Origin of the sequence: Paenibacillus sp. FSL H8-0261 (assembly GCF_045040645.1) — a bacterium.
In the GTDB taxonomy this organism is placed as follows: Bacteria; Bacillota; Bacilli; order Paenibacillales; family Paenibacillaceae; genus Paenibacillus_AQ.
The window spans coordinates 3,287,269-3,517,954 of record NZ_CP150297.1 but is presented as its reverse complement, the minus strand read 5'-3'; the positions used below and the strand labels follow the sequence as shown (position 1 = coordinate 3,517,954).

The following is a 230,686-nucleotide window of genomic DNA, read 5'->3' as shown; positions in this document are numbered from 1 at the left end:
CTGTTGCACCAGTAGCTCCTGTAGCACCCGTTGCTCCTGTTGCCCCTATGGCTCCCGCTGCTCCCGTAGCTCCGACAGCTCCTGCAGTTCCAGTAGCTCCCGCCGCTCCAGCGGTTCCCGTTGCTCCTGTTACCCCAGCAGCCCCGGCAGCTCCAGTAGCTCCAGTTGGACCGACAGGTCCACCAGCTGGACCCGTAGGCCCGGTTGCTCCAGTAGGTCCAAGTAATGTTGGAGCACTCAGTACGCTCTCAAGTTTAGCTTGAAGCAGAAGCTCTTTTCTTATCGTCGTGTCGAGTGTACTTTTTACACTTTGGTCTATTGCCAGTACATCGGCAATAGTTGCAGGCAAGCCGCTCAGACCAGGGATCGTACCTAAAACATATTGAATCTTTTCACCTTCAGCATTAATAATATGGCTGAGTCCAAGCTCTTCAAAGGCAATGGATGATAGCAACAGGTTAAGGGCATCATCTCTGGTTATTGTAATGGTCGGAGTGACACTGGGTATATTCGGAAATGACAAATTTAATACCTCCTTAGTAACGCTTATGAAGTATGTATACGAGGTAAGAAGGCCGTTTAGAATTCTGTCAGAGATTTTAACCCCTTATGTAGCCACAACTTCCCAGGGGGTTGTACTATGCTTAATGTGTTGTATTCCATTTGAGTCCATTTAGATTGTTGTTTAATGCTGGTGGAAGACATAGCTGCGAAAAAAACCGGATTGCGGGGAGCTACAGCATTAGGAGCGTACGTCATGCTAGAGGTCTGTATATAATTCGATTTAATAAATTGAATAAGTCTAGAAATATGAATTTGCAGCTTTCTATCGATGAGGGGCTTGTGCTCCATATCCTCGAGTATTACTTTGAGGTACTCTTGGATGCAAACCTCAGAGATTTGCTTCTTTCTGGATGTAGTACCAGGCATCGACCCGTTATGAATTAGAAGCAGGACGTCTTTGGATGGTTCATTCAGGATTCGCAACTGTCTGATGATATCAAGACAGAAGCAGATTTGCCGATACACTTTTGTTCTCTCCTCCTGCTCTTTGCAGAAGTCACAACTATCCATCAGTTTTACGTGTAGTTCCAAAATAGATGCGGTCAGTTCACTATAAGCTTCTTCGAGCTGGCAGACCGTTTCTGTGAGTTTAGATTTTAAAGTGTTATTTTGCGTCAATAAAAGCTCTGTTTCTTGATCAATACGACTCATTACCATATTCCAATTAGCCAGCAGAGTCAACCTAAAGAGATGTAAATTCTTCATGACTTGGATTACGGATTGGCTGGCCTGCAGCATATGGGTTGTACATCCTGTAATGGAAACCTCTTCTGAAAGTTTGTCGTTGATTAGGGTCCAACTCTCAACCCATCTTGTGTGACCTTCACTTATTGATAATGTAGATTGCAGCAGTTGAATGTTCTGAGCAGCCCAACTTTGCTTATTCTTCATACTCTTCCTCTTCAGTACAAATTTCTTCCTCCTCTACTATTCGCTCCTCTAACTGCAGGATATCCCCTAGTCTGAGCTGAATCAGAAACTGGCTACTGATTACTGAACGTAGTACCTTATCCAGGCTGTGGTTCAGTTGGAGTATATCTTTTACACCTGTATGCTCGTCATTAACAAAACGCAGTATTTTCTCGCTCTGGGCATTTAGGATATGAGATAATCCCAGTCCTTCCGTAGCGACTGAGGCCAGCATCATATCAATGACCTGGGTTCTTGTCAGAGTAATATTTGGTTCGATGTCGGGGATTTTTGGCATTGACATGAGTGGCTCTCCTCTCGGTCAGAGATATGTGAAAATAAGCGGATGCGGACCACATTATCCCGGGTTGTCAACTAATTCAGCAAAATAAGCTTCGTTGTAAATAATGCTCGGATGATTTGGATAATGGACTTTACACCATTCATGATGGTATTTGGCCTTTGCATGTTCGCCGAGTCTGTCATAACTTACACAGAGTTGAAGATGAGGAAGCCATGTCCAATAAGATAGATCCACCAAATTCATTGCATCGCTTGGCGGTTCCATCAAGGTTGCCTGCCTGAACCAGTAGATGGCAGTTCCGTACATCATCTGTTCTAAAAAAATATTTCCGAGCTTACAGCAAAAATCAGCACGTGGTGCGTCATAGTTCAAGCTGCGCAGCAGTGAAAACTTTTGTTGTTCTGGTTGCTCCAGTTGACCGTAGCAATCGGCCAGTTTGTGACAGGCCGCGATCTTGTCCTCAATCCAGCCCTGCTCCAGCGCTAGAAATAACTCATATTGTTCTGCAGCCTCACTAACTCTACCATTATCCAATAGTTCGTTTCCGAAATAGTATTGGTCACGTTCAGAAAAAGGAAATCCTCTCTCTCGTTTTCGTAAGTATAATTGAAGGTTGCGATCGGAGTAGGCTCGGACTTTTTTGTGGGTTACTGCAATATCACTATGAAAAATCCGGCCACTCACCGCAAGATACTCATGCACATAACCGATCCACTGAAACATTCTGTCCCTTCGCACCAATCGATTTCTCTTCAATCTGTTTAAAGGCTGTCCATTTTCAGATATAGAGAGAATATAGTCCATAGTGATGCTGTCATAATCCGGAGTAATACTATTCTTCAAGCTCATCAGCTTGCTTGCATCGTCTTCCTCTAACACATCATCGGCATCCAGCCAGAACAAATAATCACTGGTGCCTTGGGCAAAAGCATAATTCCTTGCTGCCGAGAAATCATCTTGCCATTTATATTCGTATACAACAGCCCCGAGCGAGCGGGCGATATCGATAGTCCGATCTGAGGAGCCGGTGTCCACCACCACGATTTCATCGACCAAACCTTTAACGGATGCTAGACATCGTGGGAGTATTTCTTCTTCATTTTTTACAATCATGCACAGGCTTATTGTAATCATCGGGAGTTGCCTCCGATCAGGAGTGGGTTTCATTTCTTTCATTCTATTATCAATCTCGATAGAATATGCTCGTCTCACTGATCATAAACAAGGGCAAACTTCAATAGATTTATAGTATAGCTTTCTAGGACTTTATATTAGGAGGAGCGGAAAGTGGGAATCCCTCTGTTGTCGTTGTGCATGATTGTAAAGGATGAAGAAGCAAGTATCGGCAAGTGTCTACAGAGTGTTCAAGATATTGTAGATGAAATAATTATCATTGATACAGGCTCATCCGACAGGACGGCTGCGATTTGCCGCTCATTTGGAGCTACCGTGTGGTATAAAAGCTGGAATGGCAGTTTCGCGGACGCCAGAAATGAAGGAATCTCTAAGGCAAAGGGGAACTGGATCCTTTGGTTGGATGCAGATGAAGTACTGGAACAGTCTGATCCCGGTTCATTGCGTGATAACCTACTGGAGACAGATGCTGTACTGGCTGCACTTCAGGTCGTTAACTATACCGGCGTTAGCCAAGAGCATCCTGAACCGATATATTTATGTCCGCAGGTACGGTTGTTTCGAAATGGAGAGGGTCTGTTCTTCAAAGGGAATATTCACGAAACGCTTGTACATAGTGACGGCTCACGGTTGAACGAGACACCTGTCCTGCTTCCCCTACGAATTCATCACTATGGTTATCTTGAAGACACGGTGAGAATTAAGGGGAAAGCGGTGCGTAATCTGATGCTGCTTGAGCAGGAACTTGCTTCTGGGAAGTCGGATCCATGGCTTTATTATCATCTTGCCAGTGAGTACACTCGATTAAATCGATATGAGGAAGCTTTTGAACAAGTGAATAAATCCATTGTCGAGTTTCTTGGTCAAAGTCAGCTTCCGCCTGCCATATTGTATAAACAGAAATATGACATCTTAATTGCATATGGAGGTATAGACGGGATCTGGCCGGGTATCGAGCACGCGTTAAGATTATACCCCGATTATGTGGATCTGTTATTTTACAAGGCGATGTATTTATTGCAAAAAGATCTAGTACTTGAAGCTTATCATCTGCTGGAGAAATGTCTGGAACTTGGGGATGAATCAAAGAAATATCTAACTCTGAAAGGTCTTGGAGACACTCACGCCCGCTATTATATGGCTATCTGCTTAGTGAAGCTTGGAAGGTATAAGGAAGGTAGCGAACTGATGAAACGGGCAGGTAATTCAGAAGATGCTTCAGCGAGATTAACTGGCCTGTTCCCTTTATCGTCTTAAGCGGAAATATATTCAATAACGACCATGGCGCTTGTTCCGCCGGATAAAGACAACGTGACTCCGCTAACTAGAAATTGTAGATTTCCTGCGACAGTCACCCTGAACATGAATGCTGCAACAATACTGCTCCCTGCCGCAATTAACGGAAAAGAATAGCTTCCCGGTGCAGGTGCCGCGGTACCTGTAAACGATGGAGTAATGGTTGCCAGCAGAGTAGTCAGGGCAGTGTTTAGTACTAGAGTAACTTTATATAATCCCGGTTGTGTCAAACCGAATGTGGTATTACTCACGACCGTTATAAAAGTCCCTGTCGACGCACCTGCTGTAGCAAAAGTTATGGCTCCTCCGAGCAATATCGTCGTTGCCCCTGAGTTCGTCCGGCTAAGCGCACTAGCCAGACCACCCGCTGCACCTGTCGTGCCCGTAGCACCTGTGTTACCTGTTGCGCCAGTAGCTCCGGTTACACCCGTGTTACCAGTTGTACCCGTGGCTCCAGTAGCGCCTGTGTTACCCGTCGCACCTGTGTTACCCGTAGCTCCTGTAGTGCCCGTCGCTCCTGTAGTGCCCGTCGCTCCTGTAGTGCCCGTCGCTCCTGTAGTGCCCGTAGCTCCTGTAGTACCCGTTGCTCCGGTAGCGCCTGTACTACCAGTTGCGCCCGTAGCTCCTGTAACTCCAGTTGCTCCAGTAGTACCTGTAGCTCCAGTCACACCTGCTGCTCCCGTCGCTCCAGTTTCTCCTGTAGCCCCCGTCGCACCTGTGTTACCCGTAGCTCCTGTAGTGCCCGTAGCTCCTGTAACTCCAGTTGCTCCAGTAGTTCCCGTCGTACCAGTAGTTCCCGTCGCTCCGGTTGCACCTGTGTTACCAATTGTGCCAGTTGCACCCGTTGCTCCCGTAGTACCGAAAGGAAAACAACCAGTTGCCCCGGTACAACCGGAAGGATTCAGAAGGCATTGCAATTGAGCTAGCAAGATCAGCTCTTGGATAAAAACACAGTCAAGTACATTATTTACGCTGCTGTTCACTGCAAGTAGATCGCTTATCGAGATAGAGGTTGGGCTAATACCGGGAAGTGTTCCGATGGCGGCTTGGATTTTTTCACCTTCGGCATTGATTACATGACTTAGCGACAGCTCCTGAAAGGCTATACCCGCCATCAAAAGATTAATCGTATTTTCATCTATGATACCAGGCGTCCATCCAAACATCGGTTGTTCTCTTCCTTTCATTCTAAGCTGTTCTGTAATCAATGTTATTCAAATAGAAATAAGCTGGTGTCTAGTTCATAGCAAAAGTTAGATTGGAGGGATTGAAGCTTGTACGAATATTAGCTGCCAACCCGGTATATCAGCGACCGGAGGCCTTGAATTTATACTTGAATTTCTTGTAACGACTACGTCTTAGATTACCTGTTTGTTGATGATAATGATCAGGCAGCATCCAGCGTGCTGGTGGATCTTTTTGCAGATAAACATCAGGAAAGAGTTCTCCCCTTCAGCAAAGGCTCCAAAAAGACATTCATCAGACAGGATGAGTATACGCATTATTGACCCTCTGAGCTGATATGGAAGGTCGCGGGATATAAAAATGCACTGTTTAGCACAGCGCTATAGTTGAACTATGATGCTCTAACTCCAGCTAGTGACCTGGGAGGAATAAGTGAAACGAATAACGGAGGTGTATTTTATATGCAATGTATTTTGTGTGGCCCTGCCCCAGCTATCACCGTATTCCATGAGTATCATTCGTTTACGTTAATGCGGTGTAGCAACTGTGGTCTTATCTTTAGAGCGAATATTGCGGAGGTTGATACAACCGGCTTAATCGCAGATATTTATAATACAGAATGGATTGCAATGCGTGAAAAATATGCTCAGGCTACCTATTCCGACCATGCTCTGTTTAATTTAATGCTGCTGGAAATGTTCAGTCCAGAAAAAGGAGCATTGCTAGAGATTGGCTCTGGAACAGGTGAATTTTTACATGCTGCTGGAAATGGCGGCTGGAGAGCGGTTGGCATTGAACCCTCACAAATGTCACGAGCCTATGCCAAATATAAATACGGTGTGGATCTGGTTAAAGATGAATGGAAAAGCACCCAAGACGATGACTCGGCTGAAAATCCTGATCTTCCTCGTTATGATGCGATAGTGTTCTGGCATGTGCTTGAGCATATTTCCGATCCATTTGCATTTTTGAAGGATATTCGTAATCTTTTGACAACGCAAGGGAAAATATATTTCAGTATTCCTAACAGCCATTCATTAACCAACGAAGTCTACGGACCTGAATCACCGTTATTTATTGAACCCGATCACCTGTATCATTACATGGACACTAATGTGCGTGAATTACTCAATCAGGCTGGATTTGAGATCATTTCGATATTCACGCGGCAGTTGGTCTCTGTTTCGGATGTATTAATCGATGCACATCCTCACTATGGGCCGAATACTCCATTTGTAGAGCGAATGGCATTATTGGCCAAATGGCAAGGCGAGCGTCGCGGACATGAGATATGTTGTGTGGCCAGCCTGAAGGAATAATTTCTTATACATGCAAGAAAAAGAGCTGGAGCCAAATACAGTAGGCTCCAGCTCTTTTGTGATGATTACAATCCCATAATTCTATAAATCAAAGCAGCAGCCTCCGCACGGGTGGTCAGATTCAGTGGTCTGAAGGTTCCGTCGGAATAACCATTGATTATCCCTGACTGCTGCAGGTACTCAACTGCTTCCCTGGCATAAGCTCCGATTTGCTTCTGATCAGCAAATACTACGGTTTTGCTGGAGTAATCCGGCTGAAGAGCAGCTAAACTCCGAGCGCGAAACAAAATAACAGCCATTTCTTGGCGAGTAATCGGTTCTTTTGCGCCAAATAAGCCTTCGCTGCGTCCGTTAACAATCTTAAGCGCCTGAGCTGTTGAGACAGCTTGGTAATACCAAGCGTCTGGACTCACATCTTCGAAAGTATTGCTGTTCTCAGCCTGAAGGTCCAGTGCCGATACCAGCAGTTGAACAAACTCTGCTCTGGTGATTTGGCGGGCAGGCTCATATTTGCCATCGCCTGTGCCGTGAACCAAATCACGAGATGCCAACGCTTCTAGGATAGCAGCGAAGTCCGAATTGACATCAGAGAAGTGTATATCTCCATTCGCTGTAGCGTATAATCCGAAGTTCCGTGTTGTGAAAGTGATGCTCTCTGTACCTGAAACGTATTTGGAGTTCTTGACCACTTCCGCCAGCCCCTCGCGGGTAATAGAATAGACGATGGCTTGATTCGGCGCTTCACTAGGATTCAATTTATATCCAAACGATACCTTCATTGCCGCGGATTGACTTAATGTTTCTATTTGCTTTCCATCAACCATCAAGGAGATCCGGTACACAGCATGCGTTTTCCATTTCTCTTTTAATGCAACAGAAAGGGTTGAAGGATCAACAAAATGAATGGACAGCTCCAACTGCTTGGAACCCTCCGGAATATTGCTACCCCTCTTGTCAATTGGGAACGTTACGGTGGTTGCACCTGCTTTTATTGTAAGAGAGGTAACATTCTCTTTCAGTTCGGTAACGGGCAATTGAAAGGTTACACCCTTAGCTGTGGCATCTAATTTAGTAAGCTCAAGTACCAATGCACCATCTTGCACACCCTTCATCGCTTTTTGAATTTCTCCAGTAGGAAGCTGTGCAAGGCGTATTCCTTCAGCATCAGGTGAAGCCTGAATCTGAATACGGCCGGCTGAGATTATATTCACTGGATTAACTATTTTCCCTCCACTGTTACTATTGATCCCGCCATTATTGTTGCCGGACGAACTGCCGGGGGTATCCGTTCCCCCGCGGTCTTCACTCCGTACCACTTTCAAAGTGTAGGTCTTTGTTGTTGTTCCATTTGCGGCGGTAACTTTGATGCTGACGCTATTTTCTCCTACTTTTAGTTCACTTCCGCCAGTTACTGTTAATTTGGCTTTCGGATCTAAAGGTATCCCTGTAACAGTCACGGCTGTTTTAGAAAAGGGTACATTTATTGTATAGGTCAATGTATTACGGTCAAACCCGGAAATATCTGTACCGTCCATACTCAAAAAGCTCAAATCAGCATTATCACTCGGTTGTGTCTCCTCCTCATCTTCGACATTCATAAACTGGAAGGTGCGGAAAAGTGCCGGATCCTTCGCAGCGCCAATGCCTGATCCCCACTCAATATACCCTTTTCGGCCCGTTCCATCATTATCGTTAACCAACATCGAGAAGCTCAAGACATTGCCTCCCTTTCCTCGAATTGGACTTACTTCGCTCCACGGCAGTGCCAGTGCATATGAGGTAATCTTAGTCGCTTCATTTCGGTCTACACTTAGTGTTCCCTTGGTTAACACTCCGGTAGCGGCTCCCTTCATAGAGAGCCAACGGTAAATTTGTGGCCCCTCTGGTGTCTGCGATATTCCGTATTCATACCAGGATTGGCTATCGCCCGGTATACCGGGAGCAAAGCTGAATTGAATACTGTCATTTTGCCAAATATTAATCCCGGAAGCGTTATGGCTGAATACATCATCACGGATATCGGCGGTCAAATAAATGTTATCCGCGTCCCAGCGTAATTGCGCTGTTCCGCTAAGATCATCTGCACCGTTATACCCGCTCAACAAAGGGGTTCCGTCTGCAAGATCAATCAGCGAGGGAGTTCCTGTGTCTGACTGATGCTTCATCCGGTTAATATCTATGTTTTGCTTGAGGTGAACTGTCTCATAGCCTTCAAGGTCAACGGTCAACTCTAGTGGATATTTAACGCTTTCAGAGAATCCCGGCAAAGGAATTGGATAAGTAAATTTGTTATTCGGAGCGATTTCAGCTAGTTGCGACTGGCTACCACTGAGCTGATCACTTCCTTCTCCTATTTTCCAGGAAATTTTGTTAATTCTCAGAGGGTCTACTCCAGAACTGTTTGTAAACTGAAGTTGAAGGGATATGCCTCCGTTTCTACCATCTGTAATATGAGGAGCAATTTTTAAGCCTTGAAAATATAATCGCAGATCATCCACAGGTGCTTCAGGCAGTGTGGCAGGATCAAGTCCGGGTCCATTATAGGCTCCGATATTCGGTGGATTTTCTGCTGAGATAGAGTTGCCCCAATAGTCACGGCCTCCGTTGTCTGCAATGATTGCACCAGCCCCAAGCGCAGGGGAGCCTTCTCTTAACTTGTAACCGTCCACTGTATTCCAGCCAATTCCACCGCTGCCCTGAGCAACCAAGAGCGGATTCGCTGTGACGGGATTCGTATTTTCCGGCTCGCTTACTGGATGATTTCCATACATCAGGTTGTGGTCGAAGCTGCCATTTACCCCGGGCAGATTATAACCTCCCTGTCCAAGGTTGTAGACCAGATTGTTCCTGAACGTATAGGGAGCGTTGATATTTCCTGCGTCGTCCCATTCATGGTCGATTATTTTGGTGTTTTGCCCAGTGCCGATAAAGATCGTATTGTTATAGATTTGCGTATCCGGCGTAACCCCACCTGCAAAATTAAACGTATGCGTCAGATCATTCTGGCTGATGTTGTATCTGACTACATTGTTAGAGGAGCCAGTCAGCACTCCTGGAGTTAAACGGGCATCGACAAAAAGCATGAATCCGCCCTTATTGCCATGGCTGTAATTATATTGAACTACACTGTCCATAGTATCAATATCCAGATTGAAGCCCTGACCATCTCCCTCTGGTTTATTTGTGTTAAAGGACTCATTAAACTGCACGATATTATTCTTGCCCCGAGTTGGCCAGATTGCGGCTGAGCCGTTAAACTCGCCTTCTTCGGAGTAGTTCCCACCTTCTTCTGCTATGTTATGCTCAATTAACGCTCCGTCCGCACCGAAGGTGAGGATGCCGTCGCTGTCTGCTTGTTTGACATAATTTCCGCGGATCGTAACATTGACCGTAGCATAGTCGGCTCCGTTGAAACGCTGATCCCATACCACAATTCCTGTCCGTCCAATTCGTTCGACCGTGTTGCCTTCGATCCATACCCCATCAAATTTGTCCGTGCCCGTCGTTCCGCCCACATATACGGAGATTCCACCGAACGCATGTGGACCACCTTCTGCACCGGAAACTGTCGGATAACGGAAGCTGCTTGATACATCATGTATATAGTTATCCTGGATGTGGATATTTCTTAAAGTTCCTCCGTTTGCGTTCTCCACCATTATGCCTTCCCGGTAAATGGTTCCTCTCTCGGAAGCATAATTAGTAACCTCAAGATCCCGAATTACCCAGTTTGAGGCGTTGCGCAGGTATACAGCTGCTCCGGCCATGCCTCCACCATTGATAGTCGGTTTACTTCCGCTGCCATAGGCAGTGATTGTTATCGGTTTATCGTCTGTTCCACTACCCTTAGGATATAATTGTTCATTCCAGATTCCGCCCTTCTTTAACAAAATTCGGTCTCCAGCCTCAAAGGTGGTCTCGTTCACTACAGAGAAGGTCTTCCAGGCTGTCTCAGGTGTTTTTCCATCATTGCTGTCGCTGCCTGCAAATGAATCGACGTAATAATCTCCGTCTCCACCGCTGTTCCCTCCATCTCCACGCAAGCGGTTGGACAAGGAGACCGATCCTAGCTGCATCAGCCAAGGGGCGGAATCGCCGCTGAGCTCTATTTTTAAATAATGAATGCCTGAAGGAATCCCTTGTGCTGGGGTATAATTCGTCCCGGTCCAAGCTGCATCTCCTGTAGATTGTGGAGCTTCATGTATTGCTGAAATCTCTGTCCAGGTGGATGCATCCGCCGATCCATAGAACTTTATGCTTCCGCTAGACCCGGCAAAGGAATGCAGACGGACGATGAAATGCTGCAAATTATGCAAATGGTACACAAGTGATTCTGCCGAATCTGCTGTTCTCACTGCACGAGAATGATCTCCACCAAAAAAAGTGGGATTGCTTGTATCTAAAGACCAATTTGTACTAAATGCATAGAGCTGTGAAACGTCATCAAGCTCATCGTTAATCGTTTGAGGTGCAAGTGATACATTGGAGAGCGTAAGGTGTCCGAGCTGCATCAGCCAGCTGTCGAGGTCGCCGCTGATCTCGATTTTGAGATAATTGATATCATTCGGAAGTGTACCTGCGGGCGTGTATATTGTTCCATACCAACCAGAACCGGTTGCTGTAGGACTGTCATTAATGGACGGAAGCTCCGTCCACGCTGTCGCATCGCCCGATCCGTAGAACTTGATTACGGCTGTTGAGCCAGAGAAATAATAGGCCTGAAGCGTAAACGACTGAATTCCTGTTAATGAATAAACGGCATAACCGGTATCCGTGGATGTCCTGACCAACCGCGTAGCATCTCCGCCGAAGAATTGAGGATTGCTGCTGTCAATCAACCAATTCTCCGAACGCAGCTCCGCTGCTGGCAGAGCAGAGAAATCATCGGCATACGTCTCTTCAGCATGGGCAGAAGCACCCATTACTGGGAACACTGTCGTAAAGATCAGAACCATCATTAGCAGTGATTTTGCGAGTTTTTTTAACATTGTTGTGTTATTCCCCCTTGAACATTTATTGAATGGCTTGGTTTGCGAGTCTTTCAGCCATTGGGTAATTCCATTCTGGGACAGCTTTGGATAGCTTATCGTCCACCATGGATCTAAACTTCTGTTGCGCCAAATGAAGTGTGATAGCATCCTTCACTTGATCGAAAGGTATAACTCCTGCATCCTCTACCGATAGACAGTAAAGTAGATGGATGGCCCCATTTTCAGCAAACAAGCCACTAATCTGTCCAGGTGCAAGCTGATCTGCAGCAAGCAATACCTTAGGATTTTCCAGCGCTGCAGTTCGCCGGGAAGCACTTGTTATTTTGACTTCGCCCACGTTTATACCCAGCTCTTTTGCCTGCTGATGGATGCCTGCGTCTGATCTTATTTCTGCTGTTGCTGCTGCCCGGAGCAATTCCATTTTCTCCATGGCCTCCTGCTGATCCTTGTATTCTGTTTCCGGACCAAAGCGCAGTGATGCCCATTCAAGATGTATAGCTCCCGGCCGAGAATATTTAGCAGCTTGCTTTGCTTCATATTCCAGCCTTACCTGTTCATCTGAAATCACGATACCTCCGTTGCTGCGCATTGCCTCAATCGTGGCATCCTCAAGGTTGCTCATGTAATAACTGTAATAGGCCTGCGCTTCCAGATGAAGAGGACCATACACCACTTCCTTATTCGCTGCCGCCTGACTCCTCCGTTGATTCTCGTGCTCCATTCCTTTTAGAAAACCTTCAAAGCTGATATCCGATACCACCCCTGCTTCTTGAGCAAGCTGCAACTCTATCCGCTTCGTCAGTAGCTGTGTCTGGGATTCTTTTATCCACCTGTGGATTGGTTTTTCGCCGGAATAGTCGGTAGACCAGAATTTCTCTGAGTAGTTGGCATCGTAGGTCTGTTTGAAGTAATCAGCAGTCAGTGCCCGATTCATTTGAAGATGCCAGTTGAACTCCGCTGCAGTGACCTCCTGTCCGTTAAGGGTCAGAAGTGGTGCTTCTGCTTGTGGAGCCTGCACATTCATCGCGCCAATCAGCAGCAGGCTTCCCGCAATCAGAGCGAACAAAATAGTGATAAGTCGATTTCTTTTGGAATGAAGTCTTAAAGTCATAAGTTGATTCCTCCTCTCTGCACTCATATTAAGCGCTTTCATTCTCTTCGATATTAGACATGTTACCTTTGAAAAAACAGGCGGGAATGCTGCGAAATGGTTTGCCATTTCACCATTTGCCTAAAAAGAGCAAGATGCTCCATCTATAAATACAAAAACAGCCCAGAATGTTCCGGACTGCTTAGCATTGCTCTTATGTTGGGGCTAACCCGAAAACATACTGAAGCTCAGGACGCCGCCTTTGATAATCTCTTCATGAGGCAAAGAATGGTGCTCCCAAAGCGTATGGTTCCAGTGGACCGATTTACTGTACACATTGGCAGGGCTGTTGTTTTGCGCTTCAATGACCCATTGCCGCCCATTTTCAAGCCGAAACGTTACTTTATCAAATAGAGGGCTGCCTAGCACATATTCGGGAATCCCGGGACTTAACGGATACAGTCCGATGGCGCTCCAAATATACCAGGCACCCATGCTGCCATTATCCTCGTCGCCGGGCAACCCATCCATTCCACTGTTGAATAGTTTAGCTATGGTTTTGCGAACCCAGTACTGTGTTTTGGACAACGCCCCGAGTCTGGCGAAAATATAAGGAATATGGAAGCTGGGCTGATTGCTGATGGCAAACTGCCCTAAATCGGCCGCAGCCATTTCCGACATTTCATGAATTTCCAAGCCATAAGATCCCACTTTGAATATCGGTTCCTCGGCCATTAACTGGTCCATTCGCCGAACAAAAGCTTCCTCGCCACCCATCAGACTGGCTAATCCCGGGAAGTCATGGGGAACTGCCCAGCTACCTTGCCAAGCCCCACCTTCACAGAACGGATCACCCCACGCTAAAGGATCAAATCCTTCCTGCCAAGTACCGTCCTCGTTACGGCCTCTCATAAAACCAACCTCGGCATCAAACAGCAGCTTGTAATTCTGCGCCCGGTCCATAAAACGCTCATAATCATCCATTTTGCCGAGTGCTTTGGCTATCTGGGCTATACAGAAGTCCCCGTATATATAATCCAGCGTGTTGCTTACACTTTCATGAAAACGATCATGCGGCAGATAGCCGTGCTGCAAATACAATTCTAGCCCCCGTCTACCTAGCTTCTCGTCTGTAGCCGGACGATCTGCATGCTTCAGCAAACCTTCATATAGTACCTCTGCGTCGAAGCCGCCGATGCCCTTAACCACGGCATCCGCAGCTGCCGCATCGATCAGTGTGCCGGGCATGGCACTGCGTTCGCCTGGCGACAGCCACTTCGGCAGCCAGCCGCTTTCACCGTAAGCTAATGTCCAAGCCTGCATGATTTCGCCTAGCAAGGATGGAAACAGAATACTGTATAACGGGAAGCTAGTCCGGTATACATCCCACAATCCGATATCTGAATACATTGGACCCCGGCAAATGCTGCCGTTAAAAGGACTGTAATGAATTTGCTCGTCCTGCTCGTTATATTCATGCCATGTTCTAGGAAACAGGCAGATCCGGTACATACAGCTGTAAAAGGTACGGAGGTTCTCTTCATCCGGGCTTTCGACAACGATGCGGCTCAGCCGTTCTTCCCAGCCTGCCTCTGCTTCGCTCAAGATCTCTCCGAAGCTGTGCCCACCAACCTCCCGATCGAGATTCAATTGCGCTTGCTCCCCACTAATAAAAGAAGTGCCGCATTTCACTTCTACTACACCGGATTCCGGTATGTTTAATTCTACGTATGCGCCCAGCTTATCGCCGGTTCCTTCATACGTCCCTAGAGGTTGGTACTCCCCGTCAAAGATTCCCGAATCCTCCATGAGAATGTCTGTGTCGAATTGGAAGACGAAATACATCGCGAAATTATCGGGTACCCCGGCGGTATGGCCTCTTGTAAAGCCGATGATCCTGCGTTTCTCCGGTTGAAAGGTGAGTTGAGATTCGCCTTTTAGCGGTGCTATTATGAGCCTGTTCTGCTGTCCCTTAACGTATGTTATTCTAATCACTGCACAGCGCTCTGTAGGGGTCAGCTCCAGTCGGGTACGATATCGCTGAAGAGACACACCGAAGTAGTGTGGGGACACTTGCATCTCTTCCGGTTTAAAGGAAGATGAGCGCGAATCAGGACTGAGCAATAACGGTCCAGTCTGCGGCAACAGTGTTAGATGTCCATAATCTCCGATCCAAGGACTGGGCTGGTGAGTTAGTCGTATGCCCTCCAGGTGGCGATGGTGCGGATGGAAGAACCAGGTCCCCCCTGCTTCGTGGGTTTGTGGGCTCCAAGCCGCCATGCCAAATGGCATCGCTGTAAGCGGCAGCGTATTGCCGTGTGAGTAGCGGAAATCCGACTTAGTCCCCTGTAATGGATTAACATAATCTAACAAACCCAAATGGATACACTCCTTTGGCTGGCTTACACCAGCTCTATAATCTCCGACCTTAACTGCTGCCGGCTAAGATAATCGAAATACTTGAACATCTCCAGCTTCTACCCGTATAGACAGGTGAGTTGTTGAAGGTTCAAACGGATTTATTGGCTGAAATTTGGCATTCCCATCGTCAAACCATGGCTCTGCTGAAGTATAATTGGCAGGCAGCGTAACTTTGGCTTCTGCCAACGTGTTCCCTTCATTATGCACATAGAGGAACGCACCTCTGTCTTCTTCAACTTCCCACTCGGAAAGATCAGCGCGGACACCTCCGCTTACTTGCACATTTGGCTGTAGCTTCAATTCCTGCTGTAAAAGATCGCGCACCAACTGGAGCGTTCCGGTATGTCCATCCTGCCAGTAGGCAGCCGCAAGTAAGGTACCGAACCACACAGCACGCCCATTTCCATAAGCGGCGGCCGTCAACACAGGCATGTTGTCCTCGGCAAATTCGGCTAGGACCTTCACATGACTTTGCAGCGAAATATCTGATTTGTAATAGGAGCCGTGTGCCTTATCATCTGCAGCTGCGTCCCCTTCCTTGCTGTGCTTCATTACATTAAGGAGTGGGATCGCCGTCCGTGATTCGAATGCTACCTGATGATAGCTATGATCCAGGTTCTCGGCAGAATGAATCCAAGTCTCCCGAACCCCAAAGACTTCATCAAATCCATAACCGGGAACTGTATAGCTGTGACAGCCATTCTCTGCCTGAAGCGCTCCGAAGGAGCATTCCGAAATCAATATGCCTCCCTTTTCAACCCACTCACGCAGGAGGTTACACAGTTTACGGTTCAGATACAGTGGATAAGGCATCCACAAGCAGCGGTATTGGTCCAATGTCTTTTCCGTAACATCCGACTCATGCAGAAATTCCACTTTATAATTAAGATCATGTAGCAGTTTATGGACGCCTTGCAGGGAATCGTTATAGGTGTCCAAATGATCATGGGCAGCAAAGTTTGCGATTTGGTTCTGTGGGCTGAATAGAATAGCAATCCCGTCCCCACGCCGTTTTGCCTGTAAAAGCTCTTGCTTATTGTCTTGCACAAGCTTATTTAGTTGGGCCATATCCTTGTACCATGGGGTTGGACTTCCGTCCAAATACACACTACCCCAAGCCGGAGCCTCCTGTCCTAATACCTCCGGTCTATACTGCCAGAACAGATATCCCGTGATGCCACGGGCGAGCGGGGTCAGAATATGCCGCTTCATTTCTCGCAGCTCCGGCTGGCGCGGTTTCATCGCCGTATTGCCAGGCAGCGCATGAATCTCTGAGTTGATGATCGGTTTGCCTTTGGCGGCAGAGATCAGTAGATCAGCCGACCAAGCTGAGGACCCTAGGCTATTGCCTGTCAGGTCACAGGGCTCAGACAGCTTAAAGTCATCTGATCCTGCTGTAATCATATTAAAAATAGGAGCTGGCACAGTATGTGCCATAACAGGATGCAGCAGATCCAGTGACTTCACAGTATCTACCCGGCTCCGCAGCTCAACTGTCAAAGTACCAGACATGAACAGCCGCCAGTCCACCAAATCATTGAATACGCCTTGCCCACGCGGTGCCTCTACTTCTTCCCAGCTTCCGTAAGTCCGCTGCCATGACTCGTTCAGAGCTACCAGAGTAATATATTTATTTTTCAGCCATTCTTGGAATGCCAGCACTGAGTGCTCGCAATAACATACCTGGTTGTCAAATGACAGCTTGCGCTTAATCCCTGTCGTCAGCTCAGGCTCATTCCATAAATCCCACACCCAGAGTGCAGGATGATCTTTGAAAATCTTCACTGTTTCCGCCAGAAATTTCGCCTTCTCCGTGGCTGCAGCTGCATGGTGATAACAAGGTCCAGGAGCTCCGCCAATCTGGCGGCAGTTAATTGCCCTTGGTTCCAGAACGGAACCGTCTGCTGTGATCATTTTGGAATCAGGATGTTTTTTATAAAACCAGGCTGGCGCCACATCGAAAATCACGTTCAAAATGACCTTTAAGCCATTCTGTTGAGCAATATCCATCAGCTCCTGAATATCATCGAACTGGTAGATCCCTTCTTTGGACACGCTGGCGCGCCACTGCACCCAATACTTCACACAATTGAAGCCCTGCCCGGCAATATTGCTTAGGTCTTTCTCCCATTGATCCCGGAATGGGGTTGGGGAACGGTAATATTGAAACCCGAATGGAATAAATGAATTTTGTATCAAGGGTACTCCTCCTACAGCGTTCAATTTCGATGTCATGTATTTATAAAAGCGCTTACCGCTCTTTTACGGTTAAAGTCTATCACAGTACATTTTGCAAAAGTTAGGATGGAATCCTATGAAACGGTTTGTTAAGCTGTTGAAATGTTTAGAACTTCGGCTATGCGGACATTTTTGTACTTAGCCACCGGTGAACATACTGCGAAATCGTTTGTGATCCTGACAACTGAGAAATTACCGCTCCTCTAAAAGAGGTTTCATGTTTATAATGACTGTAAGACATATTAGAAACTACTTCGAGGTGAGGCCAATGTTGAAAGCGCTTATAGTAGATGATGAATATCTCGTCCGTATGGGCATCACCCAAACCATAGACTGGGCAGAATACAACGTCGAGATCATAGGAGAAGCCAGCAATGGCGAGGAGGGTTTGGAGCTTGCACTACAGCACCGCCCGGATGTGATTATTACCGATATCCGTATGCCGTATATGAACGGTCTTGAACTTATCGAGAAAATACGGGAGCAGGACATGCTCGTAGGCATTGTCGTACTTAGCGGTTATGACGAATTTCAATATGCGCAGGCTGCATTACGTTATGGTGCCTCCACCTATTTGCTGAAGCCCATTAATATAGAAGAACTCGCAGATACAGTACGAAGCGTTGGCGATGAAATCCTGGAGAAAAAGCAACTCTCCAAGCGATATTCACAGCTTAATGAGGAAATTGCCGCGATATCCAAACAATTCTGGCAGGATTTACTGCATGGCCAGCTGCATAGTGAGGAATTCATTACCAGCAAAATAAAGCTGCTGGAGCTGCAATTGGAATCAGGAAAAGCTATGCTGCCGCTGTCCATAGCCTTCCCTGCTGATAATGGTCTTCAAGGAACTGATGTAGGCAAAGCGTTGGAGGATGAAGCAGCGGTTATTCTGGAAGCGTATTCTTTTGAACAGCTCTGTCTATTCCGCGATAGTCATCTGGAGTGGGTTATGATTCTCCGAACCGATGAACCTGAGCTTGCCGGTGATTCTGCCCGCAGATTAGGTAAGCAGCTATCGGAATGGAGCCAGCAGCACTTCGGCCAGGCTCTTAGCGTTGGCATCGGCAAACCAACTGAAAAATGGAACGGAATCGTAGATTCATACAAACAGGCTGTGCTTGCTGCGCAGCGTGCATTGTCTGGTATTGAACGCGTGTTGTACGCTGAGGAAGAGGCCGGAGCTCGATGCCGGCGTGAAATCAGAGACGCCCTCGCTTTTATCCGGGAGCATTATGCTGGGAACATTACCGTGGAGATGGTTGCTGCTGCTGTGTTCGTCAGTCCAACCCATTTAATGCATCTATTCCGCAAAGATTTGAACAAGACTTTCTATGAATGTCTGACGGAATATCGGATTGAAGAAGCCAAACGTATGCTACGCAATCCGATGTACCGGGTCTATGAGGTGGGCAATCAGGTTGGTTTCACCGACTCCAAATACTTTAGCCAGATTTTCAAAAAGATGACGGGCATCCCGCCGAGCGAATATGCAAAAACCTATGGTTAAGCTAACGATGGCCAACCGGATGGATTCTTGGATGCGGAGGTTCAAGATCAAAAGTCGGATTGTTGTTGTCCTGTTAGTGGGATTGTCTCTGCATCTGGTGCTGATGCTTGTTATTTTCAACTTCTATTCCTATACCTATCTGCAAAAGGATCTGTATCGCCATGTGGTCCAGACTCAGCGCCAAATTGGGCTCAGTGTGGAGTTGATGGTCGATGACATTCAGATGTTGTTCCTGCGATTTCTGGTGAACAGCGACATTTACCAGATCATTAATAACGATTCCCTGCCGGCAGCAGACAAGGAATTACGGATCGGGGCTATCATCGACGGTATGCTGGCACAGAATGATCTGGTGGGCAATGTAATCATCAACACCAATGATAATATGCTTTACTCTTATCAGTCCAAGGAGCAGATGCTCGAGGTTCCCGAAGCCTTGTTCATTAAACGTATACAGGAGAGCAGCATGCCTGTTGTCGGTGAAATCAAACGGGATGGGGACGGCAATGCCTATATCCCCTTCGGACAGCAATTCCGGAACTTCAATACGGGGCAAAATATCGGGGTCGTCATCATCTATGTCAGAGAAGCCGCCTTGGCAGATCTTTATTCCTCCAGTTTCACTGGCATTGGCTACTCCTTCCTGACTTCCAGCGAGCGGATTATATCTCACCCCGACAAGCGGCTCTTGGGCAATTTTTTGGAGGAGAACGCCCCTCTTCGTCCGGGTCAGAAAGAAGGCTACCGCACCTGGTCAGATAACGGGAATTCCTATATCATTGCTACTTATCCTTTGAATCCTAGGTTGGAGACGCTTGGCGTTAGCTGGGAGTTCACCAGTGTGATTTCTAGCCACAAGTTGCTGGAGGGAATTGCCAAGGGTAACCGAAATGCCCTTCTTTTCGCCAGTGTTACCTTCATTGTCCTACTGATTCTTTCCTTTTATCTGGCGGCCAAAATCACCCGACCACTATTAAACTTGAAGAAGAAGCTGAGTCTGTTTGGCAAAAAAGACTTAGCAGCTGTCTATGAGCAGCGGGCACAGGTCGATGAGATTTTCCAGCTAGAGAACAGCTACTATCAGATGGTAGAACGGATCAGCCAATTAATGCTTGAAAAAGATGAGGAAAAAGAGAAGCAGCGCAAGGCGGAGCTGACTGCGCTGCAGTCGCAGATCAATCCCCATTTTCTCTATAATACGTTGGATGCGATTGCCTGGATTGCCCGGCTGAAGAAGCAGCCCGACATTGAGCGGCTGATTTCTTCTCTGGCGACCTTTTTTCGGATTAGCCTGCATAAAGGCGATAAATTCGTTACTGTCGACGAAGAAATCCGTTTGGTAGAGAGTTTTGTGACGGTCGAGCAAATGCGTTTCCCGAATAAATTCGAGATTGAATACGATATTGAGGAATCGCTGCGCAAAGTCCGCATTCTAAAGCTGATTCTTCAGCCTATCGCAGAGAATGCGATCAAACACGGCATCAGCGAGAAACGTGGCATGGGCCGGATCTGGATTAAAGGCGAGCTGCTGGAGGATGAGATTCGCTTTACAGTGACGGATGATGGAGTCGGCTTTGCCAACGGCGCGACACTTAGCCAAGCTAAGGAAGATGTGCTGTTCCAGAGCGGATATGGGTTGCGAAATGTGGACGAACGGATCAAGCTGGAATACGGTCCTCAATATGGGCTAAGCATCTCCAGCACTCCGGGGCAAGGCACCACGGTTACGATTAGCTTGAAGAAGGAGCTGCCCAATTAACTAAGATTGTTAATGAATGCGGACATTACAAAGAAATCGTTCCTTTTTTGAGAGGTAGGTGGTACTTCCACTTTTCTCACAAAGAACGATTTCTTTTTTTGACGTGTGAGCAGTGTGGGTAGATATTCTGCTCAATATCGCGGGGAAAATGAAGCCCTGGACTGTCGCTATTACGTTTCAGTAACGTTTCCTGTTTGCTCAATGCTGTCAATACTGGTTTAATAAATAATATCGTGTTGTTCCCCGTCTTTGGGATCGTTAATAACAACCCACTGTTCCTCAACTATGTTTAGTTCCTCATTGCAGAATTCCATTGCTTCTTCTAATGTTTCATAACAATAGTCAGCATTTGCACCCTTATTTTCATGAGTTTCAAATAGAAATAAATAAACACGATACTTTGATTCATAAATCATTACCTTACTGATGTCCCCTATTGGTTCTGTAAGAAGAGCATACATTCTCATTTTTTCACCCCATATGTTCTATTGCATTATCTTACCATAACGTTATCCAGCCCAATAGTTGAACAAAACCCTACGAAGTAGATTCGCTGTGATCGGTTCCCGCCCAAGTAGATATAAGCACTGCTAGCCAGTGACCTTTTGCAGATTTTAGCGGGTAACCTGAAATTCCAATGCTTCATAGATTCTGTCTGCCATTCTGCTGCCATTCCGACTGCCAATCTTAGTCTTTCATCGTGGAGTTAATTTTCAAATACAACTGTTTCAGCGGATTAACAATACTGCCACTAAGCATTGAAATCAGCAACCAGAACACTATGAACACGACGATGTTTAAACCGATCATTAAATACTTAAACGTCCGCAGCTCTGCATTCATGCCGTCTGCAGAGATATAGGTGACAATCCGCTCGTCCGATTCGGGCAGCGGATAGAGCAAAATCAAGCCGTCGGCCGTTTCACGCTCCAACAAATCCATAGCACCGCTACTTGAACTATCTTGTTCTTCCGGCATAGCTGGATTATCCTTCTCCGGTGTGGCCAGCGCAGCTCTAATTTTTTGCAATCGCTTCATAGGAACATCCGCCGCACTCAGTAGCTTTCCGTTACTTGTCAGCAGATAAACTTCATTCTCTCCGTAGATCGTATTTTTGCCTGACAGGTAGAAGCTGTACAGCTTGTCAATCTCAACTTCGAGTGAGAGCAGACCTAAAATTTGCCCCTCCCCATTCTGAATTTTCACCTCAAGCAGCAGACGGTCGCGCAGATCAGAAGGTGCGTTCATTAGATGTTCCCGGTTCAGCACCGTCCAGCGCAAAGTCTGTTCCCGGTTATCCAGAAATTGTTCCATCCCCGGAACCTTCTTGATCTCTGCAAAGGGGAGAAGCCCCGACACATTGCTCGAGGAGTAAGTCCCTCCTGCTTCACCCCAAATATAAATGCCGAGAATGTCACTGCTAGAGGAGCGAATGCCCTCAAGTATCGGAGAAATTGCTCCGTCGTACGCTGGTTTTTTCAGAGCGTTTTGTACCACCTGATTGTTGGAGATAAGCTTGGAGGTCTCCTCCAGCCAGTTCATGAACAAAAGAGTATTCTTATGCTGCTGGCCAGTGTATTGAACAGATAACTGCCGCAACATATCCAAGCTTCTATGCTCCATAGTACGGTACAAAATGAAACTCGAAGCGACAATGTAAACGGTAATAAACAGCACCAGGACAAGGCGGATGTTGCGGCCGAATGATCTGAACATATAACTCCCCATCCCCCTCTGGTGTATGAATCAACGAAACGAAGATCAATTGAAATCAGACTATCAGCTAAAGTGACTAATGTCGATCTCCTTATAAAAAGAACCTGCATCTGTCAGCAGCACTTCATGATTAGGCAAGATAATTGTAATTGACGAACCGGCTGGCCAGTTAGCTTCAAAATGGAAGTTTTTATGTCCCGCTTCTGAATGGATTTCCCATTTTACATGTATTGGACCCAGACTTGTGCTTACGATTCCACTGGCCTGTTGCAGTTCGCCGCAATGTGGCTTTATGGTTATTCCCTCTATCCCTTGCCGGACACCCAATATCCCTCTTGTGAACTCAGTGATCGGCAGCGCGCTCCAGGCGTGACAGTCACTTCTGGTTCCAACAGAGTCCATTTCTGGGAGTGTAGTGAGGTTCAAATCCAGCTGTTTCATCCAACGAGCCCATAGTCTGAAGGAGCGGTCATACAATCCGCAATGTTCCAACGCGCGAAAAAGATAATAGCTCATCGGCAGCGAAAGTTTAGCCAGTGATGTGTCAGCCATTGTAGTCACTAGTAGTGCTGCCCCCTCTACAGCGTCCACCGTGCCAGCTAAAATCGCCCAGACCTGCGTATGCTGGCTAAGCTGTGTTTCTGTAGTCGCCTCCGGGCTGTCGCGGAACATCATACTGTTCGTTTGGCGGCAGCAATCCAGTACCGCAGCATTGACCACGGCTTTGCGCTGACGTAATTCTATTGCAATCTGCGTCCACCCGCTGGCGGCAAGCAATTCAGCCGCTTGCTCCAACGCGGCCGCATACATCAAGCTAAGCACGGTTGCAGGTGCACCTTCCGTACAGTCTGGTGCACCGAGTGGCCATTCTTCTACCCAGTCGAAATAATTCCAATATTGGCGAGGCGTTCTGTCCACCAGACCCTGTGGTGTCAGTCGCTGATCGAACCAGTCCAATACGGATAACAGTGGCAGTCGATACCGTTTTACGATATCCAAATCCCCAAAGGATCTGTAGTGGTCATAAATCATCCCGATCCAATACAAGGAGAAGGAGGGGATGACCTGTGGCAGTACGGAGGGGAAGCGGCTTTGCAGCATGCCGTTTGGCAGCTGCGAAGCCCTATAATCTTCCATTGCCCTCTGTGCCAATCGGTCGTCTCCTGACAACAGGTACGTAAACTCCATCATCAGTTTGGTATCCATGGTATATTGCAGCTGTTCATAATACGGCGTATCCTCGTAGGTCTCATGCATGCAGCGTTGTAGGGTTCGGACACTCAGCTCCCAGAGCTGGTTATATCGTTCATCGTTGCAATGAAAGCTTCCTTCCGCCAGTAACGGATACCCAGTCTCTCGATAACTGAAGCCGGATATCGTCAAAGGTTCAGCTCCAGTATGCACCTCCAGTCGGACATACCGGAAGGTACGAAACCAGAACGGTTCATAGGTTTCCACCTGCATCGAGGTGCCATAACCGGCTGGGTGGTAGCTGTCATATCCGCCTCTTAGTACATGCTCCCGCATATCATCGCGGACAGCTTTGCGGCGGATCTCGTCATCCCCAGTCTCTTCTTCGTAGCACTCGGCGTAAAGCAGGGTGATCCGGCTACCTTTACCCCCAAGGAGCTTAAGCTGCGGATAAGCTGTGATTAGCTCACCTGCATCCAGCTCCAGCCAAAGCTGCTGCTTCGCTTCCACATGTATTCCTGCTAATGGCAGGGCAACCTCACTAGCTTCATTCCGCAGCTCCAGACAATGCCCTTTTTCAAATAGGGCATCTCCTTCACCACTGCTGCTCCGCATCAGCTTTAGGAAGAGCTGCTCCCGCTCATACAGCAGCGGAATCGGACGTTTGTCCAGTTGCCATGGGGTCAATTGGCCATAATCATCCCGCACCGGCTGTACAATCCTTGCGGCTAACCAGGCGCTGTCGTCATATTCCGGCAGTGTCCAATCCAGCAGCGCAACGTCCCCCTCCACCTCTTCCAATCCGCCCATCCAGCGCATAATCGGAAACGGCTGAAGCCGGTAACTGTGGTCCCTAATGCTTTTCCATGAGGTATCCGTATTGAGTTCCTGCACAAGCTGCCCATTGTTCATAACATCCGCTTCTACAAGCAAGCCGCCTTTTTGCGAGCGCCAAATCGATAGAGGACCGTCTTCACCCAGTTCAAATGGCGAAGTCCCAGCATAATGAACTACCATAACAGCAATCACATTTATACCTGGTTCCAAAACGTCGTCCAAATTGAACTCCTCATAATAGTGTACATGACCATGACCCTTGCAAGGACCGGCCCATAAACGCTGCCCGTTAACAAAGAGTCTGTAGCGACTGTCAGCAGTAATGGCCAAATTCAGACTGTAGGCCCTCCCGGCTCCAGCTGGCAGCTCAAACATTTTGCGAAAATACACTCGCTCGTGTTGCTGCTCCCAACTTTCTGTCCCTTCCTCATCCAAAGGCCAGATCCATTGCGCGCTCCAGTCTCCCCATTCTTTTGCTGCCATATAATGCACCTCTCCTTTATCCCTTAGAGTAGATTTTGGCAATGCACGCAGAAACGGCATCGCCGCCCTTAAGAAGGACGACGCCGCCGTTTGACTGTGCTTATTTCACCTTGTCGAGATAATCACGTTGGAATTCTTCAGCAGCCTTAGTCAAAATCTCCAGTGGATCTGCGTTTTTGTCCGTTAGGACGGTTTGCAGTACAATATCCAGCTTCTGGTACAATTCCTGAGCGTTGACCGGCTCTTCTGCCCGCATGCCTTTGCTGCCGTTGTCCATATAATCACGGAACAAATCCAGGTTCACATTGTTGTATTTGTCGAGAATCTTCTGTTCTTCACCAATCCGTTTCTCATCTGTCCAAATCCGCAGGCCGTAAGGGCCTACGATCAGCCCCTGATCACTCAGTGTCTTTTTCTCAATATCCCAACCAGTTAATGCCTCTTCTGAGGACTCCGGTGTGAAGCCGTAGGTTTTTAGCCATTTGAATCCAGCATCAATCTGCTCAGGGGTTACATTAGGCGAGAACATATATAGACCACCGCCGAGCAGAGTTACAGGTTTCCCGATCGGTCCAACTGGAAGGGCGGACATTGCTACATTATCTTTAGACATTTTGGTCTGCTGCTGGATGACTGGAGGCCAGTCATTCATGCCGAAGCTCATAGCGACTTGATCGGTTCCGAACATGCGGAACATGTCATTCGTAACATCCACCAGATTATTGTCCGGCAGGACATCATATTTCCATTTCAAGTCCTTCACATATTGCAGAGCCGCCGCTGCCTCTGGAGAATTGAACACCGCTTGCCATTTTCCATCCACCTGTTTCTCGAATTCCGCGCCGTAAGCCCAAGCAATGTTCATGAACATCCAGCCGCCCTGGCCGCTTTTGGTTGGCAGGAATATTCCCGCCTTACCGGTCTTTTGCTTGATGATCTGCGCAGTTTGTGCCAGCTCTTCATATGTTTTAGGGAACTTTGGTATGCCCTTATCGTCCAGCAGTCCAGCTTCCTTGAAGAGATTCATATTGTACAGCATCCCCATCACGTAGCCGTCCTTCGGAATCCCGTAATATTTTCCGTCTTTAGTAACCATCTTCAGCAGATCTGGATTGATCGCCTGATCATAGCCATATTTTTTCATAGTATCCGTTATATCAGCTGCGTAATTTGCCTTGATAATTTTGCTTGTTTCTGTAAAAAAGGTCTCGTAAACCGTTGGAAGCTGACCGCTAGCCGCTTTAGGCAAGAAAGAGCTGACATCATAACCCCATTCATCCTTGTCCACAGTGATATCTGGATAATTAGCTTTCATCTTCGCCATGAGCTGCTCATACTGGGCAATTTTGGCTTCCTCATTCGGCTTCGGCCAGTTGCTAACCTTGATCGTCACCTGTTTGTTGCTCGCTTCCTCCGTATTCCCTCCGGCGTTCTCTTCTTTGGAGCCTCCGCAGCCAGCCAGACCGACCGTAAGAAGCAGCGTTAGCGCCAGTGTAGCTGTAATTTTTTTGGTGTGTTCGATTCTCAATGTAATTCCCCCTAGTCTTATTGTTAAAGCATTCTTCACAACATGTAAAGCGCTTTCTTTTAAATCTGAAATCATCTTACCACGCACCTTCTGCAGCACCCTACGGGGCAAAACTGTGAAATGGTTTGTGATCGGGTGATGTTACCCTTTAATGCTGCCGCCCATGGATTGTCCGTTCATAATGTACTTTTGGAAAAAAACAAACAGAATAATCGGCGGCAGAATCGCAAACGTCAGCGCAATAAACTGAATGTCCTGCGGCAAAGTCGCTTTCAGATTATAGATGGCCACAATGACCGACCAGGTCGATTTATCCTTCAGCACCATAAAAGGCCAGAAGAAGTCCTGCCAGACACTGTTCATCGTTAGTATCGTAATTGTGGCCATAACTGGTCCGCTAAGCGGGAGGATTATCCTGATAAAAATGCCGATGGTGCTCGCTCCGTCAATTTTGGCCGCTTCCAGCAGCGCCAGTGGGATGGTATCAAAAAAGTTCTTGAAGATCAGAATTACCACTGGATTCACGGCAGCCATAAACCACATCGGCCAGTAGGTATTGGTCAGATTCAAGTGCAGCAGTGGAAAATCAATCAGGTTTTTGAACAGCGGTACCATACCGACTGTATTCGGAACCATCATAGTCCACACGATCAGGGCAAACAGCAGTGCACTCCCTCGAGGCTTCAGCTTAGAAAAAAAATATCCTGCCAGCCCGTTAAACGTAAGACAGAACAGTACAGAACCGACAGCTAAGTAAGCCGTATTCAGATAGTAACTGAGAAAGTTAAATTCCTGCCAGGTCTCCCATAGCTTGCTTACATTGAATGAGCGAGGAATCAGGGTAGGCGGGATCGCATAAAACTCTTTGATGTCTTTAAGACTCGAAACCATAATCCAGACCGGAGGCAGAATACAGACGGCGGCAAGCACAATCATCAGAATGAACATGCACCAATACAGCACGCGTACCCAAGGTGACCTGTATTCTATATTGCCGATAATGCCAAATGCTTCTTTTGTTTTCATAGCTTCTACTCCCTGTTCAATTTCTTATCCAGCCGGAAATATATAATAGTTAGCACCATCAGGACAAGGAAAGTAATAACCCCCAGCGCCATGGAATGGCCTGCTTCAAAACTCCGGAACGCATAGTAATAGCTTTGGAGCATTAACGTCATAGAGGCGTTGTTCGGCCCACCTTCGGTCATAACCAGAGGCTCGTTGAAAATCTGGAATACACCGCTGATCTGCAAAATCATCATTAATCCGATCATGCTGGAAATTTGCGGAATGGTGATGCTTTTAAATCTCCGCCATACATTCGCACCGTCGATGGAAGCCGCTTCGTACAGATCATGATTAATGCTTTGCAGACTGGCTAGATAGAGCAGCACCGTTCCCCCGAAATTCCGCCAGGTAATCGTGAAAATAATCAGCATAATCGTCATGTCCGGGTCCTGAAGCCACTGCTGCACCGGGAATCCCAGAGCGCTCAGCATAATATTCAGCACGCCGCCCTTCCCAGGCTCAAACAGAAACATCCATAACATCGAGGCAGCAATGCCGGGAACCATGCTCGGAAAAAAGACCGAAAAGCGGAAAAACGATTTCCCATGCCTGAGCTCATTGATCACAACTGCGACTATAATGGGTACAGCAAAACCGATCAGCAGCGACCAGAACACATACACGAAAGAGTTGGTCAGTGTCTGCTGAAATGCTGAGTTCTGTATCACATCCTTGTAATTCTGCAGTCCGGCAAAGCTTACGGCATTATAACCCTCTGTATTGAAAAAAGAGAGCACAATGCCCTTGACCAGCGGCTGCCAGGAAAAAAAGAAAAAGGCAAACAGCGTAGGGACAATTAATATCCAAGATGACCAATCTCTAAATAGACGCCGCACAGGATAACCTTTCTTTTTCTTAGTCATTAAAGGATTTAGTTCAGTGGTTTTTCCAATCATGCTCCTGTCCTTCCTTCCTCCCGAAGCCAAGAATTCACTCCGGTCAGGCGTTGTATAGTTGTTATATTTAAATGATAGCGCTTCCTACAAAACCTCGAAATCCGGTAACCCTGCGAAAGCGTTTGTAAAGCTACTTATTTTGCTGGCAAGCAATCATGCGAGAAATATAAAAGATTGTGTATGGTATGAACCTTATACTTTCTTATATTTCAAAAAAAAGCGATGTACGCACCGGAATGGTCGTACACCGCTTATGTTCATGGTATGACGTTTTGTTTAGGCCTCACTTAGCCCTGAGCTAATGCATAGGACGGCTGCTTCCGCTCGAAATGCTTCGCTCGCCGGATTGGGCTGCTCCTCCAAAATGCGGAGTACCGCCTGCGGCTCCACGCCGGGCTGCGGCACACGGGATGGAGATACTACGTTCCAGTCCTGTTCACCCTTGAGCCTGTAAGATAACTCATAGAGATAATAACCCGCATGCTGCCCGTCAGCGAGTTGACTTACCCCATCCTGCCACGAGCAGAGTTCAAGAGGATGCTGTTTGTCAGGTAAAACACCGGAAGCGAGGGTAATGCACTCATTACGGACTACCTGCTGCTTCTGTTCCCAAGCCTGCTGATCTAGGATTCCCAGCTCTAGGCGGTATTCCATTCCCGGCTCTCCATAAAGAGTCCAAGCCACTGGACTACCCACCGCAACGAACTTCGGTGCCTCCAGTAAAACTGGCTGATGAACCGGAACAAAACGTTCCGTCTGCTCCCACTCGCCCGCAGCTGGACTGCGTCTGCGATAATGCACCGTCCCCGTGAATTCAAGCTCCTGTTCCTGTAGTATAGCTTTTAGACACAGAGCAGCCTGCTCGTAAAGGTCCGTGCAGTTGTTATGCCCGAAGCGGTAGCCGATCTCATGGCGAAGTGGAATGCCGCGACTCCGGACCAAGGCCGCGAAGGTAAAGCTGAATCGGCTGAGGGTAAAGGCATCATGCGTGCCGTGGTTTATCAGTAGCTTAGTGCCGCTCGCTTTAAGGCCGTCTAGGAAGAAATCGGATTCCAGTCCGGTCGTTTCCCGCAGACTTGCAGAGTCACCGGCTCCCGTAAGTGTCTGTAGCAGAGTCTCGATACCTGATCTTCTGGTCTGAGGATGCCGCCAGTCCTTCTTCCAGATATCCCGGTACCCGGTGTCCACCTCTGCCACGTGCCAGATCAACGGGCATGCCCCTTCCGCAAACTCACGGGTAAGCCCATTCAGAATTAGCGGAGGTGCATAACACAATGTGTACCGCACCCGGTACGGCAGCCTTAGAGGATTACCTCCCGCCAGCAACGCGGTCAGCCCACCGCGTGAGCCACCCACGGCCACAACCTGCTCCGCATCACCACCATAGCTATCTTGGCCTCTGGCAATTGCCGCCCCAATGCCGGCGTAAATGGAGCCTTGCAGGGAGCGGCTGCCGATGTAACCTCCACCGTTCCAGAGAACACCAACAACACCTTTGCCTGTGCTGGCCAGAGTCTTTCCGATGATTTCCAGAAATGAGGGACCTACAGTGCTGAAGGTATTTTCATTGGCATCATAATAACCGTTGAATAACAGCGGATAGCCCTTAACACTTTTCGCACTCCAATTGGGCGGCAAAATATAGGACGCAAGGCTATGCTGACCGTTCTTCGTAACTAACAGACTGCCGCTGATGAGCTGAAACACAGGCGCATTGCTTAAAAGAGCCCCATCGTCAGCGGATTCATTACGGTAGACCACCGGATACCCGAAGGTCTCAAGGATACGGTCGCTCAAGGAGATGGCAACTAAATCATCTACTGCATAGAGACTGTAGCGGTCACCAATATAGCGTTCAAATTGCGGGGTTTTAAGTTCTTTATCCCCTTCGTTACTGCCGAACAACTGATAATCTTCGGTATTGTATACATAAGGGCTATCTGGATCGTTATTATAGAGCCGTACATGCTCAGCTACAACCTTCTCTCCAGCTTCGTCCATCCGCAGGGTCCCGATGCCGTCGGTCCCACCATAACGGAAGCCGCCTTTCCCCTCAGCAGCACTGTTATCCCAGTGTGACACTACTGGAAGCGTATTGATCAGTAACGGACTGACCAATACGAACACTCCTTCCTCTGAATTCTGGGTTCCTTCAGCGTTCTCAGCCTCGACTGTATCCTCTCGCAGGGTTGACCAAGCGGCTCTGTGGAAAGTCACTTCACCGCTCCGCAAGCAGGCTAGCAGTAGTTCTGCGTTGTGCAATTTTAAGTAATCGGCCACAGCCCTAGTAACGGGTAGAGCAATGGGTTCAGATCCACCACTCAGAATAAAGCGACTTAGCGGAACGTATTTCCCCGGTACAAAACACAATGATTTACTCATAAATTCCTTCTCCTTCATCTGGTATCGTATCGCCATGTGCTGTCAGAAACGAGCAAAATTTAATTTCTGGCAGACCGTCGGTACTACAGTAATTCTCCCCAGCCAGAAATCCTCCCGACAGTTTTGGTGTGCAAGTAACCGTCACCGTCCTTTTTTCTCCTGGAAAAAGGGTGAGGAACTGTTCTTCTGCTTCCATCCAGTAGCGGTCCCCCTTCTCCTCTGCATGTACATGTAACAGTACTTCACTACCAGTATTATGGAGAGTGAAGTGAGCTTGGTGACTTATCTTTCCTACACCAGTAGGTTGCCATAAGCTTTCCTGCCACACCTGAAGGTTGCCACCTGTAAGATCAAGTGCTGGGGCATAAAGATGTTGGTTAGCGGTAGAGAACACATATAAATTTTGCTGCGATTCTTCTTCAATGTTCTGGAATGACAATCTGACAAAATATAATAGATCCTCAGGCTCAGGCACGCTGAAATTCAACTCCCCAACACAGACAGCACGATCTTTGTCTCCTTCTGCCTCGAAGGTTTGCCGATATAGGCTTCTGCCCGTTGCATCTAGCACTTCTGCATCAACCTTTACCTTGCCTCCATCCACACCATGCACGAATACATTTTCATGAAATCTAGTACCAGGCGTTAAAAGTAGGCTGCGATAATCTAACGAAGCATGCTGCGGACGGAAGGCTTGTTTCACCCAGTGGTAGGCCATTTTAGTTTCACCATAATAATCTACAAGATTGGTGCAAGACACATTCGGCCATGGCTCGTTGAACTGCCAGACAATGCTGCCGCTGTTCCGGAATTTGCGGCGACGGTTAGCCTCCAGCACGAAGCGGATTCCTTCTGCCTGCATCCATTGGCTGCAAGCAGAGAACTGCTTCAAATCATTCATGCTACCGAACATTTCTTCTTCACGGCTTAGCGTATCCCACCACTCCCCGTGATGTCTCCATACGGCGCTGTTCTCCATCGAGACAGGCTGCTGGTTGGCTTCATTCAGAAATTTCTCTAGGCTTTTGAGAGAACTCAGACCGTCCACTCCAAATTCGCTATGCAGTAGATTATCGTTACTGCCATATAATTCGTAGTGATAGGGGTTGCCCATATACTTCCAGTAGCCATGAACATCATGCCCCTGGCCGTTGGCTTCCGTAATATACTCCACCGGACCAGATGCCGAGGTCGGCAGAAAGAGCCGCTGCGGATCATACTGCTCTACCAGCCCCTTTAGCATCGCCAGATTGGAATCACTGAGGTCTGAAGGCTTGTTTGGTTCACTCATTAATTCATTTCCACCGCTCCATACCGTTAGTGATACATGATTGCGTTTGTCGCAGAGTGCGGTGCAAGCCGTCTTACGCAGCAGTTCCAGGAACTCTGGCTGCTTGGATGGAATATTATCAATGCCAGAACTCGATTGGATGAACTCCTGCCAGACCATAATGCCGTTTACATCACATAAGTCGTAAAACGCTTTCTTCTCAATGATTCCACCGCCCCATACCCGAACGAGGTTGATATGTGCCGCTTTCATAAGATGGATCATCTGCTGATACTGTTCGACCGTCACATTTCCGTAGAGATGATCCAAGGGTGTCATATTTACCCCTTTTATATAAATCTTGCACCCGTTGATCACAACCGTATAAGGTAGCGCGTTGTCGGGGCTTCCTTCATTAAGGATATAATTAAGTTTGCGGATGCCTGTCTGTAAGCTTCGTGTATCGAGCTCCATATCGTCTTCGTCCATTAGCTTCAACTCAAGGCTGTAGAGTGGTTGTTCTCCGTAACCGTTTGGATACCATAGCTGAGGTTCAGGTATTTCGAGCTCCGCGTTCACAACTTCTCCCGCAAGAACAGAGTACGACTGAACCAGCAGCGGATTCCCCTTCGGATCAGAACAAGTGATGCTCGCTGTCAGCCTCCCTGTACGTTCAGGACCAGCCATCTGTTTGATGCTTGCCTGAATAGAAATTCGACCAGACACCTGCCCGTCATTCTCACCAAGCTCTGCATCTGTAGTGATCGACACGTCTTGCCAAGAACAATCCCGGTGAACTCTCAGTACCACATCATCCCAGATTCCGACGTTAACTAACCTGGTGGAGAAATCCCATTTATAATTAAAACGGCTCTTCTGCGTAAAGGTGGCCGATGTTTTGCCGATTTGCCCCATTTCATCCGGTGCTTGCTTCAGTAGCACTGAGATTTCCAGACTCTCCCGCTCCGAGAGGAGATCTGTAACATCAAATACAGCAGGCTCGAACATTCCCTTATGTTCACCCAACAGGATATTGTCGGCGTAAACAGCTGCTTCATAGTCTAGCCCCTGAAAGACCAGTTCAACTCGGGATGCCTTCAGCTCAGGATGTTTCAAAGTCGTGCGGTAAACCCACCAACGGTTCTCTACCCATTCACAGCTTAAGCTGTTCAACTCTTCATAAGGATTGCTAATCCAGCCCTGTCTGTAGAGATCATAATGAACTCCACCCGGCACAGTAGCTGGCATCCAGTCTGTAACTCCCATCAATTCCTGCCCTAGCTCCATGCTGGTGCCCTTTAACGGAACCCAAGGCCAGTACCCTTTGACTTCCCACTTTAGATCGTTCAATAAAATTTGTTTCATGTCTTCTCCCGTTCCCCCAAATCCTGCTTAATTTGGCGCTGTTCATGACTAAGAACGGCTCTGGCGCCATCGGTTAATGCGCTTACAATTCTATTCATCCAGCTTCATTACCAATGATAGCATCGGGTTATCATTTTCGAAGGCCCCTAACCCTGTGAAATCGTTTGTTAATCTGCGCAGTTGCAGATAAATACAAACAACCATTCTAGAAACAAGCCGTTTGTAGAACGCGAAAAAGGAGTTCCCTCTAGCCGTGAAGGGCCACTGGGGATCTCCTTTGCTTTTTGTTTGGTTTGAGATTCAAGAACTCCTGCAACGATGTAGCACCTATCGGACTGAGATGACCCTAAGCGCAGTATTATTACACTTTTGGAATGCTAACGGACCCTATAGTCGCTATTCGCATAAAAACTCTGTAATTGAGCCTCTTTCTGAGTAATAGGTTCACTGGAGTCCGAAACTCTCACAAGCTAGAGGATGATTACACTGTTGAAGTTGAAGTCTGCGTCCTAACTAGCACAAAAAGAGCAGCGGTTCTCTCGTGACTTAGAGAATCGCTGCTCTGCTGTTAAACGGTCCATCGTATATAAAGAATCACTGTCCCTGTGTTCTGTTCATCCATATGAAATACAATGAAGAGCCTTAGCAAACCCCTACTTGATTAACTCAAGAAGCTCGTTAACAGTTGCTTTGTATTGTGGTTTGAACGCTGCGGATTTCATGTAACCCGCAAGGCTTGATAAGAACTGTCTTCCTTCAGGCGTATCGCTTACCTTGTCTGCATCTAAAGCGCACACTAGTAAGTTGCCTGCTCCTACGCTGCATTCCACGAGGAAACTAAGCTTATGATTTCTTTCAAAATTGTCGATGGTCTGCACCACGGGATTCCAACTGCGATCAGCTTCATCCATGATAATGGATTTTGAGTGCTGAACGATATTCCACCATGGATAGGTTGAATACTTCTCGGTAGGGAACTCGTGGAATACAGGATGGCTGTTATCAATTAACAGCCCCATGGTACCCACAGGAACTGGCCGGTTCATGCTCTCTGAAATTGAGCGGAACATTGGGTAACACCAGAAATCTGTGCAGTAATAACCTTCGACAGCATTTTGGAGAGTTTCCGGTTTCGGCATCAGCAGCACGCTCTCACCTTGCTCCAGCAGTGCAAGCGCATCACTAGACAGCTTGTCGAATACATGGATGCCTTCCAGCATATTGCCGCTCTTTTCTGGGTAAATCCATAGATCGTAGCTCTTACGAATATCTGTCCCCTGTATCGAGAGAGACAATACGATAGTACTCATCCGGTTAACTACAGGCAGCGTTATTTCCAAATCGCAGATATTGATGTAATTCGTTCCTGCAGGAACGTTCACCTCGGTTGTCCCTTCTGTCAAAATGCCGTTATCCACAGTTAGTTCCCAACGTAATTCAAGTGTATCTGGCAAACCGCTGCGGAAGCAGCTTAGCTCTACATGGGCATCGAACGGTTCACCGGAGACATAGTTATACTTAGGAAATCTCGCCAGCAGAACGGCATCATTGCAAAAGGTTCGCCATTCCTCAGGGCTAATCATTCCTTTGGAATCCATAAAGGCGTCGAGGACACCTACTAATGCTGTTCCCTGACCGCTGAAATCCTGGAGATCCAGGAGCTGGAAGCCGGCAAGCCGCCGGGAGCGGAATGCCGCCTCGAGTTCCTCTTTGTAACAGGATACGGCCAGCTGCCCTGAACATTCGAAGTATTTAGCGGCTAAATGCCCCAGTCCCTTACTTTCCAAGCGTTCACGGAAAATTTTGAAATTCTCGGCCTTGAGTGGTCCGTTATATTTTTCGATCTCTTCAAAATTTGGATAGGTTGCGTATTGTCCAATCTCATGCGAAACAACAGGAATGTGCGGTATCCATTCGCCGGAAGCCTCATCTGCCTTCACGGTCTTTGCTTCGGTACCATACTGAATCTGGATCTCACCGCCAGCTGTATCTTCCATCTTCTCTCCATTCAAGAGATCCAAAGGTACGATTTGATCATCATAATCCTTCATTGTACTCGGCAAGGCAGTCTGTACATGTCCTAGTGGTGCATCACACATGGCATAAGAGCCTCTAAATAGTCGTTCTCTGGAAAAGCGTACCCCACTGAAGAAATCGTCATGTTCCAGAATTTCCGGTACCCATTGGTGGTTATTGGAGCCCTGTGTATAGAGAATCCGTTTATCGAACGCTTTATAGTCCTTCAGGAAAGAATCAATTTTAGCTTTACTGCCCCATAACTCATTACCAAGGGACATCATCACGAAGGAGGGATGATTGCCGAAGGCCTGGAGAATGGCATAACCCTCACTGATCAGATAATCCTGCTCTGCTTGATTATGGCCATCATCGGTTTCTTCCGTGATTGTACCCCAGAATGGAAGTTCTGGTTGCATATAGATCCCAAGCATATCCGCAGCGGTAAATGCCGCCTCCGGTGGACAACAGGTATAGAAGCGATAATGATTGATACCGTAGGACTTGGAAATGCCAAGGATTCTTACCCATTCCTCGACATCAGTTGGGGCATAGCCGGTGAGCGGGAAGATCAGGCCGTCATGTTTGCCGCGGAGAAAGGTTTTCTCTCCGTTGATTGTAAACTTGTCGCCCTCCGCTCGGAATTCCTTCAAACCAAAGATAAGCTCCTGTTGGTCAGTAATATGTCCATCCCTGTCTTTCAAAACAAGGGTTATATTATAAAGATTGGGAGCGCCTTCACTCCAGAGCAACGCGTTTTGGCCTAGCACATAATCGACGGAAAAAAGCCCCGGTGAAACAGGAAACTCACGCTCGTCCACCGTGTGTGTCTCTTCACTATTGAAGCTTTGAGCAGACACCGCAAGCGTAGTTTCACAGTTGCTGTCCAAAGTTGCTGTAATACGAACCGTACGTGCAGCCAGATTCGACTCCAGTCGGATATTAGTAAGCTGCGATTCCCCATAGAACTGAAGCTCCATACGACCGGTAATTCCATTCCAGTTGGTCTGGGTATCCTGTGAAGTCAAATGTCCGCCTTTGGTTGGGTAATCGGTATTGTCCACACGGACGGTGATTGTATGAATTCCAGCTTGTAGCTTCGGCAATTCATATATATGCGGGGTGTTCAGACTGTTACGGCTACCGATCTCCGTATTGTCCAGCCAAAGCGTCGTTAGTCTCGTCCGTTCCAAAAATAGATAGCAGGCCTTACCGGCCAGCTCATCCGGAATGAATACCTCTCTTGCAAACCAGACTTGCCCTTCAAACAAATATTCATCGGTTAGAGCGCTTACTAAAACTTCCTCGTTCTTTGGTCCATTACGTGCGTATGACGTTGTTCCCGGCAGTGTGATAACATCTGTAAAAGGCAAGGTTAGTCCCTGTTTTGTCTCATCCAATTGCAACTTCCATTCGCCTTCTAGGTTGATCTTTGTCTGCAAAATATCACTCCTATTATGGTAATCACTGAACTCAAGCAGTATAATGCTCTACTATATAAAGCTTAGCATATTAGGCCAGATAATTCAGTAGAGTGGTTAACACTCATTTGAATGACGACAGGTCTAAACTTACAATATAGCCGGAGCATGAATGTGCCTGATGACAAGATTTAATAGTAATTTCAGAACAATAAAAAAAGCCGCAATGAGCGGCTTTTGAATATAATTTATTACACATTCTCCAGCATGAAATTCCCAATTTCAATCAAACTATCTTCCGCTTGCGGTGTGACCCCCACCTGATCGGCAAAGCCGTGAGAAAGTCCTTTGTACCGTACCGTTTTCACTTTGACGCCCGACTCCTTCAGCTTTAAGGCATATGCATCATCCTCAATCCGCAGAAAGTCATATTCGCCAAACAAAATAATGACAGGCGGCATCCCTTTCAGATCTCCTCGCAGCGGGCTCACATGAGGGATTGTATCATCGGGCACGCCCAGATATTCACCTAAGCCGACAGTTCCTAAACCACCGCTCAACAGATCCAATATAGATCTAATTTCTTTTTCCTGAGAAGGGGATATTTCATAAACATCTCTGCGCTGCATATGTTCCTGCATACCTGCTGCGTCCACGCTTGGATATAGTAGTGCCTGTGCCTTTACCATCTGCGTTCCTTCATCCCGATCTTTCATTGCGCATACCGTGGCTAAATTCCCACCTGCGGAATCACCGGAAATACAGATGCGATTCGGATCACCATTAAATTCTTCGGCGTGAGCATATATCCATTTCAACACGGTATAACAGTCGTCGAGTCCAGCGGGGTATGGGTTCTCCGGAGCTAAGCGGTAATCAACCTGAATCGATACACAGCCCGTATTTGCAACCACAAGCTTGCACATCTCCTCTACTACTTCGGGTCCTCCTGCTACGAAACCGCCTCCGTGGATGTAATAGAACACTGGCTGCAACTCTCCACTCTTCTTCTGCGAAGTGTAAATTCGCACTGGGACAGCAACATCACCGTTTTGAACGGTAGCATGCCTCACATCAACACCTTCAGTAATCGGAATGCTGTTCACGCCATTCATCATCTTGCGCATTTGAGCTGCACTTTTTTGGATATTTTTCTTTCGGCTGCCTTTCAACATCATCTTAACCAGCATTCCCTTGAAGCCTTTTAGGATTGACTCCATACTTTGATAAAAGCGTGGATCCAGCACGCCAGGCTCATCGGTTTCAGGAATAGGCTTAATCAGGATATCCAGTCCATTTTCATTAATTACATGTTGCCTTTCTAGCATCGATGTAAGAAGCTGTTGCGAATATTTACGTTCCATGATGATTACTCCTTTTCAAATGTTGTATGGTAAAATGATTTGCGGCGATTTGTATTGGTTGCCATAACTCAATTATAGGTTTGGGTTTGCAGAAAAAATATCGCATTATTTCTTTTGTTATATCCTTCTTTTATCATTATTATTGAAAGCGATTTCAAAAATGATGTCGAGAGCAAAAATACAATATAAAAAACAAAAAAGGACAACACTAAAGTCATCCTTGTTATACTATTCTCTATTTAACGTGTTAATCTAATCACTTGTACCTCATGAGGTTGTACAACAGCATTTACCACAAAATTTGCTGTCACTTGCAGCGAACGCATTTGAAATAACGGCAGGGACCGACCTTCAAGATAAGACCATTCTTCTGGACGCATGTCCTTAGGTGCCCCCATATTCAACCATTCATCAAAGGCGCTTCCCCCAGCCGGACCTACTGAATACCTTCGCTCTGTATAAACACCCGGCGTTAAGCCGTCTAGACGAATGTGATACTGACGGGTATTGCGTATATTGAACACGTTGTAACGTTCGGTTTGAGTCAAGTGAGTGGTATGACGGTAGCGATATAGAGTATCATAATGACAATAATTATATAGGAATATCTGTATTTCACCTTTCGAGGAAGTTATAAAATACCCATCACCTTCAGCTATTAGACCGCTTCCTGCATAACGCAACAATTGCAGCGCCCGATAACAGCTTTTGGGCAAACCTCCGCGAGTGAATAAACCAAACCCGCCATGAAAAAGATCCGACGAAGGAACAATTTCCTCCATATGGTCACTGAGAGACCAGTATCCCATAGCCTCAAAGTGGTCGTAATTCTCCAGAATATTTTTGAAAAGAAAAGCAGATTTGTAGGAGGTATCATTACACAAATCACGCTGCCATATGTTATTACTCCACTCTTCAAGAATCACAGGCAGACTAGCGAAACCACGTTGACGCAACAGCTTTTTGACCTTATGTAACGCGTGTTTCATAAACTGTTCATCGCCGCTTACCGCAAGTGGAAAAGCTTCATCCTCTGCCATGAGCTGAAGACCATTGTCTTCCTGACCCGGTAAGATGCTGTGATAAGCACGTAGAGCCAGAGAGTCGGGCAAACAATTCCCCTTACTGCAAGACACTAGGAATTCGCTGATAAAATTACTAGAATCAATGTTGCTTCCTGGACCAACAATATGTAGCTGCGGATCGATAGCACGGATGGCGTGGCTGGTTTCACGGTAAAGCACCCAGTATTCTTCCATGGTAAACACACCATATCCTGAGAACTCTGGACTCACAAAAGGAGCAAATCTCCATTCCCGCACGGACTCAATCCCATACCGATCAATGAAATGCCTAATAAGGGAAGTCACAAGGTCGAGCCATTTGTCTAGATGCTCAGGCATAGAAAGGATACTTGGCCTCTTAAATGGAAACACGGCTTCCCTCGCTAATGCAGAAGGCATATAACTAAATTCAACATAAGGCTTTAACTCCACTGAAAGCATGAAGTCCAGTACCTCATCTACATAAACAAAGTTATAATCTGCGCTACCAGACATTTTCCTGACATACAGCATCATGTCATCGTCTAACAGACCTTTGCAGCGCATATAGCGAAAGCCAATCTCCTTTTGCAGCTTTCGTATTTGCGCCTGTATCGCGCCATTCAACAGATCCTTGGCGTAACCTGCATTAATCAACGTCCGCCAGTTATGACTCAGCGTCCGAATCTTACGGCCAGTGTCCACATGAAGATCATATCCCTCATTGACCTGAGGTTGGACAATGGAGTGCTCGTTGTGATGCAAATGCCGCATTAGTGAAGTGAAATCGGTCGAAAATCCCGCTGTGACCATTCTGTTCTCCTGTGGATCTGTCGCATCATGCTCATTTACTTGACGGTATTGCCCTGGTGTAACACCAAAGCGCCGTTTGAAGGCGTCGATCAAAGCGTTGGTACTTGGAAATCCAACTTCTGAGGCGATGTCCGTGATCGTTCTTTCACTACGAAGAAGTGCCACTGCCTGACTCAGTCTGACATTTGTAAGGTAGGCAGTAAAAGTAAGGCCAAGCTGTTTCTGAAATAAATGGGACAGGTAGGAGCTACTTAAATAGATAGTAGAGGCTAGTCCACTCAGAGTAATATTTTCCCGATAATGTCGGTGGAGATAGTCGGTTGCTTTGCGCAATCTTTCCTTACTTGAGGATTTGGAGGGATCCTTCTGCTTGTTCTGCTCAAGAAAAGTATGCACTAGACTGTTCAGCAGTACACCTACACGACTACGCATTAGTATAGGTAAACGAGATTCGTTTTTGTAATAGGCCTGGAATACACTGGCGAACTCACTTCGGATTACATTAAAGCGAGCTTGTTCGTCCTTAGGGTATAGAAAAGACTTACACTCTATAATTATACTTTCAATCTCAGGACAAAAAGCTGCCAAAAATGCCGGCGAGATAAACAGCGATAGCGCCTTGCCCGAACCTTTCATATTTAAAGCGTGCAGTTGGTAGCTATTCAATACAATAATGTCATCCTGCTGAACTTCATAGGTAAACTGATTGTCATCCAACTGTAGTACCCCAGTTCCCTGCAAGATGTACATTACCTCAAGTTCTTGATGCCAGGAAGCGATAGCGTCTTCAGGGAGATTAATTGAAAACCTGAAATCCGAGGCTATCAATGTATTTTCTTGCATACCCAACCTCCTATTCTTAATCTTAATAGAGCCTTGCCTCATCCAAAATCCTATCATATAAACCCATGAAATCAAGTTTACTGTCTTATTGATAACGAAGGTTCAGGTTGTTTTTAGTGTCTTTTTTACAATCAATATAAAAAGCACCAGACTAATAAACCCAGATATAGCACAAGTAATAAATACCATCTGATATCCCATAAGCTGTGAAACAAATCCAAGTAGTATAGCTCCTAAACCAATTCCTAAATCAAAAGCAGTAAAGAATGTAGCGTTCGCTACACCTCTTTTCGCTGGTGGGGCTAATCGAATCATCGCTACTTGAAGCGCTGGTTGAGCTGATCCGAATCCAATTCCGTACAAAATAGCTGTAATAACCACTCCAGCAATTCCTTTAGTCATTGTTAGGACGAATAGTGCGACTATCAATATGAAAAGAGCAGGTACAATAATGACCCCTTCCCCATACTTATCGGATATCTTCCCTGTAAGTGGTCTAATTACTGTAAGTGTGACTGCATACACTAAGAAAAAAGAACCCGTGTTAACTTCAATATTTGCCGCAAACAGTGGTAAAAAAGTTGTAATACCACCAAAAGTAAATGATAAGAAAAATGTAACGATAGCGATAGGTAAAACTGTTTTTTCATAAAATGATATTGTTTTTTTTGATGTGTTTTGTACTGTTGGAATTTTTGCACCAAATCCAAGTATGTATGCAATCAAAGCTAATGCTGTACATAGAAGAAATAGGTAATGAAATGAATAAGATTTTGTTACCCAAAGACCAATGATTGGTCCTAACGCCATACCTAATGTCATTGCTAGTCCATACCATCCCATTCCTTCTCCACGACGAGATTGTGGAATAACATCAGTCACAGCCGTTCCTATCGAAGTTGTAGCAACTGCCCAGCTGACTCCATGAAGGATACGTAATATTACTAAAAATATAATGCCTGTTACCCAATCATAAAAATACATGGTTATAGCAAAAAATAGTAATCCGCTTATTATAAATGCACGTCGACCAAACCGATCCATTAATCCTCCAATAATAGGACGAAAAATTACTGCCGATATTGTAAACACTCCAATTATTAATCCAACTTGAGATTCACTTCCACCTAGTTGTTTGATAAACATAGGCAAAGTTGGCATTAGTAAATAAAATCCACTAAATAGTAAAAAAGCTGTAAGGGTCAGCATGATATAGTTTTTTGTCCATAAACTTTCCATTGTAATGTAATCCTTCTTTCTATCGACTTTACCTACTCCCAAAAAATAGTGAAATAGGCGAATAAAAAAGCAGCACCACCGCTATAAAAGTGTTGGTACTGCCCTATATAGACTGATACACGCTTGGTTAATTAGAACGTCCTTGATACTTTAACAGCTTTTTCAAGCCCTGCGACAATAATCTCTTCTGCCTTGTCAGGGAATTGGCTGTGCCCTTCAATGATAATAGTCTCTATATTTTTCACACCAAAGAAGTTCATCATACTTGTTACATATTTAACAGCCATCTCTAAATCAACTTTTGGTCCCTCAGAATACACACCACCACTTGCGTTTAATAACACTATTTTTTTATTTCCAATAAGCCCTACTGGACCTTCTGGCGTATATTTAAATGTTTTGCCTGCGCGGTTTAAGTAATCAATATATGTGTGTAGTACAGCTGGGATGGTTAAATTCCATAAAGGGAACCCAAATACGACTTTATCCGCTGCAAGGAATGGATCTAAATACTTATCAGCAACAGCTACTGCTTTTGCTTCTTCTACTGTTAAATCTAATCCTCTACTAGACTTAAATGTTCCGTTAATCATATCTGCACCTACGTAAGGCAACTCCTCATTGTATAAATCCAGCTCTACTACAGTGTCATTTGGATGTGATTCTTTATAGCTCGCTAAAAAAGCCTCAAATAATCTAACACTTACCGACTGATCTGCTGGTCGATTGTTTGCTTTTACAAATAAAACGGTTGTCATTCCTTGTTCCTCCTGATGTGCACTCTTATGTTGTTTATAATATTTTTTTGAAACCATACTCCATTTCTCCAGCCATAGCTTCAGGAGTATCACCAGTTACTCTGTAATCATGTGTATAAATTTGTTCGAACGTTCCAAAGTTCACTTGTTTATAAAATTCAAAACAAGGAAATCCATCATGTGCTCCTTGCATATTGACAGTACCATCCTTTTGAATATGAACTATTAAAAGATAGTCAACTGGAGGTGCAAATGCATTTAATGGATTGCTAGCACTTGCACTCATTTGAAACCTAACGTCTTCAGAGCCCCACACAATATCAGTGCACAAAATACCTTCTGTAGTAGCTTTTCCTGTTTTTTTATTAACAGAACCATCTGGAGTAGTGACTCTTTCTGTTGTAATACCAGTATTTGCATATGTGAAAATATCTTTTTTGTAAAAATCTACAACTACTTCTTGTTCCACTCTGGAGCGCATAGCGTTGACAGCATAGGGTGTGAATTCACGTGAGTCACCTTCAAAATGGATTACGTTTCCTGTTTCTTCATCCTTCCTAGGATCAGTCCACGGTGTTGGAATAAATACACTTGCTCTAACTTTAACAATATTAGTCATGAGAACCCTCCATAATTTATTAATTCTGTTTCAGTGATTCCTTTTTCTTTCACAACACAAAATATAGTCAACTTGATTGACTACTTTTCGCATAGTACAATGTATTTCGTACAAAGTCAACTAAGTTGACTTTATTTAAGGAGGTTTTATGTATGACTCAGGAAATCTTTAGTGAATTGGATCTGACAACACTTTTATCATTATCCTTTAGTACATCAATTAATGAACTACATGATAGATTGCGTGAATTAGGATTTGCAGATATTAGACCTGTACATGGTTTTATGTTTAAGTGTATTGCTCCAAACGGAGCAACAGGTATAGAATTAGCCGAATATTTAGGAATTACGAAGCAAGCTGTAAGTAAAATGGTAGATTATCTTGAGAAAAGTGGTTATGTAATTCGCGAAAATCATCCCACTGACAAGAGAGGAAAAATCATTGTTTTGACTGAGCGAGGTTGGTTAGCAGTGAAAGCAAAAGAGGAAATACTAACTGAGATTGAGCAACGTTGGATTGAAATCATAGGTACTGAACGACTGCAAATGCTCAAAGATGATTTAACAACACTTGTATATAAAGCAAATGAAGATAAATCTACTATGAGATCAAGACCTGTCTGGTAAGTGTATGGTGAAAATTTGGTGTATGCTGTGATTCATCAAACCAAAAAGGGTAGAAGACTTAAAGATCTGTCTTCTACCCTTTTTGAAAGCTGATTATCTGCAGCGTACATTTAGTATTTGCTCTGGGAAATTACTACTCTAAATACCCTTTGACTAAGCCCAGCGGCAATGGCTTGGGCTGCTCGCAGCTGGTTACCAGTTGAGCATATTGCTTAGAGTCGGAACTTGTATGGAATGCATGCATGATCTCAAGTACGTGATTGGCGAGTTCTCCGTTTGCACGAGGAGTCTCCCCCGTGTCGATGCAGTGTGCCATATCTGCTACTCCTATGCCTCTATTATTATCTGCATAATTGTAGATTAGTGGGATCTCTTGGAATTCCGAGCTGTGTGCCGGGCGTAAAAGGATCGGCCCTCCAAAGTTGTTAGGGTCCGGTACGATCAAGGTTCCTTGCGATCCGTAGATTTCGATCCTCGGTAAAGTACTGTGCCAAACATCAAAGCTGGTAATCATGGTTGCTACAGCACCACTGTCAAACTCAATCGTTCCGGCAACATGTGTAGGCACCTCTACATCAATGACTTTACCAAACTTTTTGTCGCTCGTGATCGTTCTATGAGCAAAGGAGGTTTTAGTGATGCCGCATACTGTTTTAGCTGGGCCTAGCAAAGATACTAACGCAGTTAGATAGTAGGGTCCCATGTCAAACATGGGTCCTCCACCGGCTTTATAATAAAATTCTGGATCAGGATGCCAGCTTTCATGTCCATGGCAAAGCATAAAGGCAGTTGCTGCCACCGGCTCCCCGATATAACCATCCGCAATCAGCTTACTGCAGGTTTGTAGACCGCCTCCAAGGAAAGTATCTGGTGCGCAGCCAAGGAACAGGTTCTTTTCCTTCGCCAGACGAACTAGCTCAGTGCCATTTTCAAGGGAAAGGGATAAGGGCTTCTCCACATACACATGCTTGCCAGCTAGCAAGGCTTGCTTGCACACGTCAAAATGAAAATTAGGCGTTGTTAGATTAACGACTATTTCAATCTCTTCCGAAGCAAGTAATTGTTCTGTCGTCCATACATGAGGAACGACATATTTCTCCGCCGCTTGCTCTGCACGACCTTTATCCAGGTCGGAACAAGCATAAACCTCAGTATTAACGAAAGTCCCGTTCAAATTTTCAAAATAAATGCTGCTGATGTTACCGCAGCCGACTATACCTACCTTCACTTTGCGCAAGATCATTCCCACCTTATCTCAGTTTTAGTTAGCCGCCCACAAAAAGCCTTTTCGCATCAGTTCCTTGGCTTCCGGTATATCGAAAACGTCTGCATGATGGCCAAGTGAATTATAGAAAACCTTCCCTTTTCCCCATTTCTTCGTATATACAACGGGCATCGTGATGACACCATTTGCTGAATGCTCACCCTCACTCATTACAAACGTAGTTGTTGCCAAGACATCCACTGCAGGATCTACATGTAAATAATATTGTTCCGATTTCACCTTGAAGTCTTGGATGCCCTCCACAATGGGACTGGAGCCAGAATGCATGATATTAACTTCGTACTCTACCCCATCGTTAAATGGATGTGCTACCCATTGTGACCCGGTCAAAAATTGCCACTCTGTATTGTTACGGAAAGAGTCGCACATCCCTCCATGACAACCGGCAATTCCTACTCCAGAAGCTACTGCCTTCAGAACTGAGGATACCTGATCATTACTGATTTCTCCCATGGTCCATACTGGTACAATAAGGCTTAAATCTGTAAGTTTCTCTGCACTGTTGAAGCTCTCCAACGTATCAGACACTTCAACTTCAAAGCCTTCAGCCTCTAGAATGCCAGCAAAAATTGCGGCTACTTCATTTGGTTCATGCCCATCCCATCCACCTTTTACAATCAATGCTTTCTTCGTCATCCTGCAATCTCCTATTCCTTTATATATGTAATCAACCTTTCGTCCATCTGATGAAATTGTAATCCAGATCAGAGAGGTGTGCTCGCCATTTCACTTGTAGGAATGGTCATTTTTTGCTAAGTTTTAGAGGTGAACCTAAAATTCAAACCACATGAACAGGAGATCTCATGAAAGCCTTTCACGAAAATAGAACTTACCATTCGACTTTCCCCTTCACTGTAATAATGTCTAATGATATTGATTTTCTAGCCCACTGGCATAACGATCTTGAGATAGTCTATGTATTTGAAGGTTCAATTCGGATGGGAATTAACTCCGAAACGAGGATCTTGAAAGCGGGAGATATGGCTATATGCAGCAGCGGAGACATCCACTACTATGACAGTAAAGACAGCAGCTCCAAGATAATGATGGTGATATTCAATCCTTCATTAATCGGTTTTCCTGGTGGATGGCCTTTGAATGTGAGGCTGACTTCCCCATTTATGGAGAAACGAGCTATACGAGAAGAAGAAGTGCGTATCAACAACCGTCTTTCTCAGATCCTGCAGGAACTTATGGACGAATATAATCAGAAGCTGGAATATCATGAACAGGTAATCATTGGCCTTTTGCACGAGTGGAGCGGACTCATTTTACGGCATGTTCCCTTGGATAAGATTAATCCACAGAAAGATAAAAGGCGCATCACTAACATGAAGATTATGCAAGGGGTTCTTGAATACCTCGACGTCAACTACATGCATCCCATCACACTTGCTGACGCCGCAAGGCAAGCCAATATGAGCCTCTTTTATTTCTCCCGCTTCTTCAAGAGTCTTTCGGGTATGAGCTATATTGCATACCTTAGCAACATCCGAGTCAACCAAGCAGAACAGCTGCTGCTGACCACAGACAAATCCATTTTAGATATCGCACTGGAATGCGGTTTCACTAATATCCGTACCTTTAACAGAGTATTTAAACAGATTAAACAACGGACTCCAAGTGAATTACGTTAAGAGATACATGGTCCGTTATCTTATTAAGCAAACAAAAAACCGATGATCTTTTGGTTTAGATCATCGGCTTTATTTTAATATTCGAATGCACAAAGACGGCGAAAAGGTCTACGTTTAAGTGACAAGCTTAACCAGTCTTCATTACTGAGCTCCAACTATTGGATGTGGAACATACAACTCTTCAAGGAATGAAATTTCTTCAGGTGATAATTTCACCGCTAGAGCATCTACTGAATCTTCGAGCTGAGCAATTTTCGTCGCGCCCACAATTGGAGCAGCTACAGAAGCTTTTTGCAACAGCCATGCAAGTGCGATATGAGTACGTGGTACGCCTCGTTTCTCTGCTAACGACGCTACTCGCTCAACAATTAATCGATCTACATCAGCGGTTGAATCATACTTTGATTTTTGAATGAGATCGGTTTCGGATCTGCGTGTTGTTTCCGACCAATCGCGAATCAATCTTCCTGATGCCAGAGGACTATAAGGAGTTACTGCAATTTTTTGATCCTGACAAAGCGGCATCATTTCCCTTTCCTCTTCTCGGTAGATGAGATTAAGGTGATTTTGCATGGATACAAAGCGAGTCCAGCTATTTGTCTCGGCCACATGTAATGCTTTTTGGAATTGCCAAGCATACATAGCAGACGCACCGATATATCTAGCCTTTCCAGACTTCACCACATCATGCAAGGCCTCCATGGTTTCTTCAATGGGTGTGTTATAATCCCAGCGGTGAATGATATAGAGATCCACATAATCGGTCCCAAGTCTCTTCAAACTGTTATCTATTTCGCTCATAATAGCTTTTCGAGAAAGCCCACCACCATTAGGACCTGGACGCATCTGGCCCCAGACCTTCGTGGCAAGTACAATTTCATCCCGATTCGCATAGTCCTTAAGCGCACGTCCGATAATCTCTTCACTGGAACCACTTGCGTAAATATTAGCTGTATCAAAAAAATTGATGCCGAGCTCAAGCGCTCTTTTAATGATAGGACGACTGTTCTCCTCATCGAGCACCCATTGGTGCCCTCCAGGCAGCACTTTTCCAAAGCTCATACAACCAAGGCAAATCCGAGAGACGTCCATTCCCGTATTTCCAAATTTGATATATTCCATAAAGCAAGCCTCCATTTCTATGTTTAAATGAGTTTTAGTTCTTACAGTGCTTCAAACCATTCATCCTCGACAGCTTCAAACCATTCTGTTTCGCCTGGAGTCATAGCCAAGTGAACAAACCAACTATCCTTTGTCGCGCCATGCCAATGTCTCACATTAGCTGGAATGTTGACCACGTCACCTATTTCGAGCAATTGAGCAGGTTTTCCTTCTTCCTGATACCAGCCATTTCCACCAGTGACTAACAGAACTTGTCCAACCTTATGAGCATGCCAGTTATTGCGTGCGCCTGGAGCAAAGGTTACATTACCAATTGCGGTATTAAGCGGCTTCGGATCTGTAAACACCATTTGCAAATAAGCGTCACCCGTAAAGTTTGCTTTAACCTTTTCCCCTAAAGGAAAAATAGTGCTGCTACTAAGTTGTTCATTTTTCATCGTTGATTCCTACTTTCTGCCTATAGTTAATGATTATTAGTGCACTGCGATCCTCTTACTCTCCCGCTGGAAAATCAGTAGAAGCTGCCAGTTCAGTCTGCTTCTCATAGTCGACAACACGAGCTTTGAGGGTCGAAATCGTGCTAGCCAGTGCATGAGATCCAAGTATCATTCGTATCGGTGCCGGTTCTAATTCAACACTTTCTATGATTCGGGCAGCCATCCGCACTGGATCTCCAGGAGCTAAACTCTTAGAAGCGTTCAGCATGTTCAAAAAGTTATGTGCTGGGTTGCCTTCGTATTCTGTCATGAGTTTCGTTACCTGTGCGCTCCCATAACGGAACTCGGTACGGGCTCCTCCCGGCTCCACCAATGTAATACCGATGTTAAAAGCTTCAACCTCCTGAGCAACGGACTCACAAAAGCCCTCTATCCCAAACTTGGTCGCATGGTACATCGAATTTCCTGGGAAGGCGATCTGCCCGCCATAGGAGGAGATCTGAATAATGCGTCCACCACCCTGAGTGCGCAAATGCGGGATAGCTGAACGAATAAGCTGGATGGACCCCGTTAGATTCGTGGCAATGATATGATTAACCTCGTCGTCAGAGAGTTCTTCTGCAGCCCCGAAAAGTCCATAACCAGCATTGCTTATGATAATGTCGATTCGTCCAAACTTTTCAAAAGATCTATCGACAAGATTTCGAATGGCAGGAAAATCGGTCACATCTAGAATCTCGCAACTGAAGGTTTCGGGATAGTTCTCAATGAGGTCAGCGACCTTGCTTTTTTTACGAACAGTACCGATAACCTTATTGCCCTTTTCAAGAAGCTGTCTCGTCATCTCATAACCAAAACCACTGCTCACACCGGTGATAAGCCATGTGCGATTGTTCATAATCATTTCCTCCTAAACTTCATATTCCGATTTTGCTGCTGGAATACTTAGCACATGAGTAGTTGTGACGAATATTTAATACGCATAATTACAATAATGATCACATGTCTATTATTATAATCAGATTAAATTTGGTGCCAATTGTTAATTTGATGCGATTTGTACATTAATAAACAAAACCATCGAAATTGTTTATTTCCTACTGCGTATTCGCGATTCTTTTATATAAATTTATAAACAGATGTCCCATTGATGAGCTCGTTATAGTATGTTATATAATGAATTCTTACTCTTTTGTTGATGAATAAAGAAAGTTCGGTGAGCAAATTGTCTAAAGTCGATCGAAGAATCTTAAAAACACAAGAAGCCTTGAAGACAGCAGTCATTGAACTAATGACTGTGAAAAATTTTGATGATATAACCCTCCAGGAACTCTCTGATAAAGCAAACGTGAGCCGTGGTACTATTTACCTTCACTATATGGATAAATATGATCTTCTTGATAAGCTTATCGAGAAGCATATCAATGAACTTCGTGAAAGATGTGAAGCAGCCTCTGATTTGGATTTTGTAACGGGGTCTGTGATTTGGACGGAATACTTTGAGAGTAACTATGCCTTTTTCTCCATGATGTTAGCTAGTAAAGGAGCCCCTTTCTTCCGGAGTCGTTTTCTGGAATTTCTTATAGAAGAGTTCAAAGACGAAGTGGATATCACAAAGGGTAAAAACGAAGGTTTAAATAAGGATCTAGTCGTACAATTTGTAGCTTCTTCGTATGTAGGTGTAGTTGAATGGTGGTTCACGAACGAAAGACCAGTAACCTATCAAGTATTAGCAGAACAGCTTGGAGCCTTATTGGAACGAAATTGTACAAATAACCCCTCATCTTAAAGGATGAAGGGTGACTTGGAATATAGTAACTAGTTTGCGAAATGTTAGCCTATTTCGATCTTTCTTAGAAACCATATTTAGCTTCTTCAGCCTCTCGAATTTTGGCATAGGTCTCAGAGAGTACATAGGTATCTTCCACTAAGCGGTCTATACGGAATAGCACATCATCATTTACTATTTCTTTTCGATAAAAATCCTTCTCTTCTATAAATACATACGTTTGAACAATTTGGGCTTTCATATAGGCCAATATCGGTTTCAATTGCTGCTCAGCTACCAGATAGTGACGTGCAGAACCTGCCGTGACGAGCATACTTACAACCTTGTGTTGAAATGCTTTTTCGGGTGCTAAATCGAATATATTCTTTAGTGTTGCTGGGATGGAAGCTTGAAATATAGGCGTTCCGATTACGATAACATCTGCTTCCATGATCGTTTGAATTACGTACTTGGTGTCCCCTTCGTATTCCAGATAATTGCGACCATCGCTGAATTGAACATCATACTCCGCCAGATCTAGAAGCGTAACTTCTTCATCTTTGTATTTTTCATGAAACGAATTTATTGTGTAATTCATAGCGATTCTGGTTTTCGATCCTATCTTTGACCCTGATAATGCTACGATTTTCATAATTCTGACCTCCTGGAGTTTATTTTTTTGCCGTATATTTTTTAATAGCTGGTAGAATTTCAGAACCGATTAAATCTATGTTTTTCATTAAATTTTCAAAAGGTACGCCACCAAAATCCATTTGTGCGATATATCGCTGATGGCCGAAGAGTTCATGTTGATATAGAATTTTTTCAATGATTTCCTGTGGACTGCCAATATTCATAACATCGCGCGGATCGGCTCCTTGAGCAAACGCCTGTTTAGGAAAACCACGTCCATTGGTTAATTTCATTCCTTCGTTTATATATGGATAATAGGCTCTTTTTGCCTTCTGTGTTGTTTCATCCGCGTAAAAGAATCCAGCAGTCGCTACAGGCAGCTTCGACGGATCGAATCCGTTCTGGCTTGCAGCTTCACGATAAGCATCAATGGATCTTTTAAACAAGACTGCGGGACCCCCTAAATGGGCCAAAAACATAGGAACACCTGCAATGCCTGCTTTGATCGCACTGGCAGAAGTCCCACCTACAGCTCTCCATATCGGTAAGTTTCCCTCAGGACGGGGGAGGATTCTTGCATTTTTGAGAGGGTTACGAAATTCTCCCTTCCAATTCATAACTTCGTTTTCATTTATCTTTAATAACAAGTCGAATTTTTCTTCAAATAATTCCTCATAATCATTAAGATCATAGCCCAATAGTTCATATAACCCCACTCTAGAGGCACGGCCAGCTATTATTTCAGCTCGACCATTTGAGATCAAATCAATTGTAGCGAAATCTTCGTACACCCTAACCGGATCAGAGGTGCTTATAATCGTAGATGAGCTACCTATTTTCATTTTCTTAGTAGCCTGTGCAATAGCTGACAGCACAACGGTATGCGCCTGAGTAGCAAAATATTCTTGATGACTCTCTCCTACACTAAAAAAATCAATTCCTGCTTGCTCCGCTAATTGAGCCAAGTCAATAATTTCACGTATGCGTTGTTTGGCAGATATTCGGCTCCCAGTTTCAGGGTTCGCTAGATGATCACCTAATGTATAAAGTCCAAACTCTAAGCCGTTGTCTGCATTGATCCGATATTGTTCCATGATTATCCTCTTTTCTTTAAGAAGTAAGAATTCATTTATGATTTGTCGATTAAATATAATTAAGTAAGTCACTATAATAAGTATAGTGAAGTGCTTGCATAATGTCAAACTAATGATCCTGTTAAGAAAAAACTACTCGATTTAAGCCTTGTGCTAAGAATCCCCTATAATAATCTCCACATGGTATATTTAGGATATTGATTTGATTATTAAAGTGATAAACAAAAAAAGGAGACTTGTATTCATGCACAACCGCCGCTTCATGAACGTATTACTTATTCTTTTCTTATCGGCTTCCAATTCGACTCCGATCTTTGCATCGGCTTCGGTTGTACCGAAGTTATCCGATTCTATCAAACGTTCTGCAATCCAACCCTCCGTCACAATTAATGGCATAAACTTTTCCTTTCAAGATGAGTTGCCTACGTTAATAGAGGGAAAAACGTTCGTACCAACCCAACTTTTTGAGCATCCCGACATACAAGCCGATATTTCGAAGTTTATAGATAACCCTTATCCGCATGTTTTTATATCACATTTTAACGGAGCACTTTCTATTTATCCGGATAAAAATGATTATATGTTTAGCGATTACAACGAAGATATAGAGGATTCTGATGTTTGGATCAATTGGAAGAGTCCTACACCTTATCTCTCCGGCAGTGATATTATGGTTCCATTGCGCGCTATTGCCGAACGAATCGGGATCTCCGTTGATTGGGATGTAACAACTAGAACAGCGATCATTACCACGGATGATGACTTTCGTGCTGAACTCGAATCTCCTGAGGAGTGGGAAGATTGGCTAGGAATGAAACCTATCGAGATGGATGATCCCTCAGGAGAGGCAATAACAGAGCAGGAGTTAACTGAATTTGCTATTTTGAGCGGACTCCCAGTTCTGGATTCTCGGATTATTGATAAATATACAGCTGTACTCTTACATATCGAAGAGGAAGATGGCGTAGAATCGCTTACGTTGAAATACGTCGATCGTTTAAAAAACGGGAGTTTGGACTGGAGTATGGATTTAGGCATGGGGGATGATGGAGACGACGTCCAAGTGAAGAGGAGCGGACAACTCGTTAGTGTCGGTATGTTCGATCAAGGTCTTAAGAAGCAATTCAGTCATTTCGAGGTAAGTTACAAAGTTCATGATAAGAAAGTAACTCACACCTTTGATATCGCGGGTAAACAAGGCATGTTTTTTGACATTCCTGAGGAAGTGACAAGCGGTGAGATAACTTTCTTTGGGAAAAACGGTTATACATTCGAAACGTATTTCTGGTGAGTTGACAAGCCTAAACAAAAGTAAAAGGTATCCCATTGGGGTACCTTTTACTTTTGTTTGCCGCTGGCCGATCCATTATGCTGTATTGCGAGTCTAACCAGTATCCTCGCACCATGAACTAGCATCGCTTCATCGATATTAAACTGTGGCTGATGGATAGCATGGACAATTCCCTTCTCCTTATTACCGCAACCAATAAAGGCGAAGGCACCGGGAACCTTTTCAAGATACCAACCAAAATCCTCACCAGCCAGACTTGGCTGCTCCAGAAGTATTACCTGATCCTCACCTAGAACTGCACGGGCTGCATGAAGCACCTGCTGCACCGCTTCCGCATTGTTCACTACTGCAATTCCTTCACGCAGCTCCAGCTTGTATTTCCCTCCATAAGACTCAGCTATAGCTGAAGCATGGCGCTGTAAACCATTTGTAATTGCAGCTACCGTCGTCTTGGTAAACGTTCTGAACGTTCCTGTTAGTTCACTGTGTTCAGCGATCACATTAACAGCAGTACCAGCCTGCAACGTTCCGAAGGCCAACACCGCCGCCTCCTGCGGATCGATTCGATTAGCCATCATTCCGTTAATCTCTCCTATATATCGTGCCGCCATCTGGATCGCATCTACAGCTCTGTGCGGAGCACTATGATGACCGGATATCCCCTGAAATTCCACCTTAAAATGGCTGGACGCTGCCATGGCATCATGAGGGTGAATACCAAGCGTTCCGACCGGAAGCTCTGGCATGACATGTAGCGCGTAGGCATGGTCGACACCTTCCAGCACGTTATCCTCAATGAGATCGCGGCCGCCTGAGAGTAATCTTCCATCAAGCGGACTCTTGACCGCGCCTTCCTCAGCTGGTTGAAAGACGAAAATGATCGTGCCCATCAATCGTTCCCGGAAGGCTGCCAAGGTTCGGGCAGCGCCCAACAGCATAGCGGTATGGGCATCATGGCCACAGGCGTGCATGATGCCGTCATTGACTGACTTGTAAGGCAACTCATTGCACTCTTGTATCGGCAGGGCATCCATATCTGCCCTAAGAAGAAGAGTGGGCCCACTATTGCCATTGTCTGCTAAGCCTTGCAGGTGGCCGACCACCCCCATTCCGAAATGTTTACCGACATTTCTACGTACTGTGATCCCCCACTCCTCTAACAAATCTGCTACTTTATTAGAAGTGCGAACGACATCATACAGTAGCTCCGGATGGGCATGCAAATCACGACGGTATTCAATCATTTCATCCTGCAGCTGGCCGGCGTAATGCATCATCTCCGCAATATTCGAGTTTTGGTGGATTGCGAATACTGGATCAACCGTCAAATTTGCCCTGCTGGCTGAGAAGCTTTGGAATAGCGGTTCTCCGGCAACGGAATGCCGAGGTTTCCACGCAGCGTGTCACTTTCGTATTCAGTGCGGAACAAACCCCGCTCCTGCAGAATCGGCACCACCCGATCGATGAATTCCTCCAGTCCGTTAGGGACGGCAGCCGCGATCATAAATCCATCTGCCCCACCCCTCTCAAACCAAGTTTGAATCTGATCAGCTACTTGCTCCGGTGTGCCAATGAAGCTGCTGCGTGGGGTAGCCGACTGCAAGGCCACCTGTCGAAGCGTCAAGCCTTTCTCCTTCGCATCCTTTTTGATTTTATCCGTGCCGCTCTGAAAGCTATTGCGCCCCAACTCGCCAAGCTCAGGGAACGGCTCATCCAGTGGATATTGCGAGAAATCATGATGCTCGAAGAATCTGCCTAAGTAGTTCAGTGCATTCTCAATCGTTACAAGGCCAGCAACCTCCTGGTACTTGCGCTCTGCCTCCTCCGGCGTGTCACCGATGATTGGAGCAATTCCAGGGAAGATCAGCACTTCATCCGGATTCCGGTCAAACGAAGCTACCCGTGTCTTAACATCGTTATAGAATGCTTGGGCATCTTCTAGTGTTTCGTGTCCAGTGAAGATAGCATCTGCTTCCTTGGAGGCATAATTCTTACCGACTTCCGAGGAGCCTGCCTGAAATACGACTGGCTGCCCCTGTTTCGAACGAGCAATATTCAGCGGCCCCTTCACAGAGAAGAACTCTCCTTGATGGTCCAGGGTATGCATTTTTTGCGGATCAAAGAATACACCTGATTCCTTGTCTCGTACAAACGCATCATCCTCCCAAGAATCCCATAGTCCGCGTGTCACCTGCAAATATTCGGTGGCAATACGGTAGCGCTTGCCATGGTCAGGATGCTCTTTTTTGCTGTAATTTGACGCAGAACCTTCCAGAGGTGAAGTCACCACATTCCAGCCGGCCCGGCCGCCGCTGATTACATCCAGTGAGCCGAATTGACGCGCTACGGTAAATGGTTCACTGTACGAGGTAGACAGGGTACCAACTAAACCGATGTTAGTGCTGACGGCTGCGAGTGCGCTAAGTATGGTCAGCGGCTCAAACCGGTTAAGGAAATGAGGAATGGACTTTTCATTAATGTACAGACCGTCTGCGATGAAGATCAGATCCAACTTGCCTTCTTCCGCCTTCTGTACCCACTCTTTGTATAATTCAAAGTTTACACTGGCATCTGGTTTGGCATCTGGATGGCGCCACATCGACGTGCTGCCTCCTACCCCATGCAGCAGTGCACCCAGCTTCAGTTGTCTTGGTTTGGTCATGTTCATTCCTCCTAAAAGTTTTGTGAGCATACGCTTCCTTGATTTCACTTCATGCAAAACTGACTTCGGAAGCAATCATTGCACAAACGATGCATTAGCTGCGCCCTGTTTGATTCGCTCGATCTGACCAAGATGTCTCTCCACATGTCCAGTGAAGCCGTGCACGATATCGGAAATTTTCACGGTCTCCCCCTTGAAATTAATTCCGCTTTTCTCCCAATCTTCTTCGCTAAGCCGTTCAAACAAAAGGCTGTTATAGTAAAGCAGGCTGCGGAACAGCTCCAGATTGTCGGAAGCATTGCCGCTGTTGGCGTACTGACCGCTGACCCAAGCATCCTGATTGAAGACTGGAAGCTGTGTAGTCGTAGCAGCGAGAATATCACGAATGCGGAACGAAACTACGATGCTGTGATCAGCCAGATGAGTCAGTACCTCAGTCACACTCCAACTGGCGGGTTCTGCCTTCCATTTCAGTTGTTCCTCCGTTAACCCGGCGGTCGACTTTACTAATTGATGATACGTCCTTAGATAATCACTGATTTGAAATCTGCTCATTAAATCCCCTCCAATATAAGACTTGTTCGCGAATGATCCGGTGGTGCGAAACGAGATAACGAAAAAGGCTGGATGTTATGAGTTGTAACTCCGCCGATCGCTAAGTCAGCCAGTATTTCACCCACAACACTAGAAAATTTAAAACCATGCCCCGAAAATCCTCCAGCTATCAGCACGTTGGAATGGAGCGGATGGCAGTCTATAATGAAATCTTCATCAGGCGTATGCTCATATTTACATGCAGAACCTTTTAGCAATCGACCAGCCGCACCGGGCATGTAAGACTCCAGTATCTTGCGGAGGTCACCCTCATCGCAGGCTTCACTGCCGAACGGGGCAAGCTGTGTACCCGGCTTCCATTCCAGCCCTGTATCATGCCGGCCGATCTTCAGGCCAGCTCCATCAATGCTGGGAAATCCGTAATAGCCACCTTCCTCTGCTCCTAACGTAAAGCCAGGGAAATTACCAGCAGCAAAAGCAGGGGAGCTCTCAAACCAGCCCACAACTTTGCGGATTGCTTTAATCGGCAAATGTACAAAAGGTGCCAATTTGCCAAACCAAGCTCCGGCACTAAGAATAACTGCCGCTCCGTGATAATCGCCATTTGTCGTATGAACCGTAACGCTGCCTTCGCGAGCGGTGACATTCACTACTGGAGTGTTCGTCAACAGTTCCGCACCATGTCCAAGGGCAAGCTGACGGTAGGCGGAAATACAGCGTTCGCTGTACAAATATCCGGCATCTGGTTCATACATTGCCGCGAATGATTCCGGTATGTTCAATGCCGGCCAGCGCCGCCGGATCTCTTCGGCATCCATATGATGGACCAGCACCTTCCGTTTCTTCGCTTCTTCGAGTCGACCGTTGAAGGAATACACTGTGCTATCCGCGAGATTCAACACGCCTGAGCGGACAAGGAGTTCTGTTTCGCTCAACTGTTCCGCTTCTTTCCATAGTGTATCTGCCCGCAAAGCTAAATCAATGTAGGCGGGATCACCGCTGTAAGCATGCCGGATCAGCCGGGATTCCCCGTGATGGCTGCCCTGTGTATGTGGAGGATCGAAGGCATCCACTAGTAGCGTCTTCACTCCGCGCCTCGCAAGATTGTAACCAGCGCTCATGCCCATCGAGCCTGCGCCTACGATAATTACATCGTAACTCTTATGTTCAGCTATAATTCTGCACCTCCACCGGAATTGTAGTACTCAAGGGAACGTACAGCCGCATCCGCAAGGAAACGTGCTGCCGCAGGCAGTGCCTGTTCATCCAGATTGAAGGCTGGATGATGCCATTCTTGGCTTCCTTCAGTACCTATAAAGACGAATAATCCCGGTACCACGCGCTGATAGAAGGCAAAATCCTCTCCGGCCAGTGAAAGCTCTGGTTTGACCGCTCGGTAGCCAAGAGCTTCAGCCGACTCTACCCCTAACGCCGCTAAGGCGGCGTCGTTGATGACCGGAGGCGGCCCTTCGATCCAGCGGACAGTGGCTTTAGCTCCAAGAGCAGCTGCCACACCAGTCGCCACTTCCCGAAAGCGGTCAAGTACTTTGCTGCGCACCGTTTCATCAAAGGTACGGATTGTACCCTCAAGCACGGCTTTTTTGGGGATGATATTCCATGAATTTCCGCTGTGAATCTGCGTCACACTGACCACCGCACTTTGTAGGGGACTGACATTGCGACTTACAATGGATTGAAATGCAGTCACGATATGCGAAGCAGCTACAATCGGGTCTATCCCAGCTTCTGGAACGGCAGCGTGAGAACTGCCACCCTGCACTTCAATGACAAATCCGTCAGCCGCTGCCATTAAAGGGCCCGCCGTAATACCGATCGTTCCGACTGGCAGTTCCGGCTTGTTATGCAGCCCGATTACTGCCCGGACTTCTTCTAGCGCCCCGCTAGCAATGATCCGCTGTGCCCCTTGCGCCTTCTCTTCAGCCGGTTGAAACAACAGGCGTACCGTTCCTAGTAACTGACCCTCTCGCTGCTTCAACTGATAGGCGGCACCGATCAAGGCAGCCGTATGGAAATCATGTCCGCAGGCATGCATTTTGCCGGGATACAACGACGCATAAGCTGCTCCAGTTTCCTCCTGGATTGGCAAGGCATCGATATCTGCGCGCAGCGCGATGACCGGACCGGGCTGCTTGCCCCCAATTTCTGCGATCACTCCGGTAGACAGACCGTAATCTACGACCCTGACTCCTGCCCGCTCCAGCAGGGAAATAATATATTTTGTTGTCTCATATTCTTCGTTCGACAGTTCCGGGTGCCGATGCAGATGACGGCGTATCCCGATTAATTCTTCTCCAAGCGCTTCCGCACTCAGCTCTTTAGCTTTACTAGTCATATACAGTCACCCTCCTTTAAACGATTTCCCGTGTGATCCTGATCCGCCCGCTTATGCCTCTGCCGGCACTTCAGCGATTGCTTCGCTCAGTAGCTCAAAGGAGCGGAACCGTTTGTCAAAAGGCTGCACATTCGTAGTTATGATGAACTCCTCAACACCGGATGCCTCTGAAAGTGCCAACAGCTGTTCACGTACAGAGTTCTTTGTTCCTTTGGTAATCTCTGGTTCCAACTCTTCAATCGTGTATGCTTCATTGCTCTGGCGGGCAAACTCCTCCGCCTGTTCCCGGGTTCCAACGGTTAGCTTCTTCCCGCTTGCCAGCTGAATCCGAATCAACTTATGTGCGCCCGCCAGTTCTTTCGCTTCCTCTTCGGTATCAGCCACCACTAGTGCTAAAGCGATAATTGCTTGCGGTTGTCTGCCCTGTGAAGAAACAAAACCGCTTCGGTAAGCACGAATAGCATCTAGCGCTACTGTCTTATCGCTATTAATAAATAGGGAGAACACATAAGGTAATCCAAGTTCAGCAGCAATCTCTGCACTGCCTACACTCGCGCCAAGCACATACAGCTCAGGCGGAATACCAGGAAGGGGACCTGCCTTCAACCCAGCCAGCGGGTGGTTTTCTTCGAGCCGGTTATGCACATATTTCTCCAACTCGATGATTTTGTCCGTTAAGCTAGGGGATTCGGTTCTTTCCTGCTGAAGCGCTTGTGTGCTGCGCGGGAGTCCACCGGGAGCGCGTCCCACTCCGAGATCCACTCGTCCAGGAGCGAGCGAAGACAGCACATTGAAGTTCTCCGCTACCTTATACGGGCTGTAATGCTGGAGCATGATGCCACCGGAGCCAATACGGATGCGCTCTGTTTTGGCCAGCAGATGTGAGATGAGTACTTCTGGAGAAGAACCGGCTACCTGCTCAGAGTCATGATGCTCGGAAACCCAGAATCGATGAAATCCAAGCTCCTCAGACAGTTGTGCCAGCTTAATGGTATGCTGGAATGCTTCCTCTGGCGTTTCTCCCGGATAGATCGGACTTTGATCGAGTACGCTGATAGTAATAGCCATTGTTTTTCCTCCTATATGGAATAGTTAAATTCAGGTGTGATTCGCTTCAGGAACTGCTTCGTTCTTTCTTCGCGCGGATGATTAAACAGCTCTGTCGGCGTTCCTTCTTCAACAATGACGCCTCCGTCCATAAAAACCACATGATTCGCCACATCACGAGCAAACCCCATTTCATGGGTGACTACAATCATTGTGATGCCTTCCTTGGCAATTTTTCGGATAACAGCCAGCACCTCACCCACTAGCTCAGGGTCCAGCGCCGATGTTGGTTCGTCGAACAATATAACCTCTGGTTCAAGCGCCAAGGCGCGGGCAATCCCTACACGCTGCTGCTGACCCCCGGACAGCTGACTCGGGTAGGCGTCCAGCTTGCTGGCAAGACCAACCTTTTCAAGCAGTGCAATACTCCGCTTTCTCGCTTCGTCCTTCGGAAGCTTTTTGACAATTAACAGCCCTTCCATCACGTTCTCCAGCGCGGTTTTATGACGGAACAAATTGTACTGCTGAAATACCATTGCCGTTTTTTGCCTTAGCTGATGTATCTCCTTTTTGCGGGCATGTTTGCAGTTCACTTTAAAATCGCCAATGGCGATCTCTCCGCTGCTTGGCCTCTCCAGATAATTCACGCAGCGTAAGAGAGTCGTTTTGCCGGAGCCACTGGGGCCGAGAATGACGACAACCTCTCCCTTCGTCACCGTTAAATCTATATTATTTAATACCTGATTCCGACCGAATGACTTCGAAATTTGCGCAAGTTTGATCATGCTACTCCACCTCGATTGTACAGATTAATCCTTTTCTCAATGACCGACGTCACGCGTTCGATCAGAAATGTTAGTGCCCAGAAGATCAGTGCTGCCGCCAGATATGCCTCGAAAAACTTCCAGTTCGTTGAAGCCACTATCTGTGCCTTAGCATTGATATCCACCACCGAAACCGTAAAAGCAAGGGTAGATCCGTGCAGCATACCGATTACTGAATTCGAAAGATTAGGCAGACTTGCCGCCAGCGCTTGAGGAAAAACAATCCGCTTTAGTGCTTGGGGCGTAGTCATACCGATAGAGTGGGCCGCTTCTAGCTGACCACGATCCACAGCGAGCAGACCGGAACGGACGACCTCGGACATATAAGCTCCAGCAGTAATCGAGAATGAAATATAAGCAAAACCGATCATCGGAATCGAAACCGACCTAAAGCTCCAGCCGAAATGCGCCGCCAGACCATCAATCAGCACAGGAAGCCCAAAATATATAAGCAGCAGATGCGTCAGCATCGGTGTCCCGCGGATGAACGTAACATAACCGACGGCCAGCGGATGCAGCAGTGGAACTTTGTATAGCCGGATCAAGGCTACAGCCACTCCAATCACAAAACCAATCAATACAGAGACAACGGTAATATATAAGGTCGTAGGAATTGCACTCAGAATTTGTACCAGAGCAGTCCATATAAACGATGGGTCCAGTTTCATAATCCGGTGCCTCCTTTGCCAGGTCCCAGTTCTGCAATGATGCGTCGGTAGGACCAGCTTTTGTTGATTTTAAACAATTTTTTCTCAGGCGTATTTCGTCTTTCATGCCGTAGCAGATGGTGTTCTGCTACAAGCAGCAGCTTCTCAATCGTAAAGCTGATGACCAGATAGATAAGCGCAAGCGCGATATAGGTTTCAATAAAATGCTGTGTTAAGCTGCCAAGCGTCTGAGCCTTACCTGACATTTCCATCACCCCGAGGGTAAAAGCTAATGACGTATCTTTCAGTAGTGCAATTACTAGATTGGAGAATACCGGAACAGCTATACCTAGCGCTTGGGGCAGCACGATTCGTGTAAAAGCTTGAAACCCCGTCATCCCCGCAGCATATGCAGCCTCCACCTGCCCCTTATCCACCGCCATCACAGAAGCCCTAATCATTTCAGACATGTATGCTCCCGTATGCAGACCGTAGGTTAGAATAACAAAGACAAGTACTGGAGTTCGGGTCATATCCACATGGACCAGCTTCATAATTTCAGGCAGACCATAATAAAACAAGAAGAGCTGGATAAGAATCGGAGTTCCCCGAAAAAAAGAAATATAGATTTCGGAGAGGGTCTTTAACACAGGCACTTTATAAAGTCTTGGCAGAGCTACGAGAAAGCCGACAATAATTCCTGTCAGTAGAGAACAGGCGACAATCAGAAGCGTGGTGCTTAAAGTCCCTAGTAACTTAGGCAAAAACGAAAATACAAAACTGATATCAAACTGTGCGCCCATATATTCCCTCCCTTCCCGTGCTCACCGGCTCAATCATTTAACCGAATCCGCTGTAACATCCGCACCCAGCCATTCCGTGCTCAGCTTACCCAGTGTTCCGTCCGTCTTCAGCTCTTTAATCGCACTGTCAATCGCATCTGACAGCTTTTGTGAATCGGCATCATCCTTACGGAAAACATAGAGAATGTCCGCGGAGGACAGCTCGTCGCCCGTAGCTTTTAGCTGACTCTGCGGATCAATGATCGGCAGGACAAAATCTGCAGCCAGCGTAGCATCCACACGCCCAGTACTAATCTGTGCGACGGTATCATTCGCTGCACCGTTCTGATACACGATATTAATCGCATTGTCATGCTCTTTATTGTAGTTTTCCAGAATTTGCGCTTGTGCGCTTGTCGCACCGACTAATACCTTTTTTCCTTTAAGATCATCCAGTGATTGGATCGAATCATTATCCTTCGCCACTACGATGCGGTTTCTCCAGTGGGCATAGGCTTCTTTGTTAAAAGAATATTTCAACTCCCGCTCCGGATTTTTCTCCATGACATGGGCAACCAGGTCGATTTTTTTAGTTTCCAGACTCAGCAGTAAATTGCTGAAATCCATGGTTTGAAACTCGAATTCATATTCAGGCAGCTGCTTATCGATTTCTTTGAGCAGTTCCACATCGAAGCCTGTAAGCTTGCCGTTCTCATCTATGAAGCAGACCTTCGGAAAAGCAGTACCTGTGCCTACGATGATCTTAGTTACCTTTGTCGAACCATTTGCCGTTCCCGAAGCTTCGGCTGCATTTCCATTCTGACTACTGTTCGTGCTGTTATTTCCGCAACCTGCTATCGCCAGTGTCAATAACGATGCAATTACTAATGAAATGGACTTTTTCATTGTTCTATCCCCTTTGAATGATTTGTGGTTTATCTATGAGTGTTTTTTTCATCAGATACATAATGCCGTCACCATTCTGCTGATCCAGTTCTAGAAACCGTTCATACCCCCGGCGTTCATACATTTGAACTAACCATGGGTGCTTCTTCGCCGTTGCCAGCGTGACCGCAGCCGAACTCAATTGTCCAGCAATAATGTGCTCTTCCACCCAATCCAGAAGCTTTCCACCATAACCTCTGTTACTGTAATCCGGATGAGCAGCAAACCATTTAATAAAAGGCAGTGGGCTAATCTTCTTAATCTCTTCTTCTTTTGAAAGTGTTATCGTCGCAACTATCGTTCCATCAACTTCAAGCACATAACACTCATTCGTAGCAATATTGTCTTCAATAAGTGCCAAGTCAGCTGTAGCCGCCGGCCAATGCAGCCCGAGCTCACGAATCAGCTCATACGCTCGATATGTAACCTCAAGCAAAATCTCCGCATCTTGCAGTTCTGCCAGTCTGTATGTCTCACTCATCGCAAGCCCTCCATCCTTCCGAAATTAAATTTATAATTCCTATCGAAATAGTCGTCATTATATGCAATTAACTTTATCACTGCATGTGTCCATGCGCTAATAGAGTTTTTTAATACATCTATACAATTAGTCGATCTCCCGTTTTACCAATACCGAGTTCAAGCAGGGTTTCTATGAATTCAGCGTTCTCCCCATTTAGTGAAATCAGGCTGGTTCGTAAGGAGATGCCTTCCGTCTCCGCAATATCCACCCGTACTAACGTCCCAGCCGCTACTTCCTCTTGCACACTAAGTGCCGGAAGGAAACAGATACCTGCTTTTTTCAACACCAGCTTCTTGGCTGTCTCCAGGTTATCCACCTGATATTCAATTTTCGGCGGCTGTTCCATGCTCTCAAATACACGATGCAGTCGCATCCAATCCAAAGACCCGCATTCAAAAAAGACTAACGTCTCCTGGCGAATATCCTCCAGCGATGTACGTTGTGCTTTAGCTAAGCGATGCCCCTTCTCTACATACAGCGAAATGGGGTCTTCGCAGAAAGGAAAGGCTTGAATGGCTGGATTTACGACCTTACGGATAAAAGCCAGATCTAGCTCTTTCGATTTCAGCTTATCAATCAATACTTCCGTAGAAGCTGTCGTCAGCTTGATAGTGATATGCGGATACCTGCGCTTCAAATGAAGCATCAGATGCGGCATTAAATAATTAGATACCGAGACAGTACTGCCGATCCTCAGTTCATTTGGAATATGCCCCTTGGCCTGAACCTGATATTTACCGTTCTGATAGATCTGGAGAATCTGCTGGGCATAGGGAAGAAATTGCTTACCTTTATCCGTTAGGCTAATCTGCTTACCTAACCGATCAAACACTCTGCAATCCAATTCCCTTTCGAGCGATTGAATCCGTGCCGTAACTGTCGGCTGAGAGATATATAGGACTTCGGCCGCTTTATTGAAGCTTCCATAATGGTTAATGTAGACAAAAGCCTCAATATTTTCAATGTTCATCCCTAATCCCCCTAAACTAATATTAATTTTACTATTCCGATTAAAAAACAATGAAATAGAACGATGCTTTCCTATAGATTTTGTTTATATCTTATGCACCCCCCTATTTTTTGTCAACTTAAATTCCGTGTAAAATAATCGGATTTCCACAAAATTTCATTCATAAATGATTAATAATTTAAAATTTGAAACTGCAGACGCTATAGTGAATCCCTTTGTAATCGACTGTTATGTTTATTTCATATAGAGCTTTTCTATTCATTTATCAAAATAATAAAATACCCCTTATATAACTCGGAATTATCGTTTATAATGACTTCATTCGTATGAACTATACATTAACTGAAAGGGGATCGCGAGATTATGTCACAAAAGATTATTATCCGTGAAGCTGAGAATAATGACCGTGATGCCATCGCTGAAGTGATACTGGACGCTTACCACCAATATTCGGAAATCATGCCCGAGCCGTTGTGGCTAGCGTACCGGAAATCACTTCTTGAATCTGTCCATGGCGATGCCCCGATCGTGCGGATCATCGCTGAAATCGACAAGAAAATCATTGGTAGCGCACTCTTGTTTAGCTCCTCGGAAACGGCTTACGGTAAACCAGAGTTAGGCATTCACTCCCCTATCCTACGCCTGCTTGCCGTATCCCCATCCGCTCGCGGCCTCGGTGTTGCAACCCATCTAATTCACGAAGCTGCTAGGAGATCTCGTGAGTTAGGAGCCACCACTTTAAATCTGCATACTTCAGAAATGATGGCTTCAGCAATCAAGCTCTACTATCGCTTAGGCTTCAAACGGGCGTATGAGACTGATCTTATGAACGGGGAAACCCTGGTACAGGGTTTCCAACTAGACCTACTAACCTCAGTCCGTACTACAGCAGGATAATTATAAAATTTGAGACAGACTAACTCGATGAATATAACGTCTTCTTAACCATTGTCTTGAAATTATAAAAAAGAAGCCTCGGGAAGCTTCCCAATGATCTTATGTGATCATTGCGGCGAACTTCCGAGGCTCATTTAATTTCCTTTTTTATAGGTAATTTCTTTAAAACTCACAGTGATATTGCCTTCATTATCAGCATCATCCAGGCGATGATCAAAAATTACAGTTGCGCTGGAGGGGATGGACGAAAAGCTAGCCCCCTTCTGCTTCTTCTTTACATCATAGAGATAATAAGAAACATTCTTAACCTTCAGCCCTATAGTATCCTTGTACAAAAGTTCTACGGAATAGGATTTTATCACAGCTACATTAGCGTCCATCCATCCTACAACTTCAACCGCTGCATCTTCTTGGTCGCTTTCAGTCTTAATGGAGCCGATGGGAAGCCCATCCTGATTATAAAAATCAATTTTTTGGGGAGCGATTTTCAAATAATCGATATCGATGTCATGGATTCGGTTTTGGTTGATCTCTGCTGTATCCATCCAGGCAATCGTGCCCGCCGGGTTCCACTTTATTTTCTCAGAAGGTACATATTGCTCTTGTGGTAACGGCACAGTACGTAGCGAAGCTCCTTTATTATCATAAAAGGTTAATTGGCCGCTCTCATCATCATGTACAAATCTCTTAAAGGTTGGTGAAAGAAACAGAGATGGTGCACCGGTCGTCGAGTGAGGGATTACCGGATATTTTAGAAGATACACATCGTCCTTTCCTTTCCTCAGATCAAACAACCATACATTGCCGAGGTAACTTTGCATAAATAATATTTGTTCATCCGCATTCCACTGGAATTTATAGATGTAGTCAGAATCATCAGAAAGCGGCCAAAAGTCTTCCCGAAGTCGTTCAATATCTCCTGTAACAACATTATAAGAGGACAAATGATATTTCCCAGCTTCTTTCGTCAGATCCGATTCCAGAAATAATAGATGATCCTCATCCAACTTGATTAGCATATTATAGTTGTTCATAAATGCATTGTTCCAACGGTTATCGGTATCGATCAGCTCATCGCTCCATTTCACCATCACCTCATCCGTAGCAGGATCATGGGCTAGTAAAGCGTTAACTGCATTATGGTCGCCATAGAAAAAATGAATGGTATGATATAAGATTCCTTGTAATTCAACCACTGCCCCACCGTTTAATAGATAGTTATTTTCGGTTATGCCAATTGGTTTAGCCACCAGTTCTCCATTTGAGCTCCGTACTGCATTAAACTCCAGCCCCTTAAAGTTTGCTTCCAAGAATATAAGCTTTTTTAACTCGATAGTTGATTCCTTAGTAAGTGTGTAGCCTGTGCTTGTTTCGTTCACATTCATTAACATGCCTTGCTCGCTTGTTTCGTTAATCCATAGATGAAAGGCATATTTATTATTATTTGAAATTAGAACAATATCATAGTTAGGCGTTGCGGTATTTAAATTTCCTGGTATTTGTACAGCGGTACGGATGGCTCGGACGAAAGTTTCTATGCTTTCATGATCTATGTATTCAGCCTTTATGTTAGCATTCACTGAACCATGTGCTAGAGATTTCGCTACTGTGATTCGCTTGATTTCCTCGTCAATTTTTAGATTATCGGCTTCTACTTGTTGCTCATTGGGTTGAAATAAATCAAGTAAAACTACTTTTTTTGTTTCCGGCAGCTTGTAATGTCCATTTTGTCCTGATTTGGTGAAAAGACCATTATTCTCGCCATTAATCCAGAATGAGAACTTTTCGTTTTCTTTATTCTTCAATTCAACAGTAGCTTCATAATCAGGTGCTGCAATATCAAGCTTGGCGCTGTCATACTCAGCAGTATGTATGGCTTCATTGAATTGTTCTATTAAATTATTGTCCGTTATGGTCATGGATTCACCGCTATCGTTCTGGATTGTTATGGAATTAACAGAGCTCAGATCGATCAGGGTTTGATTCACTTTATCCTTATTCCCTGTATTGATACATCCAACAATGATTACTGAAATGACTGCTAAAAGGGCTAGTAGATTTATCTTTTTCATATAGGCTCCCCCTTCATGTTCTCTCTTCTTTAACGCCAAATAGAGGATAAAGTTGCAATAAATGAGATTAGCAATTGGATCAGATTCTTATCCTGAATTAAGTAACATTGTTTGTAGCAATAAAAAAAGCCACCGTACAGGCCTGTTCTCCTGTAAGGCAGCTTCTCTTTTATCCCAAAGGTTGGATGAACTATTTAATCATTATCACTACCATGTTCAGACCCGAAAAGCCTTTAAAAAATTCACAGCCTGGCGGATATCTTCCTCTGGATTAGTGCCAACTTCCCGTTCTATGGTCAGGAAACCTGTATAACCGATGTCGTTCAGCGCTTGCAGATAATTGTTCCAGTCGACAGAACCTGCTCCAAGTGGAACTTCACGGAACGCCGAGCCGGTCTCGGCCATTTCAGCCATCTTCTCATGGTCTAATGCGGGTGCTTCATAACCATATTGACCGTAAACATCGCGCGGATCGATATCGGCAAGTTTGAGACCATCTTTAGCATGGGTGTGTACAATGTAGTCTTTTAGTGTATGAACACCTTGCACGGGATCATCACCAGTCACCATCACCATGTTGGCCGGATCAAAATTAACAGAAACCCCTTTGGAACCCAAACCGTCGAGGAACGTCTTTAGACGCGCAGCGGGTTCTGGCCCAGTCTCAATCGCAAAGTAAGAATTCATCTCATGTGCGTATCTGCTTAGTTCCTCACAGGCGATATGCATGGTTTCATAAATTTTACTGGTGTGGTCAGAGGGAACAATTCCGATATGTGTAGTTACGATATCTGTACCTAGCTCCTTGGCCAGCTCCATAATGCGTTTGGACTTTTCGATTTTGGCACGGTTCTGTGCAGGGTCCTGAAATCCATGTCCGCCTAAATCTCCAACGAGGGCAGAGATTTCGAGACCCAGTGAAGCGATGTATTCCTTCCATTCACGGCGGGCTGAAGGAGAAAGGTTAGCGGGATCAAATTCACCTTGCACCGCATAAATCTGAACTCCATCAGCCCCTGCTTCTTTTGCCTTGCGCAACCCCTCTTTTACTCCGACCTGAAAACTGTCTACGATAACGCCGATTTTGTTAGTGATAATTGGTTTAACCATGGCAATAATCCTCCTTTAAAATGAATTAGTTTTGGTTCCAAACCCGCTTGATGTATTGGAGCCCAAGTCTTGTCCCCTTACGGCACTCTTCCATTCCCTCAAATTCTACAGAGATATATCCGTCGTAGCCACTTTCCTTAACGGTTCGAATGACACTCGGCATATCGATGTCTCCTTGACCAACGATGGCACCCCTCAACCAGTTCCCACCAGTAGACTGGAACCAGCCTTCGCCAGGCTGGCGATCCTGCGGACGAATATAAAAATCTTTGAAATGTACCATCGAAGCAAGCTTAATATTGTTAGTCACAGCAATAAGCGGATTCTCATCTGCGCACAGGAAGTTACCAATGTCGAGTGTTGTACGGAAGTTATCTCTTCCTACTGCGTGAACCAACGCCTGTACACGATCGCTGTGCTGAATAAAGTATCCATGATTCTCCACACTGGTTGTGATGCCCAAACCTGCGGCATAATCGGCAATTTCCCGACAGGCTTCAGCTAAATGTGGAAGCTCTTCCAAAAAGTGCGTAATTGATAGATCATTTGACGAGGCTACATCATGCCGCATCCGCTGAATGCCTAATGCCGCACAGACGTCTACTTCCCGCTTTACCCGTTCGACTTCACGCTGTCTTTCCGCTGTCTCCAGACCGGCAAAATTCGCCCCGATAGCATAATTAGACAACTCTAGTCCACGACCTGCTGCCGTTCGTACAATCTGATCAATTAGCTCAGGATTCTCAACTAAATTGATGCCCAAGGGTACAATCTCCGCATGCTCCGCGCCCAGATCGGCGATCGTCTCAATGACTCCTTCAAGCGTAAGCTCACCCGTTGAAAAAGCTGAATGCAAACTGTAGGTACTGATTCCTAGCTTCATAGTTTCACCTCTTCGCCTTTGGCAGCGGATTCATAGATCGCGCCGAGAATCTTCATGATTGTAACGCCGTCCTGCACAGGACTAATCGGTGTAGAGCCGTTGCTGATGTTGTTCGCAAAGTGATTAATCTCATTTTGAAATGCACTGTTGAACTCAAACCCCTTATGATCGGTCTGCGGATAGATATTGACGATCGTATCCGACTGTTCTTTGACGAGGACTATCTCAGGATCAATTTCAAACCCACCCTTGTCACCGTACAGGCGGACTGAGCGCTCGTCTTCTTTGGCATGCAGTGTAAAGCTAACATCAACCATCAGCGAAGCTCCATTCTCAAAACGAATTAGTGCATTTGCTAAATCTTCCACCGTGTTGTTCGCTGCGTCGTAATCAGCGGCTTTATAGAAAGAAAGGTTCTTGATATTGGAACGATTGCCGAGCTTCCGGTAGGTATTGGCACTTACTGATACTGGATTCGGACGGCCCATCAAATACCAGCATAGATCGATCACATGGACGCCGATATCAATCAATGGTCCGCCGCCGGAGCGTTTAATATCACTGAACCAGCCGCCGGGATTACCAAGTCTCCGGAACGTCGTTGCCTTCGCATAGTAGATTTCACCGAATTCTCCTTGTTCCACCAATGTCTGAAGTAGCTGGGCATTAGAGTCATAACGTCGTACAAAGCCTACTTGCAAAATTTTACCGCTCTTTTCCACTGCCTGCTGAACCTGAAGCGCTTCTTCAACCGTGCGGCAAAGGGGCTTTTCCACAAGTACATGTTTGCCTGCCTCAAGTGCCGCGATGCTAATCTCAGCATGAGAGTTGTTCCATGTGCAGATGCTGACTGCATCTATTTCGGAATTAGCCAGCAATTCACGATAATCCGTGTATACGTTCTCCACGTTATACTCAGCAGCAACAGCTCGTGCACGCTCTTCATTCAGGTCACAAACCGCATATATGATTGTCTGCGGATTATTCCGATAAGCACTTAAGTGCATGCTGGAGATAGAGCCGGTTCCTATTACGCCAATTTTGATCATATCCATAAATACTCTCTCCTTTATTTTGCATAGGTTATGATTCGTATTATAATGATTTCAACCCTAAACACCATGCAGAACCTTGCGGTTTCATTTGTACAATTGTGCTATAGGAGGTGCAGTCAATAAATGTTGGACTATGATAAACATCTACAGGAACCCATGGACATGCCGGATCCCGAGTTTCCGATTAAAGTACATACCCAGCGCTTCAACCAAGAGGGAGTTTTGTTGTTCCCACATCATTGGCATGAGCATCTTGAGTTTCTGTTTATCGAAAGCGGTGAGGCTGTTTTTGAATGCGGACGAACACCAATCAACGTACGGGCTGGTGATTTAGTTGCTGTGAACAGCAACGAGCTGCATTATGGGGTGAGCGCTTCTTCTGATTTATTGTATTATGCGATTATTGCAGATACTTCTTTGCTGCATAGTGCGGTAAGCGACGCTGCCGAGACCAAGTTCATCGCCCCGATTCAGCAGAACCAGCTGCTGTTACGTAATCATATCCGGGGAGATCAGCACATTACAGACTGTGCGCTGGCGATTATTCGGGAACTGGAACTTCGCGAATTTGGATATGAGCTGGCCGTGAAGTCCGAGCTATACCGCCTGCTAACGCTGCTACTACGCAGACATATTGTCACCTTTCTCTCACAGGCTGAGCAAGAAAGACGTATTCAGACCGTTGAACGCTTCGCACCTGTTTTGCGTTATATCGATACACATTACCAGGAGCCCATTCAAGTTGACGAACTTGCGGCACTAACAGGGCTAAGCCGCTTCCATTTCAGTCGTCTCTTCAAGGAATTAACTGGTCATACGATTTCGGAATATATAAATGCTGTCCGTTTAGACCGTGCAGATTATTTGCTAAGGCATACCCAGTTAACGATTTCTGAAATCGCTACCACAACTGGCTTCAGTGATATCTACTATTTCAGCCGGACTTTCAAAAAACATAGAAAAGTACCCCCAAGCAGTGTGAGAGGGTTCTAGTTAGGGTGAACAAAGGAAGCAGTCTTGTACTTGCTATCGCTCCTTAATTTTAACATCAAAAAGGTCAGGAAAGGGTAATCCCCTCTACTGACCTTTTTTTATTTTATTAATTGCATAAAAGAAACTATCTTCCATCTTATGGGTATAATTAACATAACAAAAATATAGGAGGAGATTTCATTGAGAAAAATAATTAAACTGACTATATTAGCACTTTGCATAATGATTCTACCGGGAACAATGATTTATGCCGCATCGAACCAATCAGAAGTTTCATTATATTTCAATAATGTGGTACAAAAACAGGCAGCAGTAATATCCGAGGGGGAAATTCTCTTACCTGTTGAACAGCTCTCTAAAAATTTGTTTGCTTTAATCGCTTTAGATGAAACAAGTAAAACGGTTCGAATCTACAAGCCAAATGTGAACATGGTATTGCTTGATAACAATGGAGAGATTTTCGGTAAGGTAAAAAGCCCTGCGCGGTTTGCCTTTTCAACCTTATTACAAGTAGATCATTTAAAAACAGAAATTTCAGATATAAAACTTACGATCACTGATCCCGCAGATAAAACAGAAACTATCGACAATCAACAAATTAAGAAAAGTGAAGAAAACTTTTGGTTCAAAACTAACGAATTTACTTATTCGTTTAATACAAAAGGCACCTATACTATTCAAGTGTTTTTTAAAGACGTAAATTCAAAAACATGGTATCCTGTCTCTGAAATCGATGTATTCGGCATATGAATTTCCGATAGTTCAATTCCCGTTTCCGTACTTCCTCACTTCTTATTATTCTTAATCACTTCATTAAAACGGTCAGGAAAGTTGGTATGTACCCCGTCTACACCCCAAACCACGGCTTTGTCCATATTCACTTGATAATTCACTGTGTACGGAAATACCTTTAGACCCGAATTTTTCACCTGTGCGACATAGGAGGAATTTATTCTTTGAAAGTTAGGGCTAATACCAACTGCATAAGTTTTCACCCGATTGATAAAAGATTCTGGTACTTTGTAAACCGGAATATTATACCAAACAATTTGATAAAGCGGGATCTCTGGGTTAATCGAATGAAGCTTACGTAAACTCGCCTCACTAAATGAATGTATGGAAACATGATCAGACAGATTATATTTTTCAATTTGTTCGTTTAATATGGTTTCGATATTCGGATTCAAAGCGGGATCTTTAATCTCAATCATATAGTCCACTTCTTTTCCAAACCTTTCAAATACCTCTTCTAAAGTCGGAATACGTAATCCAGCATATTGATCCCTAGCAAACATGGGATATTGATCGTTAAACCAAGAGCCAGCGTCTAATTTCGAAAGCTGCTCTAAAGTATAATTCTTAACATACCCCGTTCCATTTGTCGTACGATTAATAGTTTCATCGTGAATAACAACAGGAATACGATCCTTAGTTAACTGAATGTCTAACTCGATATAATCGGTATCCATATCAATGGCTAGTTCGAATGCAGGTATAGTATTCTCAGGAGCATATCCCGAAGCGCCACGGTGAGCAATGGTATAGACTTTGTCCGCAGGCTCGAGAATTTCCTTCACTTTAGTACGAATCCATGGAGAATAGGCATACATTGAGGTACACAATAAGATCAATAAAAATATGTGAATAAATATAAAGTACATTTTAGAATTTTGAATCCTTTGCATAAAGCTTCCCTCTTCTTTTCAATAATTTATTGTTGTTTACTTGGTGCTGTTTTCTACATCATATCCAGTTAATTACCATTCATAATCCTATCAAATCTCCTCTTGATTTATAATTATGTAAAACCTGCGGATTATTCTAAGCTATATCGCAATGATGGCTGCAATAACCGCTTTAATGATATCACCTGGAAGAAAGATCGCCACACTTGTTAATCTAACCCAAATGGAAGTATTCGTAATCAATGCCATGATAGGCGCACCTATCAGATTAATCAACATTACACCAAAAATCAAATTTACGACAATCAGCTTCCAAGTTCTGACTTCCAGCGAATCATGCAGCATATACAAATTCTTTGATTTTCATGAAGAAACCCTTCATAGGAAAATTGAATGTATTGATTAGATTCATAAAGTTGGAAGAATCTCGAACTTAAAAAACACTGATCCAGATTAGGATCAGTGTTTTTTAGCTACACAATTTTAAACAGAATAGCTTTACTTGTTGATATGTTCATTGATTTGTTCAGCGATTTGTTCCAGCAATGCCTCTTTCCCCAATGCAAAGAATGCTTCATTGTAATTTTGTCTGCTTGTCATGCGATATATATTTTTCGATTTTACAGCTTTTAGGCTGCTCCAGACCTTACTTTGGTCTAGAACATTCCGGTCATTATCAGATAATAAAATGATGTGGTCTGGATTAAAGGTAGACAGTGCTTCTAGACTTGTTACTTTTCCTCCCCATGGGTCTGGTTCCGGTGTACCTGGCGCGATGAGTAATCCAAGATCATTAAAAATCATATCTGCAATACCTGTGCGGGAATAGATCCGGATTTCTTTCTCTGTAGCTTCGATTACCGCAAACGTTTCTTCATTAGTTATCTTTGTGATTTGATCATGCAGTTGTTGAGCACGTTGATCATAGGCCTTCAGCCACTCATCCATTTCTGTTTTCTTATCAAGTACCTCTGCAACAAAGGCAAACCGCTCTCTAAAAGCATTAAAGCCATAAGGAACCCTTACAGTTGGAGCAATCATATTTAGTTGATCATAGATTTTCTCTTGCGTAGGCCCTGCCAGTATCAAGTCAGGACTTGCTGCACTAATCGCTTCCAAGTTAACTTCCGTTTGAAACCATCCAACGGGCGTTACATTAGGCAGTTCTTTTTTTAGAATAGGTGTGATTTCCAGTGAATTAGCCATGTCTGTATTCCCGGTAATCACAGGTTTATATCCAAGCACTAAAAGTTCTTCAGTTGAGCCAGATACATCGGCAATTCTAACCGGGTTTACCGGTATTTCAACATCTCCCTTGGCGTCCTTAATGGTACGTGTTTCGGAGGAATTCGTAGCGACGGGTTCAGATTTTACCGCAGGTGGGGTGTTATCCCCTTGAGCCTCCTGCCCTGAATTCCCACATCCGTACAACATCACCATCATGAATAAGGCGATTCCGACAAAAGAGATACGTTTTAAACTGAACATTTTTTCCAACCCTCTCCAATCTATTGATAATCATTCTCACTACTAGCAAGTCCGATCATACACTCTGCTGATAGGGCTAAACTACCGATAGAGGGATTGAATAACGGTTTGGCGGATATTTATTTGTTGTCTAACGTTTTTTTATTATTTCAGAAGGATTTATTCCATACTGCTTCCGAAACGCCTCCGCAAAATGACTAAAGTTGTTGTAACCTACCATCGTCGCTGTTTGACTAACACTACTCTCCCCGGAACGCATGATTTCCCATGCTTTTTCTAAACGTTTGTTCCGTAAATAGGCAAATACAGTCGTACCATACTCTTCCTTAAAACCAACTTTTAATTTGTATTCGTTAATACCCGCCAGCTTGGAAAGCTCTATGAGTGATGGAGGGTTTGCCATTTGCTCGAGTATGATTTCTCTGGCTCTCCGAATACTTTCCCGGTCAGTGCGAGATAAATGCAAGCTACGTTTAGTATGACTCTGCTCAAAAAGAAAAGCGCCCAAATATGCGGAAAGGAGTTCTAATGCCTTACCCTCTGCGTATAACCTGCGCATTGAGGTATGATATGGGCAATCTCTCAATTGAACCAATATTCGGGAGGTTTCTGGAAGAATAGGCATACGGAACATACGAAATGATTGTGTATCTAACAGCCCGGATAAACTGCAGGTAAGTGGAGATCCTTGATCTACCATCCACGAATCGAACAGTGTTACCGGTACACCAATGGACAGTAAACGGATGGGTTCAGCACTGCGATAGTGAAATTCGGCTTGGAAATCTCGCATGAGCTGCAATGAACAACTGTCGGGCACCAACTCGTGACTATTGCCTGTTACATGAACTTCTCCGCTGCCCTGCAGGCAAAAGCTTAGCTCAATCATAGCTGCTTCGGATTGAACTCGGATTAAACGATCCTCAGTGAAACGGTAATTACTATCTACAATTTCGATCCCGGAAGATGTGATAACCCTATCGACGTATCCATGGTCATTAGGTTGTGAGAAATGCATTCGCTCTGTGGTGTCCCTTATAGCCGGAGTCTCAAACAATGCATTGAAATACCCGTTATAGATGTTATGAATTGATTTTCTTGTCATTAATTCATACTCTCAGCAGATCTGTAGTATGCTGTAACCCCAATGTAGTGTTTTATCATGAGGAGATCACCTTTATTCATGTATTAAATGATAACGATTATCATTTAGATCATTATATCCGAGACATTAGCTAAACTGCAACGAACAGTTTATGAGGATTGTTAGCGTATGATTCCAAATACAAACACCCCCTCATCCTAATGGATAAGGGGGTGTCGATTTCTGTTAATCAGCTTTTAACTTTCGTAGCATTATTCAGATCCGGATTCAGTTTATATTATCTCTTATCTCATCGATTTAGCTAGCTCTGTGAAAATAACTCCAAGCGCGTAAGCTCCTGCATCCGGATAACCAATGCTGCGTTCACCTACTGTGCCTGCTCTTCCCATACGGGCGACGATATCGGAAGTCTTCCGGGCACCGAGAACTGCCGCCTCAGCAGCTTTGATAGCTGCCAGCTTTATATCTTCGCCTTGTTCTGCGCTTTGTGTCCAGGCATCCGCAAAAGGTACAAGCGCATCAATTAAAGTCTTGTCTCCAACGACAGCACCTCTCCCGAAAGACCTTTCGCCCGTATCTTGAATTCCTTTGACGACCGCTTGCATCATATTGGCAAATTCCTGAATGGATAACTCCTGCTTCTGCTGCGCAGTCTTGCTCGCAGCGCGGAAGCCCGATCCCCAGATTGGCCCGGAAGCTCCTCCACAATGCTCCATAATGATCAATGAACAAGCATCAAGGAAGTCACCGATATCACTCTGATGATTAGCTAGAATATCTTCCCATTCTACTTTCAACTGCTTAAAGCCCTTGGCTACGCTCATCCCAAAATCACCATCTCCAGCGTGGGCGTCTAGCTCGCAGAACGGTACCTCATTCTCGATAATGACCTCACTCATTTGATCGATCAAAAATACGATATTTTGTAAGGAAAACTGGTTGTTCTTAATTATCGCTGCTTCAGCATCCGTATTATTCTTGAAGGATACTGTGCTGTCTGCTTTCTCTTCCTTGATGACTTCCGTATATTTTACAGGCTCAAATGAACCTTTAACCGACAATGCCGGTGTATCACACGGAGCAGACAACCATTTCTTCAGCGTCTCATCCAGCTTCATAATCGACACTGATGCGCCAGCCATATCGATGCTGGTCATATAGTTGCCGACAAATACTTTAAATACTTGCTTATTCTTCGCCGTCAATTCACGGATCACAGAATTATTTAACAAATAAAGCTCTTGCAATGGTGTTCCACCAAATCCATTGATCAAAACAGCAACTTCTTGCTGCGACTCATCGTTCATTTGCAAGTTGCTCAGTAAAGACGTAACCATTCGCTGCGCCAGTTCATCCGCTGACACGGCTTTTTCTCTGCGAATTCCAGGTTCACCGTGAATTCCAACACCGTATTCCATCTCATCCTCTTCGATATGAAACGTCGGGGTTCCTTTGGCAGGAACGGTGCAAGATGTAAAGGCGAAGCCGATGGTGCGAACATGGTCAATCGCATGTTGCGCCGCTTCTTTTACTTCCGACAGGGACAGTCCTGCTTCTGCCGCAGCCCCGGCTACTTTATGAACGAGAACAGTTCCGGCCACCCCTCGTTTCCCTACGGTATAGAGACTGTCTTCAACGGCAATGTCATCGTCTACTTTGACATATTCCACTTGTATGCCATCTTCACTTGCGAGATGAGCCGCATTTTTAAAGTTCATGATGTCACCGCTGTAGTTCTTAATAATAAGCAGCGTTCCCTTTTTACTAGCAGAGCTACGGATCGCTTGGTAGACCTGAATCTGGGATGGAGAAGCAAACACATCGCCACACACGGCTGCATCCAGCATACCGCTGCCTACGAACCCGGCATGGGCCGGTTCATGCCCACTTCCTCCACCGCTTATAAGTGTAACTTTATCGGTGTTGATCTCTTTTTTAGAAATCACTTTGAATTTATCGTTGAAATCCAGCTCAGGATGCGCTAAGACAAGTCCATTACACATTTCCCGGACTAGCGTTTCCGGCTTATTCATAATTTTCTTCATCTTAAAGCTCCTTACTTAATTTGTATTGACGGCCTAATTGGTCAGCAGCCATAATCGCCGATGCTACGGCTTCTTCTGTAATTGGGAACGGCATCGAATGAATCGATTCCTCAGCAATACAAGCTTTTTTAGCAACCTCAAGAAGTTCTTCGTAAGTTACTTGCTCCACTCCGATATCTGCTAAGCACACCGGAAGCCCAATAGACAGGCAGAAATCCAATACTTCTCTTAATTCGGTACGGTCTGCATTTTCAAGCACCAATTGAGCAATTGTACTGAAGGCTACCTTCTCACCATGATAATAATGATGTGTTCCTTCTAAAGCTGTTAAACCATTATGGATCGCATGAATCGCAGACAAACCTCCACTTTCAAAGCCTAGTCCCGATAACAAAATATTCGTTTCGATGATATTCTCCAAGGCTGGAGTTACGATATTCAAATCACAAGCCTGCTTCGCCTTGAACCCATTTTCAAGCAAAGTGTCATAACACAGTTTGGCAAGACCTAGTGCGGTTATTGTTCCTTTAGCTTCCCCACAAACACCTTCACGAACCCCGCAAGGCAATCCCGCATTCACATTGGAATAAGAATTTGCTGTAGCTCTTGCTTCGAAATAAGTGGAGAGTGCATCTCCCATCCCTGCAACAAGAAATCTTGTTGGTGCTTTGGCAATGACTGTTGTGTCGATCATGACTACACTTGGGCTTTGCTTGAAATAAGCATAATCATCAAACTCACCTTCTGGGGTATAGAGTACCGCGGAGTGGCTTGTTGGTGCATCAGTTGCTGCTATCGTTGGAACGATAATCAATGCTTCACCTTCTGCTACGCATTTTGCCGTATCAATCGCCTTACCTCCACCCAAACCAATCGTACATGCACATTGATGTTCCTTAGCCAGAGCCTGTAATCTTGCGACTTCTTGTCTTGAGCATTCCCCATGGAAGCCACTTTCAACAAGCGTTATATTAAATTTCTGTTTAGTTGACTCCAATTTATCTTTCACACGTGTAACATCATCTGGATGTGCAATGAGCAGTGCAGAATCACCGAATGTTTTTACAAAATAGCCTAAATTCAAAAGTTCATTCTCACCTTGCACATATTTCGTCGGACTGATAAACGCTCTTCTCATTTTCATTCCTCCTAGGTTGTATATAGTTATTATTATAGATTGCTCTATTTCGGTATGCATGAAACAATAAGATCAGAATAAAGCGTTTTCTTATCGAGTTTTTTTGTCTTCTTATTAAGGAATAGTATTATCTTGTCCTTTTGAGCAAAAATTCGCTATAATATTCAATATGTTTCTATAACTTACCTAGGAGAATATCGTGATGTCCAAATCTCGATTTAATTTAGAAGAAATAATTGATTTGAAGAAATGGGAGAAACTGCAGGATTCTTTATCACTCGTGACTAAAATGGCGATTCTTACCGTAGATTATAAAGGCATTCCCGTGACTAAGCACAGCTTCTGTCAGCCTTTCTGCCAAGGCGTTCGCCAAGATTCTAATCTCTCTCCTTATTGTCAAAAATGTGATGCTCGTGCCGGCATTGAAGCTGTACGCCAGAACAAGCCTTATATTTATTTATGCCATTTCAACATTATCGATATCGCGATTCCAATTATTATTGACGATCAATATTTGGGTGCAATTATGGCCGGACAGCTTAAGCTTCGTGAACCTGATGTGTCACAACTGGAGCAGATAGTATCTAGGCCGCCTAATGTTGAGTCGAACATGAAGTTTCAAGCGCTCAAAGAGGATTACGAAGCACTTCCTGTCCTATCCTACGATGAAGTAACCAAGTGCGTGGACCTACTTCTACAGTTAAGTACTTACATCGTGGAAGAAGCCATTCAAAAGCGTACCACCGTTGATTTGTACAAAAGAGTACTGACCACAGATATCGATATATCTGCTTCAGCAGAATCTTTCGAGGAGACAGACCTTGCTTATCGCAAAATTCAGTCTCTGCAGCAAGAGTTGTCAGGAGCGCTTATTGAGACCAAATTGAAAAATGGAGCACAAAAGTTCGTCTCTTCAAATATAGTGCTTCAGCCTGCGTTCGATTACATCTATGCGCACAAAAATGAAAATTTCAGCCTAAAAGAAATGGCCAAGCTTTGTCATATCAGCCCTAGTTATTTCAGTCGCATATTTACAAAAGAAACAGGCGAGAACTTCTCCCTCTTCGTTGCCAGGCTCAAAATTGAATGGGCCAAGCAGTTGCTGGAAACCACAGACGCACCTATTAATCAAGTGAGCGATGATTTAGGATTTTGTGATACTGGTTATTTTATTAAAACCTTCAAACGGTTCGAGAATCTCACCCCGGCTGTATACCGGAATATGTATATGAATTGATTAGTTGCATTAAGGGGAAATCTGTGATTTCGCCTAATATAGCCTCTTTGATCTTTCCCTCTCCGTTTATAATAAACGTGGCAGGAAGCGCACTAACTCCGAACGAAGTAGATATTTTTCCGGTAACATCGATGACAACTGGAAAAGAAAAACTGTGATCCTTAAGATATTCTGATACTGTCCCTTTAGACTCACCAACATTAATAAACAAGGTTTCAATTTGAGAACTAGTGGATTTGTGAATGTCATTCAGAAGGGGCATTTCACGCACACATGACGTGCACCAGGAAGCCCAAAAGTTAAGCACCACAATCTGTCCCTGAAAATCGCTTAGTCGAACCTTTTTACCTTCTATAGTAGTAGCTTCAAATTCGGGAGCGATAGAGTCCACTGCAATCCTCTCAGATGAATCTCTTGTTTCATTATGGCTAAATACCCATACAACAGTCGTGACAGCTGCGATGATCACCAGCAAAGCAATGATTCGACGCATGCTCATTTCAGACCCAGACTATGATTAAAGGCTGTATACAGAGAACCAAATTTCGCATGAAATTCTTTGGTCGGACCTGAACCAACATTTCTTCCATGACTTAAAAAGACAATCTGATCTGCGATCTTATCAGCGATTTCTAACTGGTGTGTGGAGAAAATAACAGTATGCCCTTCTTCCTTGATTCTTTGGAGTAGGTCTACGAATTCATTCATCCAGAAAGGGTCAAGACCGTTTGTGGGTTCGTCCATAATTAGCAACGAAGGTTTGGCCAGCAATGCCTGAGCAAATAAGATACGCTGACGCATTCCCTTTGAAAAGGTGTTGACCAGACGATTTCGTTTATCCTGTAGACCTACTAAGCCAAGGACTTCGTTTACTCTCGCTTTGCGATTGGGTACCCTACGGAGAGCGGCCCAAAAAGTCAGAGCTTCCTCTGCCGACAGCCCCTGATTGAATTGATAATCATCCGGCATATAACCGATTTGTTTCGAGAATTGTTTGCGTGATTTGTGCCAGTATAAACCACCCACTGAGATTTCGCCCACCGAAGGCTGAAGAATACCGGCAACCATTCGCAAAACGGTACTTTTGCCAGCCCCGTTACCGCCACATAGTGCAAGTATGCTCCCAGTGGGGATTTGAAAGCTAATCTCTTCAACTATTGTTTGCTTTTTAATAACCTTAGAGATTCCTCTTACATTCACTAAGGGGTTATCCACGAGAGCGCCCCCTTTCCCATATCCAATATACAAACAGGATCGAGCTCAACATCCAGACTAGACAGACTCCCATAAACAACAAACTACCCTTCGAACCATTTATCCATTCTACCCATTGGTAATATTCAGGTCCCAGTACTGAACCTCCGCCCAGCTTAATTACAACGAATAACCGAACAAGCTCTGCAGGGTTGAGTATTGTGAATACGACCAGCAAGGGCTTAATCCAGAGATACGGCATTAAACCTAAAAAGGCGATCAAAAAGGTCGGCCACCCTATTACTGTGAAAAACCACACAGCAACAGAAACAGTCAGCGCCTGCCAGCGGTTTCTTGATAATGAACCGATAAACAAGGCGATGGTCAAGAATAGTAAAACAAGTCCTGCGGAAAAAAACAAAAATAGAAAGTAAGTAGTAGAATCATAGGCCATGCCCAAGAATCCACTAATCATTCCCATTAAACCATAGCCGAAAGCCACAACCGTAAGTAATACGACAGCCAGCCCCACATACTTGCCAAGAATAAATGACAACGTTCCTATTGGATAAGTAGATAAAAGCTGCCAACTACCTTCTTCCTTTTCTGAAGTCAGTGAAAAAGAGCCTAGAAATAAGGTCATAAGCGGCAGCAGATACAAAATCAGACTTAGCATGGAACCTGTAACTGCGGTGTATCCTTGAATCTCATTTTGTGCATTAATCAGCAGTAAGCCAAGACTAAACGCACAGAATAATGCCAAAAAAGAATAAGCCCATGGATTTCGAAACCCCATTTTAATCTCTCTGCGTGCGACTTGCAGGATATCAACCATTACATATCCATCTCTTTATCCGATGTCATACCTTCCATTTCCTCAGACTTATGCTCGTCCATATGACCTTCTCCGCCATTCATATCCATTTGCATCATATCCGTATTTTGTTTCCATTCATGCTTGGACAGATCACTTGCTGACAGAACGCTGCCAACACCTTGTTCCTTCACAAAAGCTTCGGCTGAAGCAGTGTCCTTGAAGCTGATAACTCCATAAGCCATAGGTGTGCGTAGTGTCTCATCATAGACAAAGCTTGCCTTACTGAATTCCACCCATTCTTTGTCGTTATAGTCACGGACATAATCCTTTCCAATGTTTTTGGTTCCATTCTTGTTCTTCCATTCATTCATACAACCAATATCATCAAACTTATAATTCTTCCCGTCTTTCGTTGTTAGCTGAGTAGCAAAGGCATCGTCCTTAACCTGCATATTGCAAATCGCGCAAATATCAACTTCTTCATTAATCGCCAAAGGTTCAAACTTTTTGGAACCACAAGCCGCTAGAATTAACAAACCCACCATCAACATCAGCATTAAACTCCATTTTTTCATAACCGTAATACCCCCATATATAGTATTGTGATCACAGAGAAAAACAAAAGCAGCCAACCGGCTACCATCACCGACCCTTGCCCCTCACTAACTTGTCCAACATCTGCATGAACTGAATCCAATTGCATAAGCGGCTCTGGATCGGTGGACCATTGTTCTTTATCATTTGTATACAGATCGCTTAAAAATGTCATGCCCGGTGATTGAAAAAAGAGCTGATAAGCAGCATTTTCTGTAACTAATTGCTGATAAAATGGATTAATAGCATATGGCAGATCACTTATGCCATCACCCGATACATCCAGCCCTGCGAATGAATCCCAAAAATTTCTCGTCATCTTATTATTCTTAGAATCCGTTGCCTGTGCTTCAATCACATTGGCAATAAAAGCATTCTTCTGAAAGCGGTTGCCTTCAGAACCCTCAAATTGAATCCCAATATAATTTCGGAGCACCATATTATTCTGGAGAGTGTTGTCGGATGATTGTTGCATATAGATTCCTACCCGATTTCCTTCCACGAGGTTATTTACAATCTGAGAGGTACGAACGTCAAAGAGCAGGATTCCTTGAGAATGAACATTCTGATTTTGTTTACGGAAAGAGTTTCCTGATACCATAACGTCGCTCACTCCCATCACCATCGCGCCAGTAATGTTGTATTCTCCAATATTGTTCGTAACAGATGATCCATTGATATACATACAGTGAACACCGTATCGTAAATGATAGAGCCGATTGTGATCAACCTTTGTATTGCGACTCTTCTCTAAATAAATGCCATCTCGGAGATAAGAGATTTCATTCTCTCTGATATCTGAACCATGAGAGTTATAGAGATCGATGCCATTACCTCTTTTTCCCGAAGCAGCACCTTTAGGTATAAACCAACGGATTTTATTGTTTACTATAACTCCACTATCAGACTCACGTAGCATAATGCCAAAGCCAAATGTATGTATGACTAAATCTTTCAAAGTTACCTGATCGGCTTCCACCCGAATCGCTGCTGCTTCTCCCCCGTTATGCTGCTGTATATTAAGTCCTTGAAGCTTTACCCCATCAGCCTGAATCATAACTGCAACCTCAGCATCGGGAGATGAATTTAATAGTGTTGCCCTTCCTTCCCCGCTAATCGTCAGCCTTTTATCAATTTGAACCGGACCCAGGTAAGTACCTGGAGCTAAAGTAATCGAATCTCCGATTTGGGCCGCATTAATAATCGGCTGGAGTGGAATCGCTTTCGAAGTAGTATTTGCACTGGCACTCCCACTGTAGGTCGTGATTATTAAGAAAAGGCTGAATAACATCATTAGCATTACTCTGTGGTGACAGAAACTTTTGCGTATAACCATTGTTCACCCCCTATCAGTAATTCATTCTCTAATCTATCATTTGCCTAATTGTAAAGAAAAGGAAGTTGTATGCCTATAGCTCAATGTAGCTATCCCTATTAAAAAGATGTGTCTGAATTGTGAGTTATGTCACATCGTTTGCTATCCCAAATGTGTCCAAATAATAAAAAACCGCGCATAGCGCGGTTTCATTAGGTTAACTAATTATTTTCAAGGTAATGATAAACGGCCATCATTTCTTGTTTATTTAACTCCCGAATACGATTGAAAATTGGAATATCTGCTACAGCATCAATATTTGAGCTTTCAGACATAACATCACTTACATTGCCAGTTAGCCAAGTTTGTACGTCAATGCCTTCGACAATTTCTTTACGCCCTTCATCATTAATGCCACTTGCGTAACAACTAACACATGGAATCGTTAACTTATAAACGCCATCGTGAAGTCCATCTTCGGATATGACTTTCTTTCCTTTACAGAATGGACATGGCTGACTAGCTTTTATCTTATTAATTAGAGTGACCAGTTTTTTGTAACCAAACGCTTCATAAACATAGGTCAGCTTTTTGTATTTTCCATTCGTGAAAAACTTATCAATGATGTATTCTCTGGTTTCGGTGATATTCTCAAAATCACAAATCGTAATCTGATTATTCAAGCTAATAGATTCAATACTGCCGCTAATTTCGCCCCAGAATGGCAGTGCATTTTGTAATACCATTTCATAGTGCGCAAAGCTCGCTACTTCAAGTTCAAGCATTTTTAGAGCAACTTGTATTTTCCTAGGCAATAGAGAGACATCCTCTGCTAGAACCATATCACCGCCGACAATAGCTTTCATTTTTTCAAGCACCGGTAATTTGCCAACGGTACTGATCACTTGATCAAGAGGTAGTCCAATGATCTCACGAATATCTGTGTCGCCAAACTTTAGCTTCTTATGATGATTTAGTACGGTTCCTTCACAGATTGGACAGGTAATCAGTATTTTGGATTGTTTAATATGCTCTTTAATAATCGCTTTCGATATCACCATGTAGTTCCCAATGATGTAATTAAAGCCTTCCCAAGTCCTCGTTGCCTTGCTTGCTTTATCATAAAATGACTTTTCCCAATATCCGTACCAAAAAGTATGCTTTTCTGCATCCGTCATCTCATTATAACTCTTACTGATATCTTGTCCGAGTTCATTCTTAATCTCATCAAAGATGAATTTGATTTTGGGGAATTGATAGAATTTCAGAATATCCATTGCATCTGGATGCAATAAGCCATCCCAAAATGGCACATTTTTATCCTGAAGAACAACTTCAAAATCAAATTTTTCAATGACTCGACGTCCCTTGCAGCATGGACAATGATTGTCTTGATTATAGAAATCGAAGCTATTTGTATCTTTATTGGTCGGATGTACCGTTACAATTTGGTTGATCAAGCCACCAATTTCATATAGAAAAGTATATTGACTATATAGGTGTCTTTCCAGATCAATGGCGATGACAGGTGCAATGGTATCTGATTCATATTCACCATATATCAAACGCGCCATAGAAGATAAGCTTTTTAAGATGCCACCTTTATAAACGTTTTCCGCATTTTTAAAGTAGGCAATTTGATTTTCTTTTAAATAGTTAATGCCATTTTGTTGGCGCAGTGTTGAAGAAATCTGCAATGGAGCGATATGATCTTCACTGATTTGCTGGAGATAATAATCTTCATGACTTACAACTTCTAGATGCTCAACAGGTTCAAGCTGTCTTTTACCAAAATCAACGATAAAATCAGAATTTTCCAGCATATACGAGTTATGTTCAATCATCATTATGGAGACGGATTCGTCCTGAAGAATGTCTCTAATGCTATCAATGAATTGATTTAGAATATTTTGTGATAACCCTTTGGAAGGCTCGTCAAAAATGAAAAGTGTATTGGGGTTTCTTGAACCTGCAAATAGCTCGGAGACTAAATGAACACATTGAAATTCACCTGTGGATAAAGACTGTGTTTTTCTTTCCAACGTTAAATAACCCAGCCCAAGCTTGATCAATAAACTTAAACGTTTATGAGCGATGTCTTCATTTGGCAGTTCATCAATAATATCTTCAATTGAGCGCTGAAAAATATCATCAATCTCTTCGCTATATTTTGTGAGCTTTCTCTTAATATCAAGAAAAGTCGCAACCGTAGACCGGCTGGTAATCGATTGATTTCGATCCTGCCCCACAATCACCAGCTTATCCTTGGGATATCGCTTCACAAAATCCTTGGACATACACTCATTGACCAATGTAGATTTGCCGCAGCCAGATTCCCCAGTGAACGTTACAAGTCTATTACGAGGAATCTGAATTTCGGCGATTTGAATATTACGACAGTAAAGATCATGAAAATGATAATATTCAGTTGGAGCTGCCTGATTTATTTCTCCATTGATGGGCGCCGGACGTGGCGATTCTTCAACGATTTTTCCGCCGTATTTACCACTTCCTGGTCCAAAGAATAATTGCTCGTCCGTTATGTCTAATACGGTATCCGAATGATCAATAAGCCAAATTTGATTCTTAAATCCTAGTTGTTTTATCTGCTCTAATATTTTCAAAAGGGTTTGGTGATCCAGACCCACAGAGATTTCGTCAATGATAATTACTGTATTTTCACTGGTTGCCATGAATTCTGCCAAGTAAAGTCGTGTTAACTCTCCACCTGACAAGGTACCCATTATACGATTTAAGGTTAGATAACCAATATTCATATGGATTATGTTCTTTAGAATGTTTTGTTTACCTTCACTAATGTTTAGAACTTCTGCTAGAGAAAAAATGGTTTCAATGCTTAAGTTATTAATATCGGAGATACTCTTGCCTTGACCTAATAACTCCATTTTGTATTGTTCAGCTTCGTGATTATATCGCTTACCCTTACACTTTTTACATTCGACATTTTTAGTAGTGCCGCGACCTTTACAATCTGGGCACCAGCCTAATTCATTATTAAATGAAAAAACCTCTGGCGATAGGTTATATTGTTCAGCAATCGCAACTCGAATCTCTGTGAACACACCCGTATGTGTGCCAATGGTTGAACGAGGATTGGAAGAAATCGATGATCTCCCTAGAAAAAGTACAAGTGGCATTTCTTCCATCTGAATCGCACTGAAATTAGTCTCCATAATGTTAGGGAATAAATACTGATATTCTGCCTTTGGTAATAAAGAAACGAGACGTTTCTTGGATTCTTCGCCGATGGTTTGACAAAAGGTGGTTTTACCAGATCCGGATAAACCAGCAATCCCTAGGGATTGGTCAACTGGAAGTACTGCATCTAACTTATTAATATTGTTCGCAATCAATCGGTTGATTTTCATAGTGAAATCATCTCATCTCCATTCTCTTCATTTAGTATTGCCATCATTTATTCCATTAAAAAGGGCACTTTCCATTTTCAGAAAAGCGCCCTATTCTTGAAATTACAGTTCTGCTAATACTTTTTCAAGCTGACTGCCCATATTCGTCCAAGCATATTTAGCGCCCTCGATAGCACCTTGGCGAGCTTTGGTCTCTTCACTAAATCCAGATTGAGCAAGATGCAGATGAACCTTACCATCTTCCTCTTTGCTCAAAGTCCAAGTAACTGTTGTACCTTCTCCGGCACTATGCCAAGTATAGGATAATGTATGTGGCTCATCTACTATGAGAACCTCGCAATCTACAATACCATCCCACCATTCATTTGGCTCTGCACGAAATTGAAATTTATGCCCTACGACTGGTTTAAAGTCATTGCTCCAAATCCATTTCGCAAGTGTATCTGAATCCGTCAAAGCGTTCCATACCTTCTCGATGGAGCTTGTAAATTGATAATCTAAGGATACATCTGGTTTCATTATTCTTCCTCCAATAAAAGTTTTAGTTTATCGATTCTTTCTTTCCAGAAGCCTTCGTAAAAAGATACCCAATCCCGAATTTCTTTCAATGGATTGGCATTCAAACGATACCTCGTTTCTCTACCAACCTTTCGAGCAACTACAAGATCAGCCTCTTTAAGAATAGACAAGTGCTTAGATACTGCAGTACGGCCCATTTCGAAATGAATCGTGATTTCATGTAGGGGTAATTCATCAACATCAGCCAGGATTTGAAGTAATTTTCGCCTTGTTGGATCTGCAACAGCGTCATATACATCCCTCACTTGACTATTATCGTTCAAAACCACCCCCACCTTTTCCGTAATATTACCTGTAGTGTAACCGATTATACTTCATCAGCACCAAATTGGACACCATTTAGTGTCATATTGATTATAGGACACCAAAAGGTGTCGTGTCAAGGTCCTTAAAATTTTAATATTTGATCTTTCAATGGAATAAGGCGTAAATATCGGTGCCTTGTTATTTTATTGCTCCCGTTCCCTGTATAGAAACTTTAACATTTACATCAAAAACAGCTTCGGGATAAATAGACTGCCATTGCTCCCATTCCTTATCCCCTTCATGCCGGGTAGCTCTATAGAGTAATCCAAAACCGAACGGATCTATCCCGTTTTTTTGCATCTTTTTCAGCAAGCTTGATATCTTCGTCTTTTCTTCCTGTTCAACATGCTTTTCAAATTTAGTCCAATTTTCTTCATACACCTGATTTACGAATTCTTCTACAACTCCACGCATTTGAATAGATACACGAATAACTGGTTTATTCTTATTGTTTGTATCAATCGTATAACGTCTCTTCAACTGTTCAATAGCCAAGACAAAAGGTTGACTTACCATTTTTGTGGTGATTTCGAAATGAGGATAGCTATGAAGAAGTTCTTTAAAGACGCGCGTTTCATCTGTTGTCAAACTCGTTTTTATTTTATGTTTGTCTAAAAGAGCAACCATATCAATTTTGTATACCTCTTTTTCGGTCTCGATAATAGGCAAGTAGGGGTCCATGCCCTTTTCCGTCGTTCGACGATAGAAATCATAAAGGTGTTCGGGAACCGTGAACGATGAGATTGATCCCGATTCGGACAGACTTAATAACAATGCATTACCTGAAAAATTTTCTGATTTTGGTTTCATTTTAAGAACAGTCTCCGCATTGGGCTTCCCTAATGCCACCATCCCCTCCATCGGAATATCGAATCTTCTTGACAGCCAATTAAGTGGCTCGTTGATACTCTCATGGGCTAATGATTCACCCAAAATACATATTTCTAAAAGACCAAAATTAAGATCTTTCGATGATTTTGACCTTATTCGTCCGATCGCGCCTGATATCGTTTCGGAATTTTCGCTTATAATTTGAATATTATTCACAGAAGGATCAAATTTTTGAGCAGGTAAAGCTAATTTCAATGTCACGCGATATGGATTTTTTACATCATCTGATTGATCTACTCCGATGGCGATTACGAATATTCGTTTGTCGATATCCTTGAATGCACAACCCGATTGTATAACCACTGTAAAGCAGAGAACCAATAGGATAATGTTTCTCATACTTTTCGCTTCCATTTCATTACAGCAAACAACGCAACAAGCGCGACCATCAGAAATTCGGTATAAAATCGCAACTCTAGCCAATTGACTGTATGGTTTATGATTTGTTTTAAAGTGAATGTACTGAAGTAGATTACTGTAACAATGGTAAATAGGCAACAAATTGCCCAAGATAATAGTTGTTCCTTTCGAAGATTATTTTGAAATTTCATAGAGAAGCATCCTTTCAACAGCTCAAGTCCAACATGAATGGTTACAGACGCATACACTAAGAGCAAAAAAAGGACGATGAGAAAATAAGGCATAATCGTACGTGAGAATAACCCTGACATCATACCAATTGAATCTAATGCAGAATACGTGGGGGCTATATAATTCCCCACCCCGTAAGTGCCATGAATTCCAATGGAAATAATCAAACCAGTGACTAATATATGCAAATTAACAATAAGGACAATGGGAGTGTATTTCCATTTGATTTTGCTGGGAACAACTCGATTAAATACGATTAAGCCAACAAATCCGGAGAAAACACTATTTGCAGCCGTAATCGTTCCCCATTTCGGCCAAATGAATGCATAATCTGCCATTGCTTTAATGGAATTCCACTCTATTCCTTGACTAAAGATGGCTTTTGTAAATGCATAGTACATTAAAGGAATGCAAATAAAAAGAACGATCTCAAGCGTACTTAAAATTGTTTTGCTTGACCTTGTAGCTCCCCAAGATACTGCAAGAAAAATAAATACCATAATAGTAATTGTGTTTACATCTGTTAGATATAAATTAAAAAAGGTTGATGCGTACCCTATCATGATGCATCCTTTTGTTATAGTCATAATTGAAAAGAATATTAATAATGATATTCTTGCTCCTGCCGGCAAAAACATCCGAAAGATTTCAGGCAAACCCTTCCTTGGAAAATAACCAAGTGACTTGGTCATTGTTACAAGAAATATCATGCCGCTAACCGCACTTATCACAATAGCCAGCATGCTTCCATTAAACCGTTCATTCAATAAAAGGGTATATAATAAAAGACCTGTGATGGTGATCCCATCACACCATAAAACATAAAAAACATATCGATTCAAGGAAAAATATCCTCCTTTCCTTTATAATTTCCCGAATTTTTCTTGTTCACCGATAAACACTTTTAAATAAGGTTTCCCAAAGCTTTTTAAATCGTTCAAGTAAAGGATCAAACAAAATAGTCCTGCGATTAGACCTACATATCCAAATAAACTAGCTAACAAGATGAAAGGATATTTGACAATCCGTAATGCGAAACTCATAGCATTGATCGGCACGACAAAATTGGCAATGCCAATGGCGGAAGTTACGATAATCATGATATTGCTAACCAGATTTGCCTGCTGCGCAGCTTGTCCTAGAATTAGTCCACCAACTGTCGTTGCCGCTGCGCTGATCGACTTGGGAAGCCGTATACTAGCTTCGATTAAGGTATCGATTAAGAACATCATAATGAGCACTTCAATGTACGACGGATAAGGGATACCCGCACGACTACCGGCAATAGAGAAAGCGAGCTGGGCTTGAAACAACTCAGGGTTGAAAGAGACCAGAGAAATATAAATGCCAGGAAGTAACACAGTAATGAAAATGCCGATATAACGAAGTACCACAAGACTAAAACCGACCCATAACTGCTCAAAAGTATCATCCATTGAGGAAATGAAATCATAAAAAGTAGCCGGAGCGATTAGAACGAATGGGCTACCTTCCACAAGTATAACGATTTTGCCTTGTTTCAGATTTAACGCGACGCGATCTGGTCTTTCCGTAATCATCAATATAGGAAAAAGCGAGTATTTTCGACTAGTAAGTAATCTTTGAAGGTGTGCCGCCGAAAGAATGACATCCGGTTTGACCGAAGCTAGCTGCGTTTGAAGTTCGCTCAATACTCCCTTATCAACTAGTAGACTGTCATAAATTAAACCGACTTCTGTCTGTAGTAATCCACTAACCTCTCTTTTCTCATAAACAAGATTTGGGGAGGGATAACGATTCCGAATCAAATTGAGATTTGTATCAATCACATCGCTGAATGAACGTTGCGAGCCATATATCGCTGTTTCCGAGCTTGCATCCCCAAGTTGATTATTGATCACTTTTTTCGCACTGAACAAGAAAAGCTCATTTTCCATTTGAATACAGGCATGACCAATCATCAACTTCTGTAAAATGTCTTCGTCCTTCTCCGGTTTGCTGATGTCAAGAAGAGAAGTAAGATAATCGTTGAATTCCTCTTTTCCTGGGCATTTTAGTATGGAGATGATCAGATCATCCTTAATTTTCTTTTCATCGCAAACGCTGTCCAAGTAGAGGATCTCCAACTCGATATCCTGAATTCGGACGATTTCCTCCTTCATATCACTTGAGGAAGAAAGCTGCTTCTTAATTAGTTGAAAAGCTTCGATCATGATGTAGCAATCCTCCAGTTCGTTTTTGATATCATTTCCTTTTATTCTCAGTTTTATCCTATGTAAATATACTAGTAATTGAAGGAACCATGTTCATACTCCTAGTTCTAAAACAAAAAGGCAGGAACAAGGTTTATCACCTTAGTCCTTGCCTTTCAATTACCACGTCAATTCAACTCATTACATTTTTACTCAATAAAGCGGCAACACTTCTTGTTTAAGCCCTGAAAAAAGTTCGCCGGATTGCTCAAAGAAGGTGTCAGGCAAATGATAGTAAGCATCTCCCATAGATACGACTTTTAATTCAGGAATGATATACATGCCCATATAGGTTCCATCCTTGAGGTTAAACTTTAACTGATACGATTTCCCTTGGGATTGCGCCTCTGCAATAGCCTCGTATTCTTTATTACTTAAATCAGCTGTTTTTGCGCTGTACAATCCATCAATGATAGACTCCACAGAAGCATGATCTGTCATTTTCTTTAACACGTCATTTCCCACATGATTAAGAACATGGATATCTTTTGCATGCTCTTTTAGATTAGACATATCCAGATATTCCTTAGCGGTCATCGTAGAATCGTTAGTCTTCGCCACGATTTCTGCCAAATAATAATGCTCCTCAACTTTAACAGCGATGCGGAATTGGGATGGGTACGTCGGAATTTCATATAACTTACCTCCAACAGCGAACGTAGACGAAAAATCCTTTTCTACAACTTCTCCTCCATTGTTCTTCCCGATCTCTTGGTTAATATCAAAATCTATGGTTCCAAGTGATTTTTCAGGCTTCATTCCTGTGAACTTAAACTGAGCACCATCACTTACGAATGCATAACGAAATCCGTTGTAATTTAAAATTTTCCGAACTCCGGTAGGAGCTGAAACTGGCGTTTGCTGCGAGATTTGTGGTGAATTCGTTAATGATGACTTTAGAGGAGATGTATAAATGGCCACTCCTAACACAAGTGCAGCACAAGCAGCCATGGTTCCCCACTTCGCATATGTTCTCTTATTAGTACGCCTCGCAGTGTTGGCCTTTTCCACCAGATTGCCGTCTACATAACCAATAGTCTTAAATAGATCTTTATTATTCATAGGATATAGCCCTCTTCCATAAGGTATAATTGGAGTTTTTTTCGTGTTCTAAAAAGAACCGATTTCGTTTTACTTTCACTTATTGAGAATCGAGTTGCGATATCAGCCAAAGAATCGGAATACCAGTAACGTCTAAGAAAAATATTCCGATGATCTTCATTAATCTTCAGCAGAAAATTGCTTATAGATTCAGCGATTTGTTCTTCCTCATATTGACTTTCGACATTGTCTGGAGAGGATAAACAATCATTTAATTCATCAAGAATCGTATCGAATGTTTTATTCCGCTTTTTGGCCATGTAATAATCGTGTTTATTTAACGCGATATTTCGTGTGATCCTCCCCAAAAAAGATGAGAGCTTAGCAGGCGTCTTCGGCGGTATCGTTTCCCACGCTCCTAGAAAGGTATCGTTCACGCATTCTTCCGAATCTTCAAAATTAGACAGAATGTTATGAGCAATCTTGGTACAATAATTTCTATATTTTTTGGATGTTTCTTCTATTGCTGTTTCCTTGCGGGCAAAGTACAGCTGTATGATTTCACTATCGTCCACTCCATCACTTCCGTTCAGTTTGATTAAGGCCTCACTTATAAAGTAAGAAAAGAAGGGTTTTGGTTGCAAAAAAGTTTTTTTCTTATGTACTAGTGCGGGAAATCATTTTATGTCTTCATAAGCTTCGACATTCAATGTCAATAATATGACGTGTGATCTTATCCTTTTGATTCCTATGAAAAAAGCCGGTGTACCCTTTAACGGGTAACACCGGCCAATATATTAAAAGTAGAAACTATAGAGAAATTGCTGTAGCTTCAAGATAGAAGCATAGACGCTCCGCGATTTCGTGAACTGACCTTCTTTTTGTTCAAATCATGCTATTCAGCCACTAACCGTTTATTGTTTAAATCCAATTTGTAAAAGATATCTTTTGCCTCTGCTTCTTGTGTACCTGCTCCAACTGGTGGATGGACTACTAAGATATTATTTTCTACACTTGGTAAAGGCTCAGCTTCTGAATAAAGAAGTGTTTTCGAGACTTGATCCTTCTTTACGATTTCTAATGGGAATACATCTTCATTCTGCTTATCAATCGCGAAAATATATCCTTCCACGCCATGACCTGTTTGATATTGAGGAGTAAGGATGTAAACCTCAGCTTCTTTAAAAATCAGCTTCTCAAAGGTTAATTTTTTGCTGGATGGTCGGAAAAATAAGTAATTGGGTAGTTCCATTAAGACTTTGTCCTGATCTCCCTGTCTGTAGATAATAGAGTAATTACTCTGAAAGGTCTGATCACCCTCTTGTCCCATCGTGCTCGAAACGACCAAATGCCCAAGTTCTTCTCTACCTTTGGCTATCATCAATAATGTTCCCTTTTCCGTTTGCTGTTCCGCCCGAATTGATTTTTCCTCATTTACAGCGTCAATTACAATGGAATCCATGAGTTCGTTTTTTGGAAATAAGCTAACCTCTGATGGTTTTTGTTCCTGAGTAGATGAGTTGACTTGTTGATGGTTACAGGCAACGAGTAAACTAAATACTAAAACCGATGATGCTACTTGCAAAATAAGCTTCTTAATTGTAACCCTCTCACTTTCATTTACAGCTGGGGTACAACTGCTCCCGAATTACAGTCCAGTCTGTATTCATAATTGTTTTATAAACCAGGGCTTAATTAATGGTATTACCACGGCTGGTTGCATAGCTTTTGTATGATCCATTTGGGTTCCCGTTAGGATTTCAACATCCCAACCTAAATCACACAGCTTCGTCGTATTCTTCTTTAATATCCCAGCAATATCAACGGTAACATTCCCAAAATTCTCACCATATACGATAGTATCATTTTCTCCTGCAAAAGCTAATTTTGGAAGACTAAGCAAATGGTGAATACTACGATCATCAAAAACAGTGAGGCTCTCGTATAAGGCAACAAATTGAGCTGTTACACGGGTATCCATTGATACTTTGATGTTATCCCAGTCTATCTCATCAGGATTCTCTGTTTCCATAGAGCTTTTTTCAGCTGCCTCATTTTGATTATTCAAAGCTTGGGTATGTGTTTTGTGAGTTACAATCAGCATCTCTTGATAGGGACCATTATAAGGCGGAAAACCTCCCATGACCAAGCTTTCCAGACGATTTGTTCTGATAGCCAATTGTAGTCCAATTAAAGCTAGCCAAGAATAACCGTAGTAGCTAAAGCTCTTAACGTTCATTTCATCAGCAATGAGGAGCAGATCCTTCACAATATGGTCTACGGTTAAGTTGTCCACTGGATGTTGAAAGAGATGACCTTCATAATCAAAATAAAGCACTTGAAACGTATCCGCGAGACCTTCAACAAAATGTTTACCTAATTCAGGATCTACGCCCCATAGCTTTAGATTTTCTGCCTCCTGATTATACACGGATTTTTTAGCGATAGGTAACATAATGGTTGGACGATTTGATCCTCCTGTCAATCCTACTTCTATTGCTGAATGGTTGGTTAATCGTATGATTTTTTTCAAACAATCCTCTCCTTACTGTTTTATAAAAATATCATATAACATTCATGCAATCTTTCGGTTTATCCCATACTAATCCTTGATATATCTAATTAAATTAGATTTAATGTTGTTGTAGCACTTGAAGGTTTAACTTTAATGTTCTGGGGCGATGACGATTATGGGAGATAATTATACACCAACAATAATAGCTAAGAAATTAAATGTAAGTACCACTACATTAAGAAGATATGAAGATCAAGGCTTAGTTCCAGAAGTCCCGAGGACTCCTAGCAATCGCCGGTGTTATACAGACATTCATGTCCAAGCTTTTATTACGATTCGGGAACTTTTACAAGGATATGAGATTCCAGTTGTGTACGATGTGATGAGAAAGATTAAAGCTCGGCAAATTGAGGATGCACTTTGGTCAATCAATCAGGAACAGCATAATACACAAACGGAAAAGCATAGGTTAGAGGATGTGTTACGCATGTTCCGAAATGCAGATTTATCAAAATACAACGATTTAGAGGTCACAAATGCAATGACTATTGGTGAAGTTGCACAAATGGCAGGCGTTAAGCCTTCAGCCATTCGACATTGGGAACAAGAAGGCCTTATTACTTCTAACAGAAACAAAGACAACGGCTATAGGGTCTATACTATAACGGAATTAAGAAAGATTATACTGATCAGCAGTTTAAGGAAAACCGTGTATTATATCGAGAACATGAAACAACTCCTGAATGAAATAGAGACACAAAACTATAAAAAAGTAGAATTGTCATTCGAGCTTGCGTTACAAAAATTAAACAGTCAATTAATGAAGCAGTTTTTAGGGATCGCTGAGCTTATGAAATATGTGAAATACTATTAAACTTGATAACTTGATAACTTGATATCAACAAGCAATCTTCCCAAAAAGAAGAAAACTTAACTCAAATACCAGTGCACCTGCATACCCCTTCTTTCGGCAAGAAGTCCTTACAGCAATAAACATATTCTGGCTCAGAATTCGATCGAATGCATAGATTTTTTGGAACATAATTAATCCTTCTTAAAATCATTTATAAGAACACAAAAAACTCCTCCCTTAAGGGACGGAGTTGATTTCGCGTTACCACCCTGATGGGTGTATTCATGAATACACCCTCTCTTTTATCGTCTAATAACGATGCTCCCTTGTAACGGCAGAATCCCGGAACTATTTAGACAGCCGCTAGTTTATTGAACTAACGTTCCCCGTTAGCTTAACGACATGACAAGCGGATCCGACGGACTTCGCCATGCAGAATTGTCTACCTGTTTGCTCTTCCTAGAAATGCTTCGGACAGCATCAAGGAGTGAATGCGACTCAGCAGGAAAACGATGTTACAGAATGTCAACGCCTTCTTAGGGTTACTACTATATAAATCACAATAATAAAGTATCGATGATTTGATGAAATTTCATTCTATTCTCGTCTAATTCAGATATTCCATATCCTTTCATAAACTCATCTATTTCTTCTTTCCTATCTGTATAATAAGTAAGACTTTTTACAAGATAATAAATATCATAGTATGGATCTGATATCCCTGATCCTCCTAAATCAATAAATGCTTCAATATGTCCATTATTTATCATAACGTTTCCAGATCCATAGTCACCATGGGTAAAAACTAGTTCCTCTGTCGACGCTTTATTCATCTCCAAAAAATCAATCAGTTGCTCAATAGTATGATTGGGAAATGAGTTATTAATAGCCTCTATGACTTCATGTTTTCTCTCATTAATATTGTTTTTGACCATATCAATCAGTTTTTCTGGCAAAAAATCATTGAAAAAGCAATTATCAATGGGAACATTGTGTATTGTTCTTAAACCTTTTCCTAAAATATAGCCTAGACTTTTATCTCCCTCTTCCTGCTGGTATTCTTCCGCAGTACAACCTTCTATATAGGTCATAACTAAATATTCCTTTCCATTCTCCACCTGATAACTTATTACTTTAGGAGAAGGAATCACATCATTTACCCATTTCAGCCTTTCTGCTTCGTCCATTAAACTTCCAGAATCTTTAACGTTTTTTTCTTTCAGTACATATTTTACAGAATTATCAAACTCTAAAATGTACAAAGATTGATAATGTCTTCCTTTTTCAATGATTGTAGTTTTAAGTAATTCTGACTGATTTACTAATTTACTTGGCATTGAGAATTGGTTATTCATCATTTTGTACTCCTCATTTGTGTATCTTGGCGTTATTTCCAATAACGTATTATTCACGGACTCTATGAATAATTTCATATGTAGGGTATTCGCGAAACTTTTAAACTAACCTGCCCGTTTGATTAACAAAAACAGCCGGTCACGTTGAGATCTGCTGTCTTCTTGTTTTTATTGAGCTAACGATTCCCCGTTAGTCGCAGACTACTTAATTCCGATCCAAAATCTCTGGATTTCTGTTCCAGTATCAACATTCTTGGGTGATTCATTTCCCTCGATTTAATGAGTGATTGTCTTAATAACTCAGTTGCATATCCTTTCAACCGCATGCTTGCTCTAACACCAAAACCAATATGCCCACCCATTTGCAATAAACGATCATTTAGTGAATGTCGCATATTAACTGTCCGTTAGTTTAATAAAAAAGAGCAGGATACGAAGCACCTACTAATCATTGTGTGTTATTGAACTAACGTTTCCCGTTAGTTGAGAAAATAATCATCCTTCAATTTCAGTTACATTAACCCCGTCTAATTTTACATCAAGAGTTATAACAACTGGACCTTCTGGTGGGTTATGAGGACCTACTTATGAAAAGACCTTAACTGTTTTTGTGAAAATTTGTAAATGGAGTTTTTGTTTTTCATCCATGTATTTCCTTTCACTATTAAAATATAAACAGCTATGGCAAAATAAATCGCGCTCCAAATCCAGTCTGATAGGGTTATTAAATGATGCTCATATACGTAGTTAATGTACCAGATCCCTATCGGCAAATGTATAATAATTGCGGAGACTAATCCTGGATTATACATGCTTTTTGCTCTTTTATTAGCGACGACTCCATGAAAAATGATTTGGAAAAAGCCCATTAAAACAGGTGCCATCCCCAGCCATACTACTGACGGGAAGAATACAGGGAGCAAGTAGAACACATAGGCGATGACCACATTAATAATCATTGCCGACTGTTTATTTAACGGATAGTTGTCAGGGGATTCACTTTTAAACAGTGCTATATTGAATATGCCTGGAAAGTACCCTGGCCAGCGGTATTCCTCAAACTGATGAAGAAGGATCGCCACAAAGCTTAACCATAATATGCTGTTTATCCGCGGTATTGTTTCCCAGTTCATTAGAAGATAAATACATATAACAATGCCAATGAATAGTCCTATATCCTGCCAATATTTTCTCGAAAAATTCATTTAATCACCTCAATCTGAGTTTATTAATGAAAGTATCTTGCAAAGAGCAAGTCAATCTGTTCTTCTATAGGTGCAATCTTCACGGAAGCTCCTGTTTCTAGAATAGCACTCATAAGTGCCGGTAGAAAAAGCGCTCCAAAAATCTGCATCGTCATGGTCATCAGGTGCTCTGGCTGCTGTTCATCGGTTAACTCTCTTAAAGTATTTTGTATCTTAGGAAACCCCAATAGATTCAAAAATGATCCATATTCATGCTGGGAGGAGAAAACGGTATTGCCCATCAGGATGATTCTGGAGAGCAATTCGGGATATTGACGGATCACTTGCAAATAATCTAGTAAAAATTGCCTCAATCTATCCCGTGAGGATATAGAGAAATCGTCAAGTATGGCAAAGGTATGCTGAAAGCTGTTCAATATCAATTTGATGGACTCGCTAAACAAGTTTTCTTTGGACCCAAAGTAATAGTTAACTAGAGCGACATTCGTGCTTGAGGCTTCTGCAATTTTTTTTATAGTGATCCTTTCAAAGCCTTCTTGTTTGGTCAACTCCAGTGTGGCACGCATAATCTTCTCTTTTGTTTCCAACTTTTTGTCTGTCTCCATACGCAACCTCCAAGTATATTTCCTCTGATTTAAACAATATTTTAAATAACGTTTAAAATAACGTTTAAACTTAGTATAGCAATATTTTTCCTTTTTTCAACTTTTATTTATCCGAAATCAAACCAAGTCTCAAAGTCTCATTGTGACTATCCTGCCCGTTCGTATTATGAGATCAACCAGTTCTTTCTGGTTGATCCTTTTTTCATTTGCATAGAGGATTAAAGTAGCCTGGTCGAACGTACCTGCCCGTGGGACTTGATCCCGAGAGCTATAATGTTCACCCCTACTTGTCATGACCATGATTGAGGCTGGTTGGGACGTAAGATCCCGTATAACAAGCGATGCTATGGAGCGACAAGAAGAACCTTAGGGGATGCCGGTGAATCTAAACTTATAGGGAGAGATAAAATGAATCCAGTTATCGGTCTAGATATTTCTAAAGAAGAAAGCCATGGACAAGCCCTTTGCTTATTCTAGAAGCAACCGGTCATTATCAAAGTCCCATTGTTCAGTTCCTAGAGGAACATCAATATATTTATATTGTTATTAATCCGCTCATCTCAAATCGGCTTAGGAAGTCACAACTTCGTAAAGTAAAGACGGATGCTGCTGACGCTTACCTATTGGGAGAGCTGTACTACAAAGAAGAGTTTGAACCTTATAAAAAAAGAGGTGTGCAACTTCTCAATCTGCGCTATCTTACAAGACAATATGAATCTCTTTCAAAGATGTGTGTACAGACTAAACTACAATTCCAAGCTGTTTTAGATCAGGTTTTCCCTGCATACAAAGGTGTCTTTGGAGCTATGTATTCCGGTATTTCATTACGGTTTTTAAGTGAATTTCCAACCTCCTATTCAGTATTGCAGACGGATGAAAACACACTCAAATCTAAGATGAAAGAACTGCTTTCTTCAAAACGGGGGCGTTCAGAGGACTGGATTAACCAACGGGTGCAACGGCCGCTAGATGCGGCAAAACAAAACCTATTTCAACAAACCATGTATGCAAGCCACTTAATCAATTTGAAAGTCCTTATTACCCTCATTCTTCAGTACCAAGAGCATCTTACTGGATTGGAACAGAACATAGAGCGATGCTTTTCTCTCCGCCTGTTCAATTATTGCAGTATTTCTGCTTTGTTAGTTATACGCCTTTTCCTTGCGTGAAGTAAAAAACAAACGGCACGGGGCTTTCCCATGCCGTTTTGAATTCCATTTTTATTCCCGTTCTTACCTTTGAGCTTAACTTAATGACATTGCCTGTTTGGGTGTCCTTATTGTTTTTCTAAGTTTTGCTTGCTAAGCGAATCTATTCAGCATCATTCTGCTCTTCCAGCCATCTCAAAATCGCTTGGTTTGTTTCTTCCGGCTTTTCTTGCTGGATCCAATGACCGCAATCCAGATTGACCACTTCCGCATTAGGCACGAACATTGTCAGGTTTTCAGACCTCTGGACCGTATCCCGGTCACCATAGATCATGAGGGTCGGCTGTACCATAAAAATGAAGGGGGTTGCGATTTTGGATGAGCTGTTTCATCCCTTCTTCATTTAGCGATTTGATTTATGCCTCGCATTTAAAACGTTCTGACTTTTGATGAGAATTAAACCCTAAATGATTGAGAAATACAGTAGCTCCCCTCTCCTAAAGATCAGGGAAACAATAGACCCAGATTTATGCAGTACCAAAAATCCTTTTAACGATTCTTTTGTTATTTGTATTTCCTTATTCTGTAATATTATTTTTGCAATGTTGAAATTTTAGCCCTTCTTCAGATGAAGCGATCAATATTCCAAGCCTTCTTAATCGTGTTTCTTCTTTCTTGGCGCTCATTACCCACCAGATAGAATCTCTTTTATAGGATGGTGATAAATTAGTGAAGAATAGCCAGGCTGTTTGATTGGCCTTGATTTGTTCTTCATATTCTTTGGCAAGTTCCACGTTTCTTTGTTCAGAGGAATAGCCTTGTGCATCGGTTCTGTTGTTAAAGACGTGCATTCCTTCTGGTCTCATCTTTCCAAGCTGTATTAGTGCTTTTACCTTCTTTACGTTCACAGCACTCCATACACTATTTACTTTGCGCGGAGTAAAGCGAATCTTATAGCTTTGTTTATCAATGGTTTTTCGTATACCGTCAATCCACCCAAAACAAAGAGCGGCATCTACTGATGCAGACCAAGTAAGGCTTGCACGCCCTGTACTTATCCCAAAATAGCCCACCCAAATTTCACTAGCTTCAGCATGATGTTCTTCTAACCAATCGTTAAACTCTTCTTGGTTGTTGAAAAAAACTACATCTCCCATTGTTCCAGCCATTTTAAAATCGCTTGGTTTGTTTCTTCCGGCTTTTCTTCCTGGATCCAATGACCGCAATCCAGATTGACCACTTCCACATTGGGCACGAACTTTGTCAGGTTTTCAGACTTCGCAACCACATCCCGGTCGCCGTAGATCATGAGGGTCGGCTGCTGGATGATTGGGTTCACTTTCGCCAATAAGCGCCAGTTGCGGTCAAGGTTCCTGTACCAATTTATGCTGCCCGTGAACCCTGATGTTTCAAAAGCGGAGACGTAAACGGCCAGCTCGCTTTCGCTCAATACGGGCTCACCGAGCGGTGTTTCTGCTCTGGCGAGATTGATCAACGCCATACCTGGCTCAGGTGCTCTGAGAGGCTCGTTCTTCCGGTACAGGTTGCGAAGGAACCTGTATGTATTGTCTTCGAATACGGCGTCCGCGACGCCTGGCTGTCGATTGAAGTGGACGAAATAGAAATCGCCGCCAAGTATTTCTTCCATGAACTCGATCCAGGGTTTTTCTCCGCGCTCTTGGTAAGGCAAGCTCAGATTTATCACTTTATTGACTCGGTTTGGATGCAACAAGGTCAGTCCCCAAACGACGAATGCACCCCAGTCATGACCGACAAAGGTAGCGTCCTCGTATCCATAGTGATCGAGAAGCGCGATGAGATCACCCGACAAGTGTTCAATGTCATAGTCTGTTACTTCGGTCGGACGGGATGAGTTGCCGTAACCCCGCTGGTTGGGGACGATGACATGGTAGCCCGCTGCGGCAAGTGCGTCCATCTGATGGCGCCAAGAAAAGGCATGCTCTGGCCAGCCGTGGCAGAGTACAATAGGTTTTCCTGCGTTTTCTCGGCCTGCTTCAAACACTTCGAGTTCCACACCGTTGGCTGAAATAAGGGTGGGCTTGGGAAAATCGGTTGGATTAAACATTGAATTAAAACCTCCTTCTTGTGATACTTGTAGTATAATGGATAAAAGGTGACATTAAGGTGTCACCGTTCTGAAATCATGTAAAAAAAGAGGGCAATTATGGACAAAGTGGAGAGACTCATTTCGATTATCATGATATTGCTGAAAAAAGAGGTTGTTTCTACAACGGAATTCTCACAACTATTCAATGTCTCCAAAAGAACGATCCTTCGCGATATGGAAACATTGAGCTTATCGAATATCCCGATCTACTCTGTCAATGGGGTCAAAGGGGGCTACGGCATAATGGATGAATACAAGGTGGATAAACGCCTTTTAAGCAGCTCCGATTTACAGAATATATTAACTGCGCTCGGCGGATTGGAACAAATCCTCCGTACTGAAGAAGTTGAAAGAACGATAAAAAAAATAGAGGCAATGGTTAGTCCATTGTCTCTAAATCGTTCCATTCAACTGTCGTTTTATGATTGGGAAGGTCGGTCCGAGATTCTTGAAACCTTAAAGACATGTCAAGAATCCATTTCAAAAAAGAGGCTGGCTTCGTTTGATTATACAGATAAGGACGGGGCTGTAACGAATAGAATGGTCGAGCCCTATGAGCTGCATTTTAGCGAATCGAGTTGGTACTTGAAAGGATTCTGTTTACATCGACAGGGATATCGAACTTTCAAGTTATCTCGGATCGATCATATTACTATGGATGAACGCGCGTTTCATCCTAGAGACGATTGGTCAGAGCAAGTACACGAAGCAAATTATCTACCTGAATTCGTCACGATTAAGGCATGGATATCGCCTAGCATAAAAGATCAAATCATCGAAAGGTATGGTCGAAGAAGTATTGAAGACCATAGTTCTGGATTTTTATTAGCAACCATTTATGTCCCACAAAATCGTATGGGATTTCAACTTTTAGCAAGCTTCGGCACTCATCTAAAAGTTGTAGAGCCCAAAACCTATGTTGAAGACTTTCGAAATTATTTATATCAAATGATGGAGAACTATTCCTGATATATTTAGCATTAAAGCTTCAACCTTCAACTCAACTTTTCGCCGTCACTTATGGTAAGGTTCCCCGCGCTATCTGTAACGGCAAGTTTTTAGGCCATCCTTTACAGGATGGCCCATTAACCAACTCATACTTTATCGACATATATAAATTTGTTTCCGTAGTATTTCATGAACCTTTTATACTCGGCATTTCCTTTCAAAACGATGGCGGTGGGATAAGCGTTTATTTTGCGTCGTTTTAAGGAAGCTAACAACTCCTGTTGCGCTGTGCAATAAAACTTTCCTTCCCCATATTCAATAAGAAGCGGTGGCAACGCGAATACATCATCTTCACTCTCGTCTGCAATGTTCTCCCTGATATCGTATTCTTCGAGTTGGATGAGACGCAATGGAAACTTAACGATTCCCAAATAGAGAAAGTCTTCATTCATGAGATCCTGTACAGTGAGAGCAGCTTTTCGGGTAAACAGCAAATAGCATTGGATCCACTCTTCGATCATCCCGGCATTCGCATAGTGTACAGCAGATTCTAATATCGGAGAATAAATTAAATACTCACCATCACTTTTTGAATATATAATTTTCTTAATAGAATCCAAAGATAAGAAGTATTCGTCTGCAAGTTCCGAAACCGTGAGTCCATGTGCATACTTATTGCGAATCATTCGATTGCGCTTCTGTAGATGTTCTCGGTAGCCGGACGTTTCGCCCCAGGCCCTTTTCTCCACCCCGGCAGGAATATAAAGAAGTTTCCCTCCTGCGTATTTCTGGATTTCTTTCAGTAGTTCCTCAGGTAATATATCGTTCGCATTTTCGTATTTCATAGCTTCACCATCTATAAGGCGTATATTCGATTTTTCAGTTCACTAATAGATTTCATGATGGACGTGCAGGACTCCGTGTCATCAATTGACGCATGCCAACGCAAGGTATCAATCCCTTTATAATAAGCCATACATAAGAATCTTTCTTTAAAATGCGGTATGACGATGCCCCTTTTTTTGCAATACTCAAACAACAATTCCGGGATGTGCAAATACGGTTTATTCAAGTCCATAATGGCAAAATCAAGAAGGAAATCGCAGATGCCGGATCTGCTCCAGTCAGGGAACCCGACTGTTGTTTTACCGTCTGTGATCATATTGATGAAGAACGTATTGTTATACACCAAATAACGTTTTCCTTCACAATACGGAATTCTGTCCTTCATTTCCTGTAAGTATTTTTCGAAGAATTCACGTTCAAGAACCGTTGTCTCGAACATCTCCTCCCAATTATACCAATAGCCCTCTTTATTTTCTGCGAATGTATCGATCAGAAATTCCCTACAGGTCCCATATTCCGTTTTACATTCCTCGTTAAACTCGCCATAGCCCTCTACTCCCGTTATATCGGAGGAATGAATATCAAAGATCTTGTCAAAAAACAATTCATGGCGATCTACGAACTGTTCTGGGTTTAATTGATCTGCGACGAATCCACTCGGGGTCATACTAACCTTTTCAGAAAGCATCGATCTTATGATAATGTCCTTACCCATCCTTTTATCTCCCTTTCCATTTTAATCTAGAATACATCAGGTGCGCATCTGATATAGGATAAGGATATCATTGGAATTACGCGGCATATAGGCAATGAATATCTTAAATAAACTTTACACAGTCAAAAAAACTTGCCGTTACTTGTGATAAGATTCCCCGCACTATCTGTAATAGTAGTTTTAGGGCCATCCTTTGCAGGATGGCCCTTTCATTGATTTGACCTTGTTCAACTATCATCTTCGTTAATACATATCTGCATTTCACTTGAGTAAAAAAGTTATTTTTTCTTTACAGGTATCCAGATTTCCCCTGTAACATTGACTGCCATGCCATAATACATTTCGAAACTAGGACCATCAACCTGTTCGTAATCAGATGTCGGAAACCACTCGGAGTATATACGTTCCCACAGTTTTTGTAAATCACATTGCGGCTCCGGGATAATAGCCCATGTTAATGCTGGGACAGAAAGCTTTGTAAATCTCTCTGGAATTTCAAGGCCCTTAGGTAAATTGTAACAAATCATATACTTGAAAGATTCTCCTGTATGATCATATAAGGCAGCATGCAATACGGTGTCACCAAAACGTCCTAATATTTCGTTCATAAGATCAACACTGCCATCATCATCACATTCTCCACGAAATTGAGGAACTTCTGAGAACGCTGTTTTCATGTCTAAATTAATTAGACCATACACTCCGAACATCTCAAAAGGCCCTCTTTGTTCAATTCGGTAATTCATCTCGACATCTCCTTTTATAGAAATATGAAAGGACATCCGAGGATAGGCTACGAGCAATCTTTTTTACCATAGTCCTCCCTCCATCAGCGAACGCTATTACTCATATTTCGCAAGGCTTCTAAAAATTTTGCCCTACTTGTGATACGGGCTCTCGTCCTCATGAACCGATATGCCCAATCGCCGTCACAAAAAGGAAGAGGAAGACAGCCATTGATCCATTAATGATTTCAAAAAGCATAAGTGGCTTAGACATTTTAGTCGGTGATTTTGGAAAAATACCAGCTAAATCGATAATGTATACGATAAAGTATAAAACAGCGATAATTTTCGTGATGAAAATCGCATTAGGATGTGCAATCAACAAGAGATAACACGTGATAAACGACATAACACCAAGTAAGATAAGAAACAGATTAAATCCCCAAAATACAATCCCTTTTAATTTTGAAAAATCTCTATTCTCAATCGGCCCTCCTGGAACCAATATCGCCAACAACATTACATTAAAAAACACTAGTAAACTTGCTATGATCATAATATTCTGCATCGTTATTCCTTCCTCTCATCTGTTAGTGTCTCAAGATTAGCAGGAAGAAATAACAGTGTATTGTAAAAAATCAGCATCAATATGATCTGGCGTTCATCACTTCTGACCATGCCAGACATATCGAAGGGTTAATTCATGTGGAAGTTTCTCTAACTCTTTGACGGTTTTGCCTGCAAACTTTTTGAATGTTTTGATGAGGTGAGACTGATCATAGTAACGATACTGCATCTCCTCCCTCAATCTTTCATCCTCAACATGTTTTCTAAACTTCACAATATCCCCATAGGTCTTTGGGGTAAGCCCGACATGCCTTTTGAAGAAACGCTCTAACGTACTTACTGAAATGCAAAAAAATTTTGCCATACGCACAATGTTCAAGTTTTCATACTCTCGTTCTACATAAGTAAGCATTTCCTCTATGCGGCCAGTATCCTTCTTATTCAACACCATCTTATCGAGTAAATAATGATTGATTGCTGTGATATTCTGTTCCACATCTTTAAATCTCATCATCCGGTACAGTTCATCTAGATCAGGGTCCACATCGGTGGCTTGTAGGATTCGCTCTTCCAATTCGAGGCCGGGCACTTGAAACAAGTGTATAAATCCTAACGGAGTTAATGAAATCCCGATTTGATACAACTGTTGTCCATATCGAACATATTTCGCGCTTTTCATTTGACCAATCACAACCGTATTGGGGATCACCACTTCCTGATCTTCTCTTACCAGACTGTAAGCAGACCCGTAATTGAAAATGATATTGATATACCCCAGCGGCATAATAATATCTTCTCTATTGTCATCAGCGAGAAAGTCGAAGTCTACGACCCAAATATAGTCCACTATCTTATGTAAGGCATTTATAGGTTCAAAGATTCGAATCATCGTATGCATCTCCTTCTAAAAAACTGGTGAATTCTCTTTTGTCCACGTTTTATTCACCTTGTGGGTCGGCAAGGTCCACGCCTTTATTCCCAATAGGTACGCGAAGTACAGATAAGTCATGCTAGGTTCCCCTATTATTAAAGAGGAGTAGTTTGCTGCGGCAACTGCTCCTCTTTAATAATAGTATCTTTGAAAAATTCGACCAAGCGCGCCATCAAGGTTGACCTGTCGATCGTTACTTCGATTCTCCCCTTTACCATTATTTATGATAAGGTTCCCCGCGTTTGATCTTCAACTCTCCTGCCCGTTCGTATTATGAGATCAACCAGTTCTTTCTGGTTGATCCTTTTTTCATTTGCATAGAGGATTAAAGTAGCCTGGTCGAACGTACCTGCCCGTGGGACTTGATCCCGAGAGCTATAATGTTCACCCCTACTTGTCATGACCATGATTGAGGCTGGTTGGGACGTAAGATCCCGTATAACAAGCGATGCTATGGAGCGACAAGAAGATCAACCTTAGGGGATGCCGGTGAATCTACACTTACAAGGGGAGATGAAATGAATCCAGTTATCGGTCTAGATATTTCTAAAGAAGAAAGCCATGGACAAGCCTTTCTAGAGCGCGGAAAGCCATTCCAAGGGATATTCCACTTCGAGCACACTCGAGATGGTTTAGCAAATTCCCTTCAAGTTTTAACAGAAGTTGAATTTGCATCTCAACAACGTCCTTTGCTTATTCTAGAAGCAACCGGTCATTATCAGAGTCCCGTTGTTCAGTTCCTAGAGGAACATCATTATATTTATATTGTTATTAATCCGCTCATCTCAAATCGGCTTAGGAAGTCTCAACTTCGTAAAGTAAAGACGGATGCTGCTGACGCTTACCTATTGGGAGAGCTGTACTACAAAGAAGAATTTGAACCGTTTAAGAAAAGAGGTGTGCAACTTCTCAATCTGCGCTATCTTACAAGACAATATGAGTCTCTTTCAAAGATGTGTGTACAGACTAAACTACAATTCCAAGCTGTTTTAGATCAGGTTTTCCCTGCTTACAAAGGTGTCTTTGGAGCTATGTATTCCGGTATTTCATTACAGTTTTTAAGTGAATTCCCAACCTCATATTCAGTATTACAGACGGATGATAACACACTCAAATCTAAGATGAAAGAACTGCTTTCTATAAAACGCGGGCGTTCAGAGGACTGGATTAACCAACGGGTGCAACGGCTGCTAGATGCGGCAAAACAAAGCCTATTTCAGCAAACCATGTATGCAGCCACTTAATCAATTTGAAAGTCCTTATTACCCTCATTCTTCAGTACCAAGAGCATCTTACTGGATTGGAACAGAACATAGATGCTCTGGCTGAAGACATTGAAGAATATGAATTAATTCAGTCGATTTCTGGTATTGGGCATAAAATTGCGGCAACAATTTTATCTGAAATTGGAGAAGTCGACCGATTTGATCATCCTAAAAAGCTAGTCGCCTTTGCAGGCATTGATCCAAGTGTCTTTGCTTCAGGTAGGTTTACAGCAACTCGAAATTGAATCACGAAACGTGGTTCCAGGCAGTTGCGTTACGCGCTGGTTTTGGCTGTCCAATGCGGATTAATTCGCGCTCGTAATATACGAATCAAAGAATTCTACAATCGTAAGAGAGCCAAAGGAAAACCACATAAAGTGGCTCTAGTCGCATGTGCCAATAAATTGGTGCATTGGCTATATGCCATCATGAAAAACAAAAAAACATTCCGGATTGCTTAATACGAAACCAATGGTATAATATTCCAAATACAATACAATTGGGGGGTTATTTGGCTTACCTACTTTTAAATATAACATATGATTGGGCTTTACTTTACTGGTAATCTTGACAAGCTATTAGCTGGTATAGTTTAAAATTAAAAGGAGCTACCCTATAGGAAGCTCCTTCACAATCGTTTCATGATTGTTTAACAATCTAGATTTCTGCACGCCGTGATCGTTTATCTAATGTCCATGAGCAAGGATGTTGATAAGTTTGCCAAATGGGTCGCGGACATAGAATCGCCGAACACCCCAAGGCTCATCAACAGGTCCATATTCTATCGTATATCCAGCACTCTTCATACGTTCAAACACAGCATCGACATCATCAACTTCAATCGATAGATCAGGAGTAGGCGTATTGGAGCCGCCCTGTGATGCGAAGCTTATTTGAATGTTCTCATTCCCGAGTAAGCCGTATGTTTCAATCCAACCATGATCCATCAATAAATCAAGCTCGAGTACGTCCTGGTAAAAGCTTTTTGCTGCCGAAACATTCTGCGTTTTAATATTTGTGACAATTCGTTTCACACTCATTCTCAGACCTCAATTCTAATGGTATACTTTTTTAATTTTATTCAATGATCCTGTCCGTGAGCGGAATATCCGATTTTTATATCCAATCCTCGAAATGATCTGTTACAAACCTAATCTCACTCTCATAGTGGGCCAAGTGACCCTCATCAACCATTTTCTGAAAGGCAGGATTCCCATCAGCAGCACCATTTCTCAACGTATCACACAGTACTATCAAACGTTGTATAATCCACTGTCGCAGATTATTTGGAACGGGAATTCCATAAGCTTCAAAAAACAAATGAATTCGCCTACGTCGCTCTACGACATGTATTTCACATTGGTATGCTACTATGGTTCCAGAAGTATGGTCAGGTGCAAAACTCGCAAGTGGAACAGATGTGTAAAGGGTGTACGCAATGTCCCACATACGCGGACCTGGACCTGCCATGTCAAAATCAATGAGCGCCACAGGAGCCTCCTTTTGAAAGACAACATTATACAACGCTGCGTCATTATGACAGATCACTTCATATTCGGCATCATCGGCATAGCTAAGCTGCCATCTGTCCTCCATATTGGACCTGAACACTGTAGTCACATCATGGAAACGACGTATAAGGTGTGCCAGACCCACAAGCGTTTCGTCCGTCCACATATATGGTTCAAGGTTTGGATAATTATTCCCTGGAACTTCTCCAGAAATAAATGTCAATATTTCACGACCTGAATCATCGATTCCGAGGAATTTTGGTGCTCCCTCATAGCCCTGTTGTTCCAAATGTTTCAGTAGTTCATGAACATTCGGACTCCAATAACCTATAGGGCGGCGAACAGTGTTCGCCATACGGACTATATGATTTACATTACCGCCTTTTAACACTTCTTCCTTAGGCATTAGGTTCATTCCTTTTCTATTCAGTGCATTACCTGTTGCAGATTTTGACCTGTTAGCGATGAAAACTCCCTCTCTAATAATAACAATATTTACAAGTTATTGTTTATAAAGAACAATTATAACTATACTGTCCTTTAAGATCATTGCTGGCATTTTCTCATCTTATATAAATAAATCCATTTTAGAATCTAGATTAGAATTATTTGCTATAATGTTCTCATGAAAAATAATACGATCCTAAACAAATTAGCAATCATTCTACTTTTTATCAGCATTCTCTTTGGCCTACGCTGCATTTGGTTCAGCATATTTAAGGTTTCCAACAATGTACCTATGATTAGCAACGGTGTACTGGATTTACGTGGCCAGGATCTGGAGAAAGCTAACTTATTCAGGCTAGATGGTGAATGGAGTTTTTATCCTTCGCAATTTGTTTCATCCAAGACTTCTACTATCCCAAAGCAATCCCAAGCACTTCAAGTTCCTGGGAAATGGAGCCACGCTAACGGAACTGATCAGACAACTTCATATGGATACGGGACTTACCGTCTGCGTATTTTGGTAGAACCGCTTCAGGAGCCTATCTCGTTCTGGATCAAACAAATTTATTCCGCGTCCAGTGTGGAAATTAACGGTACCCCTATTCTCAATAATGGGACAGTTTCTCTCGATGCCAATACATATGCACCAAAAACCACCTCATTTACAGCATCATATTTTTCGGAAAATATGACAGAAATAGATGTACTTATTCAGGTAGCAAATTTTGATCACCCCTATAAAGGCGGTATTAGTGGGCCTATTTTCTTTGGCTCTCAGGAAGTGGTTAACCGGACAAATTTTTATACCGTTGGATTTCAAATGCTTACTGCAATCATCCTGCTACTACATGGGCTGTATGCTTGTATTCTGTATTTATTTAATCCTAAAGAACGTGCCCTGTTTCTTGTAGGGCTAATGACATTATCTGTAGCCGTAATCCTTTTAGCCCGAAATGACAATTTAGTTTTAGCATTACTGCCGATTAATTACACTTGGTCATTAAAAATCCGTTTAATCGCCTTCTTATGGCAGAACCTTTTTATTCTGCTTGTTTTCAGGAAATTCACCTCAGGTGCCGAAGTCAACAAGTGGTTACGCGCTTACACGTGGTGTCTATTCCTTTATACCTTATTTATATTTATCGTTCCTGCTTATTTGGTCAGTACATCGATTCACTGGGGAATCATTCAAGTGTTTCAGTATATTCCCTTCATCTGGTTAATTTATAGCTTGGGGCGCTTATTGTTCAAAAGGCAAGATGAAAAAGATGTTGTTTTTCTACTGATATCAGGTGCGGCTATCATCTCTAATTTGTTATGGAATTTGTGGGATAATAACGGCCATTATTCAATTGTCTACTATCCTGTGGATATTATTGCCGCCATCGTTGGCTTCTCAGCTTATTGGTTTAAAAAGTATTTTCAGAATGCCAAAGAGAACATGGAGCTAAATGAGCAGCTGAAAAAAGCGGACAAACTCAAGGATCAGTTTCTCGCCAATACTTCTCACGAGCTGCGAACACCAGTTCATGGAATTATGAATATCGCGCAAAATATAATAACGAAGGAAAAGGATAGACTCTGCGAGAGTAGCCGGCAAGATATGGAGTTACTGATTACTATCAGCCGCCGCATGTCCCATATGCTTGGTGATCTACTGGATGTAGTACGTCTTCAAGAGCATCGCGTTATTTTGCATCAGGAGCCTATTTTGGTTCAATCAGTGGTTCCCGGAGTCATCAATATGCTTCAATATTTGATTGAAGGCAAACCGGTACGGCTATCCATGAACATACCAGAATCTATGCCTCCTATTCTTGCGGATGAGAAACGACTAGTACAAGTATTATTAAATCTAGTGCACAACGCGCTCAAATACACCGAGCAAGGACTTGTTTCTGTTTCAGCTGAGGAAAAAGACGCTCATGTCTTTATATATGTAACAGATACCGGAGTAGGCATGACCGAAGAGACCATGGCGCGGGTATTCCTCCCCTATGAGCAAGGCCCTCACGGAATAAATGACGGGCGTGGAATTGGACTGGGACTAAGCATTAGTAGGCAGTTGGTAGAACTACATGGTGGCAGCTTGAGCATACATTCTGAACTCGGCAAAGGTTCAACTTTCAGTTTTGCACTACCCCTTGCTGATTCCTATAGCGAACAGATAGTAAGAGAGGTTTCACCTATAACAACGTATACACCAGATGAGATTTATAAGCAGATGGCTGAATGGGGGATTTCCGAACAAACTAATCAACACACTGACAAAATCCCGCCACTCTTTACAGATGCGAAGGTGAATCTCTTGGTGGCAGATGATGACCCTGTTAATCTGAATGTGCTAAAGGGCATTCTCGAAAGCGAACCTTATCTCATTACGACAGTGAACTCAGCACAAGAGGCACTGGATTGGCTAGATAAAAAGAGTTGGGATTTACTGATTAGTGATGTAATGATGCCGCATATGTCAGGATATGAATTAACGCAAAAGGTTCGCGCTCGTTATTCCCTATATGAGCTCCCAGTGCTATTGCTGACTGCCCGCAGTCAGCCTGAGGATATTTACACTGGATTCTACTCCGGCGCAAATGATTATGTTACCAAACCGGTGGATGCAGTTGAACTCAAATATCGCATTCGAGCATTAACAGCGATGAAAATTTCTTTTAATGAACGGGTGCGTATTGAAGCGGCTTATCTACAGGCACAGATACAACCCCATTTCTTGTTCAATACATTGAACTCTATTGCGGCACTCAGTGATATGGATACTAAAAAGATGCAAGAGCTCATCACTGCATTTACTTCCTTTTTGCGAATCAGCTTTGACTTTTTAAATATCGGAGAACTCGTGAACCTTTCTCATGAACTAGAGCTGGTAGAATCTTATTTGTATATTGAACAAACACGATTTGCAGAACGAATTTCCGTTGTTTGGGAGGTAGATCCAGATATTAATATCCTGTTACCCCCTCTATCCATCCAACCCTTGGTAGAAAATGCTATCAAGCATGGTCTGCTCAAGCGTCAACAGGGGGGTACCGTTTATATTCGGATTTCACGTCTGAACAATGCTGTAAAGATCGAAGTGGAGGATAATGGGCAAGGTATGGATCATAGAACGCTCGCGTTGTTGCTGGAACCGACCATGAAAGCTAAAAGTGGCATCGGACTGGCTAACACCCATCGAAGACTAATGCAATTGTATGGTCAGGGTCTTTTTATTCAAAGTAAACAAGGTGAAGGTACTTTGGTATCCTTTGTTATAACGGAGGACAGTGAATAATATATCAAATAAAAAAGCCATTCCATAAGGAGTGGCTTTTTGTGTATCGATACTACATTTAGAAAATAGTAGGTACCATGCCCCCATCCATACGGATCGGAGAACCTTTAAATGCAGAGGCATAGGGACTGCTCATAAATGCTGCTAGTCTACCTATTTCATTAGGTTTAATAAATCGCTGTATTTCAGATTGCGGTAAGTTTTTAGCCATGAATTTTTTCTCTTTTTCTGAAAAGGTCAACGCTTCATCTGGGTACATTCCATCAATGATTTGGTGCACGTTTTCAGAGAGTGTTGGTCCTGGCATGATAGTATTGACGGTAACTTCTGTTCCGATTGTTAATTTAGATAAGCTTTTTGCTAATGATAATAGCATTGATTTGGTCATTGCATACTGTGGCATTTGAGCTGACGGCATTATTGCTTCTTCACTAGCAATGAAGATCACGCGACCAAAATTGTTTTCTAACATTTTTGGTAAATAAAATTTTGTTAATCCATTTGCAGCAAGAACATTCGTACGGATGTATTTTTCAAATATTTCATCGTCAACGTCGTCATAGCTCATCAGTTCATAAATCCCCATATTATTAACTAAAATATCGATATGGGGGTGTTTTTCAAATAAAGCTTCTCTTTGCTCCATATCTACAATATCGGCTGTAGCATTCTGTGGAGAAGTTTCCGGGAATTTTGCTTTAATTTCATTTACTGTTTGTTCTACCTTTTCATAATTACGTCCATTTATTAGTACATTAACGCCTTCGTTGGCAAGTTCAAAGGCGATAGCTTTACCAATACCTTTTGTAGATCCTGTAATTAAAGCTGTCTTATTGTTTAATCCCATATCCATATTTCTTTTCTCCTTTTATCATGGCAAGTTAATTAGCAGTTTCTCAAGAACTGTACTGAGCATCGTCTAGTATTTATACTATCTTACCGGGATTATTCAGTAACTAGTGTCTTGCGCCAAACTTCTTGTTTAACACGCCAATTTGAAGGAGTATCTCCTTCCCAAAGTCGGAAGGCACGATAGAACGAGTTCTGATCTTCATATCCGATCAAGAAAGCCACCTCTTTAACATCGAGGGAAGGATCTGCTAAATACGCTCGCGCCTGCTCATGTCTGGCTTGTGTCAGCAAATGCTTGAAGCTCGTATTTTCTTCAGTAAGCCTCCGCTGTAAGGTACGAGCACTCATCCTTAGCTCTTTAGCAACGGTTTGAATCTCGGGTTGACCTCCGCTAAGGCTGCGTTTCATAATCCATTTGACCCTTTCAGTAATTGAGCTACTGCCGTGCTGTTCAGCAAGTGTCCGATCCAAAACAGGAGTCAGAATCTCTAGCAACTCTTCGTTATACGAGATAAAGGGAAGATCCAAGTCACTACGTCGTAGTGTTAAGCGGTTAGTCTCAGCACCGATCTGAATTCGACAGCCGAAATAAGCTTCAAGAACCTGTAAATTCCCTATGGGTTGTGAAAATTCTACAAACTGTGCTGTCAGAGGTATACCTGTTCCCCGCCGCCCAAGCTCCAGTAAAAACGCCAGTGTAAGGCCAAGCAGCAGACGTGGACCGGAATACTCGGGAGGCTGCCAATTCAATTCGATTGTACACAACTCTCCCTCTTCGATGATATGCAAGCTTTCTGGAGGGCACATCCGTTTATAGCGCACCATTCGGTTTAGAGCGTCGCGATAATCTTTAGCATGATAAGTGGCTAAGACGGTCGGCGGATATTGTGTGGTTTCAAAAACGGTTGCTAGCTTGATGATTCCCTCAGCAGTGTCTCCAACGAGATCCGAATATGCCTGCCAGATAGCGAAATATTGGGTTGTGGTGACTGCTGACTCCGTGATAAGGCTCAGGGGAAGACTTGCTTTACTGGCTATATCTTGAGCGGTTATCCCTAATTGAATTAATCCAGCCCAAAATCCGGGAGGGATTTTAATGGAGTCAGAGGTATGAGTCTGCATCTATGTGGACCTCCTTTAGCATCATTGCATGAAGAAAGGGCTAGTTAGAATTCAAGCAAGCGCGGGCAAGCAACTCAAACGAATGCAACCGTTTCTCATAGTCTGGAATCATAGTAACGATAATGAATTCATCAACTCCATACAAGTGAGATAACTGTTCCAGCTTTTCTTTGATATTTTTGGGTGTGCCTATCAGCAGTTTACGTTCCAAATGCTTGGATTTCTCTTCGGCTGAGCCTTCTTGTTGAAATAATGTCATACCGGAAGAGGCTAGCCGCTCTGCTTCTTCCTCAGTCTCGGCGCAAATAACGCCAACAGCTACGATGGCCCGAGGACTAGCATTAACTGAAGAAGGGATAAAAGCTTCACGGTAAGCTTGCAAAATCTCTTCCCCAGCTACATCGCTCATGAATTGACCAAACACATAGCCTGCTCCAAACTCGGCAGCATATGCCGCACTTTTCTTGTTTGTACCCAGCATCCACAGCTCTGGCGATTCGGGTGGAGTCGGACGGGCGGTTATCTTACGTCCTTCATATGAATAGTTCCCCTGCAACAATTCGGTGACTCCCTTAAGCAGTTCCGGCATTTTCCAAACATTTTCGAGAAAATTTCCGCTCAGCGCTAAGCTTACTTCAGCAGCACCGCCAGGAGCCCTGCCTAACCCAAGGTCGATGCGTCCCGGATATAAACTTGCCAGCAAATGAAAAGATTCCACTACTTTTAACGGCTTATAGTGCGGCAGCAATAAAGCTCCCGATCCGATGCGGATATGCTGTGTTCTCGCTCCGATATGCGATAAAAACACCTCTGTGGAGGTACACGCTAAACCCGGCATATCATGATGTTCGGCAACCCAATAACGAGTATATCCCAGTCTTTCAGCTGTTCGAGCCAGTTCCACCGCTTGTCCTAATGCAAAGCTTGCATCCACATTATCAAATACAGGTACAAGGTCCAAAACGCTAAGCTTAATGGATGTCGTTGTCATGGCTACGTCCTATTCGAGGGTTTCGGTAAAATTCAATCATATCAATAAAAGCAACCTTGTAATCGCCGGCAATCGCTGCCAGATTATACATTCGTCCATGGCCGTCTTCTTTGGACGCGAACACAACATCATGCCGCAGCTTATCCATAATCACTTTGCCGATGAACTGGTGCTCGTATTCCGCATATTTCTTTTTAAACTCTTCATTAAATTCCAGCAGGTCCTGATAAGAACGCTCAAGCATTGCATTTACCAAGGTCAGTTCATTGCCCTCTTTTTGTACCGCTACGTAATAATTCCCACGCTCATCCTTGATCAAATCCTTATACAACTCAACGTTCAAAGTTAATTTCTCCTCTCTGATTCCTAAGGGATAACTCCTTTAGAACTTAACCTTACATACTTGATGTTAGCACTGTTGGCTCTGTGGTAATTTGTACGTTTCCTGCTACAGCTCTGGAAATCATACAAGAGCCTTCTGCTTTATGGGCAATACGAATTGCTTTATCAATATCGTCCTGTGACGCATCTTCGGTAAGTGTGATGATGGGTGAATGTTTGATCGCTTCATATGTGAAAATGTTATTTGTTACATCCACTGTCGCCTCTGATGTTAACGTCAGGCTGGAAGTCGTAAGCCCTGATCGCTCCAGCATAGCTGCTAGTGTAATGAGATAGCAGGTTGCCGCCGCACCCAGTAGCATCTCATCCGGATTCGTTCCAACTCCTGGCCCGCCCATTTCTTTCGGAATGGAGATTTGAGTCTTGAGTTGTCCAGCTTCAATCGTTCCATCACTATTACGACCGCCGTTCCATACGGCATTTAATATAAATGGGTGTTTCATTTCTAGATGTCCTCCCTATCTTGAAATTGCATGACATATTTTTAATCGAATACTTTACATGCTAACATAGAAGAATGCGGTGAACAAACAGGCTCAGGCCTACTGTTCGTGAGATTTATCTATAAATTATATTTCGGGAGGCTCTATCATCATGTTAAACGATACCGATATCAAACATCTTCAGCGTTGTATTGAACTTGCCCGAATTGCACTCGAGGTTGGGGACGAACCTTTCGGCTCCATCCTGGTCTCCAGCAAATGGAGAGGTCTTGGCCGAAGACAGTAACCATGTAGGCGGTGGTGACCATACTCAGCACCCCGAATTCGCTTTAGCTCGCTGGGCAGCTCAGAATATGTCACTGGAAGAACGTAAGCAGGCAACTGTGTATACTTCCGGGGAACATTGCCCTATGTGTGCGGCGGCTCACGGTTGGGTTCAATTAGGAAGGATTGTATATGCCAGTTCTTCGCAGCAATTATCACAGTGGTTAAGCGAAATAGGCATTGCAGCATCACCTGTCCGTAATTTGACCATTCAGGAAGTTATCCATAATGCAGTCGTAGATGGCCCTGTAACGGAGCTTGCAGAACAAGTGCGGGAACTTCATCGACAATTCCACGGACAAAGACAGTAGTAAAAAAAGAACCTTTGAATAAAGGTTCTTTTTTATGTTCTAAACTTTGTGGGGTATAAACTATAGTTGCTATATATACAGCGTCCTAAAGTTCTTATACCATTAACTTTGTAAGCGATTAACTTTATAGGAGGAAATGACTTGACAAAGCCTGTGCAACCCAATGAACCTCTCGTAACTCATATTTATACTGCGGATCCTTCTGCTCATGTATTTGAAGGCAAAATTTATATTTATCCCTCACATGACCTGGATCACGAAATGATCTCTAATGACAATGGTGACCAATATAATATGGAGGATTACCATGTTCTTTCTATTGATGGAGATGGCTCCCCTTGTGTTGACCACGGTGAAGTGCTTCATGTGAAGGATGTTCCATGGGCTAAGCAGCAAATGTGGGCTCCGGATGCAGCATACAAAAACAATACCTACTATTTGTTTTTCCCAGCCAGAGACTATGACGATATTTTCCGTATCGGGGTCGCCACCTCAGCTTCACCTTCCGGACCCTTTACACCTGAACCGAACTACATTCCTGGCAGTTATAGCATTGATCCCGCTGTTTTCGTTGATGATGGCAAATCATATATATACTTTGGTGGTCTTTGGGGAGGTCAACTTGAAAAATGGCAAACCGGCTCATTTGTTCCGGATGCTGAGGGGCCGTCTGAAACGGCACCAGCTCTTGGACCTATCGTAGCGGAGTTGAGCGAGGATATGCTGAGCTTTGAAGGTGAACCTAGAGAAATATCCATCATCGATACAAACGGAAATCCGATTCTTGCTGGAGATGAGGAGAGAAGATATTTTGAAGGTCCATGGGTTCATAAATACAACGGGTGTTATTATCTTTCTTATTCCACTGGTACTACCCACAATATTGTATACGCTATCAGTAAAGATCCGCTTGGACCTTATGAATATCAAGGAAAAATCCTTTCTCCAGTGATAGGCTGGACAACGCACCATTCTATTGTTCAGTTTAAAGAGAAATGGTATTTATTTTATCATGACAGTTCTTTGTCTGGTGGAGCTGACAACAAGCGTTCTGTAAAATATACAGAGCTGAGATACAACGATGATGGCACCATTCAAACTATCCATCCTTAGTTTTTATTAAAATGGACTGCATGCTGTAGTTCACAGGAGGGCGTTTTTGATGACACTGACACAACAAGGTGCTTTTTATACAGGGGAATATCGCAATATATTTAAGGAGCTCGGTTTTTCTGAAGATGATATCAACGCTAAACTCAATGAAACTTGGAATGATTTGTTTTACGGAGATCCGAACGTACGAATATACTATCCGCAGGACGAGGATAAAAGCTATATCCTGGATACAGGTAATCTAGACGTTCGGTCGGAAGGAATGTCCTACGGGATGATGATGGCCGTTCAAATGAATAAAAAAGAAGAGTTTGATCGTCTATGGAACTTCTCAAAGACGTTTATGCAGCACAAAGAAGGTCGCTATGCCAATTACTTTGCTTGGCACTGCAAGCCTGACGGTACAAGGATTTCTCAGGGACCTGCACCTGACGGCGAAGAGTTTTTCGCCATGGCTCTGTTTTTTGCCTCAAAACGTTGGGGGAACGGTCCGGAACCTTATAATTATTCTGAGCAGGCCCAAACGATATTGCATGCTTGTGTACATAAAACTGAAACAGGAGATGGCGACTCAATGTGGGACGCGGAAACGAAATTGATCAAATTCGTACCGGAATCCACCTTCAGTGATCCGTCTTACCATCTCCCCCATTTCTATGATTTGTTCGCCTTGTGGGCTGACGAACGTGACCACATGTTTTGGCGAGAAGCCGCGGAAGCCAGCCGCACATATCTGTTTACTGCATGCCATCCGATAACCGGCCTTGCTCCCGAATATGCTAATTTTAACGGGTCCCCGGCAGAACCCCAGCCTCATGGTGATTTCAGCCATTTTTTCAGTGATGCTTACCGGGTAGCGGCTAATATCGGTCTGGACTGGGCTTGGTTCCAAAAGGACATCTGGCAGGTCGATCAATGTAACCGGATTCAGGCTTTTTTTAGGAATATCGAAGTTTCCGATTACCGGCGGTATACCATTGAGGGACAGCCCTTCGACGAACCGGCACTGCACCCGACAGGTCTGTTGGCGACCAATGCCATGGCTTCCCTTGCTTCTAATGGCCCGGAGGCAGAGCATTTTGTCCGTTTGTTTTGGGATACACCATTGCGCACTGGACTCCGTCGTTACTATGACAACTGTCTGTACTTTTTTAGTTTACTGGCTTTGAGTGGAAATTATCGCATCTATTGAAGGAAATCGAACAAAAAAATAGGACTCCATTCCTCGAGCCTTTTGAAGAATGGAGTCCTATTAATCGTAATAAAGCTTTGCTATTATTTAATAACTACATATTCCAAGTTTACAAGTTTTGCATAAGCAATAATTTGGTCTGTTGTAAGCGTTAATGAAACTACGGTGTGGTGACCGCCACCATTTTCGATCCAAGCTTTAACCCCATCTTGGAAGTTAGGTTTAACATTCCAAAGTACACGAGCTACTGGAAGGTTGGGAGCTGGAACCGTTGGTTCGAAAGCAGTAACTTCATTGATCAACAGTTTGTAATGAGTCCCAAAGTCAGCCATGGAAACAACCACACCGTCTCCTGCTTTACCGTCAAATACTAAACGTGCTGGATCGTCTTTACCACCAATACCCAGTGGAGATACGATAATTTTTGGTTTGTTGCTTGCCAAAGTAGGATCTACTTCAAGCATATGGGATTGAAGAATGGATTCTTGACCAACCGTCAATTCATAAGTGTAATCTTCCATAAAGCCAGTGGATTGGTTATGGCTCATCACTTTAAGCAAGCGATCGAGAGCTGCAGTCTTCCAATCTCCTTCTCCAGCAAAACCATAGCCTTGTGCCATCAGTCGTTGAACAGCAAGTCCTGGAAGTTGTTTCATTCCGTGTAAATCTTCGAAGTTCGATGTGAAGGCGTTGTAGCCACCTTGATCAAGGAATCGTTTAATAGCAATTTCATAGCTTGCTTGAACTCTCACGCTAGCTTCCCAAGCTTCTTTGCTGTTAGTCCCATAATCAAATTCATACAGCTCTGAATACTCAGCGAATAAGGCGTCGATCTCTTCTTCTTTAACTTCATTAATGATTTGTACTAGATCGCCAATACCAAAGTAGTCAACAGTCCATCCAAATTGAATTTGGGCTTCAACCTTATCTCCTTCGGTTACGCCAACGTTACGCATGTTGTCACCAAAGCGAGCGACCTTGATATTGAAACTTTCGTTATAAGCAACGGCTACGTCCATCCATTCTGCAATTTGCTTTTGGACTTCAGGACGTTCCCAGTAGCCTACTACCACTTTGTTTTGTTTGTTCAACCGGGCGTTAATAAAACCATATTCACGGTCACCATGAGCGGCTTGATTTAGATTCATGAAATCCATATCGATCGTTGCCCATGGGATACTTTCATTATATTGCGTAGCTAGATGTAGCAAAGGCTTTTGCAGCATTTTAGTTCCGCGGATCCACATTTTTGCAGGTGAGAAGGTATGCATCCAAGTGATAACACCGGCAACTTCATCGCGGTAATTGACTTCTTTCATGATGTTTGTGATTTTATCTGCGCTGACAGCCAAATCCTGTAACACTAGTGGGTAAGGTAAAACTCCGCTTTTATTCAAAGCATCTGTCATCGTTTGGGCATGCGCCTTAACTTCAGCCAATGCTTCTTCCCCATAAAGATGTTGTGAACCTACGACAAACCAAAATTCTTTTGCTACTGCTGTTGACATATTCATCCTCTTTTCGTAATTTTGTGGTTTAATTATTTTTGTCCGTAATAAGCGTCTTTTCCATGTTTTCGCAAGTAATGTTTATCTAAAATACGTTGTGGCAACTCCTCAGCAAAATGGTTCAGCTCTCTTGCAAACAAATTCATTTTGGATACTTCATCCAAAACTACGCTGTTTATTACCGCCGATTTCGCATTTTTCCCCCAAGTAAAGGGTCCGTGTCCTTTAAGTAAAATACCAGGAACCGCCATAATATCGATCCCACGTTGTTCAAAGGTCTCGATGATTACATTACCCGTTTCCGCTTCGTAACCACGATCGACTTCTTCTTGCGTCAAGAAACGCGCACAAGGAATGGAACCATAGAAGGTATCAGCATGGGTCGTTCCCATGACAGGAACATCTAGTCCTGCTTGAGCCCAAATGGTTGCCCAAGTGGAATGCGTGTGAACGATTCCCCCGATCTCGGAGTAATGCTTATAAAGCACGGCGTGAGTAGGTGTATCGGAGGAAGGTCTCATATCTCCTTCAACCACATTGCCATCCAGATCAACAACTACCATATCGCTGGCTTTCATTGTTTCATAATCTACACCACTAGGTTTGATTACGAATAATCCACTTTCACGATCAATTGCACTCACATTTCCCCATGTATATTTAATAAGTCCTTGTTTCGGCAATTCCAGATTGGCTTGAAAAACCTCTTCTTTAAGTTGTTCTAACATCTTGCCACCTCCATTTTCACACTAAATTGTCAACAGCGGACTGCTCAATCGCCAGACCCTTTTTATAACGTTCGATAAAGGTTTCAAATCCTTTAATGTCGGTTGCCTCTGGATGAATTTCTTCACCCTTAACATCTTTGAACACTTTTTGATCGAGGAAGTCTTCTAAACTTTCTTCCTGATTTTTATTCATCATGTAAGCGGCAAGAATAGCCATTCCCCATGCACCGCCTTCACCGGCAGTCGACATTACGGAAACAGGAACATTCATTGAAGCTGCCATCATTTTTTGACCCACTACAGGAGTCTTAAATAAGCCGCCGTGGCCTAAAATACTATCAATGGCTACATTCTCTTCCTTCGTCAAAATGTCCATTCCAATTTTCAAAGCACCAAAGGCGCTGAATAGATGTGTACGCATAAAGTTGGACAGATTGAATTTGCTCTCCGGCGAGCGGACAAATAGCGGACGACCTTGTTCTAACCCAGTAATATTCTCTCCTGAGAGATAACCATAGCTTAGTAATCCACCGGCATCAGGATCTGCTTCCAAAGCTTTATTTAATAGCACGCTGTACAATTTATTGGCATCCACTTTGTGTCCCATGGCTTCATAGAATTCACGGAATAACCCGAGCCAGGCGTTGAGGTCACTTGAACAGTTATTCGCATGAACCATGCCCACTGGACTTCCGTTCGGAGTAGTAACCATATCAATTTCCGGATAAACCTTGGAAAGTTCTTTTTCTAATACAATCATGGCAAAAACAGAGGTTCCTACAGATACATTCCCGGTGCGTTTTCTTACGCTATTCGTTGCAACCATCCCGGTTCCAGCATCCCCCTCTGGAGGACTAAGCGGAATACCTGATTGTAAATGCAGCGATGGATCCAGAATTTTAGCTCCCGCTTCGCTTAAAACGCCTGCTTGCTCTCCTGCAACATACACCTTAGGAAGTAAATCACTGGTCTTCCACGGATAAGCTTTGCTTGCAACCAGTTCATCAAACTGCTGTATCATGGAAGCGTTAAAATTTCCTGTAGTTTCATCAATTGGGAACATACCGGATGCATCACCAACACCAAGTGCTTTATTTCCAGTCAATAGCCAATGAATGTATCCTGCTAGTGTCGTAACAAAACGTATCTGTGGCACATGTTCTTCTTCATTCAAAATCGCCTGATAAAGATGAGCTATGCTCCAGCGTTCTGGGATATTAAACCCAAACAGCTCGGTCAATGCTTTGGCAGCCGCACCCGTAGTTGCATTACGCCAAGTCCGGAATGGAACAAGTAGTTCATTGTGCTCGTCGAAAGCCATGTATCCATGCATCATTGCAGAAAAACCGATTGAACCAACCGTTTGAAGGGTGATTCCGTATTTTTGTGCAACTTCTTCCTTCATCTCGCGATAGGCGTCTTGCAGACCTTTGATAATATCTTCCAAGTTGTACGTCCAAAAACCGTCCTTCAACTGATTTTCCCATTCGTAACTTCCAGAAGCGATCGTTTGAAAGCTATGATCGATAAGTACAACTTTAATGCGCGTGGACCCAAATTCAATACCAAGCGAAGTTTCTCCCTTATTAATCGCTTGTTCGATGCTTAATCGATTCGATATCACGTTTGTCACCTCTCTGAGAGCGCTTTTTTAAAAGGTCATGATAAGAATTTGCTTTCTTAATTGACAGCTATAGTATAATTTTTTGTACGTACATTTGTCAATTGAATAGTTATATATACATACAAATATGGAGATAATAATGATTTAACTGTATAAAAAAAGAGCCCCTTTCTATTTTTTTCGTTGTCATGCTATAATTTGTACATACAAATTTACCGAATATACGAATAACTTAGCGAACAAGAATGGAAAGAGGAATTACATGAAACCAAAGTATCAAGTGATATTAGATGACATAAAAAGCAAAATCCTTTCGGGAGATTACAATGTTGGTGAACAAATCCCTACTGAATCTGCCTTGCAGTCCATGTACGAAGTTAGCCGGCAGACTGTTCGAAAAGCTATTTTAGAACTTTCCAACGAAGGCTTCCTCCGAAGCGAAAAAGGGTCTGGTACTTATGTCAGCAACCAATATCGTTCGAAGACCGGCGGGAGTTCCCATAAGAAGACGATCGGCGTAATCACGACCTATATTTCCGACTATATCTTTCCTTCCATTATCCGTGGGATCGAGAGCCGGCTAAATGAGGATAATTATTCTCTACTATTAGCTAGTACAAATAACGATGTTGCTCAAGAAAAAAAGGCCCTTGAAATGATGCTGTCCTACGGTGTAGATGGTTTAATTATTGAACCTACGAAAAGCAATCTATATAACCCCAATATTGCTTACTACCTTTCTTTTAAGGAACAGGATATTCCGATTATAATGATTAATGCCTTTTATGAAGAAATAGAACTGCCGTACCTTTGTCTTGATGACGTGCAGTCCAGCTATTTGGCAACAAAAGAGTTGATAACTAAAGGGCACACCCAAATAGGGCTCATTGCAAAAATGGATGATTTACAAGGAAAGTATCGGATGAAAGGGTATATTAAAGCACTCGGAGAATCCAAATTACGATTTTATCCTGAGCAGATTTTTTCATTTAACACGGAGACAAAACAGACGTTATCTACAGACTTGAAGGATTTTCTGAATAAAAATAGAGATACGCTCACTGCTATTGTTTGTTATAACGACGAGGTTGGGTTGGAAGTGGTTCATGCCTGCAGACAGCTGGAGATCACTATTCCGGAGGAATTATCGATTATCGGACAAGACAATTCCTATATCGCCAAAAACGCGAACATCAAACTAACCACCTTGACACACCCACAAGAAGCCATGGGACGCGATGCAGCGGATTGGGTCATTAAGAAACTACAAGGAAAAAAAGACCTTCCAAACAACACTTATTATCAGCCTGTGTTAATTGAAGGTGAGACTGTTGTTAAGAGATAGGTTGTAACAAGGCAAGCAACCCACCAGTCATGGCTGGTGGGTTGCTTTTTTTCATTTTGTCTCTACATTAAGCAGTCCGTCTCCAATTTCCGTGTTTGGAATATTTACTGGATTTCCAGATAATCAAGATAAGCATCCCATGTCCCGTTATCAGCTGTCACGACGAGCTGGATCTCTTGATTTCCGGTTCCATGACTGACATTGTTTAGAGTATAAACGGCGGGACTGCTTCCCCCGAAGTAAAAGGTGCCCTTGGTCACTCCTCCGATTTTCAAATCGACTCTCGCCATATTAGAGTTATTCGAAGCCCCGCGGAGTGAAAAATTATGGGTAACAGTCGTAAAATTCTGTGTGTATTTCACTAAATCATTGTTGGCGTATAAAGCCACTCCAGAGAATGGTGAGCTTATATTGGAGGTATACTGACCACTTTTGGTCATATTTTCAGCTTCTATTTTTGTACTTGTGCCCGGATTTGGTGTGGAGGTTGGGTTTGGCGTTGAAGTCGGATTAGGCGTTGGCGTCGGATTCGTACCTCCGCTACCTCCGATCGTAATTGTATTGCTAGTCACGGTAGCTGTTCCACTACTTTGATAACCCTCTACCGTAAGCGAAGTTTCATACATCTTCCCCATTGACATTCCTCTGCTCTCCCACGCTTTAAAGTGTTCACTAACAGATATGGTTCCGCTTGTACGTTTGGTCGTCCGGACACTCCAATATTGTTTAAAGGTTGCTGTGCCTTTAATTGAAGGTTGGTTGACTCTGGTAGTCTCATATATGTCATATGTTCCCCCATCAACGGTAATGGTACCTTTAGACGTTCCACCAGGCGGGCGCCAGCTCCCCCAGCTATCAACGATGTAATATTCGATTAGTGGATCAACGGTCCATCCGTAGACACATAAATACGAATTTCCGTTTGGTTGGTAGTTGGCACTGTAGTTAACAGTTATGTTTCCAATTTGCTGGTGTGTCTGGGTCTCATCGAACTTCTTACCTTTACGGAACAGAGCATTTCCGATGTTGCTCCACTGAGCACTGAATGTACCTCCACTATCAAGAGTCATACTCGTGCTACCGGAATCCTTCCATAGCTCAAAGTAGTAGCCGTCTTGGGTGCCACTTTGATTAGATGTGATCGTTGTTGCGGCATTTACACTTACTGCAGGCAATGCAAGCATAAAACAAATAATGATTACTAAAAACAAACGCATTCTCTTTTGTTTCATTTGCTTTCCTCCTCTTGGTTATACTGCAACTAGTCTTGCTAAGATGCTGTGCAACCCGTTTGATCAACCTCCTTTTTATTCCATATTTATTAATGTAAGCGGAAATAATTAGATTTTATCATTGTCCTAATTTTTTCATATGCATAAACTAAAGCTTATACCGTGAAAAGTTTAGATCTTTTGTAGTTGGAAATAAACGAAAATTAAATAAGCTGCTTCCGGTAGAGTACCGGAAGCAGCTTATTGGCTAGATCATTATATCATTGCCTACGAAATGGAGTCTTAACTTAAAAGTGAATAACCTTCCCGCCGTTTATTCACCACGACTCACACGAAAGCCTTGATCAGGTCCCATGCCATTTGCGTCGAACTTGCCTTGAAAAGATATTTCGTTGTTGGTGATGTTGCCGATCCAACCGCCGCCCTTCACAACCCGGAAAGAACCGACATCGCTTCCCCTATCCCCATACCAGTTCCAACACCATTCCCTTACATTCCCTGACATATCATAAAGTCCTAACTCGTTGGGCTGTTTGACACCAACAGATTTTGTTTTATTATTGTTGTTTTCAATGATAGGCCAGTTCCATTTTCCCGATAAATATTTATCTCCAGCGTTTTTCCAATACCATGCTACCTCATCTGCATTATTGCTTCCACTGTAGGTGTAACTCTTGCTTAATTGACCTCCACCTGCAGCATATTCCCACTCTGCTTCTGTCGGTAATCGATAACCATTAGCACCTTCATTGATCGTTACGGTCCATTTTATATTATCGTTTTCGCTCTTATTATTTGTATCTATTTTATTCTTATCTATATTGTAATAGGGTGTTAAACCCTCTTTTATACTCCGCTTATTACAGTACTCAACAACGTCATACCAGCTAACCATTTCAACCGGCAAATTGTCGCCCTTGAATTCTGAGGGATTACTTTCCATTACCTCAATCCATTCTTTTTGAGTTACCTCATATTTACCGATATAAAAGTTCGATAGGGTTGCACCATTGTAGTTGGACTTTGTGTTTATAAAAGTCCCTCCCTTTACAAATACATTGTCATTACTCGTTTCAGGCTTTTCTTGTGAGCAAGCGCTGATAACAACTATTGTTGCTATAAATAGGAAACTCAATAGTTTTCTCATTGATTTATCTCCTTTGAACGGATAGGAAAATAAAAAGTCGTGACGATGATCTTAGTAGTATGTAAGTATTCTTTTGGAATAAATAAGGCCGCCGGTTGTGAGACCGGCAGTCCTTAGTATTATCATCGATTAAGAGGCTACAGTTTACCTGTTACCACACCGTTACGTTAGAGCTCCCACTACTTTGATATCCCTCAGTAGCTAACACTTGGTAAGCCCAACTACTTCCCAAATTCATTCCATATTTCTTCCATGCGTTAACGTGGTTGCTAAAAGTGATAGCAACATTACTCCCAGTTGCTCTCTTCGACTGTCTTACACTCCAGAACTGAGTGAAAGTTGCAGTGCCGTCAATAGAAGGTGCGTTGGTTCGGGTAGTCGTATAGATGTCATATGTGCCACCATCACTGGTTACGGTACCTTTAAATGTTCCAGTTGGTCTATAAGTGCCCCAGCTATCAACGACGTAATATTCTATGAGTGAGTTTCTCGTCCACCCATAGAGTGTCAAATATCCATTACCGGAAGGCGCCCAGACTCCGGCATTGTAGTTTATTGTCCTTGTTGGTGATCCGGTATTCCAGCCTTTACCGACAACAAAGTTCCCGGTGTTTGACCATGTAACACTGTAATTCCCACCGGATCCATTCGTAGCATTTACTGTTCCTCCACCATCAGTCCAATTTTGCCAATAATCTGTCGCTGCATTTGTAGTCGCTGCAAACAAGCTAAAGCTCATAGTAGCTGCGAAGAATACAGTCAAGATTTTATTATTCATCTTAAACATAATCTACCTCCTAAGATTTTTTTTTTGATTACATACTACTTGACTGACTTCTAGTATTCCAAGCAATCGTCTGTGGTTTTCTTTGTTGTTTGGTAAAACTCCCGAGATCACCACATCCTTCCATTTATATAATTGTAAGCGATTTCAAATAGAAGTTTATCATAGCTTACGTACAATTTAATCTGTTCAAATTAAAGGTTTTACCCCAAAAAGTATTGTTCTTTTGTGGTTATAAATGGAAATATAAAGAAATTACAGACAAAAAAAGAGGACTTAGCGTCCCCCTTTTACTTGTCATATATCAGATTAATTATGTTCATTACAAGCCCCTCCACAATACTATAATATTTTAACAAAAAATTACTGAACATGTATTTCTGATTTGATATCATGTTGACTTAAAAATTTCATTAAATCATTACTCAGCTGCACAATCTCATTGTTAGCATTATTCGCATAATCCGGCAACATCATATCCCTAACCATTTTAGTTCGTAGCCATCTCATAAAGAAAAGGTCCAAAAATAAGTTTGGAAATTTAAGCACCATTTTAAGCATTGGTGGATCAATTGAAACGCCAGCTTTTTGTATTGCCCTTAAATACGCTTTTAAAGTGAATGTTATTTTGTGTGCCGTCTTTCTAGTTCTGGCTGTTTTTTTGTCAATGATCTTATTCTCAGAATGCAAAAAGCTCAACATGGCAATGTCTGATACGGAATATGTGATTAGATACGCTTGCATATCTTTTTTAATAACGTAGGGAAGCTTTGCAGTTTTAAATAATTTTGCAAGGTTTTCTATGCGCTCTGTCACTACACCATTAATTTTTCCAAATGCAGTTGCCGCTATAAACTTTGGTAGAAATCGAGCATGCAATACTCCATCTTTAATCTGTCCGCCGAAGCCGGGAAAAGCTGGTAAAAGTCTATCCCCTACGATATCCAGCCACGAAGAAAATCCAATTGAATTACTAGTCATCGTAACTATATTTTTGCTTTGATTATCTTTGAGCGCTAACAACACTGCTTCGGACCGATCATAACGAACGGTAACGAAAATAAAATCGTATACATCGTCATTTTCGAGCGTATCAATGACATTCACTTGTATCGATCTAACTGTACCTTTTTCTATATACTGCAGGCCATTTTCTCTTAATGATTTATATCTATTCGAATGTGCAAACAAGCTAACGTCAAACCCAGCTTCAATAAGCTTAATTGCGTACATGCTCCCGATGACACCTGCACCAAAAATTAAAATTCTATCTTGTTTTGCTGACATATAAACCACCCCTACTTATTAATATTCCCTTTTGATTATCCGACAACATGTTGTATGATGTGATTATAAATCTTCATTATTCCTTGATCAACCATCAGTTTTTTATGATTTGTCGGATGATATTCTTATTCACTAGTAGGAGGGAAACATGAAAAAGCAACCCCAAATAACGGAGAAAACAAAACAAAAGTTTGTAGAAGTTTTTTGTGAGTTATATAGCCAAAAGCCGATTGAGAAAATTTCGATTCAGGAAATTTCGAATAGGTCAGGATATAACCGCAGCACCTTTTATCAATACTTTACTGACATTTACGAATTGTTAGACTCTGTTGAAAATGACCTATTGAATGAAATGAAAAAAGAATTGGCAAATAAAGAGCTATCGATGGATAAGGTTCAAGATACGCTCTATTGTCTGGATAAAAAAGAACATCTCCTGGTTCTTAATGCCCTTTTGAGTGATTATGGAAGTGTCCGTTTTTTAAAACGCTTAAAAAAAGAAATCACTTTGGATCAATTAGAATTAAACGTTCCGCAAAACCAATCCTTAACGCCATACTTCATTGAGTTTTACCTGACAACTGCCCTTTCTTTATTTCGTCTTTGGCTCCAGCGTCAAAAGGATTTATCGTCAGAAGAATTTTTCAAGTTAGTAGAGAACCTATATTCAAAAGGGATTACACCCTATTTCAAAGAATGAGTCTGTCATTCAAACCAAATCCTCATAAGGGTCCGCATTCTGGTTTAAGAATTATTCTTCGGTAAAGAAAATCGAGACCATTCAATTGGATAAAAAAAACCACTGATCTAGTTGCTGAAGTGCACCCCTTAGAATAGACATTGGATAAAACCCCTGGTTTGTCCGATGAAATTCTAGGGGGTGTATTTTTATGGCGATTAAAGGACAGAAGTTCAAAACTTACTCGGATGAGATTAAAAAAGAGGCCATTCGTTTACATGTGGAGGAAAGATGGACTTACCGGAAAATTACGGAGCATTTTGAGATTCAAGACCAAGGGCGGGTAAAGAAATGGATGAAGAAATACCGAGAGCTAGGGGAATTTGGGTTACTAGATCAACGGGGGCGTCGTAAAGAATATATCGATCAAGATAGGTATGTTCAAAAGCTCAGACGGGAAAATGAAATGCTAAAAAAGTGCTTGGAAATCTGGATGCAGGAGGTGAAACGCACAAATATAGAACCATTGAGAGCGCTGCAAAAGAGTATGCCGTTAGCGACCTGTGTAAACTCTTTAGGGTCTCCAGAAGTGGATACTACGCTTTCTTGAAGCGCAAAGGAACAGATCGGGATCAGGAAGCAAAGGCGCTCATTCAAAAGGTATATGAACGGTATAACGGAGTCTACGGTTATCGCCAAATTCAATTATTCTTGCTACAAGACCACGGGGTTTGGATGAATCATAAGAAGGTACTCAGAATTATGCAGGATTTAGGCATTCGTTCGAGGATCCGCCGAAAACATCGTTTTAATTATGCTACTTCCGAAGGAGATCGTGTGGCGAAAAATATATTGAAACGGGATTTCAAAGCGGATGCTCCCAACCAAAAATGGGTGACAGACATTACGCAATATCGCATAGGCGAAAAGTGGCTCTATCTTTCAGCTATTAAAGATTTGTTCAATAACGAAATTATTGCTTATCAAATGAGCGCTAGGAACGACAATGAACTGGTTCTCCGGACCTTTCAGCAGGCGTGGAGTCAACAAAAAGACGTGACCGGACTGATCGTTCACAGCGATCAGGGGTTCCAGTACACGTCTCATGCATACCACGACATGCTGCCAAAGGTTGGCGCCCGAATCAGCATGTCTCGCCGAGGCAATTGTTATGACAACGCCTCTATGGAGAGCTTCTTCTCGCATCTCAAAACGGAAGGACTCTATCCTTATGATATCCGAAATATCGATGAGGCACAAAGGAAAATTGAAGATTACATTCGATTTTATAACCAACATCGGCCACAACGAAAGCTAAATAAGCTGCCTCCGGTAGAGTACCGGAAACAGCTTATTGCCTAGGGTCTTTTTTCAGCGTCTATAAAATGGGGGCTTGACCATTGCCTAGATCAGTGGTTTTCTTTTTTTTGTAGATTTTTATATAATATATCCTCTTTCCAAAACTCCATAACAGAAGACAATAAATCCCTAAATGATCACATATAATGGAAGTTCGTTAAACGATATACTTTTATGTAAGCGTTAACATTCCGTTGCAGGAGGTGGCCCTTAGTCGTGTATGCTCGTATCATCACTCTTATGAATAATCTAAGACTCAGAACGAAGTTATTTCTATCATTTGGCTGTGTCGTTCTAATCCCGGTCTTAATTGTAGGGCTGTTCCTTACAAATGAACTACGGAATATGGCAATGGCTAATGCGCTTGAGCAGATTACAGCCAACGTGGATCGAGTGAAAAAACGGACTGGCGAAATGCTCAACATCCCGCTTGATATTGCTTATCGCCTATCGAATGATAGCCGACTTGAAGAGGTTGCCAATCATCGTTATGAGTCTGTCTATGATGTTGTTGAAGCTTACTGGAACTATCCTGATTTCCGTGATTTTGTTCGACTATACAACGAAGTTTCCAGTATCCGCTTATATATCGATAACCCAACGGTTCTCAACAACTGGGAGTTTCTACAGACGAATGAGAGTGTTACACAGGAACAATGGTACCAAACCGCACTAGCCCAAAGGGGACTGGTATGCTGGAATTATATTCGAGACAACCGTAATGGACAATATTATTTAAGTCTAATCCGAAAGGTCAATTTTTTTAAGGCGAGAACCACCGGTATGCTAGTCGTGAATGTGAATACCAAAAAGCTCAATGCGATCCTCAACCAAGAATCTTTTGAAACTCTTATTATGGATGAGAACGACAATATTGTCGCCTCAAATCGTGTAGATACACAAGATAAATCACTGTCGAATATTGACCTAGCAACCTTATCCGCTACAGGGCAAGGTCCCCACGATGTAACCATTGATGGCAAACCCTTCAAAATGGTGATCGATCACTGGCAACCCGGAGGAAGCTTGAATAGCCTGCGTATCATTTCCATTTTTTCTGTAGCAAGCATCGTCGATGAGCCCAACCGAATTATCTTTCTAGCTTCAATTGTAATTCTTTCGGCAATGATTATGGCTATTCTGTTGATTTACTATGTCTCGCGGCTACTCACCGGAAGGATGCTACATTTGAGCAAACATATTTCTAAGGTCGCTGCGGGAAATTTAGGAGCCACGCTTGTTATTGACGGTAAAGATGAAATCGGTCAGCTTGCCAGACAATTCAATCATATGGTTCGGAACATTAATGAACTAATGAGTGAGGTACAAGAATCCAATCGACAGAAAAATGCGACTCAGCTTAAGCAAAATGAAATTAAATTCAAGATGATGGCCAGCCAGATCAATCCTCACTTCCTCTTCAATGCCCTAGAATCAATCCGCATGAAAGCTCTTGTCAGAGGACAAGCGGATATTTCTCAAGTCGTTCGACTGCTGGGAAAAATGATGCGTAAAAACCTTGAGGTCGGCAATGGGATGATCAGTCTGCAAAGTGAGCTAGAAACCGTAAACAGTTACCTAGTCATCCAAAAATTCCGCTATGATGACAGACTCACTTATGAGCTACTTGTGGACCCAAAGGCGAATCCTTTTCAAATTCCCCCTTTAATTATTCAGCCCCTGGTAGAGAATTGTGTCATCCACGGATTGGAGAATCGAATTGAAGGCGGCATGGTCCGGGTGGAAATCCGCATAGAAGACAGTTATCTAAAGGTTCAGGTATCTGACAATGGAGTGGGTATTTCAAAAACACGGATACAAGAAATTAGGAAGATGTTGAATAACAATGATGACTATGAAACTAATAATATTGGGATGCGCAATATTCATTTGCGGCTGCAGCTGACCTACGGTCCACAATTTGGGCTGACCTTAGCAAGTCAAATCGGATTCGGAACGCAAATCAGCTTTGCGATTCCATTAAGGAGTGATTCTTATGTATAGCGTGTTGATAGTGGATGATGAGCTGGCGATCCGTGAAGGACTAGTTGCTCTGCTAGACTGGGAGAGTCTTGGATATCAAGTCATCGATTCCGCCGCAAATGCCATTGAGGCTAAACATAAATATGAACTTTACTCCCCTGATTTAATGATCGTAGATATCCGTATGCCCGGTAGAGATGGTCTAGAGCTTGTTGAAGAACTGAGAGCACTTGATCCGGAAATGCACATCATCATCCTCAGTGGCTATGCGGATTTTAACTATGCTAAGCGAGCGTTATCCTTTGGCATTGATACCTATTTGCTAAAGCCTGTAGATGAAGATGAACTACAGCTATACTTGGAGAATCTGTCCATTGAGCTGGATGCACGTATTACTGATCGTAAGAAACAGGCCGAAGTCAAAGTATGGAACCGGGAGATGCTAGTTCAATCCTTGTTAATGGATCGAAGTGCGCAGACTCCGTCAATAATGGAGGCAACCGTTCTTGAAGCAGAATTACTATGGGATTCCTATCAAGTGGTTCTGATTAGGCTGATACTTCAGGACAATGCGGATCATGGACCTTCAACAGTCGTAAAGGTGAGACTTGCAAAAAGCTTTGAAGAAAATGACTGGGGCATAGTATTCTTGCTAGATTCTTATTTGGGGGTTCTGCTTAAGCCCTCATTTCAGAAAGAACTTGTACATAAGTTAATGGTCCAGAATATACAGCAAGTAGTATTTGACCATGAACTTGAATGTATCATCACCGCAGGTGATATGGTGAACTCTCTGGAGGATATCTCCGTCTCCCACCTATCGGCGCTGGCAAGGATGAAAGAGCATTTCTTCTATGACGATACGGGGATGATTGGACCGGATTCCATGAAAATAAAGAATGGGCTGACAGTTAGTCCAGAGGAAATAGAGAATAGGCTGGAGTCCGTTTTAGAACGGATGTTTTTTTGTATGGATACCGGCAGTTGCGTGTTACTCTTCACCCTGATTCAAGAAGCTGGAGAACTTATGATTACCGCCGATTATTCCGAGATGGCCGTGAAATCGCGTTATGTGCGTATCGTCTCTTATCTACTCAACAAACTCTCGTTTCAATATAAGGATCTGAGTCCTCTGCACAGCAACATGGATGAGCAAATTGAACAAATCTATAAACATACCTCTCTGCCTCAATTGCAGCGCTATGCCTCCACTCTTCTTGAGTATTATGCAAAAGGCATTACCCGCGACGATATGGAGGTCTTCCTAAAGCGGATGCTGGACCTCATCCATCGACATTATAATAAGAATCTTAAGCTCGACACGCTAGCGGATGTATTTAGTTATAGTAGCGCTTATCTAGGGAAGCTTTTTAAGAACAGCACGGGGTATTCCTTTAACAGCTATCTAGATAATGTCCGCATGGAGAAGGCCAAGGAACTGCTTACTCAAGGCTACAAAATCCATCAGGTCGCAAACGAAGTGGGCATCAGTGATGTAGATTATTTTCGTGAAAAATTCAAGAAGCATGAAGGTGTCTCTCCCTCCGACTACCGCAGAAAGAATTGAAAAAGACTCAACATTTTTCAGAAAACGCTTACGAAAATAACAGATATACCCCTGTTTTTTATATAAAATATTCGGGTGTTTCTTTCACTTTCTGTAGATTATGATTATGGCATATCGAAGGAGGGACATAAATGAAAGCGATTACCTCAAAAGCTCAACCGGAGCTGAAGAAGCCTGCTTCACGCTTTTGGCCAACTTTTATACAGCAGAAATACCTCTATATGATGGCCTTCCCATTTGTGCTCTGGGCATTTGTATTTAATTATTTGCCTTTATGGGGCTGGACGATGGCTTTTCAGAAATACAAACCCGGGAAATCCTTTTTCGATCAAAAATGGGTCGGCTTACAGTACTTCAGAGAGCTTTTTCAAGATGATCAATTCTTTAATGCACTTCGCAATACACTCGCTATGAGCATCATGGGCTTGTTGGCTGGATTCATTATTCCCATCATTTTTGCTATACTTCTGAACGAGCTACGGCTTCAGTTTCTGAAACGGTTTGTACAGACAGTCTCCTATCTCCCCCACTTCGTATCTTGGGTGGTTGCTGCCGGAATTATTACCAAGATGCTCTCTACCGATAACGGTGCGGTAAACGACCTGCTGCTAAGTCTTCATCTAATTAGTGAACCTATACAATTCATGGCTAAAGGTCATTTATTCTGGGGGATCGTCACAGCTTCTGATGTTTGGAAGGAAACCGGGTGGAACACAATCATTTACCTTGCAGCTATCTCAGGTATAGGTCCAGAGCTTTATGAAGCAGCAAGAGTAGACGGTGCAAGTCGCCTGCAGCAAGTACGAAACATTACACTTCCAGGTATTCAGACAACCATCATTATTCTGCTCATTATTTCCATCGGGCATTTAATTAGCATTGGGTTCGAGAAGCAGTTCCTGCTAGGCAATAACCTGGTGCGCGACTACTCACAGACGCTGGATCTCTACTCATTAAACTACGGGCTTGGCATGGGCCGCTTCTCCTTCGGTACAGCCATTAATATCTTCAATTCTGTGGTAAGTGTGATTCTGCTGTTTGTCGCCAACGGGATATTCAAAAAAATAACAAAAGAAAGCATCATATAGGAGGCCCTTATGCTAAGTAAAAAACTGGCCGCCGTGTCATGGTCGGACCGCATCTTCGATCTGGTAGTCTATATTGCGATCACTGTAGTGACCATAGTTACGCTATATCCTTTTCTGAATGTGTTGGCAATTTCCTTTAACGACTCCACAGACAGCATTAAGGGTGGAATTACGATATATCCACGCGTCTTCACTATTAAGAACTATGAGACGATCTTCGCCTATTCCGGGCTGATGACCGGACTCAAAATCTCTATATTACGTACGGTGATTGGCACGATTCTTGGGTTGGTTAGTGCCTCCATGTTAGCTTTCACTCTGAGTCGGGTAGACTTCCAAGCCCGAAAGTTCGTCTCTACATTTCTCGCACTTACGATGTATGTCTCAGGTGGTCTCATCCCTGGCTACATCCTGATTAAAGATCTTCATATGATAGGAACCTTTGGCGTGTATGTCCTCCCCGGTCTAGTCAGCGCATTTAATGTATTTGTCATCCGTTCCTTTATTGATGGCTTGCCCTATGCGCTGCAGGAATCCGCTAAGTTGGACGGGGCTAATGACTTCACGATTTATTGGCGGGTTATTCTTCCGCTGACCAAGCCTGCCCTGGCAACCATCGCTCTCTTCCTCGCCGTTGGCCAATGGAATTCATGGCTTGATACTTATCTTTACAATGGTTCCAAGGATTCATTGACCACCCTGCAGTTCGAGCTAATGAAGGTCATACAGAGTACGACAACTAATGCGGACAATTTCCGAGGTCGCAATATGACAGAGGTTATGGCACAGATTTCTCCGGAATCAGTCAAAATGGCAATCACGATCGTAGTCACAGTGCCTATTCTAATCGTCTATCCATTTTTGCAGCGCTACTTTGTTAAAGGTATGACTTTGGGTTCAGTAAAGAGTTAGTACGGTAATGGTATAAGCAGGCTCAGCCTGTATACACAATACATTTTTTGACCAGAAAAAGGGAGGGTTTCTATTCATGACAAGAAATACAGTAAAATCGCATGTGATGTTGATGGTCTTGACTTTACTAATTAGTGTGCTGGCAGGTTGTAGCGGATCAAGCAACAAAACAGCTGATAACAATGAAGGAACTAAACCAACGAATGAAGTTAGTGCCACTGCAGAGGCTACCGCGGAAGCAACTGCACAAGCCGAAGATTTAAGCCCGCTTACACTCTCCTTCTTCGCTGAAGATCCAAATCCGAACTGGAACAATATGAAAGACGACATCAGTAAAGTGATTACAGAGAAAACAGGCGTCACACTCGATGCGGAATTTGCGGTAGGTGATCCACAACAAAAAATCGCCTTAATCGCTGCTGGTGGTGATTATCCGGATATCATCTCTGCCAAAGCTGATATCGGTAAACTTGTAGATGCTGGAGCAGTCATCGATTTAACGGAGTTAATCGACAAGTATGCACCAAATATTAAACGTGTGCTTGGTGACAACCTTGCCCGGGCAAAATACACGAATGAAGACCAATCGATTTATGCCATTCCTACCTGGGCAGCGGTTGATGAGAAGAAATTCGTGGCTGGCGGTGGATTTGAGCTTCAACATCGCGTCTTGAAGGAAGCCGGATACCCTGAAATCAGAACAGTCACCGATTATGAGAATGTAATTAAAGCCTATCTTGAGAAACATCCAACTGATGAGAACGGCAACAAGAACATCGGAGTCTCCCTGAACGCGGATGATTGGCATATGTACATTTCCGTCACTAACCCTGCTGTTGCAACGACAGGCGGTTCGGATGACGGGGAATATTACGTAGATCAACAGACACATGAGGCGATCTACCACTTTCGCCGTCCGGAGGAGAAAGAGTATTTCCGCTGGCTGAATCATATGAATGATATCGGATTGCTAGACAAAGAGAGCTTCGTGCAAAAGTATGACCAGTACAAAGCTAAAGTAGCCACAGGACGTGTGCTTGGCTTGATTGATCAAGATTGGGATTATAATGATGCTCAACAAGCGTTGAAAACGGCAGGAAAGTTCGATCAAACTTATGGTCATTATCCGGTAACATTAACGAAAGAATACAAGGAAACTAGCTTCTGGCCTACCGGCTTCATGGGTGGTTATGGCATCTCGATCTCCAGCACAAATCCGGATCCGATTCGTACAATTAAGTTCCTGGATTTTCTCGCTTCTGACGAAGGACAAATCTTGAATAACTGGGGAATTGAAGGTAAGCATTATGTGGTAGAGAACGGCAAACGGATCGTTCCGACAGATGTACAAGATCGCATCAACAATGACAACACAGCCTTCACCAAGGAGACAGGAATCGGCTTCTACTGGAATATGATGGTTCATTACGGAGACGGCGCTAAGGATGCAAGTGGAAATTATTACACTAAAAACTTCCCGGAACAACTTGTACTTGGGTATAGCGATGTTGAGAAAGAAACTTTAGCTGCCTACAAGGCAACCACTTGGAAGGATCTATTCCCGAAAGAAGAAGAATTCACTGAAAAGGCCTATGGTGCAGCGTGGAATATCGCGATTCCAGGTGAAGATGAGGTCACCATTTTAGGTAACAAAATGAGAGATATTACATGGAAACGTATTCCGGAAGCCATTCTTGCCAAACCAGCAGATTTCGATAAAATCTGGGCTGACTACATGGCAGCTTTGGAGAAAGCCGGAGTAGAAAAAATGGAAAAAGGCTATACCAAATATGTGCAGGATCGTGTTGCCTTATGGAGCGCTAAATAATAACACTTTGAGCCGAGCGGATATCCGCTCGGCTCTTTACGTTTTGCACTGCTCAATTCTCCAGAATAAATCACCTCCAAGAATGGCATTATAAGGTAGACGGTGGGTCCGGTTTATTTAGGAGGATGAGGAAAATCAAAACAAATATTACGTTTATTCAATCCATCATGATTATTATGCTGAGTACAGGCCTTCTAAATCATGTCATTATCATCCCCATCCTATTGGACGCGGCAAAACGTGACGCATGGATCTCAGTGCTGCTTGCTGGGGCATGTGCGCTAGTTTGGATCTTTATCCTGCACATTAGTACTACTAAAATCAAAAAACAGCATCTTTTCGCTTGGCTGGCTAAAGCTTACCCTCCTATCGTGAGCCGTATTCTTGCGGTAGTCGCTAGTGTATACTTGTTTGTCTTATGCATGATTACAACTAGAGACACTGTATACTGGGTGCATCTGACCTTCTCACCAGAGACACCTATACTGGTCCTTACGTTTGTATTACTTTTGATTTCTGTGATAAATGCTTATTTAGGTATTCACTCCCTCGCGAATACCGCTGCTATTTTGCTGCCTTTTGTTATTATATTGGGTTTTTTTATAATGTTCTCTAATACAACTCATAAAGATTATTCCTTATTAAGACCGATGCTTGAGCACGGTATGCAGCCCGTTTGGAAAGGGAGCGTGTACGTAGGAGCAGGTTTTGTTGAGGTCATCATGCTTTTCTTTATGCAACATCACATCAAATCGCGATTGTCATATCTATCGTTTATGATCATGATCCTGCTTATCTTAGGTCTAACCATGGGTCCGATAATTGGTGCAATTGTTGAATTTGGTCCGGATGAGGCTGATAAACTCAGATTTCCCGCGTATGAAGAATGGAGATTGCTGACGATTGGACGATACATTGAGCATCTAGATTTTTTTAGCGTTTATCAATGGTTCAGTGGTGCTTTTCTGAGAATTTCTCTAACTATGTTTCTAATTCTCGATATACTCCAAATTCAAAGCAAAAAAGTGAAAATGTTGGTTCTTGGAAGCATATCTTTTGCTATTGTAGTGTTCACAGCCATTCCATTTAGTGACCAATTTTTTCTGAGTATGTTAGCTCACTATGTACTTCCCTTTTCTTTATGGGGGGTACTCGCTTTTTCTGTAATTATTGCAGGGCTGATTAGCTTGGCTCAACGAAAGGGGAAAGCAACATCATGAAAGAGCCTGAGCAAAAGGAATCCAATACGTTCGAGGATGTGTTCACACGAGTATTTGGTTCAAGTTCAGACATTAAGAGACTAACTATCTCTTTGTCTGACTCGGACAATGCCGTTCAACTGGTGTATTGCCAGGGGTTGTGCGATGAAATCAAAGTGGAAGAATATATCATCCCGGAATTAAAAAAGATCCCGGAATCTATTCTCACATCGAATGAACTCGATCTTATGCAAAAAGTTCCGTTTCACATGACCCCCCTTCCATCAAAAGAGATTAATGCTTCAATGATTGATACTGTGCTTAATGGTGATCTTTTCCTTCTTTTTACGCCATCGAATCAATACTATGTTGTGAAATTGGCTGATCCACCTAAACGGCAACCTGAAGAACCCAATACAGAAGTGTCCACAAGAGGGCCTAAGGATGGTTTTACGGAAGAATCATTTACCAATATTGCCCTTATTCGAAAAAGACTTAAGACCGAATTATTGGCTGTTGAACAATTCAGTATTGGAATCCAAACCGCGACTGAAGTTCATCTTTTATATCTCAAGGAGACGATTAAACCTCATGTACTAGATGAGATCAAGTCAAAACTAACCGGCATTCAAATCCAGGGATTGGTGAGTAGCACCCAGCTTGAAGAAAGTCTGACTGGATTTTCGTTTTTTCCATTATTCGCATATACGGGCAGACCTGACTATGCTGCGAATTCACTGCTTCATGGCAAATTTGTGCTCTTGACGAATGGTTCGCCTACTGTGATTATAGCGCCAGTGAGCTTTAGCTTCTTGTTGAATACTTCGGAAGATGCACATATGGTAAACATCTTTGTTGCTTTTACTAGGTTATTAAGAGTCCTAGGGGTTATGCTTTCCCTGTTTTTGCCGGGCTTTTGGATCGCGCTTACTACGTTTCATCAAGATCAAATCCCCTTTACGCTGCTTGCAACGTTAGTAAATTCGAGACAAGGCGTGCCTCTTCCGGCTCCCTTGGAGGCGATTGTGATGCTCATTTTATTTGAGATTTTTCGGGAAGCAGGGATGAGATTACCTACTGCTTATGGCCAGACCTTATCGGTAGTTGGAGGTTTAATTATCGGTCAGGCAGCCATAAGCGCCGGCATTGCAGGTCCAGGTACGATTGTGGTAATAGCCATTTCAGTATTGGCTACCTTTACATTGGTCAACCAGTCATTAGTTAGCGTTGTTAGCTTGCTTCGAATTGCTATTCTCATCATTAGCGGGTTTCTGGGGTTGTTTGGTACGATGACATGTCTGCTTGCACTGATCCTCTTTATGGTCAATTTACGTTCTTTCGGCACCTACTATCTTTCCCCTCTATCCCCGCCTCACTGGAAGGATTTTTATAAAGTTATTTTCAGAATGCCGTGGGGAAAGGGAAAGTTTACGGACAATACGGGAAATAAAGGACGAGATCGATCATGAAATTGATCCGGTGCATGCTTGTTACTGCTCTGCTCTCCATGCTGCTTACAGGCTGTTGGGGATCAAAAGAAATTGAGCATATGATCTATGTGAATACATTAGGCGTCGATTATGTAGACAACAAAGTCGTTGTTTATATTCAAATGGTTAACTTTAGTGGCATTGCGAAAAAAGAGGCCGGGCAGAGCCAAGAACAAAAAACCTTCATAGGGAAAGCAGAAGGAGATTCGTTTGATGCGGCAATATTTAATTTATATGCCACTAGTCCACAAAGAATTATCTGGAGTAATGTGAAAACAATCGTATTTAGTGAAGCAGCGCTAAAGAAGGGTAGCGTCATCAATCAAGTATTGGACGTTTGGGATCGATATTATGAATTTCGATATACCGTTTGGACCATGGCAACCAACGAACCTATGGAAGAAGTGCTGACTACCCCGTCGATCGCCGATCTGTCAGTGATCTACTCGCAGCTTAACAGTCCCATGCGAACCTATGAACAGAGCTCGGTTGTCGCTCCGTTGTATCTGTACAAGTTTATATGGAAATGGAGAGAGAAAGCCGAAACGGTTCGATTACCTTTTCTTGAAATTGCGCCAGACTGGACCAGTAATAAGGAACCTTCCCCTAACATTAGCATGTCGGGGATCTGCTTTCTGCAAAATGAGCAATTTCGTGGTTGCCTGAAGTCTAAAGAGATATTAGGGGTTCGATGGCTGGAAAAAAAGACGCAACGAACGCCTCTGATAATCAAAGATGACAAAGAAGTACTTGCTGTGATCGTCATGAACAAAGTTAAATTCTCTATTCAACCCAAGATGAAGCATGGCAAACCTATCTTCGATATTAAAGTGTCTATGCAGGGCACTCTTCCGGAATTGAGCGCAAACCTTAATCGAAAAGATATTGAACTGAAAGCGATAAAAGTAATTGATGATCAGATTAGGGAAACTTACTTGAAAGGTTTAGAAATAAATGCCGATGTATATGGACTCTCAGGGATATTCTATCGTAATCTTTCAAAAGAGTGGAACAAACTGAATGATAAAGGAATCTTACCGCTCGATTCAAGCAGCATCGAAAAAATTGATATCAAGGTGAATCTGACCAGTGGTGGGATATCTAAGATTGAGTAAACTCAGATGAAATGATCAACTAAAGGCTGAAGAACAACTTTTAATTACTAAAAGTTGTTCTTCAGCCTTTTATTTGAAATGATTAAACGACAGGTTTCGCACGCACAGTATAATTCTTCCTGTATATGTAACTTTCTTCTCAATAGTTATTTTTAGTGCCTTTACACCGCTCCCTCAGAAGGAGGAATTCATAGTCACAACGAATAAACAGTATATCAAATTCTTTCTAAACTATCGGGAGGGCTAATATGCTGGATGTAAAGGATATTTTACTGCAATTATTGTTTGCCCTAACCCCTTTTGTCCTTTATACCATTTACTATCGTGACAAAGCCGTTAACTATTCAAAACAATTTATCACGATCACCTGCATGATATGTCTTTTTATGTCGATGACCTTTCCTGCTAGTATACAAGATGGAATCATATTCGACATTCGTTACGTGATCATGTTTTTCGGAATGGTTTATGGAGGCATAACTACTGGAGTTTTTCTTATCGTTGAGTTTCTAGTATACCGCCTCCTTATAGGTGGACAGGGACTATTTTCAGCGATAATTATTCTCTCCCTCACTTTCTCCTTATCCGCATTGTTATCCAATCTATACCGTCGTCGTTCCGAGTACCGAAAGCTTATTACACTCATTGCAGGGATATGCTTTTCCATTATTCCAATAGGTACTATGTTTGCAACGGAATACCAATACACGATACAGCATTTAAAGTTCAATATCCTCGTTATGCCAGTACAAAATTTCCTCGGAATTTGGATATTGATTTCCCTTTTTAATAAAGCAGTTTCTGATAAGGAATTATATCTCAGGTATCTTCAAAGTGAAAAATCGGAAACGATTGCTCATGTCGCAGCCTCTCTAGCTCATGAAGTCCGTAATCCACTTACAGCCGTTATGGGATTTTTAAAATTATTGAAGGATGATTCGATCACAAGAGAAAAGAGTCAGAAATATATTGAAATTTGCCTTGAAGAGATTAAGCGGACAGAAGTTATTCTTTCTGAATATTTATCGATAGCTAAACCCAATCATTCAATGGTAGAGAAAATTGAACTTGTGCAGCAAATCTACTCAATTGTAGATATCATAACGCCGTACGCCAATATGAATAACGTTACTTTGGAGATGCACCCCTTGGAGGATAAACTATATGTATCTGCAAATCCTACTGAAATCAAACAACTATTCATAAATTTCATCAAAAACGCGATAGAAGCTTGCACTGTTCATTCAACAGGTATTGTGAGCATCCGTATTGAGCGTCAATCCCAATTCGCAAAAATAATAATAATTGATAATGGGGTTGGTATGAGCAGCGAGCAGATGGATCGACTGGGAAGCATTTATTTTTCAACTAAAAGCAAAGGTACCGGTTTGGGACTTACGCTTTCTTATCAACTGATCCGTTCGATGAACGGTGATGTAAATGTACGAAGTAAATCAGGAGAAGGAACTGAATTCATTCTCTCAATTCCATTAACTGACTGAGTACTTAGATGCTCCAACGAAACAAAAAAACTCGGCTCAAACTTATCGTTTGAACCGAGCCTATTTAATATTACTTAATTCATAAACTTCAAATATTGCAAAAGCTGTTTAATCATCAACGCTGCCTCAGCACGTGTTGCTGCGTCTTGCGGATCAAATGTTGTTTCTGTTTTCCCTTTGATTAATCCTTTCTCTGCCGCTTCTGTTACCGCTTCGCTAGCATAATCAGAGATTTGGTCCTGATCGGCAAATGGAGTCCGGATTTGAGCTTCTGCTCTATAATCTCCTTGAATGAGCTGAACGGCTTTCATGATCATCACGACCATTTGCTCTCTTGTAATGATTGTATCCGGGCTGAATTTCCCTTCGCCTATGCCTTGAGCCAACCCGAGTTTCGCAGCTATATTCACGTCCTCCGCATACCACGCCGTGGCACTAACATCTGCAAATACATTCGATAATGACTCCGTAGTTAACCCTATTCCTCTTACCAACAATGCCGCAAATTGAGCACGCGTGACCTGTCCTGCTGGCGCAAACGATCGATCCGTCATTCCATTAATGATCAGCTTGGAGGCTAAGGTCTCAACATCCTTTTGTGCCCAATGTCCACCCATATCATCGAATGTTTTCTTGTTCTGAACGATGGTGTATAGACCATTTGCATGTCCGAAGATCGAAACTTCAGTCTTGCCGTTCTTCACATTAAACACCGATGGTACGAAACGCATTTGTCCTGTAACCGGATCGAATTTAACGGCGGTCGCAGTCGATGGATCTTGAATAACACCATCCATATTTATGACACGTGTCATAAACGGATTTCCGAAACGTTGAAGCTCTTCTTCTTTATCATTCGATTTAAGAATGACTTTGTACGCGATAATGTCGCTTACTCGTTTCATTCCTTTTTCTACTATGGATTGTTCAAACTTCTGCTCATGCTGTGAAGTCACATTATCCATTCGAATGATTAAGGCTGCACCCGCAACTTTAGCTGCTTTCTCAAGTTCTTCACGATTAAGATTGGCAAGCGGAAGTTCATAACTGCCTAAATGGCCTCTTAGTGTTATGATTGTGTCCTTATTTGCTTTCAAGCTGTTGTACAAGACATCCAGTGGAAGATTCACTGCATTCCATGAATTCACTCCTGGAATCTCAATATCGAGATTAGGGGTTCCTGTAGTTTTGTGAAGTGCTTCTAATTTCTTCGCTAAAGCTTCCTTATCAATGTTAATGGTCAGGCTCGTTGTTCCATTCTGTGCAGTTTCACTTTGTAGTTCTTTTCCCGCTGGAACATAACGATGTGGATCTTCTTTCGCCGGTGGTGTCGTTGGACTTGTTGGTGTCGTTGGATTGCCTGGATCTACGCCCGTTCCTGGACCTGTACCTGGATCAATAATTTGCATTTGACCACTTATGGTAATAACCATGTCTCCTTGGACACCAGAACCATCCACTGCTGTAGCTACCACTTTCACAGTTCCATCTTTCACAGCCGTGAGTAAACCGAATACATCAATGGTTGCGATATCCGTTGCTGTGATTCCATCTACTCCGTATACAGCCCATGTTACCGACTTATTGGTTGCATTGTCAGGTAGCACGGTAGCGCCTAATTGCAGGGTTCCGTTCTTAGAAGTAATCGTGGACACATTTCCTGAGCTTGTGATGTTTATCTTTTCAACATTCACTGGATCAGTGCCTGGATCGATAATGTCCGTTTGACCACTTATGCTAATATCCATTTCATCATGAACACCAGAGCCATCCGTTGCTGTTGCTACCACCTTAACGGTTCCATCTTTCACAGCTGTCAGCAAACCGGATAGATCAATGGTCGCTTTGTCCGTTACTGTTGTGCCATCTACTTCATACACAGCCCATGTTACCGACTTGTTAGCATTGGTAGGCAGTACGGTAGCGCCTAACTGGAGGGATCCGTTCTTCGTCGTAATCACCGATGATTCACTTGTAATCGTGATCGATTGAACCATAACATGATTGTTGATACTGTTCTCCATCGCTTGCAACGCAGCATTTAAGTCATTCGCCGCTTGCTGCAACTGCTGCTGGGTAACAGATAAGCTATCGCGCACTTTCTTCGCTTGATCAATGGCTTTTTGCAATGTTTGTTTTGAACCTTCTGGATACTGACCCTCTTCATTCCCTTCTACAGCACTATCGTGCTTACTTTGCACACTTGTAATGAGCGCTACAAGAGCTTGATAGTCCTCCTCCATCTCATTCTTCATGATGTTAATCTCTGCTGCGGAAGCCAATCCACCATGACCTTCGATAGCAGTAAGTCTCAGGTATCTACTAGCAACAGGAACGAAATCCGCGACTTTCTCAGTGCTGTCATCATCCCAGCTTCCGCTTGTAACAGATGTAAAGTTAACTCCGTCCAAACTTGTTAATATCTCATAAGAAGTAATATTTCCGTTTTGTGCCCCATTTTGTCTTGGCAAATACTTTAGTTTCGAAATGACATGCGTATTACCAAGATTAAGGGTTATCGACTGTGGCAGCGGATTAGACAAATCCCACTTCGTATGCCAGATTGTTGACGAATTACCGTCGATGGCTTGCGAAGCGTCATTATTCTCGCCGCTTGTCTCTTCACTCGTTGCCGTAGCTGTCATTTGCGATTGTGGAATCAACGACGTATCAACCGGAACCGCGCCATAAACATCAAATTCCCAGAAGCTCGCCCAACTATCGGACAACTCCGTCACTTGGATTCGAACATATCTTGCGTGTGTAGTGAAATAGTCAAACTGTACTTGCTGTGAGCTTGACTTTTTCGCTACTGACACCCAGTTTACATCATCATCCGAAACCTCGATTTGATATCCATAATTCTTATTCTCCATTTCCCATTTCACCCTGGTACCCGATAAGTCATAAATCGCCCCAAGGTCAACCTTGTACCAGTGCCCAACATTACCGTCGGCTACGCTCCAACGAGTCGTTTCATTTCCATCGTTACCTGCCGAGACAGGGTTATTATTTTGCGAGCTGTCAGCGGTAGCAGGCTTATTAAGCGCAATGTTCTTAGGATCGCTGTAGACTTGAATTTCTTTGATCGCTGGCTTCTCCGTACCACTGCCCCCTGCAAGAGAATCTACAAATACTCGTACATATCTAACGCCAGTTGCCGTATAGTTGTCTGGTCTCATATCTTGACCTGAAGCCGAGCGGCCCGCCACTTGCGACCATTCTTTACCGTTGGCGGATACCTCTAATCTGTAGGAGTAATAGATGTTATCCCTTCCCCAAAGGATTTTACTGCCTGAAAGATTGTAGGAAGCACCCAAGTCGACCTGCCACCATCCAGGTGCATTGCTGCTAGCCTCCCACCAAGTGGCATTGATTCCGTCGTTTGCATTATAAGCTTCGTTGCCAGTTACCGAACTGCTTGCACTGACGGACTTATTTAATGCGACATTCACCAACTCTGGATGCCGTGTCGCCTGATTTTGAAACGATGCTACTCCAAATACTTTTATCTCATTGAAACTAGCCTGACCTGTATGTGCACCTGTTAACGTTACGCGCACATACCGTGCGTTAGCAACGAGCTTATCCCTTTGCAGCGCCGTTGCCATCTTATATTGGGTTTTATCCAAAATAGTCGTCCAATTTCCCTGATCTTCAGATACATCAATTTTGTACTGATTATTGGAGCTCTTATTCGCCCAAACGATTTCAGATCCCGTAATGTTATAGGCTTCTCCTAAATCGACTTCCCACCATTGATCCGAGCTGCTATTTGAAGCTGTCCATCCAGCATTTTCGTCTCCATCATTGCCGTTTGTTCCAGGATTACCGCTTTGCTCGCTACTTGTTATTACAGGTTTGTTCAAAGCAACATTCTCACCTTCAAACCAATTGTCTCCTCCATCACTTCCACCAGGAACGAATACACTTTGACTTGCAATACTGGTGATTTCAGCGCTTCCAGGGAGCAATCCACTCGCTGATGCCGTTAATTTCAAAGTTCCATCCGTAAGTGAGGATTTCACGATTGCAGCGGCAACGCCACCTTCCACGGCAACAGGGTTGGCAAACGTTCGCGTTACACCATTACCGATAAGTCCCCCCGGACCGCTCAAGTTTAGGGAAACAGAAATAGAGTTTGTTGGAACAATGTTATTGTCAGCGTCCCGCACCGTAATATAAACCATCACTAGGTCGGAACCGTCTGCAACAAGATCCTTCCCTTTCGTATCGTACTCAACAGCCAAATGATGTGGCTTTCCCGGTGTTTTCACGGTATGAGAAGCCACGACTTTGCCGTCAATCAATCCGTCAGCTCGTAATGTTCCCGCCGCCCAGGACACATTGTTGAATGTAAATGTCGGATGGGTAACATACTTTAATCCACTATCGGGACTTTGGGTAGCGATGAGTGTATCGTTCAAATAAAGCTTAACTTGCTTCGTATTACTAGCGACTGTGACATTTCTTGACGAAGATGGTGTCCAATAATTAGCGATATAGACCATCGGTCCAGATTCGACACCACTTAGCTTCACAGCAGGATTACGCTGGCTCTGGAAGAAATAATAATTAAATTTCGGATACCGATCCAGATCCACTAGGCCTGAATATGCCGGGTCAGAATCCATACCCCGGTTGTTGTCGCTAAAGCTCCAAACCGAATGTCCGGCTATACGTGAATTGCCATTGAGGCCCGCCCAGTCGAAGTAGCCTTCACCATTTAGCGCCTTTTGACGCATGATCATGGAGTTGAGCATATCGGTTTCGCCCACTTTACGTACCGATCGATAACCCGTTGGACTTGTCGCGCTTTCCGACCAATCGTCTCCCCATTCCCTCGTAAAGAGTGGTTTGAATGCTGTATCTAATTCTTTGTAGTTTACATCATAAACTTCTTTACCGAAGAATCCGTATTCTGCAGATGTGTACGTCTGATCTCCCGGATATTCTTCATGGGTAGCTTTATGAGCATTTTGTGCATACTCCAGCGAGTATGTCGTTTCATTCAAGCTGGATTCCCACATAATAATACTCGGATGGTTTCGATCACGGCGTACCATATCCCGAATGGCTTGATAGGAACGCTCTTGGAAGACAGAATCTCCGAAAAACTGCCAGCCTGGCGTTGGGGAGATGACAGTCAATCCAAGCTCGTCTGCCGCATCAAGGAATGCTGGATCCTGTGGATAATGACCCGTTCGCACGTTATTAAAACCGCCTTCTCGAAGCTGCACAGCATCTCTGTACTGTCCAGAATTAGGCATTGCATTGCCGACATACAAATACTCTTGGTGGCGATTTGCGCCATTTAACATTAATTTTTCTCCATTGATGAGAAAGCCTTGATCAGGTGTAAATTGAATATGACGAATCCCGATACGGGTCTTGTAGCTATCTACATAAGCAGCCCCATCATTCACAGCTGTATACACCGTATACAAATTAGGATGGTCAGGATGCCAAAGCTGTGGTTTGGATATCTTCGTCGATTGGATAAATGTATAATCGCTTCCCGCTCCTATTTTCTGTGGATCACTCACCATTGTAGCAACCACTTGATTATTGCTGTCTACAATTGTGGTTTTTACACTGGTGTTCTTAGCGATCATGTATTCATTGATGATATTTGTCTTCACCTGCACCGTCGCTTCCTCTTTACTCACCTCAGGGTAAGTAACAAAGATGCCACCGTCCGCCACCTTATTTGCGTATATAGCATCGGAGACGTGTAAATTGTCCATGACATGCAGTTTAACATCTCGATAAACTCCTCCGAAATATTGAAAGTCCAAACCACTTTGCGGCTTGCCAGGTGGCGTTTGTGGGTCATCTCTGTTATCAAGCTTGACTGTAATGACGTTTGTTACCCCCTCTAATTGAACATAGTTCGTGATGTCGAATGTAAAAGGGGTGTAGCCTCCGTGATGGTTTCCTAGATAAGTGCCGTTTATCCACACTTCAGCATTGATCATCGCACCTTCGAATTCTATAAATAGCTTCTTACCGCTGTAAGAATTGTCGAGCGTAAAATGTCTTCGATACGTTGCAAAGCCTTGATAGCTTTGATTAGAGCCGCCGCTGATCTTCGGCTCCAGACGCACACTATGAGGTAGATTGACTCCCTCCCAGCCGCTATCGTCAAAATTTGCCTCTTGGGATCCGCTTACATCCTCACGTTTGAATAACCAACCTGTGTTGAAATTTAGTTCCTCTCGATTTGTCGAATCGGATGACAGATTCAAAAAGTTATGCTCTGGGATAGCAGATAATCCTGTAATAACGCTTACATTTTCTGCTTCAGCTTTTGGAACATTTATAGGTTGCTGTACAATTAAACCTACCGTTAATAAGCTGACAATCAAACGTTTGGCTAAAGATTTGATTTTGAACAAAATCATACTCTCCTCTTTTGTTTATGAAATAAGTAGATAAACATTGTGCTCGGCTCAATCTTAATAATTCAACCGAGCACAATATATTAATCTTTTACTAATTCATAAACTTCAAATATTGCAAAAGCTGTTTAATCATCAACACTGCTTCAGCGCGTGTTGCTGCATCTTGCGGAGCAAATGTTGTTTCTGTTTTTCCTTTGATTAATCCTTTGCTCGCTGCTTCTGTTACCGCATTACTAGCATAATCAGAGATAAGGTCTTGATCAGCAAATGGAGTACGTACTTGAGTTTCCGTTCCATGATCATCTTGAACAAGATGAATAGCTTTCATGATCATGACGATCATTTGTTCTCTCGTAATCATTGTATCCGGGCTGAATTTGCCTTCGCTTACGCCTTGAACTAAGCCTAACTTCGCTGCTGTGTTCACATCCTTCGCGTACCACTTCGTAGTACTAACATCTGTAAATACGTTCGATAATGAATCCGTCGTTAGCCCAAGACCTCTTACCAAAAGCGCCGCAAATTGAGCACGGGAAACCTGGCTTGATGGATTGAACATCCGAACCGTCATTCCGTTAATGATCAGCTTGGAGGCTAAGGTCTCAACATCCTTTTGCGCCCAATGTCCAACCATATCATCGAATGTTTTCTTGTTCTGAACGATGGTGTATAGACCATTTTCATGTCCGAAGATCGAGACTTCATTCTTGCCGTTCTTCACATTAAACACCGATCGTACGAAACGCATTTGTCCTGTAACCGGATCGAACATAACTGCGGTCGCAGTCGATGGATCTTGAATAACGCCATCCATATTTATGACACGTGTCATAAACGGATTTCCGAAACGTTGAAGCTCTTCTTCCTTATCATTCGATTTAAGAATGACTTTGTACGCGATGATGTCGCTTACTCGTTTCATTCCTTTTTCTACTATGGATTGTTCAAACTTCTGTTCATGCTGTGAAGTCGCATTATCCATTCGAATGATTAAGGTTGCACCCGCAACTTTAGCAGCTTTCTCAAGTTCATCACGATTCAGATTGGCAAGCGGAAGTTCATAACTTCCTAAATGGTTTCTAAAAGCTATGATTATTTCCTTATTCGCCTTCATGCTGTTGTACAGAACATCAAGCGGCAGATGTACTGCATTCCATGCATTCACTCCTGGAATCTCAATATCGAGATTAGGGGGTCCTGTAGTTTTGTTAAGTGCTTCTAATTTCTTCGCTAAAGCTTCCTTATCAATGTTAATGGTCAGGCTCGTTGTTCCATTCTGTGCAGTTTCACTTTGTAGTTCTTTAGTTGTTGGAATATAACGATGTGGATCTTCTTTTGTAGGAGGGATCGTTGGTGTAGGTGATGGCGTTGGTCTGGTTGATGTCGTTGGGTTACCTGGATTTGTTCCTGGATCTGGAGTAGGCTCTGGACTTGAAGTAGGGTCAGGAGTGTCATTTTGACCGCTAATCACAATCTCCTTAAATCCATGAACCGCAGAACCATCCATTGCACTGGCAACCACTTTTACATTTCCGTTCTTCACAGCTGTCAACAACCCGTTTACATCAATAATTGCTTTATTCGTAGGTGTGCGGCCATCGGCTTCGAATACAGCCCATGTTACAGACTTATTAGTTGCATTGTCAGGTAACACGGTAGCGCCTAATTGAAGGGTTCCGTTCTTAGCGGTAATCGTCGACACATTACCTGCGCTTGTGATGTTAATCTTTTCAACATTCACAGGATCAGTGCCTGGATCAATAATGTCCGTTTGACCACTTATGGTAATAACCATGTCACCTTGAACACCAGAACCATCCACTGCTGTGGCTACCACTTTCACAGTTCCATCTTTCACAGCCGTGAGCAAACCGGATACATCAATGGTTGCAATATCCGTTTCTGTTGTGCCATCTACTCCATATACAGCCCATGTTACCGACTTATTGGTTGCATTGTCAGGTAGCACAGTAGCGCCTAATTGAAGAGTCCCGTTCTTAGCGGTAATCGTTGACACATTTCCTGAGCTTGTGATGGTTATTCTTCCAACATTCACTGGATCAGTGCCTGGATCGATAATGTCCTTTTGACCACTAATGCTAATATCCATTTCATCATGAACACCAGAGCCATCCGTTGCTGTGGCTATCACCTTCACAGTTCCATCTTTCACAGCCGTTAGCAAACCGGTTTGATTAATTGTCGCTTTGTCCGTTGCTGTTATGCCATCTACTTCATGCACAGACCATATTACCGACTTTTTCGTTGCATTAGCAGGCAGTACAGTAGCGCCTAATTGGAGAGTTCCGTTCTTAGCAGTAATCACTGATGATTCACTTGTAATCGTGATCGATTGAACCATCTCATGTTTATTGATACTATCTTCCATCACTTGCAACGCAGCAGTTAAGTCACTCGCCGCTTGCTGTAATTGCTGCTGTGTAACAGGTAAGCTATCGCGTACTTTCTTCGCCTGATCAATGGCTTTTTGCAATGTTAGTTTTGAGCCTTCTGGATACTGACCATCTTCAGTCCCTTCTACAGCACCGTCGTGCTTGCTTTGGACTCTTGTAATGAGCGCTTTAAGGGCTTGATAGTCCTCATCCATCTCATTCTTCATAATGTTAATCTCTGCCGCTGAAGCCAATCCACCATGGCCTTCGATAGCAGTAAGTCTCAGGTACCTACTAGCGACCGGAGCGAATTCTGCGATTTTCTCGGTGCTGTCATCATCCCAGCTTCCGCTTGTAAACTGTTTAAATGTTGTTCCATCTAAACTGGTTGATAATACATAAGAAGTAATATTCCCGTTTTGTTCCCCGTTTTGTCTTGGCAAATACTTTAGTTTAGATATGATTCTCGTATTTCCAAGATCTAGGGTGATCGATTGCGGCAAATCCGCCATAGGATCCCATTCAGTATGCCAGATGGTTGAAGGGTTTCCATCTATGGCATTATCCGCTTCGTTTCCACTGCGATTACTGGTAGATGAAGCTGTCATTTCACTTTGCGGAATATCATTTGGATCTGTAACTGCAGGTGTATAATCATTCGTTCGCGTGACAATAAATCCTTGAGTTGCTTCTACGGAATCCGTACCAGGGATCATGCGATTGAAGTTGATTTTCTTGTCAACATCACTTTCTTTAAAACTATTCCCCGTGACAGTAACAGCTTTAGAGGCATCAAAAGTAAGTTCAAAACCACCTTGATTCGCAGTATTGTTCGTAAACGTTAACCCGTCTACACTCTTTGCATAAATCTCAGAATTGCCGCCCACCTTGTTAAACTGGTTGCCGTCAATCTCAATATGGCTATGCACGGTCTTATCGGGATTCGTCAGGGAAGTATTCGGATCAATACTGATCACCGCGTTACCGTTATTATTAAACGTATTGTTACGGATCAAGACGTCCTTCACCATTCCTGATTCGTACCAGCTACTAGCATCATGTGCGATCAAGATCGCGCTCATCTGCATGCCATTAAACGTATTGTTCTCGATTCGAACAGAGCCGCGCGTTGTTACGAGGAGGCCTCTAGTCGGTATCGATTCAAACGTTGAATTCTTAACGGTGACATTCGGCGTCCATGTGGCATTTTCAACGACATACTCATTCGCAGTTATCGAAGAAGGTACCGGTTTATCTAGCGTAAGAACAATTTGAGTATCATTTAGGCGTGTCACATCGGTGACCACTGCACTTTCCTTCGAAAGTAAAGTCGACTTGTTGATATATTCGATCGAATCTCCTACAGCAAATGCATCAAAGCCCCAGCTCTCAGGATGCATAAATTGTACTTTGACCTGATTGGATGACGTTACTTGCACAATTTGCAGATGAGTGCCGTGAATGTTAATCGCATCATCGTGAGCTCCAGCAAAATAAGAGTTTAACACCCGAATCTCACCCTTGCCTCCAGAAACTTGCAAGAAGTCTGCCATTGATGCGTTCGTCCGTCCACTGCCTGTCTTTGGTGCAAAGTTCAAGTTATCGAGCGATACATTTTCACTATATTGGCTGATAATTCCAAGCCCAGGTGCAGCATAAAAGTTAACATCTGACCACGCAATATTCTTGCTTCGATAGATCAACGCACCTTGTTCTCTTCTTGTTGTATCCCGAAACTGAAACGTGTTTCCTACCGACAATTTTGGACTCTTAGTGAAGTTGAATTGCACCTCACGTTTACCGAGATCCTTCGTGCTTGTTGTGCCGTCTAGAGGATTGGCCACTCTCCATGTCTGTTTCGTAGCTGGGTTATACTCTTGCACAGCGCGTACATTTTGTGTTCCGTTCTCTGTCCAGTTCTCCTCACCGAACCATACTAATTGATTATTCTGAATAGAGTACCATGAATCCGGATGTATACTCGCTTTCATGTAGTTGTTGCCTACTTCAGTTACAGTCATCTCCGATACGACAGGACGATTGAAATCGATGTTAATTCCGTTCACTTTAATATTTGTTGCATGGTCGAATACGATAGGTGTCATCACACCATGGAATAACAAGGTCGAACCGTTCCCTCGAATGGTAAGATCATCGATATCCTTGAATATAAGACCTACCTTACGAGTGCTACTAGGTGTCTGTTCTTTTGTGGTTGTATTTGAAATGAAATATTGCGCTTGATTTGCGGTTGATGCTTTAAAATGATACGTTTCTGTAGGAAAGTCTAGGATGACAGGCTTCTGCGCCGCTTTGGCAGCCTCGATTGCCGCTCTTACTGCATCACCTGCATCTTCACCTTTATAATTCAGGGTGATTACGCTATGATTAACTCCGTTAATTGTTTCTATAGTCTGTATATAATAATCTTCGGCTTTGTCCACGCTCTTAACTACACGAGACTGAATATCCGCTCGATCAACTGAAATATATGTGTTGTTTGAATTGTCATTCTTTTGATCTGTCACCCGAATTTTGAGTACATGCTCCTGATTCAACATCTCAGAGCTTTCAAAAAGCAGTTGTTGATCTAAACGCGAAGAGGCGTAAGTATCAACCAGTTGTTCAGGACCATCATCGATAGAGAATGCAACGGTACCCTGATTATTGTTCTTAGCCCCATACAATTGCACTTTAGAGCCATTAAAACGCAAGAACGCATATGAATCTGTCTTGTTGGAATAATGATTGTCACGACTGAATGCCCCACCTTCGGAAGAGCTATAGTCCCAACCTGAACCATATACAAACTGGTCATTCCCTGATCCGGTTGCATTGTCGTTCACGGTTCTATCTAATGAAAAAGCAAACTTCTGGTTACTCCCCTTACCGGCTTTATTTTGTACGAATTGTTCACCACTAGAAATACTGTTATTTGGCATGTCGATCACTTTTCCGCTTGCCCGATTTTTTAATTGATATAAGCCATCACCTACATCTACGACAGTCCATTCATCATTGTAAGTCGCATCATCGGTGTATGTGGCTTGAATTATCCCTGCACCATCCGCTGTTGACGCATTCTCTACAGCCAACACTTTTGAACTGCTCATTGAGATAATTTTGTAATAACCCGGGGTTGTCTTCATAAACATCCATTGTTGATTTTGACCCGAACTTTCGGACCATTGTATGATAGCGGCGCCATCTGATTTAGAATCCTCGTTCACGTCCATACGAAGATTGCTGTGTTGGATGGTTAGATTGAACTTTTGCTGATCAAAAAAGTCTCTCACAGGATCGATTCTCACCAATTGCTCATCAGAATCTGTGATTGAAGATTGGATCAACTCTATCCCAGTCCCTGTGCTAGTGTTTGAAGCTGTAAGCGCTTTACCACTACCACGATTAACCAACTGAGAGTAACCGTTCCCTTTATCAACGAGAAGCCATTCATCATGATAAGAGTTGTCTGAAGTGTAGGTTTGTTGAACGAGCTTTGCACCCTCAGACATTGATTCATTTAGCACAGCAATCACTTTACTGCTCAAGCTATTTGTGATTTTGTAGTAGCCATCATTTACGCTTTCTACAACCCACTGCTGACTGCTTGCTAACGATTCAGGCATTTGAATTACTGCTGCCTGCTCTTGCTCCGATGCCCCTTCAATATCTAGCAAATGACCACTATTTTTCATTGTCATTGTCAACAATTGTCCATCTTGTAAAGGAATTGAGCCAATCGTGTAAACGTCTCCAACTTGAGTGTCGAAAGAAATCTGATTGTTATTGTCTACGGAATACTTTACACTTTGTCCCGCTTGATTCATGACAGTTGCTCCAGTTATGCTTGGATAAGAAACAACCGCACGATTGCCTTTATTAGATTTGACACTGATGCTTGTAGCTCTAGCATTGTTCCAATTCACACTGACCTCAAATCCCCCGCGGGCAACCAAGCCCGAATAACTTCCTTTCGGCCATGAAGCTGGGAGCGCTGGCAAAACATCAATATTGTCCAAATGACTTTGTAGCAGCATTTCAGACATGCCGGACGTAGCTCCGAAGTTGCCATCGATTTGGAATGGCGGATGCGTATCGAATAAGTTGTTTAATGTACTTCCAGTAAGCTGACCCTCTAGAATCGTATGTGCATGTGTGCCATCTTGCGCACGAGCCCACATGTTAATTTTGTTAGCTTTGCTCCACCCGGTACCCTCGTCTCCTCGATGCTGCAATGACACTCTGGCAGCTTCCATAAGCTCAGGTGTATTTTTGTTAATTTGCTTGCCTGGATATAAGGCAACTAGTTGGGACAAATGGCGATGCTTGTTATTCGGATCGTCGATGTCCTCTTTCCATTCTTGAATTTGACCGTACTTTCCTATTTTGATTGGAGACACCTGATTTAATTTACTTTGTACTTCCTCACGAAAATCGGAATCGACAGCTAATGTTGTACTTGCCTCCAAGTAGTTAGTAAATAAGTCTTGTACAAGCTGCTGGTCATAGGCACATCCTGTACTGATCGTACCTTGCTCTGGTGAGTAACAAGGTGTGGATACCAATGTCCCATCCGTATCTTCTACTAAATACTGGGTCCAAAATCGCGTCGTTTCCTTCAATATTGGATAAACACGTGACTTTAGTAGATCGACATCTCCAGAAAATTTATAACTCTCCCAAATGTTATTCGAGATAAAAGCATTGGATGCTGGTGACCAGCCCCAATCAAAATTCCAACCCGGCGCAGTATATCCGAACGGATTGTTTGCCACTCCAATCGACCACGCATTAGTAATGCCATAATATTTTTCGGAAGAAATACGCCCCGGAGTACGCAGCGAATCTATGTAATCGATCAGTGGTGTCATTGTCTCCGAGAGATTCGTTACCATCGCTGGCCAATAGTTCATTTGAATATTGATATTAAAATGATGGTCGCTACTCCAAGGCGCTCTATTAGAATTATTCCACACGCCCTGTAAGTTGGCCGGTAGTGAACCGGGACGAGAAGATGAAATCAACAAATATCGGCCATATTGATAAAATAAAACCTCAAGCGCTTTACTTTTCGTTCCTGCATAGGTGGCCAAGAGCTCGTCTGTCGGAATCGTAGGCTTAGACTCTCCCAAGTCTAATTTCACACGATCAAATAATGACTTATAATCTTTCTTATGATTCTCAAGTAATGTTTCGTAAGATTTACTCTCAGCGGCATCCAATATCGCCACTTCCTCATTATGCGGATCAGTGCCTCTATAATTAGGATAGCTGTTGGCATAGTTGGTGCCTAATGATGTAAGGATGGTTAATGAATCTACATTCGCTGCATGGATCTTTCCGTTACCAGATGTTATATTTCCACCTTGATTTAGGACGCGGAAGTTACCTTCATATAGCATATTGTTGTCTAGTACATTGCCCCTAATATTAATGTTGTTGCCATTCGTCGTGACGGTCCCTCCCTGAGCACTTGTCGGGCGTACATCCAAGGACAGCTTACCCGGTTGATTGGCTGTCAAGCGAGTAACCATTACTTTATCTGGATAACTGACAAAGTATTCACGTGTATACTCTACTCCATCCAGCGTGTATTTAACTCGAGATATCGCGTCTTCAAGATCAAGCTCCCGGCGATAATTCTCTACATTGGTTGTTGATGACTTCTCAAAGTCCAGGTACAAGTCACCAAAGGTTAGATAACTTCCTAAGCCTTCATTCAAGCCTGTAAGATTCTCATCCGCTTCTTTGTGAGCACCATCGATATCCCCCTCGCGGAGTTTAGCTCGGACACTCTCTAAATGATCTGCACCACCCTCGCGATTACCGAATGTATACGGGTTAGAAGTTGTTGGTTCATCCGTGGAAGGCCAAGTATATACAAAAGAAGAACCTGGACCACCGGACCACAACGTTTTCTCATTTAACTGAATGCGTTCTTGCTCGATGCCACCAAAGATCATCCCTCCCATAAGGCCATTGCCAATTGGAAGCGCATCTGTTTCCCAATTTATCGCCGGTTGTCGGTACCATAGGGACAATTTATTCTCCGGAGCATCGGACATTCTAGTGATTGCGCTTACAGGTTCTGCTTTAGCTATGGGAACTGATATAGGATTCTGAATAATTAAGCTCAATGATAAAGCGCTCACAGTCAAACGTTTAGCTAAAGGTTTGATTTTAATCAAGATCATTCACTCCTCCTTATAACTAGTTGATAATCATTGTGCTCGGTTCACAGTTCAGTGTGAGCCGAGCACAATTTTTAAACATTTATCTAGTTCATAAACTTCAAGTATTGCAAAACTTGTTTGATCATCACCGCTGCCTCAGCACGTGTGGCTGCATCTTGCGGAGCAAAAGCTGTTTCTGTTTTGCCTTTGATTAATCCTTGGCTTGCTGCTTCTGTTACGGCTTGGGTAGCGTAATCAGAGATACTAGCTTGATCGGCAAATGGAGTGCGCAATTGAGCTTTTGCTCTATGATCTCCTTGAACGAGCTGAACAGCGTTCATGATCATCACAACCATTTGCTCTCTCGTAATCCGTGAATCCGGACTAAATTTCCCTTCACCAATGCCTTGAACCAAACCAAGTTTCGCTGCTGTAATCACATCTTGTGCATACCACGCAGTTGTACTAACATCTGCAAACATATTCGTTAACGACTCCGTCGATAACCCCAGTCCTCTTACCAGTAGTGCCGCAAATTGAGCACGTGTAACTTGGCCTGCTGGTGCAAACGTCCGATCCGACATTCCGTTAATGATCAGTTTAGAGGCTAAGGTTTCAACATCCTTTTGTGCCCAATGTCCAATCATATCATCGAATGTTTTCTTGTTCTGAACGATGGTGTATAGACCATTTTCATGTCCGAAGATCGAGACTTCAGTCTTGCCGTTCTTCACATTAAACACCGATGGTACGAAACGCATTTGTCCTGTAACCGGATCGAACATAACAGCGGTCGCAGTCGATGGATCTTGAATAACGCCATCCATATTTATGACACGTGTCATAAACGGATTTCCGAAACGTTGAAGCTCTTCTTCTTTATCATTCGATTTAAGAATGACTTTGTACGCGATGATGTCGCTTACTCGTTTCATTCCTTTTTCTACTATGGATTGTTCAAACTTCTGCTCATGCTGTGAAGTCACATTATCCATTCGAATGATTAAGGTTGCACCCGCAACTTTAGCTGCTTTCTCAAGTTCTTCACGATTAAGATTGGCAAGTGGAAGTTCATAACTGCCTAAATGGCTTCTTAGTGTTATGATTGTTTCCTTATTTTCTTTCAGGCTGTTGTACAAGACATCCAATGGCAAATTGACTGCATTCCATGAATTCATTCCCGGAATCTCGATGTCAAGATTAGGGGTTCCTGTTGCTTGCTTAAGTGCTTCTAACTTCTTCGCTAAAGCTCCCTTATCAATGTTAATGGTCAGGCTTGTTGTTCCGTTCTGTGCAGTTTCATTTTGTAGTTCTTTACTAGTTGGCACATAACGATGTGGATCTTCTTTTGTAGGAGGGGTCGTTGGTGTAGGTGTAGGACTCGTTGATGTCGTTGGGTTGCCTGGATTTGTTCCTGGGCTTGGAGTAGGCTCTGGGCTGTCATTTTGACCGCTTATCATAATCTCTTTTATTCCGTAAACTGTGGTGTTATCAACGGATGTTGCAACGACTTTCACAACGCCGTTCTTCGCAGCCGTTAACAACCCATTTGTATTGATGATTGCTTTATCCGCTATAGTTTTTCCATCTGCTTCATAGACCGCCCACGTAACGGTTTTGTTCGTAGCATTAGCCGGTTGGACTTCCGCTTGTAACTGCAGAGTTCCTTTCTTCACTTCAATGGACGACGAAACGCTCGTGATTGAGATAGACTGTACTTTAACATGTTGATTCTTTGAAGCCTCTAATACTTGAATTGCTGAATTCAAATCATTTGTTGCTTGTTCTAACTCAGACTGTGTAGCTGAATCATTGTCAAGCACTTGCTGTGCCTCCATGATCGAATCCATCAGTTTCTGTTTCGAACCTATTGCATACTGACCAACAGCCGTTCCTTCCACGACTAAATCATGAATGGCTCGTGCATCTGCGATTCGTGCGGCAAGTTGTGCTCTATTAACATCATCGCTTACGATCACATTCGCAACAGCTGGGATCACTGTGCCGTCTACCGCTCCACTTACGCTAAAGACACCCGCTTCGGCATACTGTGAAGGATCAATTACGTCCCATACAACTGATTTATTTTGGCTTGTTCCATCGCTGTATACAGCCGTTACAACTGTTGGCAGTACAGGTGGAGTTCCAATCACCGTAGCTACATTGACTGGCATGATATTTGTAATCACTGGTGCAGCTACAGGCTCCCATTTCGCATAGAGAGTAATATCATTTGCCGGAACCGTATCAACAGTAAAATCCCATACTGTATTCAAGGCTGCGTCTTGATACCAATTCACAAATTTAAATCCATCACGAGTCGGTTCTGTAGGCGCAGTAATTTTCGTACCGACTTCAACCCCATACAAGGAAGAAATCGAACTTCCTCCATTACTATTGAAGTTAATAGTCGTACCGGTCTTGAATAGAGAAGTATCCCACTCATCATGCCAACTTACCGCAATTCTGCGATTCTCGTTATCGAGTTCAATCGGAAGCCAAACATATCTGGAATCACTCAAATTACTCGGGTACCAGCGATCGGCCATAAAGATAAATTTATTCGGTACCAGAACACCATTACCATCCCGATAAGGCAGTACAAAAGTGCTTTGGCTCCTGAAGGTATTTCTATTGTCATTAACCATAGGATTGCCTTTATTTTCCCACGGTCCAAACATTCCCTCAGTGGAGACGCGGTATTGGGCTTCGTTAGGATCCCAACCGGACAAACCGGACGTAATCATATAATAGACTCCGTCTTGCTTAAAGATCGTTGGTGCTTCTCTCCAATCTTTAAACGCTCTCACATAGTGAGTTCCTTCTAAGGATTCACCCTTCTCATTCTGGGCTGGACCAGTATAATCATCGTTCAACATCATGATTATGGTCGTAGCATTTTCTTCGGAAGAAAAAATCAAGTAGGCTTTGTCATCCGTCGCTTCATTACCATCGTCATCGACATACAAGGTCATATCACGAAGCATTCCTTCATTGCCATGTTCATCACCTACATTTGGCAATCGGGATGAGCCGAGATATTTAAATGGTCCAGTCGGCGAATCACTGACAGCAACACCACCTTCGGCTGTCCAATATTCGCCAGCAATCGGTCCGTCTTGATGCCACCACAACACATAATTGTTGTTCTTCTTGTTGTAGACGACTTTAGGACGCTCGACAACTTTATCCCAGTTGAAATCTTTATACATCTTTTGCTTCTCTTCATTCGAATAATTCGCATACAGCGTATTTAGCTCAGCGATTCGAGCTGGTGAATTATGTTTACTGAGCGTATTGTTTGGTGCTTTCATGTTACCTGTATAATCTTCATCTTTACTTTTAATTTCTACTTTCCTATCCGGATCGTATGGAACCCCGCTATTCTTGTACGTTTCAGAATTTTCATCTAGATATAATGGCAGGTCATTTCCAGCCGGCACTACAGCTTCGCCAAGTTGAGGGTTATTGAAGACAGGCAATACAATGCCTTCATTTTGCCATTTGTACAAATCTTTGGACGAATATGCGTGAACTCCAGTAGGAAGATAACCTTCCGTCTTGTCTTCACCGTACCAGTAATATGTCTTATTCTTCTCGTTGTACAGAATGCCTCCGCCATGTGCTTGAATCGGCACGCCTTCCGTATCCAACCATACTTCACCGCTCTTAATGGAGTTTCTGTTATTTACAGTCAAATAGAGATTGTATAAGTCATTTATCTGTCTGGTGTATTGCGAAATGCTTTCTTCGGTTAAATCACTAAGATCACCGATCGTTGTAATTTGCTTTTCTATCGCAGCTTCCACTTTTGGACTAATGTCTGACAACGTACGCAATTGATCGATTGCTGATTGTAGTTTACTAGTATCAAAAGTCGCTGTTTGTTTCTGACTAACTGCAATTTCTGCAGCGCTGAGTGTGTTACCGTCACCGCCAGTAGTTATAGCCTGAATCGCGATATACCGAGCTTCAACGGATTTGAACGTTGCGGATTGAACACTCGTGCTATAGTCATCAAAAGAGCCATTTGCTGCAAATTTGAAATTCTTGTCCAAATAAGCTTGCGTACCGACAGCGTCAGCAGGTAAATCCTTCAGATTCACATCGCTGTAATAGATTTTGAATTGTTTGATGCGGCCGTTTGCCTTGTCTTGTCTTGGTGTAACAAGCACCTTACCAACGTCACGCATGCTCTCACCCAGATCTACAACGATATAATCGCCAGATTTATACTTCACTCCATTCTTGTCCCAGTTCGATTCGAAGTAGGTAGATATGTCGTTATCCACCATTAGATTGGCTGGATTCGCGTAATAAGCTTCTGGTGTATAGAAAAGGCTCATTCCCTTAATATTTGGATCACTGTTTTGAATATTGGATATTTCAGTTAAGATACGGCTGGCAAATTTCGCGATCTCTTCTTGTGTCGCTGTTGCGCTATTTAGCAGAGTACTAGCTCGACTAAGGATCGCGTCCAGATTCTTGAAGTAAGACTCATCTTTCCCAGAATCTGTTTTGAACTTCTCTGCAGCTTGAATTGCGCTGTCTAAGCTGGAGAAATCCACTTTATATCCCTGCTTGTTAAAAATATTGATCTCTGCAGCAGATGCATATTGCTTACCTGCATCGCTTCTCGATTCAAGTGCAGTAAATCTAACATATTTAGCACCCTGCGCATTAAAGGTTGCTGTTTTCTCTGTCTTATCGGCATTCCAAGTTCCTTCTGCAACTACTTTGGTGAATTTATCACCATCGTCACTTACAGAAACTTCGAACTTAGTGACTACACCATTCCAGTCTACATCCTGTCGTGGCAAATATTGAAGTTTATAGATACCGTTATATGCTTTACCGAGATTATAAGTAATGGAATGCGGAAGTGTTGAATAATCGTTGTTATATGCAGTATGCCATTTAGTCCAAAGATCGCCATCAATAGTCTTCTCCGGTCCATCCTCAGATGCGGAATTGTCAGACGTTGCCGTCATCTGGCTTAGTGGGATAAGTCCTTGGCCTAAAACGCTATATTCGACGTTCAGTTTGTAAAGGATTTGTGTGATCTCTTCCTGTGTTGCTAAAGTGTTCTTTTGAACAACTTTGGCTTCAACCACCAACTTTTGCAAATCCGATACATTTACATTTGCGTTATTAGCTGAGATATAGTCTTCTGCTCTAGAAATTGCATTAGCGAGTGAAGTCGTATCCACTGTGAAATTGGACTTTCTCATAATATTTATCTCTGCAGCCGATGCGTACTGTGCTCCAGACCCATTACTTTCATCTACGTTTAACCTTACAAACTTGGCTTTCTGCGTAGAAAACGTTGCAGTTTTTTCGGATTTATCGTTCTTCCAGGTTCCTTTCGCAACCGGTGTGAAGTTATCGCCATCGGAACTAACTTCGATGGTGAACTTCGTTACAATACCGTTCCAATCGTTATCTTGTCTTGGCAAATAACTCAGCTTGTTGACATCTTCATAGTCAGCTCCAAGATCATAGGTAATCGTATGTGGTCCCTCAGCTTTAGGGTCCCACGAAGTGTGCCATTTGGTCCAGTTATCTCCATCCAATGTTCTCTCAGCTTCTTCACCTGACTGAGCGCTACTTGCTGTTGCCGTCATATCACTCTGAGGAATTAGAGAGTCGCTTGTATAGGTAGCGCCATCAATTACGAAGGTTGTGATGGATTTTGCTCCAACAGTCGTTTGCAACATATTATCCAGAACAGGAACTTTAGTCTTCTGTACGACATTCTCTGTCGCGGAAGAAACATAAGGCGTTGCATCTCCAGTGACCGTATCAAACTGTGACAAGTCTAAAGAAATATTTTGACTGGTTACGTTAGGATTTCTATATACAACATGAATTTTGTTAGTTGAAGGATCATAAGCGGCCAACGTGTTATCGTCTGTATCCCCTATGAAGCGTGAACCCTGTGGAATAAATTTGCTAAATTGCTGCATAGCGTAATACTTCTTCGTGTACCACCATTCTTGCGTGTCGAAATCCGCGTGAAGGAGACCCCAGTTACTGTTCTCCTTATCCTTCTGCATGTTCTTCTCGCTTTCAATCGCTTGCCAAGTAATCCAAGCCTTAGGTTCAAGCCAAGTAATGTCCGTCATAATTCTTTCTGCCAATGCTAGTGCTGGTTCGAAATCTTCATGGTCGTGGGCAATCCCGGAAGGACCTAAATCCACTTCAGACATCCATAACGTTTTGTCTGCAGCTTTAGCGGCATCTCTGATCTCAGCTCGCTTTGAACCACCGTAGGAGTGGGTATTCATTTTACCAACATTAGCTTTGGTTGTCTCATCATAAGAGTTCCAGTTACTTACAAAGGTGTCCAGAATAGATTCATCCATGGCAGCAATTTGTATAGATTGTAGATTTGCCGCATCCAATTTAGCACGTGTCGTATTAATGATCTTCATCTGAGAACCAACATCCCAGTGGGAACCTTCCTGTCTCCCGCCGAATCCCCAGTAATTCGTATTAGGTTCATTCATTGGTGATAGATAATTAAAGTCAATATTCCAATTTTCTTTGAAATGCTTCACTACATCAGTTAAATAGGTAGCAAAGTTCTCGTACTCATCCGGCTTCAAGTTGTCTTTCCCCGAATCCCAATGACCAGTCGTACTTCCGCTTTCCGTCATATAATACGGAGCAGAGTTCGAGAACGCTTCCAGAATATTGGCGCCTCGATCTTTAGCTGCCTGCAGCCACCAACGTTGATTAGCATCTTGCGTCCAATCGTATACTCCTGGAGATGGTGAGAAGCCAGGTACTTCCCCCCCTTGACGCATCGTATTGTAGGCAGGATTCTCTCCGCCGCCTATATTATATCTAGCAATATTAAAATTCAATCCGTCTGGAGAATATAGTGCATCAGCCATTGCATTTTTGACTTTATCGTTCCAACCACCAGTGATATTACCAAACCAGGCAAGTGAGGTTCCCCACCCCTCCCAAGATTGCTTCATATGGTTTGGATCTAATTTAATCGTAGTATTCGCTGCAGCTACCTTCTGACCTGTTAAACCCATAAACATAGGTACGACTAAAGAAATAGAAAGAAAAGACATGGTCAACCTTCGTTTAACTGTAGTAATCATTCAGATTACCCCCTTCTCATAAAAATAATCATAGAAACCACTTCTTTACTATCTTCCGATCAACATTGCAAACTATTTTTTAGATTACAAACACCTCCTCCATAAAATGTAAACGATTACAAATATATATAAACCAACTATTCAATCATTCACAAATAGGATTTGGTTGCCCCAACCTTATCCATTGAGGCAACTGCTATCCGTCTCTAATTATGCTCTGCGAATTGTAAATTCAAAATCCAAATCTATTGATGGATCAATTAAATATTCATCAAGAACTGGTGCTCCCCAGCTGTCATCACCGCCAACGCCCATTTGACGACCGGCAATCGTAACAACGGTATGATGAATGTTCGGCAGCTCATAATGATGCGTCGCATTCTCCAGCTCCATTGCCGAATATGGCGATATGTTGGCTTCAACAGGGGCTGAGACTGGTGAGGATATTATAATCCCTTGACCAAGATCGTTGGTTACGGATACTTCGCGCACACCTGTACGGTTGCCCGATTCCTGCGGTACCAAATAGGACGATACATTGTCCACCGCATGATTCTGAAAGCGACACAATCTCGCGCCAAACGAACGGTCAATATAATTTTCTTCTGGCCCATTCGCATACCAATTCAGCTGGTAATAATCCGCTGGCACCTTGAAGGTTAAAGCAAAGAGGGGAAACTTCGGTAAACCCGGCTCTCCATGGTAGCTTGATTTTACCTTTATGCTCCCATCGGAGAACACCGTATAAGTTACACTTACTCGTACTCCCTCTGACACACTCAGTTTATACACGTAAGTCACAGTCGCTCGGTCTTCTTCTTCCATAAGCTCGAAGCTTAAGGTTCTTCGGCTCAAGCTTGCAGCATACCAAGTGGAAGAGTCGAAATGCATTCCCGCCCCCTTGTCGTTGTCTGTCATCGCTCTCCAGAAGAGCGGTGCCGGCGGCGAAGAGATCATTTCCCGTCCTGAATATTTGACCGATATTAGTGTACCAGCCTGCTTCGAGAACATTACAGAGAAGTCACGACCGTGAACGCCAATATTTACATCCCCTTCAACTACGCGAAAATCATTTACACTAGTGCTTACCTTAGGCTGTGTTGTAACCTCATCTCCTGACTTGTTCTCCACTTGAAATACATACTGTCCAAAAGCGATTTCATAACCAGCGCTTGCCCATAACGAATCTTCTTTGAGCACAAGAGAAACATCTAAACTATACTCACCAGACAGGTTAGTCTCTGGTAAATCAAGTTCTACATATCTTTCTTCTCCGGGTTTAACCTGGGCGAATACAATGCCACGATGAAATTCTTTGCCCTCATAATTCAGACAATAGTTCAATTTATAAGCATCCAAGCCAACAAATAAATTCTCATTTCTGATGGTAACCCCATAGCAATCAGGGGAAAGTTTGACGTTCTGATATAGAAATTTCACTTCCTGCATTTTCGGAGACCATCTGCGATCCGCATACACAATTCCGTTTCCGGAGAAGTTGTAATCGGTTGAACGGTCATCGAAGTCTCCACCATAAGCCATATAAGGTTTGCCATATCGATCATTTTTTACGATGACCTGATCCATGAAATCCCAGATAAATCCACCTTGATACATTGGATACTTTTGCTCTAGCTCTGTGTATTTATGCAATCCTCCAACGGAATTCCCCATCGCATGCATGTATTCGCAGCTAATATATGGCTTTAATGGATTCTCTTTTAGATACATTTCGATATCTGCTGCTTTCGCATACATCCGGCTTTCCATATCACTCGCATCATCATAATCCCGGTTATGGAACACCCCTTCGTAATGAACCAGACGCGTAGAATCCTTCTCACGAAAATAATTCGCAACGTTCCGAATGACTTCTCCGGCAAAAGACTCGTTGCCACAGGACCAAATCAGAATCGATGGATGGTTCTTGTCTCTCTCCACCATGGAAATCGCACGATCCATTACGATATCCTGCCATTCAGGCTTACTGCCCGGTATGTTCCAAGACGGTTCTACAACACCCATTTTTTGCCATGATCCATGCGACTCTAAATTCATCTCGTCAATAACATACACACCGTATTCATCACACAGCTCATACCAGAGTGTTTCATTCGGATAGTGCGACGTCCGTACAGCGTTGATATTCGCCTGTTTCAAAGTCTTTATATCCCACAGCATATCTTCTTTCGTAATACTGCGTCCGAAGCGCGAATTAAACTCGTGCCGGTTGACACCTTTGAATACAATACGTTTACCATTTAAGTGCATAATCTTATCGATCATCTCGAATTTTCGAAATCCAACCTTTTGCGGCACGACTTCCACAAGATCCCCGGATGCGTTGAAGACAGATACGTAAAGGGTATACAAATTAGGATCTTCTGCGCTCCACAGATGAACCTTTGATGCCTCAAGCGTAAGCGAAACGGAATCTCCTGAAACTCCAGTCTCACTACGAACTACAAGATTACCTGCCTTATCCTTAAGTTCAAGGACCACTTTCGAAGCAGGCTTACCCATCAACTGCAATACAGCCGTTAGCGTTCCCTGCTCAAACTTCTCATCCAGATCGGTCTGAACGTGGAGATCCCGCACGTGAACATCAGGCACAGTATATAGATACACATCGCGAAAGATTCCGGAGAAGCGCCAGAAATCCTGATCCTCCAACCAACTTCCGGTACTGCGCTGATAGACCTCAACCGCCAGCTTATTCTCACCTGCCGTCAAGTACGGTGTCAGATCAAATTCACTCGGCGTAAAGCTATCCTCGCTATAGCCAATAAACTCCCCATTTAGCCAGATATAAAAAGCGGATTCAACTCCCTGAAAAGAGATATACAGTGGACGTTGTTCCCAGCCAACAGGCACTTCAAAATATTTAACATAGCTGCCTACAGGATTGTGATCCTCAGATATCATCGGAGGTCTAAGATGCTCATGACCATCCCATGGATACATCGTATTCACGTACTGAGGCTGCCCAAAACCCTGAAGCTGGATATGTCCAGGAACCTCAATATCATCCCACCCTCTACAGGACACGTTCTCCTTATAAAAATGCGCCTGTCGTTCCATAGCATTGTGGGCGTAGCTAAATTTCCAGCTTCCGTTCAGGCTATGGCGCCAACGCATATCTCCAAGCCCTTCAGCTTCAAATTTCGTCTCGTAATACCGATGATCGGAGTGCGCGTGTATTCTGCCTACTGCATAAATGGAAGGGTCTGACAACCATTCCAGACTTGGAGCGACGCCCCGTTCAACCTGCTGCTTCATCTAATTTTCCTCCTTCTGCTTTAAAATGATCGTTAGCTTATTTAACTGAACCCGTCATCCCAGCCACAAATTGCTTTTGCATCATGAAGAATACAAGTGCAGTCGGCAGAGTCGTAATGACAATCGCGGACATAATCAGACCATAGTCAGGTGCATAACCCGATCCAAGATTCGATATTAGCAATGGCACGGTCATATTTTCTGGTGATTGCAATACGATCAAAGGCCATAAATAGTTGTTCCAGCTGTTAAGGAAGGTGATAATCGCCGCGGCAGCATAAGTTGATTTCATCGTTGGCATGTATATGCGGAAGAATAAACCAAATTCCGAAAGACCATCGATGCGACCGGCTTCCATCATTTCTTTAGGAAACATTTTTGTATTTTGACGGAAAAAGAAAATTAAGAATGCTGTTGTAAATGTCGGCATAATAACTGCTGCTGCTGTATCGATACCAAGGAACGGCACAACACTCGATACTTTGGCGAACATTTGAAATAGAGGTACCATGATTGCCGCAAACGGAATCATCATAGAGGCTAGTAAGATATTAAATACGATATCTTTACCACGGCTGCGGTACATTTCAAAACCATATCCAGCCGCCGATGCTACCAATAGGGAAAGTAAAGTAGTAACAACAGAGATTTTTGCGGAGTTCCAAAGAGCTTGCCACATATCTACGGAATTGAACAGATTGTCAATATTTTTAAAGAGATGCGCACCTGGTAGTAATGTCCCTTTAGTTACATCAACCGACTGATTCGTGGCACTAATAACCATCCAGATAAATGGAAAGATAGAGATCAGCGCAGCGATGACTAGAAACAGGTAAGTAAACATGCGTTTAGTTTTCATTATCTCTTGTCTCCTCCTACTTTGTTCTGAATCAGCGTCAGAATGAGTACCATTACAACAATCGAGTAGGAGACGGTTGCAGCGTATCCAAAGTCAGGTGTGTATTCAAAAGAAAGGTTGTAAATATATTGGGAAATCGACATGGTTGCATTGCCGGGTCCACCTTTCGTGATGTTAACCACCTCATCAAACAACTGAAGTGTTCCAATGGTCGATGTTATCGTCGTAAACAAGATAATCGGTTTCAATAGAGGAATTGTGATTTTGAAAAATTGAGTAAATGCACTAGCGCCATCTATGTGAGCAGCTTCATAAATAGATTTGTCTACATTTTGCAGGGATGATAAATAGAAAATCATATTATAGCCAGTAAAGCGCCAGGTGATAGCAATGATGATCGTAACTTTGGCCCAGAAGGGGTCAGTAATCCATTGAATCGGTTCGCTGATTAGATGAAGATTCACCAGAAATTTGTTAATGATCCCTTCGGCTCCAAACATGTACTTGAAAACAACGGAATACGCTACAAGTGAGGTTACCGTCGGCAGAAATATAGCCGTTCTGAAAAAACCCTTAAATTTCAGTCTATCGTCATTTAGCAGGACGGCGATAAAGAGCGCCAGTACCAGCATGACTGGAACCTGAATAATCAAATAAATAAATGTATTTTTGACGGCAGTAAGAAAAGTAGTATCGCTAAACAATCGAATATAGTTATCTAGTCCGGTAAACTGAAGATTGTTGCCTCTACCCGTCTTAAAGGATAGAATTAACGCTTGGATCATTGGATAAAAATAGAAAATACTGATCATAATGACCGGCACAAGGACGAATAACCAACCCGTCAGACGGATCTGCCGTGACCCTTTAGAGCTCTTATGTTTTTGCGGGCTTAGCCCTGTCTTTATAGTTTCCACTCCACTCCGCACCCTTCTGTCTTATATATTAGAGATGAAAGCCCCTGCTACCTATCCTTCTGTATAAATCCAATTTACAGGAGAAGAAGGAGCAAGGGCATCGGTTGTACAGCCTAAGTGCGATTAGCGAATTTGAGTATCCGCTTGCTTCTGCGCATCTTTCAAAACAGTATCTACATCTTTGCCACCTAGATAAGATTGTACTGCTACAACCATAATGTCCTCGATTGCGTAAGTGTTCATGCCATAGTTGACGTTAGGAATTTGCTCGGTCCATGCTGCAAAGTCTGATACGACCTTTTGGCCTTTGAAAAATTCATCCGCAGCTGAGTAAGCTTCACCGCTCGCCGCAGCTTTCAAGGTGCCGATAACACCAACTTTTGTATTCAACGTCTGATACAGTTCAGCATCAGAGGCAAAAGTCTTAGATAGGAACTCAGCTGCTGCTTCTTTACCATCTACATTCATTACGTACCAGGAACTACCTCCAAGGTTGGAAGCGTGAACAGAGCCTTCTGTTGCTCCTAACTTAGGTAGTGGAGCTACTGCCCATTTACCAGATTGAGAAGCTTCTGCTTTAATCGAAGGTGTAATCCAGTTACCTGTAGGTACACTAGCCACTTCACCACCATTGAATGCACCTACAAACTGACTCCAGTCTGAAATTACTTTTACGATACCGGAATCCATCATTTCTTTGTACATTACAAGTGCCTCTTTCAAAGCAGGGTTGCTTTCTATAGTCGGAGTCTGACCATCATCTCCGGTATACCATGCGCCCGCCGATTGGATCATCACTCGGATAAGTCCTAGATCGTTCGGATCAAGTGTTAGCATGCTTTTGCCGGTTTTCTCTTTTACAGCTTTACCGATCTCGATATATTGCTTCCAGTCGATATCCTGTAATGCATCCAGGCTGTAGCCTGCTTGCTCGAGATAGTCTGTCCGTACATACATTCCAGTTACGCCAGAGTCAAACGGAACACCGTATTGTTTGCCGTCAACACTGGTAGGGCCAATCTTATAATCCGCAAAGTCAGCAGCCTTTACAACATCCGTCAATTCATAAAAAGAATCTGGATAAGCTTGTAAGAAGCTCTGTGCACGATAATCTTCGATCAACACAATGTTAGGAAGACCCTTCGTGGAACCAGAGTTTAGCCCCGTATTCAGCTTTTGAACGATATCAGCTTGCGCGTTCTCAACGACATTAACCGTTACGTCCGGATTAACTTTCGCATAAGCATCTTTGGCAACATTCATAGCGGCAATGTTAAACGCCGGGTCCCAAGCCCAAACTGTAATCTCTTTTGGCTTGCTGCTACCTTCGGCACCGGAGTTACCAGAGTTGCTCGTTTCATTTTTCGTTCCACCTGTGGAACATGCCGACAGTAGAACCACACTAGCTAGCATTACGGATAATAATTTTTTCACTACGTAAACCCCCTTGATAGTCTGAAAAATAATAAAGATGGAAGCGTTTTCTCTGCTACGCCTCCATCTTATCATTTTGTATTCGTTTTCTTTGGCAGTATCTTTGTTAGGTTTGGTGATATTATTGGGTCCTATTTTGATTCTCATATCGACTCTGGTACTATTTTTAGATTCATGTAAAATTTTTAGTTTTTTAACAATGGAAGCGTAACAACGATTTGTGTACCTTCATTCCGTTTGCTTGTAATATTAATCCCGTATCTCTCACCGTATAACAATTTGATTCTGTCATCCACATTCCGTATACCGATCCCGGAGAACAGTTGGCGTTTGTGCTTCGAAGCTGGTAGCTGCTCCTCTTCCAGCAAATTCGGGTCAAGATCCATTCCATCACCGTTATCTACAACTTCACATACTAGTTGCTTCTCCTGCACGGAAATCATGATGAGAATTCTTCCCTCATCTTTAAGGTTGAATGCATGAAAGAATGCATTTTCGATAAAAGGTTGAAGAATTAGCTTCGGCATATGATAATCCAAGCTCTCTGGCTCCACAAAGTAATTCACACGGATCTTCTCACCATATCTCACGTGATTGATATACACATAATGCTTCAACGACTCCAATTCTTGACTAACAGGAATGGTAGAATGAACATCGCTTACTGTATTTTGCAGGAGTGAGATTAGTGAATTTATCGTTCCAGCTGCTTTTTCCTTATTGCCCTGCTGCACCAGAAATTTGATAGAAGCCAGCGTATTATATAAAAAATGTGGGTTAATCTGCATTTGGAGTGCCGCCAGCTCCGCATTACGTTGTTGCTTTTGAGTCTCCATCAGCTTATCAACATAATCATGAAGTGAATCAAGCATAAAATTGAAGGCGTTACCTAACTCCTTAACTTCATAACTACTATTAGTGACATCTACATGATTATCGAAATCACCTGTAGGAATACTCGACATCTGTTTAACGAGTACACGCAAGGACTTCGTCATTTTTCGGGTAATCAAAAAAACAATAATGAGCGATATTGCCACGATAGCCATGATTGTCAGTGTCACCGCTTTGGCATTCACCATCTGTCCGGTCACGGCGTTCTTATCTATCAGGTTCACCATATAAAAATCAAATTCAGGTAAGTATTCCGAGAAAACAATTCGTTCATTCCCCATCACATAGGTAGAATCGCCATTTTTTCCTCCATCCTCTACTTCTTGCAGCAGCTTTTTATCGCGGAGCCCAATCATTTCTGTCTTGCTGCTGGATACAATTAATCCCTTCTTATTCAGCAACACGACGTCATTACCCTCACTCGTAAAGTTAGCATAAAAGGGCTTGAAATCTCGATCACGAATGGCTACGTACATGGTGCCATAAATTCTTCCGGTCGAATGATCAAATAAAGCTTTGGAAGCTACCAGCATAGGCTCTTTCACGTTCTCTTTATTTTCCCTTAGATCGAGCTGGTACAGGATTTGATCAGGATGGGATATGGTTTCCTTCGTTATTGGGTGAGCCATTAGTTCATCTGCAGAAATGTCCCAATACCAAGGATCTGTTGAATAACTCCTGCCATTTACACCCACGATCATGATACCAACATCAACGGCGCTGAGGTTAGAGCGGATTGCCCGCATGCCCTCTGTCATGTGATAAGTTTTGATCGCAAGATTCACTGCATCCGTCTCTCCGCTAGATAAATAGTTCCGGATAGCTTCATTTTGAGCCATCATAGTAGCACCGGTAGCAATAATGTTGTTATACGATTCCAGGTTTGACTTCATCTGATTCAGCAGTTTGCCGTTTGTAATACTAAAGGTCTGTAAAAATAATTTCTCCGACATACTAATTGTAATAGCCAGCGTCAAGAGTGATACAGTTACGATGCTAATTAGGGTCACGAGAAACAGCTTGAGGAATAAGCCCTGCTTTCTAATATTGTTAATGAAATTTCCAATCATGGCTGCTCTACGTCCCGTCTCCGGTACCGGCTTGGAGAAATGCCAGTCTGCTTTTTAAATACCTTGGTGAAATAACTCTGATCTGAATATCCCACGCTTGCGCTAATATCAGAAATTGATTTTTCTGTTGTCTCGAGCAATTCCATAGCTTTTTCCAAACGGACTTTATTCAGGTACTCACTAAAGCCTTCTCCATTATGGGCAGTAAAATAACTCGATAAATAAGAAGCATTGAAGTGGAACTGTCTAGCTACCCCTGTCAGTGTGATCGGATCTGCATAATGATTCTGAATATATTCGAGTAGCTTTGTCATATTGGGGTTAACCGATGAATTCGTCTCACCAATCGTGCGCTCAACTTCTCGAATGAATGCTTCGGTAACAGCAATAGCATCACTTGCATACATCGCTTCATCTATTTTTCGGAAGTAGTCGTATTTGGTCTCCTCCAGACCTCCGATCTCACACTTCATTTTTCCAAGCGTGGTCGCTACGTTAAATATAAAGTTGCCCAATAGCGATTTAAATTCGAAAATATCAATGCGATAATCCATTGAACGCAGATGGACATATTCAAGAAACTCTGTAAATGCCTTCTGGAATTGCTTACGTCTCAACTGGTCCATTAATTCTCCCATATCAATTTCCTGATATGCTCCCGGAAGACCCGGCAAGTGATCATTCTCAATCAGACTTCGTTCTGGCAAGTAGAAACTGTATCGTGTAAGCTTCAAGTAATTGTCTCGATAAATCTCACCAAGTCTCTCAAAGTGCGCGAAGCTCTGACTGATAATAAAATGTGTTTCTCTCACACGATGTTCTATTTCTGAGATCAGATAACGGAGTTCAATCACAAGCTCGTCCCAATGTTCTGGATTAACGTTAAGCAAATAAATGACCGAGTCGTTAACAAACTTTAACCGAATAAACACAACATCGTCCAATGCTAACTTTTGAATTCCTCTTTCGATTTCATTTGCGAACGTTAACTTATCACCAGAATCTTTAATATGCTTCATATCAGCTCCGAAAAATGCGAATTGTGCGTGTGGAAACTTGGAATGAAGCAAAGCAGGTTCTAGCACTGACTCATATCCCGTCATGAGCTTCTCGATCGCGAACAAAAGCTGCTTTTCCTCTGGATCGGCCCCTGAGTCGCTTATCTTCATCCCTGCCATCTTAGCTGTAGTTTTATTTAGGATGGACAACAGATAATCGGCTTCCAGCTTCGGCTTAAGGATGTAATCTGCTACCCCACTCTGAAATGTGGAACGGACATAATCGTATTCACTGAAGCTGCTTAAGACGATTACTTCAATGTGTGGGTACTTCTCCTTAACGATCTTGACTAGCTTCTCCCCGCCCATTATTGGCATTACGATATCCGTAATAATAATATGAGGATTCAGCTCATCCATCATACTCAGTGCTTCAACACCGTTAGAGGCCTCTCCGACGATTCGATACCCTTCTTGTTCCCAATCCAAAAGATGTTTAATTCCTTGTCTAACCAGCATCTCGTCATCTACAATCATAATCTTAAATATTGGTTTCATATCTGCCCCCTTGCAGCTGTTCAACCTGTTATTATGTTCATTCACTGATTGGACAAATTTAAAAAGTCATACAAATGATCAGAACGCCGATCCTTCATACTATCGAAGCATTGGATGTAACCGTTTTCTATTTATCTGTTACAGTTCAATCCATCCGACTCGGAGCGACCTTCTATACAAATAAAGCCTTGAGACTTACTTAAATTTGTTTAAACCAAATAATAGTCCTCACCAGCAATTATGGTCAAGTCCCCATTTTCAAATCCAATTCCAAGCACAAGTTAATTCATTTTATTTACAATAATTATATATCGAATTACAATAAATTAATGTTGATTCGCGAGTGTTTTTTTGTGTATTATATGATTATCAAGCAAAGGAGAATGTCATATGAAAAAGAAATATCTATTAGCCGCTTCACCATTATTATTAAGCATCATCAGTTTAATGATCTCACGTATGGTGGATTCAAGCGTGGGACCGGATGGAATCTTGCATGAGCCGGCTTTTTTCTTAATTCCGCTTAGTTACCTATTTTTTTTCTGCAGTATTGTAGCATTCCTATTCGTAGGTCTCGGGTCAGTCCTCAATAATAGAAAAAAGATTTCGTAATAGCGTTGTGTTGGGACATTAACTTTTATAGCAAAAAGAAAGAAGCCGCAATTTTTTCGCGGCTTCTTCTGTGTTGGATGTTCATTTTAAATTCGACATGGACTCTATAAACTCAATTTCTGCTGGAGTAAGACTACCAGCTCTTCAGCTGTATCCCAAACGATTGGACGGATATTTTTCACTTGTACGAACAGATCATTAGCTTCGCTGCTGTTCACAGTCCAAATCACTGGAATGTTCAACCCGAGCGCATATCCTGCAGTAAAATACACTTCAGGGGATTGGCCGGTTAAATCAGCGATAATCAGTTTACTCTCCTCTATAAGCTCTAAGGAATACGGTTCACGGTTATGCATTGAAGTATGCCTTAGTAACCGTGGTATATAACCAAACTGCTCGATTTTAGGAAGCAGCTTATCCACCCACTCCGTGTGCAAATCCTCTGCATCTGACAATAGAACGATACAGGGTTTTAATTTTTTGCCTCCTGCGATTGCGGCAGCTTCATTCCATCCCTTGTCCGTCAGCTTAAAGGTCATGCCTTCCCTGATCATAAACTGCTCGTTAATCAGCTTATCTATGATATATACCAGTTCTTGCAGATTAGGCGAATACGTTAGGTTATAGCTACTGGAGAGTGGCTGAATAACAACGGATTCCCCAGGGGCTTCAGAATGTCTGTATAAGTATTGCAGTAAACGGTTTCCTTTATCTTCAATCGTCACTGGAATTTTCGAGGAATTTACAATGGATTCTAAATCGTCGGCCGATAGACTGACCTTTTCTCCACGATCTGTCAGCTCCCGTATATAAGCCGATATCACATGAAACATATCGCGTTTCTTTGGATGCGCGAGAGAATTTATAGGCTCATAGCTGTCTCTCAATAAGTTATAGAACCCGTCAGGAGAACAATTACAGCCTAAAAATCTATCGTAATCACCTTCCGATGTAATGGATACCATCTCATCACAGAACAAGCAGTATTTCTTAATCATTACAACTCATCACCTCTTATTCATTGATATCCCCTTACCTTACCAAGAATATCTTAAAAAGTAGACAAGAAGATATTTCCTTTAGCACTGAACAAAGAAGTGAAACATCATAAATGTCCACAAAAAGACACTGACTTGTATCCGTGTCTTTTTATGGTCCGATGAGTATTTTTTTGGTTTTTGATATGCTCATTTAAAGCTGTTGATAGTATTATTTTTATATAAATAGCGAAAAAATCATATTGACTCATTATTTGAAATTAAAGTATATTCTTAGCAAATGAACCATTATTTATTTATATTTTATGTATTTACTTTTGAGGATAGAGTCCTTTTTCAGATTCTATCGAATGACATGCAATACATTTACTGATTTAGGAGGTGATTAAGTTGAATACATAAAACTTGTTTTTAAAATGGACAGGCGGCAGGTTAAGAAATTAATTAAAATTGAAGAAGGAGTGTATTTTCATGAAACGAGTTCAAATTAGGTACGGAGTGAAAATGTTTTTGGCACTTGTGTTAGTTGTATCTGCATCGTCACTCGCACTAACTTCAACGACGCACGCTGGAGTGCCAATTCCTCTCAAAATTATCAATGAACACAGCAATAACGTGCTGTCAGTCAGCGGAGCGGATTCACAAGCAGACGGTGCGCTTATCGTACAATACATCGATCAAGGAGCAGAGTATCAAAAATGGTATCTCGAAATTGCAGAAAACGGATATTATAATTTCAGAAACATAGCTAGCGGAGATTTATTGGATGTCAACGGAGCATCTTCATCCGATGGGGCCAGTGTTATTCAATGGCCGAGCAATAACGGGTGGAACCAACAGTGGGAGCTTATTCCAACTGGTGAAAAAAACATGTATAAAATTAAAAACCGAGCCAGTGGCAAGTTATTGGATATATCGGGACAAGATAAAACCAGCGGTGCGCAGGCCATTCAATGGAGTGATAACGGCGGTCACAATCAGCACTGGTATATAGAATATATACGAAAAAATTAAGCTATTTCCAAATACAAGAAATGGCGGTGCAGGGAAACATCCCGAGCATCGCCATTTCTTAATTTAACATATTTTAGGATTGTTATTCCTTTTGATAGCGGAACCAATCATAATATGCGATTGTTCGGTTGATAGAGTAGTTATACATCCCAAAGAACACTCCGGTAAATCCGCCTGCCACTTCAGTAGAGATCAAGTGTGTCTCCGCTTCACCTAGTGGATGCCATAACTGATCTGCACCTCGATAAGAGAACAAATATTTCTCAGGTAATGCTTGAATCTTCAATTCTACGACTGTGTCTTCCAATGGAGAAGAATATTTCACATCACTTATGCTACCCACTTGTCTTCGCAGCGTAATCACATTTTCACCTTCTACCTGGGTTAGTCCGATTGCGTAGTGATACATCTGATCCATAAACACAACAAGACCCGCTTCATCACCATCTAGTGGGTTGAATTCCATTTTAGTGGAAATTTCACAATCCAAGTGACGCTGTCTACAGCCAATAAATGCAGGCGTTCCCTGTTCGCTTAATCTCACATCAGCTCCATGTAATGCTAGCCACCCTGGTCGCTCCTGCAAAGACCAATCGACTTTTTTAGCATTGCGAATAAAATTCCAGCTCATTCCTAAATCAGATCGATTAAAATCATCGGTCTCAGGCTCGTCTTTCCATAGCACTGGTGGTGGAGTGTCAGCTTCCATTTCTAATCCAACAACACCGTGATCTCCAATCATCGGCCATCCATCTTCACTCCAATGGACCGGAGCAAGAAATGTCTCTCTGCCAAGATGATGTCGATATGGATATCCTACTGGTCGAATCCCTAGAAATACCGCCCACCAGCTGCCATCCTGTGCTACTACCAGATCGCCATGTCCCGTAGCTTGTATAGGGTAATCCGAGCTCCGGTGAGTCAAAATGGGATTCCGGGGTGAGGATTCATAGGGTCCATAGGGTGATTTACTTCTTGCTATGGTTTCCATGTGTCCATATTCTGTCCCGCCTTCAGCACACATTAAATAATAGTAGCCATTTATTTTATAAAGATGTGGTCCTTCAGGAAATTTACCGCCACTGCCTGTCCATATCAAACGAGAATCGCACAGCTTATGGCCCGTTTCAATATCAATCTCACATTGGTAGATTCCCATACCATCCTTGGTGCCAGTGCTTGTAAAATATACTTTTCCATCGTCAAAAAATAAGGATGGATCAATCCCTTCCTGATCCACATAAATAGGATCCGACCACTCACCTGCTGGGTCAACCGTCCAAACGTAGAAGTGTCCACCGCTATCCTGATTTGTCGTCACCATGTAGAATCGACCATTATGATGACGAATGGTTGGTGCCCACACCCCTCCAGACACGACCGATTTATCAAATTGAAGCTGGGAATCACGTGTTAAGCAATACCCGAGCTGCTTCCAATGGACTAAATCTTTACATGCCAAATGGGTATTCCCGGAGAGTAAGCAAATGAACTGTTTACCAAAAAGTAATCCTCGCCTACTCTGCAAATGCTTGGATCTGGATAAAAACCTGGTAATATCGGATTGTTATATTTCATGAAGCATTCTCCTTTTGTTGAACATTTGCATCTATGTCAAGGATTATACTCCACTAGCTAAACGATAAACCTTGATTATCCAGTCGTAAAATAGCATGATATAGACATTCATTCATCTAGACATGCTTTTGGAGGGTTACGAATTGGGCGAATTTTATTTGAATTGGTTTACATCAGATCAGAAATTCCCATTCTTTATTCAATACGGCTTTCACGACAATGATACTGATCTTCATAGACATGTGGACTTTTCAGAGCTTGTAATCGTCTTGAGTGGTACTGCTACTCATATTGTGAATACCGAAGAATCATTCATCAAGAAGGGAAATGTTTTTGTGATTAACGGTTCAACCCCGCATGCTTTTAAAGATCCTCAGGATTTTAAGATCTGTAATATTATGTACAAGCCTGAAATGCTGTCGACGGCTGGATCGGATCTGCGAACTTCGAACGGCTTTCAGGCGCTGTTTGTATTGGAACCGTTGTATCGTCATAAACATGCCTACACAAGTAAACTAAGCTTGCCAATTTCCATGCTGGAGTTTGTCACTGCACTCATTGCCGGTATGATTGAAGAATATAGCCACAAGCTTCAAGGATATCAGACGTTGCTCGTCTCACGGTTTATGGAACTGGTTGTCTATTTATCAAGGCATTATGAAAAACAGGATAAAGGCAGCCAGGATAATCATCTAATACATTTGGCGAAGTCGCTCTCTTTTATGGAAGACCATTATCTTGAAGCGTTGTCGCTGGATCAAATCGCCGCACACTCAGGGATATCTATTAGACACTTAAACCGAATCTTTCGCTCTTACTATCAGACGACCCCTATCTCCTATCTCCATCGATTGCGTCTGGAACGGGCTTGCAGCTTGTTGAAGCATTCTAACTTCAGTATTACTCAGATCTCACATGAAAGCGGGTTTAGCGATAGCAATTACTTTACACGACAATTCACCAAAACCTACGGTATGTCTCCTAAGGCTTATCGAAAAAAACTCTAAAGGAACTGTTCACTCGCCCTTTTCAGAAGGAATTGTGTCGTTAAGTTCTTTGTTCCATAGAATAGCTTAATGATGTTTCTGGAGTTCTACTTGGTCAAAAGAGGTGAAACGATGAGATTTTCTGTGAATGGGGGAGCGCCCTCTGGTTATTACCGGAGCATCTTGGAACTTGAAACAGAATGGGGACAAAAAAGAACTATCCATGAAGCTGGACAGGTTATTCCGTTTGATTTCGGTCAGGTGGCTGAGTTCACCGCTCCTAAAAGCATTGAATCGAGTATTCATCCTGCACTGACGCCTTATTGTTTACAGCCGTTTGGCGGATACGTAGCCACCATCTCGAGTGGAAGGGTATGGGGAGAATCTGGTGCTGTTCTATCTCCGGAGGGAAAGCTGATCTTTGATCTGTCACAGGAATATGACGCCGTTCAAAATAGAATGCTAGAAGCAGAGGAACACCCTGTGTTCCACCGGTGGAATGATCCAAAACTTCAATACTTAGAAGGAACCGTGGCTGTGTTGACGTTTTGCGGAAGCCATAACTATTTCCACTGGTTGTATGATGTGCTCCCTAGGCTGGCGATGCTCAAAACGAGTGGAATTCCTTATACCTCTATCATCATGAATCCAAATCCATATGGACCATTTGTGGAACAAACCTGGGCTATGCTCGGTATATCAGAGTCTTCAGTAATCCGGACAAATCCTGAAGCTTACTTTGAAGCTGATCAGCTACTTGTCCCTTCTTTGATGATGAATTCCCACTATCCCCCGTGGACCACGGATACGCTACGTAAATTATTGCTGCCTCACAGGGAATCAACACTCGCTACACCTGAGCGTATTTATATTTCTCGAAACAAAGCAAGCACCAGGCGCTTGATCAATGAAGAGGAAGTTATACGCTGCCTTGAAGAATATAGCATTCAACCTATTTATCTTGAGGATTGGACAGTTGCCCAGCAAATCCAGTTATTCGCTTCGGCAAAGGTAATCATGGGAGCACATGGCGCTGGACTGGCCAATCTGGCTTTTTGTCAATCTGGAACACAAGTTATTGAAATTGTTCATGAACAGCATGTCGTTCCAACGTATTGGATGATCAGCAACCATAACGCTCTTGATTATTACATGATGTATGGTCAAGGCTGGCCAGATCCTGCTATTCGTTTTCCGGGATTCGAAGATATCTATGTGGATATAGATCGTCTGAAGCAGATTTTGCATTTGGCAGGTTTGAATACTTAGTATTTAGTTAAAAAAGCGCGATGGTAACGTTTGTCACTTTACAGATGGCTGTTCCACCATTTTTTTCAATTTCTCCCTGTAGATTTTGTAGACGTTCTTCCCTTTCGATATTATATGTTGATTCATTAATAGACCATAGTCTATTATTATAAACAGTTATAGAAGACATTCAATTGTACGATGTGTGTGTTTTGTTCAATACTGAACAGGTTCTATAAAAGTGTTCATTTTTTTGAAAGTAAGGAGAAAATCAAATGTCTAAAGTGGATAGAAGGATTCTTAAATCACAAGAAGCACTTAAAAAAGCTGTTATTGAACTGATGTCCGTGAAGAATTTTGACGACATTACCATACAGGATCTCTCCGACAAGGCAAATGTAAGCCGAGGAACCATTTATCTTCATTATCAGGATAAATATGATTTGTTAGACAAGCTTATCGAGGAACATATAGAAGTTCTTAGAGTACTTTGCGAATCGGCAGCAGATTTAGATTTTATTGAGGCCACGTTAAAGTGGACGGAATACTTCGATAATCATTATTCTTTTTTCTCTATGATGCTTGCGAGCAAAGGCGCTCCTTATTTCCGTAATCGGTTCTTAACCTTTCTTCAAAAAGAGTTTAGACATGAAGTAAATGTAACGGAAGGGATAAACCACGGATTAAATGAAGAGGTTATCATTAGTTTTGTGGCATCAGCTTATGCAGGGGTTGTGGAATGGTGGTTCAAGAATGAGAAGCCTGTAACACATCAAATCTTGGCTGAACAACTTGGGACTTTGTTGGAAAGGAACTTATAGCTCCACCATCGGAAAAACCGATTGATATACAAAGCACCGCCTGATAAATTCTTCAGGCGGTGCTTTGCTTTTATTTTTCCGCAGAACGGTTCTTATTTCCGGTAATTCTTCGTTCTTTCATCCTCTATAACAGCATTCCAATTCATTCCAAAGGCAAAATCATATACATTTCCTTCTGAATCCGCATGACATTCCATGTCATGTGCCACATCTTCCAGCTGCTCTTCTACCGTTTGCATACCTGATGGCATTTGTACTGGGAGCAATCCCGAAGGCTCCTCGGCACCCGTTAACACCTCCATAAGTGCTTGATCCTGTAACCCAAAATTAACAAGTATAGCATCAACCTCTCCCTCAAATTCAGCAACAACCGAAGGATTGGACAATAACATCGACACAATTACCGGTTTGTCTTTCATCAGCTTGCGAGCTTCCAGGACACGATCCAGATCGCTCTCATTATGCGTAACAACGGTTTTTCCTTTATAAGAACGGTTGAGTACATCGTTATCTCGCGCATCTCCAGCTAAGCTCTGCTCCCGAGCATGTTCCGCAGTGTACGGTCTATATTGCAAGCTAATGGGCACATAGCCGTTACCGCCTTGCTCAGAATCGTCCTGACTAAAGCCTACTCCTGATTTAGGACTGCTTATGAAAACAAGAGCGAAGTCTGCTTTTTCCGGCTGATCTGTCACATGATAATATTTAGACACAACATCCAGGTTCACCGGATATTCTGTCTTTTCCGGCGTTGGGTTGCCGAACCAATCCTTTCCTGCTGGAGTATAACGCTTCGGAACATATACGGTTTGTTTCGCTGCCAGCGGCAATACCCGATTTTTGTTCTTCAGCAGCACGATCGACTTCAGCTGTGCTTCATAGCCTGATTGCATAAACTCAGGATTCCCAACAATCTGAGCACTCTCCTCAGGCTTCAAATACGGGTTCTCGAAGAGACCCAGACGGAAAATATTAAGTAGAAGCCGAACAGCTGACCGCTCAAAGCGATTCCGCATCCATACCTCTCCATGCTCAGCTACTCCCATTCGGTATGCTTCAAGGACGAGCTCCATCTCATTATTGCCGCCGAATTGGTCAACACCTGCCATCAAGAGCTTGTAATGCCGTTCTGCGACGGACATACCCTCTACGCCCCAAGGTTTACCACTGAGAAAGGAATCCTTACTATCTGATTCGTCTGCTGTGATGAGCCAATCTGTGCACACAACGCCATCGTAACCATATTTTTCCCGAAGCAGATCGGTAATAAGATAGGAACTATAAGAATTTCCGACATTCTCCCCGTTCACTTGATCTTGATCTGTAGAAATTGTGTAATAGGGCATGACTGCTGAAGCCTGTTTGGTTGGGCCTTCCAGCTTGAAAGCCCCTTCTGTAAAAGGAATAAGATGTTCATCAAAGTTACCGCCCGGATAGACAGCATATTTGCCGCAAGCATAATGTGCATCCCTTCCGCCTTCCCCGGAACCCCCACCAGGCCAGTGTTTTACCATAGCGTTCACGCTGTCATATCCCCAGCCTTCGTTAATCTCCCGGTCATCTTGCGAGCTCTGGAAGCCGTCGACATAAGCCTTTGCCATGTCAGCAGATAACTTCGAATCCTCGCCAAAAGTGCCGTTAAAACGAAACCATCGTGGATCTGTAGCAATATCGATTTGCGGCGATAGCGCCGTCCCTAGACCAAGTGCACGATACTCACGTGAGGCAACTTGCCCGAAACGATAGGTGATCTTCGGATCGAAGGTTGCCGCAAGGCCCAGCGTCTCCGGCCACATGGAGATTTGCCCACCAGCGCCAGCATTAAACTCTGAATTAGAATCTGAGCCATGGCGTGGGTCGGAGCTGTTGTTGGCTGGAATCCCAAGGCCGGTTCCTTCTGCAAATGCCTGCACCTGGTTGTTCCACAGGGCAGCAATTTCCGGACTTTCCACGGTGGTCACCAGAATATGTCTTAGATGGTCCTGTGCCAGAAATGCCAGCTGTTCATCGGTAAGCTCCCATGGTTTGGCTCCGCTCTCCTCATAAGATTTACCGTTATACGTTCCTGAGAACCAGCTGCTACTAAGTGCTGGGATGGATTGATGACGACTATACAGCATGAGTCCAGCAATTTGTTCAATACTCATTTCTGAAGCTAGATCTTGAGCCCGCTCTTGCGGCGTCAATCGCCAGTCCTCATATTTATCCAGCTTGCCATTACGATTCAGATCTTTGAAGAACAGTCCGTCCTGTTCGAGAATCTGCACTCCAGAATCAGGGGAATAACCCAAGGTTGGCCCCCCCTTATTGCTTACGTAAGAAATGGTATGAAGGCTTTTAGTTTTAATAGTCTCTCTCTGATTCATATGGTTTCCCTCCACTGTTTTCTTGTTTGTTTTTTCTTAGACCAGATTGGCTTTTTGTGATTGCGCTTCGACAGCTGTTAGTTCAGCAGTTTGAGCTCTTTTCTCTGTTCCCACTTCTGGAAGTGGCTTCACTGCCAGCATACCGAGTATAGTGCAGACGGCAAGGAAGATGTAAAAGAAGGTCCAGCTGCCAATGCCTAACAGCACAGGAGCGATTGCTGGAACAATGGACTGAGGCAACGCATTAGCTACGTTCATAATCCCGAAGTCTTTGGCTGAATCCTCTTTACTTGGAAGAATGCGTGCAACGAGTGCCATATCTACGGCTGAGAAGCAGCCAAAGCCCAATCCGATCACTGCAGCTCCGGCAATGTAGGCCGGATAACTTGGCACAAAGGCAAACAACAGAACCCCAATAGCAATAATGAACCCTGAAACAATCAGGAATGGTTTTTGCTTACCAAATTTATCTGACAACACCCCACCGAAGATACTTGTAATTGCAACACCCACTAGCATAACGATATTAATCGTAGCAACCTTTGCGGTGGCCAGCTCTTCCGTAAGTCCCATCCGGTTTACCAGCATGACTGTGAGGTATAAAGTGCTACAATATCCCATCATGATCAGGAACTTGGATACGAAAGCCCAAGAGAATTCCGGGAATTTACGTGGACTAGGAAAAATCGTACTCAGCTTCTTACCCAGCGATATTTGATTATGTGTCTTGGGAACAAGTTCTACTTTACCTTCTTTAATAATCAACGTACTGAGAAGTGGACCTATGATGCCGATTACACCTAGCAAAAGCCACTTAATTTCTGAAGAAACTGAGGTCATCACTGTCATCATGATCATCCCTACCGTCATAGCGATTGGAATAGTGAGACCGATTAATCCGGAGATTGTCCCTTGTTTCTCCTGAGGTACTTGGTCTGGAATAAGCGCTGTATAGGCTGCCATCCCTACATTGAAGAAAAATTGTGCAACTGCCCAGCTAATCATGATCTGCCAAGGCTCTTTGGCGAAACCAGTACATACCAGCGCAGCACAGCCAACTAGTGGACCTAGGATAATCCACGTGCGCCGCCGTCCGAACGAAAGATGGGTTCGGTCACTGAGTGCACCGCCAATCGGATTTCCGATAAGAGCAAAGAATGCGCCTATTCCTGCAACCAGTCCATAGGAAGAGGTATATCCATTCGGATCCACTTCAATCATTTTAAAGGTCAGCAGCAAGGTGGCAGGTGTCATCAGTGCCAGCATCATCATGCCGTAACCAAGCAGAATACCAAAGGTCAATCTACGAAAAGGGGTGTGAACCTGCCCTTTAATCGATGCTCCAGTCATTGTAATTCCTCCTCGTCCTTTTAGAAAACGTTTACAATTTGATTATAAAATAAACCACCTCTTGGAGGAGAGGTGGTCAATTACACACTTTTAGGTTCATTTTTAATCTAAATGAAAGCGTTTCAATATCATTCATCAAGATGAAGCTTAAAAATTGACTCATTTTCTCAAAACAATGGAGTCAGCTCAATAAGCTCTACGCTATGAGGTTCCATTCTAATGACAACAGAAAGCTCTTCACCTACTTCAAGAAGCTGAATCTGTCTGCCTGGAAGAGAGGCAGCTTTTAGATAAGCAGTGTCCTCTGCAGTCAGAACGGGTGGAGCCCCCATTTCTACCCACTTGTCAAAGCTGCTGCCATGTGCCCTGCTGATCGTATGGTTCACTTGCTTATATCTGCCAGATGGTAATCCAGTTAATGTGAGTTCTATTTTAAGAAGCCTCTCGTTTTTGAAGCCACTATAACGACTAGTAGGTGTAATGAATGAAGTATCACCAAGCGCGTACAAATCATCAAAATGACAGTAATTATAAGCCAAAATCTGATAACCACCTCTTCCAGCTGTCACTATATAACCCTCTTCATGTGCGACTAGCCGATTCCCCAGCTTAGCGAGCATTTCATAGGCATGCATAGCCGCTTTCGGAATTCCATACTGAGCCATAAGTCCAAGTCCACCATGAAATATCCGGGATGAAGCCGCTGTTTCTTCAATATTGTCACTCAGTACCCAATATCCGAACCCACTGATGCTATCGAGATTTTCGATGATATTTTTTACGATATATGCAGCTTTATATAATGTGTCATTGGTCAGTTCACGATGAAATGCTGTTGAATTCCATTCGGTTAAATATAGCTCTTGTCCGTTAAGTCCCAGCTCAGCGAGCAGCCCGATTTCACGCTCCAGCGATTCCATCAAATAATCGGGGTTTGGGGACACTTTGTTGAACCCCTCTACTGTAAGCGGAGATATTTCTTTTTCACTTAATCGTTCCTTAGGCTCCCAATTTCTACTAAGCAGATCATCCATGTCCTCATGCGGATAAAAATGTAACGGGATAAAGTCTGGAAGACAACCCCGTTCTTTGCAGAAAGCGAAAAACTGTTCACAAAATGCATTGGAATTCAGAGTGATAATTCTACCGGGAGCGCCAATCTGAAGGTTCGGAGAGATGGCTTTGAGGGTGTCGAACGTTCGGGCATACAATTCGTTGTACGCTTCTTCCGTCGCAGGCCAGAACAAACCATATTCCGGTTCGTTCCAGAATTCAAACTTCCAGCTTTCTACCTCTTCAAGACCGTACCGATTGAGACAATGGCGAATAAACCGATCTACCAATTCACACCAGCGGTCCATGGATTTAGGCGGACTCACATAACTCTTTTCATAAAAAACATGTTTACTGCTGTCTGCTGCGAGATCAAAAGGCATAAACCCCAGTTCTATAAAAGGCTTCAAGCCGATCGATAACAGAAAATCAAACAACTGATCTACAAAGCGAAAATTATAATGTGCCTGCCCTTCGTGATCTTCCCGGTACACCATCATTGAATCATCAAAAATTCCATGAAAACGCAAATAGCGAAACGGACACCGCTCTTGTACATATTTCAAATGAGCTTGTACATCACTTTGAAGTCCTTCATTTGCTTTACTAATCGTAATGATATTTTTCCAGCTATGCTGGATTTGCCGCTGAATCCTGTCTAAAGGAATACTTGCAGACAGCTGAACAACCGCATGTACGGGTTCAAGCTGGTGCGACTGACTACGCCGGAGGAATTGCCGAACAATGCCCAGTGCGCTGGATTGATTAAATGCTAAGTAGCCGGAAGCAGAACCTTCCTGTTTCGCATGAGTTTGAGGCCGATATTTTTTGCGATATTCATGTGGTGTAATATGATATCGGCTTTTGAATGCAGCGTAAAAAGATTTTGCGTTTGGAAAGCCCTGCTCAAGTGCCAGCTCAGCAAGCGAATGATCTTGATCTCTTAAAAGGGCTTCTACGGTATTTTTTAAACGAATGCTGGTTAAGTAAGTCTGGAAGTTGACCCCAATGTTCTCGCTAAAAAATTTGGACAAATACGGCACCGACAAATACTCTCGTTCCGCGATTGTCTGCAGCGACACCGGGTCTTTATAATGTTCATCTATATAAGTGATGATGCTCATCATTCGTTCCATATATTTCATATTCATCGCTTCACCGGAATTTGGCAGCTTGAACTGTTTAACCAAAACAGAGAATAACCCAAGCATACGTGCTTCCATCCCCAGTTCATAGGCTTCTCCGCCTTTGTACTTCAGCTGTACCATTTCAGCCATGAGCTGACGCATGTTATCTAAGCCATTTTGCTTCTCAGGACCGACTTCAGCAGAATAACATTCAAAGCTGATCTTCTCCATATTGTGGATGTGCTGCTTAAGATAGGTTGTTGGGATTTGAAAGGTAGCGATGATATTCTGATCTAATCCGATAACTTCATGCACGTAACACTGGTTAATGAGTAGCATATCGCCTTCTTTAAGCCTATATTGACGGTTTCCGGTCGAAACCTCTAGATTACCGGACAGCACAAAAATCAGCTCCACACTCATATGCCAGTGATTCGGCACAAAGTTGACGCTATGTAAAGAAACATCAAACGGTAGTTTGCCTTCGGTCTCAAGCTGCTCATAGCTGGAATGGCTCAAATAATCACTTCCTTGTTTACATTATCTTGTAGTAGCATACAATGTCGCGTTTCGGCGGTCAATTCGATGGTCTGTGGTCACCTTTCTAACAAAAAAACACTGATCCAAGTCAGTGTTTTTTCACAGCCATACAAACGTTTCTTTAAATCGCTCGTTTGAACTGGGTATTGTATAACTCGTAGTAGGCGCCCTTCATCGCAAGAAGCTCCTCATGATTTCCTTGCTCAGCAATTCCTCCACCCTGGATCACGAGTATGCGATTGGCGTCCTGGATCGTACTAAGCCTGTGGGCGATTACAAAGCTTGTTCGACCCTTCATCAAATTCTTCATTGCTTGTTGAATGTGCATTTCCGTACGTGTGTCCACGCTACTGGTTGCTTCGTCAAGAATTAATATGGCAGGATCAGCTAAAATTGCGCGAGCAATCGTTAACAGCTGGCGCTGGCCATGACTCAAATTACTTCCTTCTGCATTGAGGAGGGTCTCGTAACCATGCGGCAATCTTTTGATAAAAGCATCCGCATTGGCTAGCTGAGCCGCTTGCTCAATCTCTTGATCGGTCGCATCGAGTCGGCCAAACCGAATATTCTCACGAATCGTTCCCGAGAATACATGCGCATCTTGCAGCACCATCCCTAGTTGACTACGAAGTGCGTTTTTATCCAGCTCTCGGATGTCGCGACCATCAATTCGTATGGAACCGCCATTCAAATCATAGAATCGGATCAGCAGGTTAACGATGGTTGTTTTACCTGCTCCTGTTGGGCCAACGAGTGCAATTTTCTCCCCAGGTTTTGCTGCAAACGTAACGCCCGACAGAATCGGGGAATCCGCTTTGTAAGCAAAAGAAACGTCCTGAAAAACAACCTCCCCTGTTAATCTTGGGAGATCCTCACTTTCTTCATCCCCGTATTCGGACGGCATCTCCAAAACTTCAAACACACGCTCCGCACCGGCGATTGCAGATTGAATTAAATTGTACTGGTTAGCAAGGTCAGAAATGGGTCTACCGAACTGTTTGGAATAGGTAAGGAAGCTAACGATTATACCAACCGTAGCCATGTTATGGAAAGCCATCCAGCCCCCAACCCCGGCAATGATCGCAAATCCAAGGTTATTAATCATGTTCATCACGGGTCCTACTAATCCTGATACGATTTGTGCCTTAATGCTGACCTTATTCAGTTCTCCGCTTATTTTTCGGAATCGTTTAACTTCTGACTCTTCCCTACTGTATTGTTTGACCACCTTTTGTCCGCTGATGGTTTCTTCGATGAACCCGCCAAGTTCACCTAAATGTCGCTGCTGATTTCTAAAATAAGTGCGGCTTAAACCAATGATTTTTCGACTAGCCAATAAAACGAGCGGGATCGTGATTAATGAGACTACGGTCAACGGAACGTTCAGCATCAACATAATAACGAGGGAGCCGCTTAGTGTAATCAAACTATTTAACAATTGAGTTACACTCTGATTGAGTGTGCTGGATACGCTCTCTATATCGTTAGTTGCCCGGCTCATCAATTCTCCGTTAGCCCGTGTGTCAAAAAATTTAATGGGCAGCTGCTGATACTTGCTGAACAGATCACGGCGCAGCTCAAAAACAGTATTCTGCGAAACAGATGTCATGACGTATGCTTGCACCCAGGCAACTACACTACCTAGCCCATAAATGCCAATAAGGAGTATACAAAACCGAATAAGACCCTGATAATCGTGTGGAATAACCGCAGTATCAATCGCTTTACCGATGAGATACGGTCCGATCAATGAAAGAAGTGCATTCAACACAGTAAATACATATACAATGATTAACCCGAACCGCTGACGACTCAAATAAGTCCAGATGCGTTTAAGCGTGCTCGCTTGATTTTTGGCGCGCACGATTGGCACAGCGCCGCCGCGTCCGGGGCCAGATCCCGGTCCTATTCCTGGTCCGAATCCGCCTGCTCTAGTGATAGGAGGGGTGTTCATGCCTTTGTCATGCTTTGACATAAGGAACCTCCTCCCCTTTCATCTGTGATTTCCAGATGTCTCGATAAATTTCACTGCTACTCATTAGACCATCATGTGTACCTTGTGCAGCAATTCGGCCGTTTTCTAGAATTAAGATGCGGTCCGCGTCAATCACTGATGTGACACGCTGAGCAATCATTATATTAGTGCTGCTACTCAGCCGTTTTTTTAACATTTGCCGAATTCGTGACTCAGTCGCCGCATCGAGCGCACTCGTACTGTCATCCATGATGAGAATTGTTGGCTGTATTAACAACGCCCTTGCAATCGAAAGCCGTTGCTTCTGCCCACCGGACAAGTTGATGCCTCGTTGGCCAAGCACTGTATCATAACCCTGTGGTAGCTCTAAAATAAAATGGTGCGCTTCAGCAGCTTTTGCTGCTTGTTCCACTTCTTCATCCGTAGCCTCCGGTCTGCCATATCGGATATTATCACGGATTGTTCCGCTGAACAGAATGGCTTGCTGCATAACGTAACCGATCTTGCGACGTAAATGTTCCAAAGAAATTTGCCGAGTGTCGGAACCATCAATTGTGATTGATCCAGAAGAAACATCGTAAAGGCGTGGAATGAGGCTCACCAAGGTTGATTTACCAGCGCCTGTGGCTCCAAGGATGGCTACAGTTTCACCTGGCTCAGCAGTGAAATGGATGCCATCTAACACGAGGTTCTCATTCGCAGGATCATAGGCAAAGGAAACGTTGTCAAATACAATTCGACCGTTTTGTAGCTTATCTTTTTTAGCTTCGGTTACGTCTGTAATCTCGCTGATCGTAGAAAACACTTCATTCTCCCGATCTGCGGAGACCTTTGCACGCGAGAAGAATGTGAGCATATTGCTCAACATCAGCATAGACATCAACAATTGGGTGATATAGTTAATGAAGGCGATTAGCTGACCGACCGGCAGGGAGCCGTTCCAGCTCTGCAGCCCACCAAACCAAAGCACAGCTACGATACTGACATTGAGCACAAGCATCATGAGCGGCATATTTAACGACATTAATCGCACCGCTTTTATCGCAGTCTCAGTGTAATCCTTGTTCGCTGTATTAAACCGTTTCTGTTCATGCTTAGCACGGACGAAGGCTTTGACTACACGAATACCCGATAAATTTTCCTGCAATACTGTGTTGACGCCGTCTAATTTGACCTGCATTTTCTCGAACAAAGGGAAAGAAAGTCGAATCAACCCATATAATATTGCAACCAGCAATGGCACGGCAACGACAAGGATAAGGGTTAGTGAAGGACTAATCCGTATAGCCATTATCAAGCTGCCGATTAATAGCAATGGAGAGCGAATATTCCGCAAAATCATCTGAACAAAGGTTTGTAGCTGTACCACATCGTTTGTTAAACGAGTAATCAACGAGCCCGTCTTCAATTGGTCCAGATTCTTGTTTGAGAATTTCTGAATATGTTCAAACAGGTTAATCCGTAAATCATTCCCGAAATTTTGTGAGGCGATACTCGAAAAAACGGTGCAGCCCACCCCACCAATTAGACCGACAAATGCTACTCCAAGCATGGTCAATCCCGTCGAATAAATATGTGATAAATCTTTCGTCATAATCCCATGATCCACAATGCTCGCCATTAGTGTAGGTTGAAGCAAATCCATAAACACTTCGAGCATCATCATAAGTGGTGCTAACACAGACCACAACCAATATGGCCTTAAGTAACTCTTAAGTTTCCACATTCCATCACCTTTTAAGATAAATATGTGATTTTTGATTTCATCGGTGTTCTTGGCTTAGCATTTGGAACTTCCTCCGGATATCCAATGCCAAATAGTCCAATCACATCGTAATCTTGCGGGACACCTAGAATTTCACGATTATGAGGTAAAGCACCTAAAGAAGCCCAATAGGCCCCAACTCCCACTTCATGTGCAGCTAATAAGAAGTTCTGTGCGAAACATGCGGCAGCCATAACATTCTCATCACGTTCAAACGCTGTTGCACCAGGTTTAGATAAGATAGCAAGAACGACAGGAGCGCTTCCAAAATTCGTCTTATGCTTTAATTTAGCTCTAGTATCAGGCCCGATAAATAGGAGTTCCCAAGGTTCGTTCATACGATGGTTTGGAGCATAACTAGCTGCTTCCAGCCAATTCAATAAATCATCCTCATGAATCGAATCCGCCTTAAATTGCTTAATACTTCTACGGGTTTTTATAAGATCAATGGTTTTCATTTTTTTGATCATTCTCCTCTTTTTTAATTTCGCCAACAGTTTTATCTTCCGGCGTTACTTCATGAATCTGAAAAATATGGATAAACTCTTCAATGATCGCTTCCGTTGCCTTCAATTCACCACTAATCACTTGCTTGATCGAATCCAGCTCCGGTGTTTGCAGCTGCCGCTGTAAAGTGGCTCGATTCACATTAAGCTTTTCCAAAAATGCTAGAGCTCTGCCGCGACGAAAAGTTTGTGCACTTTTTGGGGGACCATCCATAGAATCCATCCCATGTCTGCTCATATGCTCGCGATCTCTATGCTCTCCACGGTCTTTGTGTTCCCCATGTTCCCCATGTTCTCTATGACCGCGTTTTCCGAAATGTCCATCACGCATATTTACTCCTCCTTTTATTTGTATACATATGTATACGTTTCGTTTATGTATACAAATGTATACGTCCGATTGTTTTCTGTCAAGTTATCTTTTTCATTAGCAAGATCCACAAAGAAAAAACCGCACAGAGTGCGGTCAGCTTGGAGAGATGCTATTCATTTTACTGACCAAGATTTTTTGTTATATCTCAACTATTGATTAACCTTCTTTAATCTTTGCGGCTCCTTAGGATCTAGTTGCTTCCAATCTGATGCATCTCTGTCTGTGAAAATATAATCCGTATCTGGTTCATTAGCAAATCTAACATATACAGGGAACTTCGGCATTGAGCTCAGTTTAGCTTTAATACTCAGTAAATCAGATTCAGAGTATCCTTCAACAGTGATCAAATATTCTCTTAAGTTTTTCTCAAGTGAATTATATTTAAACTGAAGTGCTGCGTACATTCCTAGAACGAGCAGAGTAATAATTACAACGGAGATAGCTACAAACTTTCTAATTCTAGAAGCACCTCCTGTAGTAAGTCTATTTTAGGAACAATCATTTTCTGTGTTAATGTAAATTGATTAATGTAGAGACGAATTAATGTTATAAAGATCGAGCAAGACGAAATCCAAGATCATCCACACAAAATGTGGGATGGCTGCGACGACGACAGGTTGCTCCACAGCCCCTGGCCTCTTCAGCCCAGCTGCCTCCTCGAAAAATCCGATAGGAGCCGTACACTTGTTCATCATATAAATCCCAGCACCACTCCCAAACATTCCCCAACATATCATAAAGCCCCCATGCATTCGGTTCTTTCGTCCCTACAACATGGAGTTCACCATCTGAATTTTCATTGTACCAAGCTATCTTATCTAGCTCGCCATATTGATAGCCAGTAGTTTCTGCTTTACATGCATATTGCCACTCTGCTTCTGTTGGAAGTCGATAGCCATTGGATTCCCTATCCCAAATAATATGATCTCCATCGTCACTTATAATATAAGCTTCTTTCAATCCAGCCTTCTGAGAAAGCAGATTACAGAAAGAAATAGCATCATTCCAAGAAACATTCACCACAGGTTTAAGATTTTCGACGGATGACTTCGTTGTTTTTTTAGTAACAATATTGTATAGATCCACCGTTACAGGATTCGGTGCAAGAAGAAATGGTTTTATTTCAGTCTTCCATTTAGTTTTTATTCGATCATCTCTTAACTCTATTGCTCCCCCTAGAATTTTAACCATAGGACTGTTCAAGTAGCGCTCAATTTCATTTGACACTTTATCTCCTCCCCATACTTTTTAACAAAATCCAACTCATGAAGTTGTAAGAATCCAAATAATACTAATCAAGTATTGACAGGGTATAAAGATTAGAACTATAATCTAAACAATTCCTAGAAAAATACTATGAATTACATAATGTTCAAAATATCTAATTATATTCAGGTTGTCCAGAAGAAGGAGTGTAGACATATGCCAAATGTTCAAACTTTCAAAGCAACTGCCCATTTACAAGATGGGGTTAAAGTCATTACTAAAGCAAGACAATTCGAGCTCGTCATCGATGAGCCACAAAATCTTGGGGGTACGGATACAGGAATGAATCCTGTTGAAGCTTTGCTTGCTTCTTTAGGGGCCTGCCAATCTATTGTGGCTCGAGTTTATGCTTCCAAATTTGAGGTAGAGCTTGAAGATTTCAGAGTAGATGTTGAAGGTGATCTGGACCTCGATGGATTTTTCAACCGTTCTGAAGTCCGTCCCGGCTATTCCGATATTCGATATACATTCTACATAAAGACCCCATCCCCTGCCGAGAAGGTTGAAGCATTCGTACAATTTTTAGAAAGCAAATGCCCTGTTGGTGACACGATTGCTGCCCCGGTAAATCTTAAGCTGAACCGTATTGTGATTGAAAATTAACCGATTGATTAGTTAAATATTATCAAGGGCTGTGAGGTTGCATCAAGCAACTTTACAGTCCTTTTTCATTTCAACCTCTCATCCATCATATAATACTAAAAATGAAGGACCTCGGAGGTACCTAAGGAATGAATCCTATACTGAGCACAGTAGATAATGAGATCGAGCGTTTAACGGCATTCCTGATTGATCAACAGCAGCAAGATGGATCTTGGCATTTTTGTTTTGAGAATGGAATCATTATCGATGCCTATGTCATCATTCTCTTTCGGATTCTGAACGTACAGAATGAAGCCCTGATTCGACAGCTACATGATCGTATTCTTGCTGAGCAACAGTCCGCTGGATTCTGGCAATTGTATAGCGATGAAGAAGATGGTAACTTATCCACCTCGGTTGAAGCCTACTACGCCCTTCTCTATTCTGGGTACAGTAAGGTGACTGATGAGCCGATATTGCGCGCAAAACATTATATTCAATCCAAAGGAGGAATTGGAAAAGTAACTAGCATCCTAACCAGAGTCATTCTCGCAGCTACTGGTCAGAGCAAATGGCCTTTATCGATCTCTTCGATTCCCCTAGAAGTTCTGTTGTTCCCGTCTTATTTTCCTATTAACTATTTTGAGTTCTCTGGCTACTCAAGAGTGCATCTCACGCCTATGCTTATTATGGCCGATCGACGTTTCTCGATCTCAACAGCGACTGCTCCTGATCTATCTGATCTCATAGACACACGCATTGAAGATGCTGAACCCGCTTCCCGTGGATATCATGAGCTGCAGGACGTTATTCAAACTGGCCTAAGCAGACTTCTTGGAAGCCCTCGCTACATTCACGAAGTTGCCCGAACCAAAGCAGAACAGTTTATTCTCCAGCGGATTGAATCCGACGGGACTCTATACAGTTACGCAACTAGTACAATTCTTATGGTGTATGCCCTTCTGGCTCTGGACTATGACCAGCAGCATCCTCTGATTATGAATGCCATTGATGGGCTTACCTCGATGCAATGCCGTTCTGAAAGTAAAACAACAATTCAAAACTCTCCGTCTACGATATGGGATACGGCTCTAATCGCCTATACTTTGCAGGAGGCACAAATTCCCGATCATCATCTCGCGATTCAACGTGCTACTTCGTATCTGTTGACCAGACAACAGCATAAAACTGCTGATTGGAGCATTCATAATCCGGATACGACTCCGGGGGGATGGGGTTTCTCAGATTCTAATACGATTAATCCGGATGTGGATGATACGACCGCTGCTTTACGAGCCATTCGAAGTTTATCAATAACTCAGCCATCCTATCTAGAGTCATGGAATCGTGGAATGAACTGGGTCCTATCGATGCAGAATAAAGACGGTGGCTGGCCGGCTTTTGAAAAAAACACCAATAAAGAAATGCTCACTTGGCTCGCAATCGATGGGGCTAAATCTGCTGCTATTGATCCCTCAGAGGCAGATCTAACCGGGCGCACCTTGGAGTATCTCGGGAACATTGCCGACCTTGATACGCGAAACGAATTCATCGGGCGAGGTGTGAAATGGCTGATTCAGCATCAGGAGAAGGATGGCTCATGGTACGGAAGATGGGGCGTTTGTTACATCTATGGGACATGGGCTGCCTTAACAGGATTGCAGGCCGTTGGCCTGCCACTGGAACATGAAACATTGCAAAAAGGAGCGAATTGGCTCCTAAGCATACAGAACTCGGATGGGGGTTGGGGGGAATCTTGTCATAGTGATCGGCTTTTGCAGTATGTACCATTAGGCGAAAGTACGCCTTCCCAAACCGCATGGGCGCTTGACGCACTCATCTCCATTCAGCCGAAATCAACAGCAGCGGTGGAAAAAGGGATTGAAAGATTAATCATGTCTATTCATGAAGAGGATTGGAAAACTTCTTATCCAACTGGCGCTGGTCTCCCCGGTAATTTCTATTCCAATTATCATAGTTATCGCTATATCTGGCCGTTGCTCACACTGAGTCATTTTAGAAAAAAATACGGTCAAGGATAATACTCGGTAATAACTAGCGTAGTCCTGCTTCTCTTCTCAAGTGTCTCATAAAAGCTTGGATTGCGCCCTTATGTAGTCCTTTTTGGGAATCTAGCTCCCCTTTCCAATAACCCGCTCCGGTATGTATTCATCAGTTCAAACAAAAATTCGTAAAAAACATCAGAGCAGCGATCATCCGTTATTGGAGAATCGTTGCTCTGATGTTATGAACCGGGGGTTGAATACTTTTGTCCGTTACACTTCCTTCTAAATTACCCAGTCTTGATCAAGCTCAGAGCTTTTCGGACCCAGAAAACGCTATTTGCCTGTTTTTACGCTTTTGAGTTAGGTTACGGACTCCAGTGAAACTATTCCTTAAAAAGAGAGTCATTTGGGGTATTTTTCAAGGCAATAACGGCGGTGGGTCCGTTGAAATTCCAAATCTAGGATAAAGTTGATTTTAGGGTCAGCTACAGCTATTTTCAATAGCGCAATTGTTTTGAATGATTATAGCTGTACAAAATACAGTTAAACACCTCGCTGCTCCCCGTTACCTTCATCCGCCTCCATACTGTTATACAGAGGGTTTCATCATTATTCGATTTACTTTTTGGAGCACGACACCGAAATATCCCCTTTCAAGAAACAGGCGTAATCGTCGGCGGTTTCGGTGACCGTTCCCAAGCATGAGTTACCTGCAATGTTGCAGCATAGGTGATCAATGAAACGATTAGCGCTCCGAACAGTTCAATAATCTGCCCCAGGTCCATTCGTTCCAGAATACCGTGAGCCGTCATCCCGCAAACCGTCATGATAATTCCTCCCGCGCCCACCTTGAATACAATGCGAAAGTCAAAATAAAATCCTATCGTTCCTGCCACAGACATAAAATTCAGCAGCGTCAGCAGCAAAAGCCCCAGTCCGAACCCTATAGCAACCCCTTCGATGCCAATATTAGAACCGAGAACAAAGATCGCAATCACTTCAAAGATATTCGTAAGAATATGGTTCCACATGACGGTTGATGCTTTCCCCAAACCAAGCAGAATCGCTTGCAGGGGTGCTCCAAAATAATAAAGAAAAAATAAGGGTGCAATCAACCTTAGCAGCTCGCCCGCTTCTGGCGAATGATAGATCAAAGTAGTTAATGGTACAGCCCATAAGTACAGGATGATTGTACATGGAAGACCTACAATAAGCGCGGATCGCATAGCCATATCCATCCGACTATGCATAAGCTTGCTATTATTGCTTACACTCGCTTCGCTGATCGCCGGAATTAATGCAGTGGACAACGATTGAGTGAAGAAGCTGGGGAGAAACAACATGGGGAGAGCATATCCCGCTAAAAGTCCGAATTGCTTAGTCGCCATCTCAACCCCCACACCAAACAGGACTAGACTTTTCGTAATCAGCAATGGGAGAAACGCATGATAGAGAGAATGAATAAAACCGCTGCCTGTCATCGGTAAGCCGATGCGCAGCAGATCTCTCAACGTACTGTCTCCTTTGGGTGAAAAACTTGAATTAGGCGGTGGCGTGGGTTTGATCTTCCCTCGATTTGCCCATTTGAAGACAGCAAACAAATAGAGCAAACCAAAACCTTCGCCGATCACGGAAGCCGCCATAGCGCCCGCAGCTGCATAAGCAATCCCATAAGGCAGCAAAACGTTCACAACACCGATAATGACAATGATTTGCGCCAAATTCTCAATAATATCGGAAAAGGCCAGCGGGTTCATGTTCTGTTTTCCACGAAAATAACCTTTTAATACAGCTGACATCGCAATAATTGGAATGATCGGCGTAATAGCGACCATAGCATAATACGCCCGCTGATCGGCTAAAAAAACCGACGCGATCCATTTGGATCCAAATAGAGCCACTAAAGTTAGTATAATACTCAACGTACCCGTAATACTTAAAGATACTTTGAGAATTCGCTTTACTCGCGCTTCATCCTGCTTAACCTCAGCTTCTGAGACAAGCTTTGAAATCGCAACAGGAAGCCCCAGCTCTGTCAGCGTAATAAACAAGGGTAGCAGCGGATGAGCAATCATAAGCAGCCCTACCCCCTCGGCTCCTAAGAAACGTGCCAGCAAAACGCCATTCAAAAATCCGAGCCCTTTTGTAAAAAATGACGACACGGTTAAAATGAACGTGCCACGAATAAAGCTTTGTTTACGCATCCCCATCTCTACGCATCTCCACCTATGGTTTGTCCTGGTCCTACTTTCTAACTTATTCGAACAAACACAAGTACATGCAGACAAGTATTTGTAAAGTATATAATCTGCAAAAAGCCCGACACACCATAGTTGGTACACCGGGCAATTTCCTCATATTCTAGTATCCGATAAAGGAGTTGAAATCCCCCCTCCATACTCATGTGGAGTAGTGGAAATGAAATATATGATCCCCCCGCAACAATAAGTACAACAAAAAAACCGCGAAAAATATCGCGGTTTTTAGAAATGATTAATATTAACGATCTATCTAACATTAACGCATGACACCTAGTCGATTTTATTGAATTCAATCCAATCGATCTGCAAACCTGGTTTGATGAACTCCAATTTCATATCATAAAGACCTGCTTCGAGTTCAACTTTCACAAGCTTTTGTCTGATCCACTGACCTTCAGTACCATTTGTTTGAATGGTTGTCATCAATTGATCATTCACTGATACATTGCACGCACTTTGAGCCAGCTCAGGTTCCGTTGACATGATATGCACCAGGATACGGTATTGACCAGCCTGTTCCACTTTAAAGCTAGTCGATCCTTCTACGACAGGTTTAACCTGTGGATTCTGTGATAAGGATTGAGCTTGTTCTCCAGTAAGTGAAGGATTAGCTTTAAAGAACTCTACAGTTTCTACAATTTCCTGTTTTCTCGAGAATACAGGTGCATTCATGATAAACTCACAAATGTTTATGGCAGAACGTTGGAGCTCTCCACGGGTTAACGTACCATTTTCCAAGGACTCAATGGTGTTATCATTCCATCCGTTAATTTCTGCACCATAGTTAGGTACAACCATATAGAGGTCGTTTTGTGCACGAACCATCCAATTTGTAAATTTCCGATCTGCTGGTCCGCCATTAACTACATCATTCATGATCGCCCACCAGTCAGTCATTACAATGCCTTTAAAGCCCCACTCCCCACGAAGAATCGTGGTGTTCAAATCATAATTCGAAGCCGCCCAGTGTCCATTAACTGGATTGTAGGAGGTCATTATAGAATTCGAACCGCCCTGCTTCACGGAGATTTCAAAACCTTTCAAATAAATCTCACGAAGTGCACGTTCAGACACCACGGCGTTTACTTTACTACGATGTTTCTCCTGATTGTTACAAGCGAAATGCTTCATCGTAGCGGTTGAGCCGCCTTTCAAAATACCGCGAGTACATGCAGCAGCGAACACCCCAGAGATCAAAGGATCTTCTGAAAAATACTCAAAGTTACGTCCATTAAGCGGACTGCGTCGGATATTAAGGCCAGGTCCAAGCAAGGAATCCACGTTATTTCTTAACAACTCTCGCCCTTCCATAACATAAAGCTCTTCTACCAAATCCGCATTCCAAGTAGCTGCAAGAAGCGTTCCGATAGCAACTTGAGTCGCCTTTGCTCCGCTGTCCATACGAATCCCTGAAGGACCATCAGCTGTACAAGCCACTGGAATTCCGAGATTAAATAAACTGTCACTTACGCCTCCAAATGCAGAAGCCGTGCCCGGTGTAACTAAAGGACTGCTCATCCCTTCACCACGTACAATTGCAGCCAAATCCTCATCACTGAGCTGTGCAATGAAGGCTTCCATGCTAACCTTCTGTTCATATACGTCTCTTAATTTATATCCTTTATTACCTGTTTGTGAGATCGTCTCTGGAAGATTAGTTTCAATTCGCTCAGCCAACGAAATTTTACGTTTAGGAACTTCAGCATAAACAATCTCGTACGAACCGTCCGCCTTCTGAGCGCCTGGCATCATTCTCGTAAAGCTTTCTGTAGGCGCGAGCGCTTCTTGCAATTGCTCCACAACTTGAAGAGCTTCAACGACATAGCCGTCTTTACCCTCAACACCGACTGCCACCACTTGTTTAACACTAGTTCCCACATACAAGCGGTACGTACCTTCTTCGAGAACATAGGCAGAAGCATGTCCTGTTACGCCTGCGTCATCATAAGAAGCCATAGAATGAGCTGAGAAACTCACGGTAAGGCGCTGTGCTTCACCCGGTTCAAGAACTTTCGTCTTACCGAATGACACCAGAGCTTTAGCTGGTTTACCAAGCTTGCCTTGCGGAGCTTCATAATAGACCTGAACAACCTCTTTACCAGCAAAGGAAGTTCCTGTATTGGTAACGGTTACGCCGATTTCAATGAAAGACTCGCCTTCTTTGGTAATCAATTTGGCTTCTTCTGGCTCGATACTAAAAGTTGTATAAGATAAACCATAACCAAATTCAAATTGAACCTTATCTGGGCAAAATGTCTCGAAATAACGATATCCTACATAGATATCTTCCTGATACAAGTTCGTAAATTCATTGCCGTAATTCTGTGTTGATGGGTAATCATTGATGGAATAAGCGATTGTATCCGTCAGTTTACCACTTGGAGTTACCTCTCCAGACAGCACATCTGCAATCGCATTTCCGCCTTCCATACCACCCTGCCATGAATAAATCACAGTTGAAATTGGATATTTATAGCTTTCATCGTTCATCCAGTTCATATCAATAATGTTGGAGACATTCAGGACAACGATTGTTTGCTCAAAATATGTAGTTACCTGCTTCAGCATTGCCTGTTCATCATTTGTTAATTGGTAGCTGCCCGGTGCATCAGCATTATCCTGATCTTCCCCTGCCGTGCGTCCAATTACAAGAATGGCTTTATTCGATTTGTTTCTAGCTTCGGAAACTAATTCATTGCTCAAAGGCATTTCCTTCTGATGCCAAGGTTCTGCAGCCCATGCGCCTCCACCATTATCAAATGGATTCTGTTCAATCCACTTTTCATAGACAGCAGCCAGCTCTTCGTTAACTGTAAAGTTCTTCTTAGTGCGAAGACCATCCAATAAATTGGTCGTATAAGTAACATGGACACTACCGCCGGAACCTGTACCACTGCGATAATAATTCACTTGGGATCTGCCAAAAATCGCAACATTATCGCCTTCGCCAAGCGGAAGTACCTGATTATCATTCTTCACCAGCACCGCACCTTCAGCGGCTACTGTCCGGCTAAATTCTGCAAAACCTTCTAATGGAATTCCCACATTCTGTGTGCTCAACTTATTTCCTCCTGTTGTTCAATTCTATAGGTTGTTTCTTGAAATCTTCAATTCCTTTAATAACATGCTAACAATGCATCTATATCATTATAGTACATTGGAAAACTGGAATATATATAATAATTAACTTTATTAATATAATTATATTGGTCTATTTGTTTTGAGATTAACTATCTTTGGAAAAAGTTCTTAGTGGAGTTCAACGATTTTCGTAGCAACATTGTTGCAAAATTCCCGATCATGCTCCACAAAAACAAGAGTTGGCGTGTATTCAAGCAACAGCTCTTCAATTTGCATACGTGAAATGACATCAATAAAATTAAGCGGTTCATCCCAAATGTACAAATGAGCTTTCTCACTAAGGCTTTTGGCAATCAGCAGTTTTTTCTTTTGACCACCACTATAAGTGGATATGTCTTTATCAAATTGGATTCTAGAAAAATCAAGCTTTCGTAGAATAGATTTAAACAGACTTTCATCGATTCCGTTGTCTCTGGCATAATCCGTTAAATTCCCCTGCAGATTAGAAGTGTCTTGGGATACGTAGGAAATGATAAGCTGATTATCCTTTGTGAGAGTGCCTGTGAAATCTATATCCTCATCACACATCAATTTGATGACACTTGATTTACCTGAGCCGTTTTTACCCGACAGAGCAATACGCTCACCCTGCTCGATAGTGAAGCTTACGTCTGAACATACCTTTTTTTCACCGTAAAAAATCGAAATATTGTCTAGCTCAGCAAGTTGACGTTTATGATAGTCAAGCTGTGTAATCTCTAGATTCTCAGAATTTTCGATATTTTTAAGAAGCTTAGACTTTTCGTTGATCGCAGAAATTTGTCTTTGTTCAATGGCTTTAGAGCGTTTCATCATTTTAGCGGCCTTGTGTCCAATGTAGCCTTTATCGACCTTTGAGCCGGAATTTCTCGTTCCGTTTTTTGTTTTTTCCACTTCATGTGACCAGTTGCCTGTCCGTTTAGAAGATGCAGATAAGCGTTTAATATCTCTTCTGAGTTTCTCATCTTCTGCCAGCTCAAAGTTATCTTGTCTGACTTTATTCTCCCACCAGCTTGAAAAATTTCCTTTTTGGATCTCTATATTGGTCTTATTTATTGACAAAATATGGTCTACACAATTATCAAGAAAAGATCTGTCATGAGAGACCAGAATATATCCACTTTTCGTATTGAGATAATCACTGACTAACTTTCTTGCCGTCATGTCTAAATGATTGGTAGGTTCATCGATCAACAGGAAGCTATTTTCCTTAATGAAGAGAGTGGCTAACAGCACTTTCGTCTGCTCTCCGTTAGACAATGAGTCGAAGGGCCGATATAACACATCTTCAGAAACCTTTAATAATGAAAGTTCACGCATTAATTTCCAATGAATATAATCCGGAAAAATTTCGCTGATCACATCAATGGTATTAAGCTCCTTGTTATCCACCTGAAAAGGAAAATATTCAAAAGTGACATGGGCAGAAATATTTCCGCTGTATTCATATTTTCCAAGCAATAAACTCAGAAAGGTGGTCTTTCCTCTACCGTTTCTTCCGGTAAATCCTAATTTCCAATCAGTATCGATTTGAAAGTTTACATTCTCAAAGATGTTATCGTAGCTGCCCTCATAGGCAAAGGTTAGATTTGTAACATTTATTAATGACATATAAGTATCCTCCTGTATGAAAAAAATAAAAGCCACAAGAAAGTTACTTTCTTGTGACTCAAATAAATACAGCAAATCTAGCCCCAAATGGAGTTAGATAAGGATATATTGTTCGAGTGAAAAGAAGTAGTAACTTTCTTGCATACAAAAAATAAAACAAACGAAATAAACCGTTTTTGTTGTTTTATTCATCATGTGTCGCAAGAATAATTACTACACTATACTTTTCAACTCCGATCATTAATTTGTATCCATGTTATCATGCCGATTTGTTTTTTTCAACTTTCCAATCCTTAACTCATTAAGAAATTCATTTATTAGGCATTCGCTAATTCATCTGCCGAGGGGCCGTAAAGGCCCGGCACTGGTATATTTAGAAGTCGGAAATATACCCCAAGCTGTGCCCGGTGGTGGATCATGTGATTCAAGCCGATGGTACGAAGCGCGACTGCCCGTGTCTGACGGCGGATAACCGCTGTGCCATTACGCAGTGTCCACTCCGCACCAAGCGTCTCCACATTGCTTTCAGAAATTAATTCTTCAATCTTGCGAGCGCTCATATCGAACTCTTGCAGAACCGCGGCGGGGCTCTCCAGCGCTTCTCGACGATATGGCACAGATGCCAAATCAAACTCCGAGTGAAGAAGAATGGCTGATTGCCAGTTTAGCAAATTGACGAGATGTGTGGATAGCCCACCGAGACTCATTGACTTTTCGTGTGGTTTCCATGTCATATGCTCCTGCGTCAGCTTCTCCAGCATACGACGCGTACCAGCTAACTCCTGCAAAACATCCCCGATGATCAGATCTTTATCCATCCCTCTATCTCCTCTCAAAAATGAAGTACCAACTAAAGTTTATCATAGAGAATCACCCTTGAGTTTTTCGACGATACCCTTCTTCAAAGAACACTCCCTATAAAAGGTCGACACTTGATATCCATCAGATTATATCATTTCCAGGAGGTGGAAAATAACTATAATTAAACTTTACCTTAGAACCTTCTTATTCTTACAGATACATAAAAAACCTCCCATAAATTAAATGGCAGGTCCGATATGGAATTTTCAGAGGAAGTAGTGACTTCGCTGTCTCTGGTGTTTAGATACTCTCTACTAATTGCATGGTCGTTACACATGTATTATCACTCTTAAAAGTGGAAAGTGCGGCTTTCGCTTTTACACCATCCTGTTCAATCGTTACATTATATTTCTTATCGCGAGGTAACCAAAGATCAATGAATCCGTTAGATTGGGACTTCATAGTTTGATCCACAATCACATTGCCCGCAGTGTCCTCGACATATACATTAAACGTTTGTTCTGTTAATTCCCCTTGGCATCCAGTCAAGCTATGTGTTGCACACGGGTGTGTATTCTTAACATATGGTGCGATGGAAACAAAAAACTCATCTTTGGGTAAGTCATATTTGGTTGATTGATTGTTGCTGTCGGTCACAATAAGCTGCTCTGAAGTGATGGAAGCAGAGAGGTCTTTCATGCTGCTTGAACTATATTCCTGTACTAATTGTTTAACGTTAGATGTATCGGTTGCTGCGGGTGATTTTTTATCATTTCCCCCCACAAATAAAACTGCCCCTAAAGCAACAACAACTACTGCACCAGAAGCCATCCAAATTTTTGTCCTCATTGATATTCATCCCCTTCTCTTCGATTCAATCATTTTCATTACACCAATAGTTCACATATGTTTCCTATTATATCATTATTATTACTTCACGAAACCTTTATCAATGATGTTAAAGATGCATAAAAAAAGGCCCCTTCTGGTTATTCACCGAGAAGAAGCCTTGAATCTTGCTATATTATTTAAGCTTGCAGACTATTTACAAGATCACTGATAACATCCGCTAACGGAGTGACTGGACGATTCAGTACTTTCTCTAGATCGTCACTTTCAATATCCAGCCATCCTTCGCGAATACCACGTTGAATCGCAACAACGAATGGCAGAGCAGCTTCTGATACACCAACCTCAGCCATGATTTTCGCATAAGCTTCGTCGTCAACTTGCAGCACTTTAATTTCTTTACCTATTACGCCACTTATAATTCCAGTCAATTCTTCTTGTGTTAAAGGCTTGCCAGACAATTCATAGACAGAATTCTCATGTCCTTCCCCAGCTAGAACATTAGCAGCAGCTTCTGCATAATCTCCTCGTGCTGCCCAGCCAACTTTACCACTACCAGCAGAAGTTACCCATGGGGCACCTGCTACGGCGCCTTGGATAGATCCAACCTCGTTCTCCATGTACCAGTTGTTGCGAAGGAAACTGTAAGGAATTCCGGTAGCTCGAATGGCTTCTTCGGTTACACGGTGTACTTCAGCAAGGAACAGCTCACTCTTCTCAGCATGTCCTACGCTTGTATAGGCAATGAATCCAACACCAGCTTTAGCGGCTGAATCAATAGCTGCCTTATGTTGGCGAATCCGAGTCTCGTTATCTCCATCTGAAGATACAATTAGCAGTCGATCCACACCGGCAAACGCTACATCCAATGTTTCCGGCTTATCAAAGTCACCATGACGGACTTCCACACCACGCGCTTTAAGATCACTTGCTTTATCTGGATTCCGGACACTTACTACAAGGTCCCCTGCGGGTACAGTTTTAAGTAGAGACTCTATCACCAATGATCCGAATTGACCTGTTGCTCCTGTTATAGCTATTTTCATTTTAAAATCCTCCTCAAATTAGGATGAATTTCATCCTCTTAATAATCGCTCACCTGTAACTATTGTAGTTACATTCAAAAAAGATGTCAACTCCTTTATTTTTATAGCCTTGACTCATCCTAATAAATACAAACAACCCTCGCGGTATCCGGTTGGAATACAGTGAGGGCTTGAATGAAGATATCAGCTCCATATTAACTTAATAACCGTTCCTTTACCTACGTGACTCTCGACAGTAATCCGGCCCCCCATACATTCGATCAGTCCTTTAGAAATCGCCATGCCGAGCCCAGAACCGTTGGAGGTAGACGCTGTATCCGTTCCTCGATAATATCGTTCAAATAGCCGGATCATTGTTTCTTCATCCATTCCATCGCCGTCATCAGCAAATTGAATGATAAATCCGGTGTCCCTATCTTTATGAATAAGCGAAACGGTCAACTTCGTATCCGGTGGGTTGTGGAGCAGCGCATTCGCAGTTAAATTGTTGACAACCCTTTCTAGCCATGGCGTATACAATTGAGCTCTTACTTCGGTTTGTGCAGGCAGAAATACTATTCGCTGCTTCCCGTAGGCAGGATTGGCAGCAGCTTGTTCGAGAGCTTGTTGCAGCCAAGCGTTCAATTCAACTTCCATCGTCTCAGGTGGTTTAATTCCTGACTTTAGACGATAGGTCATTGCAAGATCACTGATCAGCATGTCCATATGGGACGATTTATCTAGCATAGTCGTTGTAAACTTACGAACTTCCTCTTTCGACCAATCGTATTTTGGTTCGGCCAGTAAATGAGCATATCCTGTGATTGAGGATAATGGGGTTTTCAAATCATGAGTAACACCGGCGATCCATTCCTCGCGTAAGCTCTCCGTCTCTTCCCGCAGTACTTGATCACTCTTCAAGGTTGCCGATAATTTCTCAATTGAAACCATCACATCAGCAAAAACACGGTATCTTCTCCTCCATTTACCCACGGCTGTTCGACTGCGACGAAGTCCTTTACGATCCGTTGGCTCTGTATAGATGGCATTTCCGATGGAATCGAGCCACACGAGCATATGCAGCATAGGTGCACCGAAACGATGAGCTTGCCATAAAGAGAGCAACACAAACGCGATCAATAAAGCGATAAGCATGGCAAATGAACCGATGATCACGACCTTTACTTCCTCTGGTATCCACACTTTTTTACTTGGATCTGTCCCTTTGATATTGGGTTCTCCCACGATCCAAGTACGACCTGAGTCCTTATCAAAAGAAGAAAGAACATGGTACCCATATCGTTCACTGTACAGGGTGCGAAGTGCAAGCTCTTGAACGGAGTACTGAGTGGGTATCATATTAGGTCTATTATAAGAAACCACTTCATTGCCTGATGAATCTATAAGTTGAACAAAAGCTTGGGCCGATTTAATTTCTTTTTCAAGTTCATCAGGAAGTACTGGGTCCCCTTTCGCAGCAGCGAATGTCCCCTCACTCACTTTCTTTAATAGTGGACCTAATACATTAGGCGCACCATACACCAGTGCGAGCTGTTTACCATCCTTTTCTTGAATCCATAGTGCCAGATTATAAGGAAACGGCTGAGTGCCCGTCCAATAAGCAACTACTTCGCCAGGGCCATATTGAATGGGTACATCTTTAGGTGTATTATAGGCACTCTCAACTTGCCCATCTTCATTTAGACTTTGTAGCCAGCCTTTATTTTTCTTCACTTGCTCCAGTAAACTCGGAGAAAAATGTATGCCATCCTCATCAATCTTAGAAGATTCTACCAATTGTTCAAGACCCACATTGGCAAAATCACGCGAGAGACTAATATCAAGAAACCGCAGCAAAATCCAAGTAAATGTTATGGCAGAAATAGCGAGTACTACCATGCCCGTAATTGCGAGCTGAAGAACAAACTTTAACGTTAACCGGCGCTTAATATTCATGGCGCAGACAACTCTTGACGTTCTACTTTAACCAGTTTGTACCCAAGACCTCTAACATTAACAATAAACTTCGGATCGGATGGGTCTGCTTCTATACGCTCTCTTATACGGTGAATATGCACCATGACCGTATTATCATCACTTAAGGCTTCTTCACCCCAAACCTTTTCATATAATTCACTTTTGCTGAATATTTGATTGGGATGTTTACATAAGAACAGCAGCAATTGGAATACAAGTGCCGGACAAGAGACCGACTCACCCTCAACCAGCAGCTCCCCTGCCGTCTCATCCAGTTTAAATCTCCCGTAATCGTAAACGTTCGCAGATTTGCTGTGAACTGTCGCTGTGATCTTATCAGTATCTGATGGAGCAGGTGAACTTAAGTACCGCCGCAACTGCGCTCTTATTCGAGCGACAACTTCAAGTGGATTAAAGGGTTTAGTGATATAATCATCTCCACCTATAGCAAATCCAGTCAGCTTATCAAAATCAGAGGTTCGAGCCGTAAGAAACAGGATAGGTGCGTCCGTCGTCTGCCGAATAAAAGGACAGATTTCAATTCCACTGCGCCCTGGCAACATCACATCCAATACAATCAAATCATATTTTTTGGCTTCGCAGGCGCTTATCGCTTCTTCACCCGTCACCGCAGTATCAATATTTAAATAACCCTCTTTGCGTAATACAGTCTCCATAATCTCCAAAAGCGATTGTTCATCATCTACAAGTAAAATCGATGCTTCATTCATTGTGAAATTCCCTTTCCAAATAGCCCTTGTTTTTATCATCATAGCATGATTCTTGACGCTATCAATCGCACTAACCTTAACAGAAGCTTAATTCGTATTCGTCTACTACACCAAAAGTTAAGATCGTATTAATACTGTGTTTCAGAAGAGCTAAGACTCATTTGCTATAATTTGACTATTGGGAGGCGATATTCTTGAAAAAAAGCTCTAAAAAAATAATCAGCATACCGGGAATGTCAGCAAAAACAGTTTTGGCAATAGGATCACTTGCCTTACTATTAACAGCTTGTGGAGGAGGAAAAACGGATATGAACAATAATGCGAAAGTGGAGCAAACATCCAATTCAGCTGTAGAATCAAACGAAATAATGTTCCTGCCTGATGATCTGCCAAATTTTCTGCTTAAAGGGAACTATAAAGAAATGTACGCCCACTTTAGTCAGCCTTTGAAGGATGAGGTAAGTGAAACTGAATTAGCTGAGACCGCTAAGGAATTCACTAAGGATATCCAGACACTGAACAAAGCATCTGATATGCAGCTTAATGGATTTGATCGACGTACTTGGTTGAGTGATACAGGTAATAAAGGGCTCATCGGAATGTTTGATCCGGATGGAACCATTTCATTAATCCAGATTCAAGAACTGACATCTTCCCCTGAAACCGATACAAAACTTAGTAAGCATGAATACGCATTGCCTTTCGAAGGTGACTGGTTTGTATTTTGGGGCGGAGAAAATGTTCTCGTAAATTATCATTATGAAGTAGAGATCCAGCGTTACGCCTATGATTTCATTCAGGCCAAGGAGAACTATTCTTATAAAGGGGATCCGCTAAAAAACAAAAGTTATTATGCCTTTGGGGAAAAAATCTTCGCCCCTGCAGATGGTACAATCGTATCGGTTATGAATGATATTAAAGATAATGAACCTGTCGGTGTTATGAATCCAAACCAGGCAACCGGCAATAACGTGGTCATCGATCACGGTGGTGAATTCAGCCATCTAGCACATCTCAAAAAAGGTTCGATTACAGTTAAGCCAGGCGATAAAGTCAAAAAAGGTGATATCATTGGGCTGACGGGTAACTCGGGCAACTCTAGTGAGCCCCATTTACATTTCCAGATCTCTGACGGAGTGGATTTATTCAACTCTCGTTCTATCCCTGTTAGGTGGGGGAACGGATTGAAGCCGATCCAAGGCGAGACGATCACCGCTGCTGAATAACGATCATTCTGGGTGGGTAAGGTTGTCTCCCTTATGAGATAGACGGACGAGACAACCTAGCCTGCGCTGAAATACATATAATTAGGGCCTTCTACAAATATTAATCGACATGTAGTGACTAAATTTCGGTCTCTTTCTCTGAAGAAAGGAAGCGTTGAACCAGATGACTTTACTCCTAGGGTCACATGTATCCATGACTGGACCAAAAATGCTCCTTCGAGCTAGTGAAGAGGCAGCATCTTATGGAGCGACCACCTTCCTAATATATACCGGAGCTCCTCATAATACTCGCCGTAAGCCCATTGAAGCTTTGAATATTGAAGCTGGACAAGCTCACATGAGAGATAACGGCATTTCAAATATCGTTGTACATGCTCCATTTATTGTTAACTTAGGGAATACGCTATCCGCTCAGGTCTTTGAACATAGTATTGAGTTTCTTCAATCAGAGATTATTAGAACGGAAGCTTTAGGCTCTACACAAATTGTCCTGCATCCCGGGTCCCATGTTGGTGCGGGTCCACAGGCCGGAATTTCTCGGATCGTAGAAGGTTTAAACGAAGTGTTAGCCAATAAACGAAATGTTCAGGTTTCATTAGAGACCATGGCTGGAAAAGGTAGTGAATGCGGAACTACATTTGAGGAACTTGCGGCTATTATTGATGGAGTGACGCACAATGAGCGCCTGTCTATTTGTATGGACACTTGCCATATCCACGATGCTGGTTATAATGTGAAGGAAGATTTTGATGGCATATTGGATCAATTTGATCGCATAATTGGAATAGAGCGCCTAAAGGTCATTCACGTAAATGATTCAAAGAATATCATCGGCTCGCGAAAAGACAGGCACGAAAATATCGGACATGGATATATCGGCCTTCAGGCGCTTCGATATGTAGTCCACCATCCACAGCTAACAACCATTCCCAAGCTCCTGGAGACCCCCTCCATCGGTGAAAAGAAATATGTCAACCCGCCCTATAAGCATGAGATTTCATTGTTACGAGGAGAAACGGATGAGCCGATAAAACAAGCATAAACGCCTTCGGCGTCCTTATAAGGACGGTAAGCGTTTATGCTATAAACTATAATCAATTTATCCTTTTGCAGGATCATTCGTAACAGGTGCGGTTTCGTTCATTTGAAGTTTCTTTAGCGAGTTTTTCTTTGCGGTTAATTCTTTTGACAGATCAGCTTGCATACGATTTAAGGTTTTTATCTCATCATTCAGCTTTTTGATTCGCGACATTTTACTGCTCAAATCTGTGTGAGACTTGCTAAATTTCATATCCTGTTCTAATTGGTTAATTTTGAATTTAGATTTTTCTTTTTTGTTCTGTGTGCTCTTGATTTTGTTTTCGAGCTCGGTAATTTCTTGTTGTAATTTAGTGATCATTGGTTTAGTAAAATTAATTGCCATTCTTACACCTCATATCATATTGTGTTGCTGAGAGATTATTCTACTATAAAAAGAGCAAAAAAGCACACTCATTAGAGTATGCTTCAAAGGTTCACATATTTTAAAAATAATCAGAGAAATAAGGATGCTCTGGTCTAATCAGTCCTTCCAGCAAATGAATCGTGGCATCATCCGTCTGAATACGTCCGATGCGAGCCAGGTAGGTTGGCCGCTTATAGCCCATTAACATGGTTGTTAAGGTAGGAATATCAATCGTGAGTGAAGGATTTAATCCCCCTTCTCGCAGGGTCCCCTTCCCTTCTTTATCTACAGTTAGTGAAAATGTCCCTCGATTCCATTCCAGCATCGGATCGCTTAAGTTAAAAATGAGCTCACAGTCTTTGTCCTGCCGTTTAAAAGGATACTGTTCGATAAATAAACGGACATCTACAATCCGTGCCATAAAGTATGGAGCGATCGTTTCTTTAATATCCCCATCATCTAATATGAATGACAACGGTTCTCCTTTATAAATATCCCCTTTAACCAGCTTAATCATTGAAAAGTGCGCACTAATAAAATTCCACAAGCCCGTTCGAGCCTCTTCAACAATGTATACCATCTCTTTGATATAAAATATTTCTTCGGCGACCCAATACAACAAGTACCCCATGGGTTCATCGTTGTTATTGTAATAAATACCTACCGTCATATCATCTAAATCCCACCGCAAATATTCTTCCCAAGCTAACTCATTACGAATCATCGCCCCATGATGCTGCACGGCAAACTGATCATAAATCACTTTGATATCTGGATGTTCAATGGATACACGTTCCACATTTCCTGGGACATTTCTCATTTTTGGCAACTGTGTATCCGGCACTTCAAATGAGATTTTATCAGTGATGATTTCCCAGCCTTTTCTTCTATAATAAGGGATTGAATATGGATAAAGATAAGATATCGATTGTTTACGATCCCGCATTTTAGTTAAAGCATGAAGCATCAGTTTATTCATTAAACCTAAATTGGCATATTCGGGATAGGTTCCAACACCCGTTAATCCACCCATCTCATAGATATGCCCAAAAATATTAACCTGAAATGGGTATACGGCTAACTGAGAGATGAGCTTGTCTCCATCAAACCAACCTACAACATCAGCATACTTAAGAACTGGCAACTTAGCCTGAGTGATTTCACGATTCTCCCAGCCAAAGATTTGCAGATCACGATTGGTCACTTGAAATACATAACGTAATAGATTATTAAATTGTTCTGCGTGCTTAGTCTCGACATTAGCTAATTTGATTCTATCCTGTAACTTACTGCGACTCACTGTTATTACCTCCGATAAATTGACCACTTTTTAAGCTTAGATCACTAGCTTGATCACATTGACTCAACGCATAGTATTCTTTATATACGTTGAATCAATGCATTAGGTGTCCATTATCTTGAGATTTCTTAATCTTTACCCAATGAGTTCCTTTGTAATCTAGGGATCAACGCGTAAGCAAACGTGATGAATGGACTTAACCATAAGAAAGTTGCATAAGGCGCATATTCTATCACGGGTACACCCAGAGTCACTGCGAAGAAGGCACCACTGACACCCCATGGAATCAATGGATTAACGAGAGTGCCGCAATCTTCTAGCGTACGGGACAGTGTCTTTGCTGGAATGCCACGGTGAATATATTCGTCTTTGAACATTTGACCTGGCAAAAGAATCGAAAGATACTGTTCACCAGTCATGCCATTTACCGCTATGGATGACGCTCCGCTCATCAGTACAATGCTGCTTTTACGCTTGAGTGGTTGAATGAGTTTACGGAAAAAGGCCTCAATGACACCGCAATGCTGAATCAAACCACCTAAGGATAAGGCAATTAAGATTAGAGATACAGACCACATCATCGATTGCATTCCTCCGCGGTTAACGATAGAAGCAACCATTTCATTCGCGATATTACTGTTATATCCACTCTGCATTACACTAAACCAGACATCGATTTCAGTCTGCTGCTGAATCAAAGCCGTCACAAGAAGACCACTGACAATACCAACAACTAACGTAGGCAGGATCGGTATCCGCTTGATCGAACAAGCGATGACAGCTAGCGGAGATAGCAGCGTTAACCAATGAATATGGAATCCATCTTGTAACGCAAGCTTAATGTCTTTAATCGAGGATAAGTCGATCGAATTCCCCTTTGGAGCGAACAGAAAAAAGAGAGTGGTGATAACAAGCGCCGGAACCGTAGTGTATGCCATATTACGAATATGTGTAAACAAGGATATACCCGCTACTGCAGGTGCAAAATTCGTTGTATCGGAAAGTGGCGACATTTTATCACCAAAACAAGCCCCACTGATAATTGCTCCAGCAGCCAAAGTTGGGGAAATCCCCGTAGTTACTGCAATTCCCATTAAAGCAACGCCGATGGTGCTTACTGTCGTGAAGGAGCTTCCAGTGAACATCGAGACGATGATCGTGACATATAATGCGCTCACCGCAAAATAATTCGGATTAATATAATCCATACCATAATATAAAAGCGACGGTACTGTACCGCTCATCATCCACACAGCGATCAGAATTCCAATCAGCATGAGGATAAGAATTGGCATTATGGCCGTTTGTATCCCTTGAATAATTGCTGATTCGATCTTCTTCCAAGAGAAACCAAACATTCCTAGTAAGACGGCCGTGCCTATTGTAGTTACGAGAAGCGGTAGATGCGGCTCCGCTTTCAATAGAAAGATGGATACAAATAGAAGTGCTAAAATAAAAACGATGATGATCATGCTTTTTGAGAAACTAAGCTGTCGTTCCATGAAAATAATGCTCCTTAACATTGTATTGGGTATAAAAATAATGATCGATCGCTTCCGCACTTTTAAGCTTTTTTGCTTTTTGGCATTGAAGCGCAGAGGTAATCTTAACGAAAAGACTGAGAACAGTCAATGTAAAGAACATACATTGAAGGAATTTCCATAAAAAGTTCATAAGTATAGGCGAGAAATAAAAAAAAGTGCTGGCAATTATGCCAACACATTTGACTTGGTTCTTAACCCAGCTCACTACAATTTTAATTGTAAATGTTTTTAGTTGTTCTCGGTTCCGATGAAACGTAATTTAACGGGTAAGACTGACTCCCTAACAACATCCTATGACCCTGAAATTCATCATATAAATTTATACGGAAGCTTCCTCCCCTTAATTTATTGTAAAGGTTACTATTAAATGAAGTTGTGTATGACTTATTTTTGCCCATTGGCAAATCAGTCCCCATTACCAAAGTCTTCTCCATAGATTGTCCGTAAGGGTCAATAAGCTCTAAGACTAACTTATGCTCATAGGCACCTGCTTCAAAATCCTCTTGTTCGGATAAGCTATAATTTACAGCTATATCTAATGTGTCCCTTTCTTCAGTAATGTAACCCACTGCATTTGCAACCGAAAGGTTGTAAGGGAATAGATCAACACTTATTAGATTATTCTGTGAGATTACTGCTTTAGGGGTAAGTGCTAATTTAACACTATTGATAAATCCAGTGGATGTCCCCCCTAGATCTGTAAGCTTACCGTCAGCAACCCCTTCTCCAATATATAGCACAAGCTGAGAGGTATCCACACCTTGGGGAAGCTTACTCCAGATGGTAACCAATTTTTTACCATTTGGGCTAGTTGGCGTTGTCGATTGGCTAACCATCGCGTTGAAAAATTGGTTATCAGGTGTTTTGTAATAAGCTACCAGCTGTGCCTGTTTCGACTGGCGTGGTTCTTCGCTAATCATTTCCAGTTCCGTATAGATCAAATTAGATTTGATAGAATTATATGTGGTTGTCCGACGCTCACGGACTTCTGCTTTTTTGCCTAACGAATTCATATGATGAGATTCACCTGCAGCAATCGTATGGATCACATTATTTAGCGAGTTTGAATACATGGAGAGAAACTTCGTGACTTCATCTCCAGAGGTATCTTGTAGTACAATTTTCAGCTGATTGAAGCTATAAGAATATGGCACTTTCGCTATCACAAATATCTCTTTTGCTTCATTAGGAGCTAGTGACGTTTGCGAATTTGTGGTCACGATCTGGGCTGTACTGCTCAGATCACTCATTCCTGCTTTGACTATAGCTTTTAAAGAAGGTAGCTGTACTGAGGTTAAGCCTGTGTTCCGGATGCTGATATTAGTTACGATTTGATCACCATCATCCCAAGGCAACCGCTGATAGGATCCAAGCTTCACCATGAACTTCCCGTACCTGTTCTCGACCATATACTCTTGTCCCATCAGATTATTATATTCTAGAGCATACGGAATGTTATACAACGCAGTTGGAAAAACAACCTTGTCATCAACAGCGGGTTCCGTCCACTCCAGCTTTAACGTACCTTGATTAAGTGTTAATGGCACATCCGCACTGAGACTGACGATCTTTTCTTCAAGTGGTTTCAATATTACATTCGCAAGTGCTTTTGAATCTACCGGAATACTTAATCCTTCAGCAGCTTTAACCGTAAGCTCATATGCAGGTAGCGTGACAGGTTTATTCCCAAGATTCTTTAGGCGGAATTGAAGATTCCATTTCGCAAAGTCATTTTCCGAATATACGGAAGCACTCTTCAATTGTGTTTCAACCGTGTTATTCTTGATAGAAATCTTTTTCACAGCATAATTAGCCACAGCGAAGTCAGAAGTTGTTACTGAAGGAAGCTTAAAAGATTTAACAGGTAGCATTATTTTCAAAGCTTCATCTTCTTGTGCAAATTGCAAGATCATATGTTCAGTCTTCATATAGGAAGGAACTTCAGTTAAATAATAAATCGTCTTCTTTTCTTGGGACTGTACATCGAAACTGCTGCTAGCATCCTCCTGCTTAAGTTCGAACACCGAACCACCAGCTGATCTCAGGTACGCAATATAAGTAGAATTGCTTAGCACTTTTTTACCCAAATTCGTGTAACTAACGCCAACTCTCATATAGACTTTTCCATTCCTTTTAAGCCTTTGCATACTTTCCGCTTTGATATCAACTTGCAGATTATCCAGCGTGAGCTTCTTGCTCTGGCCTTGAGGAACGACAACTGAGTAACTTGCCGGAATGGCGAATTCGCCTAGCTTTTTCTGATAATCCTGGCTACTGAAATCCCACTTCAATAGGGTCACTTTGGTGCCGTTTAATTTTGTAGACTCTCCAATATTCACGTAGTAAGTTACAATTTGACTACTCATTGAAGGAATATTTTTTTTAGTAACATCTCTCGTGACAGGTTTACCTTGTATGACTGTCCCCCCAGTTGTAGTAACCCTTGAGAAATAATCTACGTGAGCTACACTATTGGTACTACTATTGCTATAACTAAGTGTGTATATAAGTATATTACCGCTCGGTTGCTCTAAAATATCCATATCTATTAGCTTCACGTTGACATTGTTTTTTAAAGCGATCGACCCAAGTTTGTCAAGAGTGAATACCGCTGCAGTTGAAGCACTTGTCGGTGCTGCGTAAATGCTGTTTGCAAGAGGTTGGCTTAACATCATTGCACTGAGCAGAACTACAGCGTATGTCTTTAGTGGTTTGTGCATGAGTCTCCCTCCTTATACAAAATCCTGTTCAATACTTCTATTCGTTTAGAACGGTTGCTACTCGATTCTGGATCAGCTTTGCAACATCTTCCGCAGATTTTTGTCCACTGAAGAATGATGAGGACTCCTCTCCAATAATAGAAAGCACTTTAGTATCCAGTTCCGCATATTGATCTACCGTATGAATGATTTCTTTAAACTTAGTAAATTCTTCATCAGAAACCTTAGCCGCTTTTCCGGTTGGAAGCTTATATGCTCCACTTTTCACCTTTTCCTGAACATCGTTTAAATTCTTATCGTTCACTGATTGGAGCAGAGAGAATCCTTCTCTATCTTGCAAGGACTGTGCTTCTTCAGATAACAAGAAAGTCATAAACTTATAAGCTTCTTCTTTCACCGGAGTATTGGCTTGTATGGCGAGCGATGATGAAGGAATGATTCTCATACCACCAGTCTGACCTGCATGTGGCTTTTGAAGGTACACCGGATTTTCAAAGTAAGAATATGGACCATCGATAAAGTCTGTTGGTGACCATATAACGATGGAGTTAAAAAGCTGATTACCTATCTCCGCTGGCTCCGAAGTCATAACTTGTTCTTTATACATTTTCTTGACTTGTTCCAACAGCTCCACAAAATCAGGCGAGTCGAACTTCGCTTGTTTCGCTTCACTATCAACAAACAAATTATAATTATCAATAGCCATTTCTTGGAGTGTCATTTCCGCTGGGTACTCCGTTAGGGCATAAAGTTTGTTTTTAGCGTCCTTCCCAACCTGTTGTATAATTTCCTTCGATTGCTCCCCAAACTCTTTCCAAGTCCAATTCTTATCGTCAATCTTCACATTTGAGTTCTTAATCATATTTCCATCACCTATGAACGCTCTAAAAGCGAACCCGGTAGGAATGAAGTATAGACCGTCGCTCACCTTCATTGCGTCCAACACATTCATTTCTAAATCGCTCTTATTTACCGTTTTATCGTGTTCAAATATATCATTCATGTTCACAAGCAACTTTTTACTCACATAATCATTGATTGAAAAGGCGCTTACATCAAAAATATCTGCACCTTTTCCAGAGAGTAGGGCTGTATTCGTTGTTTTTTTATATTCTACATAACCATTCTCCCCCCACTCGTTTCCCTCTTCTTTATATGCCTTAATTTGTAGGTCGATATCCGGGTATTTCGCTTCAAACTTTTTCTCTAGCGCCTGATAGAATGCACTCGATTCTGCTAGAGATAGAGTTAAGATTGTCTTCCCCTCTTCAGTTGTCGTTTTCCCCTTACTTTCCACTTTCTCATTACCTCCGGAATTACATGCCGTTGTCATTATCAAAGCACCCATTAATAGTACAAAAATAGATCTTTTAATCATTTGATTTCCTCCTCCTATTTGCTCGTTTATTTGATTTCTTATTGCAGTCGAACTCGGTTCCCGTCTTCAAGAGGTTCATTACTTTCCAGAATAATTGAATCCTCCTCATAGAGAATATCCGATTGAATCATCGTTTCTTTCTCGTTCTTTTCACTAGAGTGAATACGGACTTTTTGAGCGACAAAAACATTGCCTAATGCCCCCCGCTGCTCGTCAACTTTATAGACAAACAAACCTTCGCGATCCTCATGAATAGCTTCATTGGAAAGGAGTAATCCTTCTTGGAGTGAATGTTTTTCGATTTTGATCCGAGCCTGTTCACCTCCTTTAAGTTCTGGATCAACGACTTTTATTCTCAGATTCTTTTGAGGAATGGTTTGAATCTTCCCGGACTCATTACTAGAGGGGCTATCAGTACGTGACTCTGAATTCGCAACTTCTTCAATGGAGCCGTTTAGGGTCCGGGCTTCTTGTCCATGATTCATATCAACCTCAACCTCTATCTTTTCTCCAGCAGAAATCCCTAAACTGGACAAATGCACGGAATCCATAATAATATCCAATCTGTAACCCCGACTACTGTTGGATACAATTACATCCGGTTCTCCCATTGGAGCTAACCCTTCGACGGCATTTAGTTTTGAAATCAGACCATCGAAAGGAGAAAATAGTTGTTTTTCAGTTGTTAGACGATTTTTTAGCCCACTAATCTTATTTTCCTGAGCTAAGATATCTAATTTACCTTTTTCGATATCACGTCTTGCATTTCTGATTTTGAATTCATCCTCCTCCAGCGCGGATTGGATGTACTGATCTTGCCTATTCTGTTGATCAATTTTCTGCTTTTCTAAATTCGTTATTTCATCTTTCAATTCTTGCTCAGCCGTTTTGCTCTCATAGATAATAAGTTTTTGTCCCTTTTTTACACGTTGTCCTTCTTTCACTAGAATTTGTTCGACCTTTAGTCCGGAAGTACTCGAAAGTTTAACTTCAGCAAGTGGCTGCAATATCCCACTACCTTCAATCGTAAATAAAAGATTTCCCTTTGTTGGTTTTTCGGTTCTAACTTTCGGCAAGGTCAAAGTTTGTATCGTGTTACTGAACAATGTAAAGAACAACAATAATCCCATAAAAACCATGAAGACGACTTGAATATTTCGTTTACGTCTACGATCAGTCGGCTCTATACCTAACTCCATATCCCGTCATTCTCCTCCAATCAACCTTTGATACCAGACAATTGAACGCCTTCAATAAAATACGATTCCGCATACAGAAACAGCATCACCATCGGAGCCATATAAAGTATGGATGCAGCAAAAGCAATGCCTCGCTCGCCTTCATTGATCCTCGATAAAAAGACTGACAATGGCTGTTTAAACGGATCATCAAGAAAAATAAGCGGCTGCTCCACCATATTCCAATAATCCACGAACAATAATATGACTAGTGCTGCCAGACCAGGTTTAATCATCGGAATTATAATCTTGTAGAAAATCAGAAAATGTCCAGCACCATCCATTTTGCTTGCTTCGATATACGCATACGGTATATCTAGCATGAACTGTCTGAGCATAAACACACCAAAAGCTGCGAAAATTCCAGGCAATATAATTGCATATGAACTATTTAATATTCCTAGCCTATCCGCCATAATATAGTTCGGTACTAGCGTCACTTGGAAAGGCATAAGCATCGTTAGGACATAAATAAGAAACAAAGGATCTCGTCCCCGGAATTTCAGCTTCGAGAATGCATAGGCAGCGAGTGCTGCTACTAATGTTTGTCCTGCAATGATGGGCACAACCATGAATACTGAGTTCCAGAACATCGTCAGATATTTAGGGTTGTCTAGGAGAACCTTAGTGTACTGGTCCAAGGACACTTGATCAGGCAGCAATTTTAAATTTACAAAAGGATCTTCTCTCCCTTCAATCACCTCATTCATCTGCCCGATAGGTCCATAATTGATCTCAATTTCTTTCTCTGTCATAAGCGAATTTGTGAATGTGATCACAATCGGGAATAATAACAAGACTGCAATAACAGCCATGACGAGTGTTAATGCCCCTTTTCGCAACACTTTGACAACTGGCACAACCTTTTCACCCCTATTCCATGAATTGTCTATGCCTCCGTTCAAATGCAAACAATCCCAACACAATCAATAAAATACAACCAAACATCAAGGTCGCCGCGGCAGTCAGCTTCTGAACATCGAGCGACATGAACATATTGTTCATATAATGCTGCAGCATGTAAATGCTGTCGTGCGGATAATCACCAGCGATTAAATACGTTTCTCGAAACACTTTGAATGAATTAATAATCGACATGATGATTACAAAAAACATCGAAGAGGTTAGATAGACAAGCGTAATACTGCGAAACTGCCGTAATCGTCCAGCACCTTCAATTTGAGCCGTTTCATAATAATCCTTTGGAATTTGCTGCAATCCCGCCAAGAATAAAATCACGTTATAACCGATGTTCTTCCATAAATAAACAACAATGATTACATTTCTAGCTGCATCCGTCTTCATCCAATCCACACGATCGATACCGAAGTTGTTCAGCCAGGCGTTAAGCGAGCCATTCCAATCGAAGAGCATCTGCCAGATCAGAATGATGGAGGCGACAGGTACGACAAGCGGCAACACGTATCCAGTCCTCAGCCAATTCCGAAAATATGTATTTTTATTCAATAACATCGCTAATCCTAACGAGAGCACAAGCATTAGTGGAACACTTATCACGCTAAAATAAAATGTATTAGATGCTGCTTTACGGAAAGAATCGCTATCTAGCAGCTCTCGGTAATTATCAAACCCTACAAAGTGGCCCTCTATCGTGCTGTCCATAAAAGAATAGAATACTCCCATAACAAACGGTATAAGGTAAAACATCGCGAATCCGATACCGCTTGGTGCCAGGAACATTATTGCCGCTGAGACATCCTTTCGGAGCCATTTCTTCATAATTGGGTTTATCATTCTTTCAGTAACCTCCTTCCTGTACTTAGAATAGGTAAAACTTTTTAAAAAGAAGTACGGTATATATTAAGTATTTCTTAAATTTCAAAGAATGAATTCTCTGAGAACACAAAAAAACCGTTGATGAAATATCAACGGTTAATCGAGTACAGCTCCACAGCCTGCGTATCCATAATTGGATTTATATATCTCTCTAACGTAATCGTTAATGGCTGAGGATAGTTCTTCGCATCCGTGCCAAAATTATATCCAAACTCGTTCACGGCTGAGCCATCCTTAGAAGTCGTATAGCTGCTGAAGCTACTTGTGGAAGGTGCTCTATTATATACCTTCCCTTTTGCGTCAGTAAAAGTCTCAGCAAGTCTAGTAGAGCCTTCTAAATATTGAGCATTCTCAAGATTACGTCTCAGGAGGATTTCTCCTTCCTCTACGTTATTCTCTTGCTTTGGCGTGACTAACTCAAGTCCAGTTCCGGGCGCTTCAATAAGCTGATATTTGTTAAGATCCACGACAATTTTCATTTGATCCTTTTCGACAGCCGAAATTCCGAATGCTTTCAACCTCACAGAATCCGGCTGCGGGCTGCCCTTACTATTCTTGAACACTAACGTGAACATGGAGTTGTCCGTATAGACTTCAGAATTGTCAGAATTGATGATATCGGGGTAATACAACTTCTCAACTGTGTCCCCTTTTTTACTAATCAGTACTGGATTAATTAATTGGAAAATCTGTTTATCATTATTCTGATTATATTCCAGATCCACATAGGTGTTAAGCGGAGTATACTGCACTTGATTCACTCTAATCTTTTGCCCGTCCACTGTCAGTGTTCCGTCTGTATCCAGCATACGTTCCTGTGCTTTAAGCATGTCAGGATCAAGCTCGAAAGCAACATCTAGACTAGTCCGATACTTATTACTACTGGATAGGAGAGCCTTATCTGAAGTTTCGGTAAGAATTATATTATAGTTGACTTTCTTTGGATATTTAACCGATGATGAAAGATTAGTGGAGTATATAAAATCCATAGACTGTCCGGGTTGAATTCGGCTCTCACTAGCGAGCATACTTAATGATGCGCCTTTGTGAAGAGGCGACTCCTGTATCCCTTCAAATTGAAGCTCAAAATCTGCGTGTATAACTACTTCGTCCGTATTGTTCTGAACACTGTATAAAACATAAACCTTCCGTCCATCTGTAACTGCACCTGTCACATCTATTCGGTAACCCTTGTTTTCCGCACTTTGACCGACCGGCACAACGAGATTCTGCTCAAGAGCACTGGCTAGCGCAGGCTCTAACCTTGAGAACGAGCGATAAGCTTTGAAATTATCCGTGTTTTTAGTGCTTGCCGATTGTACTGAAGGTTGTGCCACTCCCTTATTCGGTAATCCGATTGTTGAGTATGTAAACAGTAACGCAACCGCTGCAGCTGCAACCACGCCCATACCTGTAGTATAGATGCGTCGTTTTTCTCGCTTCTTCCCTTCCACAATTCCCTTTTTCATAGCGTTGTAGATTTTCATCTCCTGTATTGTTTCGACATTCTGTTGCATATCATCGACGTTCTTACGTAGAATACGTTCTTCTTTTTCTGTCATTCCATTCACCTCCAATATCGCTATAGATAACTTCGAAGCTGTTTGAGTCCTTCGCGCAGCCAAGTCTTAATCGTACCTTCTGGCCTTTTTAGTACTTTGGCAATTTCGACAGTGGTCATGTCATGGTAGTATTTCAGCGTTACGACATGCCGGTATTTAGGTTTTATCCGATTCATCGCACGCTCCAGGTCAATTCGGTCATTACTCTTCATTTCCTGTGCCGCTTCCTCCACCATCTTTTCCGCTACAATCACACGCTTTTTGCGCCGTAGCTCATCCATGCAGCAATTAATCGTTATTCGGATCAGCCAAGGTGTGAAGGACTGTTCATCCTTTAATTTTTTGCGTTTCATCCATGCCCTGCATGAAGCTTCTTGGATCACTTCCAGCGTGTCTGCCTCTGTTCGCAGATAACTGTAGGCAATAGCGTACATTTTTCGATGTTCCACATACAAACGACTAAAAAAAGCTTCTTCATCCATTTGAGCAAAATCTACCATTCTGACTTCATCCATTGTGTTTTCCACCTTCCACCACCCCCTCTTTCTTATATTAGGAAGATGCATCCACCTCATATATCTATAAGTAAGACGGAGTTGAACGTAAAAACGATTGATTTTTTTCAAATTCATTTCATATGTAGTAAAATAGTAACGTTAAGTACAACCTTTAGAGCATTTTGTGAAAAGAGGTGGATCGGTGCTAAAAGCTGACAGACAGGCGTATATCCTAAAAAAAGTAGAGACCGAAGGCCGCGTCGTTGTCCAAGAATTAACACAGGAATTAAATGTAACAGAAGATACCATTAGAAAAGACTTACAAAGCCTGTCGAAGCTGGGGCTTCTCAAACGAATTCATGGTGGAGCCCATAGTCTTATTAGTGACATGAAAGATTTCAATTCACGTGTAGAATTTAATAGCCAGACCAAAGCTGACTTAGCTAAACGAGCTTGTACGCTTATTGAGAATGCAAAGGTTATTTTTATTGATGGCGGGTCCACAAATTTAAAAGTAGCTGAGAACATCCCTGAGCATTTTGATGGAAGAATTATTACCAATTCCCCCTCAATTGCGTTATCGCTATGCCGATTGACCAAAGCTAGTATAACCTTGTTAGGTGGCGACCTCGATAAAAAGAACCAAGTGTTATTCGGAGCCGCAACGCTTAGAGCGATACAGCAAATCCATTTGGATCTAACAATCCTTGGCGTATCCACGCTGGATTCAAAGGTGGGCATAACTGTTCCCTCTTATGAGGAATCCATCATTAAGAATCAACTTTTTGAACAATCTTCCATGGTTATCGCCATAGCTACGAAAGAAAAGCTGGAGAAAATATCCACTTTTTTTGTAGCCAAGGTATCCGCGTTAGACTATTTAATCACTGAAGGTACAGTAGACAATAAAATTGTTGATACATATAACAAACTCGGCGTTAACGTAATTACAGTATAGATACTTTCTAAATTTGTACAAAAAAAGATGAACACCTTTGAAGCTTGTGCTCATCTTTCATTTAAAAAGTTCTCAATAGCCTCATAAGAATCTTGATTATGTTGCTTATTACTGATCGTTTTTGAAGTAATCTCAATAAATTGAGCGTTTGGGATATATTCTGAGAGTAATCGTCCGTAGGCGTATGGATGAATTGGATCAAGTTGACTAGCAAGGATCAATGTGGGCAGCTTTAAGTTCTTCCAAGCCTCACGATCATGATTAGGACAATCCATTGGCAGCTTCACAAACTTCATCGAGGTTTCTTTTACATAAGGATATTTAAACTGCCCTAATAGGGATTCACCCGCATAAGTAGATATTGAATTTATGGATTTATAGACCTCTGAATTTTCGTATCTATATTGAGCGGTCAGAGGATCTGTATCCTGCAGTACATCATGAACTTTGGCGTAGGCTTCACGAATCAACACCTCTTGCGGCTTATCCTTCCAGGCTGGACGTGACAAAATAAGCTTCTTAACGCTACCCGGGTACCTCAATGCCAAATGAAGCGACACTCCAGCACCTGTGGAAATCCCTCCAATATTAAATGAACGGATATGAAGGTGTTTCGTTAAAGCCATCACATCTTCGGCGAATTGTTTAAAAGAAAAATCATCCGCATGTCCAAACGCTACAGTCTTTCCATGACCTCTAAAATCTAGTGAGATCCTTCGTATGTGATCTGTTTGCTTCATTAAACCGAAAGTTTGATTAACGTCACCGCCCAGACCATGTAGAAATATAAAAGGCTCTCCATCCCCTCCATCATCTTCATAATAAAATCGAATGTGCTCGTAGATAAAGTAAGGCATATTCTCCCCTCCTTTACAAAGGACCAGAAACGTCACTTAGATAAATCGTATTTCCGGTCTTCACCGATTCTTCAACAGCGAGCATCGCTCTCATCGTAGCAATCCCATCTTCAATCGTTGCACCTACACCTGGCTTGTTATGCAGAACTGAATCTGCCAACCCTTCAATCTGCAATCTATAAAAATGACCATCTGCTCCAAGCGGTCTATGGTAGCTGTTATCACTAACTTTGAAAATTTCTACATCGCTTGATTTTAATGTCCACGGGTTGTATGTCTTTCCTACTACGGATCCGAATTCACCATAAATTTGGAATCCTTCATGCCAATCCATCCGAACCGCAATGGTCAAATCCAATTGAGCTACAAAGCCGCTTTCAAACTCCGCAGTAATAAACCAACAATAGGCACTGAACTTTTGCGTATTCCATGCTTTCAAACTTACAATATTTCCACCTAGATATCTTGCGGTATCGAACAAATGGCTTCCATGACCTAAAATATAATAGCGTTCCTTGTTCGCTTTTGGATCTCCAGCAGGTCTCTTTATATTTTCACCGGATATAATCACTGGCTGAACATTCTCAGTAACGGTATATCGATAGGTGGAATCACAATACCAAGCTTTTAGGCCAATAATCTCACCCATTTCATGATCCACAAACTCTTTAGCTGCTACTATACCGGGGTCAAATCTCTTCATATTCCCCACTTGCATTTTGAGATCGGTACGATCCACAAGCTCTTTTAATTCTTCCACTTCTTCGATGGATACACCTAGAGGCTTTTCTACCAAGACATGTTTACCTGCACGCACGGCTTGTTTAGCTGCCTCCACATGAAATTGATCGGCAATCCCAATAACTACAGCATGTACGCTCGAGTCCGCCAGCATTTGTTCATAATCCGTATATATCTTGTCAGGTTCATAGATAGCATTCATTCTTTGGAGCAAGTATTCATCTACATCGCATATTGCATAAAGGTGAGCATTACGTGAACGCCTTATAGAGTCAAAATGCGCCGCTTGTGAAATCTGACCGCAACCTAATACGCCGATGTTCAACAATTTATTTTCCTTGTTCATATTCATGTCCTCCTATTCTAGTTAAAGAAATTCAAAGCATGTTCTACATCGCCCTCAGCTAACCCATGCATAATAACAGGACCGTCATAAACCTTACTTAATTCATTTAGATATTCCTTTAAGGGCAAGTTTCCTTTACCCACCGGTGCAAAAGTGATCTTCTCTTCGGTTACAAAAGCATCTTTGCAATGCGCAATGGCAATGTGCTCCTTCAGCGCTGTTAGCGTTTTTGAAATCTTACCTAAGAGGTCCTTATGATCCTGTGGGGTTACTAGATTTGCTGCATCATACAAAACCTTAAGATAGGGTGTGTCTAGATCTTGTAATAGTCTCAAAGCATCTTCTGCCGTACTCACCACATTGGCTTGTTCAGGTTCAAATATTAACGTTACTTGGTTGTCTTCTGCAATTTTCAGCATCCACGCAAGACTTTCATGCAATAGTGACCATGCCCTCACTGTATGATTGTCAGGATGAGAACTCCAGAAATCTTCTTGGTTCAAACTACCCGTAGAAATCGAAACATACGGAACAGCTAATGCAGCTGCAGCCTCAACTACATTTTTAAAACACTGCTGATTTTTAACTTTCTTCTCCTCATTTAGCTCTAACGTATTAAACGTTCCTGAGATCACAGCAATGCTAACTCCACTGTTCATTACTGCTTCTCTGATTTGATGGATGGTCTCCTGACTAATCTCTTTAGGCAAGCTTTCCAGTCCTACATTAGCAAAATTGAATTGAACGCTACTCATGCCTTGCGCTTTGATTTTGTGTAAGGCGCTCTCCAGTTCATAGTTCAAGTATACTTTTGAGAAAATTCCTAAC

General features: G+C 42.8%; 174 protein-coding genes and 3 pseudogenes (2 of these 177 running past the window's edge). 43 read left to right on the top strand and 134 right to left on the bottom strand.

The window, feature by feature from the left end; translation table 11 throughout:
* The 4 genes in view from MHI27_RS15605 to MHI27_RS15590 are tightly spaced (at most 56 nt apart) and all read right to left on the bottom strand, a layout consistent with a single transcriptional unit that may run on beyond the window.
* Positions 1 to 523 carry the 5' portion of a BclA C-terminal domain-containing protein gene (locus MHI27_RS15605; RefSeq protein ID WP_405174120.1) on the bottom strand. 572 nt of this gene lie to the left of the window's left edge, so 523 of the gene's 1,095 nt are visible here — the first part of the coding sequence; its start codon is at positions 521 to 523; its stop codon lies beyond the left edge, outside the window.
* Positions 524 to 579: 56 nt separating this feature from the next.
* Positions 580 to 1,455 carry a hypothetical protein gene (locus tag MHI27_RS15600; RefSeq protein ID WP_405174119.1) on the bottom strand — a complete coding sequence of 292 codons (876 nt, stop codon included), beginning with the start codon at positions 1,453 to 1,455 and terminating at the stop codon, positions 580 to 582.
* A complete protein-coding gene (locus tag MHI27_RS15595) occupies positions 1,445 to 1,777 on the bottom strand; it encodes a hypothetical protein (protein ID WP_405174118.1) in 333 nt (110 codons plus the stop codon). The genes MHI27_RS15600 and MHI27_RS15595 overlap by 11 nt, the downstream gene beginning before the upstream one ends.
* Positions 1,778 to 1,831: 54 nt before the next feature.
* On the bottom strand, positions 1,832 to 2,911 hold the full coding sequence (locus MHI27_RS15590; RefSeq protein ID WP_405174117.1) for a glycosyltransferase: 1,080 nt from the start codon (positions 2,909 to 2,911) through the stop codon (positions 1,832 to 1,834).
* Positions 2,912 to 3,064: 153 nt separating this feature from the next.
* On the opposite strand from MHI27_RS15590, the gene MHI27_RS15585 reads away from it, so the two are divergent.
* Complete coding sequence (locus MHI27_RS15585) at positions 3,065 to 4,168, top strand: glycosyltransferase (RefSeq protein WP_405174116.1); 1,104 nt, start codon at positions 3,065 to 3,067, stop codon at positions 4,166 to 4,168.
* Here the strand turns inward: MHI27_RS15585 and MHI27_RS15580 are convergent.
* Complete coding sequence (locus tag MHI27_RS15580; RefSeq protein WP_405174115.1) at positions 4,165 to 5,373, bottom strand: hypothetical protein; 1,209 nt, start codon at positions 5,371 to 5,373, stop codon at positions 4,165 to 4,167. The two genes, MHI27_RS15585 and MHI27_RS15580, sit on opposite strands and share 4 nt — an antisense overlap.
* 480 nt (positions 5,374 to 5,853) lie before the next feature.
* On the opposite strand from MHI27_RS15580, the gene MHI27_RS15575 reads away from it, so the two are divergent.
* Complete coding sequence (locus MHI27_RS15575) at positions 5,854 to 6,711, top strand: class I SAM-dependent methyltransferase (protein ID WP_405174114.1); 858 nt, start codon at positions 5,854 to 5,856, stop codon at positions 6,709 to 6,711.
* A 65-nt stretch (positions 6,712 to 6,776) separates the two neighbouring features.
* On the opposite strand, the gene MHI27_RS15570 is transcribed toward MHI27_RS15575, so the two are convergent.
* From MHI27_RS15570 to MHI27_RS15555, 4 genes are all read right to left on the bottom strand, one after another.
* The gene (locus MHI27_RS15570; RefSeq protein ID WP_405174113.1) at positions 6,777 to 11,699 is read right to left on the bottom strand and encodes an S-layer homology domain-containing protein; all 4,923 of its coding nucleotides are present in this window, start codon (positions 11,697 to 11,699) and stop codon (positions 6,777 to 6,779) included.
* A 25-nt stretch (positions 11,700 to 11,724) separates the two neighbouring features.
* Positions 11,725 to 12,813: a hypothetical protein gene (locus MHI27_RS15565; RefSeq protein WP_405174112.1), complete on the bottom strand. Its 1,089-nt coding sequence runs from the start codon at positions 12,811 to 12,813 to the stop codon at positions 11,725 to 11,727.
* A 204-nt stretch (positions 12,814 to 13,017) separates the two neighbouring features.
* Positions 13,018 to 15,177 carry a GH92 family glycosyl hydrolase gene (locus MHI27_RS15560; protein ID WP_405176750.1) on the bottom strand — a complete coding sequence of 720 codons (2,160 nt, stop codon included), beginning with the start codon at positions 15,175 to 15,177 and terminating at the stop codon, positions 13,018 to 13,020.
* Positions 15,178 to 15,234: 57 nt separating this feature from the next.
* Positions 15,235 to 17,412, bottom strand: a complete 2,178-nt coding sequence (locus MHI27_RS15555) for a beta-galactosidase (protein WP_405174111.1) — start codon at positions 17,410 to 17,412, stop codon at positions 15,235 to 15,237.
* 307 nt (positions 17,413 to 17,719) lie between these two features.
* Here MHI27_RS15555 and MHI27_RS15550 point away from each other — a divergent pair, with 307 nt between their 5' ends.
* Complete coding sequence (locus MHI27_RS15550) at positions 17,720 to 18,961, top strand: response regulator (RefSeq protein WP_405174110.1); 1,242 nt, start codon at positions 17,720 to 17,722, stop codon at positions 18,959 to 18,961.
* The gene (locus MHI27_RS15545; RefSeq protein ID WP_081382913.1) at positions 18,942 to 20,720 is read left to right on the top strand and encodes a sensor histidine kinase; all 1,779 of its coding nucleotides are present in this window, start codon (positions 18,942 to 18,944) and stop codon (positions 20,718 to 20,720) included. Before MHI27_RS15550 ends, MHI27_RS15545 begins: the two co-directional genes overlap by 20 nt.
* Positions 20,721 to 20,938: 218 nt before the next feature.
* Here MHI27_RS15545 and MHI27_RS15540 read toward each other — a convergent pair whose 3' ends face one another.
* The 14 genes from MHI27_RS15540 to MHI27_RS15475 form a co-directional block, all read right to left on the bottom strand.
* Positions 20,939 to 21,187: a hypothetical protein gene (locus tag MHI27_RS15540; RefSeq protein WP_042188352.1), complete on the bottom strand. Its 249-nt coding sequence runs from the start codon at positions 21,185 to 21,187 to the stop codon at positions 20,939 to 20,941.
* 220 nt (positions 21,188 to 21,407) lie between these two features.
* A complete protein-coding gene (locus MHI27_RS15535; RefSeq protein WP_405174109.1) occupies positions 21,408 to 22,436 on the bottom strand; it encodes a cache domain-containing protein in 1,029 nt (342 codons plus the stop codon).
* 63 nt (positions 22,437 to 22,499) lie between these two features.
* A complete protein-coding gene (locus tag MHI27_RS15530) occupies positions 22,500 to 24,947 on the bottom strand; it encodes an alpha-L-rhamnosidase N-terminal domain-containing protein (protein WP_405174108.1) in 2,448 nt (815 codons plus the stop codon).
* Positions 24,948 to 25,047: 100 nt separating this feature from the next.
* Positions 25,048 to 26,475, bottom strand: coding sequence for an ABC transporter substrate-binding protein (locus MHI27_RS15525; RefSeq protein ID WP_405174107.1), 1,428 nt, complete (start codon positions 26,473 to 26,475; stop codon positions 25,048 to 25,050).
* Positions 26,476 to 26,616: 141 nt separating this feature from the next.
* Complete coding sequence (locus MHI27_RS15520; RefSeq protein ID WP_076286758.1) at positions 26,617 to 27,501, bottom strand: carbohydrate ABC transporter permease; 885 nt, start codon at positions 27,499 to 27,501, stop codon at positions 26,617 to 26,619.
* 5 nt (positions 27,502 to 27,506) lie between these two features.
* Complete coding sequence (locus tag MHI27_RS15515; protein ID WP_218640913.1) at positions 27,507 to 28,439, bottom strand: carbohydrate ABC transporter permease; 933 nt, start codon at positions 28,437 to 28,439, stop codon at positions 27,507 to 27,509.
* Between the two features lie 276 nt (positions 28,440 to 28,715).
* On the bottom strand, positions 28,716 to 30,821 hold the full coding sequence (locus MHI27_RS15510; protein WP_405174106.1) for a hypothetical protein: 2,106 nt from the start codon (positions 30,819 to 30,821) through the stop codon (positions 28,716 to 28,718).
* Positions 30,814 to 33,456: a glycosyl hydrolase 2 galactose-binding domain-containing protein gene (locus MHI27_RS15505; protein ID WP_405174105.1), complete on the bottom strand. Its 2,643-nt coding sequence runs from the start codon at positions 33,454 to 33,456 to the stop codon at positions 30,814 to 30,816. Before MHI27_RS15505 ends, MHI27_RS15510 begins: the two co-directional genes overlap by 8 nt.
* A gap of 653 nt (positions 33,457 to 34,109) precedes the next feature.
* Positions 34,110 to 36,914: a glycoside hydrolase family 2 TIM barrel-domain containing protein gene (locus MHI27_RS15500; RefSeq protein WP_405174104.1), complete on the bottom strand. Its 2,805-nt coding sequence runs from the start codon at positions 36,912 to 36,914 to the stop codon at positions 34,110 to 34,112.
* Positions 36,915 to 37,144: 230 nt separating this feature from the next.
* A complete protein-coding gene (locus MHI27_RS15495) occupies positions 37,145 to 38,257 on the bottom strand; it encodes an alpha/beta hydrolase (RefSeq protein WP_076299768.1) in 1,113 nt (370 codons plus the stop codon).
* Positions 38,258 to 38,496: 239 nt separating this feature from the next.
* The gene (locus MHI27_RS15490; protein WP_405174103.1) at positions 38,497 to 40,956 is read right to left on the bottom strand and encodes a GH39 family glycosyl hydrolase; all 2,460 of its coding nucleotides are present in this window, start codon (positions 40,954 to 40,956) and stop codon (positions 38,497 to 38,499) included.
* A gap of 102 nt (positions 40,957 to 41,058) precedes the next feature.
* On the bottom strand, positions 41,059 to 42,195 hold the full coding sequence (locus tag MHI27_RS15485; RefSeq protein WP_405174102.1) for an MFS transporter: 1,137 nt from the start codon (positions 42,193 to 42,195) through the stop codon (positions 41,059 to 41,061).
* Positions 42,196 to 42,326: 131 nt separating this feature from the next.
* On the bottom strand, positions 42,327 to 42,953 hold the full coding sequence (locus MHI27_RS15480) for an FMN-dependent NADH-azoreductase (RefSeq protein WP_076299765.1): 627 nt from the start codon (positions 42,951 to 42,953) through the stop codon (positions 42,327 to 42,329).
* Between the two features lie 34 nt (positions 42,954 to 42,987).
* On the bottom strand, positions 42,988 to 43,572 hold the full coding sequence (locus MHI27_RS15475) for a DUF3238 domain-containing protein (protein WP_405174101.1): 585 nt from the start codon (positions 43,570 to 43,572) through the stop codon (positions 42,988 to 42,990).
* Between the two features lie 152 nt (positions 43,573 to 43,724).
* Between MHI27_RS15475 and MHI27_RS15470 the strand changes: the two genes are divergently transcribed.
* Positions 43,725 to 44,198, top strand: coding sequence for a MarR family transcriptional regulator (locus tag MHI27_RS15470; protein WP_340969498.1), 474 nt, complete (start codon positions 43,725 to 43,727; stop codon positions 44,196 to 44,198).
* Between the two features lie 133 nt (positions 44,199 to 44,331).
* Here MHI27_RS15470 and MHI27_RS15465 read toward each other — a convergent pair whose 3' ends face one another.
* Together MHI27_RS15465 and MHI27_RS15460 are read right to left on the bottom strand one after the other, a co-directional pair.
* Positions 44,332 to 45,435 (bottom strand): Gfo/Idh/MocA family protein, encoded by a 1,104-nt coding sequence (locus MHI27_RS15465; RefSeq protein ID WP_405174100.1) that lies wholly within the window; start codon positions 45,433 to 45,435, stop codon positions 44,332 to 44,334.
* A 24-nt stretch (positions 45,436 to 45,459) separates the two neighbouring features.
* Positions 45,460 to 46,119: a ThuA domain-containing protein gene (locus tag MHI27_RS15460; protein ID WP_405174099.1), complete on the bottom strand. Its 660-nt coding sequence runs from the start codon at positions 46,117 to 46,119 to the stop codon at positions 45,460 to 45,462.
* A 167-nt stretch (positions 46,120 to 46,286) separates the two neighbouring features.
* Here MHI27_RS15460 and MHI27_RS15455 point away from each other — a divergent pair, with 167 nt between their 5' ends.
* A complete protein-coding gene (locus tag MHI27_RS15455) occupies positions 46,287 to 47,120 on the top strand; it encodes an AraC family transcriptional regulator (RefSeq protein WP_042188324.1) in 834 nt (277 codons plus the stop codon).
* Positions 47,121 to 47,261: 141 nt separating this feature from the next.
* Here the strand turns inward: MHI27_RS15455 and MHI27_RS15450 are convergent, their stop codons facing one another.
* The 3 genes from MHI27_RS15450 to MHI27_RS15440 are packed head-to-tail and all read right to left on the bottom strand — an operon-like array spanning position 47,262 to position 49,577.
* Positions 47,262 to 48,242, bottom strand: a complete 981-nt coding sequence (locus MHI27_RS15450; RefSeq protein ID WP_405174098.1) for an aldo/keto reductase — start codon at positions 48,240 to 48,242, stop codon at positions 47,262 to 47,264.
* A gap of 41 nt (positions 48,243 to 48,283) precedes the next feature.
* Positions 48,284 to 48,679 (bottom strand): cupin domain-containing protein, encoded by a 396-nt coding sequence (locus MHI27_RS15445; protein WP_042188320.1) that lies wholly within the window; start codon positions 48,677 to 48,679, stop codon positions 48,284 to 48,286.
* Between the two features lie 55 nt (positions 48,680 to 48,734).
* Positions 48,735 to 49,577 carry an SDR family oxidoreductase gene (locus MHI27_RS15440; protein WP_405174097.1) on the bottom strand — a complete coding sequence of 281 codons (843 nt, stop codon included), beginning with the start codon at positions 49,575 to 49,577 and terminating at the stop codon, positions 48,735 to 48,737.
* Positions 49,578 to 49,904: 327 nt separating this feature from the next.
* Here MHI27_RS15440 and MHI27_RS15435 point away from each other — a divergent pair, with 327 nt between their 5' ends.
* Positions 49,905 to 50,468 (top strand): TetR/AcrR family transcriptional regulator, encoded by a 564-nt coding sequence (locus MHI27_RS15435; protein ID WP_341126755.1) that lies wholly within the window; start codon positions 49,905 to 49,907, stop codon positions 50,466 to 50,468.
* 64 nt (positions 50,469 to 50,532) lie between these two features.
* Here MHI27_RS15435 and MHI27_RS15430 read toward each other — a convergent pair whose 3' ends face one another.
* Positions 50,533 to 51,099 carry an NADPH-dependent FMN reductase gene (locus MHI27_RS15430; RefSeq protein ID WP_076299757.1) on the bottom strand — a complete coding sequence of 189 codons (567 nt, stop codon included), beginning with the start codon at positions 51,097 to 51,099 and terminating at the stop codon, positions 50,533 to 50,535.
* Between the two features lie 19 nt (positions 51,100 to 51,118).
* Positions 51,119 to 52,174, bottom strand: coding sequence for an LLM class flavin-dependent oxidoreductase (locus tag MHI27_RS15425; RefSeq protein ID WP_405174096.1), 1,056 nt, complete (start codon positions 52,172 to 52,174; stop codon positions 51,119 to 51,121).
* 244 nt (positions 52,175 to 52,418) lie between these two features.
* Here MHI27_RS15425 and MHI27_RS15420 point away from each other — a divergent pair, with 244 nt between their 5' ends.
* The gene (locus MHI27_RS15420) at positions 52,419 to 53,465 is read left to right on the top strand and encodes a stalk domain-containing protein (protein ID WP_341145303.1); all 1,047 of its coding nucleotides are present in this window, start codon (positions 52,419 to 52,421) and stop codon (positions 53,463 to 53,465) included.
* Positions 53,466 to 53,512: 47 nt separating this feature from the next.
* On the opposite strand, the gene MHI27_RS15415 is transcribed toward MHI27_RS15420, so the two are convergent.
* The 12 genes from MHI27_RS15415 to MHI27_RS15360 form a co-directional block, all read right to left on the bottom strand.
* Positions 53,513 to 54,793 carry a M20 family metallopeptidase gene (locus MHI27_RS15415; protein ID WP_405174095.1) on the bottom strand — a complete coding sequence of 427 codons (1,281 nt, stop codon included), beginning with the start codon at positions 54,791 to 54,793 and terminating at the stop codon, positions 53,513 to 53,515.
* Positions 54,790 to 56,127, bottom strand: coding sequence for an LLM class flavin-dependent oxidoreductase (locus MHI27_RS15410; protein ID WP_405174094.1), 1,338 nt, complete (start codon positions 56,125 to 56,127; stop codon positions 54,790 to 54,792). Before MHI27_RS15410 ends, MHI27_RS15415 begins: the two co-directional genes overlap by 4 nt.
* A gap of 75 nt (positions 56,128 to 56,202) precedes the next feature.
* Complete coding sequence (locus MHI27_RS15405) at positions 56,203 to 56,682, bottom strand: DinB family protein (protein ID WP_341060805.1); 480 nt, start codon at positions 56,680 to 56,682, stop codon at positions 56,203 to 56,205.
* Complete coding sequence (solA, locus tag MHI27_RS15400; protein WP_405176749.1) at positions 56,682 to 57,857, bottom strand: N-methyl-L-tryptophan oxidase; 1,176 nt, start codon at positions 57,855 to 57,857, stop codon at positions 56,682 to 56,684. Before solA ends, MHI27_RS15405 begins: the two co-directional genes overlap by 1 nt.
* Positions 57,854 to 59,035 (bottom strand): amidohydrolase, encoded by a 1,182-nt coding sequence (locus MHI27_RS15395; protein ID WP_341060804.1) that lies wholly within the window; start codon positions 59,033 to 59,035, stop codon positions 57,854 to 57,856. Before MHI27_RS15395 ends, solA begins: the two co-directional genes overlap by 4 nt.
* Before the next feature lie 51 nt (positions 59,036 to 59,086).
* Positions 59,087 to 60,103 carry an LLM class flavin-dependent oxidoreductase gene (locus tag MHI27_RS15390; RefSeq protein WP_405174093.1) on the bottom strand — a complete coding sequence of 339 codons (1,017 nt, stop codon included), beginning with the start codon at positions 60,101 to 60,103 and terminating at the stop codon, positions 59,087 to 59,089.
* Positions 60,104 to 60,114: 11 nt separating this feature from the next.
* Entirely contained in the window at positions 60,115 to 60,867 is a 753-nt protein-coding gene (locus tag MHI27_RS15385; RefSeq protein ID WP_076286779.1) for an amino acid ABC transporter ATP-binding protein, read from the bottom strand.
* Entirely contained in the window at positions 60,864 to 61,574 is a 711-nt protein-coding gene (locus MHI27_RS15380) for an amino acid ABC transporter permease (protein WP_340969477.1), read from the bottom strand. Before MHI27_RS15380 ends, MHI27_RS15385 begins: the two co-directional genes overlap by 4 nt.
* Positions 61,571 to 62,356, bottom strand: coding sequence for an amino acid ABC transporter permease (locus tag MHI27_RS15375; RefSeq protein WP_042188294.1), 786 nt, complete (start codon positions 62,354 to 62,356; stop codon positions 61,571 to 61,573). Before MHI27_RS15375 ends, MHI27_RS15380 begins: the two co-directional genes overlap by 4 nt.
* 33 nt (positions 62,357 to 62,389) lie before the next feature.
* Positions 62,390 to 63,241: a transporter substrate-binding domain-containing protein gene (locus tag MHI27_RS15370; protein ID WP_405174092.1), complete on the bottom strand. Its 852-nt coding sequence runs from the start codon at positions 63,239 to 63,241 to the stop codon at positions 62,390 to 62,392.
* A gap of 4 nt (positions 63,242 to 63,245) precedes the next feature.
* Positions 63,246 to 63,761, bottom strand: coding sequence for a GNAT family N-acetyltransferase (locus MHI27_RS15365; protein WP_405174091.1), 516 nt, complete (start codon positions 63,759 to 63,761; stop codon positions 63,246 to 63,248).
* A 118-nt stretch (positions 63,762 to 63,879) separates the two neighbouring features.
* A complete protein-coding gene (locus MHI27_RS15360) occupies positions 63,880 to 64,773 on the bottom strand; it encodes a LysR family transcriptional regulator (protein ID WP_339271380.1) in 894 nt (297 codons plus the stop codon).
* Positions 64,774 to 65,136: 363 nt separating this feature from the next.
* Between MHI27_RS15360 and MHI27_RS15355 the strand changes: the two genes are divergently transcribed.
* A complete protein-coding gene (locus MHI27_RS15355; protein WP_405174090.1) occupies positions 65,137 to 65,670 on the top strand; it encodes a GNAT family N-acetyltransferase in 534 nt (177 codons plus the stop codon).
* Positions 65,671 to 65,804: 134 nt separating this feature from the next.
* On the opposite strand, the gene MHI27_RS15350 is transcribed toward MHI27_RS15355, so the two are convergent.
* The 4 genes from MHI27_RS15350 to MHI27_RS15335 form a co-directional block, all read right to left on the bottom strand.
* Positions 65,805 to 67,742, bottom strand: a complete 1,938-nt coding sequence (locus MHI27_RS15350; protein ID WP_405174089.1) for a hypothetical protein — start codon at positions 67,740 to 67,742, stop codon at positions 65,805 to 65,807.
* Between the two features lie 216 nt (positions 67,743 to 67,958).
* Entirely contained in the window at positions 67,959 to 68,852 is an 894-nt protein-coding gene (locus MHI27_RS15345; protein ID WP_076299742.1) for a sugar phosphate isomerase/epimerase, read from the bottom strand.
* A 25-nt stretch (positions 68,853 to 68,877) separates the two neighbouring features.
* A complete protein-coding gene (locus MHI27_RS15340) occupies positions 68,878 to 69,735 on the bottom strand; it encodes a sugar phosphate isomerase/epimerase family protein (RefSeq protein WP_405174088.1) in 858 nt (285 codons plus the stop codon).
* The gene (locus tag MHI27_RS15335; RefSeq protein WP_405174087.1) at positions 69,732 to 70,790 is read right to left on the bottom strand and encodes a Gfo/Idh/MocA family protein; all 1,059 of its coding nucleotides are present in this window, start codon (positions 70,788 to 70,790) and stop codon (positions 69,732 to 69,734) included. The genes MHI27_RS15340 and MHI27_RS15335 overlap by 4 nt, the downstream gene beginning before the upstream one ends.
* Before the next feature lie 123 nt (positions 70,791 to 70,913).
* On the opposite strand from MHI27_RS15335, the gene MHI27_RS15330 reads away from it, so the two are divergent.
* Both MHI27_RS15330 and MHI27_RS15325 read left to right on the top strand, forming a co-directional pair.
* Entirely contained in the window at positions 70,914 to 71,783 is an 870-nt protein-coding gene (locus MHI27_RS15330) for an AraC family transcriptional regulator (protein WP_149645622.1), read from the top strand.
* A gap of 180 nt (positions 71,784 to 71,963) precedes the next feature.
* Positions 71,964 to 72,533: a hypothetical protein gene (locus MHI27_RS15325; RefSeq protein ID WP_341128221.1), complete on the top strand. Its 570-nt coding sequence runs from the start codon at positions 71,964 to 71,966 to the stop codon at positions 72,531 to 72,533.
* 35 nt (positions 72,534 to 72,568) lie between these two features.
* On the opposite strand, the gene MHI27_RS15320 is transcribed toward MHI27_RS15325, so the two are convergent.
* The 6 genes from MHI27_RS15320 to MHI27_RS15295 form a co-directional block, all read right to left on the bottom strand.
* Positions 72,569 to 73,468, bottom strand: coding sequence for a glycerophosphodiester phosphodiesterase (locus MHI27_RS15320; RefSeq protein WP_341128220.1), 900 nt, complete (start codon positions 73,466 to 73,468; stop codon positions 72,569 to 72,571).
* Positions 73,469 to 73,609: 141 nt separating this feature from the next.
* Positions 73,610 to 73,813, bottom strand: coding sequence for a biotin transporter BioY (locus MHI27_RS15315; RefSeq protein WP_405174086.1), 204 nt, complete (start codon positions 73,811 to 73,813; stop codon positions 73,610 to 73,612).
* Positions 73,814 to 73,966: 153 nt separating this feature from the next.
* Positions 73,967 to 74,956, bottom strand: coding sequence for an ABC transporter substrate-binding protein (locus MHI27_RS15310; RefSeq protein WP_405176672.1), 990 nt, complete (start codon positions 74,954 to 74,956; stop codon positions 73,967 to 73,969).
* Between the two features lie 130 nt (positions 74,957 to 75,086).
* Complete coding sequence (locus MHI27_RS15305) at positions 75,087 to 76,061, bottom strand: helix-turn-helix domain-containing protein (RefSeq protein WP_405176671.1); 975 nt, start codon at positions 76,059 to 76,061, stop codon at positions 75,087 to 75,089.
* Positions 76,062 to 76,345: 284 nt separating this feature from the next.
* On the bottom strand, positions 76,346 to 78,106 hold the full coding sequence (gene dhaK / locus MHI27_RS15300) for a dihydroxyacetone kinase subunit DhaK (RefSeq protein WP_405176670.1): 1,761 nt from the start codon (positions 78,104 to 78,106) through the stop codon (positions 76,346 to 76,348).
* A 1-nt stretch (position 78,107) separates the two neighbouring features.
* Entirely contained in the window at positions 78,108 to 79,244 is a 1,137-nt protein-coding gene (locus MHI27_RS15295; RefSeq protein WP_405176669.1) for a glycerol dehydrogenase, read from the bottom strand.
* 202 nt (positions 79,245 to 79,446) lie between these two features.
* On the opposite strand from MHI27_RS15295, the gene MHI27_RS15290 reads away from it, so the two are divergent.
* A complete protein-coding gene (locus tag MHI27_RS15290; protein ID WP_405176668.1) occupies positions 79,447 to 80,481 on the top strand; it encodes a PocR ligand-binding domain-containing protein in 1,035 nt (344 codons plus the stop codon).
* Here the strand turns inward: MHI27_RS15290 and MHI27_RS15285 are convergent.
* The 15 genes from MHI27_RS15285 to MHI27_RS15215 all read right to left on the bottom strand — a co-directional run bounded on the left by MHI27_RS15285 (position 80,444) and on the right by MHI27_RS15215 (position 95,962).
* On the bottom strand, positions 80,444 to 80,980 hold the full coding sequence (locus MHI27_RS15285; protein WP_405176667.1) for a redoxin domain-containing protein: 537 nt from the start codon (positions 80,978 to 80,980) through the stop codon (positions 80,444 to 80,446). The two genes, MHI27_RS15290 and MHI27_RS15285, sit on opposite strands and share 38 nt — an antisense overlap.
* Complete coding sequence (locus MHI27_RS15280) at positions 80,977 to 81,696, bottom strand: ABC transporter ATP-binding protein (protein ID WP_076299731.1); 720 nt, start codon at positions 81,694 to 81,696, stop codon at positions 80,977 to 80,979. The genes MHI27_RS15285 and MHI27_RS15280 overlap by 4 nt, the downstream gene beginning before the upstream one ends.
* The gene (locus MHI27_RS15275) at positions 81,689 to 82,510 is read right to left on the bottom strand and encodes an ABC transporter permease (protein ID WP_149645613.1); all 822 of its coding nucleotides are present in this window, start codon (positions 82,508 to 82,510) and stop codon (positions 81,689 to 81,691) included. Before MHI27_RS15275 ends, MHI27_RS15280 begins: the two co-directional genes overlap by 8 nt.
* Complete coding sequence (locus MHI27_RS15270) at positions 82,510 to 83,067, bottom strand: nitrous oxide reductase accessory protein NosL (RefSeq protein ID WP_076286794.1); 558 nt, start codon at positions 83,065 to 83,067, stop codon at positions 82,510 to 82,512. The genes MHI27_RS15275 and MHI27_RS15270 overlap by 1 nt, the downstream gene beginning before the upstream one ends.
* Positions 83,064 to 84,422 carry a nitrous oxide reductase family maturation protein NosD gene (locus MHI27_RS15265; protein ID WP_405176666.1) on the bottom strand — a complete coding sequence of 453 codons (1,359 nt, stop codon included), beginning with the start codon at positions 84,420 to 84,422 and terminating at the stop codon, positions 83,064 to 83,066. The genes MHI27_RS15270 and MHI27_RS15265 overlap by 4 nt, the downstream gene beginning before the upstream one ends.
* Positions 84,423 to 84,622: 200 nt before the next feature.
* Positions 84,623 to 87,790 (bottom strand): ATP-binding cassette domain-containing protein, encoded by a 3,168-nt coding sequence (locus tag MHI27_RS15260; RefSeq protein WP_405176665.1) that lies wholly within the window; start codon positions 87,788 to 87,790, stop codon positions 84,623 to 84,625.
* A gap of 102 nt (positions 87,791 to 87,892) precedes the next feature.
* Complete coding sequence (locus MHI27_RS15255) at positions 87,893 to 88,309, bottom strand: SRPBCC domain-containing protein (RefSeq protein WP_341125173.1); 417 nt, start codon at positions 88,307 to 88,309, stop codon at positions 87,893 to 87,895.
* Positions 88,309 to 88,638, bottom strand: coding sequence for an ArsR/SmtB family transcription factor (locus tag MHI27_RS15250; RefSeq protein WP_371915753.1), 330 nt, complete (start codon positions 88,636 to 88,638; stop codon positions 88,309 to 88,311). Before MHI27_RS15250 ends, MHI27_RS15255 begins: the two co-directional genes overlap by 1 nt.
* Before the next feature lie 175 nt (positions 88,639 to 88,813).
* Positions 88,814 to 89,905, bottom strand: coding sequence for a Ger(x)C family spore germination protein (locus tag MHI27_RS15245; protein WP_405176664.1), 1,092 nt, complete (start codon positions 89,903 to 89,905; stop codon positions 88,814 to 88,816).
* Positions 89,902 to 90,999 carry a hypothetical protein gene (locus tag MHI27_RS15240; protein ID WP_339248259.1) on the bottom strand — a complete coding sequence of 366 codons (1,098 nt, stop codon included), beginning with the start codon at positions 90,997 to 90,999 and terminating at the stop codon, positions 89,902 to 89,904. The genes MHI27_RS15245 and MHI27_RS15240 overlap by 4 nt, the downstream gene beginning before the upstream one ends.
* 21 nt (positions 91,000 to 91,020) lie before the next feature.
* Complete coding sequence (locus tag MHI27_RS15235) at positions 91,021 to 92,349, bottom strand: spore germination protein (protein WP_339248256.1); 1,329 nt, start codon at positions 92,347 to 92,349, stop codon at positions 91,021 to 91,023.
* 192 nt (positions 92,350 to 92,541) lie between these two features.
* Positions 92,542 to 93,450, bottom strand: a complete 909-nt coding sequence (locus MHI27_RS15230) for a hypothetical protein (RefSeq protein WP_262495601.1) — start codon at positions 93,448 to 93,450, stop codon at positions 92,542 to 92,544.
* Complete coding sequence (locus tag MHI27_RS15225; protein WP_405176663.1) at positions 93,447 to 94,004, bottom strand: RNA polymerase sigma factor; 558 nt, start codon at positions 94,002 to 94,004, stop codon at positions 93,447 to 93,449. Before MHI27_RS15225 ends, MHI27_RS15230 begins: the two co-directional genes overlap by 4 nt.
* Positions 94,005 to 94,324: 320 nt before the next feature.
* Positions 94,325 to 95,014 carry a hypothetical protein gene (locus MHI27_RS15220; protein ID WP_405176662.1) on the bottom strand — a complete coding sequence of 230 codons (690 nt, stop codon included), beginning with the start codon at positions 95,012 to 95,014 and terminating at the stop codon, positions 94,325 to 94,327.
* Positions 95,015 to 95,095: 81 nt separating this feature from the next.
* Positions 95,096 to 95,962: an alpha/beta fold hydrolase gene (locus tag MHI27_RS15215; RefSeq protein WP_405176661.1), complete on the bottom strand. Its 867-nt coding sequence runs from the start codon at positions 95,960 to 95,962 to the stop codon at positions 95,096 to 95,098.
* Between the two features lie 157 nt (positions 95,963 to 96,119).
* Between MHI27_RS15215 and MHI27_RS15210 the strand changes: the two genes are divergently transcribed.
* The gene (locus MHI27_RS15210; RefSeq protein ID WP_405176660.1) at positions 96,120 to 96,818 is read left to right on the top strand and encodes a MerR family DNA-binding transcriptional regulator; all 699 of its coding nucleotides are present in this window, start codon (positions 96,120 to 96,122) and stop codon (positions 96,816 to 96,818) included.
* Between the two features lie 536 nt (positions 96,819 to 97,354).
* Here the strand turns inward: MHI27_RS15210 and MHI27_RS15205 are convergent.
* The 3 genes from MHI27_RS15205 to MHI27_RS15195 form a co-directional block, all read right to left on the bottom strand.
* Positions 97,355 to 98,155, bottom strand: coding sequence for a phosphotransferase (locus MHI27_RS15205; protein WP_405176659.1), 801 nt, complete (start codon positions 98,153 to 98,155; stop codon positions 97,355 to 97,357).
* Between the two features lie 578 nt (positions 98,156 to 98,733).
* Entirely contained in the window at positions 98,734 to 99,357 is a 624-nt protein-coding gene (locus MHI27_RS15200) for an HXXEE domain-containing protein (RefSeq protein ID WP_405176658.1), read from the bottom strand.
* A gap of 23 nt (positions 99,358 to 99,380) precedes the next feature.
* Positions 99,381 to 99,962, bottom strand: coding sequence for a TetR/AcrR family transcriptional regulator (locus tag MHI27_RS15195; RefSeq protein ID WP_405176657.1), 582 nt, complete (start codon positions 99,960 to 99,962; stop codon positions 99,381 to 99,383).
* A gap of 464 nt (positions 99,963 to 100,426) precedes the next feature.
* Here MHI27_RS15195 and MHI27_RS15190 point away from each other — a divergent pair, with 464 nt between their 5' ends.
* Positions 100,427 to 101,131, top strand: coding sequence for a transposase (locus tag MHI27_RS15190; RefSeq protein WP_405176656.1), 705 nt, complete (start codon positions 100,427 to 100,429; stop codon positions 101,129 to 101,131).
* 142 nt (positions 101,132 to 101,273) lie between these two features.
* On the opposite strand, the gene MHI27_RS15185 is transcribed toward MHI27_RS15190, so the two are convergent.
* The 3 genes from MHI27_RS15185 to MHI27_RS15175 form a co-directional block, all read right to left on the bottom strand.
* Complete coding sequence (locus MHI27_RS15185; protein ID WP_405176655.1) at positions 101,274 to 101,396, bottom strand: alpha/beta fold hydrolase; 123 nt, start codon at positions 101,394 to 101,396, stop codon at positions 101,274 to 101,276.
* Between the two features lie 292 nt (positions 101,397 to 101,688).
* The gene (locus tag MHI27_RS15180) at positions 101,689 to 102,279 is read right to left on the bottom strand and encodes a YdeI family protein (RefSeq protein ID WP_256721570.1); all 591 of its coding nucleotides are present in this window, start codon (positions 102,277 to 102,279) and stop codon (positions 101,689 to 101,691) included.
* Positions 102,255 to 103,196 carry an alpha/beta fold hydrolase gene (locus MHI27_RS15175; RefSeq protein ID WP_076133036.1) on the bottom strand — a complete coding sequence of 314 codons (942 nt, stop codon included), beginning with the start codon at positions 103,194 to 103,196 and terminating at the stop codon, positions 102,255 to 102,257. Before MHI27_RS15175 ends, MHI27_RS15180 begins: the two co-directional genes overlap by 25 nt.
* Positions 103,197 to 103,295: 99 nt before the next feature.
* Here MHI27_RS15175 and MHI27_RS15170 point away from each other — a divergent pair, with 99 nt between their 5' ends.
* Positions 103,296 to 104,207 carry a YafY family protein gene (locus MHI27_RS15170; RefSeq protein WP_076300916.1) on the top strand — a complete coding sequence of 304 codons (912 nt, stop codon included), beginning with the start codon at positions 103,296 to 103,298 and terminating at the stop codon, positions 104,205 to 104,207.
* Positions 104,208 to 104,332: 125 nt separating this feature from the next.
* Here the strand turns inward: MHI27_RS15170 and MHI27_RS15165 are convergent, their stop codons facing one another.
* The 5 genes from MHI27_RS15165 to MHI27_RS15145 form a co-directional block, all read right to left on the bottom strand.
* Positions 104,333 to 105,031, bottom strand: coding sequence for a CD3324 family protein (locus tag MHI27_RS15165; RefSeq protein WP_405176654.1), 699 nt, complete (start codon positions 105,029 to 105,031; stop codon positions 104,333 to 104,335).
* Between the two features lie 11 nt (positions 105,032 to 105,042).
* Positions 105,043 to 105,747 (bottom strand): hypothetical protein, encoded by a 705-nt coding sequence (locus MHI27_RS15160; protein ID WP_341128196.1) that lies wholly within the window; start codon positions 105,745 to 105,747, stop codon positions 105,043 to 105,045.
* A gap of 278 nt (positions 105,748 to 106,025) precedes the next feature.
* Entirely contained in the window at positions 106,026 to 106,493 is a 468-nt protein-coding gene (locus MHI27_RS15155; RefSeq protein ID WP_405176653.1) for a GyrI-like domain-containing protein, read from the bottom strand.
* 157 nt (positions 106,494 to 106,650) lie between these two features.
* Entirely contained in the window at positions 106,651 to 107,040 is a 390-nt protein-coding gene (locus MHI27_RS15150; RefSeq protein WP_405176652.1) for a hypothetical protein, read from the bottom strand.
* Positions 107,041 to 107,136: 96 nt separating this feature from the next.
* Positions 107,137 to 107,928, bottom strand: coding sequence for a DUF6597 domain-containing transcriptional factor (locus MHI27_RS15145; RefSeq protein WP_405176651.1), 792 nt, complete (start codon positions 107,926 to 107,928; stop codon positions 107,137 to 107,139).
* Positions 107,929 to 108,488: 560 nt separating this feature from the next.
* Here MHI27_RS15145 and MHI27_RS15140 point away from each other — a divergent pair.
* Positions 108,489 to 109,696, top strand: a pseudogene (locus MHI27_RS15140) (IS110 family transposase).
* A 225-nt stretch (positions 109,697 to 109,921) separates the two neighbouring features.
* On the opposite strand, the gene MHI27_RS15135 reads toward MHI27_RS15140, so the two are convergent.
* Both MHI27_RS15135 and MHI27_RS15130 read right to left on the bottom strand, forming a co-directional pair.
* Entirely contained in the window at positions 109,922 to 110,275 is a 354-nt protein-coding gene (locus tag MHI27_RS15135) for a VOC family protein (RefSeq protein ID WP_405176650.1), read from the bottom strand.
* Positions 110,276 to 110,351: 76 nt separating this feature from the next.
* Positions 110,352 to 111,152 carry a phosphotransferase gene (locus MHI27_RS15130; protein WP_405176649.1) on the bottom strand — a complete coding sequence of 267 codons (801 nt, stop codon included), beginning with the start codon at positions 111,150 to 111,152 and terminating at the stop codon, positions 110,352 to 110,354.
* Between the two features lie 333 nt (positions 111,153 to 111,485).
* On the opposite strand from MHI27_RS15130, the gene MHI27_RS15125 reads away from it, so the two are divergent.
* Complete coding sequence (locus tag MHI27_RS15125) at positions 111,486 to 114,482, top strand: ATP-binding protein (RefSeq protein ID WP_405176648.1); 2,997 nt, start codon at positions 111,486 to 111,488, stop codon at positions 114,480 to 114,482.
* Between the two features lie 58 nt (positions 114,483 to 114,540).
* Here the strand turns inward: MHI27_RS15125 and MHI27_RS15120 are convergent, their stop codons facing one another.
* The 5 genes from MHI27_RS15120 to MHI27_RS15100 all read right to left on the bottom strand — a co-directional run bounded on the left by MHI27_RS15120 (position 114,541) and on the right by MHI27_RS15100 (position 118,292).
* Entirely contained in the window at positions 114,541 to 115,335 is a 795-nt protein-coding gene (locus MHI27_RS15120) for an SDR family NAD(P)-dependent oxidoreductase (protein WP_076301113.1), read from the bottom strand.
* A 92-nt stretch (positions 115,336 to 115,427) separates the two neighbouring features.
* Positions 115,428 to 116,456, bottom strand: coding sequence for a helix-turn-helix domain-containing protein (locus MHI27_RS15115; protein ID WP_405176647.1), 1,029 nt, complete (start codon positions 116,454 to 116,456; stop codon positions 115,428 to 115,430).
* 40 nt (positions 116,457 to 116,496) lie between these two features.
* Complete coding sequence (locus MHI27_RS15110) at positions 116,497 to 117,447, bottom strand: LLM class flavin-dependent oxidoreductase (RefSeq protein WP_405176646.1); 951 nt, start codon at positions 117,445 to 117,447, stop codon at positions 116,497 to 116,499.
* Positions 117,428 to 117,790 (bottom strand): hypothetical protein, encoded by a 363-nt coding sequence (locus MHI27_RS15105; RefSeq protein WP_405176645.1) that lies wholly within the window; start codon positions 117,788 to 117,790, stop codon positions 117,428 to 117,430. Before MHI27_RS15105 ends, MHI27_RS15110 begins: the two co-directional genes overlap by 20 nt.
* A gap of 52 nt (positions 117,791 to 117,842) precedes the next feature.
* Entirely contained in the window at positions 117,843 to 118,292 is a 450-nt protein-coding gene (locus tag MHI27_RS15100; RefSeq protein WP_405176644.1) for an OsmC family protein, read from the bottom strand.
* A gap of 151 nt (positions 118,293 to 118,443) precedes the next feature.
* Between MHI27_RS15100 and MHI27_RS15095 the strand changes: the two are divergent.
* The 3 genes and pseudogenes from MHI27_RS15095 to MHI27_RS15085 all read left to right on the top strand — a co-directional run bounded on the left by MHI27_RS15095 (position 118,444) and on the right by MHI27_RS15085 (position 121,232).
* Positions 118,444 to 118,927: pseudogene (locus MHI27_RS15095) on the top strand (nucleoside deaminase).
* A 141-nt stretch (positions 118,928 to 119,068) separates the two neighbouring features.
* Positions 119,069 to 120,040, top strand: coding sequence for a glycoside hydrolase family 43 protein (locus MHI27_RS15090; protein WP_405176643.1), 972 nt, complete (start codon positions 119,069 to 119,071; stop codon positions 120,038 to 120,040).
* 49 nt (positions 120,041 to 120,089) lie between these two features.
* Complete coding sequence (locus tag MHI27_RS15085; RefSeq protein WP_405176642.1) at positions 120,090 to 121,232, top strand: glycosyl hydrolase family 8; 1,143 nt, start codon at positions 120,090 to 120,092, stop codon at positions 121,230 to 121,232.
* Between the two features lie 83 nt (positions 121,233 to 121,315).
* Here MHI27_RS15085 and araA read toward each other — a convergent pair whose 3' ends face one another.
* From araA to MHI27_RS15070, 3 genes are read right to left on the bottom strand one after another with little or no spacing between them, the layout of a single operon-like run.
* On the bottom strand, positions 121,316 to 122,740 hold the full coding sequence (gene araA, locus MHI27_RS15080) for an L-arabinose isomerase (protein WP_149645589.1): 1,425 nt from the start codon (positions 122,738 to 122,740) through the stop codon (positions 121,316 to 121,318).
* A 32-nt stretch (positions 122,741 to 122,772) separates the two neighbouring features.
* Positions 122,773 to 123,468: an L-ribulose-5-phosphate 4-epimerase gene (locus tag MHI27_RS15075; RefSeq protein ID WP_405176641.1), complete on the bottom strand. Its 696-nt coding sequence runs from the start codon at positions 123,466 to 123,468 to the stop codon at positions 122,773 to 122,775.
* A gap of 16 nt (positions 123,469 to 123,484) precedes the next feature.
* Positions 123,485 to 125,092 (bottom strand): xylulokinase, encoded by a 1,608-nt coding sequence (locus tag MHI27_RS15070; RefSeq protein WP_405176640.1) that lies wholly within the window; start codon positions 125,090 to 125,092, stop codon positions 123,485 to 123,487.
* A 262-nt stretch (positions 125,093 to 125,354) separates the two neighbouring features.
* Between MHI27_RS15070 and MHI27_RS15065 the strand changes: the two genes are divergently transcribed.
* Complete coding sequence (locus MHI27_RS15065; protein WP_405176639.1) at positions 125,355 to 126,437, top strand: GntR family transcriptional regulator; 1,083 nt, start codon at positions 125,355 to 125,357, stop codon at positions 126,435 to 126,437.
* Positions 126,438 to 126,541: 104 nt separating this feature from the next.
* Here MHI27_RS15065 and MHI27_RS15060 read toward each other — a convergent pair whose 3' ends face one another.
* From MHI27_RS15060 to MHI27_RS15045, 4 genes are all read right to left on the bottom strand, one after another.
* A complete protein-coding gene (locus tag MHI27_RS15060; RefSeq protein WP_405176638.1) occupies positions 126,542 to 127,669 on the bottom strand; it encodes a glycoside hydrolase family 11 protein in 1,128 nt (375 codons plus the stop codon).
* Between the two features lie 313 nt (positions 127,670 to 127,982).
* Complete coding sequence (locus MHI27_RS15055; protein WP_076301104.1) at positions 127,983 to 128,816, bottom strand: SUMF1/EgtB/PvdO family nonheme iron enzyme; 834 nt, start codon at positions 128,814 to 128,816, stop codon at positions 127,983 to 127,985.
* Between the two features lie 151 nt (positions 128,817 to 128,967).
* Complete coding sequence (locus MHI27_RS15050; protein ID WP_405176637.1) at positions 128,968 to 129,603, bottom strand: glycoside hydrolase family 11 protein; 636 nt, start codon at positions 129,601 to 129,603, stop codon at positions 128,968 to 128,970.
* 360 nt (positions 129,604 to 129,963) lie between these two features.
* Positions 129,964 to 130,887, bottom strand: a complete 924-nt coding sequence (locus tag MHI27_RS15045; RefSeq protein WP_405176636.1) for a ketopantoate reductase family protein — start codon at positions 130,885 to 130,887, stop codon at positions 129,964 to 129,966.
* A gap of 148 nt (positions 130,888 to 131,035) precedes the next feature.
* Between MHI27_RS15045 and MHI27_RS15040 the strand changes: the two genes are divergently transcribed.
* The 12 genes from MHI27_RS15040 (at position 131,036) to MHI27_RS14985 (ending at position 145,609) form a co-directional block, all read left to right on the top strand.
* Entirely contained in the window at positions 131,036 to 131,587 is a 552-nt protein-coding gene (locus tag MHI27_RS15040; RefSeq protein ID WP_405176635.1) for a TetR/AcrR family transcriptional regulator, read from the top strand.
* 190 nt (positions 131,588 to 131,777) lie between these two features.
* Positions 131,778 to 132,176, top strand: a complete 399-nt coding sequence (locus MHI27_RS15035; protein WP_076301175.1) for a helix-turn-helix domain-containing protein — start codon at positions 131,778 to 131,780, stop codon at positions 132,174 to 132,176.
* Positions 132,092 to 132,928, top strand: coding sequence for an IS3 family transposase (locus MHI27_RS15030; RefSeq protein ID WP_256716456.1), 837 nt, complete (start codon positions 132,092 to 132,094; stop codon positions 132,926 to 132,928). Before MHI27_RS15035 ends, MHI27_RS15030 begins: the two co-directional genes overlap by 85 nt.
* Before the next feature lie 213 nt (positions 132,929 to 133,141).
* A complete protein-coding gene (locus MHI27_RS15025) occupies positions 133,142 to 134,929 on the top strand; it encodes a sensor histidine kinase (protein WP_405176634.1) in 1,788 nt (595 codons plus the stop codon).
* The gene (locus tag MHI27_RS15020; protein ID WP_405176633.1) at positions 134,922 to 136,475 is read left to right on the top strand and encodes a response regulator; all 1,554 of its coding nucleotides are present in this window, start codon (positions 134,922 to 134,924) and stop codon (positions 136,473 to 136,475) included. Before MHI27_RS15025 ends, MHI27_RS15020 begins: the two co-directional genes overlap by 8 nt.
* 131 nt (positions 136,476 to 136,606) lie before the next feature.
* Positions 136,607 to 137,563: an ABC transporter permease subunit gene (locus tag MHI27_RS15015; RefSeq protein ID WP_339271294.1), complete on the top strand. Its 957-nt coding sequence runs from the start codon at positions 136,607 to 136,609 to the stop codon at positions 137,561 to 137,563.
* A gap of 9 nt (positions 137,564 to 137,572) precedes the next feature.
* Positions 137,573 to 138,475 (top strand): carbohydrate ABC transporter permease, encoded by a 903-nt coding sequence (locus MHI27_RS15010; protein WP_076287031.1) that lies wholly within the window; start codon positions 137,573 to 137,575, stop codon positions 138,473 to 138,475.
* A gap of 76 nt (positions 138,476 to 138,551) precedes the next feature.
* Complete coding sequence (locus MHI27_RS15005) at positions 138,552 to 140,303, top strand: ABC transporter substrate-binding protein (RefSeq protein ID WP_341060768.1); 1,752 nt, start codon at positions 138,552 to 138,554, stop codon at positions 140,301 to 140,303.
* A 125-nt stretch (positions 140,304 to 140,428) separates the two neighbouring features.
* Positions 140,429 to 141,523, top strand: a complete 1,095-nt coding sequence (locus tag MHI27_RS15000) for an endospore germination permease (protein WP_042188184.1) — start codon at positions 140,429 to 140,431, stop codon at positions 141,521 to 141,523.
* Entirely contained in the window at positions 141,520 to 142,971 is a 1,452-nt protein-coding gene (locus MHI27_RS14995) for a spore germination protein (RefSeq protein WP_042188182.1), read from the top strand. Before MHI27_RS15000 ends, MHI27_RS14995 begins: the two co-directional genes overlap by 4 nt.
* The gene (locus MHI27_RS14990; RefSeq protein ID WP_405176632.1) at positions 142,968 to 144,107 is read left to right on the top strand and encodes a Ger(x)C family spore germination protein; all 1,140 of its coding nucleotides are present in this window, start codon (positions 142,968 to 142,970) and stop codon (positions 144,105 to 144,107) included. The genes MHI27_RS14995 and MHI27_RS14990 overlap by 4 nt, the downstream gene beginning before the upstream one ends.
* 248 nt (positions 144,108 to 144,355) lie before the next feature.
* Complete coding sequence (locus MHI27_RS14985; RefSeq protein WP_405176631.1) at positions 144,356 to 145,609, top strand: ATP-binding protein; 1,254 nt, start codon at positions 144,356 to 144,358, stop codon at positions 145,607 to 145,609.
* Positions 145,610 to 145,683: 74 nt separating this feature from the next.
* Here MHI27_RS14985 and MHI27_RS14980 read toward each other — a convergent pair whose 3' ends face one another.
* The 9 genes from MHI27_RS14980 to MHI27_RS14940 form a co-directional block, all read right to left on the bottom strand.
* Positions 145,684 to 152,007: a discoidin domain-containing protein gene (locus tag MHI27_RS14980; RefSeq protein ID WP_405176630.1), complete on the bottom strand. Its 6,324-nt coding sequence runs from the start codon at positions 152,005 to 152,007 to the stop codon at positions 145,684 to 145,686.
* A 97-nt stretch (positions 152,008 to 152,104) separates the two neighbouring features.
* The gene (locus MHI27_RS14975; RefSeq protein WP_405176629.1) at positions 152,105 to 160,603 is read right to left on the bottom strand and encodes a glycosyl hydrolase family 95 catalytic domain-containing protein; all 8,499 of its coding nucleotides are present in this window, start codon (positions 160,601 to 160,603) and stop codon (positions 152,105 to 152,107) included.
* 83 nt (positions 160,604 to 160,686) lie between these two features.
* Positions 160,687 to 167,700 (bottom strand): discoidin domain-containing protein, encoded by a 7,014-nt coding sequence (locus tag MHI27_RS14970; protein ID WP_405176628.1) that lies wholly within the window; start codon positions 167,698 to 167,700, stop codon positions 160,687 to 160,689.
* 210 nt (positions 167,701 to 167,910) lie between these two features.
* On the bottom strand, positions 167,911 to 170,979 hold the full coding sequence (locus MHI27_RS14965; RefSeq protein ID WP_405176627.1) for a glycoside hydrolase family 2 TIM barrel-domain containing protein: 3,069 nt from the start codon (positions 170,977 to 170,979) through the stop codon (positions 167,911 to 167,913).
* A gap of 37 nt (positions 170,980 to 171,016) precedes the next feature.
* Positions 171,017 to 171,838, bottom strand: a complete 822-nt coding sequence (locus tag MHI27_RS14960) for a carbohydrate ABC transporter permease (RefSeq protein ID WP_076299057.1) — start codon at positions 171,836 to 171,838, stop codon at positions 171,017 to 171,019.
* Positions 171,838 to 172,650, bottom strand: coding sequence for a carbohydrate ABC transporter permease (locus tag MHI27_RS14955; RefSeq protein WP_371915743.1), 813 nt, complete (start codon positions 172,648 to 172,650; stop codon positions 171,838 to 171,840). The genes MHI27_RS14960 and MHI27_RS14955 overlap by 1 nt, the downstream gene beginning before the upstream one ends.
* Positions 172,651 to 172,878: 228 nt before the next feature.
* Positions 172,879 to 174,189, bottom strand: coding sequence for an ABC transporter substrate-binding protein (locus MHI27_RS14950; RefSeq protein WP_042188169.1), 1,311 nt, complete (start codon positions 174,187 to 174,189; stop codon positions 172,879 to 172,881).
* Between the two features lie 185 nt (positions 174,190 to 174,374).
* On the bottom strand, positions 174,375 to 176,153 hold the full coding sequence (locus MHI27_RS14945; RefSeq protein WP_405176626.1) for a sensor histidine kinase: 1,779 nt from the start codon (positions 176,151 to 176,153) through the stop codon (positions 174,375 to 174,377).
* Positions 176,150 to 177,709, bottom strand: a complete 1,560-nt coding sequence (locus tag MHI27_RS14940) for a response regulator transcription factor (protein WP_341125208.1) — start codon at positions 177,707 to 177,709, stop codon at positions 176,150 to 176,152. Before MHI27_RS14940 ends, MHI27_RS14945 begins: the two co-directional genes overlap by 4 nt.
* 390 nt (positions 177,710 to 178,099) lie before the next feature.
* Between MHI27_RS14940 and MHI27_RS14935 the strand changes: the two genes are divergently transcribed.
* Complete coding sequence (locus MHI27_RS14935; protein WP_405176625.1) at positions 178,100 to 178,321, top strand: DUF3955 domain-containing protein; 222 nt, start codon at positions 178,100 to 178,102, stop codon at positions 178,319 to 178,321.
* A gap of 104 nt (positions 178,322 to 178,425) precedes the next feature.
* Here the strand turns inward: MHI27_RS14935 and MHI27_RS14930 are convergent, their stop codons facing one another.
* The gene (locus tag MHI27_RS14930) at positions 178,426 to 179,319 is read right to left on the bottom strand and encodes a hypothetical protein (protein WP_405176624.1); all 894 of its coding nucleotides are present in this window, start codon (positions 179,317 to 179,319) and stop codon (positions 178,426 to 178,428) included.
* A 471-nt stretch (positions 179,320 to 179,790) separates the two neighbouring features.
* On the opposite strand from MHI27_RS14930, the gene MHI27_RS14925 reads away from it, so the two are divergent.
* Positions 179,791 to 180,333, top strand: coding sequence for an RICIN domain-containing protein (locus MHI27_RS14925; RefSeq protein ID WP_076285732.1), 543 nt, complete (start codon positions 179,791 to 179,793; stop codon positions 180,331 to 180,333).
* 82 nt (positions 180,334 to 180,415) lie between these two features.
* Here MHI27_RS14925 and MHI27_RS14920 read toward each other — a convergent pair whose 3' ends face one another.
* Both MHI27_RS14920 and MHI27_RS14915 read right to left on the bottom strand, forming a co-directional pair.
* Complete coding sequence (locus MHI27_RS14920) at positions 180,416 to 180,964, bottom strand: hypothetical protein (RefSeq protein WP_405176748.1); 549 nt, start codon at positions 180,962 to 180,964, stop codon at positions 180,416 to 180,418.
* 171 nt (positions 180,965 to 181,135) lie between these two features.
* Positions 181,136 to 181,911, bottom strand: a pseudogene (locus MHI27_RS14915) (glycoside hydrolase family 43 protein); the annotation flags it as partial.
* Positions 181,912 to 182,054: 143 nt separating this feature from the next.
* Here MHI27_RS14915 and MHI27_RS14910 point away from each other — a divergent pair.
* From MHI27_RS14910 to MHI27_RS14900, 3 genes are all read left to right on the top strand, one after another.
* Positions 182,055 to 182,918 carry a helix-turn-helix domain-containing protein gene (locus MHI27_RS14910; RefSeq protein WP_405176623.1) on the top strand — a complete coding sequence of 288 codons (864 nt, stop codon included), beginning with the start codon at positions 182,055 to 182,057 and terminating at the stop codon, positions 182,916 to 182,918.
* 111 nt (positions 182,919 to 183,029) lie between these two features.
* Complete coding sequence (locus tag MHI27_RS14905; RefSeq protein ID WP_405176622.1) at positions 183,030 to 184,166, top strand: glycosyltransferase family 61 protein; 1,137 nt, start codon at positions 183,030 to 183,032, stop codon at positions 184,164 to 184,166.
* 254 nt (positions 184,167 to 184,420) lie between these two features.
* Positions 184,421 to 184,966: a TetR/AcrR family transcriptional regulator gene (locus MHI27_RS14900; RefSeq protein ID WP_405176621.1), complete on the top strand. Its 546-nt coding sequence runs from the start codon at positions 184,421 to 184,423 to the stop codon at positions 184,964 to 184,966.
* 92 nt (positions 184,967 to 185,058) lie between these two features.
* Here the strand turns inward: MHI27_RS14900 and MHI27_RS14895 are convergent, their stop codons facing one another.
* The 9 genes from MHI27_RS14895 to MHI27_RS14855 all read right to left on the bottom strand — a co-directional run bounded on the left by MHI27_RS14895 (position 185,059) and on the right by MHI27_RS14855 (position 197,212).
* The gene (locus MHI27_RS14895) at positions 185,059 to 187,332 is read right to left on the bottom strand and encodes a glycoside hydrolase family 3 N-terminal domain-containing protein (RefSeq protein WP_405176620.1); all 2,274 of its coding nucleotides are present in this window, start codon (positions 187,330 to 187,332) and stop codon (positions 185,059 to 185,061) included.
* 36 nt (positions 187,333 to 187,368) lie between these two features.
* Positions 187,369 to 188,682: an MFS transporter gene (locus tag MHI27_RS14890; protein ID WP_405176619.1), complete on the bottom strand. Its 1,314-nt coding sequence runs from the start codon at positions 188,680 to 188,682 to the stop codon at positions 187,369 to 187,371.
* A 167-nt stretch (positions 188,683 to 188,849) separates the two neighbouring features.
* Positions 188,850 to 191,381 (bottom strand): GH39 family glycosyl hydrolase, encoded by a 2,532-nt coding sequence (locus tag MHI27_RS14885; RefSeq protein ID WP_405176618.1) that lies wholly within the window; start codon positions 191,379 to 191,381, stop codon positions 188,850 to 188,852.
* 142 nt (positions 191,382 to 191,523) lie between these two features.
* Positions 191,524 to 193,377 carry an ABC transporter ATP-binding protein gene (locus MHI27_RS14880; RefSeq protein ID WP_405176617.1) on the bottom strand — a complete coding sequence of 618 codons (1,854 nt, stop codon included), beginning with the start codon at positions 193,375 to 193,377 and terminating at the stop codon, positions 191,524 to 191,526.
* A complete protein-coding gene (locus tag MHI27_RS14875; protein ID WP_405176616.1) occupies positions 193,364 to 195,103 on the bottom strand; it encodes an ABC transporter ATP-binding protein in 1,740 nt (579 codons plus the stop codon). Before MHI27_RS14875 ends, MHI27_RS14880 begins: the two co-directional genes overlap by 14 nt.
* An 11-nt stretch (positions 195,104 to 195,114) precedes the next feature.
* Positions 195,115 to 195,600, bottom strand: a complete 486-nt coding sequence (locus MHI27_RS14870; protein ID WP_234535974.1) for a nitroreductase — start codon at positions 195,598 to 195,600, stop codon at positions 195,115 to 195,117.
* Entirely contained in the window at positions 195,587 to 195,979 is a 393-nt protein-coding gene (locus MHI27_RS14865) for a hypothetical protein (RefSeq protein WP_405176615.1), read from the bottom strand. The genes MHI27_RS14870 and MHI27_RS14865 overlap by 14 nt, the downstream gene beginning before the upstream one ends.
* A gap of 191 nt (positions 195,980 to 196,170) precedes the next feature.
* A complete protein-coding gene (locus MHI27_RS14860) occupies positions 196,171 to 196,461 on the bottom strand; it encodes a hypothetical protein (protein ID WP_405176747.1) in 291 nt (96 codons plus the stop codon).
* 106 nt (positions 196,462 to 196,567) lie between these two features.
* Positions 196,568 to 197,212 (bottom strand): formylglycine-generating enzyme family protein, encoded by a 645-nt coding sequence (locus MHI27_RS14855; RefSeq protein ID WP_405176746.1) that lies wholly within the window; start codon positions 197,210 to 197,212, stop codon positions 196,568 to 196,570.
* Positions 197,213 to 197,443: 231 nt separating this feature from the next.
* On the opposite strand from MHI27_RS14855, the gene MHI27_RS14850 reads away from it, so the two are divergent.
* Together MHI27_RS14850 and shc are read left to right on the top strand one after the other, a co-directional pair.
* Entirely contained in the window at positions 197,444 to 197,890 is a 447-nt protein-coding gene (locus MHI27_RS14850; protein ID WP_042188137.1) for an OsmC family protein, read from the top strand.
* Between the two features lie 128 nt (positions 197,891 to 198,018).
* A complete protein-coding gene (gene shc, locus MHI27_RS14845; RefSeq protein ID WP_405176614.1) occupies positions 198,019 to 199,911 on the top strand; it encodes a squalene--hopene cyclase in 1,893 nt (630 codons plus the stop codon).
* 617 nt (positions 199,912 to 200,528) lie between these two features.
* Here shc and spoVB read toward each other — a convergent pair.
* The 8 genes from spoVB to MHI27_RS14805 all read right to left on the bottom strand — a co-directional run bounded on the left by spoVB (position 200,529) and on the right by MHI27_RS14805 (position 212,250).
* On the bottom strand, positions 200,529 to 202,085 hold the full coding sequence (gene spoVB, locus MHI27_RS14840) for a stage V sporulation protein B (RefSeq protein WP_405176613.1): 1,557 nt from the start codon (positions 202,083 to 202,085) through the stop codon (positions 200,529 to 200,531).
* Positions 202,086 to 202,406: 321 nt separating this feature from the next.
* Positions 202,407 to 205,196 (bottom strand): glycoside hydrolase family 3 C-terminal domain-containing protein, encoded by a 2,790-nt coding sequence (locus MHI27_RS14835; RefSeq protein ID WP_405176612.1) that lies wholly within the window; start codon positions 205,194 to 205,196, stop codon positions 202,407 to 202,409.
* A gap of 189 nt (positions 205,197 to 205,385) precedes the next feature.
* Entirely contained in the window at positions 205,386 to 206,867 is a 1,482-nt protein-coding gene (locus MHI27_RS14830; RefSeq protein WP_405176611.1) for an Lsa family ABC-F type ribosomal protection protein, read from the bottom strand.
* 317 nt (positions 206,868 to 207,184) lie between these two features.
* The gene (locus tag MHI27_RS14825) at positions 207,185 to 207,685 is read right to left on the bottom strand and encodes a DinB family protein (protein ID WP_076285748.1); all 501 of its coding nucleotides are present in this window, start codon (positions 207,683 to 207,685) and stop codon (positions 207,185 to 207,187) included.
* 283 nt (positions 207,686 to 207,968) lie between these two features.
* A complete protein-coding gene (locus MHI27_RS14820; RefSeq protein ID WP_341125229.1) occupies positions 207,969 to 208,517 on the bottom strand; it encodes a CueP family metal-binding protein in 549 nt (182 codons plus the stop codon).
* Between the two features lie 179 nt (positions 208,518 to 208,696).
* On the bottom strand, positions 208,697 to 209,563 hold the full coding sequence (locus MHI27_RS14815; protein WP_405176610.1) for an SDR family oxidoreductase: 867 nt from the start codon (positions 209,561 to 209,563) through the stop codon (positions 208,697 to 208,699).
* Between the two features lie 183 nt (positions 209,564 to 209,746).
* Positions 209,747 to 211,498 carry a sensor histidine kinase gene (locus tag MHI27_RS14810; protein ID WP_405176609.1) on the bottom strand — a complete coding sequence of 584 codons (1,752 nt, stop codon included), beginning with the start codon at positions 211,496 to 211,498 and terminating at the stop codon, positions 209,747 to 209,749.
* Positions 211,495 to 212,250 (bottom strand): response regulator transcription factor, encoded by a 756-nt coding sequence (locus MHI27_RS14805; protein ID WP_042188104.1) that lies wholly within the window; start codon positions 212,248 to 212,250, stop codon positions 211,495 to 211,497. Before MHI27_RS14805 ends, MHI27_RS14810 begins: the two co-directional genes overlap by 4 nt.
* A gap of 308 nt (positions 212,251 to 212,558) precedes the next feature.
* Here MHI27_RS14805 and MHI27_RS14800 point away from each other — a divergent pair, with 308 nt between their 5' ends.
* Both MHI27_RS14800 and MHI27_RS14795 read left to right on the top strand, forming a co-directional pair.
* The gene (locus tag MHI27_RS14800; protein WP_341128129.1) at positions 212,559 to 213,476 is read left to right on the top strand and encodes a M23 family metallopeptidase; all 918 of its coding nucleotides are present in this window, start codon (positions 212,559 to 212,561) and stop codon (positions 213,474 to 213,476) included.
* Positions 213,477 to 213,639: 163 nt separating this feature from the next.
* Positions 213,640 to 214,518: a deoxyribonuclease IV gene (locus MHI27_RS14795; protein WP_405176608.1), complete on the top strand. Its 879-nt coding sequence runs from the start codon at positions 213,640 to 213,642 to the stop codon at positions 214,516 to 214,518.
* 57 nt (positions 214,519 to 214,575) lie between these two features.
* On the opposite strand, the gene MHI27_RS14790 is transcribed toward MHI27_RS14795, so the two are convergent.
* From MHI27_RS14790 to MHI27_RS14745, 10 genes are all read right to left on the bottom strand, one after another.
* Positions 214,576 to 214,899 carry a hypothetical protein gene (locus MHI27_RS14790; protein WP_076299024.1) on the bottom strand — a complete coding sequence of 108 codons (324 nt, stop codon included), beginning with the start codon at positions 214,897 to 214,899 and terminating at the stop codon, positions 214,576 to 214,578.
* Positions 214,900 to 214,999: 100 nt separating this feature from the next.
* Positions 215,000 to 216,220, bottom strand: coding sequence for a GNAT family N-acetyltransferase (gene eis / locus MHI27_RS14785; protein ID WP_339271215.1), 1,221 nt, complete (start codon positions 216,218 to 216,220; stop codon positions 215,000 to 215,002).
* 128 nt (positions 216,221 to 216,348) lie between these two features.
* Entirely contained in the window at positions 216,349 to 217,722 is a 1,374-nt protein-coding gene (nhaC, locus tag MHI27_RS14780; RefSeq protein ID WP_405176607.1) for a Na+/H+ antiporter NhaC, read from the bottom strand.
* Positions 217,723 to 217,976: 254 nt separating this feature from the next.
* A complete protein-coding gene (locus MHI27_RS14775; RefSeq protein ID WP_405176606.1) occupies positions 217,977 to 220,484 on the bottom strand; it encodes a hypothetical protein in 2,508 nt (835 codons plus the stop codon).
* A gap of 37 nt (positions 220,485 to 220,521) precedes the next feature.
* Positions 220,522 to 221,862 (bottom strand): ABC transporter substrate-binding protein, encoded by a 1,341-nt coding sequence (locus tag MHI27_RS14770; protein ID WP_405176605.1) that lies wholly within the window; start codon positions 221,860 to 221,862, stop codon positions 220,522 to 220,524.
* Positions 221,863 to 221,900: 38 nt separating this feature from the next.
* Positions 221,901 to 223,061 (bottom strand): efflux RND transporter periplasmic adaptor subunit, encoded by a 1,161-nt coding sequence (locus MHI27_RS14765; protein WP_405176604.1) that lies wholly within the window; start codon positions 223,059 to 223,061, stop codon positions 221,901 to 221,903.
* A 20-nt stretch (positions 223,062 to 223,081) separates the two neighbouring features.
* The gene (locus MHI27_RS14760; RefSeq protein WP_179086678.1) at positions 223,082 to 223,915 is read right to left on the bottom strand and encodes a carbohydrate ABC transporter permease; all 834 of its coding nucleotides are present in this window, start codon (positions 223,913 to 223,915) and stop codon (positions 223,082 to 223,084) included.
* 58 nt (positions 223,916 to 223,973) lie between these two features.
* Positions 223,974 to 224,840: a carbohydrate ABC transporter permease gene (locus tag MHI27_RS14755; protein WP_042193877.1), complete on the bottom strand. Its 867-nt coding sequence runs from the start codon at positions 224,838 to 224,840 to the stop codon at positions 223,974 to 223,976.
* Positions 224,841 to 224,986: 146 nt separating this feature from the next.
* Complete coding sequence (locus tag MHI27_RS14750; protein WP_405176603.1) at positions 224,987 to 226,459, bottom strand: DUF4179 domain-containing protein; 1,473 nt, start codon at positions 226,457 to 226,459, stop codon at positions 224,987 to 224,989.
* 20 nt (positions 226,460 to 226,479) lie between these two features.
* Positions 226,480 to 226,974, bottom strand: coding sequence for a sigma-70 family RNA polymerase sigma factor (locus MHI27_RS14745; protein ID WP_341054752.1), 495 nt, complete (start codon positions 226,972 to 226,974; stop codon positions 226,480 to 226,482).
* A 184-nt stretch (positions 226,975 to 227,158) separates the two neighbouring features.
* On the opposite strand from MHI27_RS14745, the gene MHI27_RS14740 reads away from it, so the two are divergent.
* A complete protein-coding gene (locus MHI27_RS14740) occupies positions 227,159 to 227,914 on the top strand; it encodes a DeoR/GlpR family DNA-binding transcription regulator (protein ID WP_405176602.1) in 756 nt (251 codons plus the stop codon).
* A 50-nt stretch (positions 227,915 to 227,964) separates the two neighbouring features.
* On the opposite strand, the gene MHI27_RS14735 is transcribed toward MHI27_RS14740, so the two are convergent.
* The 3 genes in view from MHI27_RS14735 to MHI27_RS14725 are tightly spaced (at most 17 nt apart) and all read right to left on the bottom strand, a layout consistent with a single transcriptional unit that may run on beyond the window.
* On the bottom strand, positions 227,965 to 228,771 hold the full coding sequence (locus tag MHI27_RS14735; protein WP_405176601.1) for an alpha/beta fold hydrolase: 807 nt from the start codon (positions 228,769 to 228,771) through the stop codon (positions 227,965 to 227,967).
* A 13-nt stretch (positions 228,772 to 228,784) separates the two neighbouring features.
* Entirely contained in the window at positions 228,785 to 229,858 is a 1,074-nt protein-coding gene (locus tag MHI27_RS14730; RefSeq protein ID WP_405176600.1) for a Gfo/Idh/MocA family protein, read from the bottom strand.
* 17 nt (positions 229,859 to 229,875) lie between these two features.
* On the bottom strand, positions 229,876 to 230,686 hold the 3' portion of the coding sequence (locus tag MHI27_RS14725; RefSeq protein WP_405176599.1) for a sugar phosphate isomerase/epimerase family protein. Its footprint extends 5 nt past the window's final position; 811 of the gene's 816 nt are visible here — the last part of the coding sequence; its start codon lies beyond the right edge, outside the window; the stop codon is at positions 229,876 to 229,878.

Bases quoted from the DNA above. Each gene is read 5' to 3' on its own strand.
- MHI27_RS15075 (WP_405176641.1), bottom strand. From the start codon at position 123,468: ATGTTAGAACAACTTAAAGAAGAGGTTTTTCAAGCCAATCTGGAATTG.
- MHI27_RS14970 (WP_405176628.1), bottom strand. From the start codon at position 167,700: ATGATTACTACAGTTAAACGAAGGTTGACCATGTCTTTTCTTTCTATT.
- MHI27_RS15450 (WP_405174098.1), bottom strand. From the start codon at position 48,242: ATGGAATATATCAAATTTGGAAATACGGGAATGGACGTCTCTCGGATT.
- MHI27_RS15370 (WP_405174092.1), bottom strand. From the start codon at position 63,241: ATGAAAAAGTCCATTTCATTAGTAATTGCATCGTTATTGACACTGGCG.
- MHI27_RS15315 (WP_405174086.1), bottom strand. From the start codon at position 73,813: ATGCTGCATGATTCGCTGGAAGTCAGAACTTGGAAGCTGATTGTCGTA.
- MHI27_RS14830 (WP_405176611.1), bottom strand. From the start codon at position 206,867: ATGTCATTAATAAATGTTACAAATCTAACCTTTGCCTATGAGGGCAGC.
- MHI27_RS14805 (WP_042188104.1), bottom strand. From the start codon at position 212,250: ATGAATGAAGCATCGATTTTACTTGTAGATGATGAACAATCGCTTTTG.
- MHI27_RS14905 (WP_405176622.1), top strand. From the start codon at position 183,030: ATGAGATTTTCTGTGAATGGGGGAGCGCCCTCTGGTTATTACCGGAGC.
- MHI27_RS14760 (WP_179086678.1), bottom strand. From the start codon at position 223,915: ATGGCTGTTATTGCAGTCTTGTTATTATTCCCGATTGTGATCACATTC.
- MHI27_RS15020 (WP_405176633.1), top strand. From the start codon at position 134,922: ATGTATAGCGTGTTGATAGTGGATGATGAGCTGGCGATCCGTGAAGGA.
- shc (WP_405176614.1), top strand. From the start codon at position 198,019: ATGAATCCTATACTGAGCACAGTAGATAATGAGATCGAGCGTTTAACG.
- MHI27_RS15445 (WP_042188320.1), bottom strand. From the start codon at position 48,679: ATGAAAAATGAACAACTTAGTAGCAGCACTATTTTTCCTTTAGGGGAA.
- MHI27_RS15425 (WP_405174096.1), bottom strand. From the start codon at position 52,174: ATGGAACAATATCGGATCAATGCAGACAACGGCTTAGAGTTTGGACTT.
- MHI27_RS14960 (WP_076299057.1), bottom strand. From the start codon at position 171,838: ATGAAAACTAAACGCATGTTTACTTACCTGTTTCTAGTCATCGCTGCG.
- MHI27_RS14810 (WP_405176609.1), bottom strand. From the start codon at position 211,498: ATGAATATTAAGCGCCGGTTAACGTTAAAGTTTGTTCTTCAGCTCGCA.
- MHI27_RS15385 (WP_076286779.1), bottom strand. From the start codon at position 60,867: ATGATCAAACTTGCGCAAATTTCGAAGTCATTCGGTCGGAATCAGGTA.
- MHI27_RS15170 (WP_076300916.1), top strand. From the start codon at position 103,296: ATGGACAAAGTGGAGAGACTCATTTCGATTATCATGATATTGCTGAAA.
- MHI27_RS15310 (WP_405176672.1), bottom strand. From the start codon at position 74,956: ATGTTCAGTTTAAAACGTATCTCTTTTGTCGGAATCGCCTTATTCATG.
- MHI27_RS15540 (WP_042188352.1), bottom strand. From the start codon at position 21,187: ATGAGAATGTATGCTCTTCTTACAGAACCAATAGGGGACATCAGTAAG.
- MHI27_RS14890 (WP_405176619.1), bottom strand. From the start codon at position 188,682: ATGACTGGAGCATCGATTAAAGGGCAGGTTCACACCCCTTTTCGTAGA.
- MHI27_RS14875 (WP_405176616.1), bottom strand. From the start codon at position 195,103: ATGTGGAAACTTAAGAGTTACTTAAGGCCATATTGGTTGTGGTCTGTG.
- MHI27_RS14745 (WP_341054752.1), bottom strand. From the start codon at position 226,974: ATGGATGAAGTCAGAATGGTAGATTTTGCTCAAATGGATGAAGAAGCT.
- MHI27_RS15065 (WP_405176639.1), top strand. From the start codon at position 125,355: ATGAAACCAAAGTATCAAGTGATATTAGATGACATAAAAAGCAAAATC.
- MHI27_RS15085 (WP_405176642.1), top strand. From the start codon at position 120,090: ATGACACTGACACAACAAGGTGCTTTTTATACAGGGGAATATCGCAAT.
- MHI27_RS15205 (WP_405176659.1), bottom strand. From the start codon at position 98,155: ATGATGAATAACCAATTCTCAATGCCAAGTAAATTAGTAAATCAGTCA.
- MHI27_RS15015 (WP_339271294.1), top strand. From the start codon at position 136,607: ATGAAAGCGATTACCTCAAAAGCTCAACCGGAGCTGAAGAAGCCTGCT.
- MHI27_RS14985 (WP_405176631.1), top strand. From the start codon at position 144,356: ATGCTGGATGTAAAGGATATTTTACTGCAATTATTGTTTGCCCTAACC.
- MHI27_RS15510 (WP_405174106.1), bottom strand. From the start codon at position 30,821: ATGAGTAAATCATTGTGTTTTGTACCGGGGAAATACGTTCCGCTAAGT.
- MHI27_RS15180 (WP_256721570.1), bottom strand. From the start codon at position 102,279: ATGGCTGGAACAATGGGAGATGTAGTTTTTTTCAACAACCAAGAAGAG.
- MHI27_RS15040 (WP_405176635.1), top strand. From the start codon at position 131,036: ATGAAAAAGCAACCCCAAATAACGGAGAAAACAAAACAAAAGTTTGTA.
- MHI27_RS15570 (WP_405174113.1), bottom strand. From the start codon at position 11,699: ATGTTAAAAAAACTCGCAAAATCACTGCTAATGATGGTTCTGATCTTT.
- MHI27_RS14800 (WP_341128129.1), top strand. From the start codon at position 212,559: ATGAACAATAATGCGAAAGTGGAGCAAACATCCAATTCAGCTGTAGAA.
- MHI27_RS14855 (WP_405176746.1), bottom strand. From the start codon at position 197,212: ATGGTTAAAATTCTAGGGGGAGCAATAGAGTTAAGAGATGATCGAATA.
- MHI27_RS15045 (WP_405176636.1), bottom strand. From the start codon at position 130,887: ATGTCAGCAAAACAAGATAGAATTTTAATTTTTGGTGCAGGTGTCATC.
- MHI27_RS14750 (WP_405176603.1), bottom strand. From the start codon at position 226,459: ATGACAGAAAAAGAAGAACGTATTCTACGTAAGAACGTCGATGATATG.
- MHI27_RS15440 (WP_405174097.1), bottom strand. From the start codon at position 49,577: ATGAACAATCGCACATGGCTTATCACCGGTGTGAGCAGTGGTTTTGGT.
- MHI27_RS15110 (WP_405176646.1), bottom strand. From the start codon at position 117,447: ATGACAACGACATCCATTAAGCTTAGCGTTTTGGACCTTGTACCTGTA.
- MHI27_RS14935 (WP_405176625.1), top strand. From the start codon at position 178,100: ATGAAAAAGAAATATCTATTAGCCGCTTCACCATTATTATTAAGCATC.
- MHI27_RS15035 (WP_076301175.1), top strand. From the start codon at position 131,778: ATGGCGATTAAAGGACAGAAGTTCAAAACTTACTCGGATGAGATTAAA.
- MHI27_RS14945 (WP_405176626.1), bottom strand. From the start codon at position 176,153: ATGATTGGAAATTTCATTAACAATATTAGAAAGCAGGGCTTATTCCTC.
- MHI27_RS15130 (WP_405176649.1), bottom strand. From the start codon at position 111,152: ATGCCTAAGGAAGAAGTGTTAAAAGGCGGTAATGTAAATCATATAGTC.
- MHI27_RS14815 (WP_405176610.1), bottom strand. From the start codon at position 209,563: ATGAAAATAGCTATAACAGGAGCAACAGGTCAATTCGGATCATTGGTG.
- MHI27_RS15590 (WP_405174117.1), bottom strand. From the start codon at position 2,911: ATGATTACAATAAGCCTGTGCATGATTGTAAAAAATGAAGAAGAAATA.
- MHI27_RS14735 (WP_405176601.1), bottom strand. From the start codon at position 228,771: ATGCCTTACTTTATCTACGAGCACATTCGATTTTATTATGAAGATGAT.
- MHI27_RS15375 (WP_042188294.1), bottom strand. From the start codon at position 62,356: ATGGGCGCACAGTTTGATATCAGTTTTGTATTTTCGTTTTTGCCTAAG.
- MHI27_RS15405 (WP_341060805.1), bottom strand. From the start codon at position 56,682: ATGAGCAGATTTCAAATCAGTGATTATCTAAGGACGTATCATCAATTA.
- MHI27_RS15515 (WP_218640913.1), bottom strand. From the start codon at position 28,439: ATGATTGGAAAAACCACTGAACTAAATCCTTTAATGACTAAGAAAAAG.
- MHI27_RS14765 (WP_405176604.1), bottom strand. From the start codon at position 223,061: ATGGAGTTAGGTATAGAGCCGACTGATCGTAGACGTAAACGAAATATT.
- MHI27_RS15150 (WP_405176652.1), bottom strand. From the start codon at position 107,040: ATGCAGAATATTATGATCATAGCAAGTTTACTAGTGTTTTTTAATGTA.
- MHI27_RS15155 (WP_405176653.1), bottom strand. From the start codon at position 106,493: ATGAATTACCGAATTGAACAAAGAGGGCCTTTTGAGATGTTCGGAGTG.
- MHI27_RS15010 (WP_076287031.1), top strand. From the start codon at position 137,573: ATGCTAAGTAAAAAACTGGCCGCCGTGTCATGGTCGGACCGCATCTTC.
- MHI27_RS15475 (WP_405174101.1), bottom strand. From the start codon at position 43,572: ATGACTAATATTGTTAAAGTTAGAGCAAGTGTATTTATTCCAACACCG.
- MHI27_RS14775 (WP_405176606.1), bottom strand. From the start codon at position 220,484: ATGCACAAACCACTAAAGACATACGCTGTAGTTCTGCTCAGTGCAATG.
- MHI27_RS15355 (WP_405174090.1), top strand. From the start codon at position 65,137: ATGTCACAAAAGATTATTATCCGTGAAGCTGAGAATAATGACCGTGAT.
- spoVB (WP_405176613.1), bottom strand. From the start codon at position 202,085: ATGGGGATGCGTAAACAAAGCTTTATTCGTGGCACGTTCATTTTAACC.
- MHI27_RS15575 (WP_405174114.1), top strand. From the start codon at position 5,854: ATGCAATGTATTTTGTGTGGCCCTGCCCCAGCTATCACCGTATTCCAT.
- MHI27_RS15480 (WP_076299765.1), bottom strand. From the start codon at position 42,953: ATGACAACCGTTTTATTTGTAAAAGCAAACAATCGACCAGCAGATCAG.
- MHI27_RS15340 (WP_405174088.1), bottom strand. From the start codon at position 69,735: ATGAAGCTAGGAATCAGTACCTACAGTTTGCATTCAGCTTTTTCAACG.
- MHI27_RS15000 (WP_042188184.1), top strand. From the start codon at position 140,429: ATGAGGAAAATCAAAACAAATATTACGTTTATTCAATCCATCATGATT.
- MHI27_RS15305 (WP_405176671.1), bottom strand. From the start codon at position 76,061: ATGACAAGAAAATCAATTCATAACATCTATAACGGGTATTTCAATGCA.
- MHI27_RS15410 (WP_405174094.1), bottom strand. From the start codon at position 56,127: ATGACCAAACCAAGACAACTGAAGCTGGGTGCACTGCTGCATGGGGTA.
- MHI27_RS15295 (WP_405176669.1), bottom strand. From the start codon at position 79,244: ATGAGAAGAGCGTTTATCAGTCCGACGAAATATGTGCAAGGTGAGAAT.
- MHI27_RS15290 (WP_405176668.1), top strand. From the start codon at position 79,447: ATGTCCAAATCTCGATTTAATTTAGAAGAAATAATTGATTTGAAGAAA.
- MHI27_RS15055 (WP_076301104.1), bottom strand. From the start codon at position 128,816: ATGAGAAAACTATTGAGTTTCCTATTTATAGCAACAATAGTTGTTATC.
- araA (WP_149645589.1), bottom strand. From the start codon at position 122,740: ATGTCAACAGCAGTAGCAAAAGAATTTTGGTTTGTCGTAGGTTCACAA.
- MHI27_RS15200 (WP_405176658.1), bottom strand. From the start codon at position 99,357: ATGAATTTTTCGAGAAAATATTGGCAGGATATAGGACTATTCATTGGC.
- MHI27_RS14925 (WP_076285732.1), top strand. From the start codon at position 179,791: ATGAAACGAGTTCAAATTAGGTACGGAGTGAAAATGTTTTTGGCACTT.
- MHI27_RS15100 (WP_405176644.1), bottom strand. From the start codon at position 118,292: ATGAAACACCCATTTATATTAAATGCCGTATGGAACGGCGGTCGTAAT.
- MHI27_RS15115 (WP_405176647.1), bottom strand. From the start codon at position 116,456: ATGCAGACTCATACCTCTGACTCCATTAAAATCCCTCCCGGATTTTGG.
- MHI27_RS15255 (WP_341125173.1), bottom strand. From the start codon at position 88,309: ATGAAACCAGATGTATCCTTAGATTATCAATTTACAAGCTCCATCGAG.
- MHI27_RS15360 (WP_339271380.1), bottom strand. From the start codon at position 64,773: ATGAACATTGAAAATATTGAGGCTTTTGTCTACATTAACCATTATGGA.
- MHI27_RS14975 (WP_405176629.1), bottom strand. From the start codon at position 160,603: ATGATCTTGATTAAAATCAAACCTTTAGCTAAACGTTTGACTGTGAGC.
- MHI27_RS15470 (WP_340969498.1), top strand. From the start codon at position 43,725: ATGACTCAGGAAATCTTTAGTGAATTGGATCTGACAACACTTTTATCA.
- MHI27_RS15430 (WP_076299757.1), bottom strand. From the start codon at position 51,099: ATGAAAATCGTAGCATTATCAGGGTCAAAGATAGGATCGAAAACCAGA.
- MHI27_RS15550 (WP_405174110.1), top strand. From the start codon at position 17,720: ATGTTGAAAGCGCTTATAGTAGATGATGAATATCTCGTCCGTATGGGC.
- MHI27_RS15535 (WP_405174109.1), bottom strand. From the start codon at position 22,436: ATGTTCAGATCATTCGGCCGCAACATCCGCCTTGTCCTGGTGCTGTTT.
- MHI27_RS15335 (WP_405174087.1), bottom strand. From the start codon at position 70,790: ATGGATATGATCAAAATTGGCGTAATAGGAACCGGCTCTATCTCCAGC.
- MHI27_RS15530 (WP_405174108.1), bottom strand. From the start codon at position 24,947: ATGGCAGCAAAAGAATGGGGAGACTGGAGCGCGCAATGGATCTGGCCT.
- MHI27_RS14770 (WP_405176605.1), bottom strand. From the start codon at position 221,862: ATGATTAAAAGATCTATTTTTGTACTATTAATGGGTGCTTTGATAATG.
- MHI27_RS15260 (WP_405176665.1), bottom strand. From the start codon at position 87,790: ATGAAAATCAACCGATTGATTGCGAACAATATTAATAAGTTAGATGCA.
- MHI27_RS14920 (WP_405176748.1), bottom strand. From the start codon at position 180,964: ATGAGCTGGAATTTTATTCGCAATGCTAAAAAAGTCGATTGGTCTTTG.
- MHI27_RS15595 (WP_405174118.1), bottom strand. From the start codon at position 1,777: ATGTCAATGCCAAAAATCCCCGACATCGAACCAAATATTACTCTGACA.
- MHI27_RS15005 (WP_341060768.1), top strand. From the start codon at position 138,552: ATGACAAGAAATACAGTAAAATCGCATGTGATGTTGATGGTCTTGACT.
- MHI27_RS15565 (WP_405174112.1), bottom strand. From the start codon at position 12,813: ATGACTTTAAGACTTCATTCCAAAAGAAATCGACTTATCACTATTTTG.
- MHI27_RS15165 (WP_405176654.1), bottom strand. From the start codon at position 105,031: ATGAAATACGAAAATGCGAACGATATATTACCTGAGGAACTACTGAAA.
- MHI27_RS14900 (WP_405176621.1), top strand. From the start codon at position 184,421: ATGTCTAAAGTGGATAGAAGGATTCTTAAATCACAAGAAGCACTTAAA.
- MHI27_RS15320 (WP_341128220.1), bottom strand. From the start codon at position 73,468: ATGCAAAGGATTCAAAATTCTAAAATGTACTTTATATTTATTCACATA.
- MHI27_RS15050 (WP_405176637.1), bottom strand. From the start codon at position 129,603: ATGTTTAAGATGAATAATAAAATCTTGACTGTATTCTTCGCAGCTACT.
- MHI27_RS15135 (WP_405176650.1), bottom strand. From the start codon at position 110,275: ATGAGTGTGAAACGAATTGTCACAAATATTAAAACGCAGAATGTTTCG.
- MHI27_RS14825 (WP_076285748.1), bottom strand. From the start codon at position 207,685: ATGGATAAAGATCTGATCATCGGGGATGTTTTGCAGGAGTTAGCTGGT.
- MHI27_RS15235 (WP_339248256.1), bottom strand. From the start codon at position 92,349: ATGATCGAAGCTTTTCAACTAATTAAGAAGCAGCTTTCTTCCTCAAGT.
- MHI27_RS15145 (WP_405176651.1), bottom strand. From the start codon at position 107,928: ATGATTCGAATCTTTGAACCTATAAATGCCTTACATAAGATAGTGGAC.
- MHI27_RS14930 (WP_405176624.1), bottom strand. From the start codon at position 179,319: ATGATTAAGAAATACTGCTTGTTCTGTGATGAGATGGTATCCATTACA.
- MHI27_RS15275 (WP_149645613.1), bottom strand. From the start codon at position 82,510: ATGGTTGATATCCTGCAAGTCGCACGCAGAGAGATTAAAATGGGGTTT.
- MHI27_RS14820 (WP_341125229.1), bottom strand. From the start codon at position 208,517: ATGAGGACAAAAATTTGGATGGCTTCTGGTGCAGTAGTTGTTGTTGCT.
- MHI27_RS14755 (WP_042193877.1), bottom strand. From the start codon at position 224,840: ATGAAGAAATGGCTCCGAAAGGATGTCTCAGCGGCAATAATGTTCCTG.
- MHI27_RS15520 (WP_076286758.1), bottom strand. From the start codon at position 27,501: ATGAAAACAAAAGAAGCATTTGGCATTATCGGCAATATAGAATACAGG.
- MHI27_RS15395 (WP_341060804.1), bottom strand. From the start codon at position 59,035: ATGACTAGTAAAGCTAAAGAGCTGAGTGCGGAAGCGCTTGGAGAAGAA.
- MHI27_RS15345 (WP_076299742.1), bottom strand. From the start codon at position 68,852: ATGGTTAAACCAATTATCACTAACAAAATCGGCGTTATCGTAGACAGT.
- MHI27_RS15185 (WP_405176655.1), bottom strand. From the start codon at position 101,396: ATGTTCGTGCCTAATGCGGAAGTGGTCAATCTGGATTGCGGTCATTGG.
- dhaK (WP_405176670.1), bottom strand. From the start codon at position 78,106: ATGAAGAAAATTATGAATAAGCCGGAAACGCTAGTCCGGGAAATGTGT.
- MHI27_RS15390 (WP_405174093.1), bottom strand. From the start codon at position 60,103: ATGGCTATTACTATCAGCGTACTCGATCAAAGTCCGATCTATCCGGGA.
- MHI27_RS15160 (WP_341128196.1), bottom strand. From the start codon at position 105,747: ATGGGTAAGGACATTATCATAAGATCGATGCTTTCTGAAAAGGTTAGT.
- MHI27_RS14990 (WP_405176632.1), top strand. From the start codon at position 142,968: ATGAAATTGATCCGGTGCATGCTTGTTACTGCTCTGCTCTCCATGCTG.
- MHI27_RS15230 (WP_262495601.1), bottom strand. From the start codon at position 93,450: ATGAATAATAAAGATCTATTTAAGACTATTGGTTATGTAGACGGCAAT.
- MHI27_RS15485 (WP_405174102.1), bottom strand. From the start codon at position 42,195: ATGGAAAGTTTATGGACAAAAAACTATATCATGCTGACCCTTACAGCT.
- MHI27_RS15505 (WP_405174105.1), bottom strand. From the start codon at position 33,456: ATGAAACAAATTTTATTGAACGATCTAAAGTGGGAAGTCAAAGGGTAC.
- MHI27_RS14730 (WP_405176600.1), bottom strand. From the start codon at position 229,858: ATGAACAAGGAAAATAAATTGTTGAACATCGGCGTATTAGGTTGCGGT.
- MHI27_RS15285 (WP_405176667.1), bottom strand. From the start codon at position 80,980: ATGAGCATGCGTCGAATCATTGCTTTGCTGGTGATCATCGCAGCTGTC.
- MHI27_RS15060 (WP_405176638.1), bottom strand. From the start codon at position 127,669: ATGAAACAAAAGAGAATGCGTTTGTTTTTAGTAATCATTATTTGTTTT.
- MHI27_RS14870 (WP_234535974.1), bottom strand. From the start codon at position 195,600: ATGAAAACCATTGATCTTATAAAAACCCGTAGAAGTATTAAGCAATTT.
- MHI27_RS14940 (WP_341125208.1), bottom strand. From the start codon at position 177,709: ATGAAACCAATATTTAAGATTATGATTGTAGATGACGAGATGCTGGTT.
- MHI27_RS15270 (WP_076286794.1), bottom strand. From the start codon at position 83,067: ATGAAAAAATGGAGTTTAATGCTGATGTTGATGGTGGGTTTGTTAATT.
- MHI27_RS15120 (WP_076301113.1), bottom strand. From the start codon at position 115,335: ATGGATATGGGATTAAACAATAAGACAGCTTTAATTACAGGATCTACA.
- MHI27_RS14795 (WP_405176608.1), top strand. From the start codon at position 213,640: ATGACTTTACTCCTAGGGTCACATGTATCCATGACTGGACCAAAAATG.
- MHI27_RS14850 (WP_042188137.1), top strand. From the start codon at position 197,444: ATGCCAAATGTTCAAACTTTCAAAGCAACTGCCCATTTACAAGATGGG.
- MHI27_RS14865 (WP_405176615.1), bottom strand. From the start codon at position 195,979: ATGCGTGATGGACATTTCGGAAAACGCGGTCATAGAGAACATGGGGAA.
- MHI27_RS15245 (WP_405176664.1), bottom strand. From the start codon at position 89,905: ATGAGAAACATTATCCTATTGGTTCTCTGCTTTACAGTGGTTATACAA.
- MHI27_RS15495 (WP_076299768.1), bottom strand. From the start codon at position 38,257: ATGGAACGTAAATATTCGCAACAGCTTCTTACATCGATGCTAGAAAGG.
- MHI27_RS14880 (WP_405176617.1), bottom strand. From the start codon at position 193,377: ATGTCAAAGCATGACAAAGGCATGAACACCCCTCCTATCACTAGAGCA.
- MHI27_RS15195 (WP_405176657.1), bottom strand. From the start codon at position 99,962: ATGGAGACAGACAAAAAGTTGGAAACAAAAGAGAAGATTATGCGTGCC.
- MHI27_RS15460 (WP_405174099.1), bottom strand. From the start codon at position 46,119: ATGACGAAGAAAGCATTGATTGTAAAAGGTGGATGGGATGGGCATGAA.
- MHI27_RS14790 (WP_076299024.1), bottom strand. From the start codon at position 214,899: ATGGCAATTAATTTTACTAAACCAATGATCACTAAATTACAACAAGAA.
- MHI27_RS15580 (WP_405174115.1), bottom strand. From the start codon at position 5,373: ATGTTTGGATGGACGCCTGGTATCATAGATGAAAATACGATTAATCTT.
- MHI27_RS14995 (WP_042188182.1), top strand. From the start codon at position 141,520: ATGAAAGAGCCTGAGCAAAAGGAATCCAATACGTTCGAGGATGTGTTC.
- MHI27_RS15455 (WP_042188324.1), top strand. From the start codon at position 46,287: ATGAAAGCCTTTCACGAAAATAGAACTTACCATTCGACTTTCCCCTTC.
- MHI27_RS14895 (WP_405176620.1), bottom strand. From the start codon at position 187,332: ATGAATCAGAGAGAGACTATTAAAACTAAAAGCCTTCATACCATTTCT.
- MHI27_RS15365 (WP_405174091.1), bottom strand. From the start codon at position 63,761: ATGAGTGAGACATACAGACTGGCAGAACTGCAAGATGCGGAGATTTTG.
- MHI27_RS15545 (WP_081382913.1), top strand. From the start codon at position 18,942: ATGCAAAAACCTATGGTTAAGCTAACGATGGCCAACCGGATGGATTCT.
- MHI27_RS15350 (WP_405174089.1), bottom strand. From the start codon at position 67,742: ATGAAAAAGATAAATCTACTAGCCCTTTTAGCAGTCATTTCAGTAATC.
- MHI27_RS15490 (WP_405174103.1), bottom strand. From the start codon at position 40,956: ATGCAAGAAAATACATTGATAGCCTCGGATTTCAGGTTTTCAATTAAT.
- MHI27_RS15330 (WP_149645622.1), top strand. From the start codon at position 70,914: ATGTTGGACTATGATAAACATCTACAGGAACCCATGGACATGCCGGAT.
- MHI27_RS14965 (WP_405176627.1), bottom strand. From the start codon at position 170,979: ATGAAGCAGCAGGTTGAACGGGGCGTCGCTCCAAGTCTGGAATGGTTG.
- MHI27_RS15380 (WP_340969477.1), bottom strand. From the start codon at position 61,574: ATGAAACTGGACCCATCGTTTATATGGACTGCTCTGGTACAAATTCTG.
- MHI27_RS15125 (WP_405176648.1), top strand. From the start codon at position 111,486: ATGATTAGCAACGGTGTACTGGATTTACGTGGCCAGGATCTGGAGAAA.
- MHI27_RS15210 (WP_405176660.1), top strand. From the start codon at position 96,120: ATGGGAGATAATTATACACCAACAATAATAGCTAAGAAATTAAATGTA.
- MHI27_RS15265 (WP_405176666.1), bottom strand. From the start codon at position 84,422: ATGGTTATACGCAAAAGTTTCTGTCACCACAGAGTAATGCTAATGATG.
- MHI27_RS15600 (WP_405174119.1), bottom strand. From the start codon at position 1,455: ATGAAGAATAAGCAAAGTTGGGCTGCTCAGAACATTCAACTGCTGCAA.
- MHI27_RS15420 (WP_341145303.1), top strand. From the start codon at position 52,419: ATGCACAACCGCCGCTTCATGAACGTATTACTTATTCTTTTCTTATCG.
- MHI27_RS14955 (WP_371915743.1), bottom strand. From the start codon at position 172,650: ATGATCAGTATTTTCTATTTTTATCCAATGATCCAAGCGTTAATTCTA.
- nhaC (WP_405176607.1), bottom strand. From the start codon at position 217,722: ATGGAACGACAGCTTAGTTTCTCAAAAAGCATGATCATCATCGTTTTT.
- MHI27_RS15175 (WP_076133036.1), bottom strand. From the start codon at position 103,196: ATGTTTAATCCAACCGATTTTCCCAAGCCCACCCTTATTTCAGCCAAC.